This is a genomic window from Methylobacterium carpenticola, from assembly GCF_042748905.1.
Classification (GTDB): Bacteria; Pseudomonadota; Alphaproteobacteria; order Rhizobiales; family Beijerinckiaceae; genus Methylobacterium; species Methylobacterium carpenticola.
The window spans coordinates 2,983,070-3,197,500 of sequence record NZ_JBHZEO010000001.1; the positions used below are offsets into that span (position 1 = coordinate 2,983,070).

183 protein-coding genes and 4 tRNA genes (2 of these 187 only partly in view) are annotated in these 214,431 nt (G+C 71.4%); 80 read left to right on the forward strand and 107 right to left on the reverse strand.

What is annotated here, in order from left to right:
- Positions 1–154, forward strand: partial view of a pyridoxal-phosphate-dependent aminotransferase family protein gene (locus tag ACE101_RS14110; protein ID WP_379130400.1) — the 3' portion only. 1,040 nt of this gene lie to the left of the window's left edge; only the last 154 of its 1,194 coding nucleotides appear in the window; the start codon falls outside the window, past its left edge; its stop codon occupies positions 152–154.
- Positions 155–313: 159 nt separating this feature from the next.
- Here the strand turns inward: ACE101_RS14110 and ACE101_RS14115 are convergent, their stop codons facing one another.
- Positions 314–1,327, reverse strand: a complete 1,014-nt coding sequence (locus tag ACE101_RS14115) for a TerC family protein (protein ID WP_379130403.1) — start codon at positions 1,325–1,327, stop codon at positions 314–316.
- 181 nt (positions 1,328–1,508) lie between these two features.
- Between ACE101_RS14115 and ACE101_RS14120 the strand changes: the two genes are divergently transcribed.
- On the forward strand, positions 1,509–2,738 hold the full coding sequence (locus tag ACE101_RS14120) for a BaiN/RdsA family NAD(P)/FAD-dependent oxidoreductase (RefSeq protein WP_379130405.1): 1,230 nt from the start codon (positions 1,509–1,511) through the stop codon (positions 2,736–2,738).
- A gap of 6 nt (positions 2,739–2,744) precedes the next feature.
- On the opposite strand, the gene ACE101_RS14125 is transcribed toward ACE101_RS14120, so the two are convergent.
- On the reverse strand, positions 2,745–3,668 hold the full coding sequence (locus ACE101_RS14125; protein WP_379130407.1) for a collagen-like domain-containing protein: 924 nt from the start codon (positions 3,666–3,668) through the stop codon (positions 2,745–2,747).
- 132 nt (positions 3,669–3,800) lie between these two features.
- Complete coding sequence (fae, locus tag ACE101_RS14130) at positions 3,801–4,346, reverse strand: formaldehyde-activating enzyme (protein WP_379130410.1); 546 nt, start codon at positions 4,344–4,346, stop codon at positions 3,801–3,803.
- 237 nt (positions 4,347–4,583) lie between these two features.
- Here fae and ACE101_RS14135 point away from each other — a divergent pair, with 237 nt between their 5' ends.
- Positions 4,584–4,793, forward strand: coding sequence for a hypothetical protein (locus ACE101_RS14135; protein ID WP_379130413.1), 210 nt, complete (start codon positions 4,584–4,586; stop codon positions 4,791–4,793).
- A 109-nt stretch (positions 4,794–4,902) separates the two neighbouring features.
- Here the strand turns inward: ACE101_RS14135 and ACE101_RS14140 are convergent, their stop codons facing one another.
- From ACE101_RS14140 to ndk, 8 genes are all read right to left on the reverse strand, one after another.
- Entirely contained in the window at positions 4,903–5,319 is a 417-nt protein-coding gene (locus tag ACE101_RS14140) for a hypothetical protein (protein ID WP_379130416.1), read from the reverse strand.
- 136 nt (positions 5,320–5,455) lie between these two features.
- On the reverse strand, positions 5,456–6,373 hold the full coding sequence (ppk2, locus tag ACE101_RS14145; protein ID WP_379130418.1) for a polyphosphate kinase 2: 918 nt from the start codon (positions 6,371–6,373) through the stop codon (positions 5,456–5,458).
- A gap of 277 nt (positions 6,374–6,650) precedes the next feature.
- Positions 6,651–10,391 carry a methionine synthase gene (metH, locus tag ACE101_RS14150; protein ID WP_379130420.1) on the reverse strand — a complete coding sequence of 1,247 codons (3,741 nt, stop codon included), beginning with the start codon at positions 10,389–10,391 and terminating at the stop codon, positions 6,651–6,653.
- A gap of 195 nt (positions 10,392–10,586) precedes the next feature.
- The gene (metF, locus tag ACE101_RS14155; RefSeq protein WP_379130423.1) at positions 10,587–11,507 is read right to left on the reverse strand and encodes a methylenetetrahydrofolate reductase [NAD(P)H]; all 921 of its coding nucleotides are present in this window, start codon (positions 11,505–11,507) and stop codon (positions 10,587–10,589) included.
- An 82-nt stretch (positions 11,508–11,589) separates the two neighbouring features.
- Positions 11,590–12,576 (reverse strand): ArsR/SmtB family transcription factor, encoded by a 987-nt coding sequence (locus ACE101_RS14160; RefSeq protein ID WP_379130426.1) that lies wholly within the window; start codon positions 12,574–12,576, stop codon positions 11,590–11,592.
- Positions 12,577–12,779: 203 nt separating this feature from the next.
- On the reverse strand, positions 12,780–13,136 hold the full coding sequence (locus ACE101_RS14165) for a hypothetical protein (protein WP_379130428.1): 357 nt from the start codon (positions 13,134–13,136) through the stop codon (positions 12,780–12,782).
- A gap of 104 nt (positions 13,137–13,240) precedes the next feature.
- A complete protein-coding gene (locus ACE101_RS14170) occupies positions 13,241–15,340 on the reverse strand; it encodes a molybdopterin oxidoreductase family protein (protein WP_379130430.1) in 2,100 nt (699 codons plus the stop codon).
- A 30-nt stretch (positions 15,341–15,370) separates the two neighbouring features.
- A complete protein-coding gene (gene ndk / locus ACE101_RS14175) occupies positions 15,371–15,793 on the reverse strand; it encodes a nucleoside-diphosphate kinase (RefSeq protein WP_379130433.1) in 423 nt (140 codons plus the stop codon).
- 325 nt (positions 15,794–16,118) lie between these two features.
- Between ndk and ACE101_RS14180 the strand changes: the two genes are divergently transcribed.
- Entirely contained in the window at positions 16,119–16,622 is a 504-nt protein-coding gene (locus tag ACE101_RS14180) for a DUF2147 domain-containing protein (RefSeq protein ID WP_379130436.1), read from the forward strand.
- Positions 16,623–16,745: 123 nt separating this feature from the next.
- On the opposite strand, the gene ACE101_RS14185 is transcribed toward ACE101_RS14180, so the two are convergent.
- The gene (locus tag ACE101_RS14185) at positions 16,746–17,414 is read right to left on the reverse strand and encodes a glutathione S-transferase family protein (protein WP_379130439.1); all 669 of its coding nucleotides are present in this window, start codon (positions 17,412–17,414) and stop codon (positions 16,746–16,748) included.
- 245 nt (positions 17,415–17,659) lie between these two features.
- Between ACE101_RS14185 and ACE101_RS14190 the strand changes: the two genes are divergently transcribed.
- A complete protein-coding gene (locus tag ACE101_RS14190; protein ID WP_379130442.1) occupies positions 17,660–17,905 on the forward strand; it encodes a hypothetical protein in 246 nt (81 codons plus the stop codon).
- Between the two features lie 338 nt (positions 17,906–18,243).
- Positions 18,244–18,669: a DUF4345 domain-containing protein gene (locus ACE101_RS14195; protein ID WP_379130444.1), complete on the forward strand. Its 426-nt coding sequence runs from the start codon at positions 18,244–18,246 to the stop codon at positions 18,667–18,669.
- Positions 18,670–18,679: 10 nt separating this feature from the next.
- Here ACE101_RS14195 and ACE101_RS14200 read toward each other — a convergent pair whose 3' ends face one another.
- From ACE101_RS14200 to ACE101_RS14210, 3 genes are all read right to left on the reverse strand, one after another.
- A complete protein-coding gene (locus ACE101_RS14200) occupies positions 18,680–19,084 on the reverse strand; it encodes a DUF2147 domain-containing protein (protein ID WP_379130446.1) in 405 nt (134 codons plus the stop codon).
- A gap of 50 nt (positions 19,085–19,134) precedes the next feature.
- Positions 19,135–20,292 carry a zinc-binding dehydrogenase gene (locus ACE101_RS14205; RefSeq protein ID WP_379130448.1) on the reverse strand — a complete coding sequence of 386 codons (1,158 nt, stop codon included), beginning with the start codon at positions 20,290–20,292 and terminating at the stop codon, positions 19,135–19,137.
- 460 nt (positions 20,293–20,752) lie between these two features.
- A complete protein-coding gene (locus ACE101_RS14210) occupies positions 20,753–21,568 on the reverse strand; it encodes a universal stress protein (protein ID WP_379130451.1) in 816 nt (271 codons plus the stop codon).
- A gap of 337 nt (positions 21,569–21,905) precedes the next feature.
- Between ACE101_RS14210 and ACE101_RS14215 the strand changes: the two genes are divergently transcribed.
- Positions 21,906–22,124 carry a hypothetical protein gene (locus tag ACE101_RS14215; RefSeq protein WP_379130454.1) on the forward strand — a complete coding sequence of 73 codons (219 nt, stop codon included), beginning with the start codon at positions 21,906–21,908 and terminating at the stop codon, positions 22,122–22,124.
- A gap of 385 nt (positions 22,125–22,509) precedes the next feature.
- Here ACE101_RS14215 and ACE101_RS14220 read toward each other — a convergent pair whose 3' ends face one another.
- The 4 genes from ACE101_RS14220 to ACE101_RS14235 form a co-directional block, all read right to left on the reverse strand.
- A complete protein-coding gene (locus ACE101_RS14220) occupies positions 22,510–23,292 on the reverse strand; it encodes a SapC family protein (RefSeq protein WP_379130457.1) in 783 nt (260 codons plus the stop codon).
- A gap of 58 nt (positions 23,293–23,350) precedes the next feature.
- A complete protein-coding gene (locus ACE101_RS14225) occupies positions 23,351–23,980 on the reverse strand; it encodes an invasion associated locus B family protein (protein ID WP_379130459.1) in 630 nt (209 codons plus the stop codon).
- A gap of 83 nt (positions 23,981–24,063) precedes the next feature.
- On the reverse strand, positions 24,064–40,056 hold the full coding sequence (locus tag ACE101_RS14230) for an autotransporter-associated beta strand repeat-containing protein (protein WP_379130462.1): 15,993 nt from the start codon (positions 40,054–40,056) through the stop codon (positions 24,064–24,066).
- On the reverse strand, positions 40,053–40,481 hold the full coding sequence (locus ACE101_RS14235) for a hypothetical protein (RefSeq protein ID WP_379130464.1): 429 nt from the start codon (positions 40,479–40,481) through the stop codon (positions 40,053–40,055). Before ACE101_RS14235 ends, ACE101_RS14230 begins: the two co-directional genes overlap by 4 nt.
- A gap of 1,089 nt (positions 40,482–41,570) precedes the next feature.
- On the opposite strand from ACE101_RS14235, the gene ACE101_RS14240 reads away from it, so the two are divergent.
- Positions 41,571–42,056: a nuclear transport factor 2 family protein gene (locus ACE101_RS14240; protein ID WP_379130466.1), complete on the forward strand. Its 486-nt coding sequence runs from the start codon at positions 41,571–41,573 to the stop codon at positions 42,054–42,056.
- Positions 42,057–42,221: 165 nt separating this feature from the next.
- Here the strand turns inward: ACE101_RS14240 and ACE101_RS14245 are convergent.
- Positions 42,222–42,297 (reverse strand) — tRNA-Glu (locus ACE101_RS14245).
- Positions 42,298–42,416: 119 nt separating this feature from the next.
- Between ACE101_RS14245 and ACE101_RS14250 the strand changes: the two genes are divergently transcribed.
- Positions 42,417–43,196 (forward strand): TrmH family RNA methyltransferase, encoded by a 780-nt coding sequence (locus ACE101_RS14250; protein ID WP_379130468.1) that lies wholly within the window; start codon positions 42,417–42,419, stop codon positions 43,194–43,196.
- A gap of 15 nt (positions 43,197–43,211) precedes the next feature.
- Here ACE101_RS14250 and ACE101_RS14255 read toward each other — a convergent pair whose 3' ends face one another.
- The 9 genes from ACE101_RS14255 to phnG form a co-directional block, all read right to left on the reverse strand.
- Positions 43,212–44,747, reverse strand: a complete 1,536-nt coding sequence (locus ACE101_RS14255) for a CYTH and CHAD domain-containing protein (RefSeq protein WP_379130471.1) — start codon at positions 44,745–44,747, stop codon at positions 43,212–43,214.
- A gap of 132 nt (positions 44,748–44,879) precedes the next feature.
- Entirely contained in the window at positions 44,880–45,413 is a 534-nt protein-coding gene (gene phnN / locus ACE101_RS14260; protein ID WP_379138681.1) for a phosphonate metabolism protein/1,5-bisphosphokinase (PRPP-forming) PhnN, read from the reverse strand.
- Between the two features lie 5 nt (positions 45,414–45,418).
- Positions 45,419–46,567 (reverse strand): alpha-D-ribose 1-methylphosphonate 5-triphosphate diphosphatase, encoded by a 1,149-nt coding sequence (locus tag ACE101_RS14265; RefSeq protein WP_379130474.1) that lies wholly within the window; start codon positions 46,565–46,567, stop codon positions 45,419–45,421.
- A gap of 26 nt (positions 46,568–46,593) precedes the next feature.
- A complete protein-coding gene (gene phnL / locus ACE101_RS14270; protein WP_379130476.1) occupies positions 46,594–47,298 on the reverse strand; it encodes a phosphonate C-P lyase system protein PhnL in 705 nt (234 codons plus the stop codon).
- Positions 47,295–48,071: a phosphonate C-P lyase system protein PhnK gene (gene phnK / locus ACE101_RS14275; RefSeq protein ID WP_379130479.1), complete on the reverse strand. Its 777-nt coding sequence runs from the start codon at positions 48,069–48,071 to the stop codon at positions 47,295–47,297. The genes phnL and phnK overlap by 4 nt, the downstream gene beginning before the upstream one ends.
- Positions 48,068–48,961, reverse strand: coding sequence for an alpha-D-ribose 1-methylphosphonate 5-phosphate C-P-lyase PhnJ (locus tag ACE101_RS14280; protein ID WP_379130480.1), 894 nt, complete (start codon positions 48,959–48,961; stop codon positions 48,068–48,070). The genes phnK and ACE101_RS14280 overlap by 4 nt, the downstream gene beginning before the upstream one ends.
- Complete coding sequence (locus tag ACE101_RS14285) at positions 48,958–50,037, reverse strand: carbon-phosphorus lyase complex subunit (protein WP_379130482.1); 1,080 nt, start codon at positions 50,035–50,037, stop codon at positions 48,958–48,960. The genes ACE101_RS14280 and ACE101_RS14285 overlap by 4 nt, the downstream gene beginning before the upstream one ends.
- A gap of 3 nt (positions 50,038–50,040) precedes the next feature.
- Positions 50,041–50,631: a phosphonate C-P lyase system protein PhnH gene (gene phnH / locus ACE101_RS14290; protein WP_379130484.1), complete on the reverse strand. Its 591-nt coding sequence runs from the start codon at positions 50,629–50,631 to the stop codon at positions 50,041–50,043.
- Entirely contained in the window at positions 50,631–51,125 is a 495-nt protein-coding gene (gene phnG / locus ACE101_RS14295; protein WP_379130486.1) for a phosphonate C-P lyase system protein PhnG, read from the reverse strand. Before phnG ends, phnH begins: the two co-directional genes overlap by 1 nt.
- 77 nt (positions 51,126–51,202) lie before the next feature.
- Here phnG and phnF point away from each other — a divergent pair, with 77 nt between their 5' ends.
- Together phnF and ACE101_RS14305 are read left to right on the forward strand one after the other, a co-directional pair.
- Positions 51,203–51,952 (forward strand): phosphonate metabolism transcriptional regulator PhnF, encoded by a 750-nt coding sequence (gene phnF, locus ACE101_RS14300; RefSeq protein WP_379130489.1) that lies wholly within the window; start codon positions 51,203–51,205, stop codon positions 51,950–51,952.
- Positions 51,953–52,163: 211 nt separating this feature from the next.
- On the forward strand, positions 52,164–52,583 hold the full coding sequence (locus ACE101_RS14305; RefSeq protein WP_379130491.1) for a tellurite resistance TerB family protein: 420 nt from the start codon (positions 52,164–52,166) through the stop codon (positions 52,581–52,583).
- A gap of 232 nt (positions 52,584–52,815) precedes the next feature.
- Here the strand turns inward: ACE101_RS14305 and phnE (ACE101_RS14310) are convergent, their stop codons facing one another.
- The 6 genes from phnE (ACE101_RS14310) to hmuQ form a co-directional block, all read right to left on the reverse strand.
- Entirely contained in the window at positions 52,816–53,682 is an 867-nt protein-coding gene (gene phnE / locus ACE101_RS14310) for a phosphonate ABC transporter, permease protein PhnE (RefSeq protein WP_379130493.1), read from the reverse strand.
- Complete coding sequence (gene phnE, locus ACE101_RS14315; RefSeq protein ID WP_379130496.1) at positions 53,679–54,563, reverse strand: phosphonate ABC transporter, permease protein PhnE; 885 nt, start codon at positions 54,561–54,563, stop codon at positions 53,679–53,681. The genes phnE (ACE101_RS14310) and phnE (ACE101_RS14315) overlap by 4 nt, the downstream gene beginning before the upstream one ends.
- 6 nt (positions 54,564–54,569) lie before the next feature.
- Positions 54,570–55,499, reverse strand: a complete 930-nt coding sequence (gene phnD / locus ACE101_RS14320) for a phosphonate ABC transporter substrate-binding protein (RefSeq protein WP_379130499.1) — start codon at positions 55,497–55,499, stop codon at positions 54,570–54,572.
- Between the two features lie 56 nt (positions 55,500–55,555).
- Positions 55,556–56,374, reverse strand: coding sequence for a phosphonate ABC transporter ATP-binding protein (phnC, locus tag ACE101_RS14325; protein WP_379130501.1), 819 nt, complete (start codon positions 56,372–56,374; stop codon positions 55,556–55,558).
- Between the two features lie 76 nt (positions 56,375–56,450).
- A complete protein-coding gene (locus ACE101_RS14330; protein WP_379130503.1) occupies positions 56,451–57,164 on the reverse strand; it encodes a DUF1045 domain-containing protein in 714 nt (237 codons plus the stop codon).
- Positions 57,165–57,496: 332 nt separating this feature from the next.
- Positions 57,497–57,826 (reverse strand): heme-degrading protein HmuQ, encoded by a 330-nt coding sequence (gene hmuQ, locus ACE101_RS14335; protein ID WP_379130506.1) that lies wholly within the window; start codon positions 57,824–57,826, stop codon positions 57,497–57,499.
- A 522-nt stretch (positions 57,827–58,348) separates the two neighbouring features.
- Between hmuQ and ACE101_RS14340 the strand changes: the two genes are divergently transcribed.
- Positions 58,349–58,753, forward strand: coding sequence for a helix-turn-helix domain-containing protein (locus tag ACE101_RS14340; protein ID WP_379130508.1), 405 nt, complete (start codon positions 58,349–58,351; stop codon positions 58,751–58,753).
- 89 nt (positions 58,754–58,842) lie between these two features.
- Here the strand turns inward: ACE101_RS14340 and ACE101_RS14345 are convergent, their stop codons facing one another.
- Positions 58,843–60,168: a cobyrinic acid a,c-diamide synthase CobB gene (locus ACE101_RS14345; RefSeq protein WP_379130509.1), complete on the reverse strand. Its 1,326-nt coding sequence runs from the start codon at positions 60,166–60,168 to the stop codon at positions 58,843–58,845.
- A gap of 59 nt (positions 60,169–60,227) precedes the next feature.
- Between ACE101_RS14345 and ACE101_RS14350 the strand changes: the two genes are divergently transcribed.
- Positions 60,228–61,322, forward strand: a complete 1,095-nt coding sequence (locus tag ACE101_RS14350) for a cobalt-precorrin-5B (C(1))-methyltransferase (protein WP_379130512.1) — start codon at positions 60,228–60,230, stop codon at positions 61,320–61,322.
- 62 nt (positions 61,323–61,384) lie between these two features.
- Here the strand turns inward: ACE101_RS14350 and ACE101_RS14355 are convergent, their stop codons facing one another.
- From ACE101_RS14355 to ACE101_RS14375, 5 genes are all read right to left on the reverse strand, one after another.
- The gene (locus tag ACE101_RS14355) at positions 61,385–62,668 is read right to left on the reverse strand and encodes an ArgE/DapE family deacylase (RefSeq protein WP_379130515.1); all 1,284 of its coding nucleotides are present in this window, start codon (positions 62,666–62,668) and stop codon (positions 61,385–61,387) included.
- A gap of 116 nt (positions 62,669–62,784) precedes the next feature.
- Positions 62,785–63,669 carry a glycosyltransferase family 2 protein gene (locus ACE101_RS14360; protein ID WP_379130518.1) on the reverse strand — a complete coding sequence of 295 codons (885 nt, stop codon included), beginning with the start codon at positions 63,667–63,669 and terminating at the stop codon, positions 62,785–62,787.
- A 90-nt stretch (positions 63,670–63,759) separates the two neighbouring features.
- On the reverse strand, positions 63,760–66,930 hold the full coding sequence (locus ACE101_RS14365; RefSeq protein WP_379130521.1) for an efflux RND transporter permease subunit: 3,171 nt from the start codon (positions 66,928–66,930) through the stop codon (positions 63,760–63,762).
- Between the two features lie 195 nt (positions 66,931–67,125).
- Positions 67,126–68,232 (reverse strand): efflux RND transporter periplasmic adaptor subunit, encoded by a 1,107-nt coding sequence (locus ACE101_RS14370; protein ID WP_379130524.1) that lies wholly within the window; start codon positions 68,230–68,232, stop codon positions 67,126–67,128.
- A gap of 116 nt (positions 68,233–68,348) precedes the next feature.
- Entirely contained in the window at positions 68,349–70,400 is a 2,052-nt protein-coding gene (locus tag ACE101_RS14375) for a methyl-accepting chemotaxis protein (protein WP_379130526.1), read from the reverse strand.
- 252 nt (positions 70,401–70,652) lie between these two features.
- Here ACE101_RS14375 and atzF point away from each other — a divergent pair, with 252 nt between their 5' ends.
- From atzF to rimM, 12 genes are all read left to right on the forward strand, one after another.
- Complete coding sequence (gene atzF, locus ACE101_RS14380; protein ID WP_379130528.1) at positions 70,653–72,449, forward strand: allophanate hydrolase; 1,797 nt, start codon at positions 70,653–70,655, stop codon at positions 72,447–72,449.
- A gap of 72 nt (positions 72,450–72,521) precedes the next feature.
- Positions 72,522–74,348 carry a DEAD/DEAH box helicase gene (locus ACE101_RS14385; RefSeq protein WP_379130530.1) on the forward strand — a complete coding sequence of 609 codons (1,827 nt, stop codon included), beginning with the start codon at positions 72,522–72,524 and terminating at the stop codon, positions 74,346–74,348.
- A gap of 76 nt (positions 74,349–74,424) precedes the next feature.
- Positions 74,425–75,213: a tellurite resistance TerB family protein gene (locus ACE101_RS14390; protein WP_379130533.1), complete on the forward strand. Its 789-nt coding sequence runs from the start codon at positions 74,425–74,427 to the stop codon at positions 75,211–75,213.
- A 73-nt stretch (positions 75,214–75,286) separates the two neighbouring features.
- A complete protein-coding gene (minC, locus tag ACE101_RS14395) occupies positions 75,287–75,994 on the forward strand; it encodes a septum site-determining protein MinC (RefSeq protein ID WP_379130535.1) in 708 nt (235 codons plus the stop codon).
- 200 nt (positions 75,995–76,194) lie between these two features.
- Positions 76,195–77,010 (forward strand): septum site-determining protein MinD, encoded by an 816-nt coding sequence (gene minD / locus ACE101_RS14400; RefSeq protein ID WP_379130538.1) that lies wholly within the window; start codon positions 76,195–76,197, stop codon positions 77,008–77,010.
- Entirely contained in the window at positions 77,007–77,291 is a 285-nt protein-coding gene (gene minE, locus ACE101_RS14405) for a cell division topological specificity factor MinE (RefSeq protein WP_379130541.1), read from the forward strand. The genes minD and minE overlap by 4 nt, the downstream gene beginning before the upstream one ends.
- Positions 77,292–77,379: 88 nt before the next feature.
- Positions 77,380–78,201, forward strand: a complete 822-nt coding sequence (locus ACE101_RS14410) for an SDR family NAD(P)-dependent oxidoreductase (protein ID WP_379130542.1) — start codon at positions 77,380–77,382, stop codon at positions 78,199–78,201.
- A gap of 12 nt (positions 78,202–78,213) precedes the next feature.
- Positions 78,214–79,125: an alpha/beta hydrolase gene (locus tag ACE101_RS14415; RefSeq protein ID WP_379130545.1), complete on the forward strand. Its 912-nt coding sequence runs from the start codon at positions 78,214–78,216 to the stop codon at positions 79,123–79,125.
- 172 nt (positions 79,126–79,297) lie between these two features.
- Positions 79,298–79,519, forward strand: a complete 222-nt coding sequence (locus tag ACE101_RS14420) for a glutathione S-transferase (protein WP_379130547.1) — start codon at positions 79,298–79,300, stop codon at positions 79,517–79,519.
- 15 nt (positions 79,520–79,534) lie between these two features.
- Positions 79,535–81,103 (forward strand): signal recognition particle protein, encoded by a 1,569-nt coding sequence (gene ffh / locus ACE101_RS14425; protein ID WP_379130549.1) that lies wholly within the window; start codon positions 79,535–79,537, stop codon positions 81,101–81,103.
- A 134-nt stretch (positions 81,104–81,237) separates the two neighbouring features.
- Positions 81,238–81,597, forward strand: a complete 360-nt coding sequence (rpsP, locus tag ACE101_RS14430) for a 30S ribosomal protein S16 (RefSeq protein WP_379130551.1) — start codon at positions 81,238–81,240, stop codon at positions 81,595–81,597.
- 5 nt (positions 81,598–81,602) lie between these two features.
- Positions 81,603–82,250, forward strand: a complete 648-nt coding sequence (gene rimM / locus ACE101_RS14435; protein WP_379130554.1) for a ribosome maturation factor RimM — start codon at positions 81,603–81,605, stop codon at positions 82,248–82,250.
- Positions 82,251–82,280: 30 nt separating this feature from the next.
- Here the strand turns inward: rimM and ACE101_RS14440 are convergent, their stop codons facing one another.
- Positions 82,281–84,320 carry an NAD(+) synthase gene (locus ACE101_RS14440; protein ID WP_379130557.1) on the reverse strand — a complete coding sequence of 680 codons (2,040 nt, stop codon included), beginning with the start codon at positions 84,318–84,320 and terminating at the stop codon, positions 82,281–82,283.
- Between the two features lie 226 nt (positions 84,321–84,546).
- Between ACE101_RS14440 and ACE101_RS14445 the strand changes: the two genes are divergently transcribed.
- From ACE101_RS14445 to ACE101_RS14455, 3 genes are all read left to right on the forward strand, one after another.
- Positions 84,547–88,050 carry a DNA translocase FtsK gene (locus ACE101_RS14445; protein WP_379138684.1) on the forward strand — a complete coding sequence of 1,168 codons (3,504 nt, stop codon included), beginning with the start codon at positions 84,547–84,549 and terminating at the stop codon, positions 88,048–88,050.
- Positions 88,051–88,186: 136 nt separating this feature from the next.
- Entirely contained in the window at positions 88,187–89,089 is a 903-nt protein-coding gene (locus tag ACE101_RS14450; RefSeq protein ID WP_379130560.1) for an outer-membrane lipoprotein carrier protein LolA, read from the forward strand.
- Positions 89,090–89,268: 179 nt separating this feature from the next.
- A complete protein-coding gene (locus ACE101_RS14455; RefSeq protein WP_379130562.1) occupies positions 89,269–90,078 on the forward strand; it encodes an exodeoxyribonuclease III in 810 nt (269 codons plus the stop codon).
- A 9-nt stretch (positions 90,079–90,087) separates the two neighbouring features.
- On the opposite strand, the gene ACE101_RS14460 is transcribed toward ACE101_RS14455, so the two are convergent.
- The 4 genes from ACE101_RS14460 to ACE101_RS14475 all read right to left on the reverse strand — a co-directional run bounded on the left by ACE101_RS14460 (position 90,088) and on the right by ACE101_RS14475 (position 93,414).
- Complete coding sequence (locus tag ACE101_RS14460) at positions 90,088–90,465, reverse strand: response regulator transcription factor (RefSeq protein ID WP_379130564.1); 378 nt, start codon at positions 90,463–90,465, stop codon at positions 90,088–90,090.
- A gap of 108 nt (positions 90,466–90,573) precedes the next feature.
- Positions 90,574–91,206, reverse strand: a complete 633-nt coding sequence (locus tag ACE101_RS14465; RefSeq protein ID WP_379130567.1) for a response regulator transcription factor — start codon at positions 91,204–91,206, stop codon at positions 90,574–90,576.
- A complete protein-coding gene (locus ACE101_RS14470; RefSeq protein ID WP_379130569.1) occupies positions 91,203–92,633 on the reverse strand; it encodes a sensor histidine kinase in 1,431 nt (476 codons plus the stop codon). The genes ACE101_RS14465 and ACE101_RS14470 overlap by 4 nt, the downstream gene beginning before the upstream one ends.
- Positions 92,611–93,414: a sensor histidine kinase gene (locus ACE101_RS14475; protein WP_379130571.1), complete on the reverse strand. Its 804-nt coding sequence runs from the start codon at positions 93,412–93,414 to the stop codon at positions 92,611–92,613. The genes ACE101_RS14470 and ACE101_RS14475 overlap by 23 nt, the downstream gene beginning before the upstream one ends.
- A 331-nt stretch (positions 93,415–93,745) precedes the next feature.
- Between ACE101_RS14475 and ACE101_RS14480 the strand changes: the two genes are divergently transcribed.
- The 3 genes from ACE101_RS14480 (at position 93,746) to ACE101_RS14490 (ending at position 94,748) form a co-directional block, all read left to right on the forward strand.
- Positions 93,746–93,961, forward strand: a complete 216-nt coding sequence (locus ACE101_RS14480; RefSeq protein ID WP_379130573.1) for a PDC sensor domain-containing protein — start codon at positions 93,746–93,748, stop codon at positions 93,959–93,961.
- A gap of 72 nt (positions 93,962–94,033) precedes the next feature.
- Entirely contained in the window at positions 94,034–94,516 is a 483-nt protein-coding gene (locus ACE101_RS14485; RefSeq protein ID WP_379130576.1) for a hypothetical protein, read from the forward strand.
- Positions 94,517–94,586: 70 nt separating this feature from the next.
- Positions 94,587–94,748 carry a hypothetical protein gene (locus ACE101_RS14490; protein WP_379130579.1) on the forward strand — a complete coding sequence of 54 codons (162 nt, stop codon included), beginning with the start codon at positions 94,587–94,589 and terminating at the stop codon, positions 94,746–94,748.
- Between the two features lie 272 nt (positions 94,749–95,020).
- On the opposite strand, the gene ACE101_RS14495 is transcribed toward ACE101_RS14490, so the two are convergent.
- The 5 genes from ACE101_RS14495 to ACE101_RS14515 form a co-directional block, all read right to left on the reverse strand.
- A complete protein-coding gene (locus ACE101_RS14495; RefSeq protein ID WP_379130582.1) occupies positions 95,021–95,275 on the reverse strand; it encodes a hypothetical protein in 255 nt (84 codons plus the stop codon).
- Positions 95,244–95,531, reverse strand: a complete 288-nt coding sequence (locus ACE101_RS14500) for a YARHG domain-containing protein (protein WP_379130584.1) — start codon at positions 95,529–95,531, stop codon at positions 95,244–95,246. The genes ACE101_RS14495 and ACE101_RS14500 overlap by 32 nt, the downstream gene beginning before the upstream one ends.
- A 901-nt stretch (positions 95,532–96,432) precedes the next feature.
- Positions 96,433–96,666 carry a GcrA family cell cycle regulator gene (locus ACE101_RS14505; protein ID WP_379130587.1) on the reverse strand — a complete coding sequence of 78 codons (234 nt, stop codon included), beginning with the start codon at positions 96,664–96,666 and terminating at the stop codon, positions 96,433–96,435.
- 223 nt (positions 96,667–96,889) lie between these two features.
- A complete protein-coding gene (locus ACE101_RS14510) occupies positions 96,890–98,248 on the reverse strand; it encodes a hybrid sensor histidine kinase/response regulator (protein WP_379130589.1) in 1,359 nt (452 codons plus the stop codon).
- Positions 98,245–99,405, reverse strand: coding sequence for an FIST N-terminal domain-containing protein (locus ACE101_RS14515; protein ID WP_379130591.1), 1,161 nt, complete (start codon positions 99,403–99,405; stop codon positions 98,245–98,247). Before ACE101_RS14515 ends, ACE101_RS14510 begins: the two co-directional genes overlap by 4 nt.
- 633 nt (positions 99,406–100,038) lie before the next feature.
- On the opposite strand from ACE101_RS14515, the gene ACE101_RS14520 reads away from it, so the two are divergent.
- The 5 genes from ACE101_RS14520 to ACE101_RS14540 all read left to right on the forward strand — a co-directional run bounded on the left by ACE101_RS14520 (position 100,039) and on the right by ACE101_RS14540 (position 106,735).
- Positions 100,039–100,704, forward strand: a complete 666-nt coding sequence (locus ACE101_RS14520) for a response regulator (protein ID WP_379130594.1) — start codon at positions 100,039–100,041, stop codon at positions 100,702–100,704.
- Between the two features lie 200 nt (positions 100,705–100,904).
- Positions 100,905–102,971 (forward strand): carbon starvation CstA family protein, encoded by a 2,067-nt coding sequence (locus ACE101_RS14525; RefSeq protein WP_379130597.1) that lies wholly within the window; start codon positions 100,905–100,907, stop codon positions 102,969–102,971.
- A gap of 7 nt (positions 102,972–102,978) precedes the next feature.
- Entirely contained in the window at positions 102,979–103,203 is a 225-nt protein-coding gene (locus ACE101_RS14530; protein WP_379130600.1) for a YbdD/YjiX family protein, read from the forward strand.
- 226 nt (positions 103,204–103,429) lie between these two features.
- Positions 103,430–104,371 carry a DMT family transporter gene (locus tag ACE101_RS14535; protein WP_379130603.1) on the forward strand — a complete coding sequence of 314 codons (942 nt, stop codon included), beginning with the start codon at positions 103,430–103,432 and terminating at the stop codon, positions 104,369–104,371.
- A 54-nt stretch (positions 104,372–104,425) separates the two neighbouring features.
- Positions 104,426–106,735, forward strand: coding sequence for a Tex family protein (locus tag ACE101_RS14540; protein WP_379130605.1), 2,310 nt, complete (start codon positions 104,426–104,428; stop codon positions 106,733–106,735).
- A gap of 181 nt (positions 106,736–106,916) precedes the next feature.
- Here the strand turns inward: ACE101_RS14540 and ACE101_RS14545 are convergent, their stop codons facing one another.
- Complete coding sequence (locus tag ACE101_RS14545; protein ID WP_379130608.1) at positions 106,917–107,489, reverse strand: L,D-transpeptidase; 573 nt, start codon at positions 107,487–107,489, stop codon at positions 106,917–106,919.
- 126 nt (positions 107,490–107,615) lie between these two features.
- Positions 107,616–108,509, reverse strand: a complete 894-nt coding sequence (locus ACE101_RS14550; RefSeq protein WP_379130611.1) for an alpha/beta fold hydrolase — start codon at positions 108,507–108,509, stop codon at positions 107,616–107,618.
- A gap of 590 nt (positions 108,510–109,099) precedes the next feature.
- Here ACE101_RS14550 and ssb point away from each other — a divergent pair.
- The 3 genes from ssb to ACE101_RS14565 all read left to right on the forward strand — a co-directional run bounded on the left by ssb (position 109,100) and on the right by ACE101_RS14565 (position 116,150).
- Complete coding sequence (gene ssb / locus ACE101_RS14555; RefSeq protein WP_379130613.1) at positions 109,100–109,630, forward strand: single-stranded DNA-binding protein; 531 nt, start codon at positions 109,100–109,102, stop codon at positions 109,628–109,630.
- A 211-nt stretch (positions 109,631–109,841) separates the two neighbouring features.
- Entirely contained in the window at positions 109,842–112,568 is a 2,727-nt protein-coding gene (gene gyrA, locus ACE101_RS14560; protein ID WP_379130615.1) for a DNA gyrase subunit A, read from the forward strand.
- 417 nt (positions 112,569–112,985) lie between these two features.
- On the forward strand, positions 112,986–116,150 hold the full coding sequence (locus tag ACE101_RS14565; protein ID WP_379130617.1) for an autotransporter domain-containing protein: 3,165 nt from the start codon (positions 112,986–112,988) through the stop codon (positions 116,148–116,150).
- Here the strand turns inward: ACE101_RS14565 and ACE101_RS14570 are convergent.
- Entirely contained in the window at positions 116,134–116,385 is a 252-nt protein-coding gene (locus ACE101_RS14570) for a DUF1127 domain-containing protein (protein ID WP_379130620.1), read from the reverse strand. The genes ACE101_RS14565 and ACE101_RS14570 overlap by 17 nt on opposite strands.
- Positions 116,386–116,482: 97 nt before the next feature.
- Here ACE101_RS14570 and ACE101_RS14575 point away from each other — a divergent pair, with 97 nt between their 5' ends.
- Positions 116,483–117,175, forward strand: a complete 693-nt coding sequence (locus ACE101_RS14575; protein ID WP_379130622.1) for an ArsR/SmtB family transcription factor — start codon at positions 116,483–116,485, stop codon at positions 117,173–117,175.
- A gap of 25 nt (positions 117,176–117,200) precedes the next feature.
- Here ACE101_RS14575 and ACE101_RS14580 read toward each other — a convergent pair whose 3' ends face one another.
- The 8 genes from ACE101_RS14580 to ACE101_RS14615 all read right to left on the reverse strand — a co-directional run bounded on the left by ACE101_RS14580 (position 117,201) and on the right by ACE101_RS14615 (position 124,807).
- Positions 117,201–117,884 (reverse strand): 4-hydroxythreonine-4-phosphate dehydrogenase, encoded by a 684-nt coding sequence (locus ACE101_RS14580; RefSeq protein WP_379138686.1) that lies wholly within the window; start codon positions 117,882–117,884, stop codon positions 117,201–117,203.
- Between the two features lie 290 nt (positions 117,885–118,174).
- Positions 118,175–120,316, reverse strand: a complete 2,142-nt coding sequence (locus ACE101_RS14585) for a S9 family peptidase (protein ID WP_379138689.1) — start codon at positions 120,314–120,316, stop codon at positions 118,175–118,177.
- A gap of 179 nt (positions 120,317–120,495) precedes the next feature.
- Positions 120,496–120,924 (reverse strand): SufE family protein, encoded by a 429-nt coding sequence (locus tag ACE101_RS14590; protein WP_379130625.1) that lies wholly within the window; start codon positions 120,922–120,924, stop codon positions 120,496–120,498.
- An 81-nt stretch (positions 120,925–121,005) separates the two neighbouring features.
- Positions 121,006–122,034, reverse strand: coding sequence for a PAS domain S-box protein (locus tag ACE101_RS14595; RefSeq protein ID WP_379130628.1), 1,029 nt, complete (start codon positions 122,032–122,034; stop codon positions 121,006–121,008).
- A gap of 83 nt (positions 122,035–122,117) precedes the next feature.
- A complete protein-coding gene (locus tag ACE101_RS14600) occupies positions 122,118–122,507 on the reverse strand; it encodes a DoxX family protein (protein ID WP_379130631.1) in 390 nt (129 codons plus the stop codon).
- Between the two features lie 134 nt (positions 122,508–122,641).
- Positions 122,642–123,514, reverse strand: coding sequence for a S1 family peptidase (locus ACE101_RS14605; protein WP_379130634.1), 873 nt, complete (start codon positions 123,512–123,514; stop codon positions 122,642–122,644).
- A 141-nt stretch (positions 123,515–123,655) separates the two neighbouring features.
- Positions 123,656–124,435, reverse strand: a complete 780-nt coding sequence (locus ACE101_RS14610) for a trypsin-like serine protease (protein WP_379130636.1) — start codon at positions 124,433–124,435, stop codon at positions 123,656–123,658.
- A gap of 57 nt (positions 124,436–124,492) precedes the next feature.
- The gene (locus ACE101_RS14615; RefSeq protein WP_379130639.1) at positions 124,493–124,807 is read right to left on the reverse strand and encodes a hypothetical protein; all 315 of its coding nucleotides are present in this window, start codon (positions 124,805–124,807) and stop codon (positions 124,493–124,495) included.
- Positions 124,808–124,975: 168 nt separating this feature from the next.
- Between ACE101_RS14615 and ACE101_RS14620 the strand changes: the two genes are divergently transcribed.
- From ACE101_RS14620 to ACE101_RS14630, 3 genes are all read left to right on the forward strand, one after another.
- Positions 124,976–125,368 (forward strand): PepSY domain-containing protein, encoded by a 393-nt coding sequence (locus tag ACE101_RS14620; RefSeq protein ID WP_379130641.1) that lies wholly within the window; start codon positions 124,976–124,978, stop codon positions 125,366–125,368.
- Between the two features lie 150 nt (positions 125,369–125,518).
- On the forward strand, positions 125,519–126,196 hold the full coding sequence (locus ACE101_RS14625; RefSeq protein WP_379130644.1) for a response regulator transcription factor: 678 nt from the start codon (positions 125,519–125,521) through the stop codon (positions 126,194–126,196).
- Entirely contained in the window at positions 126,193–127,665 is a 1,473-nt protein-coding gene (locus ACE101_RS14630; protein ID WP_379130647.1) for a sensor histidine kinase, read from the forward strand. Before ACE101_RS14625 ends, ACE101_RS14630 begins: the two co-directional genes overlap by 4 nt.
- 71 nt (positions 127,666–127,736) lie before the next feature.
- On the opposite strand, the gene ACE101_RS14635 is transcribed toward ACE101_RS14630, so the two are convergent.
- Positions 127,737–128,966 carry an MFS transporter gene (locus ACE101_RS14635; RefSeq protein ID WP_379130648.1) on the reverse strand — a complete coding sequence of 410 codons (1,230 nt, stop codon included), beginning with the start codon at positions 128,964–128,966 and terminating at the stop codon, positions 127,737–127,739.
- 216 nt (positions 128,967–129,182) lie between these two features.
- Between ACE101_RS14635 and ccmI the strand changes: the two genes are divergently transcribed.
- The 4 genes from ccmI to ACE101_RS14655 all read left to right on the forward strand — a co-directional run bounded on the left by ccmI (position 129,183) and on the right by ACE101_RS14655 (position 133,758).
- Positions 129,183–130,301: a c-type cytochrome biogenesis protein CcmI gene (gene ccmI, locus ACE101_RS14640; RefSeq protein ID WP_379130650.1), complete on the forward strand. Its 1,119-nt coding sequence runs from the start codon at positions 129,183–129,185 to the stop codon at positions 130,299–130,301.
- 290 nt (positions 130,302–130,591) lie between these two features.
- Positions 130,592–131,101: a cytochrome c maturation protein CcmE gene (gene ccmE, locus ACE101_RS14645; RefSeq protein WP_379130652.1), complete on the forward strand. Its 510-nt coding sequence runs from the start codon at positions 130,592–130,594 to the stop codon at positions 131,099–131,101.
- A 199-nt stretch (positions 131,102–131,300) separates the two neighbouring features.
- Positions 131,301–133,295, forward strand: coding sequence for a heme lyase CcmF/NrfE family subunit (locus ACE101_RS14650; protein ID WP_379130654.1), 1,995 nt, complete (start codon positions 131,301–131,303; stop codon positions 133,293–133,295).
- A gap of 4 nt (positions 133,296–133,299) precedes the next feature.
- Positions 133,300–133,758, forward strand: a complete 459-nt coding sequence (locus tag ACE101_RS14655) for a cytochrome c-type biogenesis protein (protein WP_379130656.1) — start codon at positions 133,300–133,302, stop codon at positions 133,756–133,758.
- Here ACE101_RS14655 and ACE101_RS14660 read toward each other — a convergent pair.
- Entirely contained in the window at positions 133,745–134,893 is a 1,149-nt protein-coding gene (locus ACE101_RS14660) for a GGDEF domain-containing protein (protein ID WP_379130659.1), read from the reverse strand. The genes ACE101_RS14655 and ACE101_RS14660 overlap by 14 nt on opposite strands.
- Positions 134,894–135,375: 482 nt before the next feature.
- Here ACE101_RS14660 and ACE101_RS14665 point away from each other — a divergent pair, with 482 nt between their 5' ends.
- The 3 genes from ACE101_RS14665 (at position 135,376) to lanM (ending at position 137,910) form a co-directional block, all read left to right on the forward strand.
- Complete coding sequence (locus ACE101_RS14665; RefSeq protein ID WP_379130662.1) at positions 135,376–135,942, forward strand: PilZ domain-containing protein; 567 nt, start codon at positions 135,376–135,378, stop codon at positions 135,940–135,942.
- Positions 135,943–136,045: 103 nt separating this feature from the next.
- The gene (locus ACE101_RS14670; protein ID WP_379130665.1) at positions 136,046–137,368 is read left to right on the forward strand and encodes a hemolysin family protein; all 1,323 of its coding nucleotides are present in this window, start codon (positions 136,046–136,048) and stop codon (positions 137,366–137,368) included.
- A 122-nt stretch (positions 137,369–137,490) separates the two neighbouring features.
- Positions 137,491–137,910, forward strand: coding sequence for a lanmodulin LanM (lanM, locus tag ACE101_RS14675; RefSeq protein ID WP_379130667.1), 420 nt, complete (start codon positions 137,491–137,493; stop codon positions 137,908–137,910).
- Between the two features lie 80 nt (positions 137,911–137,990).
- On the opposite strand, the gene ACE101_RS14680 is transcribed toward lanM, so the two are convergent.
- Complete coding sequence (locus tag ACE101_RS14680) at positions 137,991–138,224, reverse strand: hypothetical protein (RefSeq protein ID WP_379130670.1); 234 nt, start codon at positions 138,222–138,224, stop codon at positions 137,991–137,993.
- A 295-nt stretch (positions 138,225–138,519) separates the two neighbouring features.
- Between ACE101_RS14680 and ACE101_RS14685 the strand changes: the two genes are divergently transcribed.
- From ACE101_RS14685 to ACE101_RS14695, 3 genes are all read left to right on the forward strand, one after another.
- Positions 138,520–139,551 (forward strand): adenylate/guanylate cyclase domain-containing protein, encoded by a 1,032-nt coding sequence (locus ACE101_RS14685; protein WP_379138692.1) that lies wholly within the window; start codon positions 138,520–138,522, stop codon positions 139,549–139,551.
- Positions 139,552–139,706: 155 nt separating this feature from the next.
- On the forward strand, positions 139,707–139,847 hold the full coding sequence (locus ACE101_RS14690) for a hypothetical protein (protein WP_379130673.1): 141 nt from the start codon (positions 139,707–139,709) through the stop codon (positions 139,845–139,847).
- Positions 139,848–140,319: 472 nt separating this feature from the next.
- Complete coding sequence (locus ACE101_RS14695) at positions 140,320–140,745, forward strand: Ros/MucR family transcriptional regulator (protein WP_379130675.1); 426 nt, start codon at positions 140,320–140,322, stop codon at positions 140,743–140,745.
- A 57-nt stretch (positions 140,746–140,802) separates the two neighbouring features.
- Here the strand turns inward: ACE101_RS14695 and ACE101_RS14700 are convergent, their stop codons facing one another.
- Positions 140,803–141,585 (reverse strand): DUF1194 domain-containing protein, encoded by a 783-nt coding sequence (locus tag ACE101_RS14700; protein WP_379130677.1) that lies wholly within the window; start codon positions 141,583–141,585, stop codon positions 140,803–140,805.
- A 226-nt stretch (positions 141,586–141,811) separates the two neighbouring features.
- Between ACE101_RS14700 and ACE101_RS14705 the strand changes: the two genes are divergently transcribed.
- Positions 141,812–142,558 (forward strand): restriction endonuclease, encoded by a 747-nt coding sequence (locus tag ACE101_RS14705; protein ID WP_379130679.1) that lies wholly within the window; start codon positions 141,812–141,814, stop codon positions 142,556–142,558.
- Between the two features lie 33 nt (positions 142,559–142,591).
- On the opposite strand, the gene ACE101_RS14710 is transcribed toward ACE101_RS14705, so the two are convergent.
- The 5 genes from ACE101_RS14710 to ACE101_RS14730 all read right to left on the reverse strand — a co-directional run bounded on the left by ACE101_RS14710 (position 142,592) and on the right by ACE101_RS14730 (position 152,417).
- Positions 142,592–144,082: an efflux transporter outer membrane subunit gene (locus ACE101_RS14710; protein WP_379130681.1), complete on the reverse strand. Its 1,491-nt coding sequence runs from the start codon at positions 144,080–144,082 to the stop codon at positions 142,592–142,594.
- On the reverse strand, positions 144,079–147,360 hold the full coding sequence (locus ACE101_RS14715; RefSeq protein WP_379130684.1) for an efflux RND transporter permease subunit: 3,282 nt from the start codon (positions 147,358–147,360) through the stop codon (positions 144,079–144,081). Before ACE101_RS14715 ends, ACE101_RS14710 begins: the two co-directional genes overlap by 4 nt.
- A gap of 127 nt (positions 147,361–147,487) precedes the next feature.
- A complete protein-coding gene (locus ACE101_RS14720) occupies positions 147,488–150,607 on the reverse strand; it encodes an MdtB/MuxB family multidrug efflux RND transporter permease subunit (RefSeq protein ID WP_379130687.1) in 3,120 nt (1,039 codons plus the stop codon).
- Positions 150,608–150,677: 70 nt separating this feature from the next.
- Positions 150,678–152,030: an MdtA/MuxA family multidrug efflux RND transporter periplasmic adaptor subunit gene (locus tag ACE101_RS14725; protein WP_379130689.1), complete on the reverse strand. Its 1,353-nt coding sequence runs from the start codon at positions 152,028–152,030 to the stop codon at positions 150,678–150,680.
- Between the two features lie 213 nt (positions 152,031–152,243).
- Positions 152,244–152,417 carry a hypothetical protein gene (locus ACE101_RS14730; protein ID WP_379130692.1) on the reverse strand — a complete coding sequence of 58 codons (174 nt, stop codon included), beginning with the start codon at positions 152,415–152,417 and terminating at the stop codon, positions 152,244–152,246.
- 356 nt (positions 152,418–152,773) lie between these two features.
- On the opposite strand from ACE101_RS14730, the gene ACE101_RS14735 reads away from it, so the two are divergent.
- From ACE101_RS14735 to ACE101_RS14745, 3 genes are all read left to right on the forward strand, one after another.
- Entirely contained in the window at positions 152,774–153,928 is a 1,155-nt protein-coding gene (locus ACE101_RS14735; RefSeq protein ID WP_379130694.1) for an aminotransferase, read from the forward strand.
- Positions 153,929–154,003: 75 nt separating this feature from the next.
- Positions 154,004–154,468 carry a DUF4112 domain-containing protein gene (locus ACE101_RS14740; protein WP_379130696.1) on the forward strand — a complete coding sequence of 155 codons (465 nt, stop codon included), beginning with the start codon at positions 154,004–154,006 and terminating at the stop codon, positions 154,466–154,468.
- Between the two features lie 19 nt (positions 154,469–154,487).
- Entirely contained in the window at positions 154,488–155,675 is a 1,188-nt protein-coding gene (locus tag ACE101_RS14745; protein ID WP_379130698.1) for an ABC transporter permease, read from the forward strand.
- A 10-nt stretch (positions 155,676–155,685) separates the two neighbouring features.
- Here the strand turns inward: ACE101_RS14745 and ACE101_RS14750 are convergent, their stop codons facing one another.
- From ACE101_RS14750 to ACE101_RS14865, 24 genes are all read right to left on the reverse strand, one after another.
- Positions 155,686–156,390 carry an ABC transporter ATP-binding protein gene (locus ACE101_RS14750; RefSeq protein WP_379130701.1) on the reverse strand — a complete coding sequence of 235 codons (705 nt, stop codon included), beginning with the start codon at positions 156,388–156,390 and terminating at the stop codon, positions 155,686–155,688.
- Positions 156,391–156,503: 113 nt separating this feature from the next.
- Entirely contained in the window at positions 156,504–157,808 is a 1,305-nt protein-coding gene (locus ACE101_RS14755) for a lipoprotein-releasing ABC transporter permease subunit (RefSeq protein WP_379130704.1), read from the reverse strand.
- Between the two features lie 67 nt (positions 157,809–157,875).
- The gene (proS, locus tag ACE101_RS14760) at positions 157,876–159,207 is read right to left on the reverse strand and encodes a proline--tRNA ligase (protein ID WP_379130707.1); all 1,332 of its coding nucleotides are present in this window, start codon (positions 159,205–159,207) and stop codon (positions 157,876–157,878) included.
- A 466-nt stretch (positions 159,208–159,673) separates the two neighbouring features.
- Complete coding sequence (locus ACE101_RS14765) at positions 159,674–159,940, reverse strand: DUF1467 family protein (RefSeq protein WP_379138695.1); 267 nt, start codon at positions 159,938–159,940, stop codon at positions 159,674–159,676.
- Positions 159,941–160,012: 72 nt separating this feature from the next.
- The gene (gene mce / locus ACE101_RS14770) at positions 160,013–160,417 is read right to left on the reverse strand and encodes a methylmalonyl-CoA epimerase (protein WP_379130709.1); all 405 of its coding nucleotides are present in this window, start codon (positions 160,415–160,417) and stop codon (positions 160,013–160,015) included.
- Between the two features lie 120 nt (positions 160,418–160,537).
- Positions 160,538–162,208 (reverse strand): ribonuclease J, encoded by a 1,671-nt coding sequence (locus ACE101_RS14775; RefSeq protein WP_379130712.1) that lies wholly within the window; start codon positions 162,206–162,208, stop codon positions 160,538–160,540.
- Positions 162,209–162,378: 170 nt separating this feature from the next.
- Positions 162,379–163,197 carry a biotin--[acetyl-CoA-carboxylase] ligase gene (locus tag ACE101_RS14780; RefSeq protein WP_379130715.1) on the reverse strand — a complete coding sequence of 273 codons (819 nt, stop codon included), beginning with the start codon at positions 163,195–163,197 and terminating at the stop codon, positions 162,379–162,381.
- A gap of 11 nt (positions 163,198–163,208) precedes the next feature.
- Complete coding sequence (gene nuoN / locus ACE101_RS14785) at positions 163,209–164,657, reverse strand: NADH-quinone oxidoreductase subunit NuoN (protein WP_379130717.1); 1,449 nt, start codon at positions 164,655–164,657, stop codon at positions 163,209–163,211.
- Positions 164,658–164,667: 10 nt separating this feature from the next.
- A complete protein-coding gene (locus ACE101_RS14790) occupies positions 164,668–166,188 on the reverse strand; it encodes an NADH-quinone oxidoreductase subunit M (protein ID WP_379130720.1) in 1,521 nt (506 codons plus the stop codon).
- A gap of 40 nt (positions 166,189–166,228) precedes the next feature.
- Positions 166,229–168,337, reverse strand: a complete 2,109-nt coding sequence (nuoL, locus tag ACE101_RS14795; protein WP_379130723.1) for an NADH-quinone oxidoreductase subunit L — start codon at positions 168,335–168,337, stop codon at positions 166,229–166,231.
- A 65-nt stretch (positions 168,338–168,402) separates the two neighbouring features.
- The gene (gene nuoK / locus ACE101_RS14800; RefSeq protein WP_048425446.1) at positions 168,403–168,708 is read right to left on the reverse strand and encodes an NADH-quinone oxidoreductase subunit NuoK; all 306 of its coding nucleotides are present in this window, start codon (positions 168,706–168,708) and stop codon (positions 168,403–168,405) included.
- A gap of 237 nt (positions 168,709–168,945) precedes the next feature.
- Positions 168,946–169,566 carry an NADH-quinone oxidoreductase subunit J gene (locus ACE101_RS14805; protein WP_379130727.1) on the reverse strand — a complete coding sequence of 207 codons (621 nt, stop codon included), beginning with the start codon at positions 169,564–169,566 and terminating at the stop codon, positions 168,946–168,948.
- A gap of 170 nt (positions 169,567–169,736) precedes the next feature.
- Entirely contained in the window at positions 169,737–170,225 is a 489-nt protein-coding gene (gene nuoI / locus ACE101_RS14810; protein WP_379130730.1) for an NADH-quinone oxidoreductase subunit NuoI, read from the reverse strand.
- Positions 170,226–170,248: 23 nt separating this feature from the next.
- Entirely contained in the window at positions 170,249–171,271 is a 1,023-nt protein-coding gene (nuoH, locus tag ACE101_RS14815; RefSeq protein WP_379130731.1) for an NADH-quinone oxidoreductase subunit NuoH, read from the reverse strand.
- A 9-nt stretch (positions 171,272–171,280) separates the two neighbouring features.
- Complete coding sequence (gene nuoG / locus ACE101_RS14820) at positions 171,281–173,362, reverse strand: NADH-quinone oxidoreductase subunit NuoG (protein ID WP_379130733.1); 2,082 nt, start codon at positions 173,360–173,362, stop codon at positions 171,281–171,283.
- A gap of 37 nt (positions 173,363–173,399) precedes the next feature.
- Positions 173,400–174,701 carry an NADH-quinone oxidoreductase subunit NuoF gene (gene nuoF, locus ACE101_RS14825; RefSeq protein ID WP_379130735.1) on the reverse strand — a complete coding sequence of 434 codons (1,302 nt, stop codon included), beginning with the start codon at positions 174,699–174,701 and terminating at the stop codon, positions 173,400–173,402.
- A 9-nt stretch (positions 174,702–174,710) separates the two neighbouring features.
- Positions 174,711–175,829 (reverse strand): NADH-quinone oxidoreductase subunit NuoE, encoded by a 1,119-nt coding sequence (gene nuoE, locus ACE101_RS14830; RefSeq protein WP_379130737.1) that lies wholly within the window; start codon positions 175,827–175,829, stop codon positions 174,711–174,713.
- Between the two features lie 39 nt (positions 175,830–175,868).
- A complete protein-coding gene (locus ACE101_RS14835) occupies positions 175,869–177,059 on the reverse strand; it encodes an NADH-quinone oxidoreductase subunit D (RefSeq protein WP_379130739.1) in 1,191 nt (396 codons plus the stop codon).
- A 9-nt stretch (positions 177,060–177,068) separates the two neighbouring features.
- Positions 177,069–177,716, reverse strand: coding sequence for an NADH-quinone oxidoreductase subunit C (locus tag ACE101_RS14840; protein ID WP_379130741.1), 648 nt, complete (start codon positions 177,714–177,716; stop codon positions 177,069–177,071).
- Positions 177,717–177,726: 10 nt separating this feature from the next.
- Positions 177,727–178,314, reverse strand: a complete 588-nt coding sequence (locus tag ACE101_RS14845) for a NuoB/complex I 20 kDa subunit family protein (RefSeq protein WP_379130744.1) — start codon at positions 178,312–178,314, stop codon at positions 177,727–177,729.
- 42 nt (positions 178,315–178,356) lie between these two features.
- Positions 178,357–178,722 (reverse strand): NADH-quinone oxidoreductase subunit A, encoded by a 366-nt coding sequence (locus ACE101_RS14850; protein ID WP_379130746.1) that lies wholly within the window; start codon positions 178,720–178,722, stop codon positions 178,357–178,359.
- 323 nt (positions 178,723–179,045) lie between these two features.
- Positions 179,046–179,528 (reverse strand): CAP domain-containing protein, encoded by a 483-nt coding sequence (locus ACE101_RS14855; RefSeq protein WP_379130748.1) that lies wholly within the window; start codon positions 179,526–179,528, stop codon positions 179,046–179,048.
- 288 nt (positions 179,529–179,816) lie between these two features.
- Positions 179,817–179,893, reverse strand: a tRNA-Asp gene (locus ACE101_RS14860).
- A 38-nt stretch (positions 179,894–179,931) separates the two neighbouring features.
- A tRNA-Asp gene (locus ACE101_RS14865) sits at positions 179,932–180,008 on the reverse strand.
- A gap of 150 nt (positions 180,009–180,158) precedes the next feature.
- Here ACE101_RS14865 and ACE101_RS14870 point away from each other — a divergent pair.
- A tRNA-Val gene (locus ACE101_RS14870) sits at positions 180,159–180,234 on the forward strand.
- 54 nt (positions 180,235–180,288) lie between these two features.
- Here ACE101_RS14870 and ACE101_RS14875 read toward each other — a convergent pair.
- Positions 180,289–181,266, reverse strand: coding sequence for a glycosyltransferase family 61 protein (locus ACE101_RS14875; RefSeq protein WP_379130751.1), 978 nt, complete (start codon positions 181,264–181,266; stop codon positions 180,289–180,291).
- A 369-nt stretch (positions 181,267–181,635) separates the two neighbouring features.
- Here ACE101_RS14875 and ACE101_RS14880 point away from each other — a divergent pair, with 369 nt between their 5' ends.
- Both ACE101_RS14880 and poxB read left to right on the forward strand, forming a co-directional pair.
- Positions 181,636–182,874: an MFS transporter gene (locus ACE101_RS14880; RefSeq protein ID WP_379130753.1), complete on the forward strand. Its 1,239-nt coding sequence runs from the start codon at positions 181,636–181,638 to the stop codon at positions 182,872–182,874.
- A gap of 93 nt (positions 182,875–182,967) precedes the next feature.
- A complete protein-coding gene (gene poxB / locus ACE101_RS14885; RefSeq protein ID WP_379130756.1) occupies positions 182,968–184,695 on the forward strand; it encodes a ubiquinone-dependent pyruvate dehydrogenase in 1,728 nt (575 codons plus the stop codon).
- A gap of 40 nt (positions 184,696–184,735) precedes the next feature.
- Here poxB and cobT read toward each other — a convergent pair whose 3' ends face one another.
- The gene (gene cobT / locus ACE101_RS14890) at positions 184,736–185,767 is read right to left on the reverse strand and encodes a nicotinate-nucleotide--dimethylbenzimidazole phosphoribosyltransferase (protein WP_379130758.1); all 1,032 of its coding nucleotides are present in this window, start codon (positions 185,765–185,767) and stop codon (positions 184,736–184,738) included.
- 448 nt (positions 185,768–186,215) lie between these two features.
- Between cobT and cobS the strand changes: the two genes are divergently transcribed.
- The 4 genes from cobS (at position 186,216) to ACE101_RS14910 (ending at position 188,570) form a co-directional block, all read left to right on the forward strand.
- Positions 186,216–187,088: an adenosylcobinamide-GDP ribazoletransferase gene (gene cobS / locus ACE101_RS14895; RefSeq protein ID WP_379130761.1), complete on the forward strand. Its 873-nt coding sequence runs from the start codon at positions 186,216–186,218 to the stop codon at positions 187,086–187,088.
- Between the two features lie 13 nt (positions 187,089–187,101).
- Complete coding sequence (locus ACE101_RS14900) at positions 187,102–187,317, forward strand: DUF1289 domain-containing protein (protein WP_379130763.1); 216 nt, start codon at positions 187,102–187,104, stop codon at positions 187,315–187,317.
- 1 nt (position 187,318) lies between these two features.
- Positions 187,319–188,023: a retropepsin-like aspartic protease family protein gene (locus ACE101_RS14905; protein ID WP_379130765.1), complete on the forward strand. Its 705-nt coding sequence runs from the start codon at positions 187,319–187,321 to the stop codon at positions 188,021–188,023.
- A gap of 124 nt (positions 188,024–188,147) precedes the next feature.
- The gene (locus ACE101_RS14910; protein WP_379130767.1) at positions 188,148–188,570 is read left to right on the forward strand and encodes a cupin domain-containing protein; all 423 of its coding nucleotides are present in this window, start codon (positions 188,148–188,150) and stop codon (positions 188,568–188,570) included.
- A 42-nt stretch (positions 188,571–188,612) separates the two neighbouring features.
- Here ACE101_RS14910 and ACE101_RS14915 read toward each other — a convergent pair whose 3' ends face one another.
- A complete protein-coding gene (locus tag ACE101_RS14915) occupies positions 188,613–190,289 on the reverse strand; it encodes a formate--tetrahydrofolate ligase (protein ID WP_379130769.1) in 1,677 nt (558 codons plus the stop codon).
- 448 nt (positions 190,290–190,737) lie between these two features.
- Here ACE101_RS14915 and ACE101_RS14920 point away from each other — a divergent pair, with 448 nt between their 5' ends.
- The 6 genes from ACE101_RS14920 to ACE101_RS14945 all read left to right on the forward strand — a co-directional run bounded on the left by ACE101_RS14920 (position 190,738) and on the right by ACE101_RS14945 (position 196,168).
- On the forward strand, positions 190,738–191,013 hold the full coding sequence (locus ACE101_RS14920; RefSeq protein ID WP_379130772.1) for a hypothetical protein: 276 nt from the start codon (positions 190,738–190,740) through the stop codon (positions 191,011–191,013).
- 239 nt (positions 191,014–191,252) lie between these two features.
- The gene (locus ACE101_RS14925) at positions 191,253–191,483 is read left to right on the forward strand and encodes a DUF6894 family protein (protein WP_379130774.1); all 231 of its coding nucleotides are present in this window, start codon (positions 191,253–191,255) and stop codon (positions 191,481–191,483) included.
- Positions 191,484–191,877: 394 nt separating this feature from the next.
- Positions 191,878–192,456 (forward strand): hypothetical protein, encoded by a 579-nt coding sequence (locus tag ACE101_RS14930; RefSeq protein ID WP_379130776.1) that lies wholly within the window; start codon positions 191,878–191,880, stop codon positions 192,454–192,456.
- A gap of 138 nt (positions 192,457–192,594) precedes the next feature.
- Positions 192,595–193,548, forward strand: a complete 954-nt coding sequence (locus tag ACE101_RS14935) for an NUDIX hydrolase (RefSeq protein ID WP_379130778.1) — start codon at positions 192,595–192,597, stop codon at positions 193,546–193,548.
- Positions 193,549–193,670: 122 nt separating this feature from the next.
- Positions 193,671–194,672, forward strand: coding sequence for a quinolinate synthase NadA (gene nadA, locus ACE101_RS14940; RefSeq protein WP_379130781.1), 1,002 nt, complete (start codon positions 193,671–193,673; stop codon positions 194,670–194,672).
- Complete coding sequence (locus ACE101_RS14945; RefSeq protein ID WP_379130784.1) at positions 194,669–196,168, forward strand: L-aspartate oxidase; 1,500 nt, start codon at positions 194,669–194,671, stop codon at positions 196,166–196,168. The genes nadA and ACE101_RS14945 overlap by 4 nt, the downstream gene beginning before the upstream one ends.
- Before the next feature lie 108 nt (positions 196,169–196,276).
- Here ACE101_RS14945 and ACE101_RS14950 read toward each other — a convergent pair whose 3' ends face one another.
- Positions 196,277–196,822, reverse strand: a complete 546-nt coding sequence (locus ACE101_RS14950) for a DUF1236 domain-containing protein (RefSeq protein ID WP_379130786.1) — start codon at positions 196,820–196,822, stop codon at positions 196,277–196,279.
- A 391-nt stretch (positions 196,823–197,213) separates the two neighbouring features.
- On the reverse strand, positions 197,214–198,452 hold the full coding sequence (hmpA, locus tag ACE101_RS14955) for an NO-inducible flavohemoprotein (protein ID WP_379130787.1): 1,239 nt from the start codon (positions 198,450–198,452) through the stop codon (positions 197,214–197,216).
- A gap of 96 nt (positions 198,453–198,548) precedes the next feature.
- Here hmpA and ACE101_RS14960 point away from each other — a divergent pair, with 96 nt between their 5' ends.
- Positions 198,549–198,998: an Rrf2 family transcriptional regulator gene (locus tag ACE101_RS14960; protein ID WP_379130790.1), complete on the forward strand. Its 450-nt coding sequence runs from the start codon at positions 198,549–198,551 to the stop codon at positions 198,996–198,998.
- An 8-nt stretch (positions 198,999–199,006) separates the two neighbouring features.
- On the opposite strand, the gene ACE101_RS14965 is transcribed toward ACE101_RS14960, so the two are convergent.
- Entirely contained in the window at positions 199,007–199,312 is a 306-nt protein-coding gene (locus tag ACE101_RS14965; protein ID WP_379130792.1) for a hypothetical protein, read from the reverse strand.
- A gap of 145 nt (positions 199,313–199,457) precedes the next feature.
- Positions 199,458–202,160 carry an aconitate hydratase AcnA gene (gene acnA, locus ACE101_RS14970; protein ID WP_379130795.1) on the reverse strand — a complete coding sequence of 901 codons (2,703 nt, stop codon included), beginning with the start codon at positions 202,158–202,160 and terminating at the stop codon, positions 199,458–199,460.
- Between the two features lie 843 nt (positions 202,161–203,003).
- On the opposite strand from acnA, the gene ccmA reads away from it, so the two are divergent.
- On the forward strand, positions 203,004–203,651 hold the full coding sequence (gene ccmA, locus ACE101_RS14975; protein ID WP_379130798.1) for a heme ABC exporter ATP-binding protein CcmA: 648 nt from the start codon (positions 203,004–203,006) through the stop codon (positions 203,649–203,651).
- The gene (ccmB, locus tag ACE101_RS14980) at positions 203,648–204,316 is read left to right on the forward strand and encodes a heme exporter protein CcmB (RefSeq protein ID WP_379130801.1); all 669 of its coding nucleotides are present in this window, start codon (positions 203,648–203,650) and stop codon (positions 204,314–204,316) included. The genes ccmA and ccmB overlap by 4 nt, the downstream gene beginning before the upstream one ends.
- 113 nt (positions 204,317–204,429) lie before the next feature.
- Here the strand turns inward: ccmB and ACE101_RS14985 are convergent, their stop codons facing one another.
- The gene (locus ACE101_RS14985) at positions 204,430–204,603 is read right to left on the reverse strand and encodes a DUF1328 domain-containing protein (RefSeq protein ID WP_379130803.1); all 174 of its coding nucleotides are present in this window, start codon (positions 204,601–204,603) and stop codon (positions 204,430–204,432) included.
- Between the two features lie 115 nt (positions 204,604–204,718).
- On the opposite strand from ACE101_RS14985, the gene ACE101_RS14990 reads away from it, so the two are divergent.
- Genes ACE101_RS14990 through ACE101_RS15000 form a run of 3 tightly spaced genes read left to right on the forward strand, consistent with a single transcriptional unit; the run spans position 204,719 to position 206,258 of the window.
- The gene (locus tag ACE101_RS14990) at positions 204,719–205,483 is read left to right on the forward strand and encodes a heme ABC transporter permease (RefSeq protein ID WP_379130806.1); all 765 of its coding nucleotides are present in this window, start codon (positions 204,719–204,721) and stop codon (positions 205,481–205,483) included.
- A gap of 41 nt (positions 205,484–205,524) precedes the next feature.
- Positions 205,525–205,671, forward strand: a complete 147-nt coding sequence (gene ccmD / locus ACE101_RS14995) for a heme exporter protein CcmD (RefSeq protein WP_379130809.1) — start codon at positions 205,525–205,527, stop codon at positions 205,669–205,671.
- Positions 205,668–206,258 (forward strand): DsbE family thiol:disulfide interchange protein, encoded by a 591-nt coding sequence (locus tag ACE101_RS15000; protein WP_379130812.1) that lies wholly within the window; start codon positions 205,668–205,670, stop codon positions 206,256–206,258. The genes ccmD and ACE101_RS15000 overlap by 4 nt, the downstream gene beginning before the upstream one ends.
- A 51-nt stretch (positions 206,259–206,309) precedes the next feature.
- Here ACE101_RS15000 and ACE101_RS15005 read toward each other — a convergent pair whose 3' ends face one another.
- Entirely contained in the window at positions 206,310–207,020 is a 711-nt protein-coding gene (locus ACE101_RS15005; RefSeq protein ID WP_379130814.1) for a GyrI-like domain-containing protein, read from the reverse strand.
- A 219-nt stretch (positions 207,021–207,239) separates the two neighbouring features.
- Here ACE101_RS15005 and dapF point away from each other — a divergent pair, with 219 nt between their 5' ends.
- Positions 207,240–208,133 carry a diaminopimelate epimerase gene (gene dapF / locus ACE101_RS15010; RefSeq protein ID WP_379130816.1) on the forward strand — a complete coding sequence of 298 codons (894 nt, stop codon included), beginning with the start codon at positions 207,240–207,242 and terminating at the stop codon, positions 208,131–208,133.
- Positions 208,133–209,371 carry a tRNA (N(6)-L-threonylcarbamoyladenosine(37)-C(2))-methylthiotransferase MtaB gene (mtaB, locus tag ACE101_RS15015; protein ID WP_379130819.1) on the forward strand — a complete coding sequence of 413 codons (1,239 nt, stop codon included), beginning with the start codon at positions 208,133–208,135 and terminating at the stop codon, positions 209,369–209,371. The genes dapF and mtaB overlap by 1 nt, the downstream gene beginning before the upstream one ends.
- Before the next feature lie 14 nt (positions 209,372–209,385).
- Here the strand turns inward: mtaB and ACE101_RS15020 are convergent, their stop codons facing one another.
- The gene (locus tag ACE101_RS15020; RefSeq protein ID WP_379130822.1) at positions 209,386–209,802 is read right to left on the reverse strand and encodes a PaaI family thioesterase; all 417 of its coding nucleotides are present in this window, start codon (positions 209,800–209,802) and stop codon (positions 209,386–209,388) included.
- 74 nt (positions 209,803–209,876) lie between these two features.
- On the opposite strand from ACE101_RS15020, the gene ACE101_RS15025 reads away from it, so the two are divergent.
- A complete protein-coding gene (locus ACE101_RS15025) occupies positions 209,877–210,566 on the forward strand; it encodes a histidine phosphatase family protein (protein ID WP_379130824.1) in 690 nt (229 codons plus the stop codon).
- An 18-nt stretch (positions 210,567–210,584) separates the two neighbouring features.
- Here the strand turns inward: ACE101_RS15025 and ACE101_RS15030 are convergent, their stop codons facing one another.
- Complete coding sequence (locus ACE101_RS15030; protein ID WP_379130826.1) at positions 210,585–212,783, reverse strand: malate synthase G; 2,199 nt, start codon at positions 212,781–212,783, stop codon at positions 210,585–210,587.
- Positions 212,784–213,126: 343 nt separating this feature from the next.
- On the opposite strand from ACE101_RS15030, the gene ACE101_RS15035 reads away from it, so the two are divergent.
- Positions 213,127–213,885: a DUF2076 domain-containing protein gene (locus ACE101_RS15035; RefSeq protein ID WP_379130828.1), complete on the forward strand. Its 759-nt coding sequence runs from the start codon at positions 213,127–213,129 to the stop codon at positions 213,883–213,885.
- A gap of 67 nt (positions 213,886–213,952) precedes the next feature.
- Here ACE101_RS15035 and ACE101_RS15040 read toward each other — a convergent pair whose 3' ends face one another.
- Positions 213,953–214,431: the 3' portion of a L,D-transpeptidase gene (locus ACE101_RS15040; RefSeq protein ID WP_379130830.1), read on the reverse strand. Its footprint extends 322 nt past the window's final position; the window shows 479 of its 801 coding nt (coding positions 323–801); its start codon lies off the right edge, out of view — the gene reads right to left on this strand; it ends in the stop codon at positions 213,953–213,955.

Below are 214,431 nucleotides of genomic sequence, written 5' to 3' on the forward strand. Positions count from 1 at the left end.
CGGCGATTTCAACGATCTCACGATCGCGGGCGCGCTCGCGGGCGTGGAGATGGGCCTGACGACGTTCGGGATCCCGCACCGCGCGGGCGGCGCGGCGGCGGCGCAGGCAGTGCTCGCCGGGGAAGCCGAGGCGTTCCGCGAGGCGGCGGAGTAAGGGCGGCGGGAACCGGTCTGCCGGTCCGGCGACGACATTCCCCCGTCGCCGGATGAGGCCCGGGTCTCTCCTCGCCCCGCAAGCGGGGCGAGGAGATGCTCCCGCTCCGAAGCGGGGATCGACAAGCCCAGATGGGAGCAGGGCTCCGGCACCAGGCGGTCAGCCCCGCGCCGGATGTTCCTCGACGGAGTCGTGCCGCGCGTCGCGGGTGCGCCAGAGGCTGTAGACGACCCCGCCCGCGAGCAGCACCACGGTGACGACCAGCGACACCCACGGCTTGATGTCGATCCACTCGAAGGTGTCGGCCACCACGATCTTCGTGCCGATGAAGATCAGGATCGCCGCGAGCGCCGTCTTCAGATAGGCGAAGCGGTCCACCATCGCGGCGAGGGCGAAGTAGAGCGCGCGAAGCCCGAGGATCGCGAAGATGTTCGAGGTGTAGACCACGTAGGTGTCGGTGGTGATGGCGAAGATCGCCGGCACGCTGTCGACCGCGAAGATCACGTCGGCCCCGTTCACCAGCACCAGGGCGAGGGCGAGCGGCGTGAACCAGCTCACCATCCGTCCGGTCTTCGGGTCCGGCAAGCGCACGAGGAAGCGCTGTCCGTGCAGCCCGGGCGTGACCCGGAAGCGGCGGCGCATCAGATCGGCGAACCGGCCCGCCGTGGCGCCCTCGTCGTCCTCCTCGCCGCCCGGCAGCAGCATCTTGACGCCGGCATAGATCAGGAAGGCGGCGAAGAAGGTGAGCACCCACTCGGCCTGATGCACCAGGGCCGCGCCGAGGCCGATCATCAGCCCGCGCAGCAGCACCGCCGCCAGGATGCCCCACAGGAGCACCCGGTGCTGCGCCACGCGCGGGATGCCGAGGAAGCCGAAGATCATCGCGATGACGAAGACGTTGTCCATCGACAACGATTTCTCGACCACGAGGCCGGCGAGGTATTCCTGCCCCGCCTGCGGGCCGAGATACCACCAGATCCAGCCGCCGAAGATCAGGCCGAGGGTCAGGTAGAAGGCCGTCAGGAGAAGGCTCTCCTTGACGCCGATCTCCCGGCTGCTGTCGCGGTGAAGGAGACCGAGATCGAAGGCCAGGAGCAGGATGATCACGGCGTGGAACAGGAGCCACATCCAGATCGGCTTGCCGAGCCAAGCGACGGAAAGAAGTTCGACCATGTGCGGGGACCATGGATGCTTAACGTTGCGGAAAGCATCGGCTCCGACATCACGAGGCGCGAAGGACGCGCAAACTCGCCAGAGGGGCCCGCAGCCGATGGCGCCGACTTAAGTCGCGGAACGCGGCGGATCAAGGGCGTGCGGTTGACAGATGCGCCCGCCTCACCGCTTTGAACGGGCCATGGCACAGACGGGTGGGGCGGGCCGCCGGGCGGCGGTGATCGGGGCGGGGCCCGCGGGGCTGTTCGCGGCGGAGATCCTCGCGCGGGCAGGAGTCGCCGTCACCGTGGTGGAGCGCATGCCCTCGCCGGCGCGCAAGCTCCTCATCGCCGGGCGCGGCGGCCTCAATCTCACCCACAGCGAGCCGCTGGAGCGCTTCCTCGCCCGCTACCATCCGCCCGGCGGGCCGGTCGCGGCGGCGATCCGCGCCTTCCCGCCCGAGGCCCTGCGGGCCTGGTGCGAGGGGCTCGGCCAGGAGACCTTCGTGGGATCGAGCGGGCGGGTGTTTCCCACCGCCTTCAAGGCCTCGCCGCTGCTGCGGGCGTGGCTCGCGCGGCTGGACAGCCTCGGGGTCGCGTTGCGCACCCGCACCCGCTGGCTCGGGTGGGAGGAGGACGGCTCGCTCCGCCTCGCCGGCCCGGACGGCGGGTCCTCGCTCCGGGCGGATGTCACCGTCCTGGCGCTCGGCGGCGCGAGCTGGCCGCGGCTCGGCTCCGACGGGGCCTGGGCGCCGCTGCTGGCGGCGGAGGGCGTCGCGGTGCTGCCCCTGCTCCCGGCCAATGCCGGCTTCGCGGCGGCGTGGACGCCGGTCTTCGCCGAACGTTTCGCCGGCACGCCTCTCAAGCGCATCGCCCTCTCGACCGGGCCGCACCACGCCCGCGGCGAGGCCGTCGTCACCGCCACGGGGATCGAGGGCGGCGCGGTCTACGCCCTGTCGCGTCCGCTGCGCGAGGCCGTGCTCGGGGACGGCGCGGCGATGCTCACCATCGACCTGCGGCCGGATCTCGACCACGCGACACTGGCCCGGCGGCTCGCCACCGCACGGCCCGGCCAGTCGCGCGCGACCACCTTGCGCAAGGCGGCGGCCCTGAGCCCCGTCGCGGCCGGGCTGCTGCGGGAAGCCGCCGGCCGCGACCTGCCCACGGAACCGCAGGCCCTCGCCACGCTCATCAAGGCCGCGCCCCTGCGGCTCACCGGCCTGCAGCCGATCGACCGGGCGATCTCCAGCGCGGGCGGGGTCGCGCTGCCGGAAATCGATGCGCGCTTCATGCTCCGGCGGCGCCCGGGCGCCTTCCTGGCCGGAGAGATGCTGGATTGGGAGGCCCCGACCGGCGGCTACCTGCTCCAGGCGAGCTTCGCCACCGGCCGAGCTGCGGCCGAAGGTGCCCTCGCCTGGCTCGCCGAGGTGTGAGCCGGTTCAGAGCTTGGCGCAGAAGCCGACCATGCCGGCGCTGTCGGACGGGCAGGCCGCCACCGCATCGGCGCCGCGGCGGCTGAAGGTCGGCGTGCCGCTGCGCAGGCAATAGGCGGAGACGAAGGTCTCGCCCGCATCGCAGGCGAGTTCGCAGGCGCTCTCGCCGCAGCCCTCGCTGCGCAGCATCCGCATCGGCAGGGTGGTGGCGGTCACGGCGGGCGCCGGTGCGGCCTCGCCCGGCAATCCACGCTGTCCCGGCGCGCCGGGCAGTCCCGCCTCGCCCTTCGGGCCGGGCTCTCCCTTGGGGCCCTGCTCGCCCTTGGGTCCCGGTTCACCCCTGGGTCCCGGTTCACCTTTCGGACCCGCATCTCCCTTCAGGCCCGCCTCGCCGCGGGGTCCGGGATCACCCTTGGGTCCGGGATCGCCCTTGGGTCCGGGATCGCCCTTGGGTCCGGGATCGCCCTTGGGCCCAGGATCGCCCTTGGGCCCGGGCAGGCCGGCAACGCCCTGCGGGCCGGTCGGCCCCGGCTCGCCCTTCGGGCCCGGCTGACCGGTGGCGCCGCAATTCGCCACCACGATCTCGCGCGATTCGTCGCCCGCCTTCAGGGTCGCGACGCAGTTCGGCGGCAGATAGGGCACGCGGAGCGAGAAGCGGCCGCGCCGGTCCGTCTGAACCGGGATGTCGTCGTCGACGGTGACGACCACGCCCGACTTGCCGACATTGCCGGAGATGCGCAGGTCGCCCCCCTCGATGCGGGCATCCCAGATCTGGATCCCGGCGGGCGGCGCCGGCTTGCGGGCCGGGCGCTGGGGCGCCTGGGTCTGCGGCCTCGCCGGAGCCGGATCGTCCTGCTGCTGCGCGAGGGCTGCCCCGCCGCCGAACAGGGCGCAGGCGGCAAGGACGAGCACGGCACGGCTTGAGCGCATCGGAACCCTCGATCGGGAGCGGCGAACCGGGGACCCGGCCGCGCAGGCGCCGCACCTTGCGGCGCGGTCCCCGACCGGTCAACCGCACCGCTTCCCCGGCCACGCACGCGTCCCGCGTGCGTGGCCCTGCGGTCACGCCTCGTAGTCGATGACGTCCTCGAGCGCGTAGTGCTTCACCGTCTTGCGGTTGGCGATGAGCTCGTCGATCGTCGGCTCGCCCTTGAGCGCGCGCGCGATGGCGAGCTTCGTCGCCTCGTAATTGGTGCGGTAGAGGTCCTTGCGGTCGAGGTTCGGATCCTCCGCGCAGCGCGGATCGAGCCAGATCATGATGATCATGCACAATTCGTCGAGGCCCTGCTTCGGCAGGATGCCCTCGATCACGCAATCCACGATGGCGTCGCCCGTGGCGGCCTGAACCACGCCGCCGAGGAGTTCCACGTATTCCGCGGTGTGGATCGTGGCCTTGGTGGTCATCATGGTGGCGGGGCGCACGAGCTGGTTGAGGTCGCGCACCACGAACATCCGGGTATGGCCCTGGACCTGCCCCATCATCGACGCGAAGGCATTCCCGACCGGGCCGCGCACGGACCCGATCAGCACCTCCGGCATGGCGTCGGTATACTGGCCCTCGGCGGCGAGCACCGTGGCCTCGCCGGTGCGGAAGACAATCTCGCTCATCGCTTTTTCCTCAGCAGGTGTCGGCACCATGGCGTTGCGGCCGTCCGGCACGGCCTTGCGGACCCTGACGGACCCGGGGCCCCGCCCGATCGGGCGCACCCACCACGCGGGACCGCTGCGGGTCAACCGCCGCTGCGCAGTCGGGCCGGCTCGCGGGCGCCGGAAAATGGTCTATAGGCATTGCCCGGCTGCGGCGCCGATCAAGGCGCCCGGAGGCCCGTCACGGAAGGCGCCGGCATGAGCGAACGCGACTGGACCCTGAAGGTCACGCCGACGGAGGCGGGCGTGCAGCTCGAACTCGGCCTCTCGGATCTGGGCGGGCAGCCGGTCACGGCCGTCATCGGCCTCGACCGGGCCGAGGCGCGGCACTTCGCCCGCGCCCTGCTGGCGGCGGCGGGCGACGCGACCGAGCGCACCTTCCCGCACCCGAAGCCGTCCGATTCCTGATCCGTCATACGGTTTCCGGATGATCGCTTCGCGATGCGGAAACCGGCCTCGCTCAGGCGCCGCGCGGGCTCGTGATACGGTTTCCGAAAGTGATCGTCCGGAAACCGTATCAGTACCGTCCCGGCAGGCGCCGTACCTTGGTGCCGGGCTTCTCCACGGGCTCGGCGCAGGCATAGACGAACTCCGTGCGCAGATCGTCGAACACCGTCTCGCCGACGATGCGGCAGGTGTCGCGGTCGGTCTCGCGCAGATAGGCCGCCACCGCCTCGTTGAAGCGGCGGCGGCGGGTGAGCGCCGGATCCGCCCCGTCGAGGCCGCAGCCAGCGACCTCGCGCAGGCCGTTCGAGACGATCAGGACCTTGCGCTGCTGGCGCTCGTCGAAGACCTCGTAGGGGTCGTTGCAGCCGATGGTCACCACCTGCGGCTTGAGGCTCGCATAGGTGTGCGAGATGTAGCCGAATTCCACGCAGCCGGCCGTTCCGAGCCCCGCCAGGAGCGCGATCCCCCCGAGAAGACCTGTCCGCATCGCGCCCCTTCCGGCTTGTCGCGCCGCCCGGCCGGTTCCCGGCCCTCGCCGCAAGCTTTGAGCCGGCGCGAGGGCATCGGTCAAGCCTCGCGCGCCCGCCCGGCGGCGGCTCGCCGTGGGCAACGAGCCCGCCGGGTCAGTATCGTCCCGGGACGTGCATCTCCTCGGGGATGGACTGGCGCTCGTAATCGTCGTGGCGCACGCGATCGGGCAGATGCACGGGCGGGCGCTCGACCGTCGCGTAGGGGATCTGCTCCAGGAGGTGGCTGATGCAGTTGAGCCGCGCCCGCTTCTTGTCCACCGCCTCCACGATCCACCAGGGCGCCTCGGGAATGTGGGTGCGGGCCAGCATGATCTCCTTGGCCTTGGTGTAGGCCTCCCAGCGGGCCCGCGACTGCACGTCCATCGGGCTCAGCTTCCACTGCTTCAACGGATCGTTGATCCGCATCCGGAAGCGGAATTCCTGCTCCTCGTCCGTGATCGAGAACCAGTACTTCACCAGCACGATGCCCGAGCGCACCAGCATGCGCTCGAATTCGGGGACGGAGCGGAAGAACTCCTCGTACTCGGCCTCGGTGCAGAAGCCCATCACGCGCTCGACGCCGGCCCGGTTGTACCAGGAGCGGTCGAACAGCACGATCTCGCCGGCGGCCGGCAGCTGGGCGACGTAGCGCTGGAAATACCATTGCGTCCGCTCGCGCTCGCTCGGCGCCGGGAGCGCCGCGATGCGGCAGACGCGGGGGTTGAGGCGCTGCGTGATCCGTTTGATGACGCCGCCCTTGCCGGCCGCGTCGCGCCCCTCGAAGATCACGACCACGCGCAGCTTGTGGGTCTGCACCCAATCCTGAAGGCGGACCAGCTCCTGCTGCAGACGGAGCAGCTCGCGGAAATACAGCCCGCGCGGCAGGCTCGGTTCCCGGTTCGGCGCCCGGATGCCTTCGGCCATGCGCTCGAGGCGCTCCTCCTCGAGGTCGAGTTCGATCTCCTCGTCGAGGCTGTCCTCGAACTCCTCGCGCACCGCTTCGAGCCGGGCGGCCTTGGGATCGTGCTCCATCGCGCTCCTCCATCGGGCCCGCGCGGAAGTGCCGGGCCCGGCGCAAATCGGGGACGGGGACGGGGCTTGGGCGGTCCGTCCGGAACCGGGAACCCGCCGTTCGGCCCCGCCGACAATCGACGACCGGTCCGGCACGCATGTCGCAGGGATCTGACGCTGTGATGACGCCGGGGAGCGGAGCCCGCGCAAGATGGACCGCGCACGAGAAGCCCCTTCCTCGAAGGGAGGAAGGGGTTTCTCGTGCGTCACGGTTTCGTTGCGGCTCGCGCCGCCCGGATCACTCCGCCGCGGCGAGGTGGCGGGCCGGGTCGTAGTTGAGGATCGGGCCGAGCCAGCGCTCCACCTCCGCGACGTCCATGCCCTTGCGAGCGGCGTAATCCTCCACCTGATCGCGCTCGACCTTGGCGACCCCGAAGTAATGGGCCTCCGGATGCGCGAGATAGAGGCCGGAGACCGACGAGCCCGGCCACATCGCGTAGGATTCGGTGAGCTTCACGCCGATCCGCGGCTCGGCCTGGAGCAGGTCGAACAGGGTCGCCTTCTCGGTGTGGTCGGGCTGGGCCGGGTAGCCCGGCGCCGGCCGGATGCCCTGATATTCCTCGGAGACGAGGTCGGCGGGCGTGAAGCTCTCGTCCGGGGCGTAGGCCCAGAACTCCTTGCGCACGCGCTCGTGCATGCGCTCGGCGAAGGCCTCGGCGATGCGGTCGGCGAGCGCCTTCACGAGGATCGAGCGGTAATCGTCGTTCTGGCGCTCGAAACGCTCGGCGATCCGCACCTCCTCCAGCCCGGCCGTCACCACGAAGCCGCCGACATAGTCCGCAAGGCCCGAATCCCGCGGGGCCACGAAGTCGGAGAGGCAGGTGTTCGGCCGGCCGTCGCGCTTCGAGAGCTGCTGGCGCAGCCCGTAGAAGGTGGCGAGCGTCTCCGCGCGGCTCTCCCCGGTGAACAGGCGGATATCGTCGCCCACCGCGTTGGCCGGCCAGAAGCCGATCACCGCCTTCGGGTTGAACCAGCGCTCCTCCACGATGCGGGCGAGCATCGCCTGCGCGTCGTCGAACAACGCCCGCGCCGCCGGGCCCTGCACCGGATCTTCCAGGATCGCCGGGAAGCGGCCCTTGAACTCGTAGGTCTGCAGGAAGGGCGTCCAGTCGATGTAGGGAACGAGTTCCGCCAAGTCGTAGGAGCGGAACACCCGGGTTCCGGTGAAGGTCGGCTTCGCCGGCCGGTAGGCGGAGAAATCCGCCTTGAAGGCGTTGGCGCGGGCGCGCGCCAGCGGCAGGCGCTGCTTGTCGGCCTCGGCCCGGGCATGGGCATCGGCGACGCGCTTGTACTCGGCGCGCACGCCCTCGATGGTCGTCCCCCGCGTCTCGGGCGAGAGCAGGCTCGACACCACGCCCACCGCGCGGCTCGCATCGGTCACGTAGACCGCCTGGCCGCGCTCGTAGGCCGGGTGGATCTTCACCGCCGTGTGGACCCGGCTCGTGGTGGCGCCGCCGATCAGGAGCGGCACGTCGAAGCCCTCGCGCTCCATCTCGGAGGCGACGTGCACCATCTCGTCGAGGGAGGGGGTGATCAGGCCCGAGAGGCCGACGATGTCGACCTGCTCCTTGCGGGCGGTGTCGAGGATCTTGGCGGCCGGCACCATCACCCCGAGATCGATGATCTCGTAGTTGTTGCAGGCGAGCACGACCCCGACGATGTTCTTGCCGATGTCGTGGACGTCGCCCTTGACGGTGGCCATCAGCACCTTGCCGGCGGCCTGCCGGCCGGTGCCGCCATTCGCCTTCTCCTCCTCCATGAAGGGCATCAGATAGGCGACCGCCTGCTTCATCACGCGGGCGGACTTCACCACCTGCGGCAGGAACATCTTGCCCGAACCGAACAGATCGCCGACGACGTTCATGCCGGCCATCAGCGGGCCCTCGATCACGTCGAGGGGACGGGTCGCGGCGAGGCGCGCCTCCTCGGTATCGGCCTCGATGTACTCGGTGATGCCGTTGACGAGGGCGTGCTCCAGCCGCTTGGCGACCGGCGCCTCGCGCCACGCGAGATCGGCCGTGCGCACCTGGCCGCCGCCGCCCTTGAAGCGGGCTGCCTGTTCCAGCAGGCGCTCGGTGGCATCCGCCCGGCGGTTGAGGACCACGTCCTCGCAGAGGTCCCGCAGGTCCGGATCGAGCTCGTCGTAGACCGCGAGCTGGCCCGCATTGACGATGCCCATGTCCATGCCGGCCCGGATGGCGTGGTACAGGAACACCGCGTGCATCGCCTCGCGCATCGGCTCGTTGCCGCGGAAGGCGAAGGACAGGTTCGAGACGCCGCCCGAGATGTGGGCATGGGGCAGGGTCTCGCGGATCTGCCGCGTCGCCTCGATGAAGGCGACGCCGTAGCCGTTATGCTCCTCGATGCCGGTCGCCACCGCGAAGATGTTCGGATCGAAGACGATGTCCTCCGGCGGGAAGCCGACCGTCTCGGTGAGGATGCGGTAGGCGCGGGTGCAGATCTCGACCTTGCGCTCCAGCGTGTCGGCCTGGCCCTTCTCGTCGAAGGCCATCACCACCACGGCGGCGCCGTAGGAGCGGCAGATCCTCGCCTCGTGGATGAACTTCTCCTCGCCCTCCTTGAGGGAGATCGAGTTCACGATCGGCTTGCCCTGGATGCATTTCAGGCCGGCCTCGATCACCCCGAACTTGGAGGAATCGACCATCACCGGCACGCGGGCGATGTCGGGCTCGGCGGCGACGAGGTTCAGGAACTCGACCATGGCGGCGGCCGAATCGAGCAGGCCCTCGTCCATGTTGACGTCGATGACCTGAGCGCCGGCGGCGACCTGATCGCGAGCGACGTCGAGGGCGGCGGCGTAGTCGCCGTTGGTGATCAGCTTGCGGAACTTGGCCGAGCCGGTGACGTTCGTGCGCTCGCCCACGTTCACGAAGGGGATCTCCTTCGTGAGGGTAAAGGGCTCGAGGCCCGACAGCCGCATCAGGCGCGGCACCTCCGGCACGCGGCGGGGCGCCTTGCCGGCCACCGCCTCGGCGACGGCGCGGACGTGGTCCGGCGTGGTGCCGCAGCAGCCGCCCACCATGTTGACGAGCCCGCTCGCCGCGAACTCGCCCACGAGGGCGCCCATCGCCTCCGGGCTCTCGTCGTAGAGGCCGAACTCGTTGGGCAGGCCGGCATTCGGATAGGCGCAGACCAGCGTGTCGCAGACGCGCGACAGCTCGCTGATATGCGCGCGCATCTCGCGGGCGCCGAGCGCGCAGTTGAGGCCGAAGGTCAGCGGCTCGGCATGGCGCAGGGAGTGCCAGAAGGCGGTCGGCGTCTGGCCCGACAGGGTGCGGCCGGACAGGTCGGTGATGGTGCCCGAGATCATGATCGGCAGGCGCAGGCCCAATTCGCCGAAGACCTGCCAGGTCGCCGCCACCGCCGCCTTGGCGTTCAGGGTGTCGAAGATCGTCTCGATCAGGATGAGGTCGGAGCCACCCTCGATCAGCCCCCTCACCTGCTCGGCATAGGCCTCGCGCACCTGATCGAAGGTGACGGCGCGGTAGCCCGGATTGTTCACGTCCGGCGAGATCGACAGCGTGCGGTTCGTCGGCCCGACCGCCCCGGCCACGAACCGGCGCAGACCGTCGCGCCGCTCGGCCTCGACGGCGGCCTCGCGGGCGAGCCGCGCCCCCTCGCGGTTCAGCTCGCGGACGACCGCCTCCATGCCGTAATCGGCCTGGGCGATGACCGTGCCCGAGAAGGTGTTGGTCTCCACCACGTCCGCCCCGGCCAGGAAATAGTCGAGGTGGATCTGCCGGATCGCCTCCGGCTGGGTGAGGATCAGGAGGTCGTTGTTGCCCTTCTGATCGTGGGTGTGGTCCATGAACCGCTTGCCGCGGAAATCCGCCTCGCCGAGCTTGAGGCGCTGGATCATGGTCCCCATCGCCCCGTCGAGGACGAGGATCTTCTCCGCCGCGCGCTTGCGGAGCGTGGCGAGAACGTCGGCGCCGTCGGCGGGGCGGAAATCGGTCATCGGGTCAATCGTCCGGGGAAGGGCCGGGAGCCGGCCGAAAGGGTGGGAAACGGGTCGGGATCGATCGCACGGGAGGGGAGTTCGGATTCAGACCGCAGCCGTGCCGCTGGCGGCTCGGCGTTCATCCTGAAGCGTCCGCCCCTCCCGTGCGATCGTCGATTCCCCGACCCCTCGGGAGAGAGGGTCCTTGCGCCCCTAAGCCGCCGCCTTCTCGGAAACCGGCGCGCTCTGCGGCGCGCGCAGGCCGAGCAGGTGGCAGATCGCGTAGACGAGATCGGCGCGGTTCATGGTGTAGAAGTGGAAATCGGTGACGCCGCGGTCGACGAGATCGAGCACCTGCTCGGCCGCCACCGCCGCCGCGACCAGCTTGCGGGTGCCGACATCGTCCTCCAGCCCCTCGAAGCGCGCCGCCAGCCAGTCCGGCACCGAGGCGCCGGTGCGCTTGGCGAAGCTCGCCGCCTGCTTGAAGTTCTGCACCGGCAGGATGCCCGGGATGATCGGGATGTCGATGCCGCGCGCCTGCACCCGGTCGAGGTAGCGGAAGAACAGGTCGTTGTCGAAGAAGAACTGGGTGATGGCCCGGTCGGCGCCGTTGTCGACCTTGGCCTTCAGGGCGTCGATGTCGGCATCGAGCGAGGGCGCCTCCGGGTGGCGCTCCGGATAGGCCGAGACCGAGACCTGGAAGTCGCCGATCCGCTTGATGCCCGCGACGAGGTCGCAGGAGCGGGCATAGCCGCCGGGATGCGCCCGGTAGGCGGTGCCGACGCCCTCGGCCGGATCGCCGCGCAGGGCCACGATGTGGCGCACGCCCGCGTCCCAATAGGCGCGCACCACGTCGTCCACCTCGCCCTGGGTCGCGTCCACGCAGGTGAGATGGGCGGCCGGCTTCAGGTCCGTCTCGCGCACGAGGCGGGCGACGGTGTTGTGCGTGCGCTCGCGGGTCGAGCCGCCGGCCCCGTAGGTCACCGAGACGAAGTTCGGGTGGAGCGGCGCGAGACGCTCGATCGATGACCAGAGCGTCTGCTCCATCTCCGGCGTCTTCGGCGGGAAGAACTCGAAGGACACCCGGATCGGACGGCGGCTCTCGCGGCTCGGGCGGAAGGCGGTGGAAGCCATCGGAGACCTCGGTTCTCTCAAGCGCATGAAGGGACGCACACCGTGCGGCGCACGGGCAGCGTGGGGGTGAGGGCGGCGGCCATCAGGCCACCTCGCGGGCCGGCTCGGCGGCGGCCGTGCGGTTGTGGGCAAGCCAGAGCGTGACGGTGAGCCGGTGCCCGGCATCGCTGCCCGGCGGCAACTCGCGGACCTGCACGTCGGACAGGGCCGCCTCGGTCAGCCAGCCCGCCACCTGCTCGGCGGCGAAGCCGAGGCGGCGATGGGCCTGCGCCTCCCGCAGGAATTCGAGGTCGTGGGCTGCGAAATCCACCACCAGCAGCCGACCGCCGGGGGCGACGAGGCGGGCTGCCTCGCGCAGGGCCCGGGCGGGATCGTCGAGGTAGTGCAGCACCTGATGGATCAGCACGAGGTCGAAGCTGCCGCGCCCGAAGGGCGGCGCGTGGATGTCGCCCTGGCGCAGGTCCACCCGCGACAGCCCGTGCCGCTCCAGGTTGGCCCGGGCCACCGAGAGCATGGCGTGGTTGGCGTCGAGCCCCGTCGCCCGCGTGGCGCGCGGCGCGAGCAGGCCGAGCATGCGGCCGGTGCCGGTGCCGAGATCGATCAGGCTGCCGATCGGGCCGGGGCCGAGCACGTCGAGCACCGCCGCCTCGACGGTGGCCTCGGGCACGTGGAGCGAGCGCACCGTGTCCCATTGCGGCGCCAGCCGCGCGAAGAAGCTCTGGGCGGCCTCGGCGCGCTGCGCCCGCACGGCTTCGAGCCGGGCGCGATCCTCCGACAGGGGCGGATGCGTGCGGTCCATGCCGGCGAGAAGCGGCTCGACCAGGGCCGACGCGCCCTCGACGAGTCGGAAGAAGGCCCAGGCGCCTTCCCGATGCCGCTCCACCAGCCCCGCCTCCACCATCAGCTTGAGATGGCGGGAGATGCGCGGCTGCGACTGGCCGAGGATGTCGGTGAGGTCCGAGACCGAGAGTTCGCCCTCGCCCAGCAGCGCCAGGATGCGCAGGCGTGTCTCCTCCGCGGCGGCGCGGAGCACGCTCAAGGCATCGGCGAAGGGCAGCGGGCGCGTCATCGGCGGGCGTCTCTCGGCTCCGTTCTAAACATAAAGATATCTTTATGTTCGTTCGGGCGAGGACGCAAGCGGGAATCCGGGCGGAGGCATCCAAAGGATGCGGGATGACAGCTGCCCCCCGCCGCCAAGCTTCGCCCCGAAACGAAAAACCCCTCTCCCGGGCGGGGAGAGGGGTGGAACCGGTCGGGTCGTGGGCCGGAGGTCTAGATCGGCCGCGGCAGCTTGCAGCTGTCGAGGGCGCCGAGGGCCTTGGCGCGCGCCGAATCGTTGAAGTAGCCGGTCGTCCGGTAGGCGTCGAGCTCGGAGGCGTCCAGCGCCCGCAGGGTTGCCTTGGCGTAGCAGCCGCAGGGGCGGTCGAGCGCGGACTCGGCGGCGTTCTGAAGGCGGGCCTGAACCACCGCGCAGGCGTTGCGGACGCGGCTCTCGAGTTCGCTCTTGGGCGCCGTGCGCAGGGCCGGATCGGGCTGGTAGGTTTCGAGGGGAGCCGAGGTGCCGCCCGCCATGGCGGCGGTGGCGCCGAGGGCCAGGAGGCCGGCGGCGAGAGCAATGCGGATGCGCATGGAATCGTGGTCCGGTGAGCGGAAAGCGTGACCGTTGGACGCCCATCCTCGGGGCGGCGCAAGGGCGCCTGCGCCACACCCCGGCGAAATCCCGAACCCGCCCCTCAGGCGGCGAGCGGCGCGATCGCCACGTGGTTGTCGTGGAAGGCCGCCCCGCCGAACGGGGCCGGCGCGTCGGCGCCCGTCAGCGTGTTGATGCCGCGGCCGTCCGGATAGGCGTCGTTCGGCCAGATCGATTCCGCGATGAGGACGCCGCGCCGCACGCCCGCGAACAGGGTCGCCCGCAGCGTCACTGCGCCGAGGGCGTTGCTGAGCCGCACCCAGGCCCCCTCCCCGATCCCGTGCGCGGCGGCGTCCTCCGGGTGGATCATCACCGTCGGATGCCGCTCCTTGGCGAGCGAGGTCGGCGTCTCGGTGAAGGTCGAATTGAGGAAGTTGCGCGCCGGGCTGGTGGCGAGGCGGAAGGGGTGCTCGGGCGTCGCCAGCTTGAGCGGCGCCTCCCAATGGTCCGGCAGGGCCGGCAGGTGGTCGGCCGGACCGCGCGGCCCGTCATGCGCGATCGGCACCGCGCTCCAGTCGGGCCGGAAGCGGAAGCGCCCGTCGGCATGGCCGAAGCCGTCGAGGTAATGGGCGCGCTCGAAGGGCGGCTGCGCGTCGAGCACGCCGTCCGCCGCCTCCATCGCCGCGAGCGTGCCGCGGCCGGAGGCCCGCAGCGTCGCGTCGATGAGGTCGCGCGGCGTCATGGCGAAGCCCGGATGCTCGGCGCCGACGCGCGCGGCGAGGGCCGCCACCACCTCGTGGTTCGAGCGGCACTGGCCCGGCGGCGGGATCCGCCGCAGGCCGAGCTGGACGTGCTGGTGGCCGCCGCTGGTGTAGACGTCGTCGTGCTCCAGGAACATGGTGGCGGGCAAAACGAGATCGGCCATGCGGGCGGTCTCGGTCATGAACTGCTCGTGGACGCAGACGAACAGGTCCTCGCGGGCGAAGCCCCGCTTCACCGCCTCCTGCTCGGGCGCGACCGAGACCGGGTTGGTGTTCTGGATCAGCATGGCGGTGACGGGCGGACCGCCCCGCAGCGCCTCCGCATCCCCGGTGAGCACCCGCCCGATCTGCGACTGGTCGAGCACCCGCACCTCGGGACGGCGGCGATCGAGGCCCTCGATCAGGCGCTTGTCGAGCCCGTAGATGCCGCTGTTGGAGTGGAAGGCGCCGCCGCCCGGATGCCGCCACGCTCCCGTCACCGCCGGGATGCAGAGGGCCGCATGCATGTTCACGGCGCCGTTGCGGCTGCGCGCGAAGCCGTAGCCGAGCCGGAAGAAGCTGCGCTTGGTCGTGCCGACGAGGCGGGCGAAGGCCTCGATCTCGGCGACGGTGAGGCCGGTGATCGCGGCGGCCCAGGCGGGATCGCGCGGGCGCAGATGCGCCTCGAGGTCGTCCGGGCAATCGGTGTAGCGGGCGAGATAGTCGTGGTCGGCGAGGCCGTCGCGGAAGAGCACGTGCATCACCGCGCAGGCGAGCGCGCCGTCCGTCCCCGGCCGCAGCAGCAGGGGCATGTCCGCCTGCTTCATGGTCGGGTTGTCGTAGATGTCCACGGCGACGATGCGGGCGCCGCGGGCCTTCCGCGCCGCCAGAGCGTGGGTCATCACGTTGACCTGGGTGTGCACCGGATTGGTGCCCCAGATCACCACGCAGTCGCTCTCGGCCATCTCGCGCGGGTCCGAGCCCGCGAGCCGGCCGGTGCCGGCGACGTAGCCCGACCACGCGAGCGTGGTGCAGATGGTGGAATACTGGCCGGAATAGCCCTTGGCATGGCGCAGCCGGTTGATGCCGTCGCGCATCACCAGCCCCATCGTGCCCGCGTAGTAGTAGGGCCAGACGGCTTCCGCCCCGTGGGCGGCCTCCGCCTCGAGGAAGGCCTCGGCCGTGCGGTCGAGGGCCTCGTCCCAGGAGATCGGGGCGAAGAGCCCCGACCCCTTCGGGCCGGTGCGGATCAGCGGCTGCGTCAGCCGGTCCGGGTGATGGATCCGCTCGGCGTAGCGGGCGACCTTCGCGCAGACGACGCCGGCCGTGTAGCTGTGGCGGGCGGAGCCGCGCACCCGGCCGATCGCCGTCCCGTCGATCACCTCGACGTCGAGGGCGCAGACCGAGGGACAATCATGCGGACAGGTGGAGGTCCGCCGCTCGATCCGCGCCTGTGCCGTCACCCGTCCGCCTCCGATTCGATCGGCCGGAGTTTAGCCGACGATGTCCTTCTCGTCGAAGAACTGGGCGATCTCGAGCTTGGCGTTGTCGAGGCTGTCGGAGCCGTGCACCGAATTCTCGCCCACCGAGAGGGCGAACTTCTTGCGGATGGTGCCCTCGGCGGCCTGGGCCGGGTTCGTGGCGCCCATCACCTCACGGTACTTGGCGACGGCGTTCTCGCCCTCCAGCACCTGCACGACCACCGGGCCGGAGGTCATGAAGGAGACGAGCTCGCCGTAGAACGGGCGCTCGGCATGGACCTCGTAGAACTTCTTCGCCTGGGCGTCCGACATGCGGATGCGGCGCTGGGCGACGATGCGCAGGCCCGCCTCCTCGATCACCGCGTTGATGGCGCCGGTGAGGTTCCGGGCGGTGGCGTCCGGCTTCAGGATGGAGAAGGTGCGCTCGATGGCCATCGGTCGATCCGTCAGGAGTCAGGAGAAAGGCGTGGCGGGACGGCCGGATGCCGCCCGCGGCGCCGGGCTTATAGCGGCGCCCCGACTCGCCCTCAAGCGCGACGGCGCCCGTGCCCGGGACAAATGCTCGGGCGCGCCTGTCCAGGGCAATGCTGCGTCTTCGCCGCAACGCCGTCGAAAAATCGCCCGAAAGCCGGGGCTTTTGATGCGCATCGCGGCCTTTCGGCCACGCTCGGAGCGTCTCGGCGCCCCGGGCACCGACGTGATGATCCGCCAGCGGAGGCCCGGAGGGGGGCGCCGCCGCGGATGCAAGGGAGAATCGCGCATGCGTTCCATCCGGACCCCCGCCCTCACCGCGTTCCTGCTCCTCGCCGGCACGGCCGCGCAGGCAGGCACCGACCCCTCCGGCACATGGCTGACCGAGGACGGCCGGGCGAAGATCAAGGTCGAGCGCTGCGGCCCCGGCGGCGCTCATGCCTGCGGCACGGTCGTCTGGCTGAAGACCCCGCTCAACGACCACGGCCAGCCGCGCACCGACATCAAGAACCCGGATCCGAAGAAGCGCAGCCGCCCGGTGATCGGCCTCCAGCTCATGGACGGCCTCAAGCCGGAGGATGCGGGCTACAAGGGCCAGATCTACAACGCCGAGGAAGGCAAGTTCTACGAGGTGACGATCGCCCGCGAGAGCGCCTCGGAACTCTCGGTGTCGGGCTGCCTGCTCAAGGTCCTGTGCGGCTCGCAGACCTGGACCAAGGCCCCCGACGAGGTGGCCCAGGCCGCCCCGCGCCCGGCGGCGAAGCCGGCCCCCGCCAAGACCGTTTCGCCCTGACGGCGAGACCCGTCTCGCCCTGACGACGGCCGGCCCGGGCAGGATCGCGCCGGGCCATTCGGCGCAGGATCTTGGTTTCGCATCGTTGTCTGCGCTGACCGCTTCGGCGAAGGCTGCCGGGGATCAGGCGGAGGCGGCCGCCTCCTCCGGCTCCGGCCGCAGCTTGAAGCCGCGCAGCACCGCCGGGCGCGCCTTCACCGCGTCGAGCCAGCGACCGACATGCGGGAATTCCGTGATGTCCTGGCCCTGGCGCTCCCACAGCTTCGCCCAGGTCACGATCGCGATGTCGGCGATGGTGAATGCGTCGCCGGCCACGTAGGCGTGGCGCGCGAGCTGGGCGTCGAGCACGCCGTAGAGCCGCCGCGCCTCGGCCGTGAACTTCTCGATCGCGTAGGGGATCTTGTCCGAGGCGTAGATGCGGAAATGGTGGGTCTGGCCGAGCGTCGGCCCGAAATTCGAGGCCTGCCAGAACAGCCAGATGTCGACCGCCATCCGCGCCCGCTCCTCGCTCGGATAGAACCGACCGACCTTGCGGGCGAGGTACTGCAGGATGGCGTTCGACTCGTAGACCGTGATCGGCCCCCCGCCCGGCCCGTCGCGATCGACGATGACCGGGATCTTCCCGTGCGGCGAAACGGCGAGGAAGTCCGCCGAGCGCTGCACCCCCTTGCCGATGTTCACCGGGATCATGCGGTAGGGCAGCGCGCACTCCTCCAGCATGATCGAGGCCTTCCAGCCGTTCGGCGTCGTCCAGTAGTAGAGGTCGATCGGCGGAGCCGTGACAGCCGACATGCGTGCCCTCGCGCGAGCGTGGAACGGGTCTAGGGACGGCGGAGCTTAACCAGACAACCGCCGGGATTGTGAAGCGAAAACGTTGCCGAGCATCGAAAAGCTGCGGCGGAAATGTGACGGGCGCGACTTTTCCGGGCCGTGGCACCGCACCCTCGCGCGATGCCGGATTGTCTGCCGTTGCGTCATCGGCTGAGATGACGCTACGTCCGCCGCGCCGCTGCGGGCCATCCAGCAGGATCCCTCGCATGCCGAACCGCCTCCTTCTCGCGGCCGTTGCGGTCGCGCTTCTCGCCTCCGCGCTCCCCGCGAGCGCCCAGCCATCCGCCGCGACGGCGGAGCCGACCGTGAAGGGCTTGGCCGCCCGTGAGCGGCAGAAGGCGTGCGGGGCCGAATGGCGGGCCCTCTCCGCCGCCGAGAAGGCCGCGCAAGGACCGAAATGGCCGCAATATTTCAGCAAATGCGTGAAGCGGCTGAAGGAGCAGAAGGCCTGAGCCGGTCTTCGGGACCCCGTTCCGCAAGCCGCATGGCGGCGAGCGCGGCGCGCGGCATCGCGCCGCGTCGCGGACCGGCGCTGCATCGCGCAGCGCGACGCGACCGATCGGCCGTCGCCTCATGCGGGTCGGATGCCGGATGATACGGTTTCCGGAAGATCACTTTCGGAAACCGTATCACGAGCCCGCGCGGCGCCTGAGCGAGGCCGGTTTCCGCATCGCGAAGCGATCATCCGGAAACCGTATGAGACCGATGATCGGATCCGCGATCATCGGCCCTCGACGCAACCGGGACCGTCGCGGCGGATTGGGGAATCGGAACCCGAGAGGATCGACCCATGGAGAGGGAACGGCAGCTGCTCCAGCGGGTGGTTGCGGTGGCGGCCCTCGTGCCGGCGGCGGGCGGGCTCTACGGCGTGCTGTTCGGGGCCGCGGGAATCGCTGGCGCCCCCGTCGGCGTCTCGGTCGACAGCCATTTCCGCTACCTGTCGGGCCTGCTGCTCGGGATCGGCATCCTGTTCTGGTCGACGGTGCCGGCCATCGAGGAGCGTACGCGCCTGTTCCGGTTCCTCACCCTGGTCGTGGTGCTCGGCGGCCTCGGCCGCCTGCTCGGCCTGTGGCTGACGGGCGTGCCCTCCGCGACCATGCTCGGGGCCCTCGCCATCGAACTCGTCGTCACCCCGCTGCTCTGCCTCTGGCAGACCCGCGTGGCGAATCTCGCGCGGGAACGGGGCGGCGTCGCGGCCCCCAGCCGCGACGCCTGAGACCTGACGGTCAATTGACCCGCGACCACATCTGCTTCTTGCAGAAGAGACCGCCCAGCACGCAGCCGGAGAGTTCGAGGGTGTTCGCACTCTTCATCGCGAGCTTGCCCGTGTAGGTCTTCCCGTCGCGGAAATTGTAGAGCGATCCCTCCCAGCCTTCCGTCGTCGGCCGCATGTCGCGCGACAGCGCGACCCCGATGAGGCTGCGCGCGCGCAACGAAGGATCGGGGTTGTTCACGTCCTTGGTCTCGCCGGTCAGGATCTTCGCGATGGTGCCGCAATAGCCCTCGCCGCAGCGGGCGATGCGGATCTGAGCGTCGCGGCCGGGCGTGAGCCAGGTGCCGCTCGGATCGGTCAGCGGTTGGGCGAAGGCCGGTGCGGTGAGCGCCAGCAGGGCAACCAGTCCTCGGTACACGGGGGCATCTCCTTGTCGGCGCGACGGGCGATCCCGGCCGCCGCTCCTCGTCAGGTCACGAGATCGGGAAACGGGACGATGGTGGATTTCACGGTGCGCATGGCCATGGCGTCCGCCACGGCGGCACCGACGCCGTCCTGGGTGAAGGGATAGAGGGTCTGCATCTCCAGCCAGGGATACTTCGCGCGCGCCCGATAGAGCATGTCGACGCCGAGCGGCAAGTCGTTCCCCGTGAAGGCCCAGGAGCCGAGGACGGTGAGGTCCTTGGCGCAGATGCGGTGCCACGAGGTCTCGATCGAGCCCGCATCCGTGAACTGGCCCATCTCCACGTAGGTGCCCCCGTCCCGCAGGAACTCGATGCCCTCCGGCCCGGCGGACGGATGCCCGGAGCAGTCCATCACCAGATCGGCTCCGAAGCCGCCCACGATCTCGCGCACGCGGGCGATGCGCGCCTCCGGCGTCGTCACCTGGGTGATGTCGATGGTGGCCTCGGCGCCGAACTTGCGGGCGAGCGCGAGCCGCGGCTCCTCGGGCGCCCCGACGCAGATGACGCGGCCGGCGCCCATCTCCTGAGCGGCCGCCACCGCCAGGATGCCGATCGGCCCCGAGCCCTGGATCACCACCGTGTCGCCCCACCGGAACCCGCCCGCCTTCACGGCGCGGTTGAAGGCGCGGATGCAGGAGGTGAGCGGCTCGGCGAGCGCTCCGAGCCGCAGGTTCATGTCGTCCGGCAGCTTGTAGACCTTCGTCCCGGGCAGCATGTCGAGATCGACATAGACGTATTCGGCGAAGCCGCCCCACAGGTGCGGCGCCTTGTCGAAGCCCAGATAGCGTCCGTAATAGACGGGCGTCAGGCATTTGTTGGCCTGCTCCGGGTAGTGGACGCAGTAATAGCAATGCCCGCAGGGCATCAGCGGTGGGATCATCACCTTCGAGCCGACCTGAAGCGGCTTCTCCATGAAGTCGGCGGTGAATTCCTCGCCCTTCTCGACGATGACGCCGCCGATCTCGTGGCCGAGGGTGAAGGGCCAGGGCAGCGGCTTGGGCCAATGGCCCTTAAGGATGTGCTGATCGGTGCCACAGACCCCGCACGCGCCGATCTTGATGAGGGCGGCCCGGCGCGGAACCGCGGGCCAGGGGACGCTGCGGATCTCCGGCGGGGCCCCGGGACCGTCGAAGGTCGCAACCCGGATGGCGGGCTTGGTCATCGGCGTCTCCTCCTTGTCGCGGCGGACGGGTCGAGCCGTCCGCAGGGTGATCGTAGCAGGCGATCGCCCGAGAAATCTCCCTTGACCTTCCGCGGGCACGGGATCAGGCTCTCCCTGCTCCGGCCGTGAGGAACCAGCCGCCGGAGCGCACGGCGCGGAGGAAGGCATGACGCCACCGACGAGACGTGCCGCGAGGATCGCCCCGGAGACCGCCCGGACCGGCGCGTAGCGGCGACACACGGACGACTGGGTGGAAGCGGCCCCGGGGGCCAGAGCCCACGGCATCGGCGCGCGGCTCGACGCAGCGATTCCCCACCTCAGCCGCTTCCGCTTTGGTTTTCAGGTCGAACGACACCTCGGTACGGCTGCCGCGCACGAGCAGCTTCAGGCCCTCCGGCCTCGGAGAAGGCCGACCCCATCCCCTCCATCTCTGCGGCCGGAACGAGCCCCAACGATCCCCTCAGTGGGACATCAGGACGGGCAGGGTCATCGAGCGGAGCATGCTGCGGCTGGCACCGCCCAGGATCGCCTCGCGCAGATGCGAATGGCCGTAGGCACCCATCACCAGCAGATCGGCGCTCCTGTCGGCGGCATGCGAGAGCAGCGCCTCGGCGACCGGCAGCGTCGCGGGCAGAACCTGGAAGCCGGCATCGATGCCGTGCCGCGCGAGGTGCCGGATCAGGCATCGGCGCATCTCGGCGGATGGCGGCTCGGCCGCGACCGTCACGGCCTCGACCCGATGGGCGCGCTGCAGCAGCGGCAGGGCATCGCCGAGCGCGCGGGCGGCGGTGGCGCTGCCGTCCCAGGCCACGATGGCGGAGGTCAACGCAGGGGGCCGCGCCTGGATGTAGGGCACGACCAATGTCGGGCGGCCGGAGGTGAGCAGCACGGTATCGAGATGGGCGTCAGCGGGCTTGGGCCGCTCCGGATCAGCCTGCTCGATGACGACGAGGTCGGCGGTGCGCGTCCAGGCCACGAGGCGCTCCGTCGCCGCGCGCGCCTCCTCGCAGATCACGGCCGTCTCGCAGGACAGGCCCTCGTCCCGGGCAGCCCGGGCGACGCTTTCCGCGACCGCTCCCGCCTGCGCACGGGCCGTGCTCCGCGCCGAGGCGATCAGGTCGTAGGACACGTCCGCGCAGGCATAGGTCCCGAACGGAAGGAGGGGCAGCACGCTCACCGCGGAGAGCGAGGCGCCCAGATCGGCCGCGAGCGCGATCGCGCAGGGCGTCGCACGCTCGCCCGCCCCGTCGACGACGACCACCACATCCTTGAGCATGGATCCGCTCCGTCCTGCCGCGCTGGAGCATTTTCCGACGAAGCGGCTCCCGGGTCGTCGCAGAAAATGCGGTAAAATCAAAGATCTAGAGCGGCGCTCGAGTGCAACGTGATCGGGCGCCACTCTAGCAGGATTCCGCGAAGCCCGTCGATCGACATTGATTCAGCGCAAGCACGCCACGGCATGTGGGCCTCGCGACCGGCGCCCGCCGCGGTCTCGATGATGTCGGTCCCGAACGGCCCGGTTCTGTTGCGCTGGCTGGTTCTCTTGCGCTGGATCAATGTGCGCCGGATCGGTCCGGACGAAGAAAGAGATCGTCTCGCCATGGAGTGATCGCATGCGCACCTTTGCGGTCGAGTTTCACAAGACCGTGTCCGACGGCACGGGGCATGACCGCCGCGTTCTGCAATGGCGATGCCTGATCCGCGCACCGTCCGCGGGCCGCGCCGGCACGAATGCCAAGGCGATGCTGTGCGCCCGACTGGGCGTTGCCGATTGGCAGATGCGGGCCGACAGCTGCGCGGTTCGCCCGGTCGCCGAGCGCCGGATCGCCTGATGGGCGGCCCGCAAGCCTCGCCCTGAACATGTCTCCCGCCCGGGATCGAGGCGCGCGGCCGCGGACGACGGAGGTCGAGCCGACCATCGCCACGATGATCACGGGGATCGCATGGATCGTGCGCTGAGCAATCGAGCCGGCGCGCCGGACTGCGCGGCTCGTCTGGTGCTCGACCGCATGGCTCGGGTACCGTCTTCAGGCGCAACGCCGCCGCGCCCCTCTCGGCGATCGATGACGGCGACCGACACGATCCGGAGGAAGCGCCATGGCGCAGGCTCAGAACGACGGCGCGTCGCATCGCTCACGGTTGGCTGCCGCACCGCCCCCGGCGACGGCCGCGCGAGACGCGCAGGCTGCGGACGAGACCGGAGTGGTCCCCGGAGGATTACGCCACCCCGGCCGCGGGCTGGGCAGCCGCGTCGAGCAGGACCTGCCAGCTCAGCTGCGAGGCCAAGTGCAGCACGACGAGGTCGAGCCAGCCGCGGTCGTGGAATTCGTTCACCACCGCCGCCGGCAGGGCCCGGAACGCCGTCTCGTCCACCGTCCGGAAACCCTCCACCCGCAGTTGACTCGCATCCGCGGCGCCGGTGTCCGCCAGCCTGACCTGTGCGGCTTTCTCCGCCAGGAGCCCGTGCTCGACGAGCGCCGCCGCGAAGGTCTGCGTCGCCGCATGATCGCGGGCGAACTCGTCGCAGAATGCCATCGCGGCGCGCGCCGACTCCGTCGGACCGCCAGTCTCGTCGAACAACGGGTCGGCCTCGTCCTCCGCCGCGTCGAGGCTGATCAGGTCGCTCGTCCCGTCGATCCCCAGCATCGAGGGGCCTCCGTTCTCGACCGCGATGCCGATGAACGGGTAGCGCCGCAGATAGGCCGGAACGTAGCGGCCGGGGCTCCAGCCGCCCTCCGCCGTCACGAACAGGTTGCGGCCTGCCGCCAACCCGGTCACCGCCAGCGGCATCGCCCCCGCATCGCTGGCGAACACGATCGGGTAATGCCGCCCCGCCACCGCGAATTCGCCGGCGGTCAGCGGGATCGCCGCAGCCCCCGCCGCGAAGCGGAAGCTGCGGCTCGGGCGCAGGCCGAGCGTGCGGTGTTCGGGGAAGCGCAGCAGCGTCGGGGCGCCGTAGAACGGCGGCAGGGCCGCGGCGGGAAACGGTGTCGACGTCATGGAATCGATCTCGAAAGGGAGGGATGGGGCGGCGATGCGAAGGCAGGCCGGACCGTGATCAGCGCGGCTTGAGCGCCGCGTCGAGGGCAGCGATGAAGCCCCGGAACGAGAACGGGAGGCTCACCGGGCGGCGTGCGCCGTCCTCGAACTGGATGCTGCCGTTGCCCGAGGCCGCGCGCAGGCTCTGCTCCAGCGCCTTGTCGACGTCGAGCTCGGCAAAGCAGGCCTGAAGGCAGCGCTTGAACTCCATCGCCACCGGCACCGCCTTCTCGCCAGTTTGCAGCTTGGCTCCGGCCGGCAGCCACAGCCCGGCCGGCAGCTGCACCACCACCCGCAAGGGGCCGTCCGCCGCCAGCCGGCCGATGGCGATCACGGCGACCGGGGCCGACTGGCCCTGCACCTGGATCGTCTGCGTCGCCTCGCAGATCCGGGCCGCCGAGGGCGGCGTCACGCAGCGCACCAGCCAATCCTGATAGGTCGCCGTGGTCACCTCCGGCTCCGTACTGCCGGCCGGCGCCGCCTTGCCGGGAGCCGTCCCGGCCTGAGCCATGGTCACCGGCGCCTTCTCGGCGCTGCCGGCGGGGGCCGCCAGGACCGGCGCCGCCAGGACGGCCGTGATCGCTGCGGCCGGGATCATCGTCTCACGGAGCCCCGCACCGACGAGCCGCTTCACTCCGATTGTCATCATGTCTCTCGATCGCCACACGCTGAGGAAGGGGCCGGCCCTCGGCGGGCCGGTCCGGGGCTGCGGGTCGGACCCGCAGCGGCGGATCAGAACCGCAACGAGTACTGGGCCGTGAAGGCGTTCTGCATCGTCCGCGCCCCGGTCTGGCCGGTATAGGTGACCTGGACCTTCGAGAACTCGGAGATGTCGTAGGCCAGACCCGCGGAGACCAGCGCCATATCCCGGGCCACCGGCACGCCCGAGACCTGGAACGACGTCATCCCCCCCGGGAACAGCAGGCTGGCGCTGGGCACCACGTCCCCGATCGCGTGCTGCCAACCCAGCGTCACGCTCGGCGTCAGCACGTGGCCGGCCATCGTGACCTGCGTCGCCGCCCGCAGGCCGAGCGTCGTGTAGAGCACGTCCTGGCCCCGGACCGTCACGGCCAGGGCCGAACCGCCGATCCCGTTCTCCCGGAAGGCCTGCCGGTCGATCCCGACATAGGCCAGGTTCGCGAAGGGCTGCAGCGCCAGCGCGCCCCGTGTCAGGTCGTAACCCACCTCGCCGAAGGCCTGCAGGGAGCCCACCGTGTGGCGCACGCTGTTCGAGGCCGAGTAACCCGGGAACGCCACCGCCCGCAGCGCGGTGACGTCCTGCCAGCTCTGGGCCACGCCGCCGCGCAGGGTGACCGGCCCGAACGCACCGCCAGCATAGACGCCGAGGTCGTAGCGGGTGAAGGAGCCGGTGGAGGCGCGGGCATTGACGTCGAAGGTCGATTGCCCGACCCCCGCGACCACGCCGGCCCGCACGCGGTCGCCGAGGGCGACGTCGAGGCCGGCGAGCATGCCGCCGGTCGCGTTGCCGATCGAGGCGGCGTTGCCATCCCCGAGCCGGTGGCCGAAGCCGCCATAGGCCTGGGCCCACAGGGTCGGGCCCGGGTCGATGCCGAGGCCCTGGGTCAGGGGACCGGAGGCCCGGGCCGCGACGGCGAGCGCGTCGTCCGTCGCGCCCGACTGGCGCAGGCGGGTGCCGACCGCCTCGCGCAGGAAGATCGACTGCTGCTGGATCACCGTGCCGATCGAGGGATGCACCTCGCCGCTGAGCTGATCGAAGGCTCGCGCGACCTGGCCTTCCGGCAGCTGCACCAGGGCGTCGTAGATTCGGGTGCCGGCCCCGAGCGCCTGAGCGGCGCCGGCGGCGCCGGCCTGGTTGCGGCTGCGCGCCAGGTCGGCGAAGGCCCGCCCCGTATAGGTCAGGCCGAGATAGACGTTCTGCGCGTCGTAGCTCAGCTCCGGGTCGAGGAAGGCGTAGTCGGAGGAGACCGCGCCGAAGCGGCCGCTGATCGTGCTCGAGGTGGTCAGGATCGCGTACTTCGCGCTCGGGCTGTAGCGGCCGGGGACGGCCATCACCTGCACGCGGGCCTCCGGCGAGACGGTGACCGGGCCGGTGGCAACGATCAGGTCGTGCTCGCCGGTGGGGGTGACATCGACGGCGTAGAGGGCACCGGCGTTGAACGCCACCGGGCCGTTCACCGTCAGGGTGCCGGGCGAGTAACCGGGCGAGGCGGTGCCGCCGCCGTTGACGGTCAGGCCGCCGATGGTGGCAGTGCCGCCGATGACGCCGCCGGCCTCGATCACGAAGGGCGAGGGGGTGGCCGAGCCGGGATCGAGTCGCAGCCGCGTGTCTGCGACCGCGACCGGGCCGGTATAGGCCTCGGTGGCGGTGAACAGCACCCGGCCGCCGCCCAGGAAGGTCACCTTGCCGGGGCCGGTGATGTTGCCCTGGAAAGCGTAGGTGTCGGAGCGGTTGAACATCAGGTTGGCATTGTTGACCACGTCGCCGGTGAGCGACCCGGCCGTGCCGCCGTTGCCGATCTGCAGGGTGCCGGCTTCGACCTTGGTCAGGCCGGAATAGCTGCCAGTGCCCAGCAGCAGCAGGGTGCCGGCCCCCGCCTTGGTCAGTCCGCCCGCGCCCGTGACCGCGCCCGTGAGGGTGAGCGTATCGGCGGCCGCGGTGACCTCGACGGTGCCGCCGAGGCTGCCGAGGCTGACGGCCCGGCCGGAGGCGAAGCTCGCCGCGGCGGCGAGGGTTCCGCCGTCGAGCGTCACGCTGCCCGAAGCGGCGCCGAGCGTCGCGTCGCTGCCGACCCGCAGGGTGCCGGCGGCGACGGTGGTGCCGCCCGCGTAGCTGTTGGCGCCGGTCAGCGCGAGGGTGGCGCCGCCCTGCTTGACCAGACCGCCCGCGCCCGTGACCGGGCCGGAGAGGGTGAGGTCCTGCCGGGTATCGACGGCACTGGTCGCCGCGAGGGTGACAGGGCGGTCGTCGGCGAGGACGCCGCTGCTGCGCAGGGTGCCGCCGGCCAAGGTCAGAGCGCCGGTGCCGAGATTGGCCCGGGCGGCGACGTCGAGGGTGCCGGCGGCGACGGTGGTGCCGCCGGCATAGCTGTTGGCGCCGCGTAGGGCGAGGGTTCCGGCGCCCTGCTGGCGCAGGCTGCCGCTGCCCGAGACGAGGCCGGTGACGGTGAGGTCGTCGAGGCGATTGAAGGCCAGGGTACCGTTGTTGATCACGGCACCGGCGATCGCGCCGGAGGTGCCGCCGTTGCCGACCACCAGGGTGCCCGCCGCGATGGTGGTGCCGCCTGTGTAGCTGTTGGCCCCGGTCAGGATCGTGGTACCGGATCCCGCCTGCACCAGGGCACCCGTGCCCGAGATCGCGCCGCCGAAGGTCACGGCATCGCTGCGGTTGAAGGCCAGCGTGCCGTTGTTGATCACATCGCCGGCGATCGCCCCGGAGGTGCCGCCGTTGCCGATCTGGAGCGTGCCCGCCGCGATCGTGGTGCCGCCCGTGTAGGTGTTGGTCCCGGTCAGCACCGTGGTACCGGTCCCGGACTGGACCAGCTTGCCGCTGCCCGCGATCGCCCCCGACAGCGTCAGGCTGTCGGAGCGGTTCACCACCAGGGTGGCGTTGTTGACGACCTCGCCCGAGACCGCGCCGGAGGTGCCACCGTTGCCGATCTGCAGCGTGCCCGCCGCGATCGTGGTGCCGCCCGTATAGGTGTTGGCGCCGGTCAGGATCGTGGTGCCGGAGCCGGCCTGCACCAGCTTGCCGCGGCCCGAGACCACGCCGCCGAAGGTGATGGTGTCGCCGCGGGCGAGCGCAAGGGTGGCGTTGTTGGCGACGTCGCCGGTGATCGCGCCGGCCGTGCCGCCGCTGCCGACCTGCAACGTGCCGGCCGTGATCGTCGTGCCGCCCGCGTAGGTGTTGGCGCCGGTCAGGATCGTGGTACCGGACCCCGCCTGCACCAGCTTGCCGCGGCCCGAGACCACGCCGCCGAAGGTCACGGGATCGCTGCGGTTGAAGGCCAGCGTGCCGTTGTTGGTCACGTCGCCGGCGATCGCGCCGGAAGTGCCGCCATTGCCGACTACCAGGGTGCCGGCCGTGATCGTCGTGCCGCCCGTGTAGGTGTTGGCGCCGGTCAGGATCGTGGTACCGGACCCTGCTTGCACCAGGGCACCCGTGCCCGAGACCACGCCGCCGAAGGTCACGGCATCGCTGCGGTTGAAGGCCAGCGTGCCATTGTTGATCACGTCGCCGGCGATCGCGCCGGAGGTGCCGCCGTTGCCGATCTGCAGCGTGCCCGCCGCGATCGTGGTGCCGCCCGTATAGGTGTTGGCGCCAGTCAGGACCGTGGTGCCGGAGCCGGCCTGCACCAGCGTGCCGCTGCCCGAGACCACGCCGCCGAAGGTCACGGCGTCGCTGCGGTTGAAGGCCAGCGTGCCGTTATTCGCCACGTCGCCGGCGATCGCGCCGGAGGTGCCGCCATTGCCGAGCTGCAACGTGCCGGCCGCGATCGTGGTGCCGCCCGTGTAGGTGTTGGCGCCGGTCAGGATCGTGGTACCGGACCCCGCCTGCACCAGGGCACCCGTGCCCGAGATCGCGCCGCCGAATGTCACCACGTCGCTGCGGTCGAACGCCAGCGTGCCGTTGTTGGCCACGTCGCCGGCGATCGCGCCGGAAGTGCCGCCATTGCCGATCTGGAGCGTGCCCGCCGCGATCGTGGTGCCACCCGCGTAGCTGTTGGCGCCGGTCAGGATCGTGGTACCGGACCCCGCCTGCACCAGGGCACCCGTGCCCGAGATCGCGCCGCCGAAGGTCACCGCATCGCTGCGGTTGAACGCCAGGGTGGCGTTGTTGACGACTTCGCCCGAGATCGCGCCGGAAGTGCCGCCATTGCCGACCACCAGCGTGCCGGCCGCGATGGTGGTGCCGCCTGCGTAGCTGTTGGCGCCGGTCAGGATCGTGGTACCGGATCCCGCCTGCACCAGGGCACCCGTGCCCGAGATCGCGCCCCCGAAGGTCACCGCATCGCTGCGGTTGAAGGCCAGGGTACCGTTGTTGACCACGTCGCCGGCGATCGCCCCGGAGGTGCCGCCGTTGCCGATCTGCAGCGTGCCGGCCGCGATGGTAGTGCCGCCCGCGTAGCTGTTGGCGCCGGTCAGGATCAGCGTGCCGAGGTCGCTCTTCTCCAGCCGGGCGCTGCCGGTCAGCGCCGCGGCGATGGTCGCCCGCGTCGCGGCCCCGGCTGCGGTGCCGTCGCCGACCCGGATCGTCGCCGACCCGCCCGCGAGCGTCAGCGCCCCTCCGGTCACGACGTAGCCGCTCTCCACGAACTGAAGGCCCGTGGTCGAGACTGCGCCCGCCGCATTGTCCACCGTCACCGTTCCCGGCGCGCCCTGGAACACCGCGAACCCGCTCGGCCAGCGCCGGTTGATCGTCCCGCTCGCGTTGGTCCAGTTGGTCCGGGCATCGGCGCTCCAGGTGCCGCTCCCGCCTAGCACCGTCTGCGCCGGGCTCGTCCCGCTGCCGTTCCAGAACGCCACGGGGCTGGTGGGATCCTCGACGAACAGGTTGACTTGGTTGGCCATTGCCGTCTGCACGCCGCCCAGCATGCCGCCCGGCAGCGGCGCGACCTGCAGGCCGTTGTCGATCAGGCGGCCGCCGTAGTTCAGGATCCGGTACACGCCGAACCCGAACCCGGTCGTCGGCGTCACCGCCAGGATGCCCCCGAGCGTCACATCGCCCGCGACCTGGAACACCCCGGCCGTGCTCGGCGCGCCCAGGCTCACCGCCAGCGTCGCGGCGCGCGCCAAGTCGAGCCCGCCCATGCTCAGGCCCGCGCCCGGCTGGCCCGCCAGCGTGCCGCCGTCGCGCACGTGCACGGTCCGGCCGACACGGCCGCCGCCCGACAGCGTGGCGCCGTTCTCGACATAGATGTCCCCGTCCACGCTGCCGGCCAGCGCCAGCCCGCCGCCTCGCACCCGGGTGTCGCCCGTATAGGTGTTGGCCCCCGCGAGGGTCAGCGTGCCGGTCCCGGTCTTGACCAGGCCGCCGGTGCCCGAGGCACGGCCCGCGAAGGTGGTGGGGGTGTTGTCGCCGCCCAGGATCAGCGATGCTCCGTCGAGCACGACTGCCCCGGCCCCGGCCAGCGAGCCGACCGTCTCGTCGCTGCGCAGGACGAACCGCGCCCTGCTCGCCACGCTCACCGCGCTGGCGTCGCCGATCGCCTGCCCGCCGCTGGCGACCAGGGTGCCGCTGCCCACGGTTGTGGCACCCGCGTAGCTGTTGGTCCCGCCCAGCACCAGCGTGCCGGTGCCTGTCTTGGCCAGGCTGCCCAGCCCGGCGATCGCGCCGGTCAGGGTCAGGGTCTGGGCGTCGTCCACCGCGATAGTGCCGCCGCCCTGGCCGGCGACCGGGGTGAGCGACACTGCCCGCCCGTCCGCGAAGGTGCCACTCGCCTGGAGCGTGCCGCCGCCCTGCAGGGCGAGCGCACCGGTGCCCAGGGCGCCTGCATCGCCGACCCGGATGGCGCCGCTCGCAATCGTGGTGCCGCCCGCGTAGCTGTTGGCGCCCGACAGCGTCAACGTGCCGGTGCCGCGCTGGACCAGGGCGCCGCGGCCGGAGATCACACCGGCGAAGGTGAGCGCGTCGCTGCGGGCGAAGGCCAGGGTGGCGTCGTTGGCCACGTCCCCCTGGATCGACCCTGCCGTGCCGCCGTCGCCGACCTGCAGCGTGCCGCCGGTGATCGTCGTGCCGCCGGAATAGCCGTTCTCCGCTCCCAGGATCAGGGTACCGAGATCGGTTTTCTCCAGCGCGGTCAGGCCGCCGATCGGGGCCAAGACCCGCGCCACCATGGTGGCGCCCGCCGGCGTGCCGTCGCCGACCCGCACCGGGGTCCGGCCGGTGGCCGCAGCCAGGGTCAGCCCGCCGCCGGTCACGCCGTAGCCGTCGACCATGAACTGCATCCCGGTCACCGCGACCGGCGCGGTGGCCGGGTCGATCGTGACCGTGCCGGCCGCGCCGGCGAACACCGCGAAGCTGCCGTTCCACGCCCGCACCTGGTTGGCCGGAATCGTGGTCCAGTTGGTCTGCCCCGTGGCGTTGCTCCAGGTGCCCGTGCCGCCACGGATGGTGCCGTCCGCGCCGGTAGCGGCGCCGTTCCAGTACAGGAGGTCGCCGTCGAGCACGGCGAGGTTCACCTGCCCGGGCAGGCGCTGGATCTGGTAGGCGTGGGTCAGCGGGGTGGTGCCGAGGCGCAGCCCGTCATCGGAGGCAAGGGTGGTATAGTCGATCAGGTGGTAGACGCCGAGCGCCATGGCGCCGGCATCGGTGACGTTGAGGGTGCCGCCCAGCGCCAGGGTGCCGGCCCGGATTGCGGCGTCGCCGGTGTTGCTGCCCAGCGTCATCGCCAGGGTGGCGCCCGAAGCGAGACCGAGGCGGTCCATGCTCAGGCCGTAGACCCCGGCATCGACCGAGGGGGCCGAGCGCAGGGTAGCGCCGTCCTGCACGGTCACCGCACCGGCGATCACCGGGCCGGTGGCGCTGCCGAGGCCCTCCAGGGTGGCGCCGGCTTGCACGGTGACGTCGCCGGCGAGCTGAACGCCGCTGGCCAGCGCCAGGGTGCCGGCGGCCACGGTGGTGCCGGCGCCGGCGCTGTTGCCTCCGGTCAGGGTCAGGGTGCCGGCGCCGTTTTTGACCAGCGCGCCGGTGCCGGTGACGGGTCCGCCGGCGACGAGGCTGTCGCTGCGGTCGAAGACCAGGATGCCGCTGTTGACGACGGCGCCGGCGAGCGAGCCGGCCGTGCCGCCGTTGCCGACCACCAGGGTGCCGGCCGCGATCGTGGTGCCACCCGTGTAGGTGTTGGCCCCGGTCAGGATCGTGGTACCGGATCCCGCCTGCACCAGGGCACCCGTGCCCGAGACCACGCCGCCGAAGGTCACGGCGTCGCTGCGGTTGAAGGCCAGCGTGCCGTTATTCGCCACGTCGCCGGCGATCGCGCCGGAGGTGCCACCGCTGCCAACTTGGAGCGTGCCCGCCGCGATCGTGGTGCCGCCCGCGTAACTGTTGGCGCCGGTCAGGATCGTGGTACCGGACCCCGCCTGCACCAGGGCACCCGTGCCCGAGATCGCGCCGCCGAAGGTCACCGCATCGCTGCGGTTGAAGGCCAGCGTGCCGTTGTTGGTCACGGCACCGGCGATCGCGCCAGCCGTGCCGCCGCTGCCGATCTGCAGCGTGCCCGCCGCGATGGTGGTGCCACCCGCGTAGGTGTTGGCGCCGGTCAGGATCGTGGTGCCGGATCCCGCCTGCACCAGGGCACCCGTGCCCGAGACCACGCCACCGAAGGTTACGGCGTCGCTGCGGTTGAAGGCCAGCGTGCCGTTGTTGATCACATCGCCGACGATCGCGCTGGAGGTGCCGCCATTGCCGATTTGCAGCGTGCCCGCGGTGATGGTGGTGCCGCCCGCGTAGCTGTTGGCGCCGGTCAGGATCGTGGTACCGGACCCCGCCTGCACCAGGGCACCCGTGCCCGAGACCACGCCGCCGAAGGTCACAGCGTCGCTGCGGTTGAACGCCAGCGTGCCGTTGTTGGCCACGTCGCCGGCGATCGCCCCGGAGGTGCCGCCGTTGCCGATCTGGAGCGTGCCGACCGTGATGGTGGTGCCGCCCGCGTAGCTGTTGGCGCCGGTCAGGATCGTGGTACCGGACCCCGCCTGCACCAGGGCACCCGTGCCCGAGATCGCGCCGCCGAAGGTCACCGCATCGCTGCGGTTGAACGCCAGCGTGCCGTTGTTCGCCACGGTGCCGGCCAGCGAGCCGGCCGTGCCGCCGCTGCCGATCTGCAGCGTGCCCGCGGTGATGGTGGTGCCGCCCGTGTAGGTGTTGGCCCCGGTCAGGATCGTGGTACCGGACCCCGCCTGCACCAGGGCACCCGTACCCGAGACCACGCCACCGAAGGTCACCGCATCGCTGCGGTTGAAGGCCAGCGTGCCGTTATTCGCCACGGCGCCGGCCAGCGAGCCAGCCGTGCCGCCATTGCCGATCTGGAGCGTGCCGACCGTGATGGTGGTGCCGCCCGCGTAGCTGTTGGCGCCGGTCAGGATCGTGGTACCGGACCCCGCCTGCACCAGGGCACCCGTGCCCGAGATCGCGCCGCCGAAGGTCACGGCATCGCTGCGGTTGAAGATCAGCGTGCCGTTATTCGCCACGGCGCCGGCGATCGCGCCGGAAGTGCCGGCATTGCCGATCTGCAGCGTGCCGGCCGTGATGGTGGTGCCGCCGGCGTAGCTGTTGGCGCCGGTCAGGATCGTGGTGCCGGACCCCGCCTGCACCAGGGCACCCGTGCCCAAGATCGCGCCGCCGAAGGCCACAGCGTCGCTGCGGTTGAAGGCCAGGGTACCGTTGTTGACCACGTCGCCGGCGATCGCGCCGGAGGTGCCGCCGTTGCCGATCTGGAGGGTGCCCGCAGTGATACTGGTGCCACCCGCGTAGCTGTTGGCGCCGGTCAGGATCGCGGTACCGGCCCCCGCCTGCACCAGGGCACCCGTGCCCGAGACCACGCCGCCGAAGGTCACAGCGTCGCTGCGGTTGAAGGCCAGGGTACCGTTGTTGACCACGTCGCCGGCGATCGCCCCGGAGGTGCCGCCGTTGCCGATCTGCAGCGTGCCCGCGGTGATGGTGGTGCCGCCGGCGTAGCTGTTGGCGCCGGTCAGGATCGTGGTACCGGCACCCGCCTGCACCAAGGCACCCGTGCCCGAGATCGCGCCGCCGAAGGTCACGGCATCGCTGCGGTTGAAGGCCAGCGTGCCGCTGTTGGTCACGGCACCGGCGATCGCGCCAGCCGTGCCGCCGTTGCCGATCTGGAGCGTGCCGGCCGTGATGGTGGTGCCGCCCGCGTAGGTGTTGGCGCCGGTCAGGACCAGGGTGCCGCTGCCGGCCTTCTCCAGGCGCTGCCCGCCGCTGATGAAGGACGCGATCGTGGCGCTGCCACCACGGGTCACGGCGTCGTCCTGCACCAGGATCCGGCTGACGCGGTCGCCGTGGAAGCCGATCAGGGCGATCTGGCCGCCGGTGACGGTGTAGCCGGAGGTCAGGAACTCCATCCCGGCGACCTGGCGCGCCGCGCGGCTGCTGAGCGTGACGGTGCCGGCCTGCCCGGCGAAGATCGCGAGGCCGGCCTGGCTCCAGGCATTCGCGGCGGAGCCGGCCTGGTTGGTCCAGTTGGTGGTGCTGTCGACGCTCCAGAAACCGGACCCGCCGGCGACGCTGCTCCCGCCGGGGTGGGTGCTGCTGCCGTTCCACCACTGGCCGGCGGCGACGACCAGATCGACCTGGTGGTTGGTGGCGGTGTCGACCGCGAACAGGCTGTGGGCCGGGGTGGCGCCGAGGACGAGGCCGTCGCCCGTGACGATGCCGGTATAGTCGAACAGCCGGTAGGTGCCGCTGGAAAAGCCGGTTCCGGCGGTGAGGTTGAGGATGCCGTCGAGTCCCAGGGTGCCGTCCACGAAGACGGCGGCGGTGGTCGAGGGCGCGCCCAGGGTCAGCGCGACGCGGGAGGCCGGGCTCGTCACCAGCCCGTTGACGTTCAGGGTCGTGGTGCCCGACACCGCCCGCAGCGTGGCACCGGCGTCCAGGGTCAGCATCCCCCCGATCGTGCCGGCGCTGACCGCCGGATCACCCTCGATGGCGGCCCCTGCCCGCACCGCGACGGGGCCACCGAGCAGGCCGCCGCTCAACCGTAGGGTGCCGGCCGAGACTGTGCTGGTGCCGGTGAGCGCGCTGATGCTCGACAGGGTCAGGGTGCCGGCGCCGCGCTTCTCCAGGCTGCCGGTGCCGTTGATGCCGCCGAGATAGGCGATGTCGTCGGAGCGGTCGAACACCACGGCGGCGTCGTTCTGGATGTCGGCGACGATCGAGCCGGACGTGCCGCCGTCGCCGATCCGCAGGGTGCCGGCCGAGACCGTGGTCAGGCCCGTATAGGTGTTCGCCCCGGTGAGCGTCAGGGTGCCGGTGCCCCTCTGCTCCAGGAAGCCCTTGCCCGAGATCACGCCCGCATAGGTCACCGCGTCCGAACGCTTGAACGCCAGCGTGCCGGCATCGACGGTGTTGTAGTACCTGTACTCCGTCACGACATCGCCGACGATCGCACCGGTGGTGCCGCCGTCGCCGACCTGCAGCGTGCCCATGCCGATGGCGGTGCCGCCGGTATAGGTGTTGGCTGCGGTCAGGATCGCCGTGCCGGCTTCGGCGAAGGTCACGCGGCCGGATCCGGTGGCGATCGCGCCCGAGACGATCAGCGTGGCGCTGGGATCGGTGGCGAAGACGAGGTTCCGGCCCGCCCCGCCAATGCCGCCGCTCAAGGTCAGGCTGCCGGTAAAGGCCGAGATCTTGCTGTCGCCGGCCAGGGTGATCGCCCCGGCATAGCTGTTGTGGCCGTCCATGCTGTAGAACGCGCCGTCGTAATCGCCGGTCGTGGTCAGGGTCAGCGGCTTGGCGCCGATGGCGACCGGGCCGTTCTGCCCGTAGAGAACCAGGGCCCCGTCATTGACCACGATGCCGCCGCTCGCATCGCCCAGGGCGGCGGAGTTGGTGACGATGACCTCGCCGCTGCCGTTGACGGTGACGGTGCCGCTGAAGCTGTTGCTGCCCGACAGGGTCAGGTCGTGGGGGCCATTCTTGACCAGGCCGCCGGCGCCGAGGCTGAGATTGCCGCTCAGGTTCGTCCGGTTGGCGGCGTAGACGGTGAGCGTGGTGTCCGTCCCGGTGATGGCGCCCGCCAGGTTGATGATCTGGGAGACCCGCGAGGTGCCGTCGCTGGTCCTGATCTGGGAATCGGCGGCCAGGGTGATCGGGCCGGTCAGGGTGACGTTGGTGTCGATGCCGGTTCCGTCGAAGCGCAGGGCGCCCTTGCCGTTTACGCCGTCGCCGCTCAAGGTCAACGGCTCGGCGAAGGTCTGGACGGGGAGCTGGTTGTAGAACAGCAGCGTGGCGCCGGAGGCGACGGTGGTGCCGGCGGTGGCGGCGCCGAGGCCGGAGGCGGTCGTGACGGTGAGCGTTCCGGTCGAGACCGTGGTCGCCCCGGCATAGGTGTTGGTGCCGGCCAGGGTCAGAGTGCCGGTGCCGCGCTTCTCCAGGCTGCCTGAGCCCGAGAGGGTTCCGGCGACGATGGCGGCGTCGGAGCGGTCGAACACCAGGGCGGCGTCGTTGATGATGGCCCCCGCGAGCGACCCGGCGGTGCCGCCGTCGCCGATCCGCAGGGTGCCGGCGGTGATGGTGGTGCCGCCGGTGAGGGTGCTGGCGCCGGTCAGCGTCAGCGTGCCGGCGCCCTTCTTCTCCAGGGTGCCCGAGCCGGTGATCGCGCCCGCATAGGTCACGGCGTCGGCGCGGTCGAAGATCAGGTGGCCCGGATTGCTGCCATTGAAGTCGGTCTCGACGTTGGCGGCGATCGATCCGGCGGTGGCGCCGTCACCGACCACCAGAGTGCTGCCCTGGATCGCGGTGCGGCCGGCATAGGTGTTGGTGCCGGTCAGCGTCAGGGTCAGCCCGCCGCCGATGCCGAGATTGCCGTTGCCGGTGATCGCGCCGGCGAAGGTGACCGCGCCGGTCCGGTTGAACGAGAGGGCGGCGCCGTTCTGCAGCGCGACGTCGCCGATGATCGCGCCGCTGTTGCCGGCGACGGCACCGCCGACGACCAGCTGGCCGCCCGTGATGCTGGTGCCGCCGGTATAGGTGTTGTCGCCGGTGAGGAAGACGACGTTGGCGCCCTGCTTGACCAGGCTGCCGGTGCCGGAGATCACGCCGGCATAGAGCCCGCTCACCGCGGAGCGGTCGATGACCAGGGTGGCGTTGTTGACCACGCCGCCGGCGCTGGGCAGCACCTGCTGGTTGGCCTGATCGGCCAGCACCAGGGTGCCGGCGCTGACGGTGGTCGTGCCCGTGTAGGTGTTGAAGCCGGTGAGCGTGAGGGTGCCGGCACCCTTCTGCTCCAGGCTGCCGGAGCCCGAGATGACACCCGCATAGGTGACGGCGTCCGAGCGGTCGAAGGTCAGCGCGGCATTGTTGGTGATGTTGCCGGCGATCGCCCCGGAGGTGCCGCCGCTGCCGATCTGCAACGTGCCGGCCGAGATGGTGGTGCCGCCGGTATAGGTGTTGGCACCGGTCATCGTCAGCGTGCCGGCGCCCGTCTTTTCCACGATGCCCGTGCCGGAGATCACCCCGGCATAGGGGAGCGTGTCCGAGCGGTTGAAGATCAGCGCACCGGCATTGGCGATGGTGCCGGCAAGGACGCCCGTGGTTCCGCCGCCACCGATCTGCAAGGTGGCCCCGGACGAAATCGCCGTCGTGCCGGTGAAGCCGGAGGCATCTCCTGTCAGGATCGTGGTGCCGGCCAGGACGCCGATCGCACCGGGACCCGATATCGCCGCGCCGAGTTCGTAGGCCGACGAGGTGTGATTGAAGGTGAGTTTGCCGGTGCCGGCGCCGAACTTGATGCCTCTCCCTGCGGAGACCATGCCCGCCGCTTCGGCCGGGTCACCCGCCTTGGCGCCGATGGCCAGTTCGCCGGTCGCGCTGGCGGTGGTGGCGATGTTCAGGGTGCCGGCAACCGTCAGGGTCGCCGCGTCTTGAACGACGATGGTTCCGTTGCCAGAGGAGCCGGCATGGGCGTTGCCCAGGTAGCTGACGTTCGGAACCGTGGTCAGGCTTGTGCCCGATCCGGTCAGGAGCAGCGTGCCGCTGATGCCGGGATCGACGGCGACACCGACGATGGTGGCCGTGGCCGTAGCCCCGGCCGCGATGGTCAGCGATCCGTTGCCGGCGGTGCTTCCGCCGTTGCCGCCGACATAGATCAGGAGATGACCGTCCATCACCGTGTTGGCGCCGGTGACGGTCATCGTCGCTGCGCCCGAAGAGGCGCCCTGGACGTAGACCCCGTCCGCTTCGAGGCGGGCGCCGTTCGAGATGGTGACCGTGCCACGGCCGAGGCTGAACCAGCCGTCTGACACGCCGAACGTGTCCGGCGTACCCGCATGGAGCGTCCCGATCCGAACGGCCGTGCTGGGGCCCGTCACGGTGACCGCGGAGCCTCCTTCGAGATAGAGGCCGCCGCTCACCGTCTCGAGGACCGCCCCACCCTGAACGGTGAGGGAGCTCGTCGATCCCGCTCCGGCGCCCATGCTGGCGCCGTTCGTGGCCGTCAGCTTGCTGCCGGCACCCGACAGGGTGATGGTCGCCGTGCCGCCGGCGCCACCGGCGGCGGTGAGGCTTCCCAGGGTGGCCTGGCCCTCCGCGGCGACCGTCAGGGTTCCCGCCCCGGCGAATCCGAGCGAGAGGGAATCGGCCCTGAGCGAGGAGTTCGCGCCCGTGACCGTGATCGCGCCGGTGCCTCCGCCGTTGTTGCCCGCCGACATCAGGCCCGCCGCCGTGAGGGCGCCGCCGCTCTCGATCAGGATCGTGCCGGACGCCCCGCTGTTGAAGCCGGCGTCGAGCGAGGCGAAACTGGCCGCGCCGGAATCGGACAGGGTGAGCGTGCCGGTCCCGGAAAGTCCGAGATAGAGGTGCCGGGTGCTGCTCCACTGAGATCCGGTGCCGGTGACGGTCGCCTGCCCGGTCGCGGTCGTTTGGTTGCCGATATAACCGGCCCCGCCATTGGTCGTCAGCGTCGCGCCGCTCCCGATCTGAAGCGTGCCCGACGAGCCGGACGTCATACCGATCTGGATCGTGCTGAAGTGGCCGGCAGCGCCGTTCGAGAGGGTCAGCTGGCCCGTCCCGCTATAGCCCACGGTCAATTGGCCGGAGGACGTCCATGACGAGCCGCTCCCATCGATCGTCGCGGAGCCGCTGCCCCCCGCCAAGCGACCGAGATGCAGCGCGCCGCTGGTGACGGTGCCGCCGTTGGAAACGTCGACCGTGCCGGTGCCGTTGACCCCGACCAGAAGCCCGTAGAGGCTGGTCCAGGCGCTCCCGGAACCGGACACGGTGACCGTGGCGTTCGATCCGGCGGCGTCGCCGATCGTGTCGAAGCCGTCCGTCGTCAGCTGTCCCCCGGCCGAGATCGCCAAGGTGCCGCCGCTCACCGCGAGAGGATTGCCGGTCAGGGTGCTGATGCCGGTCAGGGTCAGCGTGCCGGCCCCGACCTTCTCCAGGCCGTGGCTGCCAGCCAGAGGGGCCGAGATGGTGGCGATCGTCGCGGCACCAACGATGTCGATCTTGGGGGTGTCCGCGCCGGCGGCGAGCGTCAGGCCGTCGCCCGTGATGGTGTAGCCCGAGGTGACGAATTTCAGGCCCTTGGCCTGGACCGCGCCGAATTGGTTGTCCACCGTGACGGTGCCGGCAGTGCCGGCGAAGATCGCCGTCTTGGCCGGGTCGGTGGCGACGCGGGTGGTGCCGCCGGAATTGGTCCAGTTGGTGACGTTGTGCGTCGCACTCGTCCAGGTGCCGTCGCCGCCCGCCAAAGGACCCGTGGAACCCGACGTGGCCGAGCCGTTCCAATACAGGCCCGACGCGGCAACCGTCAGGAGGAGGGTGTTCGTGTTCCCGGCCGGCACCGCGGGCGCCGTTCCATCGGAGAATGTGTATTCGAAGTCGGTCGGCGCCGTGCCGATCGTCAGGCCCGAGCCGGACTTCGACCCGGCGTAGTTGATCAGGGTATAGCTCCCCTCGGCCAATCCACCGCCATCGGTGATGTTGAGCTTGCCGTTGAGGATCAGATTGCCGCTGCCGGCAACCATGGCGTTCCCAAGCGTGATCAGCGCATTGGTGGAGGGAGCGGCCAAGGTCAGGTCGAGTTGAGAGTTGGCGTCGAGCGTCAACGCGCCCTTGGCCGTGGTCAGGCTCGCGGCACCGCTCACGCCGGAGACCACGAGATGGCCACCGTCCTGAACGGTGATGTTGCTGCTGCCCGTCACGTGCGCGAACGTCCCGCCGCTGGTCGGGGTGCTCAAGCTCGCGCCGGAGGCCACGGTCACGTTGCCTTTGAGCTGCCCGCCCGCGCTGGCGCTGCCGAGCTGAAGCACGCCGCCCTGGACCGTCCAGGCGGCGCCGGCGGTGCCGGCCTGCGTGCCGGTCATCACCCAGTTGCCGGAGCTGTTCAGCGTCACCTTGTCGAAGTTCTGGAACGGCCCGCCGCTGCCGTTGGCATCCAGCTTGGACAGGGCGAACGTGCCGCCGGATCCGGTGAGCCGCAGCGTGTTGGACGTGCCGCTCCCGGTCGCGCCCACCACGTTGCCGGTGAGGGTGGCGTAGCCGGTGCCGTCGCCCTGAAGCTCCAGCACGTTGGCGCCGGCGGTGAACTGGATCGCGTTCGCTCGCGTCGTGCCGTCCCCGCCGAGACCACCGCTGACGGTGGCGGTGGCCCCGAGGGTCAGCGTCAGGTTCGAGCCGCCGATGCCGATGCCGCCCTGACCGGAAGTGCCGCCGCCACCGCCGCCGGTCACCGTGGCGCCGGATTGGATCGTCAGGCTGGTCACTCCGCCGGCATTGATGGAGAAGATGCCGCTGCCGCCCCGTCCGTCACTGCCGCCGATGCCGCCGGCCCCGCCCTTGACGGTGATGCCGGCCCCGATCACGCCCGCCGTGGTCACGGAGCTATTGATGTAGACGCCGCCGCCGCCGTCGCCGCCGTCGCCGAGTCCCGCACCGGTGCCGGCTCCGGTGCCGCCCCTGCCGCCCGTGAGATCGAACCCCAGTTGCCGCAAGTCGCTGGAGGTCGAATTGAGGATCACGAGGCCGAAACCGCCGCCGCCACCGCCGCCGCCGTACCCACTCACGGCAGTCGCGTTCCCGCCATCCGTCCCGGTGATGGCGAACGGAACGCTGCGGAAAGACGATAAGGCGGCCCCGTGAGTTCCACCCATGCCGCCCGTGACCCGATTGGAGCTGTCCCTTCCGCCGATCCCACCGGGATCGCCACTGCCACCGCCGCCCCCCCCGCGTTGGAAGCGCTGGCATTGCCACCCGGCGAGGCCTCGCCTTCCTCGGAGGCTTGGCCGCCACTGCCACCCAGATTGCCGCCGCCGCCCTTGCCGCCGCTGCCGCCGGCGAGCGGATCGATCGTGGGGGCCGGGATCGCCATGGCCGGCACCGCCACCAGCGCCGTCGAGGCGACCAGAGCGAGGATCCAGCGGGTGCGGCAGAGGACCCGCTTGCGTGCACCGACGACACCCTGGCTCGCAGCGATCTGCGCGTTCGACATCTGGTCCGGCCCCTTGGGAAGCACCGCTGGCGAATCGCCGTCGCCAGCCTTTCCCTGGGAAAGGTCATACTTCTCCGCGCAAGTGAAGACGAATCAGAGGAGAAAACACGAATGCGCAGCGCCCGTTGTAAGATTCACTCACCTATGCGGAAGTCATGCCGCGACGCGCCTGTGAATATATTCGTACCATTCTCTCTCATTTATTCAATATAAAATCACAAAAATGATCAGTATATGTTTACAAATTAACAATATACAGATATGATAGCGAGATTGTTGTTCGCAGAAGGATTTTCGGGGCAAGCCCGTCCGGTGTTCTCGTCGCGCACGAAGACACCGCTGGAAGCGCCGTCGTCCCGCATGAGCGCCCGCCCAGGCCGGCGGTCGGGGCCTCGACCCGACGCCCGCGGAGTGAGCAGGCCCGGCTCGGCGCCGTGAGGCGGCCGGGCCGGGCAGGTGTCGATGCCCGCGGTCCTTGCGCACCGGAGCGCGCCAGATCCATGGCGCGAGCGATCCCGAGCCTCGACCGGCCTGATGACGCCGGACCTCGTCGGAGATCGCTCTCCATCCCGCCGGTTCCAGCTCCGGCGCGCTGCGAGAGAAGGCGCGATCGCGCCGGCCGGGAGCCGATCCGGGCACGGGCGGCAAGCGCCGCAGGCCGCGCATGAACGCCCTGAAGCCCGCTCCGACGGCGCGATCGGTCGTGTCCCGGGGCGTGGCGTGGTCGAGGCTGGTCCACCCCGCGGTGACCGGCAGGGCCGCGCCAGTCATACGGTTTCCGGATGATCGCTTCGCGATGCGGAAACCGGCCTCGCTCAGGCGCCGCGCGGGCTCGTGATACGGTTTCCGAAAGTGATCGTCCGGAAACCGTATCACACAGTCGCCGGCCGATCGCTCGGCGCTTGCCGAGGGAATGGCGTCGTGATGCGGAAACCGGCTTCGCTCAGGCATGCGGGGCAAAGACCCGCCGAAGCCCGCCCGGGCACATGGTGCATGACCGCTGACTCGGGTACCGTCTTCAGGCGCAACGCCGCCGCGCCCCTCTCGGGCGATCCATGACGGCGACCGACACGATCCGGAGGAAGCACCATGGCGCAGGCTCAGAACGACGGCGTGTCGCGTCGCTCGCTGTTGGCGGCCGCAGGCCTTGCCGCGGCCGCACCGACCCTGGCGGCATCCGCGCAAGACGCACAGGCCGCGGATGAGACCGGAGCGGTCTCGCGGGCCGTCGAGACCCTGCGCACCGCGATCGTGAACGGCGATGCCAAGACGCTGGACGGCTTGATCCACGATCAGGTCACCTACGGCCATTCCAGCGGCCGCAATAACCAGACCAAGGCCGAGTTCATCGCCAGCGTGGCGGGCAAGGTGAACTACAAGTCGCTGGTCTTCTCCGAGCACTGGGTCCAGATCGTCGGAAACAACGCCCTGGTCCGTCACGTCTGGGACGGGGCCGACATCCTTCCCAATGGCGACGTCGGACGATCCTACATCGCCGTGCTCCAGGTGTGGGTCCGGGACGGCGACAAGTGGCTGCTCCTGGCCCGCCAGAGCTGTCCTTTGAAGGCCGCATGAGCCACCGGATGCGACGAGGACGCGGCGGGGCAGCGGTGAACGCCCTCCCCTGCGCTCCATCAGGACTGCCCCGTGTGGCAGGGCCCGAGCCTGCCACCTGAGCCACGCCGCGGACACGACCAGAATCGATTTGGGAATATCCGGTCGCGAGGACTTGTGAGCCCATGGCGCGCCCTACGGGACTCGAACCCGTGTTTTCGCCGTGAAAGGGCGACGTCCTAGACCGCTAGACGAAGGGCGCTCGCGCGGTGTGCGTCCCTATAGAGACCTTCGCCGCGGCGGGCAACAGGATTGATGGGGTTGACGCGGTCGGTGCGCTGCGTCTTGTCGGCTCGCCGCAGCGCGGCGGGAGACGAGCGAATGACGATGAAGCGGACGGCGCCCCGGGATCGACGCAGCCGGAGCGGGCCGGACCGGCGAACCGGCCCGAGCACCGAGGGACGGATCGTCCTCTACGGATGGCACCCGGTCACGGAAGCCCTGCGCAATCCGGGGCGCGGTCTGCACCGGCTGCTCGCCACCGAGAACGCGCTTGCCCGCCTGGAGACCGAACTCGGCGAGTTGCGCATCGCCCCGCAGATGGTCCGGCCCGGCGAGATCTCGGCGCTGGTCGGGCCCGATGCCGTGCATCAGGGCCTCTATCTCGAAGCCGAGCCGCTCCGGGCGCCGGCCTTCGATGCCCTGCCGGACGACGCGGTGCTGCTCGCCCTCGACCAGATCACCGATCCGCACAATGTCGGCGCCATCGTGCGCACCGCCGCGGCCTTCAACGTCACGGCCATCGTCACCACCGCGCGGCACTCGCCCGCCGCCACCGGCGTGCTCGCGAAATCCGCCTCGGGCGGCCTCGAACACGTGCCTTTCGTGACCGTGCGCAACCTCGCCGAGGCGCTGATCGACCTCGGCGAGCGCGGCTTCACCCGCATCGGCCTCGATTCCGAAGCGCCGATTCCCCTCGATCAGGTGACGCCCGCGCATCCCTTGGTCATCGTGCTCGGCGCCGAGGGCAAGGGCCTGCGCCAGCGCACCCGCGAATGCTGCGACGTGATGGCCCGGCTGGATTTCCCCGGCGCCATCAAGAGCCTCAACGTGTCGAACGCCGCGGCGATCACGCTCTACGCGCTGGTGCCGCGGCGCTGACCGGCGCCGGGTCCCTCAGCGCCAGAACGGGCGCACGTCGATCAGGGTGGCGTGCGCCTTCGCCGCCGCGGAGAGCAGCTTTGCGGCCCGCTCCTCCGTATCCGCCGCGGTCAGGCCCGCCGCGAAGACCGTGGAATCCGGGGCGCCGCGGGTGAGCGTCTCCGTCAGCGTGTGCGCGGTCGCGATGTCGTTGAGGTCGCCCAGGCAATCCTGCAGGTCCGAGAGCGCGCCGACGAAGGTCTTGTGGCGCTTCACCGCCTTGGGCTTCGGGTACAGGCTGCCGAAGAACTCGGCCCCGTAGCGCAGCTTCTTGGCCGCGATGCGCACCTCGTGGCGGGCATGGGGATCGAGTTCGCCGAGGTTGCGGCCGCGCTTCTTCACCTTGCGGCGGCGGCGCTCCAGCTCGTCGGTGGCGAAGGCGCGGGCCGGGCCGTCGCGCCGCGCCGCCCGGGGTGCCCCCGGCGCGAGCCAGGGACCGGCATCGAGCCACGCGACGAGATCGATGAGCAGCAGCCGCCACTCGGCGCTGTTGAGGGTGGTGACCACGGCCTCGTAGGCCCGCATGCGCTCACCCTCGAGATGCTTCTCCAGATTGAGGAGGCCGGCCTCGTCCGGCCGCCGCTCCCGCTCGGCGGGCAGCGTGCTCGCGAGAAAGACGTCGAGGTTGCGCGCGAGCCCGAACGGCTCGCTCAGGCGCTTGATATCGGCCCGCAGGCCCGGCGAGCGGGCATCGTCCACGAGGTCGCCGAAGAGCGAGAAGGCCGAGCGCAGCCGCCGCAGGGCGACGCGCAGCTGGTGCAGCGCCTCCGCGTGACGGTGGGCCAGCAGGGCTTCCTCGTTGCGACGCATGTGGCGCAGGCAGGACTGGGCGATCGCCTGGAAGGCCTCGCCCGCGCTCATCGCGGGATCGAGGCGGACGGGCTCCGCCTTGCTGGAGCGGTCGAGCCGCCCCGAAAGGAGGGCGAAGCCCCGCTCGGCCTTGGTCATCACCCCGAGGCGCAGCGGCACGCTCGTCCCGAGATCGCGGGCCAGCGCGAACAGGTCCGTGGCCGTGCCGCCCTTCAGCTCGAACTCGATCTCGCTGATCGGGGCGATGCGGTCCGGGGCGCCGTCGATGGCGGTAATGCGCCCGCGGTCGAGGGCGATCTCGATCTGCGAGCCGCCGCGCTCGACGGCCCGCACCGAGCGCTCCACCGCCGCCGAGAACAGGGGCTTGAGGCTGACCTTGCGGCCGAGCAGATCGGCCACCGGCGTCTCGCCGAGGGGGCCGAGATCCGGCTCGGCCCCGTCGATCACCCATTCCCATTCCGGGCGGTCGAACAGCCCGGCCCCGGTGCCGGCGCCCTTGACCGTCTGGACGTGGCGCGTCCCGTCGCTGCGCACCCGCAGGGTGAAACCCGCCTCGCTGAGGCGGCGGTCCTCGGTGTCGAAATAGACGGAGGTGAGCCGCGCCTCCTCTCCGGCCGCGCCGAGCAGGGGATGCCCGCTCAGGGTGGCGAGGTCGGATGTCTCGAATTCGAGCTTCAGCTCGGTCTCACGCGGCGCCGTCATCCTGACCTTCCCGTCTCCCTTCCTGCGGACCCAGCCCCATGCGGGTCCGGACCGTCCGAGCGGCAACGCTCGAACGCGGGAGAGGATCATGGCCGTGGCGAAAACTTTGGCAAGCGCGACCATTCCGCAGGGTCAGCGCTGGCGCAGATGGGCCACCAGGAGCGCGGCCCCCGCCTCCGGCGGTCCGGTGTTGACGATGGTGAGGTCGGCCTCGTCCGGCGCCGCGCGGGCGAGGCGGGCGGCGATGTCGCCATCCTCCGGGCGGCGGCGCGCCGCGAGGCGCTGGGCCAGCACGGCGGGCGGGGCGGTCACGGCCACCACGCTCACCCGCTTCAGGCGCATGCGCGCCTCGGCCACCACCCGGCGGGAGACGTTGACGACGACGATCCGCCCCGCCTCCGCCAGAATCCCGGTCTCGCCCGGCAGCGCGTAGCCGAGCCCGTGGGCCCGCCACGACAGGGCGAAGCGCCCGCCGGCCTCGCCCGCGGCGAAATCGGCCTCGGCGATCTCGTCGTTGTCCTCGTGGGCGGAGGGCGGGCGCGTCACGAGGCGGCGCGGGAAGACGAAGCGGGGCTCCCCGGCCAGCGCCTCCCGCGCGAGGCGGATCAGCGTGTCCTTGCCGGCCCCGCTCGGACCGACGACGAGGACGAAGCCGCCCGGCCGCACGAGGGTCACGCCACCCGCTCGCCGGCGCGCCACACCTGCCGCACCACCGGGATCCCCTGGCTGAGACGGATGCGGACGAGGTCGGCGCGCAGGCCCGTCTCCAGCCGGCCGCGATCGGCGAGGCCGGTGGCGCGGGCGGGGTTCGCCGTCACGGTGGCGATGGCCTGGGGCAGGGTGATGGAATCGATGCGCTGCGGCAGCTGGAACGCCGCCAGGACCAAGCTGCCCGGCACGTAGTCGGAGGAGAGGATGTCGAGCCGTCCGTCGCGGGCCAGCTCCTCGGCCGCGACGTTGCCCGAATGCGAGCCGCCGCGGATCAGGTTCGGGGCGCCCATCATCACGGTGATGCCCGCCTCCCGGGCGGCGGCGGCGGCCTCCGCGGTGGTGGGGAACTCGGCGAGCGCCACCCCCTCGCGGCGCGCGAGCGCCACGTCGTCCAGGGTGGTGTCGTCGTGGCTCGCGAGCGCGATGCCCTGCTCCCGCGCCAGCGCCACCAGGGCCGGCCGATTGACCTCGGAACAGGCCCGCCCCTCGCGGATCTTGAGTTCGGTGCCGGCCTTGATGGCTTCGAGCGAGCGCCCGCCCCGGCCGGCATACTGGTAGTACTTGGCGATGTCCCGGAACTGGCGCTGCCCCGGCGTGTGGTCCATGAGCGAGATCAGGCCGATGGGGAAGCGCGCGGCGAAGCCGCGCACCATCGCGACCACGTCCGCGGAGGGGATCTCGCAGCGCAGATGCGTGCGGTGCTCGGCCCGGAACAGGCCGGCCGCGCGCGCGCCGTCGAGGGCCTCCGCGATGCGCATCAGCTCGGGGCCGAGGCCGCTGCCGTCCGGATCGCTGCCCGCGCGCAGGCTGTCGAACACCGTGGTGATGCCGGAGGCGGCGATCTGCGCGTCGTAGGCGAGCGCCGCGCCGAGGGGGTGCCAGCGCACCCCCGGCCGCGGGGCGTAGTGGCTCTCCAGATGGTCGGTGTGGAGTTCGACGAGGCCGGGAATCAGGTGGTCGCCCTGGAGATCGAGACCGCGCCCGGGCGCCCGGCCCTCGCCGATTGCGGCGATGCGGCCGTCGGCGACGGCGAGCCAGCCCGTCTGCACCCTGTCGGGCAGGACGAGGGTGGCGTTGTCGAGGATCATCTCGGAGATCGTCTCGGACATGGCGGTTTCCATGGAGGCTTCGCCCTTCAGGCCGCCGCGCGGCCGCGGAAGCGGGTGACGTCGACGGTGCGGGTGGCGACCGCCTGCCGGGTCTCGGCATCGTGGAAGATGCCGAGGAGCCCGGCCCCGGCCGCCTGCTTCCCGCGGATCAGCTCCAGCACCACGGCGCGGTTCACCGCATCGAGGGAGGCGGTGGGCTCGTCGAGCAGGAGCAGCGGCTTGTCGGCGATGAAGCCGCGGGCGATGTTCACCCGCTGCTGCTCGCCCCCCGAGAAGGTGGCGGGGGGCAGGTCCCACAGGCGCTCGGGCAGGTTGAGGCGGGCGAGCAGGTCGGCGGCGCGGCGCGCGGCCTCCTGCGGGGACAGGCCGCCCTCGCGACCGGCCTCCTCCACCACCGCGCGGGCACCCACCCGCGGGATCACCCGCAGGAACTGCGTGACCGAGGCGACCACCCGGCGGCGCAGGGCCAGCACCTCCCGGGGCGCCGCGGTGGCGACGTCGACCACGCGCGCGCCGTCGCGGATGCGGATGCTGCCGTGGTCGATCCGGTAATTGCCGGTGGCCATCTTGAGGAGCGAGGACTTGCCCGCGCCGGACGGGCCGCCGAGCACCACGCACTCGCCCGGATGGACCTCCAGGCTGACGCCGGAGACCACCGGCAGCCGCACGCCGCCGCGCAGGTGGAGCGTGAAGGTCTTGGCGACCTCCGCGAAGGCGATGAGCGCGGTCATGCGGCGAGCACCGAGGAGACGAGGAGCTGGGTGTAGGGCTCGGCCGGATCGTCGAGCACCTGATCGGTGAGGCCGGTCTCCACGACGCGTCCGGCCCGCATCACGATCATGCGGTGGGAGAGGAGCCGCGCCACCGCGAGGTCGTGGGTGACGATCACCACCGCGAGGCCGAGTTCGGCGACGAGGCGGCGGATCAGGTCGAGGAGCCGGGCCTGGACGGAGACGTCGAGGCCGGAGGTCGGCTCGTCCATCAGCACGAGGCGCGGGCCGGTGACGAGGTTGCGGGCGATCTGGAGGCGCTGGCGCATGCCGCCGGAGAAGCTCTTCGGCGCGTCGTCGATGCGGTCGCCGGCGATCTCCACCCTGTCGAGCCAATCGAGGGCGGCGGCGCGGATGCGGCCGTAATGCCGCTCGCCCACTCCCATCAGCCGCTCGCCGACATTGCCGCCGGCCGACACCGCCATGCGCAGGCCCTGCGCCGCATCCTGGCGGATGAAGCCCCAGTCGGTGCGCATCAGGTGGCGCCGCTCGGCCTCGGACAGGAGCGCGAGATCGGCGAGGCGCCCGTCGCGCATCCGGTACCGCACGCTGCCGGCATCGGGCTCAAGGTCGCGGGCGATGAGCGAGAGCAGGGTCGACTTGCCCGAGCCGGATTCGCCGACGATGGCCAGCACCTCGCCCGGATCGAGGTCGAAGGCGATGTCGGCGCAGCCGAGCCGGGCGCCGTAGCGCTTGCTCAGGCCGCGGACGCGAAGCAGCGGCTCGCTCGTCATGCCCCCTCCCCCTGGTGGCCGGCGACGCGGCGCTCCTCGCAGAAATCCGTGTCCGAGCAGACGAACATCCGCCGCCCGGCATCGTCGAGCAGCACCTCGTCGAGATAGACGCCCTCGGCCCCGCACAGGGCGCAGGGGCGCTCGAAGCGCTGCACCCGGAAGGGATGGTCCTCGAAATCGAGGCTCTTCACCCGGGTGTAGGGCGGCACCGCGTAGATGCGCTTCTCGCGCCCCGCCCCGAAGAGCTGCAGGGCCGGGCAATCGTCCATCTTCGGGTTGTCGAACTTGGGCGTCGGGGACGGATCCATCACGTAGCGGCCCGCCACCTCCACCGGATAGGCGTAGGTGGTGGCGATGTGGCCGTGCCGGGCGATGTCCTCGTAGAGCTTCACGTGCATCAGCCCGTACTCGGCCAGCGCATGGAGCTGGCGCGTCTCGGTCTCGCGCGGTTCGAGGAAGCGCAGGGGCTCGGGGATCGGCACCTGATAGACGAGGGTCTGCCCCTCGGCGAGCGGGTGCTCGGGGATGCGGTGGCGGGTCTGGATCACCGTCGCCCGCGCCGTGCGGGTTGTCGTCGCGACGCCGGCCGTGCGGGCGAAGAACGCACGGATCGAGACGGCGTTGGTGGTGTCGTCCGAGCCCTGGTCGATGACCTTGAGCACGTCGCTCCGGCCCAGGATCGCCGCGGTCACCTGCACCCCGCCGGTGCCCCAGCCATAGGGCATCGGCATCTCGCGCGAGGCGAAGGGCACCTGGTAGCCGGGCACCGCGATGGCCTTGAGGATCGCCCGGCGGATCATCCGCTTGGTGCCCTCGTCCAGATACGCGAAGTTGTAGCCGGGATGGCCGGCCTCGGGATCCGGCCCGGCCTGCAAGGCGATCTCGCTCATTCGGCGGCCTCCCGCGCGGCGTGCTCGGCCCGCATCCGGCGGACCAGTTCCAGCTCCGCCTGGAAATCGACGTAGTGGGGCAGCTTCAGGTGCTCGACGAAGCCCGTGGCCTGGAGCGCGTCGCAATGCGCCAGCACGAATTCCTGGTCCTGGGCGGGCGAGGCCACCGGCTCGCCGAGCTCCTCGGCGCGCAAGGCCCGGTCGACCAGCGCCATGGCCATGGCCTTGCGCTCGCTCTGCCCGAAGGCGAGGCCGTAGCCGCGGGTGAATTGCGGCGGCGTCCCGGCGCTGCCCTTGAACTGGTTGACCATCTGGCACTCGGTGAGCGCCACGCTCCCGAGGGGCACCGGGAAGCCGAGTTCCTCCGGCACGAACTCCACCTCCACCTCCCCGACGCGGATCTCGCCCACGAAGGGATGGGTGCGGCCGTAGCCGCGCTGGGTCGAGTAGCCGAGCGCCAGGACGAAGCCCTCGTCGCCGCGGGCCAGTGCCTGCAAGCGCACCGCCCGGTCGGCGGGAAAACCGACCGGCTCGCGGGTGAGGTCGCCGACCGGCTCGCCCGCATCGGCCGGCGAGGGCTCGATCAGGCCGTCCTGCCCGAGGAGATCGGTCACGCGCGGCGCCGCCCCCGGCTCGGCCTCGGCCTCGGCCGCCGGCGGCACCGCGCCGCCCGCCGCGAGGGCGAAGTCGATCAGCCGGTGCGTGTAGTCGAAGGTGGGCCCGAGCACCTGCCCGCCGGGCAGGTCCTTGAAGGTGGCGGAGATCCGCCGCCGCAGGGTCATGGCGCCGGTCTCCACCGGCTCGGCGGCGCCGAAGCGGGCGAGCGTGGTGCGGTAGGCGCGCACCAGGAACACCGCCTCGATCAGGTCGCCGCGCGCCTGCTTGAGGGCGAGCGCCGCGAGGTCGCGGTCGTAGAGCGAGCCCTCCGTCATCACCCGGTCGACGAGCAGGCTCATCTGGCCGGCGATCTGCGCGACGGAGAGGTCGGGCACGGCGGGGTTGCCCCGGCGCTCCTGGGCGAGGAGGCGGTGGGCGTTGGCGATGGCGGCCTCGCCGCCCTTCACGGCCACGTACATGGCTCAGGCCTCCGTCACGCGGGTCGAGCGGGGCAGGCCGGCGAGGCGGCCGGGAGCAGCGAGCAGGAGGTCGATTCCGAGCGGGAAGCCGGCGCGGTTGCGGGCCATGCGGGCCGCGAAATCCGCGGGCAGCGGCGCCGCCGAGAGAGGGGCGCGCCCGCGGATGCCGGGACCTTCGAGGACGAGGCCGCCCTCCTCGGCGAGCGTCTCCACGGCGAGGACGAGGGTGGCGGAGCGGTCCGGATAGGCGGGCTCGCCCTGCGCGAAATCCGCGAAATCCGGGCAGCGCACCGGGTCGGCGACGAGGGCGAAGACGGCCGCCTCCGGCGCGGCGACCACGGGGGCGCCGGTGTGGAAGCGCAGGAAGCGCACGACCGCCTCGCTCTCGGCCAGCACGGGATCGAGCCAGACCGGCGCGTCGGCATCCGCGAGCGCCAGGGCCAGAGCGGCGAGTTCCGGGGTGAGCGGGCGCGGCGGCGCCACGGGCACGGCGAGGGGCTGGATGCGGCCGGGACGCGCAAGGGCCTCCATCACCGCCCGGAAGACCGCCTGCCCGTCATGGACCGGGTCGCGAAGGCCGGGAGCGAGCGCCATCAATCCTCTCCGCGCGCCATGGTGAAGAAGTTCACGCGCGTCGCGGCGATGCGGCGCGCCTCGGCCTCCGCCTCGGCGGCGCGTCGGGTGGCGAGCGGCGCCAGGGCGGCCTCCACCGCTTCCCGGTGGTCCGGGCGCTGCCAGAGGGCGTCGAGGATCGCCGCGAGCCGCGCCTTCGCCCGGTCGCGCCCGAGGTGATAGGCGAAGCCCGCCTCGCCGGCGGGCAGGCGGATCGCCGCCCGGGTCACCGTCATCTCCCCGAGGTTGAAGGACCGCCCGTCGCCGCCGATGCGCCCGCGCGCCATCACCAGCCCGGTCTCGGTCGGCCGCAACTCCTCGACCGGGCCGAGGGGCCCGAGCCCGTCGAGGGCGGCCTGCAACTCCTCGCGGGTCGCGGTGCTGCACAGGGCCATCGCGGCCCGGCGCGCGGCGGTCTCTGGCGTCTCCCCGCCGTCTGGTGTTGGAGTGGGGCTCGGCATGGGCGCGATCGGCATGGCGCGACGGGTGCTCCGATTTGTCTAGTCGCATAGACAACCGATGACCGCGACGCAAATGAAGTTTGGGTGACAGGATGGGCGAGAGTGGCGACACCCCGGTGACGGCCCTGAGCCGCGGCGAAGGTCTGGCGGCGTGGCGGCAGATCGCGGACGGGCTCGCCGCCGAGATCGAAGCCGGCCATCTCGCGGCGGGGGCGCAGTTGCCGCCGGAGGCGGCGCTGGCGGGGCGGTTCGGGGTGAACCGGCACACGGTGCGCCGGGCGCTCGCGGCCCTGGCGGAGCGCGGGCTGGTGCGGGCGACGCAGGGGCGCGGCACCTTCGTGGAGGCGCCCCGCCTCGCCTACCCGATCGGGCCGCGCACGCGGTTCTCGGAGATCGTCTCGCGGGCCGGGCGGGAGGCCTGGGGCGATCTCGTCGCCGCGGCCTCGCTTCCCGCCGAGGCCGGGCTGGCGGAGGATCTCGGCATCGGCGCGGGCGACCCGGTGCTCGAGCTGCTCACGGTGCACCGGGCGGACGGCACCCCGATCTCGACGGCGCGGACCTGCCTCCCCCTGCCCCGCTTCGCGGGCTTCGACCGGGCCTACGCGGCCCTCGGCTCCATCACCCGCGCCTATGCGGAATACGGGATCGTCGACTATACCCGCCTCTCGACCCGGATCGGCGCCCGGCCGGCGGCGGCCGACGAGGCGGCGCGGCTCGACCTCGCGCCGGGCCGGGTGCTGATCACGCTGGCGAGCGTCAACATCGACGCGGCGGGCGCGCGCATCCAGGCGACGCGCAGCCTGTTCGTCGCCGACCGGGTGGAACTGGTGGTGGAGACCTGAGCCGCCGCTCCGGGCCCGACGCGGGGGCAGCATCGGCGCAGAATCCGCCCTGTCCGCACGCCTCACGTTTTGTGCGGACTATTCATCCCGAAGAATGCAAATAAATGACTGCGCCTTACCCTGTCTCTCTCAATCGACAAAGCATCAGCGCTTCCCTATGAACCGGCCCGCGCCGGCGATCGTGCTTCGCGCCGCGCGGGGAGACATGATGATGTTCAACATGTTCAAGTCGCAAGTGTCCCTTGACCTCAATCCGCGGAACTGTCTTGCCGTTTCCCTGATCTACTGCATGGCCGCCGATGGCGAGGTGGACCCGGAGGAGATCGGCCACCTGATGTCGGTGCTCGGCCGCAACGCGACCCGGCAGCAGCTCGACGCCGCGGTCCGCTACGCGCGCTCCACCCAGCCGGATCAGTTCCTGGCCGAGGTCGCGCCGAAGCTGCGGCCGGAGCAGCGGCTCTGCATCATCCTCAACATGATCGACAGCGCGATGAGCGACGGCGAGGCTGAGCCGGAGGAGCAGCAGCTGATCATGCGGTTCGCCCAGGCCTTCGGCCTGAGCGAGGGCGAGCTGACCCCCTACTTCCGGGCCCTGGTGGCCAAGAACGACCGCGCCGTTCTGGATCGCTGAGCGCCTGCCCGGGCTGCCATCGGGGTCGGCCGAGCCGGCCTTCGTCCCGCGATCACCGCTCAGGCGCAAGGGATGCGAGCCTGAGCGGTCCCATGTTTCACGCACGTCCCCTCCCGGGCGGATCAGCGGGAGCGGAACGCGACCCGGGAGAGGGGTTCGTCACGGGTCCAGTGTCGAGATCTGCGGCAGCGTGCGTGGTTTCTCCGCGTCCGATCCGCTCGCGGAACGCCGATCAATGCGCCGCCGGGCCGATGATCGCCCGGCGCAGCCGACCGGACACCCAGTCGATCGCCGCGACCGTCGCCAGGATCATCAGGACCAGGAAGGCCACCTGCCGTAGCTCCAAAACCCGGATCAGCTCGGTGAGGTACTGGCCGATGCCGCCCGCGCCGACGATGCCGATGATCGTCGCCGAGCGGGTGTTCGACTCGAAGAAGTACAGAACCTGGCTCGCCAGCACCGGCAGCACCCCGGGCAGGAGGCCGAAGCGGAGGCGGTGAAGCGCGCTGCCGCCCGCGGCCGTCACGCCCTCCTGAGGTTTGCGGTCGGCGGTCTCGATGGCCTCGGCGAAGAGCTTGCCGAGGGCGCCGAAATCCGAGCAGGCGATGGCGAGCGCCCCCGCGAAGGGACCGAGCCCGACGACGTTGATCCAGATCAGCGCCCAGATCAGCATGTCGACCGAGCGGATCACGTCGAAGCCGCGCTTCGCGGTGAAGCGCACGAAGGGGTTCGGCGCGGCGTTGCGCGCGGCCAGGAAGGCGACCGGGAAGGCGAACAGGGCCGCCGTCAGCGTGCCCAGGAAGGCGATGGCGAGGGTCTCGCCGAGCGCCTTCAGGAAGAGCGCGAACTGGCCGCCCGCGGAGGGCGGCAGCATCATCACGCCGAACTCGCCGAGCCGGTGCAGCCCCGCGAGGATGCGCCACAGCGAGAAATCCAGCCGCACCATGCCGAAGACCGCGAGGCCGACGATGGCGGCCAGGATGCCGGTCAAGGCGAGGCGCTGCCGCAACGGCGTGCGGAAGGCGTCCGGGTGCCGATGGCGCAGGCCGTCGAGATCCGCGAGCGCCGCCTGCCGCAGGGGAGAGACCGGCCGGCTCATCGGGCGGCCTCCCGGCCGAGCAGGGCGTGACGCAGGCGCTCGGTCGCCATGTCGATGCCGATCACCGTGACGATGATGAGCAGCAGGATCGCGCTCACGTCAGTGTAGTAGAAGTTGCGGATCGCCACGAGGAACTCCTGGCCGATGCCGCCGGCGCCGACGAAGCCCATCACGCCCGCGCCGCGCACGTTGATCTCGAAGCGCAAGAGCCCGTAGGAGGCGAAGTTCGACAGCACCTGCGGCACCACCGCGAAGCGCACGGTCTCGACCCAGGAGGCGCCGCTCGCGGTCAGCCCCTCGACGGGCTTCATGTCGATGTTCTCGACCACCTCGGAGAAGAGCTTGCCCAAAGCTCCGGCGGTGTGGATGCCGAGCGCGAGCACGCCCACCATCGGCCCGAGGCCGAAGGCGATCACGAAGATCAGCGCGAAGACGACCTCCGGCACGGTCCGGAACAGTTCGAGCAGCCGGCGCGTCGCGAAGCGCAGGGCGCGGGAGGAGACGAGGTTCGCCGAGGCGAAGAAGCACAGGACGAAAGCCGCCAAGGCCCCGAACAGGGTGCCGAGATAGGCCATGAGCAGCGTCTCGCCGAGCAGCGAGAGCCATTTCGGCAGGCCCCAGTACCAGGCCGCGAGATCCTTCGGCAGCGTCGCGAGCGAGAGCGGCGGCAGGATCTGCGCCAGATAGGCGGTGAAGTTCTCGATCTTCCGGACGAAGGTGAGCGGTTTCACCTCCGCCATCGCGCCCGCGAGGACGACGAGGACGAGCAGAACCGCCAGCACGGCGAGGCCGCGCCGCCGCGCCCCCGCGACGGCCGCCTCGTAGGTCGCGGCGAGGGCCGATGCCCTCGCCGCGTCCAGGGGTGGGATGCGCGCGGCCACGGCCCGTTACGAGCGCTTGCGCTGCTCGTCGTTGTAGCGGAGCATCTCGATGATCGGCTGGTAGTCCTTCAGGGTCACCGCCGTGAAGTCGAGATCCTTGCCGTCCGAGAGCCGGTCGAAGGCGGTTTTGTCCTTCTTCGGCAGCGCCACGAAGGCCTCGCGAATCTTCGCCTTGAGGTCGTCCGGCAGGCTCGACAGCACCGAGAACGGCCCCTCGGGCAGGAACTCGGACTTGAAGATCACGCGGAAGTCGGATTGCTGCAGCGAGGTGCCGTCCGGCTTCTTGAGCATGCCCTTGGGGATCATGCGCGTGATCGCGGTGTCGTCCTCGGCGTTCCACAGGTTCGCGGCGGCGTCGGCCGTGCCCTGCACCAGCGCCAGCACGGCGTTCTCGTGGCTGCCGGCGAAGAACGTCTTGCCGAAATGCTTGTCGACGTCGTAGCCGGCCTTCTGCAGGAAGAAGCGCGGCGCCTGGTTGCCGGAGGTGGAGTTGGGGTCGACCAGGGCGAGGTTCTTGCCCTTCAGGTCTTCCATCGTCTTGTAGGGGCTGTCGGCCTTCACGTAGACGACCGAGTAGTAGCCGGAGGCGCCGTTGCCGTGCTTCTGGTTCACGACCGGCTCGGTCTTCACGCCGGTCATGACGGCGCGGGCGAAGGAGGCCGGGCCGTAGAAGGCGATCTGGATGGTGCCGGCGCGCTGGCCCTCGATCACCGCCGCGTAGTCGTTGGCGACCCGCAGCTTCACCGGAATGCCGATCTCCTTCGCGAGGTACTCGGTGAGGGGCGTGTAGCGGTCGACCGTGCCGGACGCGTTCTCGGCCGGGATCACCGCCAGGGTGAGTTCCGGAACCTTGGCCTTCCAATCCTGGGAAGCGGCCGGGAGCGCGGTCGCGGCGAGCGCCGCAAAGGCGCCGACGAGGGTGCGTCGGTTGAGCATCGTGTCCGTCCTTCTGCTCTGCATGCGCGGGTGATGTCCCGCGTCGGGTCGAACCGTCAGGCGCCGATCCGCGCCGCCCGCAGGGGCGCGGCGCCGGGCTCGGGCAGGGGCGCGGCGGGCGGATGGTCCATCACCTCGCCGGCCTCCAGACCGTACAGGGTCCGCGCCACATCCTCGGTGAGGTCGAAGGCGCCGCCCTCGAAGACGAGCCGGCCGGCCGAGAGGCCGATCAGCCGGTCGCAATAGGCGCGGGCGAGATCGAGGGAGTGCAGGTTGCACAACACCGTGATCCCGTAGCGCTTGTTGGCCTCCGCGAGGGCGTCCATCACGAGGCGCGTGTTGCGCGGATCGAGGGAGGCGACCGGCTCGTCGGCCAGGATGATCTCGGGCTCCTGCACCAGCGCCCGGGCGATCGCGACCCGCTGCTGCTGGCCGCCCGAGAGGGCGTCGGCGCGGTTCGCCGCGAAGGCGCCCATGTCGAAACTCTCCAGCGCGGCGAGTGCCAGCGCCTTCTCCTGCGCCGACCACAGCCGCAGGAGCGAGCGGTGGGACGGCACGTGGTTGAGCCGCCCCATCAGCACGTTCGTCATCACGTCGAGGCGACCGACGAGATTGAACTGCTGGAAGATCATGGCGCAGCGCCCGCGCCACGCGCGCAGGCGCTGGCCGCGCAGGGCCGTCACGTCGAGCCCGTCGTAGAGGATGCGCCCCTCGGTGGGGTCGGTGAGGCGGTTGAGCATGCGCAGCAGGGTGGACTTGCCGGCCCCCGAACGCCCGATCACGCCCACGAAGCTGCCGCGCTCGATGCGCAGCGACACGCCGTCCACGGCGCGCCGGGCCCCGTATTGGCGCGTGAGATTCTCGACAACCAGCATCAATCCGTCCGCGATGGCTCGCTGCGGACGTAAACGCCGGTTTGGCGACACCCGGATGACAGTCCTGGTTCGCGCACTACGACGCGAAGGGCAGGCGCGTCAGCACCCGGAACGGCGCGTCGCCGTCCTGCCGCAGCAGGGTGACGGAATCGATCACCAGAGCCTCGCCCGCCCCGTATGCCCGGGCCAGCCGCTCGCGCCAGGGTGCCCGCGTCTCCTCCGGCAGCGCATCCGTCAGGGTCATGTGGAAGCGGAAATGCTCGAAGACGTGCGGGTAGCCCCAGGCATCGAGCAGCGCCCGCTGTCGCGGGCTCAGACGCTCGGGCCGGCGCCGCGCCCGCTCGGATTCGCTCAAGGGCGCCCGCAGGGGATCGAGGGCGGCCACGCATTCGGCCGCGAACAGGCCGAGCGCCGCCGGGCTCTCCGCCGGGACCAGGGCCGTGAAGGCCCCGAGCGTCGCCACCACGAGGCGCCCCACCGGGACGGGCGGATGATGGGCGGCGAGTGCGGCAGCGGCGGCGATCAGGTCCTCCTCGCGGCGGCCTTGCGCGAGGCGCATCGGCGCCTTGAGCGTCGCGTGGAAGCCGTAGCGGGCCGGGGAGAGGGTGACGTCCGCGGCGTCCGCGAAGCCCTCGGGGCGCGCGACCGCCGCGCCGCTCGCGCTGTCGTAGCCCAGGATGCCGGTGCCGAAGCGGGCGAGCGCCGAGCCGGGCTCGGGCGTGTAGTAGAGCGCGTAGCGCGTGATGGCCGTCACCCCGGTCGTCTCCCTCGTTCGGCGCCGGTTCAGCATGGCCGGGTGACGATTCGGTGACGGGCCTCCCGCCGTGGAGGGGCGCCGGTCGTGAGGGAGTGATGGTGCCGGTGAAACGGGCGCGGGCACGCGCGGGCATGGCCGGGCCGGCCGATGCGTCGCTGGTGGTCGGCCTCGTCGATCACGGCAAGACCGCCCCGGTGCGCGCGCTCACCGGGACGGAGGCCGACCGGCTGGCGGAGGAGCGTGAGCGCGGGGTCTCGGTCCCGCTCCTCGACCATCTCGACGCCCTCCGCTTCCCGCGCCGAGCCGGCCTGCCTCCATCGGATCGCCGGCTCACGCGGCCTCCGTTCCGCTGTCCGAGATCCGCGTCACTCCGCGGCGGCGGCGCGATCGATCGTCTGCACCGCCTCGAATCCCTCGAATTGCGGATGCGACAGGTAGAGCGGCTTCGTGCCCGGAGCCCGGCTATGCGCCTTCCGGAACTGCTCCGAGCGGGTCCAAGCCTCGAAATCGGCCCGCGACGCCCACACCGTGTGCGAGGCGTAGAGGACGTGGTCCTCGTGCTCCGGCCCCCGCAGCAGGTGGAACGCGACGAAGCCCGTCATCTCTCCCAGGTGGCTGTCGCGGCCGAGCCAGACCTGCTCGAACTCGGCCGTGGCGTCCTTGTAGACCTTGAAGCGGTTCATGGCGATGAACATGCTGCAGTTCCTCGTCGCTGTGCGGGCGGCCCGGTGGGGCCGCCGGGGGACCAACGCCGACAGAAAGCGATTTGGTTGCCTCAATCAAGCGCGCGCCGAACCGGCCGCCGAATGTCCCGCCACCCTTCCGGCTGCTGGTCCTCAGTGTTCTTCGCTGAGGATTCTTCTGTATTCCTCTTGGGAATTCGTGTTCTGCGTGTAGACGCAAGTGCGGTTGCGTGGCAGATCGGTCGAGCGCAGCTTAACGCCCGATGGCCTGCAAGGTCCGAAGGGCGGCATTCGGTCTCGTGGCGCTGGCAGCGCTGCCAGCGTCGGCCCCGCGGACATCGCGGGGGTGGCAGATTGTTACGGCGTCTCAAGGGTCGCGGCGTGTCCGCGCCCGGCGCGCCAGGACGGGGCCGTGGGGCGGCCGGGGCTTTCAGGCCACCGGCAGTCGCGCGGGAGGGCTGGATGTACGGCGCGGCCTTGAGCCTCGGCGCGGGGCCAGGACGTGCGGTGTGTGGGACAGGGTGACGAGGACGCATGCCTAAGCAGACTACCGAGGTCGATCGCCTCGTCGGCATCCGGATCACGGCGTTGCGCAAGGCGAAGGGCCTGAGCCAGACGGCGCTCGGCAACGCCGTCGGCGTGACGTTCCAGCAGGTCCAGAAATACGAGAAGGGACAGAACCGCGTCGGGGCCGGGCGTCTGCGCGAGATCGCCCGCCTGCTCGAAGTGCCGGTCTCCGCCTTCTTCGAGGAGCCGAACGATTCGGCAGGCCGCGACGACAACGTGTTCGGCTTCCTCAGCACGCAGGGCGCGGTCGACATCCTGCGCGCCTACGTGCAGATCGAGGACGACCAGCTCCGGCGCGAGGTGCTGGCCATCGTGCGCTCGGCCGCCCGGCTGAGCCGCCCGGCGGGCCTCGCCAATGGCGGCGCCGAGTAGGACGGCCGGCCGCGGAAACGCAGGCGGCGGTTCCGCCGAGCCTGTTCCTGCATCGCTCGCCGAACGGCGACCGCGCCGGCGCATGAGGCTCAGCGGGCGCCGATCAGGTGGAAGAAGCTGCCGCTGACGCGGCCACAGCGGTGCCCCGCGGGTCCGAGCGGACGCCCTTCGCCGTCCGTGACGCGGGCGAGCGCCATCCCCTCCTCCGGCGCCGCGGTCGATTCGCTCGCGTAGTGGAATTCGTGGCCGACGCGCACCGCGCCGGCGGGTCCGAGCGGGCCATCGGCGAGGAGCGTCGCGATGCGGTAGCCGAGGTGGAGCTTGCGTCGGGCGTAGGAGGTCGCCACGGGCAGGAGCCCCGCCATGGCGTGCCGGCCCCCCTCGGCATCCTCCAGCCCCTCGCCCAGCACCATGTAGCCGCCGCACTCCCCGTGGACCGGGCGCGTGCGGGCGAAATCCCGCAGCCCCGAGAGGAAGCGGCCCGCCGCCGCGAGCCGGCCGGCATGCAGTTCCGGATACCCTCCCGGCAGCCAGCAGGCGTCGCAGGTCTCCGGCGGCGCCTCGTCGGCGAGGGGCGAGAACGGCACGATCTCCGCGCCGGCCGCGCGCCAGCCCGCCGCCATGTGCGGATAGACGAACGAGAACGCGGCGTCCCGCGCGAGCGCCACCCGCTGCCCGGGGGGATCCGGCAGGCGGCCGCTCCCGGGCGGCGGCAGATGCCCCGCGGCCGCGGCCAGGATGGCATCGAGGTCGAGGGCAGTCTCGGCGAGATCCGCCAAGCGGTCGAGCCGCGCGGCGAGATCGCCGGTCTCCTCCGCCTGCACGAGGCCGAGATGGCGCTCGGGCAGGACGAGCGCGGCATCGCGGGTGAGCGCGCCGAGCACCGCGAGGCCGGTGCGGGCGAGTCCCGCCTCGACGAGGCGCCGGTGGCGCGGGCTCGCGACCTTGTTCAGGATCACCCCGGCGATGTGCAGGCGCGGGTCGTAGACCCGGCAGCCGAGCGCCACCGCCGCGGCCGATTGCGCGGCCCCGGAGACGTCGAGCACCAGGATCACCGGCCAGCCGTAGCGGGCCGCGACGTCGGCATTCGCGCCGCTGCGCCCCGCCTCCGCCACCACCCCGTCGAACAGGCCCATGGAGCCTTCCGCGATCACGAGGTCGGCCCCTGCCCCCGCCCGGCCCGCCACCGCGTCGAGCAGCGCGTCGGTCATCGCGAAACTGTCGAGGTTGAAGCTCGGCCGGCCCGTCGCCGCCGCGTGGAAGGCCGGGTCGATGTAGTCCGGACCGCATTTCGCGCCCGCGACCGCGACGCCCCGGCGCGCGAGCGCCCGCAGGAGGGCGAGCGTCACGGTGGTCTTGCCGGAGCCCGAGCGGGGAGCGGCGACGAGCAGGCCGCGGGCGGCGCGAACACTCACGATGGATCCTCCTGGCACATCGGCTTTTACCCGGATGCGGCCGGGTGATACCACGCGCCATGGACGACGACCGACCGAGCGGACCCTTGCGGCGCGGCTGGACCACGGGCGCCTGCGCGGCGGCCGCGGCCAAGGCCGCCTACGCGGCCCTGCGCACCGGCGCCTTTCCGGACCCGGTCGAGATCCCGCTGCCCGGCGGCACCCGGCCCGCCTTCGCCCTCGCCGTGTCGGAGCGCCTGCCGGAGGGTGCCCGCGCCGGGGTGATCAAGGATGCGGGCGACGATCCCGACGTCACGCACGGGGTGCTGGTCCAGGCGAGCGTTCGCCCGGGACTGCCCGGGAGCGGGGTGTCGTTCCGGGCCGGGCCCGGGGTCGGCACGGTGACGCGTCCGGGCCTGCCCCTCCCGGTCGGCGAGCCCGCCATCAACCCGATGCCCCGGCGGATGATCGCCGCCGCCCTCGCGGAGGTGGAGGACCGCCTGCCCGACCTCGTCGTCGAGATCGCGATCCCGGGCGGCGAGGCGCTGGCGCAGCGCACCCTCAACCCGCGGCTCGGCATCCTGGGCGGGCTCTCTGTGCTGGGGACGACGGGCGTGGTCGTGCCCTATTCCTGCGCGGCCTGGATCGACACGATCCATCGCGGCATCGACGTGGCGCGCGCCTCGGGCCTGACCCATGTGGCGGGCGCCACCGGGTCGACCTCGGAGGAGGCGGTGCAGCGGCTGCACGGGTTGCCGCCCGAAGGGCTGATCGACATGGGGGATTTCGCGGGCGGCATGCTGAAGTACCTGCGCCGGCATCCGGTGGCGCGGGTGACGGTGGCGGGCGGCATCGCCAAGATGACGAAGCTCGGCCACGGCCTGCTCGACCTGCATTCCCGCGCGGGTCCGGTCGATCTCGCCTGGCTCGCCGAGCGGGTCGCGGAGATCGGCGGCGGAGCGGATCTGGTCGCGCAGGCGCGAGGGGCGAACACGGCGCTCGAGGTGCTGCGGATCGCCCAAGCGAGCGACCTTCCCCTCGGCGACCTCGTCGCGCGCCATGCCTGGACGACGGCCGCGTCGTCGCTCGCCGGATCCGGGATCGCGCTCGAAGTGGTGGTGTTCGACCGCGACGGCATCGTCGTCGGACATGCCCCGTTCCGGACCGCGGGATAGAGCGTTCGCCGCGGTCCGGGCCGGGCCGGGCGCCCGTCGCGGCCCGCCGCGGCGCCGGCCGGTCAGACCCGCTCGACCCCGCACCATTCCGCCACGAACAGCGCCATCGCGGTGGTGATGCGCTTCAGCGAGGACAGGCTCACCCGCTCGTCGAAGCCGTGGATGTTCTCGCTGATCGGCCCGTAGCAGAGGGCCGGCACCCGGTCGTAGAGGGCGTGGACGCGGGTATCGAGGTAGCCCGCCGTCATGAAGCTCTCCAGGGCCGCGCCGGTCGCGGCTTCGTGTGCCCGCCCGAGCACCGCCTCGGCCTCCGATCCCGCCTCCAGCTCGTACCCTTCCGCGAAGAAGCCGTTGAAGGTCACGCGCGGCGGCGCGTTCGAGAGGAACGGGTCCGCGCGGGCGAAATCCAGCACCGCCGCCTCGATCTCGCGGGCCGCCGCCGCGGCGCCGACGCCCGGATAGATCGCGATGCGGCAATCGATCCGGCACCATGCGGGGACGGAGGAGGCCCAGTCGCCGCCCTCGATCCGGCCGATATTGAGGTTGATCGGGTGCGCCTCGCCCTCGAAATGCGCCCGTCCCGCCTTGTCGGCGTTCCAACGCTCCTCCAGCGCGCGCAGGGCCCCGATCACCCGGTAGGTGGCGTCGATGGCGTTGGCGCCCGTCCCCATCTCGCGCACGTGGACCGGCCGGCCCCGCACCTCGACCTGGAACCACAGCACGCCCGTATTGGCGCGCACCAGCTTCTCGTCCTCGGGCTCCGGGATCAGCACCGCATCCGCCCGGTAGCCGCGCAGATGGGTCATCAGCGCGCCGTTGCCGGTGGATTCCTCCTCGACCACGGATTGCAGCGTGACGGTGGCGGCGGGCTGGAGGCCGATGCGCCGCAGGGCGTCCATCACGAAGAGGTTCGCGGCGTGACCGGCCTTCATGTCGGCGCCGCCGCGGCCGTAGAGCCAGTCGCCCTCCACCACCGGATCGAAGGGCGGATGGGTCCAGAGGTCGGCGGGGCCCGGGGGCACCACGTCGACATGCGCCTGCAGGATCAGCGAGCGGCCGGTCTCCTGCTTGGGCCGGTGGATGCCGACCACGATCGGCGCCTCGGAATGCTCCGGCGCGTATTTCGAGCCGCCCGGATGCGCCTCGATCGCCGCCCGCTCCATGGCGAAGCGATCCATCGCGTAGCCGCGCTCGCGGAAGGACCGGAACACGAAATCCTGGATCGCCTGCTCGTTGCCGCGGGTCGAGGGGAAGCGCACCAGCGCCTGCGTGTAGGCGACCTGGTCGGGGAAACCCGCCTCGACGGAGGCGATGATCCGGTCGCGAAGCGCGGGATCGAGCGGCATGTCCTCTCCGGGGTTGCACGGCGGCCGAGCGGCGCCGCGCGCATTCGGGGGGAGTTCGCGGCCGCTGACAAGGTGCCGCGGCGGGAGGGCCGTCATGCACGGCCCGCCTGCATGACTCAGGCGACGGTGTGCTGCGGGTCGCGGCCGGGTGGCCAGCCACGCATCTGCTGTCCGAGCCAGGAGGCGCCGCCGCGCAGGGAGGCCTGCGCCACGGCCCGGCCGAGCTGGTGGCGCTGGCCCGCATCGGGGAGCGCGGCCCGGCGCATCTCGCCGAGGAAGAGGCGCATCTCGCCCAGCCCGCTCCAGGGCGGCCGGTGGATGCGGCGCTCCAGGCGGAGTTGCGCCAGCACGCGGCTGTTCTTCTCGAGTTCGCCCGTATAGTCGGCGGCCGGCGCGTGCGCGCAGGTCACCGCGAGGTCGCTGCGGATCAGGTAATAGACCGGTGGATCCAGCCTGCCGCCGAAGCCCGCCTCGCGCATGCGCTCGGAATGGTCGCAATGCTCGAAGCCGTAGCGGCCGAAGCGGGTGTCCATGTAGCCGACGGCCTGGAGCGCGGGCCGGCTGAAAGCGATGCACTGGCCGCTGATGTCGGAGCAGAGAACCGGGTCCTCGGGCGTGCCCTCCCCCCCGACGAAGCGCTCCGCGAACCAGCTGCCGGCGAGGTTGGCGTGGCCGAACCGGACGGCGGCGCGGATCCAGGGCTCCTCCCAGGCATCCGCCTGGGGGAAGGTGTCGTCCTCCATCAGGATCACGACGTCGCAGCGGGCGACCTCGTGCAGGTAGAAGAGAGCGCGGTTCTTGTTCCAGGCGACGCCGCGGTTGGCGGCCGTCACGTGCGGCACGCCGCGTCCGCGCAGGACCGCCAGGGTGTCGTCCTGCGAGCCGTCATCGGCGACGAAGAACGCGTGCGGCGCGCGCGTATGCGCCGCGAGCCGCTCCAGCGTCCGCGCCAGGGCCTCGGCGCGGTTGTAGGTGGTGATCCCGATTCCGAGCCTCAACACGGTCCTCTGCTCCACGGCCCGGCATCGGCCCTGCTCCGCGCGGAAGGCGCACCATAGGCGAGCCGCCGGCCTGCGGAAAGCCGGGCGGGCTCAGGGATGCTCCGTCGCCCCGAGCCGCGGCGGAGCGTCGTGGAGATCGCGGCTGCGATCCGGCCCGTCGAAGCGGCCGAGCCGCAGCGCCAGCATCGGCAGCACCAGGAGGTTGAGCGCCGTCGAGCTGACGAGGCCGCCGAGGATCACGATCGCCATCGGGCCCTCGATCTCGCGGCCGGGTTCGCCGGCGCCGAGCGCGAGCGGCAGCAGGCCGAGGCCGGTGACGAGGGAGGTCGCCAGGATCGGCACCAGCCGGTCCCCCGCCCCTTCGACCGCCGTCGCGACGCTCCAGACCCGGCCCTCCACCCGCACGAGATGCTCGTAATGCGAGATCATCATGATGGTGTTGCGCAGGCTGATGCCGAACAGGGTCACGAAGCCCACCATCGAGCCGAGCGACAGCACCCGGCCGGTGAGGAACACCGCCAGCACGCCGCCCATCACGGCGAAGGGCAGGTTGACCACCACCAGGGCGAGGTTGCGCCAATGCCCGGTCACCACGGCGAGGAGGAGCAGGATGCCGAGGCCCGCGAAGGCGGAGGAGACGAGGAGGTCGCGCCGCGAGCGCGCCTGCTCCTCGGCGCTGCCCGCGAAGGCCACGGTGGTGCCGGGCGGCAGGTCGACCTCGCGGGCGATCTTGCGGCGGGCGGTCTCCATGAAGGAGGCGATGTCCCGCCCGACCACGTTCGCCGTGACGGTCTGCACCCGCAGGGCCCCCTGGTGGAGCACCTGCAGGCGCCCGGGCGTCTCGTAGATGTCGGCGACCTGCCGCAGCAGCACGTGGGTGCCCCCGCGGGTGCGCAGCGGCAGATCCCCCAGGGTGGCGAGGCGTCCGCGCACGGAGGCGTCGAGGATCACGATCACGTTGAAGATCGCGTTGCCCTCGTAGCTCTGCCCCACCGTGTCGCCCTGGTAGGCGGTGCGCACCAGTTCCAGCACCTCGACCGCGTCGAGGCCCCAGTGGCGCAGATCCGCGGGCCGCAGCGACACGTTGATCTGCGGCAGGCCCGGCGGAGCCTGCTGCTGGATGTCGGCCGCCCCCCTCACCTCGCCCAGTTCCCGCGCCACGTCGCGGGCGGCGGTCTCCAGCCGCGCGAGGTCCGGTCCGAACAGGTTGATCACCACCGGGGCCGTGAAGCCCGACACGGTCTCCTCGATGCGCTCGGTGAGGAAGGTCTTGAGCGAGAAGGCGGCCCCGGAGAAATCCGCCATCAGCGCGCGGATGCGCGTCTCCACCGCCTCCTGCCCCTCCCCGCCGAGGGCGGGGTCGAGGTCGATATGCACCTCGCTGTAATGGGTTCCGGCGGTGTCCTGGCCGGCCTCGGCCCGCCCCACCTGCTGGGCCACCGCCCGCACCCCCGGGATCTCGCGCAGGGCGTTGGTGAGGTGGCGCCCCATCCGGATCGATTCCTGCAGCGAGGTGCCGGGCGCGGCGGCCATGTGCAGGATGAAATGCCCCTCCTTGAGGTCGGGCAGGAAGGTGCTGCCGAAGCTCGGCAGCAGCGCCGCCCCGCCCAGCGCCGCGATCACGGTCAGCCCGCCGACGAGGAGCGGCGCCCGCTCGACGCCCCGCAGGATCCGCTCGTAGCCCCGGCGCGACCAGCGCATCAGCGGCGGATCGTGCACGGGCGCATCGGCGCGGCCGGCGAGCAGCATCGTGGCCAGCGCCGGGGTGAGGGTCAGCGCCACCGCGAGGGAGGCCAGCACCGCCAGGATGTAGGCGAGCGCGAGGGGCCCGAACAGCCGCCCGGCGACGCCGGTGAGGCTCAGGACCGGGAGGAAGACGAGGAGCACCGCGAAGGTCGCGTAGGCGACCGAGGTGCGCACCTCCAGGATCGCGTCGAGCACCACCCGCGGCCCGGGCCGGCCCAGGCCGAGGCGGCGGTTCTCGCGCAGGCGGCGCACCACGTTCTCGACGCCGATCACCGCGTCGTCCACGACCTCGCCGATCGCGATGGCGAGCCCGCCGAGGGTCATGGTGTTGAGGGTCTCGCCGAAGGCCCGCAGCGCCAGCACGGCGGCGAGCAGCGAGAGCGGGATCGCGAGGCACGAGATGATGCAGGTGCGCCAGTCGGACAGGAACAGGTAGAGCACCACGACCACCAGGGCGCCGCCGAGCGCCAGCGCCTGGATGACGTTGCCGGTGGCGACCGCGATGAAGTTCGCGGGCCGGAACAGGTCGGCGCGCAGGCGGATGTCCTGCTGCTCCAGGCTCGGCCGCAGCTCGGCGAGGGCCTCCTCGACCCGGCGGGTCACGTCGAGGGTGTTGGCGCCGTATTGCGCGCCGATCATGAACAGGATGCCGGGCTCGCCGTCGACGAGGGCGGCGCCGATCGGCGGCTCGGGGGCCTCGACCACGGTGGCGACGTCGCCCAGCACCACGCTGGCCCCGCCCTCGTTCACCAGCACCGTGCGGGCGACCTGCTCGGGGGTCAGCGACTGCCCCTCCGTCTGGAGGGTGATGCGCTGGTTGGGCGTATCGACGAAACCCGCGCCGCGCACGCCGGTGGCGCGCCGGGCCGCCGCCAGCACGTCGTTGAGGCCGATATTGAAGCGGATCAAGTCCTTGGGCCGCACCTGGACCTGGAGCGAGCGCACGTCGCCGCCATAGACCGAGACCTGCGCGACGCCCGGCACCGCGAGGAGCCGCAGGCGCAGGGTCCAGTCGGCGACCGTGCGCAGCTCCGCCTGCGTGCGCGTCGGCGAGGTGATGCCGGCGAGGAGCACCGTGCTGCTCGACGAGGTGAGCGCCGTCATGGTGGGCGGACCCGCGCCCTGCGGCAGCTTGGCGGTGGCCGAAGCGAGGCGCTCGGTGACCAACTGGCGGTTGCGGAAGATGTCGCTCCCGGTCCGGAACACCGCCGTGATGACGGACAGGCCCTGGATCGAGGCGGAGCGCAGGCTCTCGATGCCCGGCAGGCCGTTGATCACCACCTCGACCGGCAGGGTGACGAGTTGCTCGACCTGCTCGGCGCTGAGGCCGGGGGCCTCCGTCTGCACCACCACCGAGGGCGGCGCGAATTCGGGGAAGACGTCGTAGCGCGCCTCCCCGAGCGCGATCAGCCCGTAGGCGAGGAGCGCGAGGGCGAGCGCCAGCACCACGCCGCGGAAGCGGATCGCCGCGCCGACGAGGAGGGCCTGGGGGCCGCCGGGAACCGGGTTGGTCATGGGTCATCCATCCCGGAAGCGCTGACGCTCCTCATGCCGGGTGGCGCGAAGCGCCCTCTGGCCGGCGCAACCGGCACGCACCCCCGGGCGCTCCGCCCGCACCGGAGAAGGAGCCCCGGGCTTCCAGAACCGGTTCGACCGCCGGACAGGGTTCATCATCGGGGAGGCGTGCGACACTCACGGGCCGACCGGGGCTCAATCGTCGTCGCCCGAGACGCGCAGCTGGCTCTTCATCTCCTCCGAGAGGAGGGCTTGCGCGCCGCGCAGGACGATCTCGGTCTCGTCGGGGAGACCCGCCACCACGAAGCTGTCGTCGGACATCGGCCCGCCGGTGTCGAGGGGATGGCGCGCGAAGGCGTCCGGCCCGACGCTCCGGTAGAACCACGCCCCGCCCTGCCAGTGCACGATCGCGTCCTCCGGCACCGCCACGCCCGAAACGGACTTCGCCGAGGGCACGAAGACGAGGCTGCTCATGCCCGGCAGGAAGCCGCTGTCGCCCGCCACCGTGTAGAAGTAGCTCAGGCCCTGGATGCGCTGGTCCGTGCGCGTCGCGGGCGAGACGTAGTCGAGAGGCACGCGGGCGCTCTGCGGCGGCAGCTCCGCATAGGCGGTCACGGGCGGCTGGCCCACGCTCTCGCCCGGCGGCAGGGTCACCTGGACCAGGAACCGGGCGCGCTCGATCAGACCGGTGACCAGGGCGGAGCGCTCGACGATGGCGCGGCCCAGCACCGGCCCCCATTCCTGCTGGGCGGTGGCGGCGAGCGTGCGCAGCTGCGACTCGGCGGCGGCCAGCGACGCATCGTCCGTGCGGAAGGTCCCCTCCGCGCTCTCGACCTGCACGGCGGTGGCGTAGGGCCCCAGCGCCTTGGCGCGCTGATAGGCGCTGCGCGACACTTCGAGCCGGGCCTGCGCGGTCATGAGCTGCGCCCGGGCGCTGGCGTAGGAATTGGTGAGGTCGGTGACCCGGGCGAGATCGAGCACCGCGCCGTAGGCCTGCCGCTCCTCGCGGTGCCGGGTCGAGCGGAGCGTGACCGTCTCGACGCCGATCTGACGCCGCTCGGCGGGGCCGAGCTTCACGATGCTGCGCCCCTCCTCGACCGCCGCGCGGCTCACCCGGGGCGGCGGCGGCTTGCCCGCGGGAGCGGCGGCGCGCAGGTGCTCGGGCAGGATCCAGGCGACCGCTCCGGCGACGGCACCGAGCACGGTGAGCGTGGCGAGGAGGCGAAGGACGCGACGCGGGCGGGACTCGGACACGGGCAGACGCCTGGACGGGAGCGGCTTCTCGTCCGGCCGAGCCCGCACACACCCGCATGCGCCGTTCGGCCGGCTTTGCCGCGAGGCTTACCACGCGGACGGCCGGGCGGATACGGCATCCGCCCGGCCGCCCCCGGGGGCCGGACGAAAGTCCGGATTCCGTCTCAGGCGGCCCGCACGGTGGCGAGGAAGCGGCCCACCTCCGCGGCGAGCCGGTCGGCCTGCCGCGAGAGATCCGAGGAGGAGGTGAGCACCTGGGCGGCCGCCGCCCCGGTCTCCTCCGCGGCCTCGGCGACGCCCGCGATGGTGCCGGTCACCTCGCCGGTGCCGACCGCGGCCTGGGCGAGCGTGCGCACGATCTCCCGGGTCGCCGCGCCCTGCTCCTCGACCGCGGCCGCGATCGAGCCCGACACCTGGCTCAGGCGGTCGATGACGCCGGAGATCCGGCCGATCGCGCCCACCGCCTCGCCGGTGGAGCCCTGGATGCGGTCGATCCGGGCGGTGATCTCGTCCGTGGCGCGGGCGGTCTGGGTGGCGAGGTCCTTGACCTCGGCGGCGACCACGGCGAAGCCGCGCCCCGCCTCCCCGGCCCGCGCCGCCTCGATCGTCGCGTTGAGCGCCAGAAGGTTCGTCTGCCCCGCAATGGTCGCGATCAGGGCCGCGACCTCGCCGATCTCGCTCGCGGCGCGGCTGAGATCCTCGACCACGCGCCCCGTCCGCTCGGCCTCGTCCACCGCGGTCCGGGCGAGTTCGGCCGAGCCGTGCGCCTGCCGGCCGATCTCGCTCACCGAGGCGTCGAGCTGCCCGGTCGCGGCCGAGACCGCGGTGACGGTGGAGGAGGCCAGCTGCGCCGCCGCCGAGACCGCGGCGGACTGGCTCGCCGTCTCGGTCGCGGTGCCGGCCATGGTGCGTGCCGCGCCCTGGAGGTCGCGGGCGGCCTCCGAGACCGCCTCCACGATGCGGCTCACCTGAGCCTCGAAGCCGTCCGCCACCGCGATCATCGCCGCGCGCTGGGACGCCGCCAGGGACCGGCCCATCGCCTCCTGCTCGGCACGGACGCGCCGCCGCTCGGCCACGCTGTCGCGGAAATCGACCGCCGCGGCGGCGATCGCGCGCAGCTCGGTCGGCCCGCCCGACGGGAGGCTCACCTCGCTCTCGCCCCGGCCGATGGCGGTGAGCGCGCCCGCGATCCCGACCAGAGGCCGGGCGATCGCCGCTCCGAGCCCGAGGGCGAGCAGAGCCGTGAGCGCGAAGGTCGCGATTCCCGCCGCGCTCCAGACCGCCAGGGCGCGGCCGGCCTCGGCCTTCGTCGCGCGGGCGGCCTCGACCAGCTCGCCGGTCAGGCGGTCCTCCACGCCCTTGAGCGCGTTGATCCGCGCCGTCGCGAGCCCGAACCAGCCCGGCGCGTCGCGGAAGGCCAGGGGCTCGCCCGGCAGCGTCTCGACGACGATCCGCCTCAGCCGGGCGACCTCCCGGGCGGCGGCGCCCGCCTGCGCGGCATCGAGGGAAGCGGCCTGCTCCGGCAGGGCCGAGAGCCGGAAGATCGACTCGTAGGTGGCTTGGTTGGCAGCGAGCACCGCCATGCGCTCGACGAGGCCGAGATCGGCACGGCCGGCGGCGAAGGCCAGGGCGGCGGTGGCGCGCTCGCGGCCCGCCTCCTCCTTGAGCGCGAGCAGCGCCGAATAGGCCGAGAGCCGCGCCGCGAGGGCCGGATGCGTGACCACCCGGGACATCGCCTGGATCACGCCCAGTCCCTGCGTGATGACGCCGCTATAGAAGCCGAAATTCTGCGTCGCGGTCGCGGAGAGCGCGTCGACGTCGCGGCGATGCCCGGCCAGCCGCTCCGCCACGGAGGCGAGGGCGTCGATGCGGCCCCGCACATCGCCGCCGAGATCCGGCAGCGCCGCCGTGACCGCCGTCAGGGCGGCGAGCGCCGCATCGGTCTTCCGACGCTGGTCGGTGAGTTCGGTGCGGAACTGCGTCCCCGTCGACCCGATGAGGAGATTCGACGCCCCGCGCTCGGTCTGCGCCTCGTGGATCACTCCGCTCATCGCAGCGGCGATGCCCACCAGGGTCTCGACCCGTTCCATCTCCTGCTGCCGGCCCCGATGCTCGTGCACCACGAGGCCGACAATGACGGCGAAGGCGAGACACGGAGCGAGTGCAACTAAGACGATCCGTGCGGCGACTGTATGAAAGACATTCCCGATCGACATCTCGGTTCGTTCCAAGCCCGCATACAGTCTCATGACAGGGCCTTAACAGCGAAATAATCGTGATCGGCATAATGTATGCTATCTGACTTTGGGCGAACGTTGCGCAGAATGCCCATTTCGGCGCCACTGAAATTGCGATTTTAGGTTGCAATCGGACCCGGCCCTGCCGGGGCGGCCGCCGATCGCGGTCCGTCTCTTGCCTGCGCCGGCTTGGCGGCGCGAGAACGGGCGCCCGGGAGAGAGCGAGCGAACATGCTGCCGGCGGTCTTCGATCTGACAGCCCTTCGGGCGCTCTACGCGTCCGGAACCTTCACCCCGCAGGATCTCGCCGCCGCCGTCGCGGACCGGATGGCCGGCGCCGATCCGGCGGTGTTCATCACGCCGGTGACCCCGGAGGCCCTGCGGTCGGCCGCGGCGGAGCTGATGGCGCGCGCACCGGAGCCCAACGCCCTGCCCCTCTGGGGCGTGCCCTTCGCGGTGAAGGACAACATCGACGTGGCGGGGCTGCCGACCACGGCCGCCTGCCCGGCCTTCACGCGCCGGCCGGAGGCGGATGCCGCCGTGGTGGCGCGCCTGAAGGCGGCCGGCGCCCTCGTGATCGGCAAGGCCAATCTCGACCAGTTCGCCACCGGGCTCAACGGCACCCGCTCGCCCTACGGCGCGCCGCGCAGCGTGTTCGACGCGGCCCATATCTCGGGCGGCTCCAGCTCCGGATCGGCGGTGGCGGTGGCGGCGGGCTTGGCCGCCTTCTCGCTCGGCACCGACACGGCCGGGTCCGGCCGGGTGCCGGCCGCCTTCAACAACCTCGTCGGGATCAAGCCGACCAGGGGTCTTCTCAGCACGGGCGGCCTCGTGCCGGCCTGCCGCAGCCTCGACTGCATCTCGGTCTTCGCGCTCACGGTCGGCGACGCGGCGGCGGTGCGGCGGATCGCCGAGGGGTTCGATCCGGCCGATCCCTATTCCCGCGTCCCAGCCCCGCGCCCGCTGCCGGCCGCGCCGCGGCTCGGCGTGCTCGCGGGGAGCGAGCGGGAATTCCATGGCGACCGGGAGACGGAGCGCCTCTACGATGCGGCCACGGCGCGGGCGGAGGCGCTCGGCTGCACCCTGGTGCCCTTCGACTACGCGCCGTTCCGGGAGGCGGCGAGCCTCCTCTACGACGGCCCCTGGGTGGCGGAGCGGCTCGCCGCCATCAAGGCCTTCGCAGGGACCCATGCGGACGCGATCGACCCGGCGGTGCGCCGCATCGTCGAATCCGCCCGGGCCTTCACGGCGGTCGACGCCTTCGAGGGGCAATACCGGCTCGCCGCCCTGCGCCGGCGAACGGAGGCGACCTGGGAGACGGTCGACGCGCTGCTGCTCCCAACCGCCCCGACCACCTACACGGTCGCGGCGATGCAGGCCGATCCGATCGAACTCAACAGCCGCCTCGGGCGCTACACGAACTTCGCGAACCTCCTCGATTGCTGCGCCATCGCGGTGCCCGCCGGCTTCCGCGCGGACGGGTTGCCGGCGGGCGTCACCCTCGTCGCCCGCGCCTTCCAGGACGAGGCCCTGGCGCCGCTCGCCGACGCGCTCCACCGTGCGGCGGAGAGCGGGCTCGGCCGCGCGCGCGGCGCGGCGCTGCCCGAGGACAGCCGGGTCCCGCCCGCGGCCGAGGAGCGGCTGCCGGTCGTCGTCGTGGGCGCGCATCTCTCGGGCATGCCGCTCAACCGGGACCTGACGGCGCTCGGCGGGCGGCTGGTGCGGGCGGCGCGCACCGCGCCCGATTACCGGCTCTACGCCCTGCCGGGCACCGCGCCGCGCAAGCCCGGCCTCGTGCGCCAGCCCGGTTTCGCGGGGCCGGGCCTCGCGGTCGAAGTCTGGTCCCTCGATCCCGCCGCCTTCGGACGCTTCGCCGCCGCGATCCCCGCCCCGCTCGGCCTCGGCCGGATCACCCTGGAGGACGGCAGCGCGGTGCCGGGCTTCCTGTGCGAGGCGCACGCGGTCGCGGCGGCCGAGGAGGTCACCGGGTTCGGCGGCTGGCGGGCCTACATCGCCGCGCTCGGCTGATCGCCGGGCCTGGGATTCACAAGCGCCGCCGTCTCGGCCATCCTGGCCGGAAATGAGTCGCCGTCCCGCGCCGTGAGCGCCTCCACCCGCCCCCTGCGCAGCCACCAGCGCAGCCTCGCCGAACTCGTCGCCGCCCTTGCCCGCGGGGAGGCCGCGGAGGTGACCGACATCCTCGCGGCGGTCACGCCCGGGGGCGGCAAGTCTCTCCTGCCGGTCATCGCCGCCGCACGGCTGATCGGTGCGGGCGTGGTGGAGCGCGTGGTCTGGGTGGTGCCGCGGGATTCCCTGCGCCTCCAGGCCGAGGAGGCCTTCGCCGATCCGGCGTGGCGCCACGCCCTCTCGCACGCCCTCTCGGTGCGGGCCGCCGACAACACGCCCGACCCCGCCCGGGGGCTCGCCGGCTACGTCACCACCTACCAGGCGGTCGCCGCCGCCCCGGCGCTCCACCTCGCCGAGATGAAGCGGCACCGCACGCTCCTCGTCGTCGACGAGGTGCACCACCTGCCCGCCCTCGACGCGGGGGCGCCGGAGGGCGAGGCCGCCTCCTGGAGCCGGGCGCTGCTGCCCCTGTTCCGGCAAGCGAGCCTGCGCCTCTTCCTCTCCGGCACCCTGGAGCGGGCGGACGGGCGGCGCATCCTCGGGCTGCCCTATCGCGAGGGCGAGCGCGCGGCTCTGCCCGACATCGCGGCGCCCGGCTGGGCGGTGATCGGCTATTCGCGGGCGCAGGCCCTCGCCGAGCGGGCGGTGCTGCCGGTGAATTTCGGCGCCCTCGACGGCGAGGCGAGCTGGCTCGAAGGCGGCCGTACCGAGGGCGAGGCGCGGGTCGGACCGCACCGGCTCTCGGGCCCGGCCCCGAGCGCGACGACGCGTCCGGCCCTGTTCACCGCCCTGCGCACGGGCTTCGCCCGCGACCTCCTGCACGAGGCCTTCCTCGCCACGCGGCGCCTGCGTGCGGCCCGCCGCGCCGCCCGGGGGCTCGGCCCCGCCGAGCCGGCCCGCGGCCTTGGCAAGCTCCTCGTCGTCGCCCCCGATCAGGCGCGGGCGCAGGCCTATCTCGCCATGCTGCGCGGCTGGATGCCGCCCGAGCAGGGCGCCCGGGACGTGCGGCTCGCCGTCTCCTCGGAGCCCGACGCGCACGGGGCGCTCGCGGCCTTCCGCCTGACGCCCGAGCCCGCGGTGCTGGTCACGGTGGCGATGGCCTACGAGGGCCTCGACGCCCCCGAGGTCGCGGTGGTGGCCGCCCTCACCCACATCCGCAGCCGCCCCTGGCTGGAGCAGATGATCGCCCGCGCCACGCGGATCGACCCGCATGCGGGCGATTACGCGGCGCAGCACGCGCTGGTCTTCCACCCGGACGACCCGCTCTTCGCCCGCTTCCGCGCGCGGATCGAGGACGAGCAGGAGACGGCCTTGCGGCAGAGGCGGCGGGAGCGGCCCGCCGCCGCCCGGGACCCCCGCCCGCTGCCGCAGACCGACGACGGCATCGTGCCGCTGGAGAGCAACGCGCTCGGCCTGCGCTACGCCCTGCTGCGGCCGGGGCCGTCGCTCGCCCTCGTCCGGCCCGAGGCGGCGGACCCGCCGCCGCTGCCGCCCTCCGCCGCCGAGCGGCAGCTGCGCGCGCGCGTCGCCGCCATGGTCACCGCGCAGGCGGTGGAGGACGAGGCGGAGCTGCGGGTGCCCCATGGCGGCCGGCTCGCCCACCGCTACAACGCCGTCCTCAAGCGCCTCTTCGGCAACAAGGCCCGGGCGGCCATGACCGCGGCGGAACTCGAAGCGGCGCTCGCGTGGCTCGAACGCAACCGGCTCCAGGACCATCTCCATCTCCTCGACGGGGATGCGCGCTACGCCTGGAGCGCCCGCCGCCGCTGGGCCGGCGAGCGCCGCGCCGCCGGAGGCTGAACCGGAGCCCTTGTCCGGCAGGACCGCGATCCCAGCTTTGAGGTCCCACAGGGTCTCTACCGGAGCCGCCATCGCCATGCTCGACGCCAAGCGCCTCCTCGACCAGTTCCTCGGCGGCCAGGGCCGGGGCGGCTACGGGCAGCCGCCCCAGGCCGCGCCATCGCCCCGGGCCGCGCCCTCGCCGCTGGACCAGATCGCCCGCTCCCTCGGCGGCCAGGGCTCCAAGGTGGCGGTGCTCGGCAGCCTCGCCGCCCTGGTGCTCGGCTCCCGCAAGGGCCATCGCGCGAGCGGCGCGCCCTTCGGCCAGGCCGGGCGGATCGGCGGCCTCGCGATGGTGGCCTCCCTCGCCTACCAGGCCTATCAGCACTGGCAGGCGGGCCGTCCGCCGGCCGGATCCGCCCCCGCCGCAGCGCCCCGCCGCTCCGGCTCCTTCCTGCCCTCGGCGGAGGAGGCGGCGGCGATGCTGCGCGGCACGGCCTTCCAGCCGGCCTCCGCGCTGGACGAGCAGGTGCTCGCCCGCTCCCTCCTCACCGCGATGATCAGCGCCGCGAAGGCCGACGGGCATATCGACGGGCAGGAGCAGGCGCGGATCTTCGGCGAGATGGACCGCCACGCCCTCGACGCGGACGACAAGGCCTTCCTGATGGACGTGCTGCGCGCCCCCCTCGACATCGACGCCGTGGCCCGGCTCGCCCGCTCGCCCGAGGAGGCGGCCGAGATCTACGCGGCCTCGCTGATGGCCATCGACGTCGACAGCGCGCCGGAGCGGGCCTATCTCGACGACCTCGCCCGGCGCCTGCGCCTCGATCCCGGCCTCGTCCGGCACATCGAGGAGACGGTCACGCGTGCCGTTAGGGAAATATGAACGGGACGGGGGCCCGTTAACGGTTCGCTAACCACCTGGGGCGCTCAATGCCCGGGTAACGAATCGTAAACCCGTGTCCAGTCCCAGCTCCGCCCGACCCCCGATCCGCTTCCGCGGCCGCTCCTTCCTGGCCGTGGTGCTCGCCCCCGAGGCGCCTGTCGAGGACTGGCTCTCAGACCTCGACGCCCTGGTCCGCCGCTCGCCGGCCTTCTTCGCCGGACGGGCCGTCATCCTCGACGTGTCGGCGCTCGCGCCCTCGCGCGAGATGCTGCTGGCGCTCGTGGCGGAACTCGCCGCGCGCGACATCCCCATCATGGGGCTCGAAGGCGCCGGCGCCGCCGGCCTCGGCACGGGCCTGCCGCCGCCCCTCAGCGGCGGCCGGGCGGGCGGCGAGATCGCGGCGCCGGACCAGCCGCCGGCGGCCGCCCCGGTCCAGGAACGGCCGACCACGGTCGGATCGCTGGTGCTCGACACCCCGGTGCGCTCCGGACAGACGATCCTGTTCCCGGAGGGCGACGTGACGGTGATGGGCTCGGTGGCCTCCGGCGCCGAGGTGATCGCCGGGGGCTCGATCCACGTCTACGGGGCCCTGCGCGGACGGGCCATCGCGGGCGCGGCGGGCAACGCCAATGCGCGGATCGTCAGCAGCCGGTTCGAGCCGGAATTGCTGGCCATCGACGGACTGTACCGCATCGCGGACGACATCGACCCGGCCCTGCGCGGCAAGCCCGTGCATGTCCGCCTCGAAGGAGACGCGATGCGGATGCGGGTTCTGGAGTGATCCGGTCTCCGCGCGATCGAAGCGGAAGCCCTGCGGCTGGCCTGCGCGGCGCAGAGCCCGGCTCCGCGCGGGCCTGAGCGAAGCCCGAATCCGCCATCCCGAAGGGATCGGCCGGGTTTGGTATTGACCGGCCCGCAACGGGCCGGTCGCGAGCAAGAGGGCGGCCATCCCGGACCGCCCCAACGAGAACGAGGTATCGGATGGCAAAGGTCGTTGTCGTGACATCGGGCAAGGGTGGCGTGGGCAAGACCACGACCACCGCCGCCCTCGGAGCCGCCCTCGCCCAGGGTGGCGCGAGCGCCTGCGTCGTCGACTTCGACGTCGGCCTGCGCAACCTCGACCTCGTGATGGGGGCCGAGCGCCGCGTCGTCTACGACCTCATCAACGTCGTCCAGGGCGACGCCAAGCTCGCCCAGGCCCTCATCCGCGACAAGCGCGTCGACACCCTCTCCATCCTCCCCGCCTCCCAGACCCGCGACAAGGACGCCCTCACCGACGAGGGCGTCGCCCGCGTCATCGGCGAGCTGCGCGAGCGCTTCGACTGGGTGATCTGCGACAGCCCCGCCGGCATCGAGCGCGGCGCCACGCTGGCCATGCGCCACGCCGACGTCGCCGTGGTGGTCACCAACCCGGAGGTCTCCTCCGTGCGCGACTCCGACCGCATCATCGGGCTGCTCGACGCCAAGACGGCGCGGGCGGAGGCCGGCGAGAGCCTGGAGAAGCACCTGATCCTGACCCGCTACGACCCCTCGCGGGCGGACCGGGGCGAGATGCTCAAGCTCGAGGACGTGCTGGAGATCCTGTCGATCCCGCTGCTGGCGGTGGTGCCGGAGAGCGAGGAGGTGCTGAAGGCCTCCAACGTCGGCAGCCCGGTGACGCTGAACAACCCGGCGAGCGCACCGGCGCGGGCCTATGCGGATGCGGCGCGCCGGCTCAAGGGCGAGAGCGTGGCGATGACCATCCCGACCGAGCGCAAGTCCTTCCTCAACCGCCTCCTCTCCCGGAGGGCCGCATGAATCTCATCCCCTTCTTCTCCCGTCGCGGCACCGCCCCGGTGGCCCGCGAGCGCCTGCAGATCCTCCTGGCCCACGAACGGGCCACCTCCGGCCGCAGCGACCTCGCGGCGGTGCTGCGCGAGGAGATCCTCGCGGTGATCGCCAAGCACGTGGCGATCGACGGCGACAAGGTGAAGGTCTCGATGGAGCGCGGCCAAGCCGTCTCGCTCCTGGAGATCGACGTCGAGTTGCCGGCGCTCTCCCCCGCCGCGAGCGAGGAGCCGGTCCGCAAGCGGGCCTGACGCCCGGACCTTGCGGCTCCGCTTGCATCCGCGCGGCCGTTCGGGCGATGAACCTGGGCGAGCCCCGCGGGGCGCCGGAGCGGGACTGGTGGCCGGACGGTTCGAGCTGCGCGACAGGACGGCGCTGATCACCGGCGCCGCGAGCGGGATCGGGGCGGCCCTGGCCGCGGCGATCGCCGCCCGGGGCGCCCGCCTCGCCCTGGTCGATCGGGACGCGGACGGCCTGGAACGCGTCGCGGCCGGCCTCGCCGGCCAGGCGCAGGCCGTCAGCACGCACGCCCTCGACCTGCTCGACGCGGAGGGGATCGCGGCCCTGCCGGACGCGGTGCTCGCGCGGCACGGCGGCCTCGACCTCCTCGTCAACAATGCCGGCGTCGCCCTCGCCGGCCGCTTCGAGGACCTGTCCCTCGCCGATTTCGACTGGGTGATGGACATCAACTTCCGCGCCGCGGTGCGGATGACCCACGCCTTCCTGCCGGCCCTGCGGCGCCGGCCCACGGCGCAGATCGTCAACCTGTCGAGCCTCTACGGCATCGTCGCGCCCGCCGGGCAGACGGCCTACGCGGCGAGCAAGTTCGCCCTGCGCGGCTTCTCCGAGGCCCTCCGCCACGAATATGCGGGCACGGGCCTGCACGTGATGGTGGTGCATCCGGGCGGCGTCGCCACGGCCATCGCGCGCAATTCCCGCACCGGCGCGGGCGTCGATCCGGCCGAAGCGGCGCGCGGGCGCGAGGCCTTCCAGCGCCACCTGAAGCTGCCCCCCGCCGCCGCCGCGGCCCTGATCCTGCGCGGCATCGAGCGCCGGGCCCCCCGCCTCATCGTCGGCGCGGATGCCAGGCAGGTCGCAACCCTGCAATGGCTGATGCCGGTCCGCTACTGGGCGGTGATCCGCCGGGCTTTGGGCGAGTAGGAGATCCGCCGAGTGGCCTCGTTGCGCGCGCATGTCTTCGCCTGGATCGTCCGCCGGCAGGTCAAGCCGCGGCTCGCCCGCGCCGCCGACATCCGCGAGGTGCGCCGCGTCTTCGACGCCGCCGCCTTTCTGGATCCGCCCGGCATCGTCTTCCGCTCCGGCACGATGGGCGGCATCGCGGGGGAATGGGCGGAGCGCCGCGACCTCGGCGCCGACGCCCCGCGGCTCCTCTACCTGCATGGCGGCGGCTTCATCGCCTGCTCGGCCCGCACCCACCGTCCGCTCATCGGCGGCCTCGCGGGGCGCGGCTTCCGGATCTTCACGCCCGATTACCGCCTCGCGCCCGAGCATCCCTATCCGGCGGCCCTCGACGACGCCCACGCGGCCTGGACGGCCTTCGCGGCCGAGGGGCCGGCCGTCCTCGCGGGCGAATCGGCCGGCGGCAACCTGAGCCTCGCCCTGATGCTGCGCCTGAAGCGCGAGGGCGGCCAGCTCCCGGCCGCCGCGGCGGTGTTCTCGCCCGCCACCGACATGGCGGGCGAGGGCCCCTCCATGCGGGAGAATGCGGGGCGCGACGCCATGTTCTCGCCGGAGAGCTTCGCGCCGATCCGCGAGGCCTACCTCGCCGGGCACGATCCGGCCGACCCGCTGGTCTCGCCCCTCAACGGCGACCTTGCCGGCCTGCCGCCGCTCCTGATCCATGTGGGCGAGCGCGAGCTGCTGCGCGACGACGCGGTGCGTCTCGCCGCCAAGGCCGAGGCGGCGGGCGTGACCGTGGCCCTCACCGTCTGGCCGGTGGTGCCGCATGCGTGGCAGTTCGCGTCCTCGTTCCTGCCGGAGGCGCGCCGCTCCCTCGGCGAGGCGAGCGGGTTCCTGAAGGCGCATCTGGCGGCTCGGCGCGGAACGATGCCGGCCGCGCATTGACTTTGCGCGCCGCTCCCTCTAGGGGCTCCCACTTCCAGACGAAGCCTCGTCTCGACCCGACACGCCGACCGGCCCCGTGAGGCCGGAGGCCAACGCCCGACAGCGCGATGCGCCCTCGGGCGCGTCCGGCGTTGGGCGGGGCTCGCCGCAGAGCGCCCCGCCGGGAGCACGGATGAGCGAGACGAACCACGCGCGCTTGCGCATCGAGGACGCGGTGAACACGGCCTGCCCCTGGTCGGGCAAGCCGATCGCCGCCGATTCGCTGACGCTCTACAACGGCGCCGTGGTCGGCTTCTGCAATCCCGGCTGCCGCGACAAGTTCGAGACGGCCATCCGGCATTTCGAGGACGCCCTGCAGGCGCGCCGGGCCGCGGCGGCCGGCAACGACGAGTAGGCGAAGGACGACAGCATGTTCGAAGGCCTCTCCGATCGCCTCTCCGGCATCCTCTCGGGGCTCACCCGGCGCGGCGCTCTGACGGAAGCCGACGTCACCGCCGCCCTGCGCGAGGTGCGCCGCGCGCTCCTCGAAGCCGACGTCGCCCTCGAGGTCGTGCGGACCTTCACCGAGAAGGTGCGCGAGCAGGCGGTGGGCGCCACCGTGCTGAAGTCGGTGACGCCCGGCCAGATGGTCGTGAAGATCGTCAACGACCAGCTCGTGGCGATGCTCGGCTCCGAGGCGGAGATCATCGACCTCAACGCCCCCTCGCCGGTGCCGATCCTGATGGTCGGCCTGCAGGGCTCGGGCAAGACCACCACCACCGCCAAGATCGCCCGCCGCCTGACGCAGCGCGACAAGCGCCGGGTGCTGCTCGCCTCCCTCGACACGCGCCGCCCGGCGGCGATGGAGCAGCTCGCCGTCCTCGGCCAGCAGGTCGGCGTCGAGACGCTGCCGATCGTCGCCGGCCAGTCGGCGGTGCAGATCGCCAAGCGCGCCCTGGAGGCCGCCCGCCTCGGCGGCTTCGACGTGGTGATGCTCGACACGGCGGGCCGCATCACCCTCGACGAGGGGCTGATGCAGGAGGCCGCCGAGGTGAAGGCGGCCACCAACCCGCACGAGGTGCTCCTCGTCGCCGACGCGCTCACCGGTCAGGACGCGGTCAACACCGCCCGCGCCTTCGACCAGCGGCTCGGCGTCACCGGCATCGTGCTCACCCGCATGGACGGCGATTCGCGCGGCGGCGCGGCGCTCTCGATGCGGGCGGTCACCGGCAAGCCGATCAAGCTCGTCGGCACCGGCGAGAAGGTCGACGCGCTGGAGGAGTTCCATCCGGCCCGCGTCGCCAACCGCATCCTCGGCATGGGCGACATCGTCTCGCTCGTCGAGAAGGCGGCCGAGACCATCGACCAGGAACAGGCCCTGCGCGTCGCCGAGAAGATGCGCAAGGGCAAGTTCGACCTCGAAGACCTGTCCATGCAGCTCGCCCAGATGGAGAAGATGGGCGGCATCGGCGGCCTCATGGGCATGCTGCCCGGCATGGGCCAGATGAAGAAGCAGGTCGAGGGCGCCAACCTCGACGAGAAGATGTTCAAGCGCCAGCGCGCGATCATCTCGTCGATGACCCCCGAGGAGCGCCGCAACCCCGACATCCTCAAGGCCTCGCGCAAGAAGCGCATCGCCAAGGGGTCGGGCGTCGACGTGGCGGAGATCAACAAGCTCCTCAAGATGCACCGCACCATGGCCGACATGATGAAGGCCATGGGTTCGGGCAAGCGCGGCATCGGCCAGGCGCTCGGCAACATGTTCGGCCTCGGCGGCGGCGGCCTGGGCAGCATGGGCAAGATGATGGGCGGCGGCATGCCCGAGCCGACGCCGGAGCAGATCGCCGCGCTGGAGAAGCAGTTCGGCGGCAAGCTGCCGCCGATGCCGCCGGGCCTCGGCGGCGCGCCGGGCAAGCTTCCCGGGCTGCCGGGTCTCGGCGGACCCAAGATGCCCGGCCTTCCCGGCCTCGGCAGCCTGCCCTTCGGGAAGAAGAAATAAGCGAAATCGACGTTCTCGATGACGGGAAGATCGATGGGGAGGCCTCCCGATGGCGGGGCCTCCGGAGGATGGGAGCGGATCGAACGCGTCATCCTCGAATTCGGTGAAGACCACAGCAGCCAAGAGGTGATCCCATGTCCCTGAAGATCCGTCTGACCCGCGGCGGCGCCAAGAAGCGCCCCTACTACCGCATCGTCGTCGCCGACTCGCGCTCCCCGCGCGACGGCCGCTTCATCGACAAGGTCGGCGTCTACGACCCGATGAAGCCGAAGGACGATCCGGCCCGCGTGTCGCTCGAGGTCGAGAAGATCCAGAGCTGGCTCGCCAAGGGCGCGCAGCCGACCGACCGTGTCCTGCGCTTCCTCGACGCTGCCGGGCTGGCCAAACGTCCGGCCCGCAACAACCCGCAGAAGGCCGAGCCCGGCGCGAAGGCCAAGGAGCGCGCCGCCGCCCGTGCCGAGAAGGCCGGCGCCGGCGAGGACGCCGCGGCGTAATCGCCATGGCGCGTCGGCCCCCCCGTTCCGCCCCGCCCGGTCCCTCCGGCGCGCGGCGGGCTCCGGCCGGCGCGCCGCGCCCCGCGGCCTCCGTCGAGGCCGCGCGGGATCCCAGCCTCGTGCTGCTCGGCGAATTCGGCCGCGCCCACGGCCTTCTCGGCGAGGTGCGGCTGAAATCCTACACGGCCGATCCGATGGCGATCGGCCGCTACGGCCCGCTCACCGCAGCGGATGGACGCCGCATCGAGATCGCGTCCCTGCGCCCGACCTCCGGCGCCCCCGACATCCTGATCGCGCGCGTGGCGGGCCTTGCCGGCCGCGACGACGCCGAATCCCTCAACGGGCTCGCGCTCTACGTCCACCGCGACCGCCTCGGCGCGCCGGATGACGAGGACGAATTCTTCTCCGCCGATCTCGTCGGGCTCGACGTGGTCGATGCGGCGGGCACGCGGATCGGCACGGTCCGCGCCGTGCCGAATTACGGCGGCGGCGACCTGCTCGAGATCGCGCCCGCGACGGGCGGCGCGGCGGCGCTGCTTCCCTTCACGCGGGCCTTCGTGCCGACCGTCGACATCGCCGCGCGCCGCGTCGTGATCGACCCGCCGGAGGATCTCTTCGCCCCGGCCGGCCCGCCGCCGCAGGACGAGGGCTGATCCGGCTCGGGTCGTGAGGCGGGATCGTCGTCACGCCTCCGGCACATTCCGCTCCAGCTCCTCCAGCCACACGGCCGCGTTGCCGTCCGAGGGCGCCCGCCAGTCGCCGCGCGGGGAGAGGGCGCCGCCGGCCGCCACCTTCGGGCCGTTCGGGATCGCCGAGCGCTTGAACTGGCTGAAGCCGAAGAAGCGCTGCAGGAAGACCCTCATCCACGAGCGGATCTCCGGCAGCGCATAGGCCCCCCGCCGCTCCTCGGGGAAGCCCGGCGGCCAGGGGCCGCGCGCGGCGTCCTCCCAGGCCTGGCAGGCGAGGAAGGCGATCTTCGAGGGCCGGTAGCCGTAGCGCAGCGTGTAGAAGAGGGTGAAGTCCTGCAGCGCGTAGGGACCGATCTTGGCCTCGGTGCTCTGGAGCTGCTCGCCCTCCTTCACCGGCACGAGTTCGGGCGAGATCTCGGTGGCGAGGATCGCGTCGAGGGTCGCGTTCACCTCGCCCTCGAACTGGCCTGAGGCGATCACCCAGCGGATCAGGTGCTGGATCAGCGTCTTCGGCACGCCGGCATTGACCGCGTAATGGGACATCTGGTCGCCGACGCCGTAGGTGCACCAGCCGAGCGCCAGCTCGGAGAGGTCGCCGGTTCCGACCACGATCGCGTCGTTCTGGTTGGCGAGGCGGAACAGGAAATCGGTGCGCAGGCCCGCCTGCACGTTCTCGAAGGTCACGTCGTAGACGGGCTCGCCGCGCCCGAACGGGTGGCCCATATCGGCCAGCATCTGCCGGGCGGCCGGGCGGATGTCGAGTTCCGCCGCCGTGGTGCCGAGCGCCGCCATCAGCCGGTGGGCGTTGCCCTTGGTCTCCGCCGAGGTGGCGAAGCCCGGCATCGTGTAGGTCAGGATGTTGGTGCGCGGCAGGCCGAGCCGGTCGAAGGCCTTGGCGGCGACGATGAGCGCGTGGGTCGAATCGAGGCCGCCCGAGATGCCGATGACGACCTTGCTGGTGCGGATCGCCCGCAGGCGCTGGGCGAGGCCCGCGACCTGGATGTTGTAGCCCTCGTAGCAATCCTGCGCGAGGCGGGCCGGATCGGCCGGCACGAAGGGATAGCGCTCGACGGTGCGGGCGAGCCCGAGATCGGCCAGCGGCGGCGCCACCGTGAAGCCGATGCGCCGCCAGGGCCGCTCCGCCAGCACCGCCCGGGCATTGTCGTCGAAGCTGCCCATCTGGGCGCGCTCCTGGCGCAGACGGTCGAGGTCGATGTCGGCCACCGTCACCTGCGGCTCGGCCGGGAAGCGCTCGCCCTCGGCCAGGAGGTCGCCGTCCTCGTAGATGACGGTCTGGCCGTCCCAGGCGAGGTCGGTGGTCGATTCGCCGGGGCCGGCGGCGGCGTAGACATAGGCCGCGAGGCAGCGCGCCGAACTCGACTGGCACAGGAGCTTGCGGCTCTCCGCCCGCCCGATGGTGATCGGGCTGCCCGAGAGGTTCACGAGCACGGTCGCCCCCGCGAGCGCCGCCAGCGCCCCGGGCGGGACGGGGATCCACATGTCCTCGCAGACGTCGACGCCGATCACGAGGCCCGGGAGATCCTCCGCCGCGAACAGGAGGTCGGTGCCGAAGGGCACGCTCTCGCCGCCGAGCCGGATCGTGCCGCCGACGATCCCGGCGCCCGGGGCGAAGTGCCGCTTCTCGTAGAATTCCCGGTAGTTCGGCAGGTAGCTCTTCGGCACGACGCCGAGCACCCGCCCGCGATGCACCAGCACCGCCGTATTGTAGAGGCGGTTGCCGTGCCGCAGGGGCGCGCCGACGACGAGGAGCGGCAGGAGGTCGCGCGTGCCTTCGACCAGGGTGCCGATCGCCGCCTCGACCGCGTCGAGGAGCGGCTCCTGAAGGAGCAGGTCCTCGATCGCATAGGCCGAAAGGCAGAGTTCGGGAAACACCGCCACCGCCACGCCGCGGTCGTGGCAGCGCCGCGCCAGCGCCAGCACCTCCGCCGCGTTGGCGGCGGGCGCGGCGATGTGGCTCTGCCCGACGCAGGCCGCGACCCGGGCGAAGCCGTGCTGATAGAGGGATCGGAACATCCGCGGCCTCCGGTGAGGATCGACCCTGCTTAACGCGCACGGGCCGGCCTTGGCACCCCGGCGGGCGCGGGACGGCCCCCCGGCCGGCTGCCTAATCGGGTGTTAACGATACCGCGCCTAACTGGGGAGGAGCAGAGCCGCGGGCGGCGCGGCCCAACCAGCCAGCATCATGAGATCATCGGGACGGCCCCCCTACCTCGAGACTTCGGCGCGCCATCCGCACGGGATGCGCGGCGCCACCCCTCCGGCTGCGCGCCGCGGGCTCTCGCTCGCGGCGCTGGCCGAAACCCTCATGCGCATCCGCGCGCTCATCGCCCGGCACCTGTCGCCGCAGATGCCGCAGCGCCTCGCCCTGCCGCCTCCGCCGCGGCCGGTGGCGCTCGACCGGCGCGCGACCCCGAGCTGGATGTCCGAGCCGGCCCCGCAGCCGGCAGTGCCGGCCTGGACGCCCGATCTCGTACGGGCAGAGCCCCCGTCGCCCGAACCGGTCTGGCAGGCACCGCCACCACCCGAACCGGTCTGGCAGCCACCCGTCCCGGTGGTCGAGCCGGCCCCCGTGCCCCCGCCCGTTCCGGTTCAGACGGCGCCCGTCCCGCCGGTCGCGGCCCCGCGCGCACCCGCGCCCCGTCCACCCGAGCCGCCACGCCCGGCGGGTCCTGGCCCGGACGCGGGGGAGGCGTGGCTCGCCATCCCGCCGGCCGGCCCGGCCCGGACCGTGCTGACCCGGGCGCGCCGCCCGGCCGACGAGGTCCGTCCGGCGCCGCGCCCGGAGCGGAGCCCGGACGTCACCGACCTGCGCTTCACGCGCACGCCCGACCACGTGCTCCAGGCCCGCCGCCGCAAGCGGGAGGAGGAGGCGCGGGCGCGCGAGGCCGAGCGCTTGGCCGCCGAGGAACACGCCGCCGCCGAGAGGGCGGCCCGTGAGGCGGCGGCGGAGGCCGAGCGGCTGGCGGCCGAGGCGGCCGCCGTCCCGCCGCTGCCGCGTTGGCGCCAGCCCTACGTGCTGCCGCCCGGGGTGCGCTTCACGCGCACGCCCGACCATCTCCTGCGCCACGCTCCGGACGAGACCCCGCCTCCGGCTCCCCCGGCCCTCGCGCCGGACGAAGCCGAGAGCGCCGCGGCGCCGGCGGCCGTCACGGATGCGCCCGCCGAGGCGGACGCTCCGGCGCTGATCGCGACCGATGCGAGCCCGGTGACGAGCGACCCGGCGCCCGCCATCGACCGGCCGTCCGAGCCGGCCGAACCGGCGGTGTCGCAGGATGCCGCGGAATCCGCCGCGCCGGTCGTCGAGGCGGCCGAGGCGGCCGAGGCGAGCGTCGCGGAGGAACCGGCCGGGCCGATCCTGCTGCCGCGCGATATCACGCATCTGCGGGCGCTGCCGAAGCGGCCCCTCTACGCCCTCGGCGGACTGCTGAAGCACGACTGGACCCAGCCGCTCGCGGTCGCGGAGGTGCAGGACAACCGGCCGGTGGCCGGCGAGGAGACCGCCGCCGCGGAACCGGAAACGATCCTGCCGGCCGATCCCGAGCCCGCCGTGCCGGTGGCCTCGAACGACGCCGCACCGGAGGCCGCTGCGGCCGCCGAGCCGATCGCGGCGACGGCGCCGGTCATCGAGCCGGCCGCGCCCGACGACGTATCGCCGGACGCCGGGGAAGCGGGGGCGGCGCCGGCCGCGGCCGATGCTGAGCCCGCGCAACCGGCCGTCATCGGGCAGATGGCGATCCCGGCCGCCGAGCCCATGGCCGTCGACGCCGCCCGCGCGCCGGCCGAGCCGGACGTGAGGCCGGTCGCGGAGCCTGCCGAGGCGCGGGCCGTCGCGCCCGAACCGGCCGCGTTCGTGACGGTGCCGGCTCCGCAGCCGGAGGCCGGCCTCGACCTGCCGCTGGTGCCCTTGGCGCTGACCATGGTGCCCGTCGGTCCCGTGGAGCCGATCCCGGCCACCCGCTCGGTCGAGCCGGATGCGGCGCCGCCGCTGCCGGTCGTCCTGCCGCCCGCCGTCGCGACCGCGCCGGCAGCCGAGCCCGAGCCCGAGCCCGAGCCTACTCCGGCTCCCGCCGAGACGCACACGGTGGTGATCGGCAATGCCGGCCTCGATTCCGACCTCGGCCTCGACGCGGAGGATGCGGACGACGACGAGGACATCATCGCCCTCGTGCCGCTGCCGCCGCGCCCGCAGGCGCGCGCGTCGGAGACGCCCTACGAGTTCCCGCCCCTCGAACTGCTCACCGAGGCCCGCGCCTCGGACGGCAGCAGCCTCGACGCGGACGTGCTCCAGGCGAATGCCGTGCAGCTCCAGCAGGTGATCCACGATTTCGGGGTGCGGGGCGAGATCCTGGCGGTGCGGCCCGGGCCGGTGGTAACGCTCTACGAGATGGAGCCCGCGCCCGGCACCAAGTCCTCGCGCGTCATCTCGCTCGCCGACGACATCGCCCGCTCGATGTCCGCCATCTCGGCCCGCGTCGCCGTCGTCCAGGGCCGCAACGCCATCGGCATCGAGCTGCCCAACGTCAAGCGCGAGACCGTCTACCTGCGCGAGATCCTCTCCAGCCCCGCCTTCGCCGAGACCAAGCAGAAGCTCGCCCTCTGCCTCGGCAAGAACATCGGCGGCGAGGCCATCATCGCCGACCTCGCCCGCATGCCCCACCTGCTCGTCGCCGGCACCACCGGATCCGGCAAGTCGGTGGCCATCAACACCATGATCCTCTCCCTCCTCTACCGCATGAAGCCCGAGGAGTGCCGCCTGATCATGGTCGATCCCAAGATGCTGGAACTCTCCGTCTACGACGGCATCCCGCACCTGCTCTCGCCGGTGGTCACCGATCCCAAGAAGGCGGTCATCGCCCTCAAATGGGCCGTGCGCGAGATGGAGGAGCGCTACAAGAAGATGGCGCGCCTCGGCGTGCGCAACATCGACGGGTTCAACGCGCGGGTGGCGGAGGCGCGCGAGCGGGGCGAAGTGATCACGCGGACGGTGCAGACGGGCTTCGACCGGGAGACGGGCGAGGCGGTCTACGAGGACGAGGTGATGGACCTGGGCGCGCTGCCCTACATCGTGGTGATCGTGGACGAGATGGCCGACCTGATGATGGTGGCCGGCAAGGACATCGAGGGGGCGATCCAGCGCCTGGCGCAGATGGCGCGGGCGGCGGGCATCCACCTGATCATGGCGACGCAGCGGCCCTCGGTGGACGTGATCACGGGGACGATCAAGGCGAACTTCCCGACACGGATCTCGTTCCAGGTGACCTCGAAGATCGACTCGCGCACGATCCTGGGGGAGATGGGAGCCGAGCAGCTTCTGGGTCAGGGCGACATGCTGTTCATGGCGGGCGGGGGCCGCACGACGCGGGTTCACGGCCCGTTCGTGTCGGACGACGAGGTGGAGGCGATCGTGGCCCATCTCAAGCGCCAGGGCCGGCCGGCCTATCTCGACGCGGTGACCGCCGACGAAGAGGAGGCCGAGGCCGCCCCGGCCGATGCGCCGGTCTTCGACCAGGGCAGCTTCGCCGATCCGGCGGCCGACCTCTACGACCAGGCGGTCGCGGTGGTGCTGCGGGACAAGAAAGCGTCGACGAGCTACATCCAGCGGCGTCTTCAGATCGGCTACAACCGGGCGGCGTCGCTGATGGAGCGGATGGAGCGGGAGGGCATCGTCGGTCCCGCCAACCACGCCGGCAAGCGCGAGATCCTGGTCGAGGCGCCCGCCGCACCGGTTGCGGAGGATGAGTGAGAATGCGCCGCCGAACCGGATCCGGCGTCGCATATTCGCCACAGGGCCCGTCTCTAACGGCGCAGCGTCCGCCGCCGCGCCCGGCCGCTGGCGGCGCGATCCGCGCCGCAATCCGCCCTCACGGAGAACCTTGCCGATGACCGGCCGTCCCCGTTCCGGCCTGCTTCCCGTCCTTGCGGCGGCGCTCTGCCTCGCAGGCGGGGCGCCCGCCCAGGCGCAGGTGACGTCCTTCCTCGACAGCCTGTTCGGCCGCAAGGACCCGCAGCCGACAGAACCGGAGGCGCCGGCGCCGGGCGCACCCGCGACCCTGTCCCGGGCCCCGCTCCCGCCGCGCCGCCCGACCACCCTCGGGGGCAGCAAGGCCGCCCCCGTCGAGGCGGCGGCCGAGCCGGCCCCGGCGGCCGCCGCGGCGCCGCCCCAGCAGGTCGCCGCGGTGACGACGCCGGTCGCCATCGACACCAGCAACCCGACCGCCGTGATCGAGCGCGCCAACGCCTATTTCAACGGCGTCTCGACGCTCACCGGCAACTTCGTCCAGATCGGCGCGGACGGGCGCAAGATCGGCGGCAAGCTCTATCTCGCCAAGCCGGGCCGCCTGCGCTTCGACTACGACCAGCCCTCCCCGCTCGAAGTGGTGGCCGACGGCACCTCCGTGGCGGTGCGCGACCGCAAGCTCGCGACGCAGGACCTCTACTTCATCTCGCAGACGCCGCTGAAATTCCTGCTGCGCGAGCGGATCGACCTCGCCCGCGACCTCTCGGTGACGGATGTCTCCACCGATCCGGGCAGCGTGCGCATCAGCCTGGAGGACCGCTCGACGCTCGGCGGCACCTCGCGCATCGTCCTGGTGTTCGATGATGCCATGAAGGGCCTGAGCCAGTGGCGCATCACCGATCCGCAGGGCTACCAGACCACCGTGCTGCTCTCGAACCTCCAGCGCGGCCGGCCGATCGACGGCATGATGTTCGTCATCAATTACGGCCGGGCCGAGGACAAGGAGCTGGAGCAGCGCATGCGCCAGCAGCCGCCGCAGCGCTGATACGGTTTCCGAACGATCACGTCCGGACACCGTATCACCAGCCCGCGCGGCGCGGAGCAGGGCTCCGCGCACGCTTGAGCGAAGCCGGTTTCCGCATCGCGACGCGATGGCGCAGCCATCGCCAAGCGCTCACCCGGAAACCGTTTGATCCGCCCCTCCCGCCAGAGAAGACTCGTCCGGTGCGCCTCACCGTCTCGACCTGGAACATCAACTCCGTCCGCCTGCGCATCGACCTCGTGCGCCGCTTCCTCGACGAGGCGCGGCCCGACGTCCTGTGCCTGCAGGAAACGAAGTGCCCGAACGACCGCTTCCCGCTGAAGGAACTGCAGGGCTTCGGCTATCCGCACATCGTCTTCGCCGGCCAGAAGGGCTACAACGGCGTCGCGATCCTGTCCCGCCTGCCGCTGCTCTCGCAGGAGGTGATGCGCTTCTGCGACCGGCCGGATGCCCGCCACATCTCGGCGGTGCTGGGCCCCGAGGCGGGCGCGGCGGCCGGCATCGTGCTGCACGACTTCTACGTCCCGGCGGGCGGCGACGTGCCGGATGCGGCGCTCAACGACAAGTTCGCCCACAAGCTCGCCTTCATGGACGAGATCCGCGCCTGGGGCGGCCGGCGGATGGCGGGTCCGGCGATCCTGGTCGGCGATCTCAACGTGGCGCCCCTGGAGCACGACGTCTGGTCGCACCGGCAGCTCCTCGACGTGGTGAGCCACACGCCGATCGAGACCGAGCGCCTGGAGACCCTGCGCGGCGAGGCGGGCTGGATCGACACGATGCGCCACCTGCGCCCCGAGCCGGAGAAGATCTACACGTGGTGGAGCTACCGCTCCCCCGACTGGGCCGCCGCCGACAAGGGCCGGCGCCTCGATCACATCTGGGTCACGCCCGATCTCGCCGGCACGGTGCGGTCCGTCACCGTGGCCCGGCACACGCGGGCCTGGGAGAAACCCTCCGACCACGTGCCGGTGACCGTGGAACTCGACCTGTAGGGGCCCCGCTCAGGCGGCCCGTCCCTCCAGCGCCTGCTCCAGCGACACCATCATCGCGTCCCCGGCGCAGGGCTTCTCCAGGAACGCGGCGGCGCCGGCCGCGAAGACGCGCCGGCGCAGGGCCTCGTTCGGGAAGGCCGTCACGACGATGACCGGCAGGGTCCGCCCCTCGGCGCGCAGGTGCTCCTGCAGCTCCACCCCGCTCATGCCGGGCATCTGCACGTCGGTGATCAGGCAATCGGGCGGCACTCCCGGCTCGTCGCGCAGGAAGTCCTGCGCCGAGGCATAGGTGCGCGCCTCGTAGCCGAGCGAGCGGACGAAGCTTGCCGTGGCGAGCCGGACGGCCTCGTCATCGTCCACGATCGCGATCGTCGGGGTGTCGGACATCATCAACCTTGCACCGCCCAAGGTCGCCTGACCCAGCGGTAGAGAACCATGTCCGTATATGAACGCCCGAGGCGCTTCATGGAATCATACTGAGGTTTGGACATCGCCTCAGATCTTCGCGATTCCGAGCGCCTCCGCCATCCGGACGAGATCGGCGAGGGATCGCGCATTCATTTTGCGCATCACGTTGCCGCGGTGGATCTTGACCGTGATCTCGCTGAGGTTGAGCACGCCGGCGATCTGCTTGTTCATCAGGCCGGCGGTCACATGGGTGAGAACTTCGCGCTCGCGCGCGGTGAGCGTGCCGTAGGCCGTCCGCAATTCCTGCAGGCCGGCATCGCGGCTGCGGCGCTCGGCGTCGCGCGCGAGCGCGGCCGTGACCGCATCCAGCATGTCCTGATCGCGGAAGGGCTTGGCCAGGAAGTCGACGGCGCCCGCCTTCATCGCCCGCACCGACATCGGGATGTCCCCGTGGCCGGTCATCAGGATGATCGGCAGGAGAATGCCGAGATCCGCGAGCTGGGCCTGGAAATCGAGGCCGCTCATGCCGGGCATGCGAACGTCCACCACGAGACAGCCGGGCGATTCGCTCCGCCGCGCGCCGATGAAATCCGCCGCCGAGGCGTAGGTGGCGGTCGGAAGCCCGACCGAGCGGAACAGACCGGACAGCGCGTCGCGCAGATCCGCGTCGTCATCCACCACGTAGACGGTGGGCTCGCCGGAAGGGGGCGGCCGGGTCATGCCGCACGCTCCCCGCCGGCCGGCAGGGTGAAGCGGAACACGGCGCCGGGCGCCGCCTCCGACACCCAGAGCCGCCCGCCATGGGCCTCCACGGTGGAGCGGCAGATCGCCAGCCCCATGCCCATGCCGTTGCTCTTCGTGGTGAAGAAGGGCTGGAACAGCCGCTCCATCGCCTCCGGCCGGATGCCCTCGCCGGTATCCGCCACCTCGATCCGCACCTGCATCCCCTCCTCCCGCCGCGTGCGTACGGTGAGAATCCGCGGACGATCCGCGACCGCCGCCATCGCCTGGATGCCGTTCACCATCAGGTTGATCATCACCTGCTGCAATTGCACCCGGTCGCCGCGGACCAGCGGCAGGCCCGGCTCCCGCTCCGCGCGCAAGGTCACGTCGTGCCGCGCGAGTTCGCGGTCGAGAAGCTGCGCGGCCTCGCCGATCATCTCCGTGAGGTCGAGCCATTCCTGGCGCGGTGGCGCCTTGGCCAGGAAGGCGCGGATGCGCGCCACGATCTCGCCGGCCCGCCGGCCATTCGCCACCGCGCGGGTCAGGGCCTCGGCGGCCTCGCCGAGATCCGGAACCGGCCGTCGCAGCCAGCGGAGCGCCGCCTCGCCGTTGGTGACCACGGCGGCGAGCGGCTGATTGATCTCGTGGGCCATGGTGGCGGTGAGTTCGCCCATGGTCGCGACCCGGGCCGCGTGGGCGAGGTCGGCCTGAAGGGTGAGGAGGGCCGCTTCCGCCTCCTTGCGCTCGGTGATGTCGGTATTGGTCTCCAGCACGGCGAGCGGCTCCCCCGCGGCGCCGCGCTGGAGCGCCCAGCGGCTCTCGACCACGATCCGCCGGCCCGCCCGGGTCCGCTGGATCAATTCGCCCTCCCAGCGCCCGGTCCGGTTGAGTTCGGTGAGGATGGCGTCGCGGTCCTCGGGAAATTCGGTGTGCAGGAGATCATGCGCGGCGCAGCCGGCGGCCTCCGCGGCCGGCCAGCCGTAGAAGACCTCGGCCGCACGGTTCCAGACGGTGATCACGCCGCGGGCGTCGCGGACGAAGACGGCGTCGTGGGTGAGGTCGAGGAGGCGGGCCTGCTCGGCCAGCACGGCGGCATCGGCCTTGTGGCGCAGGGCGAGCGCGGTGGTGATGCCGATCGCCGCGAGGCTCACGAGGCAGCGCAGCAGGGACGAGCCGATCTCCTCCGGATCGTGCGAGATCAGGTAGGCGGCGATCGTGAGGGCGAGGCAGCCGCCCGAGGTCAGGATCACCCCGCGCCGGGTGAAGGCGCGCGCCGCGATCAGCACGACCGCGACGTAGAGCACCGCCACCGCGCCCTCGAGCGGAGTCAGGACGTCGATCAGGAAGACGCCGAGCGCGATGAGGATCGCGGCGGCCCGCGACGCGCGGCCGCCCGGAAGATCAGGCGCGCGCGTCGGCCGCATCCGGTGCCTCGTGATCGGGAGCGAGGCCGCTGCGCGGCAGCGTCACGCTGAAGGTCGAACCGCGGCCCGGATGGGACTGCACGGCGACCGCGTGGCCGAGCGCTTGCGCCGTCTGGCGCACGATGTGCAGGCCGAGACCGAGCCCGACGCCGTCGCGCCGGCCGCCGCGGTCGAAAGCCTCGAAGATGCCCGCGAGCCGCTCCGGGGCGATGCCGAGCCCGTTGTCATGGATCTCAACGACGATGCGCGAGCCGCGTCGGCGGCAGCCGACGAGCACCCGCCCGCCGCGCCCGGCATACTTGATGGCGTTGCCCACGAGGTTGCGCAGGATGGTGGCGAGCATCGCCCCCTCGCTCCGGCCGCACAGGCCGCTCGCCCGGACCCGCAGCCGCACGCCGCAGGCCTCCGCGAAGAGCTGCCACTCCTCCTCCACGGTGGCGAGGAGCGCGCCGAGGGGCACCGTCTCGATCCGCGGCGGGGCGTGGCCGGCCTGCGAGGAGCGGGCGAGGTCGTCGAGTTCGCGGGCGAGGCGCTGGAGGGCGTCGCTGGCGAGCCCCAGCCGGGCCGCGGCGCGCGGGGCGACGCCATCGGAGACCGCGCGCTCGATCGACATCAGGGCGACCTGAAGCGGTTGCTTGAGATCGTGGCCGGCCACCGCCAGCAGCCGCGCCATGGCGCAGCGCGCCGCCTCGGCACGCATCAGGGCTTCGCCGGCCGCAGGTCCTCCCGGGATCGCCACCGTCAGTCCCATGCCCGCCTCCTCGTCCGGCCGCCTCGCCATCCGCCGCGATCGGTGAGCTGGACCATGCATCCGGGGCGGCCCGGGCGAAATCATACGCAGGTTTTATCCGTCGTTCCTCTCTGGTGCCGCCGCCGCAGAGCGCTTGACCGGTTTCCCGCCGAGGTCGGGACAGGTCGTATCCCGGCTCTCCGGGACGGCATCCGGCCCGCGGCGGCCGGCGCGAGCGCATCATCCGTGTCGATCATCCGGAGACGGCAGTTCTCGCCGCCCCGGCCCCCACTCGGATGTCCTTCCGCTGCGTCAGGAACGGACTCCTCGGCCGCCGGCCGCGGCGGGATGCGGCCGAGTAGACCCCGACAGCCTGCTCAGGGTGATCTCGCGCCGGACGGGCAGCCGGGTCCTCGCCCTGAGCCAGCGGATCACCAAGCCGGACGGCTCCTTCGGCGGGGTCGTTCTCGGCACCCGGAAGCTGTCCTGTTTCCGGGACCTGCCGGAGACCATCGGGCTCGGTGAGCAGGGCGCCGTGAACCTGTCCAAGCGGCAGCTTCATCAGCACGGCGGCTCGGGACGGCATCGAGCGCCATGACACCTTCAAGCGGGTGGCCGATTATCCGCCCATCCTCAACCTCGCCTTGTCCACGGACGAGGTCGAGGCGCCGTGGCACCGGAAGGCCGCGACGATCGCGGCCACCGTCATCATCCTCCGTGCGGCCTCACGATCGGGCCATCGCTGCTGTTCGGGCGCGAGCTGCGCCGGAGCGCCGCCGCCCGGCACGACGTGGAATGTACGAATGCCGAGCTGTCGCGCCTCTCGACGACCGACGCGCTCACGGCCTGCCGAACCGCCGCTTCGACGAGATTGTCGGCCGTCGCTCAGTCCGGATCCACCAGCGAGCGCAGGGAGGCTGGAGCCGTCCTGCGGACGAAGGGCACCACGACCGCGCTCGTGCTCTCCTCCAGCCGCGTCGCGTCAGGCTGGAACCGCCGCGGAGCCGCGGCGGACAAAGAACTTGCCAGGATAGCCTTGACGCGCGGGGAATACCCGCGCCGTCTCAACCAAGCTGGCTGCACGCTGAGTGAAGTCTGGGCTCTCGGCATCGAGGACTCTATGCGCAAGCTGGTTGCCGGTTTGTTTTCCTAGGATGGATGCGAGCAGTCGATCCGCGCTCGACGGAAAGTCTCCGCACGGCCGAAATCACCGATTTCGGCATATGTCCAAATATCCTGACGGTCGAGACTTCTCGATCGTCAGCCAACCTCATCACGATATCCATGCCGGCATGACCGATCCATCAGACCTGTCCGACATTTTTCTCGTGATTGAAGCGCCGCCGGAGCCTCGTCACGCCGCACGATCAACCCTCACGACGTGATGAGATACATGTTTGTGAGCGCCGCGACCACGGAATCGAGCCCCTTTGTCGCGCAATGAGACGCTCAGACAAAGAATCCGGATGCTCAGACAAGAGCGTGGCGGCGGGCCTCAAGAAGAGGCACGAATGCCCGGTCCGCCGCCGGAGCGGCTCGCCCGTCATCGATCGCCTGCGGCCACCATGGTCCGCGGGGACCGGACGCAGGCAATCCCGGTCCTGTCGGTTCTGCAATCCGCCGCTTGGCTGCCCGTCAGGCGTTCGGCGCGTCCGCCTCAGAGGATCCGGCCGACGAGCCAGAGGACGCTCCAGCCGAGAAAGCCGATCCATCCCAGAGCGAGCGGCAAACCGATCACCAGGATGAGCAGCAGCACGGCGTCCCGCAATCGATCAGCGATCGACGGTCCGACGCGGATCCCGGACATCTCGGTGCTGTTCTGATGCACGATCTGACCTCCGTTGGGCTGTGTCGGCGTCGGCAGGCAAGGGCGACGCCAGTCACGGGCGGCAGCCGAGCCGGCGCTCGGCATCGCGGATCGCCGCCACCGCGTCGCGCTCGCGACCGGAGAGCGGCACGTCCCGCTCGTCGCCGTAGGCGCAGCCGGCATTGCCGAAGGCGCTGGTTCCGCGCGGGGTACGAAAGCAATAGCCCGCTTCTTTGAAGATCCGATTGCGCTGATACCAGAGATCCTCGCAGCCCTGCGCCGAGACCTGGGATGATGTGAGTGTACCGGCAGCGGCCAAGCTCGGCAGGATGGCAGAGCGGACGATCGCTAGACTGGCCATCGGTCGGGTTCCCGGTTGCCGCCGCCCGGCGCGACGACCGGACAAGCTTACACCCAGGGCGGGGACGGCCGCCCTGCGCGGGCGCACGTGGCACGACGGCGCGACGCCGGCATGCTAGAGCCGTCGCCGGTGCGGACCGTCCGGGCGGGGCGCACCACCGCGACAAGGGCGAGAAGGCAAGGGCGAGAAGGCGGGAGCGAGAAGGATGGTCCGGTGCTGAAGCGTCGATGGGCGTTCGTCATAGCGCTCGCCCTCTGCGGAAGCGGCGCGCAGGCGCAGACCCGCTGGACCGATCCGCCCGCCCGGGCCGCCGCCCCCTCCGTTCAGGCTCAAGGCGGCGCATCCGCGCTCCGATCCACCCGGTCGGCGTCGGGCGCTGGCAGAAGCGGCGTCCCGCGCTCCCCGCAATCGCCCGGGCGCCGGAGCCCTGGCGGCCCCTGCGCGTGCGGACGCTCTATCCGACCCTCGGCATCATGGACGACGGAGGGGATGATGGGATCGGGCCGTGGACCGGCCCGCCGACGGGCCGCCGTTCCGGCCGCGCCTGGTTCGATTGACGGACCTCACCGGCAGATCATGGCCGCGTTCGCCACGGCCCCCGGATGTTGCGGGCCCGGCCGCGGGTGACATGCACCGGGCGCTGGTCGCACGGGCCGGCACGTCCTGCCCGGCCATGTCCTCGGATGACCTCGCGGAGGCCGGACGGGCTGCGGGCTCTCGTGTCGAGGTCGGTCCAAGCGAAGCATCGTTCGCCGAAGCGGCCACTCGTCAGGCGGCGGCGACGCCTGAACAAGACGATGACCCGAATCGCGGCATAGCGCTCTCTTGAGGTTGCAGGCGTGCCAACGACCGGCGAGCCCGGGGGGCCGCCGGCCGATCGATCGGGTGTGCAGCGTGCGGCTTAGCGCAGGCGGCCGGGGCGCGCCGGCTCGAACACGATCCGGCGGTGGAAGGCGCACCAGCTCTTCCCGTCCTGCACCGGAGCGCCGCAGCAGATGGCGCGGTCGTTCGGCTCGCCGATGATGAACTTGCACACGAACGCGCCCGACTGCGCGAATGGCACCCGAAGCTCGGGGGACGGCTCCTGAACGGTCTCGGCAGGGAAAAGATGCGACATGCGCACGAGCTGATTCATCTGGGGCTGACTCACGGGCCTCCACTCGATCCACAAGAGGATGACGGGCCGGTTCGAGAAGTGAAGCACGGCACGCCGCCCATGCGGCCCGTGCCGGCAAGGATCGAAGGCACGGGTCGCAGGGACGGCGCGATTCACCCAATGTGAGGAGCATGATGCGGGAAAGCAAGGCCCGCTGCCCTCCACCTTTGCGGGGCACGGCTGCGCTCGGCGCGGGGCGATATCAAGATTTCGTCAGCAGATGCGCGAGAAGCGCCCGCAGCTGTCCGGGCTTGATCGGCTTGTGGACGAGCTCGCAGCCGGTGGCCCGCACATGCGCCTCGACTTCCGGGGAATGGTCCGCGGTGGTGACGACGGCCGGGATATCCATGCCGTGGACGGTGCGCAGCCACGTCACCGTGTCGAGACCGCAGGCGCCGCCATCGAGATGATAATCGGCGATGATGACGTCCGGGCTCCAGGTCGAGCCGGTGAGACGCATCAGGCTGAGGTGGTCCCGGGCGGCGAGCGCGTGCGCGTCCCAGTTCTGGAACAGCCGGGCCAGGGCTTCGAGGGCCGCCCGGTCGTTCTCGATCACCGCGATCCGCGCGCCGGTGAGGCTCGTCGGCAGGGCGAGCGGCATGACCGGCCGGGGCGCCTCGGCCGCCGCCCGCGGCAGCATCAGGGTGAAGCGCGAGCCATGGCCGACGCGCGACGCGAGGGTGAGCTGGTGGCCGAGGGCTTCGACCGAGCGGCGCACGATGGACAGGCCGAGGCCGAGCGCGATCTCGCCGTCGACGCTCTCGCGCCCACCGCGGTGGAATTCCTCGAAGATCAGATCCCGGTCGGCATCCGGGATGCCGGCGCCGGAATCGATCACGTCGATCCGCACCTGCTCCCCGCGGGCCCGGGCGGCCACCAGCACACCCCCGGTCTGCGTGTAGCGGATGCCGTTCGAGACGAGGTTCTGGATGATCCGCTGCAGGAGCACGACATCGCTGGTCACCCACAGGCCCCCCGGCCGCACGCTGAGGCGCAGGCCCTTGCGCGCCGCGAGCGGGCCGAAGCTCGCCTCGACGCTCTCGAACACGTCTGCGAGCTTGAGGCTGCGCGGCGCCGGCTGGATCAGCCCGGCATCGAGTTTCGAGATGTCGAGGAGGGTCTTGATCAGATCCTCGATCGTCTGGAGCCCGCGCTCGACCTGGCCCACGATCCCCTTCGCCTCCACGTCCACCGGCATGTCGCCGAGGGCCGAGAGCGAGAGACGGGCGGCGTTGAGCGGCTGGAGCAGGTCGTGGCTCGCCGCGGTGAGGAAGCGGGTCTTCGAGCGGTTGGCCCGCTCGGCCTCCTCCTTGGCGGCGGTGAGCGCCTGATTCGAGCGTTCGAGGCTGCGCATCAGCGCGGTCAGCTCCTCGGTGCGTGCCCGCACCTGCCCTTCCAGGGTGATGGCGGTCTGGAACAGGGAATAGGCGGTGCCGCGCTGGTCCATCGAGCGCTCGACCTGCACCATCAGTGCGGCGTTGATGCGCTCCAGCTTGGCGACGCGCCGCAGGAGCGCTTCGCGGTCCTCGTCCGCCGCGGCCTCGTGCATCCCGATGGTCATGGCACCGACTGCCCGCCGATCGCGATCCCCGTGAAGGTCTGGTTCAGGTGCATGGAGCGGAACTGCTCGCCATAGGTCTCGAAGCCCACGACATTGTACTGGCGGTAGAGGTCGGACAGGCAATGCCGGACCTGGTGCAGCTCGGCGTCGAGGCGACGCAGCACGCATTCGAAACCGATGACGAGATCGAGCCCGCCGAGACGGGCATCCAGGCTCACGAGTTCCTCGCGCGTCGCCGCGACGATATCCTTCTGCCGGGCCAGGGTCAGCACAACGCCCTCGTCGACCGCGCAGAAGAAGCTCAGCGAGCCGTCCGGATGGATGTGGCGGATCGAGCGGCAGAAGTAATCGCCGCCGATGCGCACGACGAGCGGGTTGGCGGCGAATTCCGTGGGCGTGAGCGCATCGAGCGACGTCCCGAGCGCGCGGGCATATTCCTCCGCGGCGGGCTCGGCGTTCAATTCGCGCACCACGCGCCGCTCGTGGTCGGTGTCGGTGACCACGAACTTGGTCTCGGTCGGCTCGAAATTGTGGTTCTTGAAGATCTCCACCGCGAAATCGGTCTCGATCAGCAGCAGGATCGCGGCGCGCCGGTGCACCACCCCGTTATGGATCAGCGCCGTGTCGTGGAAGGTGAGTTCGTCTCCGGCCGAGCCGCCGACGAGCGGCACGCCGTCGAGCCCTCCCGACACCGCCGCGATCACCGCCTCCTCGGCATTGGCGAGACCGTCGATGAGCGAGATGGCGAAGCGCCGTCCGCCGGTGCTGATGGCGTCGAGGCGCCCGCGCAGCTGCCGCAGCGACTCGGCCGCCCGCTCCGCCTCCAGTTCGCCGATCCGCTCCAGCAGCACGGAGGCGATGCGGAAGCCCGCCCGCGGGAAGGCGATGGCGACGAGCCCGCGGGCCAGGCCGCGCACCGGGCTGATCTCGCCCGAGGAGGTGCAGCCGGCGACGTGCACGCCCGGGAAGTGCCGGGCGAAGGCCGCAGAGATCCGGTCGGCGCCGTAGCGCGGCGAGAAGAAGATCACCAGATGGCCGATGCGCTCGCGATCGAGCCCTTCCGCAAGCGCTGCCACCGCCGCATCCGTGCCCGCCTCATCCGTCCATGCCGTCTGAATGCCGCACCGATGCGAGCAGGAGCGGATGCCCTGCGTCACGTTTCCTCTCCCAGGCCCACCGCCCGTCACGCGGCGGGACGGCCCTATTATGGCCGGCCCCGGCACGGAGGCAAATGCGGCAGGGTGCGCACCAAGGCGAGCGCCCTGAAGCGCTTGCCCTGGTGCGCAGGCGCAGCCGGTGCGGCGACTGCGCCTGCGCTGGGGAGCGGAGCGGCGATCGCCCCCGCGATCGGCCGGCGCGCTCCGCGAAGGATGCGCCTGCCATGATGCCGACCCCGATCCCGCCTGCTTCGCGGCGACGTTTCCTCCGACCGCTGAAGGCCCAGAACGATAGGGCCGACCCTCTCCGGCCGACCATTGGACGAAGGTGCAGATCAGACCTTCCGCCCCCGGCCCGTCTTGCATCTCCGTACCAAAGCACAGTGTCGCAAGATCAACTCGTGTGTTAATCATCATTCACGCCAATAACAGTTGTAGTTCGAGAATATTACGGACCGGGCGGTGGTTCGGCGCAGCGGCGGGACGGCGGACCGCCGCGCTGCCAGGGCCCCGCGCGGCGTAAAGGGACGTTGCAGGCCGATGGTGGGATTGACCGGTACGGGCAACCATATGTCTCCTCGCGACGGGATGACTCCGGACAACACGCCGGCTCCCGTCGAGAAGGGGTCGGACATGCATCTGATGATCGTCGATGATCACCCGCTGTTCCGGGAGGCTCTGGCGAGCGCGGTGCGGCTTGCCTTCCCGGCGGCGGCGGTCGAGGAGGCGGACGGGATCGACAGCGCCTGCGCCGCGCTCACGCGCCTGCGCTCGGTGGACCTCACCCTGCTCGATCTCACCATGCGCGGCGTCAACGGCTTCGACGGCCTGATCGCCATCCGCACCCGGTTCCCGCGCATCCCGATCCTCGTCGTGTCGGGGCTCGACGACCCGCGCATCGTGCGCGAGGCGCTGAGCCACGGCGCCTCCGGCTTCGTGCCGAAGGCGGCCGGCAAGGCGGTGCTGACCCGGGCCATCACGGACGTGCTCAACGGGGCGATCTTCGTGCCGGAGGGCATGGGCGCGCAGGAGGGCGAGCCGCCGCCCCGCGGCAGCAAGCCGCCGATCGCGGAGCGCATCGCCGAACTCACGCCCCAGCAGGTGCGCGTGCTGCTGATGATCCGGCAGGGCAAGCTCAACAAGCAGATCGCGCACGAACTCGGCGTCGGCGATTCCACCGTGAAGGCCCACGTCTCGGAGATCCTGCGGAAGCTCGGCGTCATCAGCCGGACCCAGATCGTCATCGAGACCGCGAATCTCGACTACGACCACATCCTCTCGGAAAGCTCGACGAACTAACGTTGGGAGATGCGCTGCGGCCGCCATGCGCGGGCTGCATGACGCAAGGGAATGGTTCCAGGGCTTGATGGGTGAGCCGCGCGGCCCGAGCATGGCCAGCGCGATTCCTGGCGCTTATCCGAAAGTCTAAAAGCGGTTAACATCCCGAGTAACTAAACGGCCGTTCGTACCGAACCGCCCCCCTCGGGAGAAACGCTCGCATGACAGCCGTCCAGAAGCATGGGCCGTGGGCCCTCGTGGGAGCGCTCGGCGCCGCCGCGCTCGCCGTCGTGGCCACCAATCGCGGCGAGAGCGTCAACGCCCTCTGGATCGTGGTCGCCGCGGTGTCGATCTACCTGATCGCCTACCGCTACTACTCGCTCTTCATCGCCGACCGGGTGATGCGGCTCGACGCGAACCGCCCGACCCCGGCCATGCGCCACAATGACGGGCTCGATTACGTCCCCACCGACAAGTACGTGCTGTTCGGCCACCACTTCGCGGCGATCGCGGGGGCGGGCCCGCTCGTCGGCCCGGTGCTGGCGGCGCAGATGGGCTACCTGCCCGGGCTGCTCTGGATCCTCGCGGGCGTGGTGCTCGCGGGCGCGGTGCAGGACTTCATGGTCCTGTTCGTCTCGATGCGGCGCGACGGGCGCTCGCTCGGCGAGCTGATCCGCTCCGAACTCGGCACCATCCCGGGCGTGATCGCCCTGTTCGGCGCCTTCCTGATCATGGTGATCATCCTGGCGGTGCTGGCCCTCATCGTGGTCAAGGCGCTCGCCGAGAGCCCGTGGGGCACCTTCACGGTGATGGCGACGATCCCGATCGCGCTCCTGATGGGCGTGTATTCGCGCTGGATCCGGCCCGGCAAGATCGGCGAGGTCTCGCTGATCGGCTTCGTGCTGCTGATGCTCGCCATCGTGTACGGCCAGAACGTCGCCGCCGACCCGGTGCTCGGGCGGATGTTCACCTTCACGGGCACGCAGCTCTGCTGGATGCTGATCGGCTACGGCTTCGTGGCCTCGATCCTGCCGGTCTGGCTGCTGCTCGCCCCGCGCGACTATCTCTCGACCTTCCTCAAGATCGGCACCATCGTGGCACTGGCGCTCGGCATCCTGGTGCTCGCCCCGCACCTGCAGATGCCGGCGGTCACCAAGTTCGTGGACGGCACCGGCCCGGTCTGGTCCGGCTCGCTGTTCCCCTTCCTGTTCATCACCATCGCCTGCGGCGCGGTCTCGGGCTTCCACAGCCTGATCTCCTCGGGCACGACGCCCAAGCTGATCGACAACGAGAAGAACGCCCGCTTCATCGGCTACGGCGGCATGCTCATGGAGTCCTTCGTCGCCGTGATGGCGCTGGTCTCCGCGAGCGTGATCGACCCGGGCGTCTACTTCACGATGAACGCGCCGGCCGCGGTCGTCGGCACCACGCCGGAGAGCGCCGCGGCTGCCGTCACCAAGATGGGCTTCCCGATCACCCCCGAGACGATCCAGCAGACCGCCGCGGATGTGGGCGAGCACACGGTGATCTCGCGGGCGGGCGGCGCCCCGACCCTCGCGGTCGGCATGGCCCACATCATCTCGAACGTCGTCGGCGGCAAGGCGATGATGGCGTTCTGGTACCACTTCGCCATCCTGTTCGAGGCCCTGTTCATCCTGACCGCGGTCGATGCCGGCACGCGGGCGGGACGCTTCATGCTGCAGGACCTGATCGGCGTCGCGGTGCCGGCCTTCAAGGACACGGCCTCCTGGGGCCCCAGCATCGTGGCGACGGCGCTCTGCGTCGCGTTCTGGGGCTTCTTCCTCTACCAGGGCGTGACCGATCCGCTCGGCGGCGTGAACACCCTGTGGCCGCTCTTCGGCATCTCGAACCAGATGCTGGCTGCCATCGCGCTGACCCTGTGCACGGTGGTGATCTTCAAGATGAAGCGGGAGCGCTACGCCCTCGTCACCATCGTGCCGACGGTCTGGCTCGTGGCCTGCACGATGACCGCCGGCCTGCAGAAGATCTTCTCGGCCGATCCGCGCGTCGGCTTCCTCGCCCACGCCGACCGCTACGCCGCGGCGGCGGCGGAGGGCAAGGTGCTGGCGCCCGCGAAGTCCCTCGACCAGATGAACCAGATCGTGTTCAACGATCGCATCGACGCGGTGCTCGCGGTGCTGTTCGTGGCGGTGGTGGTCGCCATCGTGTTCTTCGGGGTGAAGTCCTGCATCGCCGCCTACCGGACCTCGACCTGGACCGCCCTCGAGGCCGATCCGCGCGGCCCGGTGCCGGCTCCGGCGGAGTGAGGCGGCCATGGCGCTGCAATCGGAGGCCCTGCGGGAACGCTGGGCCACCCTCACCAAATGCGTCTGCGACGGCGCCCGCCTGATGGTGGGACAGGGCAATTACGACGCCTACGTCGCCCATATCCGCAAGACGCATCCGGACCAGCAGCCGATGACGCAGACGGAGTTCTTCCGCGACCGCCAGAACGCCCGTTTCGGGGTCGGCGGGCGCGGCGGGTTCCGCTGCTGCTGACCGCTCCGCGGCCCCGGCCGCAGGCATCCGTCCGATCGGAGCGGATCCTGCGGCCGAGGTCCGGGAGCGCGGGCCGTCTTCCCACCGCGGTTTGGACACAGGGCGGTGAATCCGGCCTTAACCAGGGCTGAGCCTGCGGCATGGCCGTTCCGCGGGATCGTCACGGCTGAGATGAGCGAAGCAGTGCTAAGTTGAGGGCCTCCCGCTCTCCTGCTCCCGCACGGCCGTGGCCACGCTCGCCCCCAGTCTTCCCGCCGTCATCCCGTCGCGCCCCACGCTGTCCCTGACCGGGGATCAGCCGCTGCGCGGAATCGGCCTCGTCATCCTCTCGACCGTCTTCCTGTCGTCGTCGGACGCGACCGCGAAGTATCTCGCCGGATCGCTCCCGGCGCTGGAGATCGCGTGGCTGCGCTATGCCGGCTTCGTCTCGGTGATGCTGGTGGCGGCCCTGATCGGCCGGTCGCGGAGGCGCGGGCGCTCGGCCTTCCGCAGCGCGCGCCCCGGCCTTCAGGTGCTGCGCGGCGTGGCGCTGCTCGGCTCGGCTTTGCTCTTCCTCAGCGGGCTGCGTTACCTGCCGGTCGGCGAGGCGACGGCGATCAGCTTCGTGTCGCCGATCTTCGTCACCGCCCTGTCGATCCCGCTCCTCGGCGAGACGATCGGGTTCCGGCGCTGGGCCGCCGCCCTGGTCGGCCTCTGCGGCGTGCTCATCATCCTGCGTCCGGGCACCAGCGCCTTCCAGGCGGCGGCGCTGCTCCCGGTCGCCTCGGCCCTGTTCTGGGCCCTCGCGCTCGTCGTCACCCGCAAGATCAACGGCTACGACGCCCCGCAGACCACGATGACGTGGTCGGCGCTGATCGGCTTCGCGCTCCTGACCTGCATGGTCCCGGCCGTCTGGACGACGCCGAACCTCGACGAGGTCGCCATCGGCGCGGCGATCGGCCTGATCTCGACCACCGGGCACTGGATCGTGACCATCGCCTACCGGCACGCCCCGGCCTCGACCTTGGTGCCCTTCTCCTACAGCCAGATCATCTGGGCGGTGCTGATCGGCGCCCTCGCCTTCGGCTCGGTGCCCGACGGCTATGTCGGCCTCGGCGTCCTTGTGATCGCGGCGAGCGGCCTCTACACCGCCCACCGCGAGCGACTCCGGGGCGTCCGGAGGGCCTGAGGCTCTCCGGCGGCCAGCCCTCCGGAGCCGTCTCGCCGGTTCCAAGGGCAGGACATGCTGAGCATCACCCAGCGCATCGCGACCGAACTCGGCGCGCAGGAATGGCAGGTCAAGGCGGCGGTCGAGCTGCTCGACGGCGGTTCGACGGTCCCGTTCATCGCGCGCTACCGCAAGGAAGTGACCGGGACGCTGGACGACGCGCAGCTGCGCACCCTGGAGGAGCGCCTGCGCTACCTGCGCGAACTCGACGAGCGGCGCCGGGCGATCCTCGACAGCATCGAATCCCAGGGCAAGCTCGACGCTGCGCTGCGCGGCCAGATCCTGGCGGCCGAGACCAAGGCCCGGCTCGAAGACCTCTACCTGCCCTACAAGCCCAAGCGGCGCACCAAGGCGCAGATCGCCCGCGAGGCCGGGCTCGGCCCCCTGGCGGAGGCGTTGCTCGCCGATCCGCGCCGCGCGCCCCTCGACCGGGCGGCGGCGTTCGTGAACCCCGAGGCGGGCGTCGCGACGCCCGAGGCCGCCCTCGAAGGTGCGCGCGCCATCCTGGTCGAGCGCTTCGCGGAGGATGCGGAACTGGTCGGCGCCCTGCGCGAGGCCTTCTGGAACCGCGGGCGGCTGGTCTCGCTCCTGCGCGAGGGCAAGGCCGAGGCGGGGGCCAAGTTCTCCGACTATTTCGACTTCTCCGAGCCGCTGACCCGCCTCCCCTCGCACCGGGTGCTGGCCCTGTTCCGGGGCGAGAAGGAGGAGGTGCTGGACCTGCGCCTCGACGAGCAGCCGGCCAATGCCGAGCCGGGGGCGCCGAGCCTGAGCGAGGGCCGCATCGCCCTGCGCTTCGGGATCCGCGACGAGGGCCGGCCCGGCGACAGGTGGCTCGCCGAGACGGTGCGCTTCGCATGGCGCACCAAGCTGCGCCTGTCGATCGAACTCGACCTGCGCGCCCGGCTCTGGGACGCGGCCGAGACCGAGGCGGTCCGGGTCTTCGCCGGCAACCTGCGCGACCTTCTCCTCGCCGCGCCCGCGGGCGCGCGTCCGACGCTCGGCCTCGATCCGGGCTACCGGACGGGGGTGAAGGTCGCGGTGGTGGACGCCACCGGCAAGGTCGTCGCCACGGACACGATCTACCCGCACGAGCCGCGACGCGACTGGGACCGCTCCCTCGCGACGCTCGCGCGGCTGTGCAAGCTCCACCGGGTGGAGCTGGTGGCGATCGGCAACGGCACCGCCTCGCGGGAGACCGACCGGCTCGCCGCGGAACTCGCCCAGCAGCATCCCGAGCTGAAGCTCACCAAGGTGATGGTCTCGGAGGCCGGCGCCTCGGTCTACTCGGCCTCGGCCTATGCCAGCCAGGAACTGCCGGATCTCGACGTCTCGCTGCGCGGAGCGGTGTCGATCGCCCGCCGGTTGCAGGATCCGCTGGCGGAGTTGGTGAAGATCGAGCCGCGCTCGATCGGCGTCGGCCAGTATCAGCACGACCTCGCCGAGGGGAAGCTGTCGCGCTCCCTCGACGCGGTGGTGGAGGATTGCGTGAACGGCGTCGGGGTCGACGTGAACACCGCCTCCGCGAAGCTGCTCGCCCGGGTCTCGGGCCTCTCCGAGCGGGTGGCGCAGAACATCGTCGTCCACCGCGACGCGAACGGCCCCTTCCGCGGCCGCAGCGGCCTCAAGAAGGTGGCCGGCCTCGGGCCGAAGGCCTTCGAGCTGTCAGCGGGCTTCCTGCGCATCACCGGCGGCGACGACCCGCTCGACGCCTCGGGCGTGCATCCGGAGGCCTATCCGGTGGTGCGGCGCATCCTCCAGGCGACGAAGAGCGACATCAGGGGCGTGATCGGCAATACCGGCCTGCTGCGCTCCCTCGACGCCAAGCGCTTCACGGATGACAGCTTCGGCCTGCCGACCGTCACCGACATCATCGCCGAGCTGGAGAAGCCGGGCCGCGACCCGCGCCCGAGCTTCCGCACCGCGACCTTCCAGGAGGGCGTCGAGACGATCGCCGACCTGAAGCCCGGCATGCGGCTCGAAGGGGTGGTGACCAACGTCGCCGCCTTCGGAGCCTTCGTGGATGTCGGCGTCCATCAGGACGGCCTCGTGCACATCTCGGCCCTGGCGAACACCTTCGTGAAGGACCCGCGCGCGGTGGTGAAGCCCGGCGACGTGGTGACGGTGAAGGTCCTCGACGTGGACGTGCCGCGCAAGCGGATCTCGCTGACCATGCGCCTCGACGACGCGATCGGCGCCCGGCCGGGCCGCGAGGCCGGCCGCCGCGAGCCGCCCGCCAAGGCGCCCCGCCCGGCGGCGCAGCCGGCCGGGGACGGCGCACTGGCGGATGCGCTGCGGCGGGCAGGGCTCACCCGCCCGCCGCGGTGAGACGGCGGCTGTCGGAGAGATCGGCATCCGGTCCCGGGTGCCGAGCTGGGCGCTCCGATCGAAGCCCGCCCCCTCCTTCCCGGCGACCGAAGCGACGGCGGAAGGAGATCCGGGAAAGGGGGAGAAGAAACTCCCGGCTTGGCGCCGATGCGGCAGGAGCCTGCGCCCGACCTCGGGACCGCTACGGCAGCACCACCACCTTGGTGCCGATCTTCACGCGGCTGTAGAGGTCGATCACGTCGCGGTTGGTCATCCGGATGCAGCCGGAGGACACCGCCGCGCCGATGGTCTCGGGCTCGTTCGAGCCGTGGATCCGGTAGAGCGACGAGCCGAGATAGAGCGCGCGGGCGCCGAGCGGGTTGTCCATGCCGCCCGCCATGTAGCGGGGCAGGTCCGGGCGGCGCTTCAGCATCTGCTCGGGCGGCCGCCACGCGGGCCATTCCTTCTTCATGGTCACGGTCTTGGTGCCCGACCACGAGAAGCCCTGCCGCCCGACGCCGACCCCGTACTGGACCGCCTCCTGGTTCGGCAGGATGTAGTAGAGCCGCCGCTGGCTCGTCGAGATGACGACGGTGCCGGGCTTGTAGGGGCTGTTCCAGCCGATGGTCTGGCGTGGCACCGCCTGCTGGCGGAAGACGGTCAGGAAGTCGGCCAGCGGGCCGCTTTCGAGCACGCTCGCCGCCCGGCCGGGTCCGGTGGCGGCCAGCGCCATCAGGGCGGCGCCGCAGAGCGGCGCCAGGATTCGAGGCGTCATGATCGCCCTCCCCTCTGCGGGTGCGCCGAATCGCGGCGCGGAGCAGCGGGCATGGCCGAGACGGATCGGGCCGGTCAAGCCGGGGCGGGCCGACGGCCGGGCGGGTGACGCATTCGGGACACAGGCTCAATCGCCGGGTGCCGCGTCAGTCAGGAAGGCGATCAGGGCCCGGTTCACGGCCTCCGCCTCCTCGTGCTGGAGCCAGTGGGTGGCGTCCGGGAACCAGTGCAGGCGCCCGTCGATGCAGCGCGTCAGGCTGTCCTCGGCGAGCTGGGCTTCGAGGGCGGTGTCGCGCTTGCCCCACAGGACGAGCACCGGCGGCTGGATCGGGGACGGCGCCGGCCGCCGGGGCAGCCGCAGGGCGCGATACCAGTTCAGCATGCCGGTGAGCGCGCCGGGCTCGGCCCAGGCGGCGGCATAGCGGTCGAGGGAGGCCGCCTCGAAGGTGCCGGGACGGCTCGTCGTGACGAGCGCGCGGCGCAGCAGCGCGAACCCGCCGGCGCCCAGTATCGCCTCGGGCAGCCAGGGCAGCTGGAAGAACCCGACATAGAAGCTGCGCAGCCCCTGGCTCGGATGCCGCTTGGCGTAATCCAGGAAGACGTCCGGGTGAGGCGCGTTCAGGATCGCAACCCGGTCGATCCGCTCCGGATACTGGGCGGCGGCGCGCCACGCGACGAGGCCGCCCCAATCGTGTCCGACCACGCGGATGCGCTCGCGGCCGAAGGCATCCGCGAGCGCCACGACATCCGCCGCGAGTTCATCGAGATGGTACGCGCCGAGATCGGAGGGCTTGTCGCTCCCGGCATAGCCGCGCTGGTCGGGGGCCACGACGCGCAGGCCGGCGGCGGCGAGCGGCGCGATCTGGTGCCGCCAGCCGTACCAGAATTCCGGAAATCCATGCAGGAGCAGGGTGAGCGGCCCCTCCTCCGGACCGGCCTCGGCGAGGTGCATGACCAGGCCCCGCAGGCGGATCGAGCGGGTCGCCGGCAGCGGGACGTTCGTTACGGTCGCGTCGCTCATGCATCGTGCTCCCGGGACGGGGCGAGGCTCCGTCCGATCCGGACAGGCTGACAGATCCCCCGCACCGCCGCGCGGCGGCAGGGGAAAGAAGGTGTTCGCGAATCACCGGCCGCCCAATCCCGCTCGGGCTCCCGCCATGATGCGTGGCTTCCTTGCATCATCGCAGATCGATCGCTGGATCTAACCTTGAGCTCTCTTGATGATGCCGATACCGAAGCCTATATTCCGCATTGCAGCACGGCGATGGCGTCGCCGCGTTGCTGCCCTCTATGGGCGTTTCCTCCCTAGACTTGGGCCACACGAAGGTGTGGCCTTTTTTCTGTCGCGATCGCGGGGCTGTCAACAACGGCTGGCGTCGGATCGCCTGCCGGCTCCTGGACGACGCGGTAAACCGGACCCGGCCTTGATCCGCGGCGCGAACAAAGATAGAACATATGCGACCGGCCGGCTGTGTGTTGCGGGCACAGAGCCCCTGCCCACCTTGCCGGCGCGGATCCGTTCGGCCCAACCTCGACCGCGACTCGATCAACGATCCGCGGTCCGGGCCGGGCGCGGCAGCCCGAGAGAGATGGACGGCGAAGGAGAGCGGAATGGCGGGCAGCGTGAACAAGGTGATCCTGGTGGGCAATCTCGGGCGCGACCCCGAGACCCGCCGCCTCGCCTCCGGGGATCCGGTGGTGAACCTGAGGCTCGCGACCTCGGAATCGTGGAAGGACAAGGCCACGGGCGAGCGCAAGGAGAAGACCGAGTGGCACTCGGTCGTGATCTACAACGAGAACCTCGCCCGCGTGGCCGAGCAGTACCTGCGCAAGGGCTCGAAGGTCTATGTCGAGGGCCAGCTCCAGACCCGCAAATGGCAGGACCAGTCGGGCGCCGAGAAGTACACGACCGAGGTCGTGCTGCAGCGCTTCCGCGGTGAGCTGACGATCCTCGACGGACGCGGCGGCGGCGGCGAGATGGGCGCCGACGACATGGGCGGCAGCATGGGCGGCGGCCAGATCAGCCGTGGTGGCGATTTCGGCGGCGGCGGCCGCTCCTCGGGCGGCGAGCGCCGGCCGGCCCCGGCCGGCGGCGGCGGCCAGAAGCGCTACGACGACCTCGACGACGATATCCCGTTCTAGGCGTTTGCCGGGATCGGAGCATGACGGGGCGGCGCGGACGGAACGGTCAGCGCCGCCCGGCCGCGTCGGCGGCGCCTTGCGCAGGCGCTGCCGTCACCCCATCTAAAGCCTTGAATTCACAAGCGTTCCAGCAGCCGCCACGCGGGTGGCGGCTTGGCTGGAAATCGGCTATTTCCAGGGTGGCCCTGTCGGCCGCCGCGAGAGTGTGACCTTGGCAGAGAACGACCAGACCGGCGCGCCTCCGCCCGCCAGCGACATCAAGCCCGTTTCCATCACCGACGAGATGCGCCGCTCCTACCTCGATTACGCGATGAGCGTGATCGTGAGCCGGGCGCTGCCTGATGCGCGCGACGGGCTGAAACCCGTGCATCGCCGCATCCTCTACTCGATGTATGAGAACGGCTACCTGCCGGACCGCAAGTACGTCAAGTCGGCGCGCATCGTCGGCGACGTCATGGGTCAGTATCACCCGCACGGCGACCAGTCGATTTACGACGCGCTGGTGCGCATGGCGCAGGATTTCGCCATGCGCCTGATGCTGGTCGACGGCCAGGGCAATTTCGGCTCGATTGACGGCGACCCGCCGGCGGCGATGCGCTACACGGAATCGCGCCTCGCCAAGCCGGCCATGGCGCTGCTCGAGGACATCGACAAGAACACCGTCGACTTCAACCCGAACTACGACGAGTCGAAGGACGAGCCGGCAGTTCTGCCCGCCCGCTTCCCCAACCTCCTCGTCAACGGGGCGGGCGGCATCGCGGTCGGCATGGCCACCAACATCCCGCCGCACAATCTCGGCGAGGTGATCGACGGCTGCGTCGCCTTGATCGACGATCCCGCCCTCACCATCGAGGCGCTGAACGACATCATCCCGGGTCCCGACTTCCCCACCGGCGGCCAGATCCTCGGCCGCGCCGGCACCCGCTCGGCCTACCTGACCGGGCGCGGCTCGGTGGTGATGCGGGCGAAGTCCCACGTGGAGGAGCTGCGCAAGGAGCGCGAGGCCCTGATCTTCACCGAGATTCCCTATCAGGTGAACAAGGCCTCGCTGGTCGAGAAGATCGCCGAGCTGGTGCGCGACAAGCGCATCGAGGGCATCTCCGACCTGCGCGACGAATCCGACCGCGACGGCATGCGCATCGTGGTGGAGTTGAAGCGCGACGCCATGGCGGACGTCGTGCTCAACCAGCTCTACCGCTACACCCCTTTGCAGACCTCCTTCGGCTGCAACATGGTGGCGCTGAACGGCGGCCGGCCGGAGCTTCTCAACCTCAAGGACCTGCTCCAGGCCTTCATCGACTTCCGCGAGGAGGTCGTCTCCCGGCGCACCAAGTTCCTGCTGCGCAAGGCCCGCGAGCGCGCCCACGTGCTGTGCGGCCTCGCCATCGCGGTCGCCAACATCGACGAGGTGATCCGGCTGATCCGCACCTCGCCGGATCCGAACAGCGCCCGCGAGGCCCTGATGAGCCGCGACTGGCCGGCGACCGACATCGCGCCGCTGATCGCCCTCGTGGACGATCCGCGCCACCGCGTCGCCGATGACGGGACCTACCGCCTGTCGGACGCGCAGGCCCGCGCGATCCTCGACCTGCGGCTCCAGCGCCTCACCGCACTCGGCCGCGACGAGGTCGGGGACGAGCTGAAGCAGCTGGCCGACGAGATCGCCGACTACCTCGACATCCTGCGCTCCCGCGCCCGCATCCTCGGCATCGTCAAGACGGAACTCGCCGAGGTCCGGGCCGAATACGCGACGCCGCGCAAGACCGAGATCCAGGACTGGGACTCGAACGTCGAGGACGAGGACCTGATCCAGCGCGAGGACATGGTCGTGACCGTGTCCCATGCCGGCTACATCAAGCGCGTGCCGCTCTCGACCTACCGGGCGCAGCGCCGCGGCGGCAAGGGCCGCTCCGGCATGGCGACCCGCGACGAGGATTTCGTCACCCGCCTGTTCGTGGCCAACACCCACACGCCGGTGCTGTTCTTCTCCTCGCAGGGTCAGGCCTACAAGGAGAAGGTCTGGCGGCTTCCCCTGGCGGCGCCCAATGCCCGCGGCAAGGCGCTGGTGAACATCCTGCCCCTCGACCAGACGGGCGAGCGCATCACCACCATCATGCCGCTGCCGGAGGACGAGGCCTCCTGGGAGACGCTCGATGTGATGTTCGCCACCGCGAGCGGCAACGTCCGGCGCAACAAGCTCTCCGACTTCGTGCAGGTGAACCGCAACGGCAAGATCGCCATGAAGCTCGACGAGGGCGACCACATCGTCCATGTCGAGATCTGCACGGAAGCCGACGACGTCCTGCTCACCACGGCAGCGGGCCAGTGCATCCGCTTCCCCACCACCGACGTGCGCGTGTTCAAGGGGCGCGACTCGACCGGGGTGCGCGGCATCAACCTCGCCGCGGGCGACCGGGTCATCTCGATGACGATCCTGCGCCACTTCGAGGCGACGCCCGAGGAGCGGCAGGCCTATCTGCGGCGGGCCAATGCCGACCGCCGCGCCACCGGCGAGGCCATCGAGATGCCGGCCGCCCCGGAGGCGGATGCCGAGGAGACCGCGGCCTCGATCGACCTCGATCAGGAGCGCTACATCGCCATGGGCGCGGCCGAGCAGTTCGTGCTGACGCTCTCCGAGCGCGGCTTCGGCAAGCGCACCTCGTCCTTCGAGTACCGGATCTCCGGACGCGGCGGAAAGGGCATCAAGGCCATGGAGGTGAACGCCCGCAACGGCAGCCTCGTGGCCTCCTTCCCGGTCGAGACCAGCGACCAGATCATGCTGGTGACCAATGGCGGCCAGCTCATCCGCGTGCCCGTGGACGACATCCGCATCGTCGGCCGCGCCTCCCAGGGCGTGACGGTGTTCAACACCGCCAAGGACGAGAAGGTGGTCTCCGTCGAGCATATCGAGGGCGAGGAGGAGGCCGAGGGGGCCTGATCCCCCTCGCCGCGCGGCCCTCCGAAGGCGGTCAGCGGAGGCAAGCTGGAGCGGGTTCCCCTCGCCCGAGTCGGAGAGGGGAACCGCCCGCGTCCGGAAGCTGCCGTTCTTTCGCTCTCGTCCTCTCCTGTGCGGACATGATGGGCCTTGGCGGGTGAGGAGAGGCGCGCCGCTCGGGTTATCCGGGATCGATCGTCCGATGCTTCTACGAAATCCGATTGCCGGCGGAAGATCTATTGCGTGATCGTCGCCGCAGGGACACATCACGCCCTGCATGTCCGAGCATATCCGATTCCTTTCTCGTTGCCGACGCTTCGTCACGCGACCGTTAAACGGCCAAGCTAGCCGATCCCCAGCGCGGACCATCCGCGGCAGGCGGCGCCGAGAGGCGCGCCGGAGACTTTGCTGGGAACGATCGTGAACAAGCTGCTGACCGCCCTTCTCCTGACCACGTCCGGTCTGGTGCCCGCCGGGGCCGCTCTGGCCCAGTCGTCCGGCACCGACACGACCAACAACGTCAACGTCCTATCGGGCTTCAGCCGGCTCTGGACGACGGGGAAGACCTGGGACACGGGCACGCCCACGACGCTCGGCGCGCCGATCCTGCAGCGCAACCTTCAGATCGTGGTCGACAAGGCGCGGGCGCGCACCCGTGATCAGGAGATCGCGGCCTATTACGACGACCGGCGCAACCAGAGCTACGGGGTCATCGACGGGCTCGGGCCGCTGACCGGCGCCTTCAAGACCGGCGCCGGCGCCACCACCACGATCCCGGTCTTCGATGCCACGACGTCGACCGTGAAGTACGACGATCAGGGCACCGGCATCGGCGTCTCGGGCTCCGCCCTCGGCAAGGTCGTGGACCTCGTGAACGGCCTGCGCAACGCCAACGCCTCGACCACGCCCGCGAAAAACTTCTACAACTATCCCCGGCCCTGGCGGCAGACGCTGAACGGCCAGAGCCTCGACTTCGTGGTGGTGCCCTCGCTGGTGCCGGCGAAGGGCACGAACCCGTCGAGCGACGGCGGCTTCCCGAGCGGCCACACCAACGCCGCCGTCCTGACCGCCCTCGCCCTGGCCCAGGCCGTGCCGCAGCGCTTCCAAGAGTTGCTGACTCGCGCGAGCGAACTCGGCGATAACCGCGTCGTCGCGGGCATGCACTCGCCCCTCGACGTGATGGGCGCCCGCGTGCTCGCCACCTTCACGGCGATCCGCTACTTCAACGATCCGGCGAGCGCCTCCCTGCGGGTCGATGCCCTGGCCCAGGCGCAGAGCTATCTGACCCAGAGCTGCGGCGGCCTGCTGTCGGTCTGCGCCCACGCGGCGGTCGACACCGCCACCGACCGCTTCTCCGACTACGCCCGCAACAAGGCGGACTACACGGCGCGGCTGACCTACGGCTTCGCGCCGGTCGGCCCGACGGATCTGGCGCCGGTGGTGCCAACCGGGGCCGAAGTGCTGCTGGAGACCCGCTTCCCCTATCTCAGCGCGGCGCAGCGCCGCGACGTGCTCGCCAGCACCGAACTGGCCTCGGGCGGCCTGCTCGACAACGGGCTCGGCTACGACCGGCTCAACCTGTTCGCGGCGGCCGACGGCTACGGCTCTCTCTCCGGCACCGTGACGGTGACGATGGAGGCCGCCAAGGGCGGATTCTCGGCCTTCGACACTTGGCGCAACGACATCGGCGGCAATGGCGGGCTGGTGAAGGCGGGCAGCGGTACCCTGGTGCTAACCGGCGCCAACACCTATGCGGGCGGCACAACTATCGCCGGCGGCACCCTGATCGGCCACGCCCTCGCCTTCGGCAGCGGCACCATCACCGACAACGCCGCCCTGATCATCGACCAGTCGATCGACGGGACGATGGCGAATGCCATCGCGGGGACCGGCACCCTGACCAAGATCAACCGGGGCAATCTCATCCTCACCGGCCAGAGCACGCTGACCGGCCCGACCGGCGTCGCGGCGGGCGGCCTCGTGGTGAACGGCTCGCTGGCCGGATCGGTGGTCACCGTGGCGTCGGGCGCGTTCCTCGGCGGCACCGGCACGGTCGGCGGCGTCATCGCCCAGAGCGGCGCCACCGTCGCCCCCGGCAACTCCATCGGCACCCTCACTGTCGCCGGCAACGTCAGCTTCGCGGCCGGCTCGACCGTCCAGGTCGAGGCCAACGCCGCCGGCCAGGCCGACCGCCTCGCCGCCTCCGGCTCCGCCACCCTCGCCGGCGGCACCGTCCAGGTGGTCGCCCAGAACGGCAGCTACCAGCCCCGCACCCTCTACCCGATCCTCACCGCCGCAGGCGGCGTCAGCGGGCGCTTCGACAGCGTCAGCTCCAACCTCGCCTTCCTCACCCCCACCCTGCGCTACCAGGCCGGCGAGGTCGACCTGACGCTGACCCGCAACGACATCCCCTTCGCCACCATCGCCCAGTCCCGCAACCAGGCCGCGGTCGCCACCGCCATCCAGGCCGCCGGCAGCGGCGCGATCTACGACCGCACCATCGGCCTGACCACCCCGGAGGCCGTCGCCGCCTTCCAGGCCACCACCGGCGACATCCACGCCAGCAGCGTCTCGGCCGCCTACGAGACCGCCTTCTTCGTGCGCGAGGCCATCCTCGACCGCCTGCGCTGGGGCGCCAGCGGCGGGCGCGACTACGGCAGCCTGCCGGCCACCTACACCGCCGACCTGCCCGGCCGCGCCAAGCCGGTGCCGGTGCGGGTGCTCGACCCGCAGGTCTTCGCTCTCTGGGGCCAGGGCTTCGGTGCCTTCGGCCGCACCCGCAGCGACGGCAACGCCGCCAGCCTCGACCGCGACACCGCGGGCTTCGTGCTCGGCGGCGACGTGCGGCTGGAGAACGGCATCACGCTCGGCGTGGCGGGCGGCTACACCACGACCAGCCTCGACACGGCGGGCCGGCTGCAGACCGGCACGATCGAGAGCGGGTTCGGCGGGGTCTATGGCGGCACCGCGGTCGGTCCGCTCTCGCTGCGGCTCGGGGCGGTCTACGCGGGCAACAGCCTGCGGCTGCGGCGCACGGTGAGTGCTCCGGGCGTGGCCGAGACCGAGAGCGCGCGCTACGGCGGCTCGACGCTGCAGGGCTTCGGCGAGATCGGCTACCGGATCGTGCTCGGCACGCCGAGCAAGGATCCGCTGGCGCTGCCGACGTATCTCGAGCCGTTCGTGGGCGGGGCGTATGTGGGGATCGACCGGGACCGCTTCGCGGAGACCGGCGGGGTGGCGGCGCTGTCGGGGGCCTCGCGGCTGGCGGAGACCCCGACCTTCACGGCGGGCGTGCGGGGTCAGACGAGCCTGGATCTCGGGTTCGGGGCGCCGGTGTCGCTGCACGGGCTGGTGGGCTACCGGCGGGCGTTCGGGGACGTGATCCCGACGGCGCTGGTGGCGTTCGGGACGGGTCCGAGCTTCGTGACGGCGGGCCTGCCGATCAGCCGGGACGCGCTGGTGGCGCAGGCCGGTCTGGACCTGCAGGTGTCGAGCAGCACGACCTTGGGCGTGTCCTACACGGGTCAGGTCGGCACGCGGGCCGAGGACCACGCCGTCAAGGGCAGCTTCACCTACAGGTTCTGAGACCGGGCGGGGCGGCGGCATCCGGCCACCGCCTCGCCTCGCGCCAGAACGCCCGGCCGCATTCCGCCCGCCACTCGTCCTCGCTGAGGCCGATATCCGCGAGGAGATGCGGCGGCAGATCACGCAGGTCGAGCCGCGTGCGATGGTTGCGCAGCCAGCGCGCGAGAAGCGCGGCGAGGCGACTCATCCGGCGGTGGGCCCGTGGAGTCGGGCGGGACAGGGCGAGGTCGGTCATGAGCCGACCCTGCCCGTCCCCGGCCCCCCGATGCTTCGGCGGCGGCCGAACCATCGGCGCACGGGCCGTGCTACCTCCGGGGCGGGAGGACGGCTCCATGGTGACGACGGCATCGGTCGCGGAAATCGGCGCGCTCATCGGCGATTCCGCCCGGGTCGCGATGATGCAGGCGCTCATGGACGGGCGCGCCCTCACGGCCGGGGAACTCGCCGCCGCGGCGGGCATCGCGCCGCAGACCGCGAGCGGCCACCTCGCGCAGCTCACCGCTGCGGGCCTGCTCGCGGTCGCGCGCCAGGGCCGCCACCGCTATCACCGCATCGCCGCGCCCGCGGTGGCGCGCCTGCTGGAAAGCCTGATGCAGGTCGCCGGCAGCGTGGCGCCGGTGCCCCGCACCGGGCCGCGGGACGAGCGGATGCGCCTCGCCCGCACCTGCTACGACCACATCGCCGGCCGGCTCGGCGTCGCCCTCGCCGATGCGCTCGGCGCGCAGGGCTGGATCGAGATCGGCGACGAGGCCGGCCTCGTCACGCCGGAGGGGCTGGCGCGGCTCGACGCCATCGGCCTCGACCTGTCGGCGCCGTCCCAGGGCCGACGCGCCGTGCCCCTCTGCCGGCCCTGCCTCGATTGGAGCGAGCGCCGGCCCCACCTCGCCGGCCGCCTCGGCGCCGCCCTCTGCACGCACGGCCTCGCCCAGGGCTGGATTCGCCGACATGCGGATTCCCGGGCGCTCGCCGTCACGCCGGAGGGGCGGCGCGCCTACCGAGAGGTATTCTGCGTCGAGTTGGCGTGATGGCGGCCGAGAGGGCGGGCTCGCTTCAACGCCCGGGCCTCGCGTGGCGGGCCGCGGCCTCGGCGAGCAGGGTCTTCACGGCGGCGAGCTGGGCCGGAAGCCCGGGTGCCGCGGCCGGAAACACGCCGTCGAGGGCGGCGGTGCCGATCGTGAACCCGGCCGCGCCCCCGGTCACGACGGCCGCGATCCGCTCGGCCCGGTCGATCGAGCCCGCGACCACCACGGGCTTGCTCACGCCCGCGCAGACCCGCGCGATCAGGCTCGGCACGTCGCCGGCAAAGCGGTAGGCCAGGAGATCGAGGCCGTGCACCCCGTCCATCGCGGCGAGACGTCCGGCACTCGCCACGATGTCCTCGGCGCTTCCGTCCAGGCGGCTCGGATGCCCGACGACCCGGCCCGGGAAGGGATAGTAGCGGATCGGCGTTCCCGCGATGACCGGTAGCACGAGCTGCGGGCGCGTGCCGCCCATCAGGACATCGATCCCAAGGGCCAGCGCCGCCCGCGCCGAGGCCGCCTCGCTCGCCGCATCGAGGCTCACCACCTCGAGGACGACGGTCGCGCCGCCTGCGCGGATCGCGGCCGCGAGGCCCCGGAGCGCCTCGAACGGCAGGCCGACATCCTTGAAGCCGATGTGGCGGATGCCGGCGGCGAGCACCTCGGCCACGCGGTCCGCCGCATCCGGAACCGTCCGGTCGTGGCGCGTGAGCATGAACACGAAGTCGGGCGCGGCGGCCCCCGGCTTCCCGCGGCCACCGCTTCCATGATTCACGGAGGTCCGAACGACGGGCGATCCCACGGCGGCGCTCACTCCGTGATCGATTCCGGGAGGCTTGACCGGACCACGATCGTGGTCCAGGGCCGCGCGCCCGTCAAATGCGGCGCAGCGGCCCTCGGGTCCGGCCGGCCGCGGCGATCCCTGACGGGAGGCGCCGCGGGCTCCGAAGCCGGGTCCAGGCGGACGCTTGCGGAGCGCCGTGAACGCCCGGGACGGGCGCCGCCTCAGCTCCCCTCGCCGGCCCGGCCCACCGCCGCAAGCGCGAAGGCGTAGATCAGCGCCACCTCCTCCAGCCGGTCGAAGCGGCCGGCCGCGCCGCCGTGGCCCGCCTCCATGTTGATGCGCAGGAGCACCGGACCGCCGCCCGTCATGGTGGTGCGCAGCCGCGCCACCCACTTGGCGGGCTCCCAGTAGGTCACGCGCGGATCGGTGAGGCCGCCGAGCGCCAGGATCGCCGGATAGGCGGTCGCCCGGAGATTGTCGTAGGGCGAGTAGGACAGAATGGTCTCGAAGGCCTGCCGGTCGGCGCCGGGATTGCCCCATTCGGGCCATTCCGGCGGGGTGAGCGGCAGGTCGCCGTCGAGCATCGTGTTGAGCACGTCGACGAAGGGCACATCCGCGACGATGCCGGCGAAGAGTTCCGGCGCGAGGTTGGCGACCGCCCCCATCAGCATGCCGCCCGCGCTGCCGCCATGCGCCACGATGCGGCCCGCGGCGGTGTAGCGCGCCGCGATCAGGGCCCGGGCGCAGGCGACGAAATCCGAGAAGGTGTTCGGCTTCTTCTCGCGCTTGCCGTCGAGATACCAGCGCCAGCCCTTCTCGGTGCCGCCGCGGACATGCGCGATGGCGTAGACGAAGCCGCGATCCACGAGCGAGAGCGGGTTGGTGCGGAAGCTCGCCGACATCAGCGAGCCGTAGGAGCCGTAGCCGTAGAGCAGCAGCGGCGCGCTGCCGTCGAGGGGGCAGTCGCGGCGGTGGAACAGCGAGATCGGCACGCTCTCCCCGTCCGGCGCCGTCGCGAACAGGCGGCGGGTGACGTAGGCCGCCGGATCGTGGCCGCTCGGCACCTCCTGGCGCTTGCGCAGGGTGCGGGTGCGGCTGACGCAATCGTAGTCGTAGGTCTCGGCCGGCGTGGTCAGCGACGAGTAGACGAAGCGGATTTCCCGGGTGTCGTAGGCGTGACCCGGCAGCAGGCCGAGGGAGTAGGCCTCCTCCGCGAAGGCGACCGCGTGCTCCTCGCCGCTCGACGCCTCGCGCACGATCAGGCGCGGCCGGGCATTCTCCAGTTCCAGGCGCACGAGGTGATCCGCCAGCACGTGCTGGAAGCGGATCATCACGCCCTGCCGGTAGGGGACGAGATCGCGCCAATTCGCGCGGGCGGGATCGTGGAGCGGGGCCACCGCGATCTTGAAGTCCTCCGCCCCGTCCGCGTTGGTGAGGATGAAGAGTTCGTCGCCCCGGTGCTCCACCGAGTAGATCAGCTTCTCCGTGCGCGGTTCCACCGTCCGGTAGGCGATGCCGGGTCGGGCCCGGTCGATGAGGTGGACCTCCGAGGATTCGTGGTCGTTCGCCGTGATGGTGAGGAAGGCCCCGGATCGCGTCCGGTCGATCCCCACGAAGAAGCCGGAATCCGCCTCCTCGTAGACGGTCTCGTCCTCGCTCTGCGGGGCGCCCAGGCGATGGAGCATCACCTTGGCCGGACGGTGGTTCTCGTCGACGGCGACGTACCAGAAGGCGCGGCCGTCCGCGCTCCAGACCGCGTCGCCGGTGGTGGCGATGATCGCGTCCTCCCGGTCGCGGCCGGTGGCGAGGTCGCGGACCCGGATCGTGTAGAGTTCGGAGCCCTTGGTGTCGGCGCTCCAGGCGAGCAGCGCGTGATCGTCCGAATGGACCGCGTCCGCGAGGTCGAAGAAGGCGTGGCCCTCGCCCTCGCGGTCGCCGTCGATCAGGATCTCCTCGCCCTCCCCGGCGAGCCGGTCCACCGGCAGGGAGGTAATGCCCGCCGCCGGGCGGCGGCAGACGAGCGGGTGCTGACCGCCCTCGCGGTGGCGCGTGTAGTAGGCGAAGGGTCCGTCCAGGTCGGGCACGCTGCCGTCATCCTCGCGGATGCGGGCGCGCATCTCGGCAACGAGGGTCTTGCGGAGCGCTGCGGTCCCGGCGAGGGCCGCCTCCGCATAGGCGTTCTCGGCCTCCAGATAGGCGCGGATATCGGCCGGCAGCGCCGAGGGGTCCTTGAGCACGTCGCGCCAGTTCTCGGCCTTCAGCCACGCATAGGGGTCGACGACCGTCCGGCCGTGCAGGGAGAAGCTGTGCGGGCGGGCCTCCGCCGTGGGCGCCGGGAGGGTCGGTCGAAGGGACGAGGTCATGCGGGCCACCGGATCGATCACGATCCCCGCCATGTGCCGCCCCAGCCCGCGCGGAGCAAGGCGTGCGACGGCGTGACCCTCGGCGGATTTGCGCCGGCAGGCCACCGCTTCGTCCGCTTGGGTTTTGATATGTCGCAGGTTGTCATCGCAGAACCGGTGGTCGCCGTCGTGGAACCTGCTCAAGCCGCCTGCGCCACCCGGGCGGCGTCGGAGCGGATCCGGTCCATCATCGCGCGCGCGCCGTTCGAGCGCTGGGCGGTGAGGTGCTCGGAGAGGCCGAGCTGCTGGAACAGGCCGAGCGCGTCGGCGCTCGCCGCCTCCTGCGCCGTCCGCCCGTCGAAGAAGGCGATGAGCACCGCGACCACGCCCTTGGTGATGTGCGCGTCGCTGTCCCCGCGGAAATGCAGGCGCGGCGCCCCCCCGGCCCGGTCGACCTGCGTCTCCAGCCAGACTTGGCTCACGCAGCCGCGCACCTTGTTGGCCTCGGTGCGGGCCTCGTCCGGCAGCGGGGGCAGCTTGCGGCCGAGTTCCATCAGGTAGTGGTGGCGGTCCTCCCATTCCTCAAGGAACGCGAAATTGTCCACGATCTCGGCGATGGGCGGCAGCATGGCTCGACGGGGCTTGCGGGATAGGGGCTCGCGGTGATGGCCGGCATATAGGCACGGCGGCGCCGCGGCGCCAGCCGCGCCTCAGCCGGCGGCGGGGAGCAGAAGCTCGAGGGGGGATTCCGGCGTCGCATCGCCGGTCGTCGTGATCTCGGCCTGCCCCGCATAGGCGGCGATCAGCCGGGGCCCGAGCTTCGGCGGCGAGGCGGCGGCGGTGGCGACCCCGATTCCGCCCCCGACGATGCGCACCCGCACCGGCTCGTCCGGCGCGCCGGCGGGGATGAGCACGGAGGTGAAGCAGCTCACCGTCTCGGGCGTGGCGTCGAGGCCCTCGGCGATCACCTCCGCGAGGATCATTCCCAGCGCGTTCGCGGTGCGGGGGGGCAGGAGGGCGGTGCGCTCGGCGGCGACGTCGACGACGATGCGCCCGGCGCGGCGCAGCTGCGAGAGCCCGCGCCCGAGCCGCTGGACGTAGTCCACCAGGTCGATGCTGGCGATGGCCGGCGCCTCGTGCAGGTGGTGCTGGACGAGGGCGATCGCCCGCACGCGCTGCCCCAGCGCGTCGAAGGAGGGCCGGCATTCCCGCGGCGCCGCCCGGCCGTAGAGGCCGATCAGGCTGACCATCACCTGCAGGTTGTTGCGGACGCGGTGATAGACTTCCGCCAGCAGCGCCTCCTTCTCGGCGGCGGCGTGGGCGGCATGCTCCTCGGCCCGGCGGCGGTCGGTGATGTCGAAGCAGGAGCCGCAATAGCCCTGGAAGCTCCCGCCCTCGAAGAGCGGGCTGCCCTGCCCCAGCACCCAGCGGAAATCGCCGTCGTGGCGGCGCAGGCGGTACTCCGCCGTGAAGCTGCCGCGGTCGGCATGGGCCGTCGTGAGGACCGTCTCGTGCGCCTCGCGGTCCTCGGGATGGATCCCCTCCTTCCAGCCCGCGCCGAGTTCGTCGGCGGCGGGCCGCCCGCGGAAGGCGAGCCAGGCCGGATTGACGTAGATGCAGCGCGCCTGCGGATCGGTGCGCCAGATCAGCAGCGGCGCTCCGTCGGCGAAGAGACGGAAGGCCGCGCTGACGCCGGAGGACGAACCTGCCTCTCCGGCCGAGGATGTGTCTGCGGCCATGTGCGCTGTGCCCGCCCTGACGAATCTCTCCCTGAGAGCGCGGTCAACGTGCTGACCGCGGGGCCGTTCCGGCTCCGCGACGCTTATCGCTGGTTGACCGCGAAACGGCCGGGACCGACCGCCGCGATGATCAGCAACGCACCGATGATCGAGACGTTCTTCAGCGCCTGGATCTGGTTCATGCGCACCGCGTCGCCGGTCATCGTCCAGAAATTGTGGAAGAAGACGATGGTCATGGCCGTGAAGGCGGCGAGCGCCACGGCGGCGGCGCGGGCATAGAGGCCGGCCGCGATGAGAAGGCCGAGGCCGAGTTCGGCCGCGATGGTCAGGTAGGCGAGGATCTGCGCGGCCGGCAGGCCCTTGGCCGCGATGGCGCCGGTGACGCCGCCGGGATTCATCAGCTTGCCGAAGCCGGACCAGAGGAAGAGCGCCACGACGAGGATGCGGGCGACGAGGAGGACGGCGTTGGTCATGGGACCTCCGAAGGGGATCACCCGATACGACCGGGATTTTCCCACCGTCAAGCTTGCCGCGTACCCGCGCGGGGCGATCGCGTCCGTGATGGCTTCGGCACTCCGCTCGCCGATCCCTGCCGCGGCGGAGCGGATCAGCGGCCGCCGGTCCAATCCGCCGGGTTGCCGCGCACCACGCGCGCCGGGGCGGGTTCGCCGGCTTGGTAGCGGGAGAGATCGTCGGCCCGGGCGGCGATCCAGTCGGTGTGGCCCGCGATCGGCGTCACGGCGGTGAAGCCGCCGCAGGCGGTGCGCACGCGCCCCTGCTGGGCGGCGCCGCTCGACCAGCTCACCACCCCGACGAGCTGGTAGCCGCCGGGACCGCCCTTCAGGATCGGGCCGCCGGAATCGCCGAGGCAGGCTCCCGCCCCCGCGGTCTCCGCGAGGCTGCGCCGGTCCGCCACCACGGTCACCGTATTGGCGACCTGAAGCTCGCCGAGGGAGACGAGACGCGCCTGACGCAGCACGCGGGCGGTGCTCCGCCGGTTCTCTGCCACGACGCCGTAGCCCGCGATCGCCACGCCGTCCCCGGCCGAGATCCCGCCGCCGCCCCGCGTGCTGAGGGGCTGGAAGTCGGGCCCGAGCCGCTCGCTGAGCTTGAGGATGGCGAGGTCGGTGCCGGGCTGATCCTCCGGCGTGGTGCCGGCGACGAAGTCCGGATGCATCGCCGCCGCGACCGCGCGCAGACGCCGCTGGCGGAAGTTGCGGTCGGTGACCACGACCCAGTAGCCGGCCTTGTGCATCACGCAATGCGCGGCGGTCAGGACGAGGTCCTGACCGATGAGCGAGCCGGAGCACATCTCGCCGGACGTGCTCTCGATGCGCACGACGGAGCTGCGCAGGCCGTTGGGATCACGGGAAATCTCCCCGAGAACGACGGCGCCCGCCCCGCCCGGCCATCCGGCGAAGGACAAACCGAGCGCCGCGACGGCGAGACAGGAGTTCAGGCGGGCAGATACGAAGCGCATGCGATGAACTGTGGGGCCTCCGGCCACGCTCGACAAGGGAAGTCTCGCATCGCCCGGCCGGTTCCGAAGCAATCGCGCCGCCGGGTCAACAGATGCGTGATCGGATCGACCGGCCCGTCGTTCCGGCGGTTGCCGGCCGGCTCATTCCCAGCGGACGGCCGCGCCCCACCCGGCGGCGATGCGGTCGATCCAGGCCCGCTGTGGCCCGACGAGCACGCCCTGGGAGATTCCGCCGCAGCCCTTCGCGCCGCTGGCCCAGCTGGTGACGGCGACGACCTGCGCGCCCTCGGCGATGGGCCCGCCCGAATCACCCTCGCAGGCCCCGGCCGCCCCGCCCGCCTCCTTGAGCCAGACCAGGATGCGGCTCTGGCCGTAGGGCTCGATGACCGGCAGCGACGCCGTCCGGAAGGTGCCGCTGCTGCGCGGATCCCCCGGCCGGGCGAGACCGTAGCCGCCGAGAGTGAGCACGGCTCCGGCGTGCGGCGCCGTCGCGGCGAGCGCCGCCGCCGTGAAGCGCTGCGGCAACGGCTCGGCGACGCGCAGCAGGGCGAGGTCGATCGAGCGGCGGCGGCCCGCCACCGCGCCCGCATCGTAGCCCGGATGCACGGCGCTCCCGGCGAGGGCCAGCAGGACGGGCTCCCCGGATTCGCCGCGAAAATGCACCCGGTGCTCCGCCGACCCGGCGGCGCAATGGCCGGCGGTGAGGATCAGCTGGGGGGCAAGGACGATGCCGCTGCACACGCCGCCGCGCGACGACAGCACCATGACCGATGCGCGGGCGAGCCCGTCCGCCGGGGCGTCGCGGCCGCCCATGACGGCCCGCGCCGGCTGCGGGCCGGCCGCCAGGAACAGGGCTGCCAGCGTCCCCGCAACGGCGCGCCGCACGGCCACCGGGCCTCTCACCGCACGGCTCGTTCCCATCACGCCCCATCCCCGCCCATCGTCAGGGCGACGGTCTCGATCCTGCGGGACCGGCGGTCAAGGCTGCGGGAGGGATGCCGTGGCGGCCACGGGCTCGGGGGCGAGGCAGCCGGTGCAGACGGAGGCGATCGCCCGCCGCGCCCGGGCGGTGATCCGCGCCTCGAACGCTTCCCGGGCGGCGATGGCGCGGCGCATCGCCTCGCCGTCATCCGCGCCGTCCGGCTCGACGGGAGGCGTACCGCGCGGGACGATGCGCAGCATCAGGGGCTGGTCGGCGTCCTGCGCCCGGGCGGCGGGCGCGGCGGCAGGGGCCGCGAGGACCGCCAGCAGGGCCGCTCCCCCCGTCCCGAGATGACGTCGCCCCGCTCCCATGCGCTCCCCCTGCCCGCTGTGCCGACCCTCGGCGCAAGCCGTTGACCAATCGCTAACCATGATCCGCGCGGCCGGCCCGGCCCCGCAGGAAAAGCCTTGCCGTGGCTCCTCCGTTCCCCGAACACCTCATTCAGGCCGCATTCAGTGCCCCCGCCCGATGGTCCGGGCATGCGTCACGCCGCCCTCATCCTATCTCTCGGAGCCGCCGGCCTCATCGGAGCGATGGGATGGTACGCGCTCGCCGAGGGCGCTCTTGCGCAGGATGCGGCGGAGACGGCGACGGTGGCGGCCCCCGCGCCGGCGCTGCGCCTGTCGCAGACGGCGCAGAGCTGTCTCTCCCCGGGCGACCTGCGCGAGGCGGTGGCCGAGAAGCGCGTGGTGGAGCCGGTCGCGGCCATCCGCGCGGCCCAGGCGGCGGTGCCGCGGGCAGATATCGTGCGGGCCAATCTCTGCCGCCGCAACGAGGCGCTGGTCTACATGCTCACGGCCCTGCGGCGGGACGGGCAGTTCGTCCACGTCGTGGTCGATGCCCGCTCGGGCCAAGTCGCCGGACAATGGTAAGGACCGGGCGATGCTGATCGCAGGACGAGGATGAGGCGGGACCGGGCGGTTCCGGTTGAAACGGGTTGGGCTCCAGCCTATTGATTTGTCCCGCATTTTCCGCGACGGACGGGGTCCGTGCCGGGACATGCCCGAGAGAAGAGGCTCGTCGTGCGTCTGCTCGTCATCGAGGATGACCGGGATCTCAACCGTCAGGTCGTCACCGCCCTCGAACAGGCCGGCTACGCCGTCGACAAGGCGTTCGACGGCGAGGAAGGCGCCTATCTGGGCGAGACCGAGCCCTACGACTGCATCATCCTCGACATGGGCCTGCCGAAGCAGGACGGGGTGACGGTGCTGTCCGGCTGGCGCCGGGCGCAGGTGAAGACGCCGGTCATCATCCTCACCGCGCGCGACCGCTGGAGCGACAAGGTCAACGGCTTCGATGCGGGAGCCGACGACTACGTCACCAAGCCCTTCCACATGGAGGAGCTGCTCGCCCGGGTGCGGGCCATCCTGCGCCGCGCCGCGGGCCACGCGTCGAGCCAGATCAGCGCCGGGCCGGTGACCCTCGACACGCGCTCGGGCCGCGTCTTCGTGGATGGCAGCCCGGTCAAGCTCACCTCGCACGAGTACCGGCTGCTCTCCTACCTGATGCACCATACCGGCCGCGTGGTCTCCCGGGCGGAACTCACCGAGCACCTCTACGACCAGGATTTCGACCGCGACTCGAACACCATCGAGGTCTTCGTCGGCCGCCTGCGCAAGAAGCTCGCCGTGGACCTGATCCAGACCGTGCGCGGCCTCGGCTACCTGATCGATCCCGGCGCCGGCTCCGGCGCGCCATGACGGCGCCCGCCCGCGGCGTCGCGGGGAGCGTCGGCCCGGAGACCGCGGTCGCGGCGCCGAGCCGCCCGAATCTCTGGCGCTCCTGGCGCCGCCGCCGGATCTCGGTCCGCCTCGCCGTCTCGGCCCTGCTGTCGAGCGCGCTGATCCTGCTGATCGCGGGGCTGATCCTCTCGGCCCTCTACCGGGAGACCACCGAGCGCGCCTTCGACAGCCGCCTCATCGTCTACGCCAACGACCTCGCGACGAACCTCGTCTCGCCGGGGGATGCGGAGGGCAAGGCCTTCGGGGCGCTCGGCGATCCGCGCTTCGACCTGCCGCTCTCCGGCTGGTACTGGCAGGTGGGGCGCCCCAACGCCAAGCCGCGCGACCTGCGCACCTCCCGCTCCCTCGTCGGCGTGCCGCTGCCGCCCCCCGACAACGCGGTGGGCGAGGCCGGGGCCGGGCAGCTTCGCAAGGGCTACGGCCGCGCCCAGGACGAGCGCCCCCTGCGCATCATCGAACGCACCGTCGATCTCGGCGAGGAGGGGCGCTACCTCGTCCGCGTGGCCGGCCCCTCGGACGAGATCGAATCCGACATGCGCCGCTTCACCGTGGCGCTCACCACCACCTTCTCGATGCTCGGCCTGTCGCTCGGGCTGACGACGCTGCTCCAGATCCGCTTCGGCCTCGCGCCGCTCAACAAGCTCCGGGCGGCCCTCGGGACCATCCGCCGGGGCGAGGCTGACCGGATCTCGGGCGACTACCCGCACGACATCGCGCCGCTCGCGGGCGAGGTGAACCTCCTGATCGAGACCAACCGCGAGATCCTGGAGCGCGCCCGCACCCAGGTCGGCAACCTCGCCCACGCGCTCAAGACGCCCCTCAGCGTCATCGTCAACGAGGTCGACGCCGTCGACGCGTCGAGCGAGCTGGCCGTGAAGATCCGCGAGCAGGTCGCGATCATGCGCGATCAGGTGAACTACCACCTCGACCGCGCCCGCGCGGCGGCGCTCGCCGGCACGCTCGGCACCTTCACGGACGTGGAGCCGGTGGTCGCGGCGCTGATCCGCACCTTCGGCAAGATCTACCGGGACAAGACCATCGCCTACGAGACCGCGATCACGCCGGGCCTGCGCTTCCGCGGCGAGCGGCAGGATTTCGAGGAGATGATCGGCAACCTCGTCGACAACGCCTCGAAATGGGCGGCCGGACGGGTGGCGGTGCGGGCCGAGGTGATCGGCAAGGGCGAATATCCCCACCTGATCATCGCCGTGGAGGATGACGGCCCGGGCCTTCCGCCGGAGGCGCGCGTGGCGGTGCTCAAGCGGGGCCAGCGCCTCGACGAGACCAAGCCCGGCTCCGGCCTCGGGCTCTCGATCGTCGCCGATCTCGCGACGCTCTACCGGGGGCGCCTGCGCCTGGAGGCGGCGAGCCTGGGGGGCCTGCGGGCGGTGGTGGAGATCCCCGGCGACGCCAGCCCGCGGGCGTGAGGCCGGGACCCACGACGGCCTCGTGCTGAGGGTCTGGAGGCGTCCAGGCGCCGGCCCGGTCCCGACTCGCCCTACTCCGCCGCCGCGCCGACCAGCGGCCGCCCGCCGCGGTCGAGCGCGCAGGACAGAGCCCAGATCGCGAGCCCGCCGAGCGCCAGCGCCGTGCCGACCCAGCCGGTCGCCGGAAGGCCGTAGCCGTGCGCGAGGGCGAGGCCGGACAGCCAGGGCCCGAGCGCGTTGGCGACGTTGAAGGCCGAGTGGTTCAGCGCGGCGGCCAGGGTCTGCGCATCCTCCGCGACGTCCATCAGGCGGGTCTGCAGGATGGTGGAGAGCCCGCCGCCGCAGCCGATCAGGAACACCACCAGGGCGAGCGTCCACAGGTTGCCCGTGGCGGCCGGGTAGAGCGCCAGCGCCGCCGCGCTCGCGGCGAGCGTCAGGCCCGCGGCCGGCATCTGCGCCCGGTCCGCCGCCCAGGCGCAGACGAGGTTGCCGATGGTGAGGCCGAGGCCGAACAGGCCGAGCACGAACGGGACCGTGCCGGGCCCGACGCCCGTCACCGTCAGCAGCGTCGAGGCGAGATAGGTGTAGACCGCGAACAGCCCGCCGAAGCCGATGGCGCCGGTCGCCAGGGTCAGCCAGACTTGGCCCCGCCGCAGGGCGCCGAGTTCCCGCAGCGCGCTCGCGCCGGACGCGGGCCGGCCGAGGGGCGCGAACCAGCGCACCAGCACGGCGGTGAGGAGGGCGAGCCCGGCGACGAGGCCGAAGCTCCAGCGCCAGCCCGCCACCTGTCCGATCACGTTGGCGAGAGGCACGCCGATGATCGTCGCGACCGTGAGGCCGGTGAGCACCCGCGCCACCGCCTGCGCGCGCCGCTCGACCGGCACCAGCGAGGCCGCGACCAGGGCCGCGACGCCGAAATAGGCCCCGTGCGGCAGCCCGGCGAGGAAGCGGAAGACCAGCATCGCCGGGTAATCCGGCGCCAGCGCCGAGAGGCCGTTGCCGAGGGCGAAGAGGACCATCAGGCCGACGAGGAGCCTGCGCCGGGCGATGCGGGCGGCCAGGACCGCGATGATCGGCGCGCCGATCACCACGCCGAGGGCGTAGGCGCTGATCACGTGGCTCGCGGTCGCCGCGTCGATGCCGAGATCCGGCGCGAAGGCGGGCAGCAGGCTCATCGCCGCGAACTCGGTCGTGCCGATCGCGAACCCGCCCATGGCGAGGGCCAGGAGGACGAGGGCCGGATGGCGCGCGGGCGACGCATCCCCGGCGCCGCGGAGAATCGGGGGCGGCCTGTCTGGCATGCGGAAGAAGGGCTCCTGGACGGATCGGGTCGGGCGGCGGCGCGATCGCCCGGCGGCCCGACCGGGCGTCAACGTTGCACCGCACAAGATGTTGCGCAATGCAGCGCCGCCGCGCGGCAGACCAGCCATGCGCGACGCGCGACGCTCTCGCGTGACACCGTGTCGCCGCGCCGCGCAATCGTGTCCGTAGAGCCCGGGCGATAGACGGATCGGATGATGGCGATCTGGTTGCTCTTCGCGCTGATGACCGGGGCGGCGGTGTTCGCGCTGCTCTGGCCGCTCTCGCGCCGCCCCCAGCCGGCGATGCCGGACGGGAGCACGGATTCGGTGCTGGCGACCGAGACGGGGTTCTACGAGGACCAGCTGCGCGACATCGAACGGGATGCGGGCCGGGGCCTGCTCGCCCCCCAGGAGGCGGAAGCCGCCCGGGCCGAGGCCGCCCGGCGGCTCCTGCGGGCGAGCCGCACGCTGGGCGACGCCACCGCCCCGCGCGTGGGCGAACCGGCCCTGCGCCACCGCCGCGCCGCCTCCGCCTTCGCCCTCTCGACGGTGCCGCTGGTCGCGCTGATCGTCTACGGCCTCTACGGCTCGCCGGGCCTGCCGGCCCAGCCCCAGGCGGAGCGCGCCGCCGCGGGCCGGACGGGGCGCGACCTCGCCGCCGGCATCGCCCAGATCGAGACCCATCTCGCCCAGCATCCGGAGGACGGGCGCGGCTGGGAGGTGCTGGCCCCGGTCTATCTCCGCCTCGGGCGCATGGAGGACGCCGTCAAGGCCTACGAGCAGGCGCTGCGGCTCCTCGGCGATACCACCCCGCGGCTCTCCGATTATGGCGAGGCCCTGGTCGCGGCGAGCGACGGCATGGTGCCGGAGAAGGCCCGCAAGGCCTTCGAGAAGGCCCGCGCGGCGGAGCCGGGCGCGGTCAAGCCGTTGTTCTACCTCGCCCGCGCCGCCGAGCAGGACGGCGACCGCGACCTCGCCGTCGCGCGCTACAAGGACCTCGCGGCATCCTCGCCGGCCGATGCGCCCTGGATGTCCATGGTGCGCGAATCGATCGAGCGCCTCGGCGGCACGCTCCCGGCACCCGCGCCCGCCGACCGGCCGGGCCTGACCGACGAGCAGCGCACGGCGATTCGCGGCATGGTGGCGGGCCTCGACCAGCGCCTCGCGGCGGGCGGCGGCACGCCCGAGGAATGGACCCGGCTGGTGCGCTCCTACGGGGTGATGGGCGAGCGCGACAAGGCCGCCGAGGCCCTGGCGCGGGCCCGCGCCGCCCTCGGCGACAAGGCGGCCCCCGTCGAGGCCGCCGCGCGCGAGATCGGCCTTGCCTCCCCCTGATGTGGCAGGGCGCCGCGGGTTTTGCCCGGCCGCCCGCCCGTCTCGAGCATTTTCCGACGAAGCGGATCCCGGTTCGCCGCAGAAAATGCGGTAAAATCAAAGACCTAGAGCGGCGCCTGATTGCACCGTGATCGCGCGCCGCTCTAAGCAGGTTTCCGACAAGACCCTGTGACACATCAAGGGACCCGGCGGGGGATGCGTATAACCGCCGGGAAGCCGCAGCGTGAGAAGCAGCCGGGAGACGCTCCCATGACCCCGACATCCCCCACCGACCGGCTGGAGATCCGCCCGTGACCCGCAAGCAGCGCCGGCTGGTGCTCATCGGCGTGTGCGGGGCGGTGCTCGCGGTGGCGCTCGGCCTCGTCCTGTGGGCGATGCGCGGCACGATCGTGTTCTTCCGCTCGCCGAGCGAGATCGCCCGCGGCGAGGCAGTGGCGCCGGGCGTGCGCTTCCGCCTCGGGGGCCTCGTGCTGGACGGCTCGGTCAAGCGCGGGCCGGACGGGCTCGTGACCTTCACGGTCACGGATACGGGCGCCACCGTGCCGGTGCGCTATCAGGGCCTCCTGCCCGACCTGTTCCGCGAGGGACAGGGCGTCGTCGCCGAGGGAGCGCTCGAGCCCGGCGGCGTCTTCCGCGCCGACACGGTGCTCGCCAAGCACGACGAGACCTACATGCCCCGCGAGGTGGCCGACGCCCTCAAGAAGCAGGGCCGCTGGCAGGAGGGCGCGCGGCACCCGGGCGGCCAGGGCGCCGCGCCGCAGACCGCGAGCGGCGGGAATCCAACGACTCGGCAGCAGTGACCGCTTGTCCGTGCGACGAAACATCGTCGTGGCGGGACGATCCAACCAGACCAAGCTGGCTTGCGTCGGCAAGCCTGCTCGGCGTCCTGATGTGTCGCGGGTTTGTGACGGAAAACCGCACGGCACTTTTCCGAAACCTGCTTAGAACGCGACGGGCGGGCCGGCAGCGGGTCGCGCGGCGACTGGAAGAGGCAAAACCTTGCTGATCGAGGCTGGTCACTACGCGCTCGCGCTCGCGCTCGCCCTCTCGCTCGCCCAGGCGGTGATGCCGCTCTGGGCCGCACGCGCCAACGACCCGATCCTGCGCGGCGTCGCCGCGCCGGCAGCGCTCGCGAGCTTCGCCTGCATCGCCTTCGCGTTCGGCGCCCTCACCTGGGCGCACGTGACCTCGGACTTCTCGGTCCAGAACGTGTTCGAGAACTCCCACGCCCTCAAGCCGCTGATCTACAAGATCTCGGGCGTCTGGGGGAACCACGAGGGCTCGATGCTCCTCTGGGTGCTGATCCTCGCCCTGTTCGGCGCGATCGTGGCCGTCGCCCGGGATTCGGTGCCAGCGGCCCTGCGGGCGAACACGCTCGGCGTGCAGGCCACGATCACCTTCGTGTTCCTGCTGTTCATCCTGACCACGTCGAACCCCTTCGCGCGGCTCAACCCGGCTCCGGCCGAGGGCCGGGACCTCAACCCGATCCTCCAGGATCCGGGTCTCGCGATCCACCCGCCGCTGCTCTATCTCGGCTATGTCGGCTTCTCGATCACCTTCGCCTTCGCCATCGCGGCGCTGATCGAGGGGCGGCTCGATGCCGTGTGGGCGCGGGCCGTGCGGCCCTGGACGCTGCTCGCGTGGTGCTTCCTCACGGTCGGCATCGCGATGGGCTCCTACTGGGCCTATTACGAACTCGGCTGGGGCGGCTGGTGGTTCTGGGATCCGGTCGAGAACGCCTCGCTGATGCCCTGGCTCGCGGGCACCGCCCTCATCCACTCCACCGTGGTGATGGAGAAGCGCGACGCGCTCAAGGTCTGGACCGTGCTCCTCGCCATCCTGACCTTCTCGCTGTCGCTGCTCGGCACCTTCCTGGTGCGCTCCGGCGTGCTGACCTCGGTCCACACCTTCGCGACCGACCCGGCCCGCGGCACCTTCATCCTCGGCATCCTGGTGCTGTTCATCGGGGGCTCGCTCACGCTGTTCGCGTGGCGGGCGCCCGCCCTGCGCCAGGGCGGCCTGTTCGCCCCGATCTCCCGCGAGGGGGCGCTGGTGCTGAACAACCTGTTCCTCTCGGCCGCCTGCGCCACCGTCCTCGTCGGCACCCTCTACCCGCTGGTGCTCGAATCACTCACCGGGGACAAGATCTCGGTGGGCGCTCCCTTCTTCAACCTCACCTTCCTGCCCCTCGCGGTGCCGCTCCTGCTCCTCGTCCCCTTCGGGCAGACCCTCGCCTGGAAGCGCGGCGACCTCGGCGCGGCGGCCCAGCGCCTGCTCCTCGGGATGGGCGCCGGCATCGTGGTGACGCTCGGGCTGATCGCCCTGGAAGGCGGCGGGCCGGTCGCGGCTCCCCTCGGGATCGGGCTCGGCGCCTACCTCGTCGTCGGCGCCGCGATGGAGATCGCGACGCGCGCCAGGGGCCGCTCCCTCGGCCTGTCCCTGCGCCGGGCCGCGGGCCTGCCGCGCTCGGCCTGGGGCACCGCGCTCGCCCATGCGGGTGTCGGCCTCACGGTCATCGGCATCGCCGCGCAGGCCTGGAGCGTCGAGGCGCTCGCGACCGTGCCGCGGGGCGGCACGCTGCGCGCCGGCCCCTATGCGGCGATCCTGGAGGGCGTGGTGCCCCGCACCGGCCCGAACTACACGGAGACGGTGGCCCAGCTCGCCATCCGCGGACCGGACGGCGCCCTCGAAGGCCGGCTGGAGCCGGGCAAGCGCTTCTTCGGCGCCCGCAACATGGCGGTGAGCGAGGCGAGCCTGCTGACCCTCGGGGTGAGCCAGGTCTATGCCAGCGTCGGCGAGGCCCAGCCCGACGGGTCGCTCGGCATCCGGCTCTACTACAAGCCGCTGGTCCTGCTGATCTGGCTCGGCGCGGTGGTGATGGCGCTGGGCGGCGGCCTGTCGCTCACCGACCGGCGCTTCCGGATCGGCGCCCCGGCGCGGAGCCGGTCGCGCGCGGAGGCTCCCTCCCCGACGACGCCGGTCGCGGCGGAGTAGGCCGATGCCTCGCCCCCCCGTCCTCGCCCTCGTCGCGCTCCTCGCCCTCGGCTCCACCGCGCAGGCGGTGCAGCCCGACGAGGTCATGGCGGATCCGAAGCTCGAAGCCCGCGCCCGGGACATCTCGGCAGGCCTGCGCTGCCTCGTCTGCCAGAACCAGTCCATCGACGATTCGGACGCGCCCCTCGCGCGCGACCTGCGCCTGATCGTGCGCGACCGCCTGCGCCAGGGCGACGACGACGGGGCGGTGGTGGATTACGTCGTGCGCCGCTACGGCGAGTTCGTGCTGCTGCGCCCGGTCGTCGCGTGGCACACGGCGCTGCTCTGGCTCACGCCGCCCCTCGTGCTCGCCCTCGGCGGCCTCGGCGTCTGGCTGCGGACCCGCCGTCGCCGGACCGCCGCCCCGGCGCCGCTCTCGGAGGCCGAGGAGGCCGCCCTCGCCGACCTCGTCAAGCGGCACTGAGCCGCGCCGGACCGGCCGGAACCGGCCTGTCCCAGATCACCCTGTCGCGCCCGAGGCGCTTGGCCCGGTAGAGGGCCCGGTCGGCGCGCCCGAGCAGCGCGTCGAGCCCCTCCGCCCCGCTCGCCGCGCCGATGCTCACGGTCAGCCGGAAGCCCGGAACGCCGTCCGGGCGGAGATCCGCCACCGCTTGCCGGATCGTCTCGGCGAGGCGGCCGGCAGGCGCCTCCCCCGGAAGCACGCAGGCGAATTCCTCGCCGCCCAGTCGTCCGAACACCGCCCGCGGCGGCAGCAGCGCCCCCGCGACCGTGCAGAGCGCGACCAGGGCCGCGTCGCCGATCGCGTGCCCGTAGGTGTCGTTGACGCGCTTGAAATGGTCGAGGTCGAGCAGGAGGACCGTCGCCTCGCCCGCGAGGAGCCCGGCGGCCCGCTCCTCGAGGCCCCGGCGATTGGCGACGCCCGTGAGCGGATCCGTGAGCGCGGTGAGGCGGTGCTCCCATTCGAGCCGCTCCTTGGCCAGCGCCATGAACAGGAAGGGATGCGTCACCATGTAGAGGACCGCCGTGAAGCCGATCACGGAGGCCCAGGCGCTGGAGAGCGGATAGCTCTCCGGGACCGGCACCACGAGGCTGGCCGGCACCCGCATCAGGTAGAGCGCCGCGTGACTCGCGAGCAGAATGATCGTGGGTCCCCGGGAGACCAGCGGCACGGCGCGCCCGCGCCGCAGTTCCGCGATGGTGAGGATGCAGTAGGTCGCCGCCTCGACCGAGGCCAGGATCACCCGCGCGGTGATCGATCCGTAGAAGGCGGGGACGAGGCAGGCGGCGAGCCACAGGCCCGGTCCGGCCGCCAGCGCGGCGGGTGGCGTCCGGCGGCCCTCGAAGCTGCGGGCGCCGCTCCAGATCAGGCCGTAGGTGAGAAGCAGGATGGCGTTCGCGGCGCCGATCGACAGCCAGTTGGGAATGACGCCCCGCCCACCCATCAGCGCCGTTCCGACCGCACCGAGCAGGTACGCCGTCCCCCAGACGGCGAGCGTCCGCCCCCCGCTCGGCTGCCGCGATGCCAGCAGGAACAGCATCCCCATGATCAGGGCGACGGACGCCATCACCACCATCAAGGTCGGTGCATCGAGAGGCATCGCCCGCTTCGGTTCCCGCGTGAGCGCCCGACCGAATACGGCGCAAGCGTAAAGAAAGACTGTTCTTCTCCAGCTTTCGCTCGCGCCTTGCGGACAACTATCGATCGATCAGGTGTCTCGAGGCGACCCAGATCTCAAATCAAAACACAATTCTGGATTCCGAGGCAGCTGGAAGCTCTACAAATTGTGCATGAGACGACGAGAATGCGAAAGGTCGCGGCGGGGCCGGCGACAGGGCCGGGAGAGGAGCGCAGAGGAGAACCACCGATCGGCCACCGTCGTCGGGCGATGCATCCGACCGGTTGCGACAACGAATTCGCAACGCGACGGGAGGACAATCGCGCGGCAAGGCCGAGGACTGCAACACATCCGTCCCGCCCGGTCGATCCCGGGCGGCCGGATCGAGCGTGGCGCGGCACGCATGTCCCGGACAGGTCGTGTAGGGAATGATGCAGACGTCGAGAGCGATCCTCCCCCCGAACATGGTTCCGGCCGGTGCCGGCGAGATCCTGCGGATCGCCGGCCGCTATCTCCTGCCGAACGGCGACGAGCATGCCTGCGAGACGCGCAGAATCTCGCTCTTCGAGATCGAGCTGAACGCTGCGGTTCCGGGCCTGCTCGGCGATCCGGTCACCATCTATCTCGACACGATCGGGGCGGTCGCGGGCGTGATCCGCACCGTGACGCCTACCGGCTTCATCGTCACGGTCGAAGTCGGCCCGGAGCGGCGGGCGCGCATCGCGACGCGGCTCGACTGGCTCACGGCCCGGGCGAGCGGCAAGGTCGATCAGCGCAGCGACGCGCGCATCATCCCCCTCCACAAGGCGGTTCAGGTGAAGCTGCCCGACGGCGCATCGCTGCCCGGAAACCTCATCGACCTCTCGATGACCGGCGCCGCCATCGCGCTCGACGCCCAGCCGCCGGTCGGGGCCACGGTCACCGTGGGCAAGCGCTTCGCGACGGTGGTGCGCCACCTCGACGGCGGCTTCGCGGTCGCCTTCAAGCTGCCGTTCCGCCCCGAGACCTTCAACGAGTCGGTGGTGCTCTGAACCGGTTTCGCCGCGGGGCGGATAGCCCAGCAGGGGCAAGACACGCTATGAGATGGCCCGCGGTGGGCTGCCGAGGTTCCACCGTGGCGCGCCACGGGAGGCGGTGATTTTTTCCGACAGTCCTTGGGGAACGGGTTTCGGCCTGTTCGCCGTCGTGTTCCTGGTCTTCGCGAACGGGTTCTTCGTCGCGGCCGAGTTCGCCCTCGTGGCGGTGCGGCGCAGCCGGGTGCAGGAGCTGGTGGCCGAGAAGCGCGTCAACGCTCTCGCCCTGCAGCGCGCGACCGACCAGCTCGACGCCCATCTGGCGGCGACGCAGCTCGGCATCACCATCTCGTCGCTCGCCCTCGGCTGGGTCGGCGAGCCCGCCCTCGCCCACCTGATCGAGCCGCTGCTCGCGTGGCTGCCGCCGCCCCTCGGCACCGCGAGCGCCCACGCCATCGCGGTCGTGGTGTCGTTCCTGGTGATCACGGCCCTGCACATCGTGCTCGGCGAGCTGGCGCCCAAGAGCCTCGCGCTCCAGCGCAGCGAACGCACCGCCCTCGCGGTGGTCCGGCCCCTGCGGCTGTTCCTGATCGTGTTCCGGCCGGCGATCGCCTTTCTGAACGGGCTCGGCAACGGGGTCCTGCGGCTGTTCGGCCTCCAGCCCGGCTCGGGCGAGGATTCGCTGCATTCGCCGGCCGAGCTCACGCTCCTGGTGGCGGCGAGCCAGGAGGCGGGCCTGATCCAGGAGGCCCAGCAGGAGGCGGTCGCGCGCATCTTCGGCATCGGCGAGCGGCGCATCCGGGACATCATGACCCCGCGCCACGAGGTCGACTGGGTCGACATCGAGGAGCCGCGCGAGGCGATCCTCGAGACGGTCCGGGCCTGCCGCCACGAGGCGCTGGTGGCGAGCCGGGGCGAGATCCACGAGATCGTGGGCGTGCTGCGCAAGCAGGACATCCTGAACCAGCTCCTCGACGGCAGCCCGATCGAGATCGCGCCCCTGATCCGCGATCCCATCGTGGTGCACGAGGCGATGCCGATCCTGCGCGTGCTGGAGACCTTCAAGGCCAAGCCCGTGCGCATGGCCATCGTGGTCGACGAGTACGGCAGCCTCGAAGGCATCGTCACCCAGACCGATCTCCTGGAGGCGATCGCGGGCGACATCCCGGATACGGATGACGAGGAGCCGATGGTGGTGGAGCGGCAGGACGGCTCCCTCCTCATCGACGGCATGATGCCGGCGGTCGAGGCCTTCGAGCGCCTCGGCTTCAGCGATCCCCCGGACACCGACGATTACTCGACGCTGGCCGGCTACGTGATCTCCGAACTCGGCCGGATTCCCTCGGCGGGCGACGCCTTCGAGCGGCAGGGCTGGCGCTTCGAGGTCGTGGACATGGACGGGCGGCGGGTCGACAAGGTCCTGGCCGAGCGCGCGCCCGCCTGATCTCCGGGCGGCTTGCGCCGTCCGGCCCCGCCCCTATCTGGATGGCGCGGGCACGGGGCCGGGACGTCGCTGCGGCAGGATTCCGGCTCGACCTGCCCGGGGCATCCTTGAGAGAGATCACGATGAACGCATCCTTCAGATCCGCAGTGCTGGCGACGACGCTGATCGTTGCCGCGCCGCTCGGCTGGAGCGGCGCCGCCGAGGCGAAGCCCAAGGGCGCGGACAGGACCATCACGGCCGTGGACACCGATTCGGACGGCACCATCGACCTCGCCGAGGCGAAGGCGGCGGCCTCCAAGGTGTTCGACGCGGCCGAGAAGGATGCCGACGGCACGGTCGACGCCAAGGAGCTGAAGGGGCGGCTGAGCCGCAAGGAGCTGAAGGCCGCCGATCCGGACAACGACGGCACGCTCACCAAGGACGAATACCTCGCCCTGGTGGAGGCCCGCTTCAAGGCCGCGAATCCGGACAACGATGGCACGCTCGACGCCAAGGAACTCGCGACGCCCGCCGGGCGCGCGCTGTCGCGGCTCCTGAAGTAACCACCCCGGCGGGCGGCCGGGGGGCCGCCCGCTGTTCCTCGGCACCGGCTCACCCGGGTGCGGGCCGGCTCAGGCTCCGCTCAGTCGCAGCGCTCGGTCCGCACCGTCTTGGAATCGCCGAACTCGTTCTCCTTGCGGACGGTCCTGCTCTCACAACCGCCGACCGAGCCGGTGGATTCCACCGACCGGTGCTCGATCACCGTCGAGCGCTCCACGGGCGGCGGATCGCGGCGGATCACGGTGACCTCCTCGGCGAGGGCCGGAGCGGCGGTGGCCGCGGCGAGGGCCGCGAGCGTCACGAGACGGATGCGCATGGAAGCCTCCAGGCTTGAGGGTATCTGACGCCCCGAACGTCGCCGGCCACGCGAGAGTTCCCGGGCGGGCCGGCCTTCCGCCAACTCGCGTCGGCCAAGTCGCATCAGCCAAGTCGCATCGGCCAAGTCGAGCCATGTCGGCCGCGAACAGGCGGCACGCTCCGAAAAGAGCCTGAATCACGGTCCACAGGCAGCGCATGCCCCGTGACAGGGAGACCTCAGGGTGACCCGCGCCGCTCATCTCGATCGTCCGGCTTCGACGGCCGCGCGTGCTCCGGTCCCCGTCCTATCGAGACTGGTTCCCCACCACGTCTGGTTCTGGATCGTCATCGTCGTCCTCAGCGGCGCGGCCGGCGTCCTCTACGACGTCATCTTCAACAACGGCATCCCGGTCGTCGCGGGCATCTACGGCCTCTGCATCGGGGCGAGCGCGCTCACGCTGGAGCGGGGCGTGCTGATGCCGCGGATCCAGGCCCGCTTCCGCCGCCTGCCGACCTTCCTCTATGTCCCGGTGGCGGAACTCGCCTATGTGGGGATGATCGCCCTCGGCCACGCCATGGGCGGCCTCTTGGTGTGGAGCGCCGGCCTCACCGCCGAGCCCTTCGCGAGCGCCGTCGTGCCGTCCCTGCGCGCGCTCGTCTACGCCCTCGCGGTCTCGGCCCTGCTCGTGTTCGTCGTGCGGATGCGCGACCTCATCGGGGCGGAGGTCTTCGTCAACCTGATGGTCGGCCGCTATCACCGGCCGGTCGAGGAGGAGCGGATCTTCCTGTTCGTCGACGTGGTCGGCTCCACCGCCTACGCGGAGGCCCATGGCGACCTGAAGGCGCAGGCCTATCTGGCGGCGGTGTTCGCGGCGATCGCCGATCCGGTGCGCCGCTGCCAGGGCTCCACCGACGATTTCATCGGCGACATGGCGCTGATCACCTGGCCGATGGCCCGCGGGCTTCAGGATGCCCGCTGCGTCACCTGCATCTTCGCGATCCGCGACGCCCTCGCCCGCGAGGCGCCGGCGTGGCGCGAGCGGTTCGGGACGGTGCCGGAGGTGCGGGCCGCCCTCCATGGCGGCTCCGTCGTCACCGCGGAGGTCGGCGTCGACCGGCACAAGATCGCGTATTTCGGCGACGCCGTGAACGTGACCGCGCGCATCGAAACGCTCTGCCGCACCCTGGACGCCCCCGTCCTCATCTCCTCGGACCTGCTCGAACAGCTTCCCCATCTCCCGGCGGGCATTCGGGCGCGTCCCCTCGGGCGCCACGCCCTGCGCGGCCGCGGGCAGGCGCTCTCGGTCGCCGCCCTCGAGCGCGACCCACCGGCCGGCAAGGTCTGAGCGACGACCCGCGCGCGAAAGGATGATCCGCCGAAGGGATCATCGGCACGCCGCCGCGGTGGCCCCATCATCGGCACATGGGACGCGGGCCCTCGCCCTCTTCCCTGAGGAACCGTGACGGTCACGGGCTGTTGATGATGCGTGGAGGACCGAGAGTGCCGCCCATCCGAAAAATCGCGAGCTTCGACGGCCGCTGCTCCGTCTTCGTCGGGGAGGCGGTGATCTTCACCGACCTCACCGAGGCGGAGGCCGACGCGATCATCCGCGCCTATCGGCGCCTCCTCGAAACACGCTGACGGATCGCCCGCGGCCCCGAGGCCGCAGTTATGATCTATGTTAAAATTCGACCGTTCGCCGCGCATGCCGGCCCGGCGGTGAGAGGACCAAGGTCCTGGGGTCTGGCGGCCCTGCCGTCCACTCCGGCTTGACTGCGTATTCTGAACCCTTTGTCGGGTTTAGACGTTGGTATGTCGCAGAAGCCGGTCCGCCAATCATCGCTGAGCCATGACCTTCCGGCGCCGGGGCCCAAGTGACGCGGCAGGCTTCGCCGAGAACGACTTACATACGTAATGGCCCGTAGGCTGTGATGCAGCCACGCATCGCAAACGGGGAATAGTCGAAGACTCTTTCTACGACCCTCTTGCATGAAGCCGCGGGACGCAATAGTCGGGATATCTGGTGGACGCAGACCAGCCATCTCGCATTCGCAAATTGTAGCGGCTATGTCTGGCTCTGAGCGCGCCCACCCCGGTTCAGAGGGTCGACAGGATGAGTGAGAGTGAGGCGTCGACGGACTATATCGAGTTGGCGGCCGATATCGTATCGGCGTTCGTCAGCAAGAACTCCGTGACGATGGCGGAGCTTCCCGGCTTGATCGCCTCGGTCCATGAGACTCTCGGCCGTCTGGGGAAGGAACCCGTCGAGGAGAGGGCCGAGCCGCTGGCTCCCGCAGTGCCAATCAAGAAATCGATAACGCCCGAATACCTGATCTGTCTCGAAGACGGCAAGAAGTTCAAGTCGCTCAAGCGCCATCTTCGCAGCCGCTACGGTCTTTCGCCCGAGGATTATCGGGCGCGGTGGAACCTGCCGCCGGATTATCCGATGGTGGCTCCGAACTATGCGGCCGCCCGGTCCGAACTGGCGAAGACGATGGGCCTGGGACAGCAGCGGCGCCGGAAGGGCGGTGCGGGCTGAACGGCCGGCCGGGCCGCCTGCGGTCGGAGCCAGGTCGCCCGCGACCGGGTTAAGACTTTAGTCCCAATCCGAGGGCGGCCGGTCGCCGACCGAGCAATTGGCGACCGGCGCGGCCTCTGCCCGGTGGATCAGCGGAACGGGCGCGGCATCGGCCACCTCGCGGACGATCTTCGTGCGGATCGCCTCCGCGAACTGCTCGCGCTCGCGCACCGGCACCATGAAGCTGCCGGCTCCCCCGATCACGCAGTCCCGGTAATAGAGGTCGAGATCCTTGATGTCCCACGGGCCGCTCGGCTCGCGGATCATCAGCGGCAGGCCGTTGATGACGATGCCCTTCGCCACGGCGTCGTCGCGCGCCCGGGTCACGGGCCGCCCCTGGTTGTTCGGCCCATCCCCCGACACGTCGATCACGCGGCGCAGGGGCTGGAAATGCGTCTCGGCGAGAAGCCCCACGGAGAAGTCGATCGCGCTCGCGATCGAGGTCCAGGTGGAGCGCCGCGGCGGGCTCTGCGACAGGCGCTCCGCGAAGGCGAGCGCATCCTCCCGCCCGGTGATGATCGTCCAGGGCACTACCACCCGCTGATTGCCGACGCCGGCCCACTCGACATAGGTGACGGCGACGCGCCCGACCTGCCCCTGGGTGATCGCCTGCTGCACGGCGGCGGAGCGGAAAGCCTCCACGTAGCCGCTGCGCTGGACGAGCTGCTCGTCCGCCGTCATCGACAGGGACACGTCGACGGCGAGCACCAGGGCAATATCCACCTCCGCGGGCGCCTCCTCGCCGCGTCCGACCGCGCCGCAGATCACGCAGGCGAGACACGCCACCACCCATCGCCGCATCGGGGGACTCCCTGTGGACCGGCCGGGGAAGGCATCGGGCCGGAAGGAGCGAGCATCGGCCAAAGCCCGAGGCGCGTGCAAGGCCGGCGCACGCCCCGGCGGCGATCGGTCCCGGCGCAAAGAGGCCTGTGGATAGGCGCCGCGCCGGGGCAGCCCTTAGCCCTCCGGTCAGGCGGGAGCGGCCAAGACTGCGCGGAGATCGGGAGCCCGGGAGACCAGGAGTCGCATGGCCGCGCCGCGCAGCATTGCCGACCTCGCCTTCTGGCCCGTGGTGGCCGGCGGCCTCGCGAGCCTGTGGCTGGGACGGCCGGCGCTCGCGGCAAGCGGCGCCCTGCTCCTCGGGATCCTGCTCCACCGGCTCGGCCGGGGGCGCCGGTTCCGCCGCCGGGTGCGCACCCTCGTCGAGCGGCACCGGGACGTCCTGCGGCTGCGCCGCCGGCAGGAGACCTATCTGGACGCCTACGACAACCTGATCCTCGACGGCTGGGAGCGCGAGCGCGCCTACTACATCGCCCGCACCCTGGTGCCGCGCCTGGAGGAGGAGGGCTACGGCGACCTCGTGGCCAAGCGGCCGGCGGAGATCCTGGCCATCGTCGAGGACGTCTCCCTGCCCGACGCGGAGCCGGAGGAGGAGGTCCTGCCGGATGACGGCATCGCCTATGAGCGGTTCTGCGCCGCGCTCCTGGAACGCGCCGGCTGGGACGCTCGCCCGACCCGCGCCTCCGGCGACCAGGGGGCCGACGTGATCGCCGAGCAGGACGGGGTGCGCCTTGTGGTGCAGTGCAAGCGCTACGCGAAACCGGTCGGCAACGCGGCCGTGCAGGAGGTGGTGGCGGCCCGCAGCTACTGGAACGCCGACTGGGCGGCGGTGGTGTCCAATGCCGGCTTCACCCCGGCCGCCCGCAAGCTCGCCGGGGCGACCGACGTGCTGCTGCTCCACCACGATGAACTCGCGACCCTGCGGGTGCGATAGGACGGGCCGGCCTCAAGCAGGCCGTGACCGCCCCTACTCGTCCGTGCGCAGGGACTGGCCCGTGTCGATCGGCAGGGTGCGGAAGGCCTTCAGCTCCTCGCCGCTCGGCAGCGAGCGCACGTCCCAGCCGCCGCCGAGCGCGCGGATGAGGGAGACCGAGTTGGTGAAGCGGTTGAGCAGGATCTGCAGCGCCGAGACCTCGTTGTTGAGTTCCAGCGCCTGGGCGGTCACCACCGTCGTGTAGTTCTGGGTGCCGGCCCGGTACTCGTTGAGGGTGATCTCGACCGCGCGCCGCGACGATGCCACGGCGAGGTCCTGCGCCGCCGCCTGCCGGGCGAGGATGCGCTGGCCCGACAGACCGTTCTCCACCTCCTGGAAGGCCGTGAGCACGGTCTGGCGATAGGTGGCGGTGGTGACGTCGTAGCCGGCCCGCGCGGCCTGGAGCACGGCGCTGCGGGCGCCGCCGTCGAACAAGGCTTGGCTGCCGCCCGCCGCCACCGACCAGAAGGTGTTCGCCGCCGAGAAGAAGTTGCGGGCCGGATCGCCCGCGATGCCGCCATTCGCCGACAGCGTGATGGTCGGGTAGAAGGCCGCCACCGCGACGCCGATCTGCTCGCTCTGCGCCTGAACGGCCCGCTCGGCCTGGGCGATGTCGGGGCGCCGCTCCAAGAGGTCGGAGGGCACGCTCACCGGCACCCCCGGCGGCTTCGCGGCGAGGCGCCCGCGCGGCACCGACACCTCCGAGGGCGGCCGGCCGATCAGCACCGCGATCGCGTGCTCCAGGGTCGCCCGCTGCAGGCCGACGGCGATCGCCTGGGCCTGGGTGGTCTGGAGCTGCGTCTGGGCGGTGATCACGTCCGAGCGCGCGGCGACGCCGACCGAATACTGGTTCTCGGTGATGGCGAGGGAGCGCTGGTAGGCCTGAACCGTCCGGTCGAGGAGCTGCTGCAGCGAATCCTGGTAGCGGAGCTGGAAATAGGCACTCGCCAGCTCCGCCTGGTTCGCGAGGCGCACCGCCGCGAGCTCGGCCGCACTCGCCTGGGCGCTGGCGACGTCGCTCTCGATCTGGCGGCGGATGCGCCCGAACAGGTCGAGTTCCCAGCTCGCCGAGCCCTGGAGCGTGACCGTGGTGCGCTCGACGCCGCCGCTGCTCGCCCGGGTGATGCTCGGCGCGCCGAGCACGGTCGGGAAGAGCTGCGCCCGCGCCTCCTGGACCAGGGCCCGGGCCTGCCGGTAGGCGGCGATGGAGGCGCGCAGGTTCTGGTTGTCGACGTCGACGAGGCGGATGAGCCGGTCGAGGGTCGGGTCGCGGTAGACCCGCCACCAATCGCCGCGCTCGGCCTCGTCCGCGGGCCGGGCCGGGCGCCAGTTGCGGCCCGGCATCGCGGTGGCGGGCGCGCCGCCCTCCTTGAAGGCGAGCGGCGTCTCGACGGAGGGCCTGGAATAATCCGGGCCGACGAGGCAGCCGGCGAGCAGCAGCGACGGCAGCGCGGCCGCGCCGAGACGGACGGACAGGGTCTTCATTCGGCGGCCGGGGCGGGCAGCGGCGCCGCGCCGGAGCCCTTGCGCATCGCGCGCAGCCGGAGGCGGTCGAGCAGGAGGTAGACGACGGGCGTGGTGTAGAGGGTCAGGACCTGGCTCACGATGAGGCCGCCCACGATGGCGATGCCGAGCGGACGGCGCAGTTCGGAGCCCTCGCCGCCGTCGAGGATCAACGGCAGCGCGCCGAGCAGCGCCGCGAGCGTTGTCATCAGGATGGGACGGAAGCGCAAGAGGCAGGCCTGCCAGATCGCCTCCCGCGGATCGATGCCGCGCCGCCTCTGCGCGTCGAGGGCGAAGTCGATCATCATGATCGCGTTCTTCTTCACGATGCCGATGAGCAGGAAGATCGCGATGAGCGCGATCACCCCGAACTCCTCCCCCATCACCATCAGGCCGAGAATCGCCCCGATGCCGGCCGAGGGCAGGGTCGAGAGGATCGTGATCGGGTGGACGAAGCTCTCGTAGAGGATGCCGAGCACGGCGTAGACGGTGAGCAGGGCGGCGAGGATCAGGAGCGGCTGGCGCGACGAGGAGGCCTGGAAGGTCTTGGCCGCCCCGGCGAATTCCCCGTGGATGGTGGCGGGCATGCGCAGGTCGCGCATCTGCGCCTCGATCGCCGCGGTGGCGTCGCCCAGCGTCTTGCCCGGGGCGAGATTGAACGAGACGGTGGTCGCCACGAACAGGCCCTGGTGGCTGACCTGCACGGGGGCGGTCCCGCTCTCGAGGCGCGCGAAGGCGGAGAGCGGCACCATCGTCTCCTTGGTGCTGCTCACTGCGGCCGCCGAGGAGGCGCCCGCCTTGCCGGCGATGGCGTTGGCGGCGGCGTTGCGGGCCGAATCGGTCGCCACCGCGGCGGCGGTGCTGGCCTCGTCGGTGGCGGTCTGCGCGCTCCGCACCGTGCCCGCCACCGCGTTGGTCGAGGCGGAGCCGCGCGCCCGCGCTCCCGAGGTCGAGACGAAGATCTGCTTGAGGATCTCGGGATTGCCGAGGTAGCGGGGCGCGATCTCCATCACCACCCGGTACTGGTTGAGGGCGTTGTAGATCGTCGAGACCTGGCGCTGGCCGAACGCGTCGTAGAGCGTGTTGTCGATGACGTCGGGGGTGAGGCCGTAGCGGTAGGCGGTCGGCCGGTCGACCACGAGGCGGCTCTCGAGCCCGCCCTGCTGCTGGTCGGAGGTCACGTCCGTGAAGGTCGGGTCCTTCTGCAGCGCCTCCACCAGCTTGGGCGCCCAGGCGTAGAGCTCGTCGCTGGTATCGCCCTGCAGGGTGTACTGGTACTGCGAGAAGCTCTGGCGCCCGCCGACCATGAAATCCTGGCGCGGGAACAGGAACAGCCGGGCCCCGGGGATCGCGGCGAGCTTCGGCCGCAGCCGCGCCATCACCTCCGCGATCGGGTCGCGGGTGCCGAGCGGCTTCAGGCCCACGAAGACGTTGGCCGAGTTGGTGCCCCGCCCGCCCGTGAAGCCGACCACGCTCTCCACCGAAGGGTCCGCCCGCACGATGTCGGTGGCGGCCTTCAGCTTCTGGCTCATCGCCTGGAAGGAGATGCGCTGGTCGGCCTGGACGCCGCCGATCATCTGGCCGGTATCCTGCTGGGGGAAGAAGCCCTTCGGCACGATCACGAACAGCCAGACGTTGAGGGCCACGGCCGCGAGCAGCACCGCCATCACGATCGCGCCGTGCCGCAGCGCCCAGGCGAGGCTGCGCGCATAAGCCCGCTGCACTCCGTCGAATCCCGCCTCCAGCAAGCGGGCGAGGATGTTCGGCCGGCGCCCGTGCGGCTCGGGGGTGAGCAGCCGCGCGCACATCATCGGTGTGGTGGTGAGGGACAGGACCAGGGAGATCAGGATCGCCAGGGAGAGGACGACGGCGAATTCCTGGAAGAAGCGCCCGATCAGGCCGCCCATCAGCAGGATCGGCATGAACACGGCGATGAGCGACAGGCTCATCGACAGGACCGTGAAGCCGACCTCCTGGGCCCCGAGCAGGGCCGCTTCGAGCCGCGGCCGGCCCTCCTCGATGTGGCGCTGGATGTTCTCCAGGACCACGATGGCGTCGTCGACCACGAAGCCCGCCGCGATGATCAGCGCCATCAGCGAGATGTTGTCGAGGCTGTAGTCGCACAGATACATGGCCGCGAAGGTGCCGACGAGGGAGATCGGCACCGCCACGGCGGGGATCAGCGTCGCCCGGCCCGAGCGCAGGAACAGGAACACCACCAGGATCACGAGCGCCACCGAGATCATCAGGGTGCGCTCCGCCTCCTTGAGCGAGGCCCGGATGGTGAGGCTGCGGTCGCCCGTGACCACCATGTCGATGTCGCCGGGCAGGGCCGCCTTGATCTGCGGCAGGGCGGCCTTGAGGCGGTCGACCGTCTCGACCACGTTGCCGCCCGGCTGCTTGTAGACGATGAGCAGCACGCCGGGCTGGCCGTTGATCAGGCCGAGGTTGCGCCGGTCCTCCACGCCGTCGATCACCTCGCCCACGTCCCGCAGGCGCACGGCGGCGCCGTTGCGGTAGGCGACCACGATGTCCTGGTAGTCCGCGGCGACGCGGCCCTGGTCGTTGGCGTAGAGCTGGTAGCGGCGCGCCTCGGTCTCGATCGCCCCCTTCGGCGAGTTGGCGTTGGCGCTCGCGATCGCCGCCCGGATGCCTTCGAGGCCGATGCCGTAATGGAACAGGGCGGCGGGTTCGAGTTCGACCCGCACCGCCGGCAGGGAGGAGCCGCTCGCCTCCACGTTGCCGATGCCTTCGAGCTGCGACAGCTTCTGCTGCACCACGGTGGCGGCGCTGTCGTAGAGGGTCGAGGGGTTCAGCGTCTTCGAGGTGAGGCCGATGATCAGGATCGGCGCGTCGGCCGGGTTGAACTTGCGGTAGGTCGGGTTCGAGCGCAGGGCCGTGGGCAGGTCGGCGCGGGCGGCGTTGATGGCGGCCTGGACGTCGCGGGCGGCGCCGTTGATGTCGCGCTCCAGGGCGAATTGCAGCACGATCCGGGTCTGGCCGGTCGAGCTGGTCGAGGTCATCTGGTCGACATCGGCGATCTGGCCGAGGCGCCGCTCGAGGGGCGCGGCGACGGTGGCCGCCATGGTCTCGGGGCTGGCGCCCGCCATCTGCGCCTGGACGAGGATCGTCGGGAAATCCACCTGCGGCAGCGGCGCCACCGGCAGTCGCACGAAGGCGAACAGGCCCGCGAGCAGCACGCCGAGGGTGAGCAGCGTCGTCGCGACCGGGCGCAGGATGAAGGGGGCGGAGAGGTTCATCGCGCCGGCCCCGCCGCGATGCCGCTCGCGCGTCCGGAGCCGAATCGGCTTTGGAAGCCGCACGCCTCCTCGTGCTTCGAGGCTGCCTCGCACCACCTCGGCATGACGAGCGGCGACGCATCCGGTCTCACGGCAACGCCTCGCCCGGCGCGAGCCCGCCACGCCGCCGGCCGCTCAGGCGCCGCCCGAGCCGGTCGAAGGCGAGGTAGATCACCGGCGTCGTGTAGAGGGTGAGCACTTGGCTCACGATCAATCCGCCCGCGATCGAGATGCCGAGCGGCTGGCGCAGCTCCGAGCCGGTCCCCGTGCCGAGGATCATCGGCACCGCCGCGAACAGGGCCGCGAAGGTCGTCATCATGATCGGCCGGAAGCGCAGCAGGCAGGCCTCGTAGATCGCGTCCCGGGGCGCGCGGCCCTCCTCGCGCTCCGCCTGGAGCGCGAAGTCGATCATCATGATGGCGTTCTTCTTCACGATGCCGATCAGGAGCACGATGCCGATGATGCCGATGATGTCGAGGTCGAGCCCGAACAGCATCAGACCGGCGAGCGCCCCGATGCCGGCCGAGGGCAGGGTCGAGAGGATCGTGATCGGGTGGACGAAGCTCTCGTAGAGCACGCCGAGCACGATGTAGACCGTCACGATCGCGGCCAGCACCAGGAACAGGGTGTTGTTGAGCGAGGCCTGGAAGGCGAGCGCCGAGCCCTGGAAGATCAGCTGGAAGCTGTCGGGAAGGCCGAGTTCGTCCTTCGCCGCCTGGATCGCCGCCACCGCCGGCCCGAGCGAGGCGCCGGGCGCGAGGTTGAAGGAGATCGTGGTCGCCGGGAACTGGCCGAGATGGCTGATGAGGAGCGGTGCGCGCTTCTCCGTCACCGTGGCGATGGCCGAGAGCGGCACCTGCCCGTTGGTGGCCGTCGAGGACGGCAGGTAGATCTGGTTGAGGGATTGCAGGCTGCGATGAAGGTCCGGATCGGCCTCCAGGATCACCCGGTACTGGTTCGACTGCGTGAAGATGGTCGAGATGATGCGCTGGCCGAAGGCGTCGTAGAGGGCGTTGTCGACGGAGGCCGGCGTGATGCCGTAGCGGCCCGCCGTGGAGCGGTCGATGGTGATGTAGGCCGAGAGCCCGTTGGCCTGCCGGTCGCTCGCCACGTCGGCGAGGTCCGGGATCCGGCGCAGACGGTCGACGAAGCGCGGCACCCAGGCGTCGAAGGCGTTGAGGTCCGGGTTCTCGAGGATGAACTGGTACTGGGTCGGGCTCACCGCCGTGTCGATGGTGAGATCCTGCACCGGCTGCATGAACAGGGTGACGCCCGGCACCGCCGCCGTACGGGCATTGATGCGCCGGATGATCGCGCTCGCGGTCTCGCTGCGCTCCTCGCGCGGGCGCAGGTTGATGAGGAAGCGCCCGGAATTGAGCGTGACGTTCTGCCCGTCGACCCCGATGAAGGAGGACAGGCTGACCACGTCCGGATCCTTCAGGATCTCCTGGGCGAGGCGCTGCTGGCGCTCGGCCATCGCCGCGTAGGAGACGGTCTGATCCGCCTGGCTGATGCCCTGGATCACGCCCGTATCCTGGACCGGGAAGAAGCCCTTCGGGATGATCACGTAGAGGTAGACGGTGAGCGCGAGCGTGCCGAGGGCCACGACGAGGGTCAGGCCCTGGTGGTTGAGGACGCCGCGCAGGGTGCGGCCGTAGAGCCCGATCCCGCCCTCCATCACCCACCGCCCCGCCCGGGCGAGGGCGCCGCGCGAGCGCGCCCGCGGCGGCTCGTGGCGCAGGAGGCGCGCGCAGAGCATCGGCACCAGGGTGAGCGAGACGATCCCCGAGATCACGATCGTCGCGGCGAGCGTGATGGCGAATTCGTGGAAGAGCCGGCCCACCACCTCGCCCATGAACAGGAGCGGGATCAGCACCGCGAGCAGCGAGACCGTGAGCGAGATGATGGTGAAGCCGATCTCCTCCGAGCCCTTCAGCGCGGCTTCGAGGGGTGAAGCCCCCTCCTCCACGTGCCGGGCGATGTTCTCGATCACCACGATGGCGTCATCGACCACGAAGCCCGTCGCGATGGTCAGCGCCATCAGCGAGAGGTTGTCGAGGGAGAAGTCCCACAGGTCCATGACGGCGAGCGCGCCGACGAGCGACAGCGGCACCGACAGGCTCGGGATCAGCGTCGCGGGGAGCGAGCGCAGGAACAGGAAGATCACCAGCACCACGAGGGCGATGGCGAGCAGGAGCTCCATCTGCACGTCGTGCACGGAGGCCCGGATCGTGACGGTGCGGTCGGTGAGCGGCGTCACCTGGATCGCCGCCGGCAGCGTCGCCTGGAGTTGCGGCAGCAGAGCCTTGATGCGGTCCACCACCGCGATGACGTTGGCGCCGGGCTGGCGCTGGATGTTGAGGATCACCGCGGGCGTGGTGTCCATCCAGGCGCCGAGCTTGGTGTTCTCCGGCGCCTCCACCACCTCGGCCACCGCCGAGAGCTTCACCGGCGCGCCGTTGCGGTAGGCGATGATCGCGTCCCGATAATCGGCGGGGTCGCGGATCTGGTCGTTGGCGTTGATGGCGAAGGACTGGGTCGGCCCGTCGATGGTGCCCTTCGGCGTGTTGACGTTGAGGTTGGCGATGGTGGTGCGCAGGTCGTCGATGTTGAGGCCGTAGGCCGCGAGCGCCCGCGAGTTGAAGCGCACCCGCACCGCCGGCCGCTGGCCGCCCGCCATGGTGACGAGCCCGACGCCCGCCACTTGGCTGATCTTCTGGGCGAGCCGCGTCTCGGCGAGGTCGCGCACCTGGGTGAGCGCCAGGGTCTTGGAGGTGAGCGCCAGGGTGAGGATCGGCGCGTCGGCCGGGTTGACCTTGGCGTAGACCGGGGGCGCCGGCAGGTCGCTCGGCAGGAGGTTGCCGGCCGCATTGATCGCCGCCTGCACCTCCTGCGTGGCGATGTCGAGGGAGAGGTCGAGGTTGAATTGCAGGGTGATGACCGAGGCGCCCGCGGAGGATTGCGAGGTCATCTGGTTGAGGTTGGCGAGCTGGCCGAACTGCCGTTCCAGCGGTGCGGTGACGGCCGAGGTCATCACCTCCGGGCTCGCGCCCGGATAGAAGGTCTGGACCTGGATCGTCGGGTAATCGACGGCGGGCAGCGCCGAGAGCGGCAGGTTGAGGTACGACAGGATGCCGGTGAGCAGGATCGCCAGCATCAGGAGCGTGGTGGCGACCGGGCGCAGGATGAAGAGGCGGGAGGGGTTCATCGGCCCGCTCCCCCGATTCCGGCCGTCGCTCCGGCGTCCGACCGTGCGCCCGCGGCGACCACGACCCGCCTCACTGCGCTTGGCGCCGCCGCCGGTGCGGGCGCTCGCCCTCGGCGGCCGCGGGTTCGGCCTCGCGCCGCGGCTGCGCCCCGGCGGGCGCGGCCGGGGCCTCGGCCTCGCTCGCCTTGGCCTCGGACGGGCCGCGGCCGGTCACGCGCACCTCGGCCCCGTCGCGCAGGCGGTCGGTGCCGTCCACCACCACCTGATCGCCGGGTTTCAGCCCCGCGGTCACGACCGTCCGGGTGCCGTCGGTCTCGCCGATCGTGATCGGCCGCACCGTGACCTTGCCGCCCTCGCCGAGGAGATAGACGAAGGTCCCGGGCGTGCCCCGCAGCACCGCCGCGGCCGGCACGATGGGCGCGTTCGCCACCGTGTCGACGAGGAGCTTGGCGTTCACGAACTGGTTCGGGAACAGCCGGTCGTCCTGGTTGGGAAACAGCGCCCGCAGCTTCACGGTGCCGGTGGTCACGTCGATCTGGTTGTCGACCGTGTCGAGCATCCCGCTCGCGATCTCGGTGGTGTCGGCCCGGTCGAAGATCCGCACCGGCAGCCTGGCGCCCGTGCGCAGGCGGTCCATCACCCGCGCCAGCACGTCCTCCGGCAGGGTGAACACCACCGAGATCGGCTGCAGCTGCGTCACCACCACGATGCTGGTCGAGGCCGCCGTCACGTAGTTGCCCTGGTCGATCTGGCGCAGGCCGACCCGGCCATCCACCGGCGAGGTGATGCGCCCGTACTGGATGTTGAGCTTCTGCTGGTCGATCTGCGCCTGATCCGAGGCGACGACGCCCTCGTACTGCTTCACCGTCGCGGCCTGGGTGTCGACGTTCTGCTTCGAGATCGAGTCCTGCCGGTTGAGGGTCTGGTAGCGCACGAGGTCGAGGCGGGCATTCTGCAGGAGCGCCTGGTCGCGCTGGAGCTGGCCCTGGTACTGGGCGAGCAGCGCCTCGTAGGGCCGCACGTCGATCTGGGCCAGGAAGTCGCCCTGCTTGACGTGCTGCCCCTCGCGGAAGCCGATCTGGGTCAGGTAGCCGCTGACCTGCGAGCGCACGGTCACGGTGGCGAGCGGCGTCACGGTGCCGAGGCCGGAGAGCACCACCGGCATGTCGCCCGTGGTCACGGTGGCGATGCCGACCGCCTGCGGCCCCTCCCCGGCCGCGCGGCGGGCGCCGCGCCGGCTGGTCTCGGGCTTCGCCGCCTGCTTGGTCTGGAACTGGAATCCGTTCGGCAGATACGTGCGGTAGGCCCAGGCCCCGGCCCCTCCCAGCGCGAGCAGCAGGAGCAGCCAGAACGGCCACCGCCTGCGGCGGCGCGGCGCCGTCTCGACGGCGTCGTCGGTGCGGATGGGGGACAATTCGTTCATCGCGTCGACCCGTGACTCTCGCACTCAGGCGGCACCCCCGCCATCCGCACCCCATGGTCTGCGCCGTGCCCTGCGGTATAGGGCGGGACGCGCGGGCTGCGCCTGCGTCACGCCATCCCGGGCCGCACCACCCGGGCCTTTACGCCACGGCAATGCGTTCCCAGTACGGCCGCGATGTTGCGCCTTGATTGCTGAACGCGAGCCGGCGCGGCATCAGGGGGCTTCGCGGCGGATGCCCTGCTCGACCAGGGCCCGGCGCTGGGCGAGGACATCCCGCACGACCGCCCGATAGGTCCCGTCCACGGGCCGCACCGGCACGGCGAGCCGCAGGGAGGCGCCGAGCGCCGCCGCCAGGCAGCCGAGAACGATGCAGGTGCGCACGGACATCCGGAACTCGGGCGCGGAGGGAGGCGGGAAGCGGGCCGCCGCCCGGTCCGGGCGCGGCCGATGCGGGTGATGCCCGACCCGCGCGGGTGTCGCAAGTCCCGCCACGACAGGCCGGGACCCGGCCGAAACAGGTACGGCCGGGCCAACCGCTGTCCGTCATGCAGGGCGAGGGGGCGGAGCCCCGCATCACGGAAGCGGTCAGCCCGACCGCATGGCCAGAACGTAATCGACGACTGACGAGTGTCAACAATCGTCAGTTCACAGGGTGCGGCTCATGTGCGGTTTCGCACCCGGCGGACGCGTGCTAGCCAGACGGGCCTTTCCCTGCCCTTCGCGATGGCGCTGACGATCCCGGCATGAACCCGATCTTCGCCGACCTGCCGACCACCGTATTCGAGGTCATGTCCGCCCTCGCCCGCGAGACGGGCGCCGTGAATCTCGGCCAGGGCTTCCCCGACGATCCGGGGCCCGAGGATGTCCGGCGCAAGGCGGCCGAGGCGGTGGTCGAGGGCTGGAACCAATATCCGCCGATGATGGGCCTGCCGGCCCTGCGCGAGGCCGTGGCCGCCCATTATTCCCATTGGCAGGGCCTCTCCGTCGATCCAGCCGCCGAGGTCATGGTGACGTCCGGCGCCACCGAGGCGCTCGCGGGCGCGCTGATGGCGCTGATCGAGCCCGGCGACGAGGTCGTGCTGTTCGCGCCGATGTACGACGCCTACCTGCCCCTGGTGCGGCGGGCCGGCGGGGTGCCGCGGATGGTGCGGCTCACCCCGCCGCATTTCCGGCTGACCGAGGCGGCGCTCGCCGCCGCCTTCTCGCCCCGCACCCGGGTCGTGCTGCTCAACAATCCCCTCAATCCCACCGCGACGGTCTTCCCCGACGAGGATCTCGCGCTCCTGGCCGATTTCTGCTGCCGCCACGACGCGGTCGCCCTCTGCGACGAGGTCTGGGAGCATGTGATGTTCGACGGCCGGCGCCACCGGCCGCTGATGGCGCTCCCCGGCATGCGCGAGCGCACGGTCAAGATCGGCTCGGCCGGCAAGATCTTCTCCCTGACCGGCTGGAAGGTCGGCTTCGTGCTCGCGGCCCCGCCGCTGATGCGGGTCCTCGCCAAGGCCCACCAATTCCTCACCTTCACCACGCCGCCGAACCTCCAGACGGCGGTGGCCTACGGGCTCGGCAAGGACGACGCCTATTTCGAGACCATGCGGGCCGGGCTCGCCCGCTCGCGCGACCGCTTCACGGCGGGCCTCGCCGGTCTCGGCTTCGCGGTGCTGCCCTCCGCCGGCACCTACTTCCTCAACATCGACATCGCGCCCCTCGGGGAGACCGACGACGTCGCCTTCTGCGAGCGGCTGGTGCGCGAGCACGGGGTGGCGGCGATCCCGGTGAGCGCCTTCTACGCCGAGGATCCGGTGCGCAACGTGGTGCGGTTCTGCTTCGCCAAGACCGACGAGACCCTCGACCGGGCCTTGGACCGGCTGAGCGGCCTGATGCGCCGCACGGTCTGATGCAAGCCGTCCTTGTTCCGCCGCGGGAGCGCAACCACATGCGGGATCATGAGCATTCCGCATGGGAGCCCCGCGATGGAGTTCACGCAGACGGTGGGCGGCCGCTTCTCAGCTTCGGCGGTGCCGCCGCTCCGCTCCGCCCGCGCGGCGGCGTCCGACATCGAGCAGGCCATGGCCCGGCTCGAACTCCTGGCGCACATCCTGGACACGGCCTTCGTGCTGCCGGGCATCAACCGGCGCGTCGGCCTCGACGCCCTGATCGGCCTCGTGCCGGTGATCGGCGACGCGATCACCACGGCGATCTCGTCCTACGTGATCTGGGAGGCGCGCCGGCTCGGGGCGCCGCGCTGGCTCCTCGCCCGCATGGCGGCGAACGTGGCGGTGGACGGCGTCGTCGGCGTGGTGCCGTTCTTCGGCGACATCTTCGACGCGGCCTTCAAGGCCAACCGGCGCAACGTGCGCCTGCTGCGCCGCCACCTGGAGCGGACCGGCGGCCTGCGGCCCACGGTGATCGACGGAACCGCCATGCGCATCGACTGACCCGCGACGGGGAGCCGGCATGAACGAGCGTCCCCGCCCCAGCGCGTCCGACGCCGTGCCGGTCACCTCGCCGGCGGCGTCTCCCGTCTCCGTGACGCTGCCGGAGACCGGGACGCGGCGGCTCTCGCCGCTCAACCGCCGCCGGCTGGCCAATTTCCGGGCGAACCGGCGTGGCTTTTGGTCGTTCGCGATCTTCGTCGTGCTGTTCGTCGGCAGCCTGTTCGCCGATTTCATCGCCAACGACCGGCCGATCCTCGTCTCCTACAAGGGCGAGTGGCTGACCCCGATCTTCGTCGATTACCCCGAGGAGAAGTTCGGCGGCTTCCTGGCCCGGACCGATTACCGCGACCCGGTGATCAAGAAGGAGATCGCCGAGAACGGCTGGGCCCTGTGGCCGCCGATCCGCTTCTCCTACGACACGCACAACCTCGACCTGCCGGTGCCGGCGCCCGCCCCGCCGACCTGGCTCCTGTTGGACGCGCAGTGCCGCCCGGCCGCCGAGAAGACCGGCGGCACCACCTGCCGCGACATCGAGTGGAACTGGCTCGGCACCGACGACCAGGGCCGCGACGTGGTCGCGCGGCTGATCTACGGCTTTCGCCTCTCGGTCCTGTTCGGGCTCACCCTCGCGATCATCTCCTCGGTGGTCGGCGTGCTGGCCGGGGCCGTGCAGGGCTATTTCGGCGGCTGGATCGACCTGACCTTCCAGCGGGTGATCGAGATCTGGACCGCGATCCCCTCGCTCTACCTCCTGATCATCATCTCCTCGATCATCACGCCGAGCTTCTTCGTGCTGCTCGGCATCCTGCTCCTGTTCTCCTGGGTGTCGCTGGTCGGCGTCGTGCGGGCGGAGTTCCTGCGAGCGCGCAACTTCGAATACGTGCGGGCGGCCCGCGCACTCGGCCTCTCCGACGCCCGCATCATGTTCAGGCACCTCCTGCCGAACGCAATGGTGGCGACGCTCACCTTCCTGCCCTTCGTGCTCAACGGCTCGATCACGACGCTGACGTCGCTCGACTTCCTGGGCTTCGGCCTGCCGCCGGGCTCGCCCTCGCTCGGGGAATTGCTGGCGCAGGGCAAGGCGAACCTTCAGGCGCCCTGGCTCGGGCTCACCGGCTTCGCGGTGATCGCCCTGATGCTGAGCCTGCTGATCTTCGCCGGCGAGGCCGTGCGCGACGCCTTCGATCCGCGGAAGACCTTCCGCTGAGGCGGGGCCGTCAGGGCGCCTGAACCACCAGCCCGTCGCGGATGGTGACGCGGCGGTCCATCCGGGCGGCGAGTTCGAAATTGTGCGTGGCGATCAGCGCCGCGACGCCCGAGGCCCGCACCAGCGAGACCAGCACCGCGAAGACGTGAGCCGCCGTCTGCGGATCGAGGTTGCCGGTGGGCTCGTCGGCGAGCAGCAGGCGGGGCCCGTTCGCCACCGCGCGGGCGATCGCGACGCGCTGCTGCTCGCCGCCCGACAATTCCGCCGGACGGTGGCTGAGCCGGTTCTTGAGGCCGAGGAAGGTCAGGAGCTCGGCGGCCCGGGTCTGCGCCTCCCTGGCATCGAGCCCGCGGATGAGCTGGGGCAGCACCACGTTCTCCAGCGCCGAGAATTCCGGCAGCAGGTGGTGGGCCTGATAGACGAACCCCATCTCCTCGCGCCGCATGCGGGTGCGGGCGGTATCGTCCATGCGCGCGCTCGGCTGGCCGCCGACATAGACCTCGCCCCCGTCCGGCCGCTCCAGCAGGCCGGCGACGTGGAGCAGGGTCGACTTGCCGGTGCCGGAGGGCGCCACGAGCGCCACGATCTCGCCGGGCCAGATCGCGAGATCGGCCCCGCGCAGGATGTCGAGGCTGCCTTCGGCCTGGGCGTAGCGCCGCTCCACCCGGGACAGGAAGAGCGCCGGGACCGGCTGCTGCGGCTGCGAGGCGTCCATGGCTCAGCCCCGGACGGATGGCAGGGACGGAACGGGGCGGACGCGGAACACGGACACCATCAACTCGAACACCTCGCGGGCGGCCCCGGGCAGCGCGGGGCCGCGAACAGGACTCAGCCGTAGCGCAGCGCCTGCACCGGGTCGAGCCGGGCGGCCCGCCAGGACGGATAGAGGGTGGCGAGGAGCGAGAGGACGAGGGACATCAGCACCACCGCCACCACCTCGCTCGGATTGATCTCGGAGGGGATCTCCGAGAGGAAGCGCACCGTCGGATCCCAGACGCCCGGCAGGAGCGTGCGCTGGATCACCGTGATGTTGGCGGCGAACACGATGCCGAGCAGGCAGCCCACGAGGGTTCCGGTGAAGCCGATCGACGCCCCGGTGATCAGGAAGACGCGCATGATTGTGCCCCGCGTCGCCCCCATGGTGCGCAGGATGGCGATGTCGCTCGACTTGTCCTTCACCAGCATGATGAGGCTCGACACGATGTTGAGCGCGGCCACCAGCACGATCAGCGTGAGGATTATGAACATCACGTTGCGCTCGACCTCCAGGGCCGAGAAGAAGGTGCGGTTGCGCTGGCGCCAGTCGGTGAGCACCACCGGCCGCTCGGCCGCGAGGTCGAGGGCGGAGCGCACCTCGCCGACCGCGTCGGCATTGTCGAGGAAGACCTCGATCACCGTGACGTCCCCGTCGCGGTTGAAGAAGCCCTGCGCCTCCGAGAGCGGCATGTAGACGAAGGTCGCGTCGAATTCCGACATGCCGACCTCGAATATCGCCGCGACGTTGTAGCCCTTGATCCGCGGCGCCGTGCCGAAGGGCGTGGTCGCGCCCTTCGGGGTCGCGAGCGTGATGGTGTCGCCGGCCTGGAGCCCCAGGGCCTCGGCGAGGCGCCGGCCGATGGCGACGCCGCCCCCGGTGTCGAACCCGTCGAGGGAACCGCCCCGGATGGTGCCGGAGATCGACTTGATCTTGGCGAGATCCTCGGCCCGCACGCCGCGCACGAGCACGCCCGATCCGCCATAGGGCGAGGAGGCGAAGGCCTGCCCCTCCACCATCGGCAGGGCGAGCGAGACGCCCGCGACCTTGGACAGGCGCTCGGACAGGTCGGCGTAGTCGGTGAGCGGCTTGTCGATCGGCGCGACGAAGACGTGGCCGTTGATGCCGACGATCTTCGACAGGAGCTCCTTGCGGAAGCCGCTCATCACCGAGAGCACGATGATCAGCGTCGCCACCCCGAGCATGATGCCGAGGAACGAGAACAGGGCGATCGCCGAGACGAAGCCCTCCTTGCGGCGGGTGCGCAGGTAGCGGCCCGCGATCACCCACTCGAAGGGCGCGAAGGGCGGCGTCCCGCCGAGGATGCGCGGCATGCCGCCGAGCGGCAGCCGCAGGCGCTCACGCAGGGCCGTGATCATCGCAGGCTCCCACACACCGGCCGCGCACGGGATTCCCGCTCCCGATCGGGAGCGGGACCGGCCGCGCTCAACCCCGGGCTCCGCGCAGGCGCGCCGCCACCGCGTCGAGGGCGACGGAGTCCCGCTCGCCGGTGGCGCGCCGCTTCAACTCGACCTTGCCCTCGGCCAGCCCCTTCGGGCCGACGATGACCTGCCAGGGCAGGCCGATCAGGTCGGCCGTCGCGAACTTGCCCCCCGGCCGCTCGTCGCGGTCGTCGTAGAGCACCGTGAGGCCGGCCGCCTTCAGCTCCTCCTGAAGCTTGGCGCAGGCCGCGTCGGTGGCCGCGTCGCCGACCTTCAGGTTGAGCAGGCCGGCATCGAAGGGCGCCACCGAATCCGGCCAGATGATGCCGGCCTCGTCGTGGCTCGCCTCGATGATGGCGGCGACGAGCCGGCTCGGGCCGATGCCGTAGGAGCCCATATGGACCGGACGCTCCTGGCCGTCCGGGCCGGTGACGCGGGCGCCCATCGGCTCGGAATACTTGGTTCCGAAATAGAAGATGTGCCCGACCTCGATGCCGCGGGTGGCCATCCGCGCCTCTTCCGGCACCGCCGCGAAGGCGGCCGGCTCGTGCATCTCGGAGGTGGCGGCGTAGCGCGAGGTCCAGTGGTCGACGCTGGCCTGCAGGCCGGCCACGTCGTCGAAATCGGTGGAGGCCTCGGGGATCGGGAAATCCAGATAGGCGCGGTCGCAGAACACCTCGCTCTCGCCGGTCTGCGCCAGGATGATGAATTCGTGGCTCAGGTTGCCCCCGATCGGCCCGGTCTCGGCCCGCATCGGGATCGCCTTGAGGCCGAGCCGCGCGAAGGTGCGCAGATAGGCCACGAACATCTTGTTGTAGGCGTGGCGCGCCCCCGCCTCGTCGAGGTCGAACGAGTAGGCGTCCTTCATCAGGAACTCGCGCGACCGCATGGTGCCGAAGCGCGGCCGCACCTCGTCCCGGAACTTCCACTGGATGTGGTAGAGGTTCTTCGGCAGGTCCTTGTAGGAGCGCACCGCCGAGCGGAAGATCGCGGTGATCATCTCCTCGTTGGTGGGGCCGAACAGCATCTCGCGCTCGTGCCGGTCGCGGATGCGCAGCATCTCCTTGCCGTAGGCGTCGTAGCGGCCGGATTCGCGCCAGAGTTCCGCCGACTGGATGGTCGGCATCAGGAGCTCGACGGCGCCGCTGCGGTTCTGCTCGGCGCGGATCACCTCGGTCACCCGGTTGAGCACCCGCAGGCCGAGGGGCAGCCACGCGTAGATGCCGGCCGCCTCCTGGCGGATCATGCCGGCGCGGAGCATCAGCCGGTGCGAGACGATCTCCGCTTCCTTCGGAGTCTCACGCAGGATGGGCAGGAAGTAGCGGCTGAGGCGCATGCGGAACCTTGACGGGCGAAGACGGACGCGCGGGGCCGCACGGATGGCGGCCCCGCCGGGGCACACAACACATTGCTCCGGAAAAAGACAAGCGGCGCGTCGCGCGGGGGACCTGCAACCTCTGCAACCGATTCGGTCCGATCTCCTCGGACCGTCAAGCTAGGAAATCGTTTACACCTAGCCGCATGCAAAAAATCGCATCAATCTGCTCCGAAAGGCGTGACAATGCGAATTCTTCTTCCTATAAGCGCCTCAGCGATGACGCGCAGACGACCACGAAAGGTCGGCGCGCACGGTCCGAGTCTCGGGAGGAAGTGTCAGCCGAAACGCCGAATACGGCGCAAAATCAACTGACAGGCTGACGAAAACATCCAGAAGCTTTTCAAGCAAGGCTTTCGAGCCTTGCTTTTTTATTGTTTTCTGGTCAGCCGCATGCGGTAAGCCGGCCATCGAAACCCCGCGCGCATCAAAGGCCGGCGAGCGGGAAGGCGGCGATCACCAGGAGGAACACAACGTCGGAGAGCAGCGTGGTCCACAGGGCCTTGCGGCGCATCTGCGGCAGCGGCGGCGCGCCCGGATCCTGTCCGGGCACGAGGGGCTGCGACCCGTCGTCCTTCGCGCGGAAGGGCAGCACGGCGAAGAGCAGCGTCCACCAGACGACGAAGTAGAGCGCCGCCGCCCCGAACCACGTGAGGCCGAACAGGGCCTTCGCGGCCGCGAGGGCGGGCACCATCACGAGCGTGCAGGCGACGAGCGTGCGCGGGATGGAGGCGGTGGCGACGTCGAAGCCGGACGCGAGCACGGCTCAGGCCTGCTCCAGCTCGACGAGCGTGCCGAGGAAATCCTTCGGGTGCAGGAACAGCACCGGCTTGCCGTGGGCGCCGATGCGGGGCTCGCCGCTGCCGAGGATGCGGGCCCCCTCCCCCTTCAGCCGGTCGCGGGCGGCCAGGATGTCGTCCACCTCGTAGCAGACGTGGTGGATGCCGCCGCCCGGATTGCGCTCCAGGAAGGCGTTGATCGGCGAATCCGCGCCGAGCGGCTCCAGGAGCTCGATCTTGCTGTTGGGCAACTCGACGAAGATGACCGTGACGCCGTGCTCGGGCTGAGCGAGCGGGGGCGAGAGCGTGGCGCCGAGGATGTCGCGGTAGACCTTCGCGGCGGCCTCAAGGTCCTTCACCGCGATGGCGACGTGATTCAGCCGGCCGATCATGATCCTCTGGCTCCTCTCCGGGTCGATGCGCCCGTTCTACACGAGACCGCCGCGGACCGGCCCGGTCTTTCGTCGGAGGCCCGGGAGCACCGCGAGACGCGGCGCTCCCGGACGTGCTTCTCAGACCTCGACCACCTGCACGTGGCAGGCGGGCTTCTTGCCCCAGACCTCGTTGACGGCGGCGCGGATCGCCCGGTCGATGGAGTTCTCCACCGCCTCCGAGTCGCGCCGTTTCTGGCGCGACAGGCCGCTGAAGGTGCGCTCCACTACGTCCTCGACGATGTCGATGATCGCCTCGCCCTTGCGGCCGTAGGTCGGCAGGCCCATCAGGTCGATGGCGGGTTCGCCCTTCATCTCGCCGTGCTGGTCGACCGCGATCGCCACCGAGATGATCCCCGTGAAGGAGAGCTTGCGCCGCTCCGGCAGCGCCCGGTCGGTCTCGGTGATCAGCACCATGCCGTCCTTGTAGAGTCGGCCGCGGGTGACGTGGTCGATGATCTCCGGCGCCCCGGGCGCGAGACGGATCAGCGAGCCGTTGCGGGCCTTCACCACCTGATCGACGCCCTGCTTGCGGGCGAAGGCGGCGTGCTCGGCGAGGTGCAGCGGCTCCCCGTGCACCGGCACGGCGATGCGCGGCTTCGTCCAGCGATACATGGCGGCGAGTTCGTCCCGCCGCGGATGGCCCGAGACGTGGACGAGTTCGGTGCGGTCGGTGATGACCTCGATGCCCGCCTCGATCAGGTCGTTGATGATGGCGCCGATCGAGCGCTCGTTGCCGGGAATCGCCCGGGACGAGAAGATCACCCGGTCGCCCGCCGAGAGGGCGATCTCCGGATGCTCGTCGCGGGAGATCCGGGCCAGGGCCGCGCGGGCCTCGCCCTGCGAGCCGGTGAGCAGGGCCACCACCTTCTCGCGCGGCAGGTAGCCGTAGGCCTCGGGCTCGCGGAAATCGGGCAAGCCGTCGAGATAGCCGCATTCGCGGGCGACGTCGATGACCCGGTCCATGGCGCGCCCGACCGCGATCACCTCGCGCCCGCAGGCCTGCGCCGCATCCGCCACCGCGCGGATGCGCGCGACGTTCGACGCGAAGGTCGTGACCGCGACGCGGTGCGGCGCGCTGCGGATCAGCTCCGCCAGATGCGCCGCCACCTCCGTCTCGCTCGGCGAGCGGCCCTCGCGGGTGACGTTGGTCGAATCGCAGACCAGCGCCAGCACGCCCTCCTCGCCGAGGCGGATGAAGGCCTCCTCGGAGGTGACGTTGCCCGCGACCGGGCCGTCGTCGAGCTTCCAGTCGCCGGTATGCAGGACGAGACCGTGCTCGGTCCGGATCGCCAGGGCATTCGCCTCGGGGATCGAGTGCGCCACCGGCACGTACTCGACCTCGAAGGGCCCGAAGGTCATTCGCTCGTTCGGCTTCACCTCGCGCAGGTCGATCTTCGGCGCGCCGGGCTCGCCGAGGCGGCGCGTCTCGATCAGGCTCTTGGTGAAGCGCGTCGCGTAGACCGGCACCTTCAGCCGCGGCCACAGCTCGACGAGCGCCCCGATATGGTCCTCGTGACCGTGGGTGATCAGGATGCCGAGCAGGTTCTCCCGCTGCTTCTCGATGAAGCTGAGGTCCGGATACATCAGGTCGACGCCCGGCATGTGCTCCTCGCTCGCGAAGCCCATGCCGCAATCGACCATGATCCACTTGCGCGCCTTGGGCGGACCGAAGCCGTAGAGCGCCGCATTCATCCCGATCTCGCCGACGCCGCCGAGCGGCACGAAGACGAGTTCATCTCCCTTCGTCATTGACACACGATACCTCATGGGCCGCCGTCGCGGCCCTCCTCGGAAAACGGCCTCTTGCCGTCACGGTCACGGCGCCGTCATGTCGGTTGTCGCCGCGCTCAAGCGGCTCCGGGACGCGGGCGCCAGGGCGCCCCGCCCGCCGAATCTCCTGCGGAGGCCGTCGTCGCCCTTCAGGCGCCGGCCCGGCCCGCCGCTGCTGCCGCCGTCGCGGCCGAACCGAAATGCACCGCCCCGGCCGTCACCGTGCGGCGCGAACCATCCGCGAGGCGCAGCACGAGGCGCCCGCCCGCGTCGATCGTCTCGAACGTCCCAGTGAGGCGCTCGGATCCCGCGTCGACCGCGACGGCCCCGTCGAGGCCGGCCGCCGTCGCGAGCCAAGCCGAGCGAATGGTCGGGAAGCCGCGGCCCTCGTCCCAGGCGCGCAGCGTCTCGGCCCAGGTCGCGGTGAGCCGGCGGAACAGCCCCTCCGCCTCGGCCGGCCGGCCGAGCGCGGCGAGCGAGGTCGCCGGATAGGGAAGACCGTCCGGCGCCGCCGCGACGTTCACGCCGAAGCCGACGACGACGACGGCGCCCTGCGGCAGCGCTTCCCGCTCCAGGAGAATGCCCGCGAGCTTGGCACCGCCGGCGAGCACGTCGTTCGGCCATTTGAGACGGAAGGCGTCCTCCGGCCCGCGGGCCGGGGCGCAGACGTCGCGCAAGGCCCGCTCCAGGCTCACGCCGGCCACGAAGCCGAGCGTCGCCAACTGGTCGGGAGCGAGTCCGGCGGGCACCGGCCAGGCGAGGCTCGCCGCGAGATTGCCCTCCGGCGACGACCAGACACTGCCGCGGCGCCCCCTCCCCTCGGTCTGCCGCCGCGCCACGACCCAGAGCGGGCAAGCGGCCCCGTCGCGCACGCGCGCCAGCGCCTGCGTGCTCGTGGAGCCGAGAGTGTCATGCGCTTCGAGACGGTACCCCGCGGCGAGGGCCGCGGGGTCGAGGGAAAAGGCCATGCGGTGGGTTATCAGAACAAGGATCGGGCCGCAGTCTCGGCCACCGCCACGAGGGGCGCCGGAACGATGAAGAACAGAAGCACGACCACGCTCGATGCGGCAAGCACGATCCGCAGGCCCGGTGCCAGCGGCTCGTAGGCCGCCTGCGGCTCGTCGAAGTACATCACCTTGACGAGGCGCAGGTAGTAGAAGGCGCCGACCACGCTGGTGACCACGCCGATCACCGCCAGCGTGTAGAGGCCCGCCGCCACCGCCGCCTTGAAGACGTAGAGCTTGGCGAAGAACCCGGCGAGCGGCGGGATGCCGGCGAGGGAGAACATCATCGCGGCGAGGCAGAAGGCCAGCCAGGGATGGGTGCGCGACAGGCCGGCGAGATCGTCGATCGAGTCGAACATCCGGTTGCCGCGGCGCAGGCCGAGGATGATCGCGAAGGCGCCGAGCGTCATGGCGAGGTAGATCGCCATGTAGAGCACCACGCCGCTGATGCCCTCGGGCGTGCCGGCGGCGAGGCCGATCAGCGCGTAGCCGACATTCGCGATCGAGGAATAGGCCATCAGGCGCTTGATGTTGCGCTGGCCGATCGCCGCGAAGGAGCCGAGCGCCATGGAGGCGATGGCGACGAAGACGATGATCTGCCGCCACTCGTCGATCACGCCCGGGAAGGCGCCGATGAAGACGCGCACCGTCATGGCCATGGCGGCCATCTTGGGCGCCGAGGCGAAGAAGGCCGTGACCGGGGTCGGCGCGCCCTCGTAGACGTCCGGCGTCCACATGTGGAACGGCACCGCCGCGAGCTTGAAGGCCACGCCCGCCGCCACGAAGACGATGCCGAGCACGAGGCCGAGACCCACCTGCGTCTCGCGCAGCGCCGTGACGATGCCCGGGAAGGAGATGCTGCCGGTGAAGCCGTAGACCAGCGAGGCGCCGTAGAGCAGCATGCCGGACGAGAGGGCGCCGAGCACGAAGTACTTCAGCCCGGCCTCGGTCGAGCGCACGTCGTCCCGGTGGAACGAGGCGATGACGTAGGCGGCGAGCGATTGCAGCTCGAGGCCGAGATAGAGACCGATCAGATCGTTGGCCGAGGCCATGACCATCATGCCGATCGTCGAGAGCACGATCAGGATCGGGTACTCGAAGCGGGCGATGCGCTCGCGGGCGAAGAGGTCGCGGGCGAGCAGCAGCGCGGCGAGCGAGCCCAGCAGCGTCAGCACCTTCATCACCCGGGCGAAGCCGTCGACGATGAAGGAGCCGTTGAAGGTGGTCACCTTGGCGCCGAGCGGCTGGCTCACCACCGAGAACAGGGCGACGATCAGGACGATGAGGGCGCCGACCGTGACGCCTTCCGTGGAGCGCTCGCCGCGGAGCGCGCCGTAGAGGATCAGCACCAGGGCGCCGACCGCGAGGATCAGCTCCGGCAGGGCGGGCCCGAGAGCGGGCATGACGGTCAGGGCGGCGTTCATCGGGAGATCTCTAGTGCGCGACCGGCAGCGCCGCGGCGGCGGTCTGGGTCGAGGAGAGGGCGGCCCGGAGACCCTGCATCAGGGCCTCGGTGGAGGGAGCGAAGACGTCGAGGATCGGGCTCGGATGGAAGCCGTAATAGATCGTGAGCACGACGAGGGGCGCCAGGATCGCGATCTCGCGACGGTCGAGGTCGGTGATGGTCTGCAGGCTCGGCTTGTCGAGCTTGCCGTAGATCACCCGGGCGAAGAGCCAGAGGGCGTAGGCCGCCGACAGGATGATGCCGAAGACCGAGAAGAACGACACCATCGGGTTCGCCTTGAAGGCCCCGAGCATCGCCAGGAATTCGCCGACGAAGCCGGAGGTGCCGGGCAGGCCGACATTCGCCATGGTGAAGACCATCATGGCCACCGCGTAGAGCGGCATCCGGTTCACGAGGCCGCCATAGGCGGCGATCTCGCGGGTGTGCATCCGGTCGTAGATCACGCCGACGCAGAGGAACAGCGCGCCCGACACGATGCCGTGCGAGATCATCAGGAACAGCGCGCCCTGGATGCCCTGCTCCGTCATCGTGAACAGGCCCAGGGTCACGAAGCCCATATGCGCCACGGACGAGTAGGCGATCAGCTTCTTGATGTCGGTCTGCACCAGCGCGACGAGCGAGGTGTAGATGATCGCCACCACCGAGAGCGCGAAGACCAGCGGCGCGAAGGTGTGCGACGCGTCCGGGAACATCGGCAGCGAGACCCGGATGAAGCCGTAGCCGCCCATCTTCAGGAGGATGCCGGCCAGGATCACCGAGCCCGCGGTCGGCGCCTCGACGTGGGCGTCGGGGAGCCAGGTGTGGACCGGCCACATCGGCATCTTCACCGCGAACGAGGCGAAGAAGGCGAGCCACAGCCAGGTCTGCATGTGGACCGGGAAGCGGTGACGCAGCAGCTCCGGAATGTCGGTCGTCTGGGCCTGCCAGGAGATCGCCAGGATGGCGAGCAGCATCAGCACCGACCCGAGCAGCGTGTACAGGAAGAACTTGAACGAGGCGTAGATCCGCCGCTTGCCGCCCCAGATACCGATGATCAGGAACATCGGGATCAGGCCGGCCTCGAAGAACAGATAGAACAGCACGAGGTCGAGCGCGCAGAACACGCCGATCATCGTGGTCTCGAGGACCAGGAAGGCGACGAAGTACTCCTTCACGCGGTGCCCGATCGAGTGCCAGGAGGCCGCGATGCAGAAGGGCATCAGGAAGGTGGTGAGCAGCAGGAGCGGCATCGAGAAGCCGTCGACGCCGAGCTTGAAGCGGATCGACTGGGCCAGCCACGCATGGCTCTCGACGAGCTGGAAGGCTGCCGTCGAGGAATCGTAGCGGCCCCAGGCCACCAGCGAGAGCAGGAAGGTCGCGATCGTCGTGATCAGCGCGGCCCAGCGCGCGTTGCGCTGCACGCCCTCCTCGTCGCCCTGAAGCGTGAGGATGAAGGCGGCCCCCACGAGCGGCAGGATGAGGAGGCCGGAGAGGATCCCGAGGCCGAACATCAGACGCGTCTCCGGTCGGTTGAGGTGAGGCGGGCGCGCATCAGTGGGCGCCCACGCCGGTCAGGAGATACCAGCTCACGAGGGCGGCGACCCCGATCAGCATCACGAAGGCGTAGTGGTAGACGTAGCCGGTCTGCAGGCGCACCACGCCGCGGGTCACGTCGACCACCCGGGCCGCGATGCCGTTGGGGCCGAGCCCGTCGATGATCGAGCCGTCGCCGACCTTCCACAGGAAGACGCCGAAGCCCTTGGCCGGCCGCACGAAGATGCGGTCGTAGATCTCGTCGAAGTACCACTTGTTGAGCAGGAACCGGTACAGCAGCGGCTGGCTGTCCGCGAGCCGGTTCGGCAGCTCGGGCCGGCGGATATACATCCAGTAGGCGAGGATGAAGCCGAGAACCAGCATCACGAAGGGCGAGTTCTGGACCCAGACCGGCGCGTCGTGGATGTCGTGCATGATATGGTTCTCGGGGCCGTGCGCGAGCGCGCCCTTCCAGAACTCGTCCATGCCCTCGCCGATGAAGCGGTTCTTGAACACCAGACCGGCGAAGAGCGCGCCGACCGCCAGGATCGCGAGCGGGATCGTCATCACCCGCGGGCTCTCGTGGGGCGTGTGCGCGTGGTGGTCGTCGTGGTGCTCGAGATGCGAGTGCGAGGCGGGCTCGGCGTCGTGCCCCTTGTCGTCGTGGGCGACGCCCTCGTGGTGCCCCGGCGCGCCATCGGCCTCATGCGCGTGGGCCGCCACCGCGTGATGCGCATCCGCATGGGCGTGGCGGTCCTCGCCGTGGTGGCTCGCCCAGCGGGCCGGTCCCTCGAAGGTGAGGAAGAACAGGCGCCAGGAATAGAACGAGGTGAAGAAGGCCGCGACCACGGTGGCGAGGAAGGCCAGCACGTGGCCCGGGCGGGTCGAGACGTAGGCCGCCTCGATGATCGCGTCCTTCGAGTAGAAGCCGGCCGTGAAGGGGAAGCCGATCAGCGCGAGGGTGCCGACCGCCATCATCGCGGTGGTGAAGGGGATGTAGCGGCGCAGCGCCCCCATGTTCCGCATGTCCTGCTCGTGGTGCATCGCGTGGATGACCGAGCCGGCTCCGAGGAACAGCAGCGCCTTGAAGAAGGCGTGGGTGAAGAGGTGGAACACGCCCGCCGCGTAGGCGCCGACGCCGAGCGCCACGAACATGTAGCCGAGCTGCGAGCAGGTCGAGTAGGCGATGACCCGCTTGATGTCGTTCTGCACGAGGCCGACGGTGGCGGCGAAGAAGGCGGTGATGCCGCCGATCACCGTGACGACCGTGAGGGCCGCGGGCGCCGCCTCGAAGAGCGGCGAGAGCCGGGCGACCATGAACACGCCCGCCGTCACCATGGTGGCGGCGTGGATGAGGGCCGAGACCGGGGTCGGGCCCTCCATCGCGTCCGGCAGCCAGGTGTGCAGCAGGAACTGCGCCGACTTGCCCATGGCGCCCATGAACAGCAGCAGGCAGGCGAGCGTCAGGGCGTTCCAGTCGTAGCCGAGGAAGTGGAACGAGGCGTCCTTGAGCTCGGCCACCCGCGGGAAGATGCCGTCGAAGGCCACCGACCCGAACAGCACGAAGACGAGGAAGATGCCGAGCGAGAAGCCGAAATCGCCGACGCGGTTGACGATGAAGGCCTTCATGGCCGCGGCGTTGGCGGAGGGCTTCTCGTACCAGAAGCCGATCAGCAGGTAGGAGGCGAGGCCGACGCCCTCCCAGCCGAAGAACATCTGCACGAGGTTGTCGGCCGTCACCAGCATCAGCATGGCGAAGGTGAACAGCGACAGGTAGGAGAAGAAGCGCGGCCGGTGCGGATCCTCCTCCATGTAGCCCATGGAGTAGAGGTGCACGAGGGAGGACACGCTGGTGACGACGACCAGCATCACCACGGTGAGCGTGTCGGCCCGGAAGGCCCAGTCGACCACGAGGTCGCCGGCCGAAAACCAGTGCGCGACCTGCACGCGGGTCGCGCCGTGCCCGTGCCCGCCCGTGACCTCGAAGAAGGCGACCCAGGACAGGAGCGCCGCGAAGAACAGGATCGAGGTGGTGATGACCTCGCTCGCCTTGGCTCCGATGCGGCGGCCGAACAGGCCGGCGATGAGGGAGCCGATGAGCGGCAGGAAGACGATCGCGTGATACATGCTCGTGTCCGGCCTCGGCTAGAAGCGGCTCGGGTTCATTCGGTTCGGGCGGTGAAGGGCCGCCATCAGCCCTTCATCATGTTGACGTCCTCGACCGCGATCGAGCCGCGGTTGCGGAAGAACACCACCAGGATCGCGAGGCCGATCGCGGCTTCCGCCGCGGCCACGGTCAGCACGAACAGCGCGAAGACCTGGCCGACGATGTCGCCGAGATGGGTCGAGAAGGCGACGAGGTTGATGTTCACGGCGAGCAGGATCAGCTCGACGGACATCAGGATCACGATGATGTTCTTGCGGTTGATGAAGATGCCGAGCACGCCGAGCGTGAACAGGATCGCCGCGACCGTCAGGTAATGGCTCAAACCGATCATCTGTCTGCCTCTCGGCCGCGACGCGACCGCCTCAAACCAGGTTCGTTGTCGTGACGCGGGATCCCTTCTCCCATGCGGGGGAAGGGACGGGCGAGGGTCCGAGCCGTGAAGCAGGCATCCGCCCGGCGACGCCGGCAATGGGACGATTCGGGCCCCTTGCGGAACCAGCCGGTCCCCCACCCCTGCCCCTCTCCGACCCGGGAGAGGGGTCACCCACGTCTTGGTCTCGATCGTTCCTTACACCTCGACGCCCTGGCGCGTCGGGACGTTGCGCAGTTCCACCGCCATGTCCTGGGTGCGGGCATTCTGCACCGTGATGTTCTGGCGCTTGACGCCCGGCCGGTCGCGCAGGGTCAGCACGATCGCGCCGATCATCGCCACCAGCAGGATCAGGCCGGCGATCTGGAAGAAGAAGAAGTAGTTCGTGTACAGAACCAGGCCGAGCGCCTGGGTGTTGGTGATGTGGTCGCCGCCCGGCGCCACCGCGAGCGGCGCCTGGACCAGCCCCGGATCGATCGCCCAGGAGCCGACCACGAGGAGAAGCTCGACCAGGAAGATGATGCCGATCAGCCCGCCCACCGGCAGGTAGTCCTGGAAGCCCTGGCGCAGCTCGGCGAAATCGACGTCGAGCATCATCACCACGAACAGGAACAGCACGGCGACGGCGCCGACATAGACGACGACGAGGATCATCGCCAGGAACTCGGCGCCCATCAGCACGAACAGACCCGCCGCGTTCACGAAGGCGAGGATCAGGAACAGGACCGAGGTCACCGGGTTGCGGGAAGCGATCACCATGAAGCCCGAGGCGACGGTGATCGCGGCGAAGAGATAGAAGAAGGCGGCGGCTGCGGTCATGCGCTGAGTTCATGCCGCCTCGCGGCGGCCTCCTGCCTGGTCCGGTCATCCGGCCCCGGGATCGCCCGGCGGCCCGTCTATAGATCCCGCCCCCGCGGCGCACAACGCCTTGCGCGGGTTGCAGGCCCGTCTTTTCCCGCCCCGGTGGGTCCCCGCGGCGGTGCCCCACCTCAGCGGTAGGGCGCGTCCGCCGCGATGTTGCGGGCGATCTCGCGCTCCCAGCGGTCGCCGTTCGCGAGCAGCTTCTGCTTGTCGTAGAGCAGCTCCTCGCGGGTCTCGACCGAGAACTCGAAGTTCGGCCCCTCGACGATGGCATCCACCGGGCAGGCCTCCTGGCACATGCCGCAATAGATGCACTTCACCATGTCGATGTCGTACCGGGTGGTGCGGCGGGTGCCGTCGTTGCGGCGCGGCCCGGCCTCGATGGTGATGGCCTGGGCCGGGCAGATCGCCTCGCAGAGCTTGCAGGCGATGCAGCGCTCCTCCCCGTTGGGGTAGCGGCGCAGGGCGTGCTCGCCGCGGAAGCGGGGCGAGCGGTGGCCCATCTCGAAGGGGTAGTTGATCGTGGCCTTCGGCTTGAAGAAGTAGCGCATGGCGAGGGCGAACCCCGACACGAACTCCTTGAGCAGCAGGCTGCGGGCGACCTGATCGAGCCTCATCGCTCAATCTCCGATTCGGGGTCTCAGGAGACCGGCGCGAGGCCGGTCAGCTTCAGGACGAGGGCGACGACGAAGACCATCACCAGCGACAGGGGCAGGAACACCTTCCAGCCCAGCCGCATGAGCTGGTCGTAGCGGTAGCGGGGCACCATCGCCTTCGCCATGGCGATGAGGAAGAACAGGAAGCTCGCCTTCAGCGCGAACCAGATCAGGCCCGGCACCCAGGTGAAGGGCGCGAACGGGATCGGCGAGAGCCAGCCGCCCATGAACAGGATCGTGCCGAGCGCGCACATGGTGATGATCGCCACGTACTCGCCGAGCATGAACAGCAGGTAGGGGGTCGAGGAATACTCGACCATGTAGCCCGCGACGAGCTCCGATTCGGCCTCCGGCAGGTCGAAGGGCGGACGGTTCGTCTCGGCCAGCGCCGAGACGAAGAACACCACGAACATCGGGAACAGCCACAGCCAGTACCAGCCGAGGATGCCGAGGGAGGTGTCCTGCGCCCGCACGATCTGGGACAGGTTGAGGGAGCCCGCGCACATCAGCACCGTGATGATCACGAAGCCCAGCGAGACCTCGTAGGAGACCATCTGCGCCGCGGAGCGGAGCGCGCCGAGAAAGGCGTATTTCGAGTTCGAGGCCCACCCGCCCATGATGACGCCGTAGACGCCGAGCGACGAGATCGCGAAGATGTAGGTGATGCCGACATTGATGTCGGCGATGGCCCAGCCATCCGCCAGCGGGATCACCGCCCAGGCCGAGAGCGCCAGCGTCGCGAAGACGAGGGGCGCCAGCAGGTAGAGGCTCTTGTTGGCGCCCGCCGGGATCACCGGCTCCTTCAGCACGAACTTCAAGAGGTCGGCGAAGGACTGGAACAGGCCCCAGGGCCCGACCACGTTCGGGCCGCGCCGCAGCTGCACCGCCGCCCAGATCTTGCGGTCGGCGAGCAGCGCGTAGGCGATGAAGACGAGGAGCGCGACCAGCAGCACCACGCTCTTCAGCGCGACGAGGCCGACCGTCAGCAGGATGTCGGTGACGCTCATGGGGCGATCCTATTCGGCGGCCTGGATCACGCGCTCCCGGGCGAGCCCGGAGCACTCCGCCAGCACCCGCGAGGCGCGGGCGATCGGGTTGGTGAGATAGAAATCGACCACCGGGCTGCGGAACGGCTCGCGGCCCGGCTCGCCGCCCAGGCCCGCGATGGTCGAGAGCGCCCCGGTCCCGTCCGGCGCCGGCACCTGATCCACGCCCGCGAAATGCGGATAGGCGGCGTAGAGGGCGCGCCGCAGCTGGGCGAGCGAATCGAAGGGCAGGCGCTTGCCGAGGGGCTCGGAGAGGGCGCGCAGGATCGCCCAATCCTCGCGGGCGTCACCCGGCGGGAAGCCGGCGCGGTTGCCGAGCTGCACGCGGCCTTCCGTGTTCACGTAGGTCGCCGACTTCTCCGTATAGGCGGCCCCCGGCAGGATCACGTCGGCGCGGTGCGCGCCGCGGTCGCCGTGGGTGCCCTGGTAGATCACGAAGGCGCCGGGGGCGACCTCCACCTCGTCCGCGCCGAGGTTGTAGAGCACGTCGAGGGCGCCCGGGGCGGTCATGCCGGCGAGGTCGAGACCGCCCTCCCCCGGCACGAAGCCGAGATCGAGCGCGCCGACGCGGGCCGCGGCATTGTGCAGGACGCCGAAGCCGGTCCAGCCCTCGGCGATGGCGCCGATGTCCTGGGCGAGCTTCGCCGCCGCCGAGAGGATCGCCGCCCCGTCCGGCCGCGCGAGCGCGCCCATGCCGACGATGACGAGGGGATGCTTGGCGGTCCTCAGCACCTCGGCGAAGCTGTGGCGGCCCGCCGCGATCTCCGCCAGGGTCTCCGGGCCCGCTCCCAGATAGGTGTGCGGGTAGGTGAGATCGGTCGCCTCGCCGATCAGGCCGACCGCGAGCGGCCCCATGCGCCAGCGCTTGCGGATGCGCACGTTGAGGAGCGAAGCCTCGGTGCGCGGGTCGGCGCCGACGAGGAGGATCGCGTCCGCCTGCTCGATGCCGGCGATCGTCGGGTTGAAGGTGTAGGCGGCCCGGCCCCAGGCGGGATCGATGGCCGCGCCGTCCTGGCGCGAATCGAGGTTCGTGACGCCGAGCCCCGTCATCAGGGTCTTGAGCGCGTAGATCTCCTCGACGCCCGCGAGGTCGCCGACGATGGCGCCGACGCGCTTGGGGTCGGCGCCCTTGAGCTTGCCCGCGATGGTGGCGAAGGCCTCGGCCCAGCTCGCCGGCCGCAGGCGGCCGTTCTCGCGGAGATAGGGCCGGTCGAGACGCTGGAGGCGCAGCCCGTCCACCACGTGGCGGGTCTTGTCCGAGATCCACTCCTCGTTGATGGCCTCGTTCACCCGGGGCTCGATCTGCATGACCTCGCGGCCGCGGGTATCGACCCGGATCGCCGAGCCGACCGCGTCCATCACGTCGACCGACTCGGTCTTGGCGAGTTCCCAGGGCCGCACGTTGTAGGATTGCGGCTTGTGCACCAGCGCGCCGACCGGGCAGAGGTCGGCGACGTTGCCCTGCAGCTCCGATTCCATGGCCTGTTCGAGGTAGGAGGTGATCTCCATGTCCTCGCCGCGGCCGATGGCGCCGAGATCCGGCACGCCCGCCACCTCCGCCAGGAAGCGCACGCAGCGGGTGCAGTGGATGCACCGGTTCATCGCCGTGCGCACCAGCGGGCCGATATACTTGTCCTCGACCGCGCGCTTGTTCTCGCCGTAGCGGGTCGAATCGACCCCGTAGGCCATCGCCTGGTCCTGCAGGTCGCAATGGCCGCCCTGGTCGCAGATCGGGCAGTCGAGCGGGTGGTTGATGAGGAGGAACTCCATCACCCCCTCGCGCGCCTTCTTGGTCAGCGGCGACTTGGTGAGCACCTGCGGCGGCTCGCCGTTCGGGCCCGGGCGGCAGTCGCGCACGCCCCAGGCGCAGGAGGCCACCGGCTTGGGCGCCCCTTTCAGCTCGACGAGGCACATGCGGCAATTGCCGGCGATCGACAGCCGCTCGTGGAAGCAGAAGCGCGGGATCTCCGCGCCGGCCGCCTCGCAGGCCTGCAGCAGCGTGTAGTCCGGCGGGACATCGACCTCGGTGCCGTCGACGACGATCTTGGTCACTGTGTTGTCTCCAGGCGTTCGACCGCGGGCGCTCGTCTCACTCCGCCGCCATCGGGACGGGGTCGCTGTGCGGGTTGGCGCTGTAGCGGTCGATGCGCTTCTCGATCTCGGGACGGAAGTGGCGGATGAGGCCCTGGATCGGCCAGGCCGCGGCGTCGCCCAGCGCGCAGATCGTGTGGCCCTCGATCTGCTTGGTGACGTCGAGCAGCATGTCGATCTCGCGCCGCTGCGCCCGGCCCTCGGCCATGCGCAGCATCACGCGCCACATCCAGCCGGTGCCCTCGCGGCAGGGCGTGCACTGGCCGCAGGATTCGTGCTTGTAGAAGTACGAGATGCGGGCGATGGCCGCGACGATGTCGGTGGACTTGTCGAGCACCATCACGGCCGCGGTGCCGAGGCCCGATTGCAGCCCGCGCAGGGTGTCGAAATCCATCGGCGCGTCGATAATCTGCTCGGCGGGAACCAGCGGCACCGAGGAGCCGCCCGGGATCACGCAGAGCAAATTGTCCCAGCCGCCGCGGATGCCGCCGCAATGGCGGTCGATCAGCTCGCGGAAGGGCACGCCGAGCGCCTCCTCGACGTTGCAGGGCTTGTTCACGTGGCCCGAGACGCAGAACAGCTTGGTGCCGGTGTTGTTCGGCCGGCCGATGCCGGCGAACCACTCCGCGCCCCGGCGCAGGATGGTGCCCGCGACCGCGATCGACTCGACGTTGTTCACCGTCGTGGGGCAGCCGTAGAGGCCCATATTGGCCGGGAAGGGCGGCTTCAGCCGCGGCATGCCCTTCTTGCCTTCGAGGCTCTCGATCAGCGCCGTCTCTTCGCCGCAGATATAGGCCCCGGCGCCGTGATGGACGTAGAGGTCGAAGGGATAGCCGTGAACGTTGTCCTGGCCGATCAGGCGGGCGTCGTAGGCCTCGTCCACCGCCCGCTGAAGGGCGTGCTTCTCGGCGACGTACTCGCCGCGGATGTAGATGTAGGCGGCATGCGCGCCCATCGCGAAGGAGGCGAGGAGACAGCCCTCGATCAGGAGATGCGGATCGTGCCGCATAATCTCCCGGTCCTTGCAGGTGCCGGGCTCGGATTCGTCGGCGTTCACCACGAGGTAGTGCGGACGCCCGTCCGACTTCTTCGGCATGAACGACCACTTGAGGCCCGTGGAGAAGCCGGCGCCGCCGCGGCCGCGCAGGCCGGACTTCTTCATCTCCTCGATGATCCAGTCGCGGCCCTGCTCCAGCAGGAACTTGGTGCCGTCCCAGGCGCCGCGCTTGCGGGCGGCATCAAGGCCCGGGGAGTGGAACCCGTAGAGGTTCGTGAAGATGCGATCCTGGTCGGAGAGCATGGCGTCGTCCTACCGGTTCGAGGAGGTCTTGGAGCGGCCCTTGGAGCCCGGACCGGGCGGGCCCTTGTCGTTCGGATCGACGCCCACGGGCTTGGCCTGAGACCCGTCCGTGCGACCGGGCGCGGCGCTCGGCTCCGCGCCGGCCACCGGCGTGGTGCCCTTCGCGTCGGCGACCGGGCGGCCCTCCTCGGGCTTCGACGGCGTCTCGGTGTAGGAGCGCCCGCTCTGCGGAGCCGGCTGCGTCTCCGGGCCGCTCGTCGGTGCGGCGACGGTGCTGCGATCGCCACGCGCGTGGCCGTCGGGCTCGGCCGGAGCCTTGCCCTCGGCCGCCCGCTGCGCGGGCGCCGCCGCGGCGGGGCTCTCCGTGGCGCGGCCCGAATCGGGCTTGGCGGGCTTCGGGTCGGCGGCGTCCTTGACGGCCGCGCCGGCGGCCTCGGCCTTCGCCCTGGTCTCCGCGCCCTCCTCGTGCAGGCCCTCCTCCTCGAAGCGCTTGCGCCACGCGCCGATGCGCGAGCCGTCGAACAGCGTCTCGTCGGTGAGCGTGGTCACGGCGCCCTGCGGCTCGGACGAGGTGCGCCCGATCTGCGAACCGACCTTCACCGGCCGGCCGGCCGCGAGATCGTCCATGAGCGCCGAGAGGCTCTCGGGGGTGAGGTCCTCGTAGTAATCGTGGTTGATCTGCACCATGGGCGCGTTGCAGCACGCCCCCAGGCACTCGACCTCGAGCCAGGAGAAGTTCCCGTCCGGACTCACGTGTCCGGGCGGGCCGAGGCGCTCATGCAGCAAATGCTTGAGTTCCTTGGCGCCGCAGACGTCGCAGGGCACGGTGCCGCAGACCTGAATCCAATAGCGGCCGACCGGCTCGAGGGCGAACATCGTGTAGAAGGTCGCGACTTCGAGCACACGGATATGCGGCATGCCGAGCTGATCGGCGACGGATTCGATCGCCTTCTGCGGCAGCCAGCCGCCGTTCTGCTCCTGCGCCCGCCACAGGAGCGGGATCACCGCCGAGGCCTGCCGGCCCTCGGGGTACTTCGCGATCTGTCCCTTGGCCCACTCGGCGTTCTCGGGGGTGAACGCGAAGCTCTCGGGCTGTTCGGCGGCGGGCGCCAGTCTGCGGTTTGCCATCGCTCTCGTTCTCTCAGCCGCGGCCGCTCGTCAGGCTTCTCACCGGTCCACCTCGCCGAACACGATGTCGAGGGTGCCGAGGATGCACGACACGTCCGCCAGCATGTGCCCGCGGCACATCCAGTCCATCGCCTGCAGGTGGGCGAAGCCCGGCGCGCGGATCTTGCAGCGGTAGGGCTTGTTGGTGCCGTCCGCGACCAGATAGACGCCGAACTCGCCCTTCGGTGCCTCGACCGCGGCGTAGACCTCGCCGGCCGGCACGTGGAAGCCCTCGGTGTAGAGCTTGAAGTGGTGGATGAGCGCCTCCATCGAGCGCTTCATCTCCCGCCGCGGGGGCGGCGCCACCTTGCCGTCCTGCGTCGCGATCGGCCCCTGGCCGTCCGGCGCCCGCAGCTTGGCGAGGCACTGCTTCATGATGCGCACGGACTGGCGCATCTCCTCCATGCGGATGACCTGGCGATCGTAGGTGTCGCCGTTCTTCCCCACGGGGATGTCGAACTCCATCTCCTCGTAGGCCTCGTAGGGCTGCGCCTTGCGCAGATCCCACGGAATGCCGGAGCCGCGCACCATCACGCCCGAGAAGCCCCAGGCCATGGCCTCGTCCACCGAGACGATGCCGATGTCGACGTTGCGCTGCTTGAAGATGCGGCTGCCCATCACGAGGGTGTCGAGGTCATCGACCACCTTCAGGAACGGATCGCAGAAGGCGTCGATGTCGTCGATGAGGCCCGCCGGCAGGTCCTGGTGGACGCCGCCCGGCCGGAAATAGTTGGCGTGGAGCCGCGCCCCGCTGGCGCGCTCGTAGAAGATCATCAGCTTCTCGCGCTCCTCGAAGCCCCACAGCGGAGGCGTGAGCGCGCCGACATCCATCGCCTGCGTGGTCACGTTGAGGAGGTGCGAGAGCAGCCGGCCGATCTCGCAGAACAGGGTGCGGATCAGCTTGGCGCGCCGCGGCACCTCGATGCCGAGCAGCTTCTCCACGGCGAGGCAGAAGGCGTGTTCCTGGTTCATCGGCGCGACGTAGTCGAGCCGGTCGAAATAGGGCGTCGCCTGGAGGTAGGTCTTGACCTCGATCAGCTTCTCGGTGCCGCGGTGCAGGAGCCCGATATGCGGGTCCACGCGCTCGACGATCTCGCCGTCGAGTTCCAGCACGAGGCGCAGCACGCCGTGCGCCGCCGGGTGCTGCGGGCCGAAATTGATCGAGAAGTTGCGAATGCTGTGCTCGGTCATCGTCGATCCCTACCGCTTCGCCTTCTCGTCACCCGGCAGCACGTAGTCCGTGCCTTCCCAGGGCGACAGGAAGTCGAACTGGCGGAACTCCTGGGTGAGCTTCACCGGCTCGTAGACCACCCGCCCCTCGTCCTGGTCGTAGCGGACCTCGACGAAGCCGGTGAGGGGGAAGTCCTTGCGCAGCGGGTGGCCCTCGAAACCGTAATCGGTGAGGAGCCGGCGCAGGTCGGGATGGCCCGAGAACAGGATCCCGTAGAGGTCGTAGGTCTCGCGCTCGTACCAGTTCGCGGCCGGGAAGACCGGGATCACGGACGGCACGGGGGTGGCCTCGTCGGTCTGCACCTTCACGCGGATGCGCCGGTTATGGCGCAGGGAGAGCAGGTGGTAGACGACGTCGAAGCGCTTCTCGCGGCCCGGGTAATCCGCGCCGCAGATGTCGATGAAGCAGCGGAACGAGCAGGCCGGATCGTCGCGCAGGTGGGTGAGCACCCGCACGATCTCGGACGGCGCGACGATCAGCGTCAGCTCGTCGAAGGCGATCACGCGGTCGGCGATCGCGGCGCCGAGCGTCTCGGCGAGGCGATCGCTCAGCGCCTGCAGCGCCTCGACCCCGTGGGCGACCTCCGTGTGAGGCCGGATCGTGATGCCGTTCGTCATCGTCTCGCCTTCAGCGCTCGATCGTTCCGGTGCGGCGGATCTTCTTCTGCAGCAGCAGAACGCCGTAGAGCAGCGCCTCCGCGCTCGGAGGGCAGCCCGGCACGTAGATGTCCACCGGCACGACGCGGTCGCAGCCGCGGACCACCGAATAGGAGTAGTGGTAGTAGCCGCCGCCGTTGGCGCAGGAGCCCATCGAGATGACGTAGCGCGGCTCCGGCATCTGGTCGTAGACCTTGCGGAGCGCGGGCGCCATCTTGTTGGTGAGCGTCCCGGCGACGATCATCACGTCCGACTGACGCGGGCTGGCGCGCGGCGCGAAGCCGAAGCGCTCGGCGTCGTAGCGCGGCATCGACATCTGCATCATCTCGACCGCGCAGCAGGCGAGGCCGAAGGTCATCCACATCAGCGAGCCGGTGCGGGCCCAGGTGATGAGGTCGTCCGCGGTGGTGAGCAGGAAGCCGCGGTCGGCGAGTTCGTCGTTGATCGACAGGAAGGTCGGATCGGTGGCGCCGATCGGCAGGCCGGTCTTCGGATCGATGATGCCCTTCGGCTGCGGGGCGATCGCCGGGGCGCGGGAGAAGGAGGTGTCGAGGGCCATGGGGCGTCCGGATCTCTCAGGGGGCGGCGGAGGCTTTTCGGCTCAATCCCACTCGAGGGCGCCCTTGCGCCACTCGTAGACGAACCCGACGGTCAGCACGCCGAGGAAGATCATCATCGACCAGAAGCCGAACCAGCCGAGGTCGCCGAAGGTGATCGCCCACGGGAACAGGAAGGCCACTTCGAGGTCGAAGATGATGAACAGGATGGCGACGAGATAGAAGCGCACGTCGAACTTCATGCGCGCGTCGTCGAAGGCGTTGAACCCGCACTCGTAGGTCGAGAGCTTCTCCGGATCCGGGCTGTTGAAGGCGACCAGGAAGGGCGCCACGAGGAGCGCCACGGCGATCACCATCGAGACGCCGATGAAGATCACGAGTGGCAGATAGTCCGACAGGAGGCCGTTCATCGAAGGACCCTCATTGGTCGTGGGGCGGCGCGGCCCATGGACGGCCCGCGGCCGGCTCGGCCCGTCGTTCGGAACGGTTCCAAGGCCCGGAGAATGCCGCGAGGCTTAAACGAGCGGATATGCCGAAACAAGGGGCGTTCGCATCGCACAAAGCGCGAACATTCATCGCGGAGATAAGGCGCGGCGCGCGCGGCACAACACCCATGAAGGACCGAAGGGCTGGCGAGTTTCGTCGCAGTCTGGTCGATTCGGCGGGTTTTCTCGTCAGATCCTCGCAGGCGGCGCCGGCCGAGCTTCGCCGCGATGCGGCAGATGCCGGGCCGCTATGAGTCCGACAGGATCAGGGCCCAGAAGCGCTTGTAGCGGCTGGTCGGGGCGTCGACCCGGGCGATGCCGATGCGACGCACCTGCGGCATCAGCATGTTGCGGTTGTGCTCCGGGGATGCCTGCCAGCGCTTGAGCACCTCGTCGAAGGTGCTGGAGCCGGCGCTCAGATTCTCGGCCGCGTAGCGCCCGCCGAATCCCGCGCGCTTCAGGCGGCTGTCGAAGGTGCCGCCGACGTCGTGCGAGAGGTAGCCCGCCCGGGCATTGGCCTCGGCCTGCAGGGAGGCGGCCCGGATCAGCGACGAATCGATCGCCACGGCACCGAGGCCATGACTCGCCCGGTAGCGGGTGATCGCGGCGGCAGCGGCGGCCTCGTCGAGGATCACCGGGCTCGTCGGAAGATCGGCCGAGGGCAGCAGCCCCGGCCCGCCGCACCCTGCCAGAGCGAGCCCGCAGGCAAGGAGGGCGGCATATGGGACCATGCACCACCGGTTGCGGTGCCGTCCCCCCTCCCCGGCGGAGGCGGCGGGCAGCAACGATCGGGTCGCGAGGGGCATCGTCGGGTCCTGGTGGCAGCGCGAGCGGAATGGCCCGCACCTGTCCGGCGATTGTGGATATTTCGGGGTAGGCGGCCGGGCGGCGCGTCCGATCGCGGCCTGACGTGGCCGACCGGGCATGATCGCCCATACCCTGCCCTGCGGCCGTCAGGCGGCGGTCAACCGGATGGATCCGAGCCCGATGGATCTGAGATGGAGACTTGGTGTCCGAAGTGGCGCGGGCGACGGGGCTCGAACCCGCGACCTCCGGCGTGACAGGCCGGCACTCTAACCAACTGAGCTACGCCCGCGCAGATACGGAGCACTCACGACGACCCAAGGATGGGAATGGCGCGGACGACGGGGCTCGAACCCGCGACCTCCGGCGTGACAGGCCGGCACTCTAACCGACTGAGCTACGTCCGCGCGCCGCATCGCTGTGCTGCGATGGCGGCGGTGTATGGGGCCGGCCCCGCCCTGTCAAGCAGGTGTTTCGCGGAAAGCGGCGGAGGCGGCACGGGGCCTTGCACGAGGCCTTGCGCTCACCGGATGCTCCCCTTAACGATGCCGCACCGGGGGCGGTTAGCTCAGTTGGTAGAGCATCTCGTTTACACCGAGAGGGTCGGCGGTTCGAGCCCGTCACCGCCCACCAGATCATCCGGGCCGCATGCCGGCCGCGAACCGCCCGATCCCGCCCCGGCCACGATCAAGCCGCGCTTCTTCCGCGAAGAACGCAGTCGATCTCGAAGGGCGTGATGGTCAGGGCGCGGTCCCAGGGCAGGCCGCCCCGCTGCGGCCCCACCTCCCGGCAGCGGATCTCGACGTAGTTCAGCCGGCGCGCCTCGGCGATGCGCCAGAACAGCACCTCGCAGGCGCTGCTCGGCATGAAGCAGGACACCGTCGTGCCGGGCTTGCAGAAGGCGATGTTCGTGAGCGCGGCCCCCATGACGCCGGCGACGCGGCTGCTGCCGCGGAAGACCCGGATCTGATCCGCGAAGCTCAGTCCGCCCGCGAAGCGGTCGCTGTAGCCATGCGTCGCCAGATGGCGCGCGACGGCGGGCTCGTCGTCGAAGTCACGGCTCGCCCCCGCTCCGCGGCTCGCATAGAGGCGGTCGACATCGCCGGGCGGCACGGCCGCGGCGATCTCGTCGAGACAGGTCATCACGAACGGCGACAGGTACTGCGTGTGCACCGCGAGCCCGTCCACGACCATGAGCCGCTCGACGCGGACGGGATCGTCCCCGGTCACGACCACCTGCTCCGGCGCGTAGCCCGCCGCCTGGAGGGCCTGGCGCTTGATCTGGTCGAGCGCCGGAGAGGCCCGATGGATCAGCGCCGGCCAGTCCGCCAGGTCGAGGTGGCGGCGCGCGTACCACGCGCGGGGCAGCATCTCGAGAATGAAGTGGCCGTAATTCGTCGCGCCCCGGTTCTTCGCCAGCACGGCCCGCTCGATCGTCGGAACCTGTCCGGCGCTCCGCACGGCTTCGATCCGGGCGCGGGCCTGCGCGATGTCCGCGTCGGAGTGGTAGGTCCTGGTCTCGGGAATGAGGGTCAGGCTCGCATCGAAGCAGAGCCCTTCGAGGGCAACGAAGACCTCCCGGAACTCCAGGAACCGGAGGCTGCGTCCGGGATGCATCGATTGCGACCAGATGTTTCCGAGCAGACCGCGGACATCATCCCGCATCGGCTCGATCTCAACGATATGAGGCGGCGCATAATACGAATTCGGGCATGGCAGCTCAAGAACGCACCGTGACGAAGCCGTGTCCATCGCCGCACAAGCCCTGTTTCTTGAATGAGTCCGGAAGAGGAAAAGATCTTCAGGCAGAAGGAGACTGCGACCGGTGCGATGGCGAACCGGTCACGGCAGCCCGGGTTCGAGATCGTCGCGGGTCGACGAACGGCCGAGGCGGGCTTCATGCTTGCCACGCCCCCCGATGGGCATCAAGCGCGTCAGGCCCGGCTCCTCCGATGCCGCGTGCCGTCGCGAACCACCCGCACCGGCGAGACGCTTGCATCCGTGCCGATGTTGGCGGCATGAGCACGGGCTGCCATGTCCGACGCCCTCCCCGCCTCCGCCAGCCCCGGTGGATTCCTGCTCCGCAATCCGGATTTCCGGCTGTTCTGCGTCGCCCGGTTCCTCAGCGGGCTCGCCTACCAGATGCAGGCCGTCGCCGTGGGCTGGTTCGTCTACGACCTGACGCACAGCGCCCTGGCGCTCGGCCTCGTCGGGCTGGCGAGCTTCGCCCCGGCGATCCTCGGCGCCCTGGTGACCGGGCACGTCGCCGACACCTATGACCGCCGCCTCATCGCCGCCGGGGCCTACGCGCTGATCGCCCTCTGCGCCGCCGCCCTGGCGACGCTGGCCCTTTCGGCACGGGCGCCGGTCTGGCCGGTCTACGCGCTGATGGTGGTGATCGGGAGCGGCCGGGCCTTCGCCTTCCCGGCGACACAGGCGCTGATGCCGACCCTGATGCCCCGCGAGCAGTTCGGCACCGCCATCGCGTGGAACTCCTCGATCTGGCAGAGCGCCTCCGTCTCGGGACCGGCCCTCGGGGGCCTGCTCTACGCGCTCGGCCCCGGGGTCGTGTTCGGGATCGCGGCGATCTGCTTCGGCCTCGCGGCGCTCGCCCTCGCCGGAATCCGGCCGCGGGAGACGGCGGCCCCGAGCCGCGGCCCGGTCTCGTGGAGCACGCTGCTCGCCGGCCTCACCTATATCCGCTCGCAACCCGTGGTGCTGGGGGCGATCACCCTCGATCTCGCGGCGGTGCTGCTCGGCGGCGCCACGGCGCTGCTGCCGATCTTCGCCCAGGAGGTGCTGCATGTCGGCCCCCTCGGGCTCGGGCTCCTGCGCAGCATGCCGGCGGCGGGCGCGGTCGCCACGGCGGTGATCCTCGCCCAGCGGCCGCTCGTGCGGCGGGCCGGGCCCCGCCTCCTCGGGGCCGTCGCGGTGTTCGGCATCGCCACCATCGGCTTCGGACTCTCCACCTCGCTGCCGCTCTCCATGGCCTGCCTGTTCGTGACCGGGGCGGCCGACATGGTGAGCGTCTATGTCCGCCAGAGCCTGGTCCAGGGCGAGACGCCGGATGCGATGCGCGGCCGCGTGGCGGCCGTGAACACGGTCTTCATCGGCGCCTCGAACGAACTCGGCGAGTTCGAATCCGGCACGCTCGCGGCCCTGATCGGCGCGGCGCCCGCGGTCGTCGTCGGCGGGATCGGAACCGTGCTGGTCGCGATGCTGTGGACGCGGCTGTTCCCGGCCCTGCGCCGGCGCGACCGGCTGCTCGCCTGACGGAACGGCCTCGCCGGCCATCGGTTGTTGCACTGCGTCAAGCGGGGCGGGAGTCGCGCTGCGGCGCGGACCGACCCTCGCAGGAGGCGCGACATGGCTCGCCAAACCGTTGCGGATCTCATCGCCGACACGCTGCACGCCGCGGGCGTGCGCCGCATCTACGGCGTCGTCGGCGATTCGCTGAACGGACTCACCGAGGCGCTGCGGCGCAGGCAGACCATCGACTGGATCCATGTCCGCCACGAGGAGGCGGCGGCCTTCGCGGCGGGCGCCGAGGCGCATCTCACCGGCGAACTCGCGGTCTGTGCCGGGAGCTGCGGGCCGGGCAACCTCCACCTGATCAACGGCCTCTACGATTGCCACCGCTCGCAGGTGCCGGTGCTCGCCATCGCGGCCCAGATCCCGAGCGCCGAGATCGGCTCCGGCTACTTCCAGGAGACGAACCCGGAGAAGCTCTTCGCCGAATGCGCGCATTACGTCGGCCCGGTCGCCACGGTCTCGCAGATCGCCCGCACCCTCGACATCGCCATCCGCGAGGCCATCGCCAAGCGCGGCGTGTCCGTGGTGATCGTCCCGGGGGATGTCGGCCTCGAATCGATCGAGGTGCCGAGCGCCCCGCGCTGGCTCAAGCCCCGCCCGCCGATCGTGCAGCCGAACCCGGAGGATCTCGACGCCCTGACGGATTTCCTGAACGGCGCCGAGCGCCTGACCATCCTGGCGGGCGGCGGCTGCGCGGGGGCGCATGATGGGCTCGTCGCCCTCGCCGGCACGCTCAAGGCGCCGGTGGTCCACGCGCTCAAGGGCAAGGAATTCGTCGAGTACGACAACCCCTACGACGTGGGCATGACCGGGCTGATCGGGTTCTCCTCCGGCTACCACGCCATGCGGGATTGCGACGCGCTCCTCATGCTGGGGACCGACTTTCCCTATCGGCAATTCTACCCGGAGGAGGCCCGCGTCGCCCAGGTCGACCTGCGGGCGGGCCATATCGGGCGGCGCACGCGCGTCGATCTCGGCGTCGTCGCGGATGTGGGCGCGACCCTCGACGCGCTCCGGCCCCGCCTCGCCGAGAAGACCGACCGGCGCTTCCTCGACAAGGCGCTCGCCCATTACCGCGACGCCCGCAAGGGGCTGGACGACCTCGCGGTGGGGCATCCCGGCCGGCGGCCGATCCACCCGCAATATCTCGCCCGCATGCTCGACGCGGCGGCGGCCGAGGACGCCATCATCACCTGCGACGTCGGCACGCCGACGATCTGGGCGGCGCGCTACCTGACGATGAACGGGAAGCGGCGCCTGATCGGCTCGTTCTGGCACGGCTCGATGGCCAACGCCCTGCCGCAGGCGATCGGCGCCCAGGCCGCCTTCCCGGACCGGCAGGTCATCTCCTTCTCGGGCGACGGGGGCTTCGCCATGCTGATGGGCGAGTTCCTCACCCTCACGCAGGTCGGGCTGCCGGTGAAGGTCGTGGTGCTCAACAACGGCACCCTCGGCTTCGTCGAGATGGAGATGAAGGCCGCCGGCTTCCTCGATACCGGCACGGCGCTGACGAACCCGAACTTCGCCCGCATGGCCGAGGCCGCGGGCGTGCTGGGCTTGCGGGTGGAGGACCCGGCCGAGGTCGAGCCCGCCCTCGCGCGGGCCTTTGCCCATGACGGGCCGGTCCTCGTGGACGTGGTGACCAACCGCCAGGAGCTGGCTCTGCCGCCCAAGACCACGATGGAGCAGGCCAAGGGCTTCGGCATCTACCTCGCGCGGGCGGTGATCAGCGGGCGCGGCGACGAGATCATGGAACTCGCGCGCACCAACCTGCTGCGCTGAGCGCTCGTCCGACAACCGGTCGGTCGGATGTCGGCGTCGCTCACGCGCTCCGCTCGGAGACGCCCGCCTGTGCGAAGGTCGCCATGTCCCGGTGGCAGGCGAGCGCGGCCTTGAGGAGGCCGAGGGCCAGAGCGGCCCCCGACCCCTCGCCGAGATGCAGGCCGAGCGTGAGCACCGGATCGAGTCCCAGCCGCTCCAGCACCGCCCCGTGCGCGCCCTCCGCCGACAGGTGGCCGGCGATGCAATGGTCGAGCGCCCGCGGATCGAGGGCGTGCAGCACCGCCGCCGCCGCGCAGGCGACGTAGCCGTCGAGCACGACCGGCACCCGCTGCAGGCGCGCGGCCAGGATGGCGCCGGCGATCGCCGCGACCTCGCGCCCGCCGAGGCGGGCCAGCACGGCGAGCGGGTCGTCGAGGTGGCCGGCATGGCGGGCGAGCGCGGCCTCGACGGCCGCGACCTTGCGGGCGAACCCGGCCTCGTCCACGCCCGTGCCGCGGCCGACCCAGGCGGCGGGCTCGCCGCCGTAGAGGGCCGCGTAGATCGCCGCCGCCACGGTGGTGTTGCCGATGCCCATCTCGCCGAGGGCGAGCCCGTCCGTGCCGGCCGCCACCGCCTCCATGCCGAAGGCCATGGTGGCCACGCAGGCCTTCTCGGTCATCGCCTCGGTCTCGGTGATGTCGCCGGTGGGCAGGTCGAGGGCGAGGTCGAACACCTTGAAGCCGAGGCCGTAGGCGGCGCAGATCTGGTTGATCGCCGCGCCGCCGGCCGCGAAATTGTCGAGCATCTGGCGGTTGACCGCGGCGGGAAAGGCCGAGACGCCCCGGGCGGCGACGCCGTGGCTGCCCGCGAAGACGCAGACGAGCGGCCGGTCGAGGCTCGGCATCGGCTTGCCCTGCCACGCGGCGAGCCATCCGGCGAGGGTTTCGAGCCGCCCCAGGCTGCCGGCGGGCTTGGTCAGGGTCGCCTGACGCTCGGCCGCCGCCCGGGCGGCGGCTTCGTCCGGGCCCGGCATGCCGGCGACGAGCTGGCGGATATCCGCGAAGGGGCTGGCATCCGGGGACGTAGCGGTCATGACGGGCTCCGGCGATCGATCGATCGCGCCTCTTAACCACCGGCCACGGGCAAGGCGAGCGGATGCGGCAGCGCACCGCGGCGCCGCACCGGGGCGAGCGCTTCAGCGCGCTTGCCCCGGTTTCCTGTTTGGCCTCGGACGCAGGAAGTCCAAGGATCCCGGGGCGCCTCCGCGACGCATGCGTCGCCGCGACCTTGGCTGTCGTTCCGCTCTGCGTTCGAGAGGACATGCGTCCTCTCGAACCCGCTCCGCGGGGCGCTGTTCGCGCCCGACATGGGGCGCCGCCTTGCGGGCGGGCGCCAGGAGGATCGCCGAAGCGCAAGACGATCGCCGAAGCGCAAGACAGATCGCTGAAGCGACTGCCCTGGCCCCGCACCTTCGTTGACGACGACGCCGGGCGGTTTCGGCTATAATCCGGATGCGAGACGCGGGCTGAAGGCGGACGGCGATGGCCGAGGGTGCGGGCTTGGACGCGAGGCAGGCCGCCGAGGAGGCCGATGACGAGTTCGAGCCGCCGCCGCCCGGAACCGGGCTCTGGCCGCCGCTGCTCGATCTCGCCGCCTGCCTGCGCTTCTACAGCCGCCTGCCCGTCCCTGCCCTGCCGGGCGAGGCGGGCGATCACGCCCCGCCCGACTTCCGCATCGTGCCGCGGATGCTGCCCATCGCGGGGCTGCTGATCGCCCTGCCCGGGATGGTCGCCTTCCTCGGCGCGCTCGGGCTCGGGCTCGGCCCCTACCTCGCCGCGACCCTCGCCGCCCTCACGGCGACGCTGGTCACCGGCGCCCTGCACGAGGACGGCCTCGCCGACGTGGCGGACGGGTTCGGCGGCGGCGCGGATGCGGCGCGCCGCCTCGCGATCATGCGCGACAGCCGGATCGGCGCCTACGGGGCCGCGGCCCTGATCCTCGCCTACGCGCTGCGCATCGGCGCCCTCGCCACGCTCGCCGACCGGATCGGCTGGCGGGCCGCGCTCGTGCTGCCGCTCGCCGCCGCCCTGTCGCGCACCGCGGCGCTCTGGCCGATGATCGCCCTCGCCCCGGCCCGGCCGGACGGCGCCGCGCAGGCGGTCGGGCGTCCCACCTCCGGCACGCACGCCATCGCGTGGTCGCTCTGCTTCGCCATCGCCCTCCTGGCGTGGCTCCTCGGCCTGCCCTGGATCGGCCTCGTCCTGGCGGGCCTCCTCGCGGTCTTGTCGGCCTGGACGATGAGCCGCATGGCCGAGCGGCTGATCGGCGGCCAGACGGGGGACGTGATCGGCGCCTGCCAGCAGATCGCCGAGATCGCGATCCTGCTGGCGATCCTCATCGCCGTTCCCCGCTGAGCCCGCCGCCCGGATGAGTTCTCCCTCCACGCCCTGCACCCGCGTCTGCGTCCTCGACCCGGTCTCGGGTCTCTGCGAGGGCTGCGGGCGCACCCGCGACGAGATCGCCGCCTGGGGTCTGCTCCCGGAGCCGGAGCGGCGGCGCATCATGGCGCTGCTGCCCGCCCGGCGCGCCGCCGCCGGGGTGGATCCCGCCGCAGCCCGGCCGGCCGCCGCGTCCCGCCGCTGAGATGCCCGGCGCCCTCGGCGTCGCCCTGCTGCTCGCCGCTGCCGGCTGGGCGGTCGGCTTCCTGGCGGAGGGCCCCGTCGCCGGCTGGCCGCAGCGGGAGATGGCGGTCGCGGCGGGAGCCGGGGCCGCCCTGCTGGTGGTCCTGAACGGGATCGGCCGGCGGTTCCGCCACGGCCTCGGCACGGGGCTCGGCGCCCTCGCCCTCTGGCTCGCCCTCGGCCTCGGCGCCGGCACCCTCTACGTCCGGCGCGATGAGGCGCGCGAGGCTGCCTTCCGGGTGTTCGGCGAGCTGGCGGCCGGCGCGCCGGTCGCGACCGCGTCGGGCGAGGTCGTGATCGCCCGCCGGGCCGATGGCGGCTTCTCGGTGCGGGCGGCCGTGAACGGCCGCGAACAGCTCTTCGCCTTCGACACCGGTGCCAGCGCGGTGGTGCTCACCGCCGAGACCGCCGCCCTGCTCGGTCTCCACCCGCATCCTCAGGGCTTCACCGTGACGGTGCAGACCGCCAACGGTCCGGCCGCGGCCGCGCCCGTGATGCTCGACACCATCGCGGTGGGCCCGATCCGCGAGCGGCGCGTGCCGGCCCTCGTCACCAAACCGGGGGGCCTCGGCGTGAACCTCCTCGGCATGACCTTCCTCGAACGCCTCGCCTCCTACGAGGTGCGCGGCAGCCGGCTGATCCTGCGGGGCGCAGCACCGCGGCCATGACCGCCCCAGCTCGATGACCGTGCCGGCTTGACGGAAGCTCCCGCGGGGCGGAGCGTAGCAGCGGAGCCGGCCCGAAGAGACCGGCCGCTCAGCAGAATTGCATCATGCTCAGGGAGATACGCCGATGATCACCCGCCGCGGCTTCGGCCGCATCGCCTCCTGCGCGCTCTGTGCGACGGCCGGCTTCCTGGCCAGCGATGCTTCCGCCCAGTCACCTCCGGCCGCCACCGCGGGCGTGAAGCGCAAGATCCTGTCCCAGGTCGACGGGCCGGTGCCCGGCTACACGACGATCGTCGCCGAGGTCGAGATCGAGCCCGGCGTGCTGGTCGCCCGCCACACCCATCCGGGCATCGAATCGGGCTACATCCTGGAGGGCGAGATCGAGCTGCCCATCGAGGGCCAGCCCACCAAGGTCCTCAAGACCGGGGACGCCTTCCAGGTCCCGCCGAACACGCCGCATGCCGGCGCCAGGAGCGGCGGCACGCGCGTGCGCATCACCAGCACCTACGTGGTGGAGACGGGCAAGCCCCTCGCCTCCCCCGCCTGAGGTCGAGGATGGGCCGCCGCCGGGCGGCGGCCCACCGGAGCGTCAGAAGAGGCCCTCGATCTGCCCGTCGGCATCGAGGTAGATCCCCTCCGCGGCCGGAACCTTGGGCAGGCCCGGCATGGTCATGATCTCCCCGCAGATCACCACCACGAAGCCGGCACCCGCGGACAGGCGCACGTCGCGCACCGCCACCACGTGCCCGCTCGGCGCGCCGATCAAGCCCGGATCGGTGGAGAACGAGTACTGGGTCTTCGCCATGCAGACCGGCAGCTTGCCGTAGCCGTCCTTCTCGAACTGGGCGAGCTTGGCGGCGGCCTTCGATTCGACCTGGATGTCCGCCGCCCCGTAGAGGGTCTGGGCGATGGTGCGGATCTTGTCGGTGAGTTTGGCGTCTTCCGGATAGACGAAGTTCGGCGTCTTCGGGGCGCCGCCCTCGGCCAGGGCCACCACCGCGCGGGCGAGATCCTCGGCCCCCGCGCCGCCCTCGGCCCAGTGGCGGCAGGTGATCGCCTCGACGTCGAGCTTGTCGCGGCAGAGCGCCTTCAGGGCGGCGTGCTCGGCCTCGGTGTCGGCGTGGAAGTGGTTGACCGCCACCACCACCGGCAGCCCGAAGCGGCGCACGTTCTCCACGTGCCGGGCGAGGTTGGCGAAGCCCTTCTCCAGGGCTGCGACGTTCTCGCTGCCGAGCGCCTTCTTCTCGACGCCGCCATGCATCTTCAGCGCCCGCACCGTCGCCACGATCACGACGGCGCTCGGCGACAGGCCGGTCTGGCGGCACTTGATGTCGATGAACTTCTCGGCTCCGAGATCGGCGCCGAAGCCCGCCTCCGTCACCGCGTAGTCGCCGAGGCGCAAGCCCGTGCGGGTGGCGATCACCGAGTTGCAGCCATGCGCGATGTTGGCGAAGGGGCCGCCATGGATCAGGGCCGGGCTGCCCTCCAGGGTCTGGACGAGGTTCGGCTGCAGGGCGTCCTTGAGCAGCACCGTCATGGCGCCCGTCGCCTTGAGGTCGGCAAGCGTCACCGCCTTGCGGTCGCGGGTCTCCGCCACGACGATGCGGCCGAGGCGCGCCTCCAGGTCGGCGAGATCCCGGGCGAGGCAGAACACCGCCATCACCTCGGAGGCCACCGTGATGTCGAAGCCGTCCTCGCGCGGGTAGCCGTTGGCGACGCCGCCGAGCGACTGGGTGATGGAGCGCAGCGCCCGGTCGTTCATGTCGACCACCCGGCGCCACGCGATGCGGCGCAGGTCGATGCCGCGTTCGTTGCCCCAGTAGATGTGGTTGTCGATGAGCGCCGCCGCGAGGCTGTGGGCCGAGGTGATGGCGTGGAAATCGCCCGTGAAGTGGAGATTGATCGCCTCCATGGGCACGACCTGGGCCTTGCCGCCACCGGCGGCACCGCCCTTCATGCCGAAGCACGGCCCGAGCGAGGGCTCGCGCAGGCAGATCACGGTCTTCTTGCCGATGCGGTTGAGCGCGTCGCCGAGGCCGACCGTGGTGGTGGTCTTGCCCTCCCCCGCGGGCGTCGGGCTGATCGCCGTCACCAGGACCAGCTTGCCCTCGGGCTTCGCCTCCAGGGAGGCGATGTGGGCGTGGTCGATCTTGGCGATGTGCCGCCCGTAAGGGTGCAGGGCCGCGTCCGGGATGCCGATCCTGTCGGCGATGGCGCTGATCGGCTGGAGGGTGGCCGCGCGGGCGATCTCGATGTCGGTCGGCATGGAACCCGATGGTTGTTGTTCTCAGGGAGCGTGACGTGGCGTCCGTCTCGGATCACCTTAAGCCGCGCCCGGGGATTCAGGCCAGACTAAATCGGTTGACCGTCCGGCTCAGAAAATTCTAACGCATGGATACTAAAAGTTGGACTTTGGTCCAGCCGACGGCGCGAACTTGCTGATTCGACCTCGTTGATGCGTTCACCGGTCTGATCCTCGCCGATGACGAGGGTCGGTGTCACCACGGCCGGTGATCGTTCAGCGCCGATGCCCGTTGGCTGTCCCCAAGCCCGGTGCGCCGACGCCTTGGGCCCGCATCCCGCATGGTCCCGGCTAGCACCGGCGCGGCCGCGAAAGGCGCGCCATTAATCATGCGAGGCGATTCGCGGCGGCCGCAGAGAGGAGGTTCACGTTTCCTCGCGACGGTGCCGCCGTGGAACTCGGGGGAACAGGGATGGGCTTCCTGCTGCGCGCCGGCTTGGTGATCGGCCTTCTCGCCTACGCGTCGGCGCCCGTGACGTCTCCCTCCGGCCGGAGCGAGCCAGGCCTCGCCGAGCAGGCGGCCTCCACACTCCCCGCGATCCTCGGCACCCTGCCGCCCGGGCTGCGCGAGCGGGCCGCCCGCGAAGGCGAGACCGCCGCGGCGCGCGCCATCGCGGCGCAACTGCGCGGCAGCGTCCACGCCCAGGTGGAGACGGGCAGCGAGGCATCCACGGCACGCATACGCTGATATATTAGATTGTGCCGGTTTTTCCTGGTTGTGGCATGGATTGGCCGCGACCGTCCGTAGAGATCGGCAACGATCAGGCTTGATCTCGCGATGCTCCTGCGACTTGGCGATGGACGTTTTCTATGTCAGGCTACGCAGCAGTCTGACGGCCGCGTGCTTCGCTGGTCGGCGCCGAGCGCCGACTCGCGCGGGTTCCGCGGTGTCGAAGACCTTCGGATGGCCATCCGCACCGGGATCCCGTGCCTCGATACTTCTTCGACGTGATGGATTCGACGCGCAGCGTGCCCGATGAAGCTGGCCTCGAATGCCGCGATCTCGGGGAAGCCCATCTGCAGGCTTGCGCCCTCATCGCCGATGCGATGACCGGGCCGGAACGGCTCGCCGTCGACTGGCGTGAATGGCGCGTCGAGGTGCGCGACGAAGCCCACAGCCTGCTGTTCAGCGTGCCGTTCCCGCCCCGGCTCGACTGACACGCTTTCCGGAGGATCACTTCCGGAAGGCGTGTCATCAGCCCGTGCGGCGCGGAGCCTTAGCTCCGCGCACACCCGAGCGACATCGATTTCCGCATCGCGACGCGATTGCCTTGGCAATCGCCGAGCAATCGATCGGAAATCATATGAGGCGATCCATCCCGTCTCCCCGAAGAAGCGTCTGCCGAGGCCGTCCGGAATGGCCGAGCCGGAGCCGGCCTTGATCTACATCAATGACGGCGGGGAAACCCGATGCCACCATGGGTGCTGATGCCGTCCGGTAAGGCCCCGCCGAACGGCGAACGCACCGTTGCGTTATACCCCGGGGGAGTTATCTGATCGATTGAGGTCGGACGGTCCGGGAAAGGTGGCGATGGGGGAATCTGGGGAGCGGATGACCGAGGATCAGGTCCGGAAGACGCTCGACACAGTGCTGCGCACGCCGTCATTCACCCGCTCCCCCAAACTGTCGAGCTTCCTGCGCTTCGTGGTGGAGGAAGAACTGGCCGGCCGCGGCACCGCACTCAAGGCCTACACCATCGCGACCCGCGCCCTCGACCGCGGCAACGATTTCGATCCGAGCCTCGATCCGAGCGTGCGCGTGGAGGCGGGCCGGCTGCGCCGGACGCTCGACGAGGCCCATGGCCTGCTCGGCTCCGGGACCGGCGTGCGCATCCGCATTCCGGTCGGAACCTACAGGCCGCAATTCGAGTCCGTTACCGCGTCGCGCGATGCCCCTCAGGCCGTGGCGGTGCCGGAAGCGGAGCCGGAGCCGGAGCCCGTCCCGATCCATGCGGGTCCTGCCCGCGTCGTCGTCGGGTTCAGCCCGCGCGGCCAGAAGGCGATCATCGCGCTGCTGACGGGCATTCTCCTGATGCTCTGCATCGAGGTCGCCTTGACGCTCACCAGCGTGAGCCACGCCAGCCGCGGACCCGCCGCGCGGGAAAGGAGCTTCGCGGACGGAACGCCGTAAGCCAGTCAATCGCTGAAGCGATGGTCCCGCGGCCGCGCGCAGGGCGGCGCGCATGTCGGGCGCGAACAGCGCCCCGCGGCGATGGAGACCGCCCGCGGCCCCGTGGTAGAGCCTCGGTCCGATCGGGGAGCGGGCGCGATGGCGAAAGCGGAGCGGGTGGAACGGGAGCCGATGGCGGCGGCATCGGCGCCCACCATCGGCCTCGCCGCCGTGATCATCGCCGCCACGCAGAACGAGCCCCGCGTGCTCACGGTCCCGGAGCCGGTGCCCGGCCGCGGCGAGGGCCTTCCCTCCGGCCCGCTGGAACCGGCCCATCCCACCCTGGAGCGGGGATTGCGCGCCTGGGTGGAACGTCAGACCGGGCAGACGCTGGGCTACGTGGAGCAGCTCTACACCTTCGGCGACCGCAACCGCCGGCCCGACGGCGACGGGCCGCACGCCCTCTCCGTGGCGTACCTCGCCCTGGTACGGGAGGCGCGGCCGGCCGCCGATTCGGCGTGGCAGAACTGGTATCGCTACTTCCCCTACGAGGATTGGCGGAGCGGAAGCCCCGCCTGCCTCGATGCCATCGCCGCCCGGCTCGACGCGTGGTCGCAGGCGGCGCCCGATGCCGGCGAGGCCCGCCGCCGCGCGGACCGGATCGGCCTCGCCTTCGGCGTGGCGGGCGGCGGCTGGAACGAGGAGCGGGTGCTGGAGCGCTACGAACTCCTGTTCGAGGCCGGCCTCGTGCCGGAGGCGGGGGCCCCGGACCGGATCGCCGGCCAGCCGATGGCCCTCGACCATCGCCGGATGCTCGCCACCGGCCTCGGGCGCCTGCGCGGCAAGATCAAGTACCGCCCGGTCGTGTTCGAGCTGATGCCGCCGGCCTTCACCCTGGGCCAGCTCCAGCGGGTGGTCGAGGCGCTCTCCGGCGTGCTCCTGCACAAGCAGAATTTCCGCCGCCTCGTCGCCCAGCAGGGCCTCGTGGAGGAGACCGACGCGATCAGCGCCGAGACCGGCGGACGCCCCGCCCGGCTGATGCGGTTCCGCCGCGAGGTGCTGCTCGAACGCCCGGCTCCGGGCCTGCGCCTGCCCCCCGGCCGCCGCTCCTGAGGATCGGCGCGTCACGGCGCCTCCCCCTTATGCTCAATCGCAGCATATCTGGACAGGGATCCGGGCGGGGATTACGCTAGCCGGGTAAATGCTCAAAATGAGCATAAATGGTGGAGACGGGAATGGCCGCCATCGACCGAGCCATGCAGGAGCCCTTGCCGCTTCCGGACCTCTACGCCCGCGTGAAGGGCCACGTGCCGGCGATCGAGTGGCCGGCCCTCGCCGGGGACGTGGCGGCGATCCAGGCGCTGAAGCGCCGCCGCAACGCGGTGGTGCTGGCCCACAATTATCAGGCGCCCGAGATCTTCCACACGGTGGCGGACATCGTCGGTGACAGCCTCGCCCTCGCCCGCGAGGCCGCCCGCACCGATGCCGACGTCATCGTGCTCGCGGGCGTGCATTTCATGGCCGAGACCGCGAAGCTCCTGAATCCCGGCAAGACCGTGCTGATCCCCGACGTCGCCGCGGGCTGCTCGCTGGCGGATTCGATCACGGCGGCGGATGTGCGGGCGCTCCGCCTGCGGCATCCGGGCGTGCCGGTCGTCACCTACGTGAACACCTCGGCGGCGGTGAAGGCGGAATCGGATCTCTGCTGCACCTCCGGCAACGCCCGGGCGGTGGTCGAATCCCTCGGGGTGCCGCGCGTGCTGATGATCCCCGACGAGTACCTCGCCCGCAACGTCCAGGCCGCGCTGCCGCAGGTCGAGATCCTGTCCTGGGCCGGCCATTGCGAGGTGCACGAGCGCTTCTCGCCCGCCGACATCCGCGAGGTGCGCGAGGCCTATCCGGGCGTGACGGTGCTCGCCCACCCCGAATGCCCGCCCGAGGTGGTGGCGGAAGCGGATTTCGCCGGCTCCACCGCCGCCATGCAGGACTTCGTCGAGCGCCGCCGGCCGGCGCAGGTGGTGATGATCACCGAGTGCTCGATGGCGGACAACCTCGCGGTCCGCAATCCGGACGTGGCGTTCGTCAAGCCGTGCAATCTCTGCCCGCATATGAAGCGGATCTCGCTGGCGAAGATCCGGCAGGCTCTCGAGACCATGAGCCACGAGGTCACGGTGCCGGACGACCTCGCGGCGCCCGCGCGCCGGGCGGTCGAGCGCATGCTGGCGGTGCGGCCGTGAGCGCGGACGGCATCCTGGTGGTGGGGGCCGGCATTGCCGGCCTCGCCACCGCCCTGCGGCTCGCGCCGCTGCCGGTGACGCTGATCACGAGCGCCCCGCTCGGCGAGGGAACCGCGACCGCCTGGGCCCAGGGCGGCATCGCTGCGGCCCTCGGCGCGGATGACGGTCCCGCCCTCCACGCCGCCGACACCCTCGCGGCCGGGGCCGGGCTCACCGACCCGGAGGTCGCGCAGCGCGTCGCCACCTCCGCTCCCGGCCTCGTCGGCTGGCTGTCGGATCTCGGCCTCGCCTTCGACCGCGGCGCGGACGGCGGGCTGGCGCTCGGGCTCGAAGCCGCCCATGGCCGTCGCCGGATCGTGAAGGCGGGCGGCGACGCCACCGGCCACGCGGTGCTCGCCACGCTCGCACGGGCGGCGGCGGCCTGCCCGTCGATCGCGGTAGTGATCGGCCGGGCGACCGCCCTGGCGCAGGATGCCGCGGGCCGGGTCGCCGGCCTGCGCGCGAGCTTCGGCGGCGAGAGCATCGATCTCCCGGCGCGCGCGGTCGTGCTCGCGACGGGCGGCCTCGGCGGCCTCTATCGCGCCACGACCAACCCGGCCGGCGCGGTCGGTTCGGGCCTCGCGCTCGCGGCCGGCATCGGCGCGGTCCTGCGCGACGTCGAGTTCGTGCAGTTCCACCCGACTGCCATCGCGGCCGGAGGCGACGGTCCCCTGCCGCTGGCCACCGAGGCCCTGCGCGGCGAGGGTGCCGTGCTGGTGGATGCGGCGGGGGAGCGGGTCATGGCCGGCATCGCGGGGGCCGAACTCGCGCCGCGCGACGTGGTCGCCCGGGCGATCTTCGGCCGGACGCGCCGGGGCGAGGCCGTCTTCCTCGACGCGCGCCGTCTCGACGTCGCGCGGCGCTTCCCCACGGTGGACGCGCTCTGCCGGGCCGCGGGCATCGACCCCGCGACGACCCCGATCCCGGTCCGGCCGGCGGCCCATTATCACATGGGCGGCATCCGGGTGGACGGGCGCGGGCGCAGCTCGATCCCCGGTCTCTGGGCCTGCGGCGAGGTGGCATCGACGGGGCTGCACGGAGCCAACCGGCTCGCCAGCAACTCGCTCGTCGAAGCGATGGCCTTCGCGGATTTCGTGGCGGCGGACATCCGCAACGCCGCCCTCCGCCCCGGCCGCATCACCCCCGCGCCCGCGCCACCCCCGGCACCGCCCGCCCTGCCGGAGATCCGCCGGATCATGGAGGCCGAGGTCGGACTCGTGCGCCACGAGGAGGGGCTGACCCGGGCGGTGGGCCGGCTCGCCGCCCTGGCCGCGGCCGGGTCGCCGGAGGCGTGCGTCGGGCTCCTCGTCGCCACCGCCGCCCTCGAGCGGCGCGAGAGCCGCGGCGCCCATTGGCGCGAGGATCATCCGGGACAGCGGGCGCCCCGATCCACCGAGATCACCCTGGCCCAGGCGCTGCACCGCGCCGCGCGGTGCAGCCCGCAAGCGGTCCCCTGACGGGGGTGATCCCGCGGTCCGGTCTCCTCTCCCCGCAAGCGGGGAGAGGAGACTTGCGTGCCCGGCGACGCGGGAATGCCGGGAGGTGGCGGACCGCGCTCAGGGGCCTCAGCCCGGAATGACGTCCACGATCTCGTAGGTATCGGGATCGATGATGACGATCTCGTCGTCGACCAGCACGTAGCGCAGGCCGCGATAGGCCGGCACCAACGAGACGATCGTCGGCGGCAGCGCGTGCAGCGTGACCGAGCGGGGCACCGCCGTGCCGACGGACAGCGCGAAACTGGCGCCCCGCAGCGGTCGGACGCCGGAATTCACGATGGTCTGGCGGAATTCCGTGCGCTGGCGCGTGTCGAGGCGCGAGGAGGCCCCGCGAGCCTCGCCGATGGCCCCGGTGCGCTCGCCGCGGTCCGTGCGTCCGCCGCTCCGCTCGGCGGCCCGCTCGCCGCGTTGCGTGTCGCGGTCGCCCCGCTCGGCCGCACGCTCCCCCGAGCGCTCGGCGCCGCCCGCGCGCTCGGCGCCCCCTCGCTGCGATCCCTGATCCGCGACGCCGCCGTCGCGTCCCGTGCCCTCGCGGCCCGCCGAGCCGCCGGGCTGCTGGGCCGTCCCGCGCTCGCCGCCCGCTCCGCCCGGGCCACCGGTCGCCCCGCGCATCCCACCACCGCCGCCACCAGGGCCACCGGCACCGCCCATGCCGCCACCCGGACCCCCTCCGGTTGCGCCGCCGGCGCCCACGCCCGCACCGCCCGGGGCACCGCCCCCTGAACCTCCGCCCGCGCCGCCGCCAGGACCGCCCTGCGCGAAGGACGTCGCGGCGCCGAGGACCAGAAGACTGGCAGTCAAGGTTCCACGGATGATCTTGTTCATCTTTTCATCCTCTCGTCAGCGAGGCCGTGGCCCAGCGCTTGGAACGGTTTGAAACGAGCCCGCAACGACGAGAGACTGAAAACGGTTCCGGATGATCGATCCACCGACGGCAGGCAGATGTGCCGGAACCCGGTCGATGCGGCCGGCCCACGGCTCCCCGGGGCCGGCCGCAGGCGCGTCACGCGGCGCGAAGGGCCTCGTCGTCCAGCGCGTCGGCGGGCCCGAAGAACTCGAACCGGATGCGCGCGTCCGGAATGCCCTGACGGCGCAGGCCGTTCACCAGCGCCGCGAGGAACGGCTTCGGGCCGCAGAGATAATAGGTCGCCGTATCGGGCGCCTGCGCCGTCAGCCACTCCGCACTGATCAGGCCGGAGGCGTCGTAATGGTCGCCCGAGCGGTCCTGCGCCTCGGGCGCCGCGTAGACCGTGTGCAGGCGGATCGCGTCGCGGCCCGCCGCCAGGCTCCGGACGTGGTCGCGCATCGCGTGCACCCGCCCGTTGAGCGCGCCATGGACGTACCAGACGGGCCGCTCGGGCGCCGTCGCGACGATCTCCTCCAGCATGCTGACCATCGGGGTGAGCCCGACGCCGCCGCTCACCAGCACCACCGGATCCCGGCCCTCCTGATCGAGCACGAAGTCGCCGGCCGGCGCCGCGACGCGCAGCCGCGTGCCGGGACGGGCGTGGTCGTGCAGCCAGTTCGACACGATGCCGGCCGGCAGGTCCGGATGGGCCTCGCGCTTGACGGTGATGCGATAGGCGCGATCGTTCGGCGCGCAGGAGATCGAGTAGTTGCGCTTCAGGACGCCGTGGCCCGGCAGATCGAACAGGAAGCCGAGATACTGCCCGGGCTTGTGACGCAGCACCGGGCCGCCATCGGCGGGAACGAGCACGAAGGAGGTGATGACCGCGCTCTCGGGCGTGACGCTCTCCACGACGAAGTCGCGCCAGCCGTTCCAGCCGCCGGGCTGCGCCGCCTGCTCACGGTAGATCGCCGCCTCGCGGCCGATCAGCAGTTCGGCCAGGAACCAGTAGGCCTCACCCCAGGCGGCGCAGATCTCCGGGGTCGCCGCGTCGCCGAGCACGTCCTTGATCGCACCGAGCAGCGCCTCGGCCACGAAGGGATAGTGCTCCGGCAGGATGTTCAGGGCGACGTGCTTCTGGGCGATGCGCTCCACTGCGCCGCCGAGCACGCCCAGATTGTCGATGTGGCGCGCATAAGCCAGCACCGCGTCGGCCAGCGCCTTCGGCTGCGATCCCGTCTCGCCGTGGTGGGACTGGTTGAACAGGTCCCGGATCTCCGGATTCTCGAACAAGCGCTCGTACATGCGCCGGGTGATGGCGAGCCCGTGGGCTTCGAGGGCGGGAACCGTGGCCTTCACGAGGGCGATGGTGGCCGGCGTCAGCGGAGTGGGCATGACGATCCTCTAAGATGCATTCGACATGCACCTTTTACGGGCCGGTTTGAAAAGGTGCAATTGGTATATACCTTAAGGGGTATTCCGGAGCCCGCGATGCGCCTCACCCGCTACACCGACTACGCCCTGCGCACGCTGATCTATCTCGGCCTGCGCGAGCCCGAGCAATGCTCGATCGCCGAGATCGCCCGGGCCTACGGCATCTCGGAGAACCACCTCGTGAAGGTGGTGCATCAGCTCGGGCGGCTCGGTCTCGTGCACACGCTGCGCGGGCGCGGCGGCGGCATCCGGCTCGGCCGTCCCCCCGCCGAGATCGTGATCGGCGCGGTGGTGCGCGAGACGGAGGAGGACTTGGCGCTGGTCGAGTGCTTCTCGGGCGGCGCCTGCGCGATCACGGCGCCGTGTCGCCTGAAGCGGGTGCTGGGCGAGGCGCTGGCGGCGTTCCTGGCCGTGCTCGACCGTACCACCCTGGCCGACCTGCTCGGCGCCGAGGCCGGGCCCGAGATGGCGCTCCTCCTCGGGATTCCGACGCTGCCGGCGGCCTGAGGGCGCCGTCAGCCCTCCTCCTCGTCCCCGATCTCGAGCGTCGCCCGCACCGTGTCGAGGACCCGCCGGGCGATGTCGGAATCGGGATCGTCGCGCGTCAACGCGTCCTGCAGCATGGCGAGATAACCGGCGAGTTCGTGCCGGTAATGATCGGAATCGATCGAGCGCAGGATGCGCGCCAGGAAGCCGACCGCCATCTGGAGCGCCACCTGCTTGGCCGCGACGTCGGCCTGCGCCTCCGATAGCCGGGCGATCATCTCGCCGTGGTTGGCCGAGAGGACGGTCAGGCCGTTGATCTTGTCGTCCGGAGTCATGGCGTCTCTCTCCTGGTCACGGCGTCCCAACGCGGGCGGCCGCCGCGGCGGCGCATGAAAAAGGGCCCCGTCCGGTGGCGAAAGGGGCCCTCTCGATCAGGGGGAGCCGGGCGCGGCCCGGCCCGCGGGTGTCGGCCGGCCGCGCTTACGCCGCGAGCTGGCGCAGGACGTAGGGCAGGATGCCGCCGTTGCGGAAGTATTCCAGCTCGTCCAGCGTATCGATGCGGCAGGTGAGCGGGACGTCCCTCTTGCTGCCGTCCGCCGCGGTGATCTCGGCGACCAGCGTCTGGCGCGGCTTCAGGTCACCGGCGAGGCCCCGGATGGTCACGGTCTCGTCGCCCTTGAGGCCGAGCGACGCCCAGGTGGTATCGCCCTGGAAGACCAGCGGCACCACGCCCATGCCGACGAGGTTGGAGCGGTGGATGCGCTCGAAGCTCTCCGCCACGACCGCCCGCACCCCGAGCAGCTTCGTGCCCTTGGCCGCCCAGTCGCGCGAGGAGCCGGTGCCGTATTCCTTGCCGGCGAAAACCACCAGCGGCGTGCCCTCGGCCTGGTAGCGCATGGCGGCGTCGTAGATGTACATCTTCTCGCCGGACGGCTGGTAGAGCGTCCAGCCGCCCTCGACCACGGTGCCGGATTCGTCGCGGACCATCTGGTTCTTGATGCGGATGTTGGCGAAGGTGCCCCGCATCATCACCTCGTGGTTGCCGCGCCGCGTGCCGTACTGGTTGAAGTCCTGCACGCGGACCTGATGCTCCTGCAGGTACTGGCCGGCCGGCGAGGCCGCCCGGATGTTGCCCGCGGGGGAGATGTGGTCGGTGGTGATCGAGTCGAGGAACAGGCCGAGGATCCGCGCGCCCTCGATGTCGGTGACCGGCGCCGGCGTCTTCTGCATCCCCACGAAGTAGGGCGGGTTCTGCACGTAGGTGGAGCCCGGGTTCCACGAGAAGGTCTGGGCCGGGGTGACCTCGACCGCCTTCCAGTTCTCGTCACCGCCGAACACGTCGGCGTAGCGCGACTTGAACAGGGCCGAGGTGATCGTCTGCTCGATGAAGGCGCTCACCTCGGCGGAGGACGGCCAGATGTCCTTCAGGTAGACGGGCTGCCCGTCCGAGCCGGTGCCGAGCGGGTCCTTGGTCAGGTCGATCTGCAGCGAGCCCGCGAGCGCGTAGGCGACCACGAGCGGCGGCGAGGCGAGGTAGTTCGCCCGCACGTCGGGGTTCACGCGGCCCTCGAAGTTGCGGTTGCCCGAGAGCACCGCCGCCGCGACGACGTCGTTGTCGTTGATCGCCTTCGAGATCGGCGCCGGGAGCGGGCCCGAATTGCCGATGCAGGTGGTGCAGCCGAAGCCGACGAGATTGAAGCCGAGCGCGTCGAGGCTCTGCTGGAGGCCCGCCTTCTCCAGGTACTCCGCCACCACCTGGCTGCCGGGCGCGAGCGAGGTCTTCACCCAGGGCTTCGAGCGCAGGCCCTTGGCCACCGCGTTGCGGGCGAGAAGCCCCGCGCCGATCATCACGCTCGGGTTCGAGGTGTTGGTGCAGGAGGTGATCGCCGCGATCACCACGTCGCCGTGGCCGATGTCGAAATTCGCGCCCTCGACCGGGTAGCGCTTGGCGATGTCGGCGGCCTTGCGGAACTCGCTCTCCATCGAGGCGGCGAAGCCCGCCTTGGCGGAATCGAGCAGCACGCGGTCCTGCGGGCGCTTCGGGCCGGCAAGCGAGGGCTTCACGTCGCCGAGGTCGAGCTCCAGCGTGTCGGTGAAGACCGGATCGGGGGTCGAGGCGTCGCGCCACATGCCCTGGGCCTTGGCATAGGCCTCGACGAGGGCGATGCGGTCGTCCGCGCGGCCGGTGACGCGCAGGAAGTCGATGGTCTTCGCGTCGACCGGGAAGAAGCCGCAGGTCGCGCCGTATTCGGGCGCCATGTTGGAGATCGTGGCGCGGTCGGCCACCGCCATGTCGTCGAGGCCGGGACCGTAGAATTCCACGAACTTGCCGACCACGCCCTTCTTGCGCAGCATCTGCGTGACGGTGAGCACGAGGTCGGTGGCGGTGGTGCCCTCCGGCAGCTTGCCCGAGAGCTTGAAGCCGACGACCTCGGGGATCAGCATCGACAGGGGCTGGCCGAGCATGGCCGCCTCGGCCTCGATGCCGCCAACGCCCCAGCCCAGCACCGCGAGGCCGTTGACCATCGTGGTGTGCGAGTCGGTGCCGACGAGGCTGTCCGGATAGGCCAGTTCCTGGCCGTTCTCGAAGGCCTTGGTCCAGACCGTCTGGGCGAGGTATTCGAGGTTGACCTGGTGGCAGATGCCCGTGCCGGGCGGCACCACCGAGAAATTGTCGAACGCCGTCTGGCCCCACTTGAGGAAGGTGTAGCGCTCGCCGTTGCGCTGATATTCCAGGGCGACGTTGTCGGCCAGCGCCTTCGGGGTGCCGAACTCGTCGACGATGACCGAGTGGTCGATGACGAGGTCGACGGGAACCAGGGGGTTGATCTTCTTCGGGTCGCCGCCGAGCGCCACCATGGCGTCGCGCATGGCCGCGAGGTCGACCACCGCCGGGACGCCGGTGAAGTCCTGCATCAGCACGCGCGAGGGACGGAAGGCGATCTCGGTCTCGTCCTTGCCGCGGTTGTCGAGCCACGCGGTGACGGCCGCGATATCGGCCTTCTTGACCGAGCGGTCGTCCTCGAAGCGGAGCAGGTTCTCCAGCAGCACCTTCATCGAGAAGGGCAGCCGGCTGGCATCGGGCAGGCCGTTCTTCTCGGCCTCGGGGATCGAATAATAGGCGTAGGTCTTGGACCCGATCTGGAGGGTCTGACGAGACTTGAAGCTGTCGATGGAAGCCACGGCGTGGTCCTCGCGAGGGGTTGTCGAACACGGCGCAGGCATGACCTGCGCCAGACTGAGTGTTCGGCCGGATGCGCGAAGCGGCGCCGGTCCCCATGCGGGCACGACTCCGCTTGCCCTGCGCCATCCCCGGACCGTAAGGCCGCGGATGCCGCGGTGCGCGCGCCGCCCCGGGGGTGCCCGGACTGGATTGCGCGAGAGACGGTTTGGACGCCTTCAAGGTCGCGCGGCGCAGCCAGGGACGCGTATAGAACACTTCGAAACTGCCCGCTACCGGGGCGATCTGGGGAAACGAGGGGTGGACGTGGGAACGGTCGGGTCGGCGGCGGACGGCGAATGCGCGGGGAGGTCCTCTCCCGTGCCGGGTTGCGGCACGCCCCCATCACCGGATGCGGCGCAAGCTTCTCCTCTCTCCGCCTGCGGCCCCGCCGTCCGGGAGCGATACGAGCGCGGGGAGCCCCTCTCCCCCTCGGGCAACGTCGTTCACCCATCTCGGGCGCCGGCTCATCAGCGGACGGAAACTGGCGAGCGCGCGGCTCCTCATGCCGAGGTGGCGCGCAGCGCCCTCGAAGCACCCCTGAACGGGAATCCCGAGCGCCAAGACTCGGATCAGCGTTGCGGGGTGCTTCGAGGCTCGCTGCGCTCGCAGCTCAGCATGAGGGAGGGGAGTGCGTGCCATGCACGGGATCCGATATCGGTGATGTCCGTGCCGCGCCTTCCTATCTCCCGCTCCGCGTTGCACACGCGGCAAAGTCATTCCGGCTCTCGGACGGGGGGAGAGGAGAGGCTCCCGCCCCGAAACATGAATCCGCCGGCCCACCCCCGCACCCGGATCACCCCTCCATGCGCCTGATCGCCGAGGGGCTCGCCTGCCGCCGCTCGGGGCGGCGCATCTTCTCCGGCCTCTCCTTCGCCCTCGGCCCGGGCGAGGCGCTGGTGGTCACCGGGCGCAACGGCGCCGGCAAGTCCTCCCTCCTCGCCATCCTCGCCGGACGCCTCGCGCCGGAGGCCGGATCGCTCCGGGCGGAGGAGGTCGGCGAGCGCACCATTCCGGAATGCCTGCACGGCGTCGGCCATCGCGATGGCTTGAAGAGCGCGCTCACCGCGGAGGAGAACCTCGCCTTCGCCCGCGACCTCCTCGGCGAGGCGACCCTGGAACCCCGCGCGGCGCTCGCCCGGATGGGGCTCGCCCACGCGGCCGGCCTGCCGGTCGCCTACCTGTCGGCCGGGCAGCGGCGGCGGGTCGCGCTCGCCCGCCTCCTCGTCTGCCGCCGGCCGCTCTGGCTGCTCGACGAGCCCACCGCCGCCCTCGACGTCGCCTCGCAGGGCATCCTCGCCGGGCTGATGGGCGAGCACCTCGCAGCGGGCGGGCTGGTGGTCGCCGCGACCCATCAGGCCCTCGGCCTGGAGGCGGCCCGCACCCTGTCGATCGAGGATTTCCGCCCCGCCGGGCCCGCCCGCACCGATCCCTTCGCCGAGGTCGCCCGATGATCCGCGCCTTCCGGGCCGTGCTCCTGCGCGACCTGCGGCTCGCCGGCCGCATCGGCGGCTCGGGCGCGCTCTCGCTCGTCTTCTTCCTGATGATCGTGGTGCTGGTGCCCTTCGCGCTCGGGCCCGACCTCAACCTGTTGTCGCGGATCGGCCCGGCCATCCTGTGGCTCGCCGCCGTGCTCGCCACCCTGATCGGCCTCGACCGCCTGTTCCAGGCCGACGAGGAGGACGGCTCCCTCGATCTCCTCACCGGCGCGCCGGTGCCGCTCGAACTCGTCGTCCTGGCCAAGGCCCTGGCCCATTGGCTGACCACGGGCCTGCCGCTCGCGCTGGCCGCGCCGCTCTTCGGCCTGCTGGTGGCGCTCTCGCCCACTGCCATGGCGGCGACGAGCCTGACGCTCCTCCTCGGCACGCCGGCGCTCACCTTCATCGGTGCGGTCGGTGCGGCGCTCACGGCGTCGATCCGCCGTGGCGGGCTGATCCTCGCCGTGGTGGTGCTGCCCCTGATGATCCCGACCCTGATCTTCGGCGTCTCGGCGGCCGAATCCGCCACGGGCGGCACGGTGCCCTTCGCGACGCCGCTCGTGATCCTGGGCGCGCTCAGCCTCGTCGCCGGCGTCGTGGGGACGCTCGGCGCCGCGGCCGCCCTGCGCTGGAGCGAGTAGGATGAGAGCATCGTCCGACGGAGTGGATGCCGGCTCTTCGCAGAAAACGCTTTAAAGATCAAAGGGCTAGAGCAGCGCCCGAGGGCCGCGTGATCGGGCGCCGCTCTCGCGGATCAGAACACCGCCTGACCGAGCGCGAAGGCGACGATCACGATCACGACCGCGATCACGAGGAAGAGGCCGAACAGCAGGCGGGCGATGCCGCGGGCCCCGGCCGCCACGTTGGTGAAGCCGAGCGCGCCCGCGACGAGCGAGACCACGAAGAAGATGAGAGCCCATTTCAGCATGGAGAAGAACCTTGACCTTAAACCCGCTCCTCAACGGGGCGGGACGTCATCCGTTCCGGCCATGCGCCCATCGTCCGCATTGCCGGGATGCGGCGGCGCGGAGTAGACCGCCGCCATGGCGAACGGCGTCTTCTCCCGGCTGGCCCAGCCGAGCCACTTCATGCGCTGGTCGGGCGCCGCCCTGCCCTGGATCGCGGGGCTGGCGGCGCTGCTCCTGGCCGTGGGCCTCTACCTGTCCTTCTTCGTCGCGCCCGCGGATTACCAGCAGGGCGAGACGGTGCGGATCATGTTCATCCACGTCCCGGCGGCGTGGCTCGGCGTGTTCTTCTACGGCTCGATGGCGGCATCGGCGCTGGGCACGCTGGTCTGGCGCCACCCCCTCGCGGATGTGGCGCAGCGCGCCGCCGCCCCCGTGGGCGCCGCCTTCACGCTGATCTGCCTCGTGACCGGCTCGCTCTGGGGCAAGCCGATGTGGGGCACCTACTGGGTGTGGGACGCGCGCCTGACCTCGATGCTGGTGCTGCTCCTGATCTATTGCGGATTGCTCGCCCTGTGGCGGACCATCGAGGATCCGGGCCGGGCGGCGCGCGCGGTGGCGATCCTGACGCTCGTCGGCGCCGTGAACCTGCCGATCATCAAGTTCTCGGTGAACTGGTGGTCGACGCTGCACCAGCCCGCCTCGATCCTGCGCATGGGCGGCCCGACCATCCATCCGACCATGCTCTACCCGCTGCTGGTGATGATCGTCGCCTTCTCGGTCCTGGGCATCGCGCTGCATCTCGCCGCGATGCGCACCGAAATCCTCCGCCGCCGGGTGCGCACGCTCGCCATCCTCGAAGCCGAGCGCCTCGACGGCGTGCCGGCGCCGCAGGCGGCCTGACCCCTCCTCCGCCCCTCCCCGCGCCAGCGATCGGACGACCCGTGGATTTCGGACCGCACGCCACCTTCATCATCGGGGCCTACGGCTTCACGGCCCTCGTCGTCGGGGCGATGATCCTGCACGCGCTCCTCGACCACCGGGCCCAGCGGCGCGCCCTGCAGCGCCTCCAGGGCGGGAGGGACGCGTGAGCGCGACCGACGAGACCGGGCCGGCCTCGCCCTGGCGGGGTCGTCTGCTGTTCCTGCTGCCGCTCCTCGTCTTCACGGCGCTGGCGGGCCTGTTTCTCGGCCGGCTGCTGACCGCGGGCTACGATCCTTCCGCGGTGCCCTCCGCGCTGATCGGCAAGCCGGTGCCGGCCTTCAGCCTGCCGGCCCTGACCGGCCTCGGGCCGGCGGGACAGCCGGTGCCGGGCCTGTCGAGCGACGACCTCAAGGGCAAGGTGACGGTGCTCAACGTCTGGGCCTCGTGGTGCACGCCCTGCCAGGCGGAGCACCCGATGCTGATGCGCCTTGCCAAGGACGGCGTGAACCTCGTCGGCATCGACTACAAGGACGCGCCGGAGAACGGCCGCCGCTTCCTCGGCCGGCACGGCAACCCGTTCCGGGCGGTCGGCATGGACGAGACCGGACGCGTGGGCATCGATTTCGGCGTCTATGGCGTGCCGGAAACCTTCGTGATCGGCCCGGACGGCCGCATCCGCGACAAGCTCGTGGGCATCCTCACGCCGGAGAACTACGCGGCCTTCCTGGAGAAGGTGCGCGCGGCGGAGAAGTAAGGGCCCTCTCTCCTCTCCCGCTCTGGAGAGGAGAGAGGGCCGGCTCGGCCGCTACTTCGGCAGGGCGAAGATGTTCACCTCGAGGCCCGTATCCGAGGCGCTCTTCAGATCCGTCAGGTACTCCTCGACGAAGGCGTCCTGGACGATGATGCCCTTCGCGTCGAGATAGGCGGTCACGGTCTCGTAGGTCTGGTCGATCTCGTCATAGGCGCCCTTGTGCACGAAGCGCAGCGCCTTGCCGCTCGGCGTGGTGCCGAAGCGCAGATCCGCGGGCAGGCCCGGCGGCTTCGGATCGGGCACCTGATCGATCGGGATCATCGCCTCGTACTGGAAACCGTCGTCGTCGGTGCGGGTGAACACCGCGATCGGACGGCCCACCGCACGGATGCCCGCCTTGGCGAGGTCGGACTCGATGCGCGCGAAGCTGTCGCGCAGGCTCGGCACCGCCGCGTCCCACTTCGCGTTGCCGGAGATGATCACCGCGGGCTTGGCCGGCAGCGTGACCTCGTCGACGTCGGACGGGTCCCCCGGAGCCTGCACCAGGGTCTGGCGCGCGCCCGCGACCGGCGGGGCGGGCGGCACCGCCTTCTCAGGCAGGGGCGGCTGCGGCGCCTCGCCCGAGCGGGGGCCCGCTCCGGGATCCGTCGTCGTCGGCAGGGGATTGGTCTGTGCCGGGGCCTGCTGGGCGCGGGGCGCACCGGCCCCCGCCGCAAGAGCGAGGACGAGGCCGAGCGCGGTCAGCGGAAGACGGGAAACGGTCACGGGCGAGGCGCTCCGGTCGGATTCGGGTTCGGGCCCAAGTTCGGGCCCAAGTTCAGGCCCAAGATCGGCGTCGTGCCGCGCGGATCGCTCGCGGCGCTCGCCGAACGCGCCCGACCGTAATGCGGTTTCCTCGACCCCGCGAGACCGGTGCTCGCCTGCGCGGCCATTTGGGGCCATATAGCAGCCGACCCGACCGAGAACCGCCGAAGCCGCCCTGCCATGTCCCTTCTCGCGAATCGCCGTTTCCTGAAGATGAACGGCCTCGGCAACGAGATCGTGGTGCTCGACCTGCGCGGCACGGCGCATGTCGTGCAGCCCGGGGAGGCGCGGGCGATCGCGGCCGATCCGCGCTCGCGCTTCGACCAGCTGATGGTCCTGCACGATCCGGTCACGGCCGGGACCGACGCGGTCCTGCGCATCTACAACAGCGACGGCTCGGAATCGGGGGCCTGCGGCAACGGCACGCGCTGCGTCGGCTGGGCGATGCTGGCGGATCCGGTCATGGCTTCGGTCACCGGCCGGCCGGGCGAGCGCCTGACCCTCGAGAGCCGCGCCGGGCGGCTGACCGTCGACCGCGTCTCGGCCACGGACTTCACCGTCGACATGGGGCCGCCGCGTCTGCGCTGGGACGAGATTCCGCTGGCGGAGCCCTTCCCCGACACGCGGCGGATCGAATTGCAGATCGGCCCGATCGACGACCCCATCCTGCACTCGCCCGGGGTCGTCAGCATGGGCAACCCGCACGCGGTGTTCTTCGTCGACCGGGACCCGGCGAGCTACGATCTCGGCCGGATCGGCCCGCTGCTCGAAGCCCATCCGATCTTCCCGGAACGCGCCAACATCTCGATCGCGCAGGTGCTGAGCCCCGCGCACATCGTGCTGCGCGTCTGGGAGCGCGGCGTCGGGCTCACCCGCGCCTGCGGCTCGGCGGCCTGTGCGGCGCTGGTCGCCGCGTCACGCCTGCGCCTCACCGGGCGCCGGGCCGTGGTGACGCTGCCGGGCGGCGACCTCGTCATCGTCTGGGGCGAGGACGATCACGTCCTGATGACCGGCCCGACCGAACTCGAATGGGACGGCACTTTCGCGCCCTCGCTGTTCGCCGGGGCCGCCTGATGCCGGTGGAGGTGCTGAGCTTCGGCTGCCGGCTCAACGCCGTCGAGGGCGAGGCGCTGCGCCGGGCGGCCGAGGCCGCGCGCCGGAACGACGATCTCGTGGTGGTGAACACCTGCGCGGTGACGGCCGAGGCCTCCCGGCAGGCCCGCAAGGCGATCCGCGGCGTGGCGCGCGAGCGCCCCGGGGCCCGGATCGTGGTGACGGGCTGCGGCGCGCAGGTGGAGACGGAAGACTACGCGGCGATGCCCGAGGTCGCCGCCGTGATCGGCAACCACGCGAAGCTCTCGGGCGATAGCTGGCGGGTGCAGGAGACCGCGCGGGTCCGCGTCGAGGACATCATGGCGGTGCGCGAGGCCGCCATCGCTCCCGCGCCGCGGATGCCGGGCCGCACCCGGGCCTTCCTGCCGGTGCAGAACGGCTGCGACCACCGCTGCACCTTCTGCGTCATCCCCTTCGGGCGGGGCAATTCCCGGTCCGTGCCCGCGGCGGCGGTGATCGCGCAGGCCCGCACGCTGGCGGAGGACGGCGCCCGGGAGATCGTGCTCACGGGGGTCGATCTCACCGCCTACGGACGCGACCTCCCGGATGGCCCGGGCCTCGGGGGCTTGGTAAAGGCGATCCTGGCGGCGCTCCCCGATCTCGACCGGCTGCGCCTGTCCTCGATCGATTCCGTCGAGGCGGATGCGGATCTGATCGACGCGCTCGCCACCGAGCCGCGGCTGATGCCGCATCTGCATCTCTCGCTTCAGGCGGGAGACGACCTCGTGCTGAAGCGCATGAAGCGCCGCCACGCGCGCGCGGATGCCATCGCCTTCTGCGCGCGCGTGCGGCGCCTGCGCCCCGACATCGTCCTCGGCGCCGACCTGATCGCGGGCTTTCCCACCGAGACCGAGGCGCAGTTCGCCCGCTCGCTCGCGCTGATCGAGGAATGCGGGCTGACGCAGCTCCATGTCTTCCCCTACTCGCCCCGCCCCGGCACGCCGGCCGCCCGGATGCCGCAGGTCCCGGGCGCGGTGATCCGCGCGCGGGCGGCGCGTCTGCGGGAGGCCGGGGCCGCGTCGCTCGCCCGGCGCCTCGACGCCGAGGTCGGGCGGGTGCGGAGGGTGCTGGCCGAGCGCGGCGGCATCGGCCGCACGGAGGGCTTCCTGCCCGTGCGGCTGCCGGCGGGTGTGGCACCGGGGACGCTGGATGCCTTCACCGTGACCGGACATGACGGGCAGGTGTTGCAGGCGGCGTGAGCGCGGGCTGCCGCTCACCTCGGCTCCGCCGGCTCCCGCATCCCGGTCGGCTTGAACACGCCGCTCGCCGTCGCCACGAGGCTCCCCTCCTCCGTCCGCACCTCCGCGTCGCAGAACAGGATCGACTGCCCGGCCCGCACGACCCGGCCCTCGGCCAGGAGCACCCCGCGCCCCGGCGAGAGGAAGCGCGTCTGCATGTCGAGGGTCACGACCGGGCGTCCGGCGGTGAGCCGGGCCACCGTGCCCATGGCGATGTCGAGGAGCGTGCAGATCACGCCGCCATGGGCGATGCCGAGATTGTTGCCGTGCTGCGGCCCGAGCGCGAGGCGCAGATGCGTCCGCCCCTCCGCGTAGCGCAGGGCCTCCACCCCGCAGAGCCGGGCGAAGGGGATATGCGCGCCGAAGATCGTGTCGTCCTGCCCGTCGTCCATCCGCCAGCTCCGCTCCTTCGAAAGAACGGTATGGTGCGTTCGCCGTCCTGACAATTCACGCTATAGCTCGATCCATGAGCCAAGCGACTTCTCACCCCTTCGTCCGCACCCGCTGGTGGTGGGTGCGCCACGCCCCCGTGCGGTGCGATGACGGCCGCATCTATGGCGGCTCCGACATTCCCTGCGATTGCGGCGACGTGCATGTCTTCGCGGGGCTCGCCCCCGTGCTGCCCCACGGCGCCGTCTGGCTGTCGAGCCATCTCGGCCGCACCCGGCAGACCGCGGAGGCCCTGTGGCAGGCCCGCGACTTCTCGATGGACGGCGCGGCTCCGGCGATGACCGCGCTGCCCGCCCTGGCCGAGCAGAATCTCGGCGACTGGCAGGGCCAGGAGCGCGCGCGCTTCTTCACCGAGCGGCAGCCGCAGGCGGGCAGCTACTGGTTCGCGCCCGCGGATGAGCGGCCGCCGAACGGCGAGAGCTTTTCCGAGATGTGCGAGCGGGTCCACGCGGCCATCGCCGACCTCACCGAGGAGCATCGGGGGCGGGACATCATCGCGGTGGCCCATGGCGGCACGATCCGCGCCGCGATCGCCCTCGCGCTCGCCCTTCCGCCGCAGGGCGGCCTCGCCTTCGCGGTCGAGAATTGCTCGCTCACCCGCCTCGACCATTACGACAGCCCGGACGGCGCGGGCTGGCGGGTCGGCATGGTCAACGGCCAGCCCTGGCTCGGGGCCTGCCCGGAGGGCGGCGGCCCGGCGGCCTGAGCCGCCGGGCACGGGGCGTTACGCCGTCGCGCCTTCCCGCGCCTTCTCGGTCGGCGCGCCCAAGGCCTTCGCCTCGCGGCGGCGGGCGTGCAGGACCCACTCGGTGTAGCCGTTCGGCTGCTCGCGGCCCTTGAAGACGAGGTCGCAGGCGGCCTTGAAGGCGGGTCCGTCGAAGCCCGGCGCCATCGGCGTGTAGAGCGGATCGCCGGCATTCTGGCGGTCCACCACCTTCGCCATGCGCTTGAGCGTCTCCATCACCTGCTCCTCGCTCACCACCCCGTGGTGCAGCCAGTTGGCGATGTGCTGAGAGGAGATGCGCAGGGTCGCCCGGTCCTCCATCAGGCCGACGTCGTGGATGTCCGGCACCTTGGAGCAGCCGACGCCCTGGTCGATCCAGCGCACCACGTAGCCGAGGATGCTCTGGGCGTTGTTGTCGATCTCCTGCTGCACGTCGTCGGGCGCGAAGTTCGAGCGCGCGAGGGGGATCTGCAGGATCTCCGACAGGGCCGAGCGGGGCCGGCGGGCGAGTTCCTCCTGGCGGGCCCGCACGTCGGTCTCGTGATAGTGCAGGGCGTGGAGCGTCGCCGCCGTCGGCGAGGGCACCCAGGCGGTGCTGGCGCCGGCCTTCGGATGCACGCCCTTCTGCATCAGCATGTCGGCCATGGCGTCGGGCGCCGCCCACATGCCCTTGCCGATCTGCGCCCGGCCGAGCAGGCCGCAGGCGAGGCCGACATCGACGTTGTTCTCCTCGTAGCCCTTGATCCAGGGCGTCGCCTTCATGTCGTTCTTGCGGATGACGGGACCCGCCTCCATGGCGGTGTGGATCTCGTCGCCGGTGCGGTCGAGGAAGCCGGTGTTGATGAACACCACCCGCTCCGCCGCGGCCTTGATGCAGGCGGCGAGGTTCACCGTGGTGCGGCGCTCCTCGTCCATGATGCCCATCTTGAGGGTGTTGGGCTCGAGGCCGAGCATCGCCTCGACCCGGCCGAACAGCTCGACCGCGAAGGCGACCTCCTCCGGCCCGTGCATCTTCGGCTTGACGATGTAGACGGAGCCCTTGCGGCTGTTGCGCAGGCCCGACTCGTTGCGCAGGTCGTGGATCGCGATCATCGCCGTGATCGCGGCGTCGAGGATGCCCTCCGGCACCTCGCTGCCCTCGGCATCGAGCACCGCGTCCGTGAACATGTGGTGGCCGCAGTTGCGCACCAGCATCAGGCTGCGGCCCGGCACCGTCACCTCGCCGCCGGTCGGGGCGGTGTAGTGCCGGTCGGGATTGAGCCGGCGCTCCGTCACCCGGCCGTCCTTCTGGAACCGCGCCGTGAGGGTGCCGCTCATCAGGCCGAGCCAGTTGCGGTAGACCACGACCTTGTCGTCGGCATCCACCGCCGCGACGGAATCCTCCAGGTCCATGATGGTCGAGATCGCCGATTCCATCAGGATGTCGGCGACGCCCGAGGCGTCGAAGCGGCCGATGCGGTGGGTGCGGTCGAGGACGATCTCGATGTGCAGGCCGTTGTGCCGCAGGAGCAGGGCCGAGGGCATGCTGGCCCGGCCGCGATAACCCACGAAGGCGTCGGGCCGCGCGAGGGGGATCGTGTCGCCGGTGTTCATGTTGCCGACGAGGCCGCCATGCTCGATCGCGTAGGTCACCACGTCGGCGTGGCGCCCGCCCGCGAGCGGCACGGTGCGGTCGAGGAAGGCGCGGGCGCGGGTGACGACCCGGGCGCCGCGGGTGCGGTTGTAGCCGGGGCCGCGGGTCGCGCCGCCCTCCTCCGAGATCGCGTCCGTGCCGTAGAAGGCGTCGTAGAGCGAGCCCCAGCGAGCATTGGCGGCGTTCAGCGCGTAGCGGGCGTTCGACACCGGCACCACGAGCTGGGGGCCGGCGATGGTGGCGATCTCGTCGTCGACGTTCTCGGTCCGCGCCTTCACCGGGCCGGGATCGGGCAGCAGATAGCCGATCTCGCGCAGGAAACCCTCGTATTCGCGCTGGTCGATCGGCTTGCCCGCGCGTTCGCGATGCCACGCGTCGATCCGGTCCTGCAGGGCGTCCCGCTTGGCGAGAAGCGCGCGGTTCTTCGGCGTCAGATCGCGCAGGATGGCGGCAAGCCCGCCCCAGAACACCTCGGGCGACACGCCCGTGCCGGGCAGCGCCTCGCGCACCACGAAATCGTGCAGCGTCCGCGCCACCTTCAACCCGCTGATCGTTTGTCGATCCATCATCGTCCTCCCGGCGGCAGGCCCGTCACGCGTGCCGCGCGCGCCGTCCTTAACAGGCGAAACAGGGGCCAGATAGGCGCCCGCCCGCACCGGGCCCCCGCTCGGCGCGCGGAACCATTTCAATTCTGGCGAATCGTCAGGGTGGATCGGGGATCGGCTGCGCGTCCGGCGGCGTCGATGCCGGATGGACGGCGGGATGAGCGATGGTGACGAAAACGTAATGCTCTCGGGGCCGCAAAAGGCCGAGATTCCCAGCGCGGGCCCCGTGACAAACAGCAACGCCCCTCCCATCTGGAGGCCGCCGGGAGGTTCACGCCGCCCGGCCTCAGAGGAGTAAGACTCCATGAACAGCGAAGAACGCGACGTCATCAACGGCATTTTCCAGCGTCTGGAGCAGGCCGCGCAGCAGCCCCGCGATGCCGACGCGGAGCGCTTCATCGCCGACAAGATCCGGGCGCAACCCTACGCCCCCTACGCGATGGCGCAGCTGATCTACGTGCAGGAAGAGGCGATCAAGAGCCTCAACCAACAGCTCGAACAGGCGCGCGCCGAGATGCAGCGGGGCCAGGGCGCCGGCCAGGGCGCGGGCGGCGGCGGCTTCTTCTCCAGCATCTTCGGCGGCGGATCGCGGCAGGAGCCCCCACGCCAGGGTGCCTGGGGCAACCAGCCGGGCCCGGGCTACGGGCAGCCGCAGCAGCCGCCGCCTGGCTACGGCGGCGGCTATCCGCAGCAGGGCGGCTACGGCCAGCCGGGCTACGCGCCCCAGCAGGGCGGGCCGTGGGGCGGCCAGCCGCAGCAGCCGCAGCGCGGCGGCTTCCTGGCCTCGGCGCTGCCGATGGCGGCGGGCGCGGCGGGCGGCATGCTGCTCGGCAGCGCGCTGGCGAACGCCTTCAGCGGCGGGCATTCGCAGCTCGGCAGCCTGGGCGCGGCGGGTCTCGGCGGCGCGGCCGGCGGCAGCGGCGAGACGATCATCGAGAACAACTATTTCGGCAACGACGCCCAGAACGCGGGCGGCGAGGATTTCGGCGCACCGCTCGGCGGCGACTTCCAGGATGCTTCGTACGACGACGGCGATTCGGGCAGCGGCGACGACTGGGTCTGAGCGCCGCGTCGCATCCCGCCTCATTCCGGAAGCCCCGCCGCAGCGCTGCGGCGGGGCTTCTCGCATCTCAGCTCACGACGACCGTGGCGCCGACCGGAACCCGCTCGTAGAGGTCGATCACGTCCTCGTTCATCATGCGGATGCAACCCGAGGATACCGACTGGCCGATCGTGTGCGGCTCGTTGGTGCCGTGAATGCGGTAGAGCGAGGAGCCGAGATAGAGCGCGCGGGCCCCGAGGGGGTTGGCCGGTCCGCCCTCCATGTACCGGGGCAGGTCGGGCCGGCGGCGCAGCATCTCGGGCGGCGGCGTCCAGCCGGGCCATTCCCTCTTCTGCGTCACCGTCTTGACGCCGGCCCAGGTGAAGCCCGGGCGCCCGACGCCGATGCCGTAGCGGAGCGCTTGGCCGCCGGGCTGCACGAGGTAGAGGAAGTGCGCGGTCGTATCGATGACCACGGTCCCGGGTCTCTGGCCGCCGGCATAGGACACGACCTGGCGCCGATAGCGTCCATCGAGCGTGCGCCCGATTCCGGCCGCCTCCTCCGGCG

Excerpts from the sequence above, each read along its gene's own strand:
- ACE101_RS14115 (WP_379130403.1), bottom strand. The coding sequence starts at position 1,327 with ATGGTCGAACTTCTTTCCGTCGCTTGGCTCGGCAAGCCGATCTGGATG.
- ACE101_RS14120 (WP_379130405.1), top strand. The coding sequence starts at position 1,509 with ATGGCACAGACGGGTGGGGCGGGCCGCCGGGCGGCGGTGATCGGGGCG.
- ACE101_RS14125 (WP_379130407.1), bottom strand. The coding sequence starts at position 3,668 with ATGCGCTCAAGCCGTGCCGTGCTCGTCCTTGCCGCCTGCGCCCTGTTC.
- fae (WP_379130410.1), bottom strand. The coding sequence starts at position 4,346 with ATGAGCGAGATTGTCTTCCGCACCGGCGAGGCCACGGTGCTCGCCGCC.
- ACE101_RS14135 (WP_379130413.1), top strand. The coding sequence starts at position 4,584 with ATGAGCGAACGCGACTGGACCCTGAAGGTCACGCCGACGGAGGCGGGC.
- ACE101_RS14140 (WP_379130416.1), bottom strand. The coding sequence starts at position 5,319 with ATGCGGACAGGTCTTCTCGGGGGGATCGCGCTCCTGGCGGGGCTCGGA.
- ppk2 (WP_379130418.1), bottom strand. The coding sequence starts at position 6,373 with ATGGAGCACGATCCCAAGGCCGCCCGGCTCGAAGCGGTGCGCGAGGAG.
- metH (WP_379130420.1), bottom strand. The coding sequence starts at position 10,391 with ATGACCGATTTCCGCCCCGCCGACGGCGCCGACGTTCTCGCCACGCTC.
- metF (WP_379130423.1), bottom strand. The coding sequence starts at position 11,507 with ATGGCTTCCACCGCCTTCCGCCCGAGCCGCGAGAGCCGCCGTCCGATC.
- ACE101_RS14160 (WP_379130426.1), bottom strand. The coding sequence starts at position 12,576 with ATGACGCGCCCGCTGCCCTTCGCCGATGCCTTGAGCGTGCTCCGCGCC.
- ACE101_RS14165 (WP_379130428.1), bottom strand. The coding sequence starts at position 13,136 with ATGCGCATCCGCATTGCTCTCGCCGCCGGCCTCCTGGCCCTCGGCGCC.
- ndk (WP_379130433.1), bottom strand. The coding sequence starts at position 15,793 with ATGGCCATCGAGCGCACCTTCTCCATCCTGAAGCCGGACGCCACCGCC.
- ACE101_RS14180 (WP_379130436.1), top strand. The coding sequence starts at position 16,119 with ATGCGTTCCATCCGGACCCCCGCCCTCACCGCGTTCCTGCTCCTCGCC.
- ACE101_RS14185 (WP_379130439.1), bottom strand. The coding sequence starts at position 17,414 with ATGTCGGCTGTCACGGCTCCGCCGATCGACCTCTACTACTGGACGACG.
- ACE101_RS14190 (WP_379130442.1), top strand. The coding sequence starts at position 17,660 with ATGCCGAACCGCCTCCTTCTCGCGGCCGTTGCGGTCGCGCTTCTCGCC.
- ACE101_RS14195 (WP_379130444.1), top strand. The coding sequence starts at position 18,244 with ATGGAGAGGGAACGGCAGCTGCTCCAGCGGGTGGTTGCGGTGGCGGCC.
- ACE101_RS14205 (WP_379130448.1), bottom strand. The coding sequence starts at position 20,292 with ATGACCAAGCCCGCCATCCGGGTTGCGACCTTCGACGGTCCCGGGGCC.
- ACE101_RS14210 (WP_379130451.1), bottom strand. The coding sequence starts at position 21,568 with ATGCTCAAGGATGTGGTGGTCGTCGTCGACGGGGCGGGCGAGCGTGCG.
- ACE101_RS14215 (WP_379130454.1), top strand. The coding sequence starts at position 21,906 with ATGCGCACCTTTGCGGTCGAGTTTCACAAGACCGTGTCCGACGGCACG.
- ACE101_RS14220 (WP_379130457.1), bottom strand. The coding sequence starts at position 23,292 with ATGACGTCGACACCGTTTCCCGCCGCGGCCCTGCCGCCGTTCTACGGC.
- ACE101_RS14225 (WP_379130459.1), bottom strand. The coding sequence starts at position 23,980 with ATGATGACAATCGGAGTGAAGCGGCTCGTCGGTGCGGGGCTCCGTGAG.
- ACE101_RS14235 (WP_379130464.1), bottom strand. The coding sequence starts at position 40,481 with ATGTCGAACGCGCAGATCGCTGCGAGCCAGGGTGTCGTCGGTGCACGC.
- ACE101_RS14240 (WP_379130466.1), top strand. The coding sequence starts at position 41,571 with ATGGCGCAGGCTCAGAACGACGGCGTGTCGCGTCGCTCGCTGTTGGCG.
- ACE101_RS14250 (WP_379130468.1), top strand. The coding sequence starts at position 42,417 with ATGACGATGAAGCGGACGGCGCCCCGGGATCGACGCAGCCGGAGCGGG.
- ACE101_RS14255 (WP_379130471.1), bottom strand. The coding sequence starts at position 44,747 with ATGACGGCGCCGCGTGAGACCGAGCTGAAGCTCGAATTCGAGACATCC.
- ACE101_RS14265 (WP_379130474.1), bottom strand. The coding sequence starts at position 46,567 with ATGTCCGAGACGATCTCCGAGATGATCCTCGACAACGCCACCCTCGTC.
- phnL (WP_379130476.1), bottom strand. The coding sequence starts at position 47,298 with ATGACCGCGCTCATCGCCTTCGCGGAGGTCGCCAAGACCTTCACGCTC.
- phnK (WP_379130479.1), bottom strand. The coding sequence starts at position 48,071 with ATGACGAGCGAGCCGCTGCTTCGCGTCCGCGGCCTGAGCAAGCGCTAC.
- ACE101_RS14280 (WP_379130480.1), bottom strand. The coding sequence starts at position 48,961 with ATGAGCGAGATCGCCTTGCAGGCCGGGCCGGATCCCGAGGCCGGCCAT.
- ACE101_RS14285 (WP_379130482.1), bottom strand. The coding sequence starts at position 50,037 with ATGTACGTGGCCGTGAAGGGCGGCGAGGCCGCCATCGCCAACGCCCAC.
- phnH (WP_379130484.1), bottom strand. The coding sequence starts at position 50,631 with ATGGCGCTCGCTCCCGGCCTTCGCGACCCGGTCCATGACGGGCAGGCG.
- phnG (WP_379130486.1), bottom strand. The coding sequence starts at position 51,125 with ATGCCGATCGCGCCCATGCCGAGCCCCACTCCAACACCAGACGGCGGG.
- phnF (WP_379130489.1), top strand. The coding sequence starts at position 51,203 with ATGGGCGAGAGTGGCGACACCCCGGTGACGGCCCTGAGCCGCGGCGAA.
- ACE101_RS14305 (WP_379130491.1), top strand. The coding sequence starts at position 52,164 with ATGTTCAACATGTTCAAGTCGCAAGTGTCCCTTGACCTCAATCCGCGG.
- phnE (WP_379130493.1), bottom strand. The coding sequence starts at position 53,682 with ATGAGCCGGCCGGTCTCTCCCCTGCGGCAGGCGGCGCTCGCGGATCTC.
- phnD (WP_379130499.1), bottom strand. The coding sequence starts at position 55,499 with ATGCTCAACCGACGCACCCTCGTCGGCGCCTTTGCGGCGCTCGCCGCG.
- phnC (WP_379130501.1), bottom strand. The coding sequence starts at position 56,374 with ATGCTGGTTGTCGAGAATCTCACGCGCCAATACGGGGCCCGGCGCGCC.
- ACE101_RS14330 (WP_379130503.1), bottom strand. The coding sequence starts at position 57,164 with ATGCTGAACCGGCGCCGAACGAGGGAGACGACCGGGGTGACGGCCATC.
- hmuQ (WP_379130506.1), bottom strand. The coding sequence starts at position 57,826 with ATGTTCATCGCCATGAACCGCTTCAAGGTCTACAAGGACGCCACGGCC.
- ACE101_RS14340 (WP_379130508.1), top strand. The coding sequence starts at position 58,349 with ATGCCTAAGCAGACTACCGAGGTCGATCGCCTCGTCGGCATCCGGATC.
- ACE101_RS14350 (WP_379130512.1), top strand. The coding sequence starts at position 60,228 with ATGGACGACGACCGACCGAGCGGACCCTTGCGGCGCGGCTGGACCACG.
- ACE101_RS14355 (WP_379130515.1), bottom strand. The coding sequence starts at position 62,668 with ATGCCGCTCGATCCCGCGCTTCGCGACCGGATCATCGCCTCCGTCGAG.
- ACE101_RS14365 (WP_379130521.1), bottom strand. The coding sequence starts at position 66,930 with ATGACCAACCCGGTTCCCGGCGGCCCCCAGGCCCTCCTCGTCGGCGCG.
- ACE101_RS14375 (WP_379130526.1), bottom strand. The coding sequence starts at position 70,400 with ATGTCGATCGGGAATGTCTTTCATACAGTCGCCGCACGGATCGTCTTA.
- atzF (WP_379130528.1), top strand. The coding sequence starts at position 70,653 with ATGCTGCCGGCGGTCTTCGATCTGACAGCCCTTCGGGCGCTCTACGCG.
- ACE101_RS14390 (WP_379130533.1), top strand. The coding sequence starts at position 74,425 with ATGCTCGACGCCAAGCGCCTCCTCGACCAGTTCCTCGGCGGCCAGGGC.
- minD (WP_379130538.1), top strand. The coding sequence starts at position 76,195 with ATGGCAAAGGTCGTTGTCGTGACATCGGGCAAGGGTGGCGTGGGCAAG.
- minE (WP_379130541.1), top strand. The coding sequence starts at position 77,007 with ATGAATCTCATCCCCTTCTTCTCCCGTCGCGGCACCGCCCCGGTGGCC.
- ACE101_RS14420 (WP_379130547.1), top strand. The coding sequence starts at position 79,298 with ATGAGCGAGACGAACCACGCGCGCTTGCGCATCGAGGACGCGGTGAAC.
- ffh (WP_379130549.1), top strand. The coding sequence starts at position 79,535 with ATGTTCGAAGGCCTCTCCGATCGCCTCTCCGGCATCCTCTCGGGGCTC.
- rpsP (WP_379130551.1), top strand. The coding sequence starts at position 81,238 with ATGTCCCTGAAGATCCGTCTGACCCGCGGCGGCGCCAAGAAGCGCCCC.
- rimM (WP_379130554.1), top strand. The coding sequence starts at position 81,603 with ATGGCGCGTCGGCCCCCCCGTTCCGCCCCGCCCGGTCCCTCCGGCGCG.
- ACE101_RS14440 (WP_379130557.1), bottom strand. The coding sequence starts at position 84,320 with ATGTTCCGATCCCTCTATCAGCACGGCTTCGCCCGGGTCGCGGCCTGC.
- ACE101_RS14445 (WP_379138684.1), top strand. The coding sequence starts at position 84,547 with ATGCGCGGCGCCACCCCTCCGGCTGCGCGCCGCGGGCTCTCGCTCGCG.
- ACE101_RS14450 (WP_379130560.1), top strand. The coding sequence starts at position 88,187 with ATGACCGGCCGTCCCCGTTCCGGCCTGCTTCCCGTCCTTGCGGCGGCG.
- ACE101_RS14460 (WP_379130564.1), bottom strand. The coding sequence starts at position 90,465 with ATGTCCGACACCCCGACGATCGCGATCGTGGACGATGACGAGGCCGTC.
- ACE101_RS14465 (WP_379130567.1), bottom strand. The coding sequence starts at position 91,206 with ATGACCCGGCCGCCCCCTTCCGGCGAGCCCACCGTCTACGTGGTGGAT.
- ACE101_RS14470 (WP_379130569.1), bottom strand. The coding sequence starts at position 92,633 with ATGCGGCCGACGCGCGCGCCTGATCTTCCGGGCGGCCGCGCGTCGCGG.
- ACE101_RS14475 (WP_379130571.1), bottom strand. The coding sequence starts at position 93,414 with ATGGCGAGGCGGCCGGACGAGGAGGCGGGCATGGGACTGACGGTGGCG.
- ACE101_RS14490 (WP_379130579.1), top strand. The coding sequence starts at position 94,587 with ATGTCCAAATATCCTGACGGTCGAGACTTCTCGATCGTCAGCCAACCT.
- ACE101_RS14495 (WP_379130582.1), bottom strand. The coding sequence starts at position 95,275 with ATGCCGAGCGCCGGCTCGGCTGCCGCCCGTGACTGGCGTCGCCCTTGC.
- ACE101_RS14500 (WP_379130584.1), bottom strand. The coding sequence starts at position 95,531 with ATGGCCAGTCTAGCGATCGTCCGCTCTGCCATCCTGCCGAGCTTGGCC.
- ACE101_RS14505 (WP_379130587.1), bottom strand. The coding sequence starts at position 96,666 with ATGAATCAGCTCGTGCGCATGTCGCATCTTTTCCCTGCCGAGACCGTT.
- ACE101_RS14510 (WP_379130589.1), bottom strand. The coding sequence starts at position 98,248 with ATGACCATCGGGATGCACGAGGCCGCGGCGGACGAGGACCGCGAAGCG.
- ACE101_RS14520 (WP_379130594.1), top strand. The coding sequence starts at position 100,039 with ATGCATCTGATGATCGTCGATGATCACCCGCTGTTCCGGGAGGCTCTG.
- ACE101_RS14525 (WP_379130597.1), top strand. The coding sequence starts at position 100,905 with ATGACAGCCGTCCAGAAGCATGGGCCGTGGGCCCTCGTGGGAGCGCTC.
- ACE101_RS14530 (WP_379130600.1), top strand. The coding sequence starts at position 102,979 with ATGGCGCTGCAATCGGAGGCCCTGCGGGAACGCTGGGCCACCCTCACC.
- ACE101_RS14540 (WP_379130605.1), top strand. The coding sequence starts at position 104,426 with ATGCTGAGCATCACCCAGCGCATCGCGACCGAACTCGGCGCGCAGGAA.
- ACE101_RS14545 (WP_379130608.1), bottom strand. The coding sequence starts at position 107,489 with ATGACGCCTCGAATCCTGGCGCCGCTCTGCGGCGCCGCCCTGATGGCG.
- ACE101_RS14550 (WP_379130611.1), bottom strand. The coding sequence starts at position 108,509 with ATGAGCGACGCGACCGTAACGAACGTCCCGCTGCCGGCGACCCGCTCG.
- ssb (WP_379130613.1), top strand. The coding sequence starts at position 109,100 with ATGGCGGGCAGCGTGAACAAGGTGATCCTGGTGGGCAATCTCGGGCGC.
- ACE101_RS14570 (WP_379130620.1), bottom strand. The coding sequence starts at position 116,385 with ATGACCGACCTCGCCCTGTCCCGCCCGACTCCACGGGCCCACCGCCGG.
- ACE101_RS14575 (WP_379130622.1), top strand. The coding sequence starts at position 116,483 with ATGGTGACGACGGCATCGGTCGCGGAAATCGGCGCGCTCATCGGCGAT.
- ACE101_RS14580 (WP_379138686.1), bottom strand. The coding sequence starts at position 117,884 with ATGCTCACGCGCCACGACCGGACGGTTCCGGATGCGGCGGACCGCGTG.
- ACE101_RS14585 (WP_379138689.1), bottom strand. The coding sequence starts at position 120,316 with ATGACCTCGTCCCTTCGACCGACCCTCCCGGCGCCCACGGCGGAGGCC.
- ACE101_RS14590 (WP_379130625.1), bottom strand. The coding sequence starts at position 120,924 with ATGCTGCCGCCCATCGCCGAGATCGTGGACAATTTCGCGTTCCTTGAG.
- ACE101_RS14595 (WP_379130628.1), bottom strand. The coding sequence starts at position 122,034 with ATGGCCGCAGACACATCCTCGGCCGGAGAGGCAGGTTCGTCCTCCGGC.
- ACE101_RS14600 (WP_379130631.1), bottom strand. The coding sequence starts at position 122,507 with ATGACCAACGCCGTCCTCCTCGTCGCCCGCATCCTCGTCGTGGCGCTC.
- ACE101_RS14605 (WP_379130634.1), bottom strand. The coding sequence starts at position 123,514 with ATGCGCTTCGTATCTGCCCGCCTGAACTCCTGTCTCGCCGTCGCGGCG.
- ACE101_RS14610 (WP_379130636.1), bottom strand. The coding sequence starts at position 124,435 with ATGGGAACGAGCCGTGCGGTGAGAGGCCCGGTGGCCGTGCGGCGCGCC.
- ACE101_RS14615 (WP_379130639.1), bottom strand. The coding sequence starts at position 124,807 with ATGGGAGCGGGGCGACGTCATCTCGGGACGGGGGGAGCGGCCCTGCTG.
- ACE101_RS14620 (WP_379130641.1), top strand. The coding sequence starts at position 124,976 with ATGCGTCACGCCGCCCTCATCCTATCTCTCGGAGCCGCCGGCCTCATC.
- ACE101_RS14630 (WP_379130647.1), top strand. The coding sequence starts at position 126,193 with ATGACGGCGCCCGCCCGCGGCGTCGCGGGGAGCGTCGGCCCGGAGACC.
- ACE101_RS14635 (WP_379130648.1), bottom strand. The coding sequence starts at position 128,966 with ATGCCAGACAGGCCGCCCCCGATTCTCCGCGGCGCCGGGGATGCGTCG.
- ccmI (WP_379130650.1), top strand. The coding sequence starts at position 129,183 with ATGGCGATCTGGTTGCTCTTCGCGCTGATGACCGGGGCGGCGGTGTTC.
- ACE101_RS14655 (WP_379130656.1), top strand. The coding sequence starts at position 133,300 with ATGCCTCGCCCCCCCGTCCTCGCCCTCGTCGCGCTCCTCGCCCTCGGC.
- ACE101_RS14660 (WP_379130659.1), bottom strand. The coding sequence starts at position 134,893 with ATGCCTCTCGATGCACCGACCTTGATGGTGGTGATGGCGTCCGTCGCC.
- ACE101_RS14665 (WP_379130662.1), top strand. The coding sequence starts at position 135,376 with ATGGTTCCGGCCGGTGCCGGCGAGATCCTGCGGATCGCCGGCCGCTAT.
- lanM (WP_379130667.1), top strand. The coding sequence starts at position 137,491 with ATGAACGCATCCTTCAGATCCGCAGTGCTGGCGACGACGCTGATCGTT.
- ACE101_RS14680 (WP_379130670.1), bottom strand. The coding sequence starts at position 138,224 with ATGCGCATCCGTCTCGTGACGCTCGCGGCCCTCGCCGCGGCCACCGCC.
- ACE101_RS14695 (WP_379130675.1), top strand. The coding sequence starts at position 140,320 with ATGAGTGAGAGTGAGGCGTCGACGGACTATATCGAGTTGGCGGCCGAT.
- ACE101_RS14700 (WP_379130677.1), bottom strand. The coding sequence starts at position 141,585 with ATGCGGCGATGGGTGGTGGCGTGTCTCGCCTGCGTGATCTGCGGCGCG.
- ACE101_RS14705 (WP_379130679.1), top strand. The coding sequence starts at position 141,812 with ATGGCCGCGCCGCGCAGCATTGCCGACCTCGCCTTCTGGCCCGTGGTG.
- ACE101_RS14710 (WP_379130681.1), bottom strand. The coding sequence starts at position 144,082 with ATGAAGACCCTGTCCGTCCGTCTCGGCGCGGCCGCGCTGCCGTCGCTG.
- ACE101_RS14715 (WP_379130684.1), bottom strand. The coding sequence starts at position 147,360 with ATGAACCTCTCCGCCCCCTTCATCCTGCGCCCGGTCGCGACGACGCTG.
- ACE101_RS14720 (WP_379130687.1), bottom strand. The coding sequence starts at position 150,607 with ATGAACCCCTCCCGCCTCTTCATCCTGCGCCCGGTCGCCACCACGCTC.
- ACE101_RS14725 (WP_379130689.1), bottom strand. The coding sequence starts at position 152,030 with ATGAACGAATTGTCCCCCATCCGCACCGACGACGCCGTCGAGACGGCG.
- ACE101_RS14730 (WP_379130692.1), bottom strand. The coding sequence starts at position 152,417 with ATGTCCGTGCGCACCTGCATCGTTCTCGGCTGCCTGGCGGCGGCGCTC.
- ACE101_RS14735 (WP_379130694.1), top strand. The coding sequence starts at position 152,774 with ATGAACCCGATCTTCGCCGACCTGCCGACCACCGTATTCGAGGTCATG.
- ACE101_RS14740 (WP_379130696.1), top strand. The coding sequence starts at position 154,004 with ATGGAGTTCACGCAGACGGTGGGCGGCCGCTTCTCAGCTTCGGCGGTG.
- ACE101_RS14745 (WP_379130698.1), top strand. The coding sequence starts at position 154,488 with ATGAACGAGCGTCCCCGCCCCAGCGCGTCCGACGCCGTGCCGGTCACC.
- ACE101_RS14750 (WP_379130701.1), bottom strand. The coding sequence starts at position 156,390 with ATGGACGCCTCGCAGCCGCAGCAGCCGGTCCCGGCGCTCTTCCTGTCC.
- ACE101_RS14755 (WP_379130704.1), bottom strand. The coding sequence starts at position 157,808 with ATGATCACGGCCCTGCGTGAGCGCCTGCGGCTGCCGCTCGGCGGCATG.
- proS (WP_379130707.1), bottom strand. The coding sequence starts at position 159,207 with ATGCGCCTCAGCCGCTACTTCCTGCCCATCCTGCGTGAGACTCCGAAG.
- ACE101_RS14765 (WP_379138695.1), bottom strand. The coding sequence starts at position 159,940 with ATGGTGCCCGCCCTCGCGGCCGCGAAGGCCCTGTTCGGCCTCACGTGG.
- mce (WP_379130709.1), bottom strand. The coding sequence starts at position 160,417 with ATGATCGGCCGGCTGAATCACGTCGCCATCGCGGTGAAGGACCTTGAG.
- ACE101_RS14775 (WP_379130712.1), bottom strand. The coding sequence starts at position 162,208 with ATGACGAAGGGAGATGAACTCGTCTTCGTGCCGCTCGGCGGCGTCGGC.
- ACE101_RS14780 (WP_379130715.1), bottom strand. The coding sequence starts at position 163,197 with ATGGCCTTTTCCCTCGACCCCGCGGCCCTCGCCGCGGGGTACCGTCTC.
- nuoN (WP_379130717.1), bottom strand. The coding sequence starts at position 164,657 with ATGAACGCCGCCCTGACCGTCATGCCCGCTCTCGGGCCCGCCCTGCCG.
- ACE101_RS14790 (WP_379130720.1), bottom strand. The coding sequence starts at position 166,188 with ATGTTCGGCCTCGGGATCCTCTCCGGCCTCCTCATCCTGCCGCTCGTG.
- nuoL (WP_379130723.1), bottom strand. The coding sequence starts at position 168,337 with ATGTATCACGCGATCGTCTTCCTGCCGCTCATCGGCTCCCTCATCGCC.
- nuoK (WP_048425446.1), bottom strand. The coding sequence starts at position 168,708 with ATGATCGGTTTGAGCCATTACCTGACGGTCGCGGCGATCCTGTTCACG.
- ACE101_RS14805 (WP_379130727.1), bottom strand. The coding sequence starts at position 169,566 with ATGACCGCAGCCGCCGCCTTCTTCTATCTCTTCGCCGCGATCACCGTC.
- nuoI (WP_379130730.1), bottom strand. The coding sequence starts at position 170,225 with ATGAGGCTCGATCAGGTCGCCCGCAGCCTGCTGCTCAAGGAGTTCGTG.
- nuoH (WP_379130731.1), bottom strand. The coding sequence starts at position 171,271 with ATGAGCGTCACCGACATCCTGCTGACGGTCGGCCTCGTCGCGCTGAAG.
- nuoF (WP_379130735.1), bottom strand. The coding sequence starts at position 174,701 with ATGCTCTCCGACCAGGATCGCATCTTCACGAACCTCTACGGGTTCCAC.
- nuoE (WP_379130737.1), bottom strand. The coding sequence starts at position 175,829 with ATGGCAAACCGCAGACTGGCGCCCGCCGCCGAACAGCCCGAGAGCTTC.
- ACE101_RS14835 (WP_379130739.1), bottom strand. The coding sequence starts at position 177,059 with ATGACCGAGCACAGCATTCGCAACTTCTCGATCAATTTCGGCCCGCAG.
- ACE101_RS14840 (WP_379130741.1), bottom strand. The coding sequence starts at position 177,716 with ATGACGAACGGCATCACGATCCGGCCTCACACGGAGGTCGCCCACGGG.
- ACE101_RS14845 (WP_379130744.1), bottom strand. The coding sequence starts at position 178,314 with ATGGCCCTCGACACCTCCTTCTCCCGCGCCCCGGCGATCGCCCCGCAG.
- ACE101_RS14850 (WP_379130746.1), bottom strand. The coding sequence starts at position 178,722 with ATGAACGGCCTCCTGTCGGACTATCTGCCACTCGTGATCTTCATCGGC.
- ACE101_RS14855 (WP_379130748.1), bottom strand. The coding sequence starts at position 179,528 with ATGGTCCCATATGCCGCCCTCCTTGCCTGCGGGCTCGCTCTGGCAGGG.
- ACE101_RS14875 (WP_379130751.1), bottom strand. The coding sequence starts at position 181,266 with ATGCGGGATGATGTCCGCGGTCTGCTCGGAAACATCTGGTCGCAATCG.
- ACE101_RS14880 (WP_379130753.1), top strand. The coding sequence starts at position 181,636 with ATGTCCGACGCCCTCCCCGCCTCCGCCAGCCCCGGTGGATTCCTGCTC.
- poxB (WP_379130756.1), top strand. The coding sequence starts at position 182,968 with ATGGCTCGCCAAACCGTTGCGGATCTCATCGCCGACACGCTGCACGCC.
- cobT (WP_379130758.1), bottom strand. The coding sequence starts at position 185,767 with ATGACCGCTACGTCCCCGGATGCCAGCCCCTTCGCGGATATCCGCCAG.
- cobS (WP_379130761.1), top strand. The coding sequence starts at position 186,216 with ATGGCCGAGGGTGCGGGCTTGGACGCGAGGCAGGCCGCCGAGGAGGCC.
- ACE101_RS14900 (WP_379130763.1), top strand. The coding sequence starts at position 187,102 with ATGAGTTCTCCCTCCACGCCCTGCACCCGCGTCTGCGTCCTCGACCCG.
- ACE101_RS14905 (WP_379130765.1), top strand. The coding sequence starts at position 187,319 with ATGCCCGGCGCCCTCGGCGTCGCCCTGCTGCTCGCCGCTGCCGGCTGG.
- ACE101_RS14910 (WP_379130767.1), top strand. The coding sequence starts at position 188,148 with ATGATCACCCGCCGCGGCTTCGGCCGCATCGCCTCCTGCGCGCTCTGT.
- ACE101_RS14915 (WP_379130769.1), bottom strand. The coding sequence starts at position 190,289 with ATGCCGACCGACATCGAGATCGCCCGCGCGGCCACCCTCCAGCCGATC.
- ACE101_RS14920 (WP_379130772.1), top strand. The coding sequence starts at position 190,738 with ATGGGCTTCCTGCTGCGCGCCGGCTTGGTGATCGGCCTTCTCGCCTAC.
- ACE101_RS14930 (WP_379130776.1), top strand. The coding sequence starts at position 191,878 with ATGACCGAGGATCAGGTCCGGAAGACGCTCGACACAGTGCTGCGCACG.
- ACE101_RS14935 (WP_379130778.1), top strand. The coding sequence starts at position 192,595 with ATGGCGAAAGCGGAGCGGGTGGAACGGGAGCCGATGGCGGCGGCATCG.
- nadA (WP_379130781.1), top strand. The coding sequence starts at position 193,671 with ATGGCCGCCATCGACCGAGCCATGCAGGAGCCCTTGCCGCTTCCGGAC.
- ACE101_RS14950 (WP_379130786.1), bottom strand. The coding sequence starts at position 196,822 with ATGCGCGGGGCGACCGGTGGCCCGGGCGGAGCGGGCGGCGAGCGCGGG.
- hmpA (WP_379130787.1), bottom strand. The coding sequence starts at position 198,452 with ATGCCCACTCCGCTGACGCCGGCCACCATCGCCCTCGTGAAGGCCACG.
- ACE101_RS14960 (WP_379130790.1), top strand. The coding sequence starts at position 198,549 with ATGCGCCTCACCCGCTACACCGACTACGCCCTGCGCACGCTGATCTAT.
- ACE101_RS14965 (WP_379130792.1), bottom strand. The coding sequence starts at position 199,312 with ATGACTCCGGACGACAAGATCAACGGCCTGACCGTCCTCTCGGCCAAC.
- ccmA (WP_379130798.1), top strand. The coding sequence starts at position 203,004 with ATGCGCCTGATCGCCGAGGGGCTCGCCTGCCGCCGCTCGGGGCGGCGC.
- ccmB (WP_379130801.1), top strand. The coding sequence starts at position 203,648 with ATGATCCGCGCCTTCCGGGCCGTGCTCCTGCGCGACCTGCGGCTCGCC.
- ACE101_RS14985 (WP_379130803.1), bottom strand. The coding sequence starts at position 204,603 with ATGCTGAAATGGGCTCTCATCTTCTTCGTGGTCTCGCTCGTCGCGGGC.
- ACE101_RS14990 (WP_379130806.1), top strand. The coding sequence starts at position 204,719 with ATGGCGAACGGCGTCTTCTCCCGGCTGGCCCAGCCGAGCCACTTCATG.
- dapF (WP_379130816.1), top strand. The coding sequence starts at position 207,240 with ATGTCCCTTCTCGCGAATCGCCGTTTCCTGAAGATGAACGGCCTCGGC.
- mtaB (WP_379130819.1), top strand. The coding sequence starts at position 208,133 with ATGCCGGTGGAGGTGCTGAGCTTCGGCTGCCGGCTCAACGCCGTCGAG.
- ACE101_RS15020 (WP_379130822.1), bottom strand. The coding sequence starts at position 209,802 with ATGGACGACGGGCAGGACGACACGATCTTCGGCGCGCATATCCCCTTC.
- ACE101_RS15025 (WP_379130824.1), top strand. The coding sequence starts at position 209,877 with ATGAGCCAAGCGACTTCTCACCCCTTCGTCCGCACCCGCTGGTGGTGG.
- ACE101_RS15030 (WP_379130826.1), bottom strand. The coding sequence starts at position 212,783 with ATGGATCGACAAACGATCAGCGGGTTGAAGGTGGCGCGGACGCTGCAC.
- ACE101_RS15035 (WP_379130828.1), top strand. The coding sequence starts at position 213,127 with ATGAACAGCGAAGAACGCGACGTCATCAACGGCATTTTCCAGCGTCTG.